Raw genomic sequence first — 230,686 nt, 5'->3', positions numbered from 1 at the left:
GGTTCTCGGCGGTCGCGATGACCGTCATCAGGTAGCGGTCCTCCGCCGGCGACACCTTGCGGTCGGTCTTCTGCCACGGCTGTCCGGTCGGTACGAACACCACCTCGTCGAGGTGGAACTGCGCGGCGACCTCGCTGGCCGCCACGAGGTGTCCGTGGTGGATCGGATCGAATGTGCCGCCCATGACGCCGAGGCGGCGCTTGCCCGGGTTCGACGGACCGTTGCCCGGCACACGCCGGAGTTCCGGACGGTTCTCCGCGTCGTGCGCCGGACGGTCGCCGGCGTTGTTCGCCGGACCGGTAGGCATGTCCTGCTCTCCCATGCGGCAGACCCTACCGGCCCGACCTGAGGGCACCGGTCACAGCCTCCGGCTCCTCTTGGACCGGATTCAGCGGTCGCGGTTGAAGCGGGTGGTGATCCACAGCAGGAGCAGCAGGATGAAGAAGGCGCCGCCACCTGTGAGGTAGGGGCTGAGGCTCTCGTGGTTGCCGCCGTGCTCCTCGCCCTCGGCCGCGAGGGTGATCAACTGGGCTGCGGTGCTGGGGAAGCTCATCTTCGGCAGGACCTATCCGGTGAGGGCGGGATAAAGACGTCGGCCCATCGTAAGCGTGCCCGCCGACGGGGATCACGCCGACTCCGCCGACAGGTCCGGGCAGAGCGCCGGGAGAGGCCGGCGAGGGAACTTCCGGCCCGTCTCAGTCGTCCTTCTGCCTGTACCCCCGCAGCAGGAACCACGCGGTCAGGATGCAGCCGAAGAACATCACGATCAGCACGACCCGGAGCAGATCGCCGGATCCCTGCTTCTCGGCGGCGCTCGCGGCCTCGTTGATCCAGTTGGTTACGGGGGTGTGGTCCATCGGATCGCTCCTTACGGTGTGCTGCCCCGCCACGGTATCTCCGCCTAGGCTGGGCCCCGCTTCGGGGGGCACACAGGGCAATCAGACGCGTGGGGGAACACATGTCCGACGACAGCCGTGAGAGCAACGGGCAGGGGCCCGAGGGCCACGAGAACGTGCCCAGCAGACAGCGCACCCGCTTCCCGGGGATCTCCTCGCGGGCGTACGAGCACCCGGCCGACCGCTCCGCCCTGGTGGCCCTGCGCAGGCTCAGCGGGTTCGACACCGTCTTCAAGGCGCTCAGCGGACTGCTTCCCGAGCGCAGTCTGCGGCTGCTGTTCCTGTCCGACTCCGTGCGGGTCTCGGACCAGCAGTTCGCCCACCTCAACGACATGCTGCGCGACGCCTGCCACATCCTGGACCTGGAGAAGGTCCCGCCGATGTACGTCAACCAGGACCCGCAGCCCAACGCGATGTGCATCGGCCTGGACGAGCCGATCATCGTCGTCACCACCGGCCTGGTCGAGCTGCTCGACGAGGAGGAGATGCGGGCCGTCGTCGGGCACGAGGTCGGACACGCCCTCTCGGGCCACTCCGTCTACCGGACGATCCTGCTCTTCCTGACCGGCCTGGCCCTCCGCGTCGCCTGGATCCCGCTGGGCAACCTCGCGATCATGGCGATCGTCACCGCCCTGCGCGAGTGGTTCCGCAAGTCCGAGCTGTCCGCCGACCGCGCGGGACTGCTCGTCGGCCAGGACCTCAAGGCCTCGATGCGCGGCCTGATGAAGATCGCCGGCGGCAACCACCTGCACGAGATGAACGTGGACGCGTTCCTCGCCCAGGCCGAGGAGTACGAGGCGGGCGGCGACCTGCGCGACTCCGTGCTGAAGATCCTCAACGTCCTGCCGCGCACCCACCCCTTCACCACCGTGCGCGCCGCCGAGCTGAAGAAGTGGGCCGAGTCCCGGGACTTCCAGCGGATCATGGACGGCCACTATCCGCGCCGCTCCGAGGACAAGGACACCTCGGTCTCGGGCTCCTTCCGCGAGTCCGCGGCGAGCTACGCGAGCAACGTGAAGAGCTCCAAGGACCCGCTGATGAAGCTGGTCTCCGACATAGCGGGCGGGGCGGGCGACCTCGGCGGCCGGGTCCGGCGCGGATTCGGCGGCTCGGGCGGATCCGCGCCCGGCGGCTCCACCCCGCCCAAGGACCAGCCGGACCGCGGCGAGGACTGACGGTCACCTCGCCGGGCGGGGGCTACACCTTCGGCTGTGCTCCCGCCGCCAGCGAGCCGCAGAGCGCCGTCGCGCCGCCCGTCGCGTAGGGGTCCGTACCGGCGGGTCCGCCCTCCTTGGCGGTCTGACCGGCCAGCAGCGGGCGGAAGTGGTTGGAGGAGTCCTCCGCGCAGGACAGCGGTCCGGCCTGGACATAGGAGACGACCAGGCGGGCCTGGTGCATCCGCAGGTCGTCGCGGTCGAAGCTGAAGTGCAGCTCGCGCCGGACGGTGAACAGGGACGCCTTCGCCCGCTCGCCGGCGCCGGTCGGCCGCAGCGCGTAGACGAAGGTGTGGTCGGCGACGACCTCCAGGGTCGCCGAGTCGGTCTCGGTGGCCCGCAGCGTGCCCCGTACGCGAATCCTGTCGTCGGCCAGCTGGACGCGGGCCGGGTCGAAGCGCACCAGCCATCCGGTGGGCGCGTGCCTGCCGTCGGCGGCCGGGCGGTCGAAGCTGGCGTCGAACTGGTCGAGCTGGTCCGGATCGAGCATCACCCGCACGGCCCGGACCTCGCTGCCGGTGAGCACCTCCGGGTAGAGCGAGGACTCGACTATGTAGTCCTTGGCGGCGGACAGGGCGCTGACGACCTGGCTGTCCGAGAAGTGCGCGGTGCGCCGCGTGGCGGGCAGCGCGATGCCCTCGGCGCCCACGGAGAACTGGGCCGCCGGACTGTGCGCGAACAGTTGTTCGGGGTCGATCGCGCCGGGTACGGCGGTCTGCGGCGCGAGCGGGATCACGGTCATCCGCAGCGGCTCGGGGGTCAGCTCCGCGACCGGGCTCTCGTAGGGGTTCCGCACGCCCATGTAGATCACCGTGCCGAAGGCGAGAGCGATCAGCAGGACGAGGATCAGCGCCTGCCGGGACAGCCCCCGTTGCAGGGGCCGGCGACGGCGTACGGCGGGCGCGTGGTCGTCCAGGCGCTCCTGGGCGGAGAACTCCTGGAGCCGGGCAGCGCGGACGAACGACTCGTCGAAGACGACGGATCGGTACTCGTCCTCGCCGCCACCAGGGGCAGCCTCGGGTGTCCCCTCAGGTGGGTCTCCTGGTCCGCCCATACATTCAGAGTAGGTCTCCGGAAGGCTCGGTAAACGCCCCGCTGCACCACAAGTTCTGACAGGTTCTCACCAGGAAGGAACAGGGCACGGACAGGTTCGGGTCAGGGAGTCCGCGGGATCGCCGAGACGGCCGGCTGGGAGTAGTCGGCCGAGGCCGAAGGGCTCGCTCCGCCGCCCTGTCCGCTGCCCCGCTCAAGACCGGTCGAGGCGGGCGGCGGCACCTGTTCCTGACGGCTGGAGGACGCCCCCCGGTAGACCGCCGTGAAAGCCAGCGCGACCATGCCGATCCCCATCACGAGGGCGAGCATCCAGGCGACCGGGCGGTGCCAGCGGGAGACCTGCTTGCCGTGCGTGCCGGGAGCGCCGTAGCGGCTCTCCAGGAACTTGGCGTCGTCCAGGTCGTCGAGATCCGGATCGTGGCCGAAATAGGCGGGGTCGTCGGGCCCGAAGCCGTCCTCGTAGCGGTCGTCGTCCCCTCTGAGGCCTCTGGTGCGCGCCCGGCGCGCCTCGGCCTCGGAGGCCTCCGCTCTCGCCTGCGCGGCGGCCAGGAGGCGTTCGACGGCGGTCGGCTCGTGCACCACGGCCGCCCGGACGAAGGCCTCGTCGAAGACCACGGAGGCGAACTCTTCGTCCGACACCCCGCGGTCGTGGTCGTCGTCGGGCTCCCAGCCGTCAGGGAAGAACGGCGTGCCCCCCACGTCCTCCGGCACACGTCCAGAGTAGACCGGGGGTGTCAATTTGGGCAGACGGTAGGGAAATTCAGCTGCCGGATGAGATGCGTTTCATTCGCCGCCGGCCGCCGTCGCGCGCCCCGGCGGCCGGACCGGTGATCATTCCGGTCAGCGGCGAATGTGCCCGTCACCGGTGACGATGTACTTCGTGCTGGTCAGTTCCGGCAGCCCCATCGGCCCGCGCGCGTGCAGCTTCTGCGTCGAGATGCCGATCTCGGCGCCGAAACCGAACTGACCGCCGTCGGTGAATCGCGTCGAGGCGTTGACGGCGACCGTCGTCGAGTCGACGAGCTGGGTGAAGCGGCGGGCGGCCTGCTGCGAGGTCGTCACGATCGCCTCCGTGTGCCCGGAGGTCCACAGCCGGATGTGCTCGACGGCCTTGTCGAGGGAGTCGACCACGGCGGCGGCGATGTCGTAGGACAGGTACTCGGTGTCCCAGTCCTCCAGCGTGGCCTCGACGACGGTCGCCTTGGAGTCCTTCGCATACGCCAGCACCCGCGGGTCGGCGTGCACGGTCACCCCGGCCTCGGCGAGGGCGTCCAGGGCGCGCGGCAGGAACTCGGGGGCGATGTCCTGGTGGACCAGGAGCGTCTCGGCGGAGTTGCAGACACTGGGGCGCTGGGCCTTGGAGTTGATCAGGATGTCGACGGCCATGTCGAGGTCGGCCTGGGCGTCGACGTAGACGTGGCAGTTGCCGACGCCGGTCTCGATCACGGGGACCGTGGACTCGGTGACGACGGTCTGGATGAGGGAGGCGCCGCCGCGCGGGATCAGTACGTCGACCAGGCCGCGGGCGCGCATCAGTTCCCGTACGGAGTCGCGGCCCTCGCCGGGTACGAGCTGGATGGCGTCGGCGGGCAGTCCGGCCCCGCCGACGGCGTCGCGCAGCACCCGTACCAGGGCGGTGTTCGACTCGAACGCGGAGGACGAGCCGCGCAGCAGCACCGCGTTGCCGGACTTCAGGCAGAGGGCGGCGGCGTCGACCGTCACGTTCGGGCGGGCCTCGTAGATGATGCCGACGACACCCAGCGGGACGCGGACCTGGCGCAGGTCGATGCCGTTGGGGAGGGTGGAGCCGCGGACGACCTCGCCGACCGGGTCGGGCAGCGCCACCACGTCCCGGACGTCGGAGGCGATCGCGCGCACCCGCTCCGGGGTGAGCGTCAGCCGGTCGATGACCGTCTCGCTGGTGCCGGCCTCCCGCGCGCGGGCGATGTCCTTGGCGTTGGCCTCGACGATTTCGCTCGTACGGACCTCCAGCGCGTCCGCGACGGCGAGCAGCGCGTCGTCCTTCTCGGCCCGCGGAAGGGGGGCGAGGTCGGCGGCGGCGGCCTTGGCGCGGTAGGCGGCCTGTGTGACCGGGGACATCGAGTCGTACGGCGAAAGCGTGGTCATGAGGGAAGCGTAGTGCGCCGGACGGAACCGTCCACCGGCTATCCCAAACCCCGAGACAAGCCCCCGAGAGCCCGCAAATCCGCCGGACAGGCCCTAGAACGGGTGGACGCCCACCGGGGTCGCCGGCTGCGGGCCGAAGCCCTCGGCGATGCGGTAGTGGTAGGTCTCACGGTCGATGACCTCCAGGCCGACGATCTCCCAGGGGGGCAGCTTCGCGGTCTGGCGGTGCTCGCCCCACAGGCGCAGGGCGACGGCCGCGGCGTCGTGCAGATCGCGGGCCTCCTCCCAGTAGCGGATCTCCGCGTGGTCGTTGGCGTATCGGCTGGTCAGCAGAAAGGGGTGGTCGTGTGCGAGCTGTTCCAGACCGCGCCGGACCTCCTTCAGCGGGGCCTCGGCGCCGGAGACGCTGAGCGTGACGTGCCACAGCCGTGGCACGTCCTTCGGCTCCTCGTACGTCTCCTCGAAGCGGGCGCCGGCCGCGACGCTCGTCAGGGCACGCTCCTCGCCCACCTTGCGGGAGGCGGTTCCACCGCGGGACGCCGCCGCCCCAGGGCGCACTCGTCTCACGGCGGCCTCCTTCACCCGATGGTCGTGCGGAATCTCCCTGAAACAGAGAGAAGCAGGTACGCACGCTTCATGGGGCACTTTTGCGGAACGTCCACCTCAAGGCGAGCGGATTTGCGGGGCGTTCCCCCTGTTTTCGGCCTTTGCGGGACTGAAGTCGAAGGGCGGGGTCACAGGGACGAGCCGCAGGTCCTAGGGGTTCAGGACGACGAGGTCGTCCCGGTGCACGACTTCGCGCTCGTACGCGGGGCCCAGTTCGCGGGCCAGTTCGCGCGTCGAGCGGCCGATCAGCTGGGGGATCTCCTTGGCGTCGAAGTTGACGAGCCCGCGGGCGACGGCGTGGCCCGCGCCGTCGCGCAGCTCGACCGGGTCGCCCGCGACGAACTCGCCCTCGACCGCGGCGATCCCGGCCGGCAGCAGCGACTTGCGGCCCTGGACGACCGCGCGCACGGCGCCGTCGTCGAGGGTGAGCGAGCCCTGTGGGGTGGAGGCGTGCTGGAGCCAGAGGAGGCGGTCGGCGGAGCGCCTGCCGGTGGCGTGGAAGTAGGTGCCCGTGTCCCGGCCCGTGAGGGCGTCACCGGCGTGGATCGCGCTGGTCAGGACCACCGGGATACCGGCGGCGGCGGCGATCCGGGCGGCCTCGACCTTGGTGACCATGCCGCCGGTGCCGACACCGGCCTTGCCCGCGCTGCCGATGTCGACATGGGCGAGGTCCGCCGGACCGTGCACCTCGGCGATCCGTGCCGTACCCGGCTTGCTGGGGTCGCCGTCGTACACGCCGTCGATGTCGGACAGCAGGACGAGGAGGTCGGCGCGCACGAGGTGGGCGACGAGGGCGGCGAGGCGGTCGTTGTCGCCGAAGCGGATCTCGTCCGTGGCGACGGTGTCGTTCTCGTTGACGACCGGGAGGGCGCCCATCGCGAGGAGCTTGTCGAGCGTGCGCGAGGCGTTGCGGTGATGGGCACGGCGGCTGGTGTCGTCGGAGGTCAGGAGCACCTGGCCGACGCGGATGCCGTGGCGGGCGCAGGAGGCGGTGTAACGGGCGACGAGGAGGCCCTGCCCGACGCTGGCGGCGGCCTGCTGACGGGCCAGGTCCTTGGGGCGCCGGCGCAGACCGAGGGGGGCGAGGCCTGCGGCGATGGCACCGGAGGAGACGAGGACGATCTCCTTCTCACCCCCGCTGCGGCTCTTGGCGAGGACGTCGACGAGGGCGTCGACCCGGTCGGCGTCGAGGCCGCCGGCCGCCGTGGTCAGCGACGAGGAACCCACTTTGACGACAATCCTGTGGGCCTCTGCGACGGCCTGCCTTGCCCCTGCCACCTGCGTTCCGTCCCCTCGGGTCGTCCGGATCGTCCCGCTCGGACCGTCCGGCTGCGCTGCCGGGCAATTTACGCGAACGGGGGCGGGGGGTGTGCGTCAGTCCAGTGGGCGGACCGACGCACACCCCCGATCACCCTCAGGTCCGCGCTGCCGCCGCCTGCCGCTTCTGACCCGCGTTGCGTGCCTCGGCCTTCACCGCGAGGTCCGCCGTCGCGGTGTTGAACTGCTCGATGGACGGCGGCTCGTCGGGCCCGAGCAGATACCGCTTGAGCTCCGCGCGCTCCGCGGCCAGCGGATCGGCCGCCGGGTCGCGGACCGCGTCCAGCAACTGCCCCAGTTCCCCTGCGCTGTTGGTGAGGATCACGGCGGCCCGTACGGCGGTGTTCTGCCGCTTGAACTCCTCCGCGCCCAGCGCCGCCGAGTCCGTCACGGCGTACGGCTTGCCGCTCGCGATGAAGTCGGAGACCACGCTGGAGATGTCGGAGACCATCGCGTCGGACACGTTGAAACAGTCGTACAGCCGTGGTTCGGCGCCCGTGACGACGCGGTGCTCCCCGGCGCCGAACGAACGCCAGTACGCGTCGTTCCACTCGGCGCGCAGTTTCTCGGTCTCCTCGTGCCGCTCCACGTCGACGACGCCGTCCCGGGTCGCCTCCGCCTCGTCGCCCTTCTCACCAGTGGGCCCGGCCAGTTCGGCGAGCCGCGCCTCGATACGCGCGAGGTCGGCCTTGGCCCGCGCCTGCTCTTCGAGGTCGCCCAGGAAACGCGGGTCGGCGGCCCGCTCGACCGCGGCCTTCTCGACCAGCGCGGTGATCCGCTCGTGCGCGGCCCCGGCCTCGTCGCTGCGGGTGCCGGTGAAGGGGTGCGGCTTGTACAGCACCCGGACGGGCGGGTCGGCCGACACCAGCTCGCGCACGATGTTCTCACCGGCGAGGAGGATGGAGGTGTTGCCGGGATCGTCGTCCCAGCCCTCCCAGGTGGGCGCGTACAGAACGGTCGGGATACGGGTGTCCGGCGTCCCCTGCGACCCGCGGATGGGCGCCAGCTGGGGCCGGCCGACCTCGACGATGTCCTCGTCGCGGACGCCCACGTCGGCGATCGCGTACCGGTCGCGCCCGGCCCGCCCGGCGACCCACACCTCGTCGTAGGCCTTGCTGAACGGGTTCACGCTGGCGATCTTGTCGCTGTCGCCGTGTCCGATGAAGACGTGCTTCATGGTCGGTACGCGCAGCAGGTGGATGTTCTTGCCGACGTTCGCCGCGTAGAGCGCGACCCGGACCGTGCGGAGGTCCAGGTTCATCAGGTGGATGCCGCCGGGCACGCAGATGACGGGCACGGTCGTGGGCGCGAGGTTCTGCAGGATGACGCGTTCCCGAAGGACGATCAGCGGCCGGGTGTCCAGCTGCTCCATCGTCTCCAGCCACATGTTGACCTGGTACGCCGAGTCCTTGGAGCCGGAGAAGTACAGCACCGTCTGCGGCCGGTACTCGCGCAGCCACGCGTCCGTCGCCGCCAGCACCGTCTCCGCGTCCGGCGGGATGCGGCGCCCCCTGACATAGGGCGCGAGGGCGACCACGTACAGGAACGCCAGTCCGAGGGTGACGCCGACGCCGGCCATGCCGTACACCGTCGAGCCGGTCTCGGTGGTGATGAGGATGCCGGTCAGCGCGGCCAGGTCGAGGTGGAGCATCTTCTCGGTGGAGCGTTCCAGCAGGAAGCGCGGCGGAGCGTCGGGGATGGGGATGCGCGAGGCCAGGTCGACGTTACGGGTGGCGACCGGCATCCGGCGGCGGTTGCGGATCAGCGTGATCAGGGCGCCGTGCGGGGCCTGGAAGCCGTAGAAGGCGATGAAGCAGGCGATGGCCGCGTAGAAGATCACGCTCCGGGAGAGGTCCGCGCGTGCCAGGAGCAGCAGCACCAGCAGTTCCCGGACCAGGAACCGGATGGAGACGCCCGCCCGCACCTTGCTGAGGCGGTTGACCAGATAGCTGCCCCGGCGGTGCAGATAGTGGTCCGCCAGGTAGGTCACTGCGGCGGCGGCGGCGAAGGCGGGCACGCTCGGGAGGAGCGCGGCCAGCATGAGACAGGGGAAGCCCAGCATCATGAGGACCGCCGCGGCCAGCTCGGCCGGGCTGCCCACCCGGGCGACGCGAATAGCAGTGGAAATCAAGGAGAACCTGTATCTGGGAAAGGGCCCGGTGACGAGCCGGGAATTACCCGGGAATTGTCTTGGTTTCGGTCCGGTAGGTTTTTGTGGATTCGGTGCGGGCTTTTACGCCAGGTCGTCGTTCTGTCGGTCCAGGACACTGGCGAGCGCCTGTTCGAAGCCGGAGGCCCGGCCGGCCACGGCCGTCGGGTCCTGCTGACGGACGTCGATGACATGCCCGGTCAGCTCGGACAGCAGCACGTCCAGCGAGGTACGGGCCACCGCCTCGGACGACAGCAGCGAACCCGCGGGTTCCTGGCCGAACGCCTTCGTACGCATCGGTGTCGCCGTGCGCTCCGGGTTGACGCAGTTGACGCGGACGCCGTCGCCCGCCCATTCGTCCGACAGGGCCTGGGTGAGGTTCACCATCGCGGCCTTGGTGGAGGAGTAGAGGCTGTACTCGGCCCGGCCGCGCGTGTAGCTGCTGGAGGTGTAGAGCAGCAGCTGGCCCTTGGTCTCGGCGAGGTACTTGTAGGCAGACCTGGCGATCTGCACGGGGGCCAGGTAGTTGACCTTCAGCGCTTCCTCGATGGTCGCGTTGTCGGTCTCGGCGAGTTTGCCGATGCGCAGGACGCCGGCCGTGTTGATGACGTAGTCGATGCGCCCGGTCTCGGAGTACGCCTTCGACAGCGCGTCGTCGACCTCCTCAGGGTTCTCGACGTGCGTACCGGTGGTCGAGCGCCCGAGGGCGTACACCTTGGCGCCGTACCCCTCGGCCAGCGTGGCGATGTCCTTGCCGATGCCGTAGGACCCGCCGAAGACGACGAGCGTCCGGCCGGTGAGCAACTCGCGGTAGGCCTCCTCGCTCATCTGTTCCGGCGTGGCGGCGGAGGCGAGCTGGAAGAGCTTGTCGGCGATGAAGACGTCGACGGGCTGGGTGACCTTCATGTTGTACTCGTCGCCCGCGACGACGTGGATCGGCACGTCCGGCAGGTACCGGAGTACGACCGTACAGTCGTCCGTGGCCTGGAAGTTGGGGTCGCCGGCCGCGACCTCGTAGGCCCGCCGGATGGTCGACAGCTTGAACGCCTGGGGCGTCTGACCGCGCCGCAGCCTGGAACGGTCGGGGATCTCGGTGATGAACTCACCGTCCTCGCCGTGCGTGCGCGTCACGATGATCGTGTCGGCGGAGGGAATGGCCACGTCGACGGCCTGGTACCGCTCAAGGGCGATCACGCAGTCGTCGATGACCCGCTGGGACAGCAGCGGCCGTACGGCGTCGTGGAACAGGACGTTGCGGTCCTCGCCCTCGGCCAGGCCCTCCCCCAGGGCCGCGATGGCCCGCTCGGTGGTGTCGTTGCGCGTGGCACCGCCCTCGATGACGCGGACGACCTTCTTGAAGCCGGCCTTGGCGACGATCTTCTCGACGTCGGCCACATAGCCGGGCGCCATCAGCACGATGACGTCGTCGATCGAATCCGCGTGTTCGAAAGTGCTGAGGGTGTGCTCGATGACCGCCTTGCCCGCGATCTTCAGCAACTGCTTCGGAATCGACAGACCCACCCGCTGACCGGTGCCGCCCGCGAGGACGACGGCGGTGGTGCGGGGCTTGTCTTTGCGCTGGGACACGGGTGACCTACCTCGGGGCAACGGAGAACCCTGAAATCGTCCCACCTGCCGTTACCGCAGTGCAAGGTGAGCGCCCTCCGTCGCATATGCGCGCGCAACCTGTCATTCACCTGGCATCCGAGGTTGAAGAAGGGGCGCCCCGAAGACACCGGAAGAGGACCGGAGCCGTCCGCCGAAATTTCTGTGAGTAAAGGCACAGAAGTCGCGGGGAAGTTCCGGCACGGAATTTCGGGGATTCTCCGGGCGGTGTGAGAAACCGCCGCCCTCAGACCTGCCGCACTCCCGGTCTCCCGGACTCGACGTGGAGCCTGGCGAGGGTCCGGGAGGCGGAGGTGGGCTTGGTCACGGTGTCGACGACCCGGACCTGGGCGTCGATTCCGGCGCGCCGGATGTCGAAGAGGTGGTAGCCGCGGTGGTTGTCGATGACCTTCCAGTGCGGGTTGTCGGCCTTGAGCGGGTCCCACTGCTTGTGGAAGGCGACGGGGTCCTGGTCTCCGGCGCTGGATATGGACGTACCGACGAACTCGGAACCGACGACCGCCGAACCCGGGTCGGCGAAGTCCCGCTTGAGGTCGCTGATCATGGTGAGGTGCCGGTCGCCGGAGAGGACGACGGGGTTGCGCACGTTCGCGAACTCGCCGAGCAGGGCGTTGCGTTCGACCTGGTAGCCGTCCCAGGCGTCGTAGTACCAGAGCTTGCCGTCGCCGATCTTGAGGTCGGTCTCGGCCATCATGATCTGCGAGGCGATGAGGTTCCACCGGGCCTGCGACCCGTGCAGGCTGTTCAGCAGCCACTGCTTCTGCGCGGCGCCGAGCATGGTCATCGCCGGGTCCTGGGCACCGGCCTGGCTGGTCGCCTGGTCGCTGCGGAACTGCCGGGTGTCGAGCACGTTCAGCCGCACCAGCCGCCCGAAGTCGAGCCGCCGGTGCATCCGTATGTGGGGGCCGTTGGGCACGGCCGTGGCACGTACGGGCATGTGCTCGTAGTAGGCCTGGTAGGCGGCGGTGAGCCGCGCGGCGAACGCCTCGGGGGACTGCTTGTCGGGGTCCTGCGGCACGTCACCGGCGAAGTCGTTGTCCACCTCGTGGTCGTCGAAGGTGACGACGAAGGGCGCGGCTGCGTGCATCGCCTTGAGGTGCGGGTCGCTGTGGTACTGGGCGTACCGGTTGCGGTACTGGACGAGGCTGAACGGCTCACCGGTGCCCTCGTGCTTGCGTACACCGGTGATCGCGGACGTGGACTCGTAGATGTAGTCACCGACGAAGACGACGACGTCCGGGTCCTGGGCGAGCATGTCGGCGTAGGGGGTGAAGTAGCCGTGCTGCCAGTTCTGGCAGGAGGCGAGCGCGAGCCGCAGACGGCTGCCGGAGACGAGCGGCCGGGGAGCGGTGCGGGTACGCCCCACCGGCGAGAGCTGCCCACTGGTCCGGAACCGGTACCAGTAGTGCCGGTCGGGGAGCAGCCCCCGTACGTCTGCGTGCACGCTGTGCCCGAGTTCGGGCCGGGCCCAGGCGTATCCGCGCCGCAGCTTCCGCCGGAACCGGGAGTCCTCGGATATCTGCCACTCCACGACCACGGGCCGGTCGGGCATCCCGCCGCCGTGGAGCGGATCGGGCGCGAGCCGGGTCCACAGCACGACACCGTCGGACAGGGGGTCCCCGGAGGCGACCCCGAGGCTGAACACCCCGCTGGGCAACGGGGTCTGCGCGGCCCGGGCGGTCCCCGCCAGCAGAAGCTGCCCGGACGCGGCGGCGCCGACGGTGGCGGCACCCCCGGCCAGAAACCGGCGTCTACCGGGCGAAACAACTCCACTCACCGTCGAACTCCGTTGCCTGGGAGGCCTCTTGGACCTACGGAAGCTCCACGACACGACGAAGAGGAGACCCCCTGAGGAATGAACCAGAGGGAGATCATAGGAAACGTCACGCACGGCATCACCGGCGGGGTCGTTACAACCGGGCCGGCACCTTCTCAGCGCCGGCCCGCACCATCCAGCCCGTCCGGCGCTTGAGGACGAGCGCGTTCAGCGCGAAGGGGGGTCTGGGGGCGCAGCCCCCAGGAACAGGATGGGACGGGTAGGGGCGGCGGGGGCGAAACACACCCCGGCACCCCCACCGCACCCCCGGCGAACCCCCTAGAACGGCTCGAAGTCGTCGAACTCCTGCTGCGCCTCGTCCCGCTCCGCCTGCTGATCACGCCGCCGCTGCGCAGCGGGCCGCGGCACATCGAGCCGGTGGTCCTCCCCACGCCGCCCCAGCATCTCCGCACCCGCCATCACCGTGGGCTCCCAGTCGAACACCACGGCGTTGTCCTCGGGGCCGATGGCGACGCCGTCACCCGACCGGGCCCCGGCCTTCATCAACTTGTCCTCGACACCAAGGCGGTTGAGCCGGTCGGCGAGGTAGCCGACGGCCTCGTCGTTGTTGAAGTCGGTCTGGCGGACCCAGCGTTCGGGCTTCTCGCCCCGCACACGGAACAGCCCGTCCTCCTCCTGGACGACGGTGAAGCCCGCGTCGTCGACGGCCTTCGGACGGATGACGATCCGGGTCGCCTCGTCCTTGGGCTTGGCGGCCCGCGCCTTGCCGACGACCTCGGCGAGCGCGAACGACAGCTCCTTCAGCCCGATATGGGCGACGGCGGACACCTCGTACACCTGGTATCCGCGAGCCTCCAGCTCGGGACGCACCATCTCGGCGAGGTCCAGACCGTCCGGCACGTCGACCTTGTTGAGGACGACGATCCGCGGCCGGTTCCCCAGCCCCCCGTACTCCTTCAGCTCCTCCTCGATCATGTCGAGGTCGGAGACGGGATCACGCTCGGACTCCAGCGTCGCCGTGTCGAGCACATGCACGAGCACACTGCACCGCTCCACGTGCCGCAGGAACTCCAGCCCGAGCCCCTTGCCCTGGCTGGCACCGGGAATGAGCCCGGGCACATCGGCGATGGTGTAGACGGTCGAACCGGCGGTCACCACACCCAGGTTGGGCACGAGCGTCGTGAACGGGTAGTCGGCGATCTTCGGCTTGGCCGCGCTGAGCACCGAGATCAGCGACGACTTACCGGCGCTCGGGTACCCGACCAGCGCCACGTCGGCGACCGTCTTCAGCTCCAGGACGATGTCCTGCAGCCCCCCGGGCACCCCGAGGAGCGCGAACCCGGGCGCCTTGCGCCGGGCCGAGGACAGCGCGGCGTTGCCGAGCCCGCCCCGCCCGCCCTCCGCGGCGACGTACGAGGTCCCGTGCCCGACCAGGTCGGCGAGCACGTTGCCGTCCTTGTCGAGGACGACGGTCCCGTCCGGCACCGGCAGAACCAGGTCCTGCCCGTCCTTGCCGGACCGGTTGCCGCCCTCGCCGGGCTTGCCGCTGGTGGCCTTGCGGTGCGGGGAGTGGTGGTAGTCGAGCAGCGTGGTGACGGACTGGTCGACGATGAGGATCACGTCACCGCCGCGTCCGCCGTTGCCGCCGTCGGGCCCGCCCAGCGGCTTGAACTTCTCACGGTGGACGGAGGCACAGCCGTGACCTCCGCTACCCGCGGCGACATGCAGCTCGACGCGGTCCACGAAGGTGGTCATGGGATGTGCCTCCAGTTACGTACGAAAGTCTGCGGGCGGAGAACCACGAGTTCTCCGCACAGGTGAAACACGCGAAAGGCGGACCCGCTTCCCGTGAGGGAAGTGAGGTCCGCCTCGCGAAAGAACCGATCAGGCGACCGGAACGATGTTCACGACCTTGCGGCCACGGTGGGTACCGAACTCCACCGCACCGGCGGCCAGCGCGAACAGCGTGTCGTCCTTGCCACGGCCGACGCTCGCGCCGGGGTGGAAGTGGGTGCCACGCTGGCGGACCAGGATCTCACCGGCGTTGACGACCTGACCGCCGAAGCGCTTCACGCCGAGCCGCTGAGCATTTGAGTCGCGACCGTTCCGGGTGGACGATGCGCCCTTCTTGTGTGCCATCTCTCCTCAGTCCCTTACTTCGCAGCCGCGGGGATCTCAGTGACCTTGATCGCCGTGTACTGCTGGCGGTGGCCCTGACGACGGCGGTAGCCGGTCTTGTTCTTGTAGCGAAGGATGTCGATCTTGACGCCCTTGTGGTGATCCACGATCTCGGCCTGGACCTTGATGCCGGCCAGGACCCACGGGTCGCTGGTCACGGCGTCGCCGTCGACAACGAGCAGGGTCGAGAGCTCGACCGTGTCGCCAACCTTGGCAGTGGAAATCTTGTCAACCTCAACGATGTCGCCGACAGCAACCTTGTGCTGGCGACCACCGCTGCGCACGATGGCGTACACGCAGATCTCACTCTCTCGCTCGGGAACGACACCCCCGCAGTCCAGCCGCCCGGCAAAAAAGCGAGTGGCCTCTCCCGCCGCACCGAAAGCCCGGTGCTCAGGAGGATGAGGTTTACGGGGATGTGGCATGTCGCGGAAAAAAACTGTGGACATGCCGACGCTCAAGATTACGGGCCCGACCTGAACGGGTCAAACCGAGCCCCTCTCCCCCACCGACGAGGCCCACAAACCCGCCACTTGACCCGACGGTCCACCACGGCCCACGACGACGGCGGCCCGCCCGGAGTAACCGGACGGACCGCCGCACCGCCGTACCACCGGCCCGGAAGGCCGGGGAGGGGATCAGCCCTCCGTGCCCGCCGAGACCGACGTCTGCGCCGACTGCTCGGCCGCGGCTGCCGTCTTCTTCGAGGCCGCCGACGAGGTCTTCTTCACCGTGGCCTTCTTGGCGGCCGTCGTCGTCTTCTTGGCAGCCGTCTTCTTCACCGCCGCGGTCTTCTTCGCGACGGTCTTCTTGGCCGTGGTCGCCTTCTTGGCGGCGGTCTTGCGCGCCGTCTTCCTGGCGGGAACCGCGTCCTCGTCCTCGGCGGCATCGACAGGCGCCGAAACAGCCTCGGTGGCCATCGGGACGACCACGACAGCCGCCTCCGCGGACGAGGCGGGCGCGGTGGCCTTGCGCACGGCACGTCGCCGCGGCCGGGCCGGAGCCGCACTGTCGGCCGGCGCGGCCACCGCGGTGTCCACGGGGACCTCGGCCGGGGCCGCCACGGGCTCCACGACCGTCTCGGCGACGACCGTCACCACGGTCTCGGCCACGGCCTCGTCGGACGCCTTCGGCGAACCGGCCGGAGCCGTCACCTTGCGGGTGGCCCGGCGACGCGTACGCCCCTTGGGAGCCGCGTCGTCCTGCACCGCGACCGGCGCCTCGACGACCGGCGCCTCGGCAACCGGCGTCTCGGCAACCGGCGTCTCGACGACCGGATCCTCGACAGCCACGGGCTCGGCGTGCGCCACGACCTCCGGAACCACACCCGGAGCCGTGTCCGCGACCACCGGGGCCTCGGCGACGACGGACTCGGCAGTACGGGCGTCGGAGCCACGTCCGTGGGATCCACGGGACTCGCCCCTGGGCGCACCGGCCGGAGCCGAGGCCCGCCTGCTCGCGCGCCGCCTCGAACGGCCACCGCGGCCGGCCGCGGCCTCCGCCTCGGCAGCGCTGTTGTACAGCTCGTCGTCGGGCTCGAAGAAGGGCTCCGGGGCCGCGACCTCGGCCGCCGTCTCCTCCACGTCCACGTCCTCGTCCGCGTCCGTGTCCGCGATCACGTCGTGCTCGTGGGTGTGATCGAGTCCCTGCTCGTGCTCGGCGCCGCCACGGCCGCGCTTCTTGCGCTTGCCGCCGCCTCCGCTGGAGGTCGGCTGTTCCATGTGCACGATGACACCGCGGCCGTTGCAGTGGACGCAGGTCTCGGAGAAGGACTCCAGGAGGCCCTGTCCGACGCGCTTCCGGGTCATCTGGACCAGGCCCAGCGAGGTGACCTCCGCCACCTGGTGCTTCGTACGGTCGCGGCCCAGGCACTCCAGCAGGCGGCGCAGCACGAGATCCCGGTTCGACTCCAGGACCATGTCGATGAAGTCGATGACGACGATGCCGCCCAGGTCGCGCAGCCGCAGCTGGCGCACGATCTCCTCGGCCGCCTCCAGGTTGTTCCTGGTGACCGTCTCCTCCAGGTTGCCGCCCTGGCCGGTGAACTTGCCGGTGTTGACGTCGACGACGATCATCGCCTCGGTCTTGTCGATCACCAGCGAACCGCCGCTGGGCAGCCACACCTTGCGGTCGAGCGCCTTGGCGAGCTGCTCGTCGATGCGGTACGTCGCGAAGACGTCGACCTCGGAGGTCCACTTCGACAGGCGGTCGACCAGGTCCGGGGCCACGTGGGACACGTACCCCTGGATGGTCTGCCAGGCCTCGTCACCGCTGACGATGACCTTGGTGAAGTCCTCGTTGAAGATGTCGCGCACGACGCGGACGGTCATGTCCGGCTCGCCGTACAGCAGGGTCGGCGCGTTGCCGCTCTTCGACTTCTTCTGGATGTCCTCCCACTGCGCCTGGAGCCGTTCGACGTCGCGGCGCAGCTCGTCCTCGCTCGCGCCCTCGGCGGCGGTGCGCACGATGACGCCCGCGTCCTCGGGGACGATCTTCTTGAGGATGGTCTTCAGACGCGCGCGCTCGGTGTCGGGCAGCTTGCGGCTGATGCCGGTCATCGACCCCTCGGGGACGTAGACCAGGTAGCGGCCGGGAAGCGAGACCTGGCTGGTCAGACGGGCGCCCTTGTGGCCGATCGGGTCCTTCGTGACCTGCACGAGCACCGGCTGGCCGGACTTCAGGGCGCTCTCGATGCGCCGCGGCCCGTGGGCCATCCCCAGCGCCTCGAAGTTGACCTCACCGGCGTACAGGACGGCGTTGCGCCCCTTGCCGATGTCGATGAACGCGGCCTCCATGGAGGGCAGCACGTTCTGGACCTTGCCCAGGTAGACGTTGCCGACGTACGAGGTCGACTGCTCCTTGTTGACGTAGTGCTCGACGAGCACGTTGTCCTCAAGGACACCGATCTGGGTGCGGTCGCCGTACTGGCGTACGACCATCACGCGTTCGACAGCCTCGCGGCGGGCCAGGAACTCGGCCTCGGTGATGATCGGAACGCGTCGGCGCCCCTGCTCACGGCCTTCCCGGCGGCGCTGCTTCTTGGCTTCGAGGCGCGTCGAGCCCTTGATGGACTGCACCTCGTCGCTCGGGTGCTCGTCCCGCTTGGCGCGCGGCTCACGGACCTTGACGACCGTGCGCTCGGGGTCGCTGTCGGCGATCACGGGCTCGCTCTCGCCCGACGAGTCACCGGCGCGACGCCGACGACGGCGCCGACGACGGCTGCTGGCGGAACCTGAACCGCCCGGCTCGTCGCGCTCGTCCTCCTCGGCGTCCTCGTCCACCTGGTCGGCGGTGTCCGGGGCGTCCTCGTCGGCACGCGCGGCCTGCTCGCCCGCGTAGTCGTCGTCCCCGGAGTCGCTGTCGGAGTCGGCGGACTCGCCCCGGCGCCTGCGACGGCCGCCGCGGCGGCGGCGCCGGCGCGAACCGGGGCCCTCCTCCTCGCCGTCGTCGTCGCTGTCGGCGTTGTCCTCGGCGGACTCGTAGGCGTCGTCGACGCCGTCCGTCTCCTCCGGCTCCTCGGCCACGACGGGCGCGGCGGCCACGGGCTCCTCGTCGCCACCCCGGCGACGGCGCCGGCGGCGGGGCGCCTGCTCCTCGACGACGGTCTCGGCGACCGGAGCGGCCTCGACGGCCTCTTCCGGAGCTTCGAGCTCCTCGACGTCCTCGGCCGCCTCGGCGGCAGCCGCCGCGGCGGCCCGCTCGGCCGTCTGGAACATCGGCTCGGTGAAGACGGGCGCCTGGAACACGGCGACCGCGGGACGCGCGGGACGCCGCCCGCCCTCGCTCTCACCGTTCCTGACGGCGGGCGCGGGCGCGGAGAACCCGACGGCGGCCTTACGGGCGACCCGGCGACGCCCGCGACGCGGCGCGGCGTCCTCGGCGTCGGCGGTCTCGGGCTCGGCTTCCGCCTCGGCCTTCTCGGTCTTGGCGGCCTCGGCGACAGGCGCGGGTGCCGCGGGTGCCTCTTCCACGGGGGCGGGAGCCTCCGGGGCGGCTGCCTCGGTCTCGACCTCGGCGACGGGCGCGGAGACCCGGCGGGTGGCCCGACGACGGGCACGCGGAGCAGGCGCGGCGGCCTCCTCCACGACGGCGGGGGCCTCGGCGGCCACGCTCTCCTCGTCGTTCTTCTCGCCCTGCTCGCCGCTCTCCTCGGCAGTCGGGGCGGATACGGCGGTCGCGGCAGGCGCACCGGCGGGCGCGGACGCGCGCCGGGTGGCCCGACGACGCGTACGAGGAGCGGGCGCGGCCTCTTCCTCGGTGTTCCCGGCGGGCTGATCGGTCTCTGCGGCCTGGTCGGCCTCAGCAGGCCTGTCGGCCTCTGCGGCCGGTATGGCCGGCGCTGTGGTCTCGGCCACAGCGGCGGCCTCGGTCCCGGCGACGGGCGGTCCCGCGGGGCGGGACGCCGCACGGCGCCGTCGGCGCGGCGGCAGGGTGTCGCTGGGGGTGTCGTGTGCGGAACCCTCAGTGGGCTCCGAAGCGGTTTCGGTCGGCTCAAGCATGCGGGCGGTTCTCCCGTCAGGCTCCCGGGCGCCGCGCACCTGGTCCGGCTTGGGGCCGGTGACGTCCGCGGCTCGCGCAGTGCGCGGTGCCGCCGTCCGGGGCGCGGGCGCCGCACGGGAGCTCTCTGTGTCCTGTCTCGCCGGTTCCGCACGCCATGTTGCGTACGGCCTGGCGAAAGTCTTGTGGTCGGTGCGCTGCCCGACCCAGGTGGCTCCCGAGTCCGAGGGCGGCGCTACGACGTGCGTCCCTTCGCGGGACCTTCCTTACGCCGGCGCCTGCGACGCGGCGGCAGTCGAAGTGGCCATGGAGAGGGCCACCGCTGCCTCGCGGTCGGGCGCGAGCGGGTCGGTCACCGTGCCGGTCTCTTCATCGAACAGCCCCTGCGCCAGCCTGGTCACCCCTACGGGGACCGGCGGCGCCAGGTCGGCCACGGCGCGAAGACCGGACAGAACGTCGTCGGGTCGAACAGCAGGCGTCACGTGCCGAACAACCAGCCGCAGTATCGCACAAGGCTGGTCGGTCGGCCTATCAGGCTGGGGACTGTACGTCTCACCATTTGTCCCGACGCCTGCTTCAACACCTGCTTCGAATGCCTCAAGGCCCTCGACCGGACCTCGGGCATCGAAGGTTCTCATGCCGTTCTTGGCGAGGCGCTGGACCTCGACGGTCTCGGCGGCGTTGAAGATGTCGACGGCGCGGCGCGCGTCCTCGGGCGCCACACCCTCCAGCCGCAGCTCCCACACGGAAGCCGTGAGCCGGTCGGCGAGCCCGGAGGTCCGGGCCTCGACCGCGTCGACGATGTCGAGCCCGGTGGGCAGCGACTCGTCGAGCAGCTCGCGCAGCTTGTCGGGATCGCGCGCTTCGGTGAGCGCGATCTCCAGGTACTCGGCCTCACTGCCCGTGCCGGTGGCTGCGGCATTGGCGTACGACACCTTCGGATGCGGCGTGAACCCCGCCGAGTAGGCCATCGGCACCTCGGCGCGGCGCAGCGCACGCTCGAAAGCGCGCTGGAAATCACGGTGGCTGGTGAACCGGAGGCGGCCACGCTTGGTGTAGCGCAGTCGGATGCGCTGCACCGCGGGTGCGGGCGGCGGGCCTTCGGGCTGTCGCTTGCCCAGTGTCGCTCAGTCCTTCGTGAGTGCGGTCGTACTGCTACCAAGAGTACGTCCGTCGGCGCTTCCTGGTTCCCGCCGGGGCACCGGGACCGCCTTCGGCTGCTCCGCGCGGGTCTCCCCGAAGAGCATCCGGCGGAAGTCGGCCCGTGCCTGTCGTGCCGAGTCGCGCGCCGCGGCCAGCGTCTGCCGGGTGACCCGTCCCACACTGCGCGCGGCCTCGGCGGCGGGCCGCAGTACGGCGTCCCGGACGAAGTGTCCGACGGGCGTCAGCACGGTCCGGTACGCCCAGCGCACGGGCTCCACGAAGACCCACCGGAAGAGGGTCCCCAGGAATCGTCCGACGGTGAGGGAGATGTGCCCGGCGATGCGCCAGGCGTGCCCGAGTGCGGTGGCGACCTCGCGCCCGATCACGGCGAGGACGCGTCCCACGGGCACCAGGACCCAGCGCCACAGCGCGAGCGCGGGCAGCACGAGGAGCAGGCGCAGCACCCAGTGGAGGACGAACCCGATCCCGGTGACCCCCATGGCCACGAGCCACGCGAGCCCCTGGACACACCAGGCGATCGCCTTCCCGACCGGCGTGAGGACCCACTCGTACAGCCACCGCGCGGGTACCACGACCAGGTACCGCACGAGCCACACGGTGACGCCGTACACGCCGGTCCCGACGGCGGCGATCGCCGCCCCGAGCCCCCTGAGTGCCCACAGCGCCCCGTGTCCGGCAGGCGTGAGCACGCGCGCGTAGAGCCACCCCAGCCCGGCGCCGATCCCCCGGAACACCCAGAGGATCCCCTGGCCGAGAGGCGTCAGCACATGCCGGAAGAGCCACACCAGCGGTACGACGACGAGCACGTTCCCGAGCCATCCGAGCGCCTTGCCCAGGGGCACGACGACATACCGCCACAGCCCGACGAACGGCCAGACGAGGACGGCGCGCGCGACCCAGGCCAGCGCCCGCCCGAGGGGCCGCAGCACCGCGTCCGTCAGGAGGCGCCAGCCGGCGACGAGCCCGTCCCACACCATGCGCACCGGCACGACCAGCACAAGCACGACGATTCGCACAGGAAGGCGAATCGCAACGACGAGGCACCCTTCGGGCTGCCGCTCGGGCTGCCGTGCCTCGGCGGCCGGTTTCTCCAGATCCATACCGACATAGACGCGCGAGCCCCCCGTCCGGATGCGGTGTACCCGAAAAGTGATCAGGACGAGGGACACCGGCCGTAAACCTCCGACCTGAGTCCTGCCAGAATCCATGGATGCCGCATGCACCGAACGGGCTCAACGGGCTGGCCGAGTACTGCGCTTCGGCCCTCACCGAGCACGACTGCCCGTCCGTCTCGGTGGCCGTCGTCGATCACGGCGAAGTGGTCCTGGCCGAGGCGTACGGCCTCGTGGACGTCGCCTCCGCCCGGCCCGCCACCCCTGAGACGGCCTACGCCCTGGCCTCGATCACCAAACCCATGACGGCGACGGCGATCTGCGTCGCGGCCGACGCGGGGCTGCTCGACCTGGACGCCCCCGCACCTGTACCCGCACCCGCACCCGTGCCGGACGACCATGGATGGCCGGCCCCGACCGTCCGTCAACTTCTCCAGCACCGGGGCGGCTTCGGCGCCCACTACGACTTCCACTACGCCGACTCCGAGGACGGCGAACAGGGCGAGCGGGGCGAACGGATCGACGCGACCCCGTACGCGGTACTGCGCCGCCCGCCGGGCACCGCCTTCGAGTACGCCAACCTCGGCTACCGGGCCCTGGGCCACCTGCTGGAAGCGGCGACGGGCCGGGGGCTCGCGGACTTCGTACGCGAGCACGTGTTCGATCCCCTGGGTCTCACCGCCCTCCACCTGGGCCCCTCCCACCCCGGCCCGGCTCCCCGGGCGACGCGCTACACGGCCGACGGCCGCGCCTACCCGCCGTACTGCGACACCAGTCACCCCGGCGCGACCCTGGGCTGGGCCACCGCCGCCCAACTGGCGCTCTTCGCCCAGTCGTACGACCGTCTGCTGAAACCGGAGACCGCGGCGGCCGTCCGCGAGGCGATCCCGGTCGGCCCAGGCCTCGGATACGGGCTCGGCTGGTGCCTGTCGCGCGGTGCCGGTCCCCTGGTGCAGAGCCACGGGGGCGGCATGGGCGGAGCGGCGGCGATCGTCGTGACCGTCCCCGAGCAGCACCTGTCGGTGTCGGTCCTGACCAACAGCACCGACAAGGCGGCCCGCGACACGATCACCCGTCGCGTCCTCGAAACGCTCGTCCCCGGCTTCACCTCCGAGTCGATCAACCCTTTCGCCGCCGACCCCGTACGCCCGCTCCGCCTCCCGACGCCCCACTGGCGGGGCTCGATCAGCACCCCGGAGGGAGACATCCCGATGTCCCTGACCGTCTCCCCGGAGGACGGCCGGGCGCGCCTGCACCTGAACGGCGAGAGCGCGGAAGCCCACGCGAGCGCGTCGCGGGCCTGGCACCTCCAGGCGACCTTCCCCCTGCAACTCCCCACCGCCGACGCCCGGATCAACAGCCCGGCCCTGTCCCTCCACCTCCGGCACGACAGGGACAACGGCGGCCTCGGCGGCCTGGCGCGGGCCTACAAGTCCGGTGACACGGAAGGCCTGTTGGGCAACCTCCTCACGCACACCTGCCGACTGCGGCCCAGCTGAACCCACCTGGCACCGGGCACCCGGCTGCTTGACTGACGCCCATGTCGAAGACTCTCGGTGCACCCAGGCCCGACCAGGCGTCCTACATGCTGCGCGCCGCGTCCAAGGACGCAGGTCGGGCGTACAAGCAACAGCTGCTCGACCTGCTGGACCTCCGCCCCGGCCACACGGTCCTCGACGTGGGCTGCGGCCCGGGCACCGACCTGCCGGCCCTCGCGGAACGGGTCGGCGCGGGCGGCCGGGTGATCGGCGTGGACCAGGACCCGGCGATGCTGGCGACCGCCCGCGAACGCACCGCCGCCCTGGGCACGGTGGAGATCCGGGAGGCGGACGCGCACGCGCTGCCCGTCGGCCCCGGGACGGCGGACCGCGCCAAGATCGACCGGGTTCTGATGCATGTGCGGTCCCCCGAGGAGGTGCTGTCCCAGCTCCACGCCGCCACCCGTCCCGGTGCCCTCGTCGCGCTGGCGGAGCCCGACTGGGACACGCTGGCGGTGGACGCGGAGGACCTGAAGACGAGCCGCGCGTTCACCCGCTACACCAGCGAGAAAGTGGTCCGCCACGCCACCGTCGGCCGCCGCCTCGCCCGTCTGGCGGTCCGGGCGGGCTTCCGCGTGGGGACGACGGTCGCCAACACCCCGGTCTTCACCGACTTCGCGGACGGCGACCACACCCTGGGGCTGGGCCGGAACATGCAGCAGGCCATCGCGGAGGGCCACATCGACCGGGCTCGGGGCGAGGCCTGGTTCACCGACCTCGCCCACGGGCCCTTCTACGCCTCGTTCACCCTCGTCACGGTGGTCTGCTCCCGCCCATGACGGCCACCGGACGGCCCGGGCACCGCGGCGGGGACGGTCTGCCCGACCGCGAACCCCCGGTTGAGCACGGTCTGGCGGCGGATCGGCTCGGGCAGGTCCGGCCTGGCCAGCAGCTTGTCGCACGCCTCGATCGAAGCGTCGTAGTCGCCCACCCAGTAGGCGGTGATGGAGTACTCGAAGAGCAGACCCCACTCGTACACCCAGGACTTGGTGAACAGCAGGTCGTCCGGTTCCGGAGCGCCGACGACGCCGCCGAGGAGGGCGTGCGCGGTGCGGTAGCGGCCCTTCACGCGCAGGCGTGAGGCAAGCTCGTAACACGCTTCGAGGCGCCCCGGCCGGGCGTCCCAGGCGCGGGAGAACGCGTCCATCGCGCCCGGCCAGTCGTCGGTCCGCTCCGCCCTGAGGAGACCGGCCTCCAGCAGCGAGCAGTAGACCTCCTCGGGCCAGCCGCCCATCGCCGCCCGCCGCTCGTACAGGGCGATCGCCTCCTCGGCGTGCCCCAGGTCGCGTTCGGTGTTGGCGAGGTAGAAGACGGTGCGGGTGTTGGCGGGGTCGCGTTCGAGTTCGCCGCGCAGCAGGCGCGCGTCGCGTTCGAACTTGTCGCTCCGGCAGCCGCCGTCGGCGTGGTCCTCGATGACGAGCGCGTCCAGGTTCTCCTGGACGTCGGGCCCGTCCGACTCGTCCGTGCACGGGTACTCGTGGGTGACCCCTTCGTAGCGCCACACGCGGTCGCCCCGCATGAGGTGCTTGAAACGGTGCTGGGTGCCGGGGGTGTCGTAGCGCAGCATGTACGACGTCGCCGTCAGACGGGGCAGCGGAGCGTCCTGGCGCATGACGTGGTCGGCGTCGAGGGTGAGGAGGTAGTCGGCCTTGCCGCGGGCGCGCTGGATGTTGCCGGTCCGGTTGTGCCCGAAGTCGACCCAGGGTTCCTCGTGGAGTTCGCCCGGGATGCCGTCGAGCGTTCTGCGGATCAGGTCCTGCGTGCCGTCCGTGGAACCGGTGTCGCAGATGACCCAGTGGTCGATGAGGTGCCGTACGGAGCCCAGGCAGCGTTCGATCACCCGCGCTTCGTTCTTGACGATCATGCAGAGGCAGAGGGTCTGCTTTTTCACGGCGTCAATGTGGCATGCGCCGCATACGTCCATATTCGTACACGCGCAAGGCGTCGCACGCGGGTAACCCATCCGAACCCACCAATTAGTCCTATACGTTGATAAACGCACGACTTTCCGCCCGTATTGCGGCTCCACGCATCGCACTCAGGTAAAGCTCCCCCTCGTGTTCGGGACCTCCCGAACCGGTCGAGGCAAGTCAAGGCACATCGACACAAGGAGCACACCGATGAGTCCCGAATACAGGACGCGTTCGCTTCTCGGGCCGCTGGCACGGGACAGGTTCAGGAAGGCCGGAATGGTGGCCTCACTCGCACTGGTCCTGGCCGCGAGCGTGGCCGGCCCGGCGACGGCCGCGGCGCGCAGCGTGGGCGACCACACGGCCGGAGCGAGCCACTACTACAGCGGCGGCGGCGACAAGGACAAGTGCAAGAAGCAGCCGCCCAAGCACCGCACCGCCTCGACCGCCCAGGGCGGCAACGACAAGTGCCAGGGCCCGACGGGTCCGACCGGAGCGACGGGCGCCACCGGAGCGACAGGCGCCACGGGCGCGACCGGACCAACGGGCCCCGCCAACGGCGTCACGGGTGCCACCGGCGCCACCGGCGCGACGGGTGGCACCGGCCCGACGGGACCCACCGGAGCAACGGGCGCCACAGGCACCAACGGCAACACCGGCGCGACAGGGGCGACAGGCGCACCGGGCCCCTGCTCCGAGGTCGACACCTACCACCCCCAGGGCAACGTCGAGTACCAGGCCGCACTGTCGTCCGACGGGCGCTTCTACGCCGGCATCCGTGACCTGACGGGCAGCACCGCCAACCCCATGCTGTGGACCGACCTCAGCACCCACGACGGCTACCCCGCGGGCGGCGCGGCGGGCGTGCCCTGCGGCGCCTCGGTGGGCGAGCACCAGGCGTCAGGGGGGATCCAGTTCGGCCTCATCACCACCACGGGCCGGATCTACGAGCTCACCTGCCAGTTCGACGCCAACGGCTCCGCCCCGGGGATCCTGCAGTGCGGCACAAACGCCGGCAACCCCTGGGTCGAGATGAACAGGCGCCCGGCCCCCAACGCCGTCAACGGCGGAACCGTAGTCCCGTAACGACCCCACGCAAAGGGGTGTCCGAAGGGTCGTCGACCCACCGGACACCCCTTGCGGCATCTCAGGCCACTACTTCACCGTCAGCGGCAACAGCTTCACACCCGTGGGTCCGATTTGAATGGAAGTGTCCATCTGTGGGCACACCCCGCAGTCGAAGCACGGCGTCCACCGGCAGTCCTCGACCTCTGTCTCGTCGAGGGAGTCCTGCCAGTCCTCCCACAGCCAGTCCTTGTCGAGGCCCGAGTCGAGGTGGTCCCAGGGCAGGACCTCCTCGTAGGTGCGTTCACGCGTCGTGTACCAGTCGACGTCGACCCCGAAGTCGGGCAGCGTCTTCTCCGCGCAGGCCATCCAGCGGTCGTACGAGAAGTACTCGCGCCAGCCGTCGAACCGGCCGCCGTCCTCGTACACCGCGCGGATCACCGCGCCGATCCGCCGGTCGCCGCGCGACAGCAGGCCCTCGACGATGCCGGGCTTGCCGTCGTGGTAGCGGAAGCCGATCGAGCGGCCGTACTTCTTGTCGCCGCGGATCTTGTCCCGGAGCTTCGTCAGGCGGGCGTCCGTCTCCTCGGCGGAGAGCTGCGGGGCCCACTGGAACGGGGTGTGCGGCTTGGGCACGAAGCCGCCGATCGAGACCGTGCAGCGGATGTCGTTCTGGCCGGAGACCTTGCGGCCCTCGGCGATCACGTTCATCGCCATGTCGGCGATCTGGAGGACGTCCTCGTCGGTCTCCGTCGGCAGGCCGCACATGAAGTACAGCTTCACCTGGCGCCAGCCGTTGCCGTACGCCGTGGAGACGGTCCGGATGAGGTCCTCCTCGGACACCATCTTGTTGATGACCTTGCGCATGCGCTCGCTGCCGCCCTCGGGCGCGAACGTCAGACCCGACCTGCGGCCGTTCCGGGTCAGCTCGTTGGCGAGGTCCACGTTGAAGGCGTCCACGCGGGTGGAGGGGAGCGACAGGCCGATCTTGTCCTCCGTGTAGCGGTCCGCCAGGCCCTTCGCGATGTCGCCGATCTCCGAGTGGTCCGCCGAGGAGAGGGAGAGGAGGCCGACCTCCTCGAAGCCCGTCGCCTTCAGGCCGCGGTCGACCATCTCGCCGATGCCCGTGATCGACCGCTCCCGCACCGGGCGCGTGATCATGCCGGCCTGGCAGAAGCGGCAGCCGCGCGTGCAGCCGCGGAAGATCTCGACCGACATGCGCTCGTGGACCGTCTCCGCGAGCGGGACCAGCGGCTGCTTGGGGTAGGGCCACTCGTCGAGGTCCATGACCGTGTGCTTGGACACCCGCCACGGGACACCGGACCTGTTGGGTACGACGCGGGCGATCCGGCCGTCCGCCAGGTACTCCACGTCGTAGAACCCCGGGACGTAGACGCTGCCCGTCTTCGCGAGGCGGAGCAGGACCTCCTCGCGCCCGCCCGGGCGGCCCTCCGCCTTCCAGGCGCGGATGATCTCCGTCATGTCGAGGACGGCCTGCTCGCCGTCGCCGATGATCGCCGCGTCGATGAAGTCCGCGATCGGCTCGGGGTTGAAGGCCGCGTGGCCGCCGGCCAGCACGATCGGGTCGTCCAGGCCGCGGTCCTTGGACTCCAGCGGGATGCCCGCCAGGTCAAGCGCCGTCAGCATGTTCGTGTAGCCGAGCTCGGTGGAGAAGGACAGCCCGAACACGTCGAAGCCCTTCACGGGCCGGTGACCGTCGACCGTGAACTGCGGGACGCCGTGCTCCCGCATCAGCGCCTCAAGGTCGGGCCAGACGCTGTACGTGCGCTCGGCGAGGACGCCCTCGCGCTCGTTCAGTACCTCGTAGAGGATCATGACGCCCTGGTTGGGCAGCCCGACCTCGTACGCGTCCGGGTACATGAGGGCCCAGCGGACGTCGCAGGAGTCCCAGGGCTTGACCGTGGAGTTCAGCTCACCGCCGACGTACTGGATCGGCTTCTGCACATGCGGGAGCAGAGCTTCGAGCTGCGGGAAAACCGACTCGACAGGCATCGCGGCGTTACCTTCGTGAGCTGAGCTGACGGGGGATGACCACCAAGCGTAACCCGCCTGGCGGACTCCCCCCGCCCGCCGGAAAACCGGCGCCGCACCGGCGCCGAACCGCTAGACCTCCGTCGAGCCCTTGATCGTCTTCCACTCCTCCGGCAGCGTCTCCTCCACCCTCTCGGCCCGGCGCTCCTCGCGCCCGTACAGCAGCCCGTACGTGAAGGTGTCCTCCCCCGCCGCGTGCGCCACGGCGGACAGCTCGCCCAGGGTGGCGCGGACCATGACGCTGTCCTGGTGGTCGCCGAGCAGTCCCTGAAGGGACTTCATCGACCGGGTGAGGGTCCTGGCCGGGACGCCGAGGGCGGGGGCCGCCGTCTCGGCCGCGTAGCGGGTGCGCTTGGCCTTCTTGCGGGTCTCGTGCAGCCCGAGGTCGCGGTCGGCGCCGGACGGCTGCTCCATGGCCTCCTCGACCAGCGCGGACACCTTCGCGAAGTCCTTCCGTACGGCCTCGGCGAGCACCTTTTCCGGTTTCTTCGCCGCCGCCTTGAGCACCGGCGGCTCGGCGACCACGGCGTCCAGGGTGTCGAGGAGCGTCAGATAGCGCTCGGAGTCCAGCACACCGAGCAGTCGGCGGCGCGATCCTCCGTGCCCGGCCTCGGACCAGGTACCCAGCCGCTCACGGACGGGACCGTGGACGAGGGCGGGGGGCAGTTCGCCGAGGGCCTCGCCCAGTTGTTCGGCCAGTACCTCGTGGTCGCGGCCCACGCCCAGCTCGCCGGCGAGCCACTTCAGCTCGTCGCCGACCGGGTCGGTGACCTTGCGGTCGAGGACCGTGCGGAACGTCTTGAAGGTGCTGCGCAGACGGCGCGTGGCGACCCTCATGTCGTGCACGGACTCCTCGGCGTCCTGGCGCACGGCCGGGTCGAGGTCGAGGATGGCGTCCCGCTGGGCGCGGACGTAGGCCAGGACGTGGTCGCCCGCGGTGACGGGCTCGGCGGGTTCGTCCTTCGGGCGCGGCTGTCCGCCCTTGGTCTCCGCCAGCGCCCGGGCCAGCTTCGAGGTGGACTTCGACGGCCGTACGCCCGCCTTGCGCAGGCGCTTCTCCACCTTGTCCAGGATGGCGGGGTTTCCGCCGTCGGCGAGCTCGACCTCGATCTCGGTCCACTGGGCGGTGCCCCGACCGCCGAACAGACGGTCCGCCCGTACGCTGTCCACGCTGACCTCGGCGAGCTGCCGGCCGTCGGAGTCGACGAGGTCGCGCAGGTCACGTGTGGAGCGCAGCCGCACCACGGGCACGAGGCGGCCCTCGCGGATCCGGGCGCGGACCAGGCCGGTCAGTTCGTCGGGGACGGTGTCGGAGAGCGGTACCTGGATCTCGTCCCGGATCCCCGGGGAGACCGGGAGTTTCAGGTGCCAGCCGGCGTCGGAGCCGCCGGTGCGGCGGCGCAGGGTGATCGAGGCCGAGGCCAGCCGAAGGTCCGAGGTGTCGTAGTAGGTCGCGTCCAGTTCGGCGGTGCCCTTGTCGATGACGTCCGCGACGACGGCGACGCCCGTCAGGTCGGGCAGCCCGCTGTCGTCGGATTCGTACTTTCGCTCGATTTCCCGCTTTGTGTCCGCCATGGATCGAATCTAGTCACGATTCGGCGGCGAGGGCAGCCCCAGGACCGCGCTACAGCCCCGAAAGGGGCGTGGGGAACCGCGCGACCAGCCACGACGGCGCCGCGGCGGACCCACGACACCGCGCCGCCCCTCCACCGGAGCGCCTACGCCGACATCGGGCGCTGCACCCTGATCGACTGCAACAGCCCCACTGCCACCCACACGGCGAACATCGACGATCCTCCGTAGGAGACGAAGGGCAGTGGCAGCCCGGCGACCGGCATGATCCCCAGGGTCATCCCGATGTTCTCGAACGCCTGGAAGGCGAACCACGCGATGATCCCGGCGGCGACGATCGTGCCGTACAGCTCGGTCGTCTCGCGGGCGATGCGGCAGGCGCGCCACAGGACCACGCCCAGGAGCACGATGATCAGGCCGGCGCCGACGAAGCCCAGCTCCTCCCCCGCGACCGTGAACACGAAGTCGGTCTGCTGCTCCGGGACGAACTGGCCCGTGGTCTGGGAGCCGTGGAAGAGGCCGGTGCCCGTGAGGCCGCCGGAACCGATCGCGATCCGCGCCTGGTTGGTGTTGTAGCCGACGCCGGACGGGTCGAGCTCGGGGTTGGCGAAGGCGGCGAAGCGGTTGATCTGGTACTCGTCCAGGACGCCCAGCTGCCAGATGAGGACCGCGCCGAGGGCGCCCGTGCCGAGCAGGCCGAAGACCCAGCGGTTGGAGGCGCCGGAGGCGAGCAGCACGCCGAGCACGATGATGACCATGACCATGACCGACCCGAGGTCGGGCATCAGCATGACGATCATCATCGGCACGGTGGCCAGGCCCAGTGCCTGGAGGACCGTGCGGTGGTCGGGGTAGAGCTTGTCGCCCGCGTCGACCCGGGCGGCCAGCAGCATCGCCATGCCCAGGATGATCGTGATCTTCACGAACTCCGAGGGCTGGAGCGAGAAGCCGCCGCCGAGCACGATCCACGCGTGGGCGCCGTTGACGGTCGCGCCGAGCGGGGTCAGCACCATGAGGATCAGGAAGACCGAGAGGCCGTACAGGATCGGCACGGCGTTGCGCAGGTTGCGGTGGCCGAGCCAGACCGTGCCGATCATCAGGCAGAACCCGATGCCGGTGTTCATGAGGTGCCGGATCAGGAAGTAGTACTGGTCGCCCTGGTTGATCTCGGTGCGGTTGCGGGTCGCCGAGTAGACCAGGATCGCGCCCATGAAGGACAGCGCGAGCGCGGACAGCAGTATCGGCCAGTCCAGCCTGCGGGCCAGCGAGTCGCGGGCCAGCAGCCGGGACATGGACGAGCGTTCGGGTCCGTAGCCGGAGACGGAGAAGGTGTTCGCGCCGGTCATGAGATCGTCCTCCGCGTACTCCGCGCAGAGCGCGCACTCCGCCCGCGCCTGCGACGGGCCCGGTTGGTGCCCGTCCGTTCGGAGGCGACCGTGGCCGGCGGGAGCTGTCCGCCCGCGAGGGCGAGCGCCTCCTCGGTGGCCTCCGCCTCCGGGACGTACGGCTTGATCTTCGGGGCGTCGATCGAGCCGTCCGGCTCGACCTTCGGCAGGCTCTTCTGCGGGGTGGGGAGCAGCGCCTTCCGGTTGTCGATCTTGCCGTCCTTGGAGACGCCGTACAGAGCCTCGTATATCTTGCGGACGGCCGGTCCGGAGGCTCCGGAGCCCGTACCACCCTGGGAGATCGTCATGACGATCGTGTAGTCCTTGGTGTACGTCGCGAACCACGAGGTGGTCTGCTTGCCGTAGACCTCGGCCGTGCCCGTCTTGGCGTGCATCGGGATCTTGTCCTGCGGCCAGCCGCCGAACCGCCAGGCCGCCGAACCGCGGGTGACGACTCCCTCAAGGGCACCGTCTATGTCCTTCAGGGTCGCCTTGGTGATCGGCAGCTTGCCGTGCGACTTGGGCGCGATGGCCTGCACGGACTTGCCGTCGGCGCTGACGATCGCCTTGCCGACCGTCGGGTCGTAGAGGGTGCCGCCGTTGGAGATCGCCGAGTAGATCGTCGCCATCTGTATCGGCGTGACGAGGATGTCGCCCTGGCCGATCGAGTAGTTGACGGAGTCACCGGCGCGCATCAGGTTGCCTTCGAGGCAGTTCTCGTACGCGATCTGCTGGGCGTACGTGCCGCCCTTCTTGCCGTACTTGCACCAGGAGGCCTTGTTGGCCTTCCAGTAGTCCTGCTTCCACTTGCGGTCGGGGACGCGGCCGGCGACCTCGTTGGGGAGGTCGATGCCGGTCACGGCGCCGAGGCCGAACTGGTGGGCGGTCTTGTAGAACCAGTTGCCGGCGTTCTTCTTCGGCTTCAGGCCGCCGTCCTTGACCCACTCGTCGTGGGCGATGCGGTAGAAGACGGTGTCGCAGGAGACCTCGATGGCGCGGCCGAGGCTGATCGGGCCGTACCCCTTGGACTCGTAGTTCTTGAAGACCTGGCCGCCGATCGAGTACGAGCTGGAGCAGTCGTAGTTCCCGTCGAAGGGGTAGCCCGCGTCGACGGCGGCCGAGGTGGAGATCACCTTGAAGATCGAGCCGGGGGCCGCCTGGCCCTGGATCGCCCGGTTGAGCAGCGGGTAGTTGGAGTTCTTGCCGGTCAGCTTGGCGTAGTCCTTGGCGGAGATGCCGCCGACCCAGGCGTTCGGGTCGTAGGTCGGGTTGGACGCCATGGCGACGACCCGGCCGGTCTTGGCCTCCATGACGACGACCGCGCCCGCGTCGGCCTTGTAGTTCTCGCTGGTGTTGTCGTCGTACTCCTTGCGGGCTTCCTTCATCGCGTTGTTCAGCTCGTACTCGGCGACCCGCTGGACCCGGGCGTCGATGCTGGTGACGAGGTTGGAGCCGGACTGGGCGGGGTCCGCCTCGGCGGTGCCGATGACGCGGCCGAGGTTGTCGACCTCGTAGCGGGTGACGCCGGCCTTGCCGCGCAGTTCCTTGTCGTACTCCCGCTCAAGACCGGACCGGCCGACCTGGTCGGAGCGCAGGTACGGCGAGTCGGTGTCCTGCGCCTTGGTGATCTCCTCGTCGGTGACCGGGGAGAGGTAGCCGAGGACCTGGGCGGTGTTGGACCCGCCGGGGCTCGCGTAGCGGCGTACGGCCTCGGGCTCGGCGGTGATGCCGGGGAAGTCCTCGGAGCGCTCGCGGATCTGGAGGGCCTGGCGGGCGGTGGCCTCGTCGGTGATGGGGATGGGCTGGTACGGCGAGCCGTTCCAGCAGGGCTGCGGCGTCTTGGCGTCGCACAGCCGGACCTTGTCCTTGACGTCCTTGGCCTTCATGCCCAGGACCCCGGCGAGCTTGGTGAGGACGGCGTCACCGTCGTCCCTCATCTTCAGCAGCTCGGTGCGGGAGGCGGAGACGACGAGGCGCGTCTCGTTGTCCGCGATCGGCACCCCGCGCGCGTCGAGGATCGACCCGCGTACGGCGGGCTGCACGACCTGCTGCACATGGTTGCCGGACGCCTCCTTGGCGTACGCGTCCCCCTCGCGGATCTGGAGGTACCACAGGCGACCCCCGAGGGTGCCGAGGAGGGAGAGGACGAGGATCTGGATGACGACGAGACGGATCTGGACGCGTGGCGTCCGGCCGGTCTCGGGAATGTTGGTCACTGGTGCTGCCTCCGCCTCTCAGTACGCGTGCGGGACACGGACGTATGAGGCATACGAGTACACGGTCGAGCTGTGAGCGTCGCTTTCGGGGGTCCTCTGCTGATGCGCGGTCACAGGCGCTTGACCCCCTTGATGCGGCCGGCGCGGGCGGCCTTCGAGCGGACCGCCCTCATCTTCAGGCCGCCGCGCTGGCTGCCGATGCGCAGGCCGGTGCCGGAGGCGAGCCAGCCCGAGGAGATGTCGGCCTTCTTGGATGAGGAGTTGGCCTCGGCGAGCGGGTCGTTCTCCGCTCTGCGGGCCAGGAACATGATGCCGGGGACCACGAAGGGCGCGAGCAGCAGGTCGTACAGCGCGGCCGTGAACAACAGGCTGCTGAGGCCGACATGGCGGGCGGCGGTGTCGCCGACGAGGGCTCCGACACCGGCGTACAGCAGGGTCGTGCCGACGGCGGCGGCGACCACGACGACCATCGGGCCGGTGGCCGACTTGAGTCTGCCGTTCTCGGGCTTGACCAGGCCGGCCAGATAGCCGACGACGCACAGCACGAGGGCGTAGCGGCCGGCCGCGTGGTCGGCGGGCGGGGCGAGGTCGGCGAGGAGTCCGGCGCCGAAACCGACGAGGGCGCCGCCGACATGGCCGTACACCAGGGCGAGGCCGAGGACGGTCAGCAGCAGCAGGTCGGGGACGGCGCCCGGGAGGTGGAGGCGGGCGAGGACGCTCACCTGGATCACCATGGCGACGATCACCAGGGTGGTGGAGAGGAGCATCCGGTTGAAACGCATGGGGGAGTTCAGCTCCTACTGCTCTTGCTGGAACTGGCCGTCGGCCGCGGACGCGGACGGTGTCACCGTCACGGTGACCGTCGGCGTGGGGGTCGGCCTCGGCCTGGCCGGGAGGACGGTGTCGCGCGGGTCGGTGCGCGGGGCCTCGACGACGACACCGACGATGTCGAGCTTGGTGAAGCCGACGAACGGCGTGACGTAGATCGTGCGGGTCAGGTCGCCGCCCGAGGGGTCGACCCGGGACACGAAACCGACGGGTACGCCGGGCACGAACGGCTTGTCGGCCTGCGAGCCGAAGGTGACGAGCCGGTCGCCCTTGCTCACCTTGGCCTTGCCGTTGAGGAGCTGGACGCGCAGCGGCCGGTCGCCCTGCCCGGAGGCGAAGCCCAGTTCGTCGCTGCCCTCCATCCGCGTGCCGACGGTGAAGTCGGGGTCGTTGGCGAGCAGCACGGTCGAGGTGCCGGGGCCGACGGTGGTGACGCGGCCGACGAGTCCGTCGCCGTTCAGGACGGTCATGTCGCGCTTGACGCCGTCGTTGGCGCCGATGTCGATGGTGACCGTCCAGGAGAAGCCCTGGGCCGCTCCTATGGCGATGACCTCGGCGCCCTTGATGCCGTACTGCCCGGCACCGGCCGACTTCAGCATCTTGTCGAGCTGGCTGAGCCGGCTGCGGTTGCGGTCGTCGCTGCCGAGACGGGCCTTGAGCGCCGCGTTCTCCTTCTCCAGCGTGGCGAGCCGGTCGTGCCGGTCACCGGAGTCGCGTACGGCGGAGACCGCGTCGCCGACCGGGTCGACCACGGTGGCCACCCCGTCCTCGACCGGGCCGAAGACGGTTGCCGCGGCCTGCCGGGCACCGTCGACCGGTGAGTCCTCCCCGCCACGGATGTCCACCGTGATCAGCGCGAACGCGATGGCGATCAGCAGCACCAGGAGCAGCCGGCTCTCTCGTGTGTCCCTCACGTGCGGCGGCGTGCCTTCCTCAATAGAGTTTTTTCGGGGCGGAAGAGTTGGGGCAGATGCGTTGTTCTCGGGAGCTTATGCCTCTATACCAACGATCCGCCGCACGAGAGGAGATCGTCTCGTACGGCGGAATCGAAGAGTTACGTCATCTGCGCGGCTGCGCGTCCAGCACCTGCTGGAGCGCCTCGAACTCCTCCACACACTTGCCGGAGCCGAGCACCACACTGTCCAGCGGGTCCTCGGCGATGTGGATGGGCATGCCGGTCTCACGGCGCAGCCGTTCGTCGAGCCCGCGGAGCAGGGCCCCACCGCCGGTCAGAACGATTCCGCGGTCCATGATGTCGCCGGACAGCTCGGGCGGGCACTTGTCGAGGGTGGTCTTCACGGCGTCGACGATCGCGTTCACCGGCTCTTCGATCGCCTTGCGCACTTCGGCCGCGGAGATCACGACGGTCTTGGGCAGCCCGGAGACAAGGTCCCGGCCGCGGATTTCGGTGTGTTCGTCGTTGTCGAGGTCGTACGCCGAACCGATCGTGATCTTGATCTGTTCGGCAGTCCGCTCGCCCAGCAGAAGGGAGTACTCCTTCTTGATGTGCTGGATGATCGAACTGTCCAGCTCGTCACCCGCGACGCGGATGGACTGGGCGGTGACGATGCCGCCGAGGGAGATGACCGCGACCTCCGTGGTGCCGCCGCCGATGTCCACCACCATGTTGCCCGTGGCCTCGTGGACCGGCAGGCCGGAACCGATGGCCGCGGCCATGGGCTCCTCGATGATGTGCACCTGGCGCGCGCCGGCCTGGGACGAGGCCTCGATGACGGCGCGGCGCTCGACGCCCGTGATGCCCGAGGGCACACAGACGACGACACGGGGACGGGCGAGATACCGCCGCTTGTGAATCTTCAGAATGAAGTAGCGGAGCATCCGCTCGGTGATCTCGAAGTCGGCGATGACGCCGTCCCTGAGCGGACGCACGGCAACGATGTTGCCGGGCGTCCTACCGATCATCTTCTTCGCTTCCGATCCGACCGCGAGAATGCCACCGGTGTTGGTGTTGATCGCGACGACGGACGGCTCGTTGAGTACGATCCCGCGACCCCTGACGTACACCAGCGTGTTGGCGGTCCCGAGGTCGACAGCCATGTCACGGCCGATGAACGACATTGAGTTCCCCATCAGGATTCGTCTGGCCTTCCCAAGTGAAGCGTGTGATGGCTCTGCTTTGGGGCGGCGAAGTTGGTGCGGTGACGTGAAGGCTTGTCAGGCTTACATCGTAGTCGCGCCTGCACGAACACCACGCGAGGGTCTTCGCCATTGTCAGCATGCGATGTGCCGTCTCGCTTCTGGAGACGGGCGTTCGGGGGTAGGCGTTCCCCCGATCGGCACGCATATGCCGGAGGACGGCCGGTTTTCGACGGCCGTCCCAGGTCAGGCATCCGGGTGAGGTGACGGTTCCTCAGCAGGGGCGCGAACAGAAACTGCGCAAGAATTTCACCGACTGTACGCCGGTGTCCGGGACGGATCAGCCGCGGCCGGGGAAGAAGATCTTCAGCTCGCGCTCCGCGGACTCCTCGGAGTCGGAGGCGTGGATGAGGTTCTCGCGCACGATCACGCCGAAGTCGCCGCGGATGGAACCGGGGGCGGCGGCGATGGGGTCGGTGGGTCCGGCGAGCGCCCGCACACCCTCGATGACCCGGTCGCCCTCGACGACGAGCGCGACGACGGGGCCGGAGGCCATGAACTCGACGAGGGGCTCGTAGAAGGGCTTGCCCTTGTGCTCGCCGTAGTGCTGCTCCAGCGTGTCCTGGTCCAGCGTGCGCAGCTCCAGCGCGGTGATCCGCCAGCCGGCCTTGCGCTCGATCCGGCCGATGATCTCGCCGGTCAGGCCGCGACGGACGGCGTCGGGCTTGAGGAGGACGAGGGTGCGCTGAGTCACGAGGGTGGCTCCATTCGGGTCACGTGTGTGCGGTTGTCAGAGGCTACAGGGCCGGTCCGAGCGGGTGTCACGCAGCGTCAGGACTGGTACCGGTCGTCGACCGGGTCTGCGCGGCGAAACGGGCCTTCGCCTCGTCGATCTTCCGCCCGTAGTGCACGGACGCCCACCACAGGGCGGCGAACATCGCGCCCATGAAGAACATGGTCGGCACGATGAAGCCGGACGCGATGAGCACGATCTGCAGGGCCCAGCCGAGCTGCACCCCGCCGGGCCGGGTGATCACACCGCAGAGCAGCACGCACAGCAGCATGGCGACGCCGCTGACCGTCCACACGGTCGACATGGCCAGGTCGGGGTCTTTCATGGCGACGAGACCGGCGAAGCCGATCAGGAAGACCTCGCCGATCAGGGTCGAAGCACAGAGGGTACGCACGGCAGGTCAGCCCCTCCCCAGGAGCAGTCGGGCCTCGCCGACGGTGATGACGGAGCCGGTGACGAGCACCCCGCCGCCGGAGAACTCCCCGTCCTCCTCGGCGAGGGTGATGGCGGCCTCCAGGGCGTCGTCGAGGCGCGGCTCGACCTGGACCCGGTCGTCGCCGAAGACCTCGACGGCGATGGCGGCCAGTTCGTCGGCGTCCATCGCGCGATGGCTGGAGTTCTGCGTGATCACGACCTCGGCGAAGACCGGCTCGAAGGCCTCCAGCACCCCGCGTACGTTCTTGTCAGCGCTCGCCCCGACCAGGCCGATGAGCCGGCTGAAGTCGAAGGCCTCGCCCACGGCCTCGGCGGTGGCCCGTGCGCCCGCCGGATTGTGCGCGGCGTCGAGTACGACGGTGGGAGAGCGGCGTACGACCTCCAGCCGCCCCGGGGACGTCACCGCGGCGAACGCCTTGCGCACGGTGTCGATGTCGAGGGGTTCGGGCCGCTGGGTGCCGATGCCGAAGAACGCCTCGACAGCGGCGAGGGCGACGGCCGCGTTGTGGGCCTGGTAGCCGCCGTGCAGCGGCAGGAAGATCTCCTCGTACTCCCCGCCGAGCCCGCGCAGCGTCACCATCTGGCCGCCCACGGCGACCTGCCTGCTCACGACCCCGAACTCCAGGCCCTCCCTGGCCACCGTGGCGTCCACCTCGACGGCCTTCTTCAGCAGCACCTGGGCCGCGTCGACCGGCTGCTGGGCGAGGATGACGGTCGCGTCCTGCTTGATGATGCCGCCCTTCTCGACGGCGATCTCACCGGTCGTGCCGCCGAGCCGGTCGGTGTGGTCGAGATCGATGGGCGTCACGACGGCCACATCGGCGTCGATCACGTTGGTGGCGTCCCAGCTGCCCCCCATCCCGACCTCGACGACGGCCACGTCGACCGGGGCGTCGGCGAAGGCGGCGTACGCCATACCGGTCAGGACCTCGAAGAAGGAGAGCCGGAACTCCTGCTGGGCGTCGACCATCTCGACGTACGCCTTGATGTCGTCGTACGTCTCCACGAAGCGCTCGGCGGAGATCGGCGCCCCGTCGAGAGTGATCCGCTCGGTGATCGACTGGACGTGCGGTGAGGTGTACCGCCCGGTGCGCAGGTCGAAGGCACCGAGGAGGGTCTCGATCATGCGGGCGGTGGACGTCTTGCCGTTGGTGCCGGTGATGTGGATCGACGGGTACGCGCGCTGCGGTTCCCCCAGCACGTCCATCAGCGCGGCGATACGGCTGACGGACGGCTCCAGCTTGGTCTCGCCCCAGCGCGTGGCGAGATCCGCCTCCACCGCGCGCAGCGCCCTGTCGACCTCGGGGTCCTGGGGTCGGGTCGGCACCTCGGCGGATGCGGGTGCGGCTCCGCCCGCGGTACGGAGGGTGCGGCTGCCGGCCTCGATGACCGCGAGGTCGGGGTCGCGGTCGGTCTCGGCGTCGATGATGTCGTCGAAGGGGTCGGTGTCGCTCACGGGGTCAGTCTACGGACGGGGGCTGACAGGGTGCCTACGGAGTGGGGTGGTGGGGCTTGTTCGGCGAGTGCGGATTCGTTGTGGCTTGTCGCGCAGTTCCCCGCGCCCCTTTCGGGCGCGAACAGGCCCCCGGGGATCAAAGTTCCCGGGGGCCTGCGCACCCTACGGACTCCCTACACCTGCGGCAGGCCGTCCAGCTGGGCCTGGATGCGGGCGATGTCCTCGTCCGCCTTGGTGAGGCGGCCCCGGATCTTGTCGACCACGTTGTCCGGGGCCTTCGCCAGGAACGCCTCGTTGCCGAGCTTGGCCTCGGCCTGCTGCCGTTCCTTCTGCGCCGCCGCCAGGTCCTTCGCGAGGCGCTTGCGCTCCGCCTCGACGTCGATCGTGCCGGAGAGGTCGAGGGCGACCGTGGCGCCGGCGACCGGGAGGGTCGCGGTGGCGTGGAAGCCGTCCTCCTCCGGCTGGAGGCGCAGCAGCTGGCGGATGGCCGCCTCGTGCGCGGCCAGCGCGGTGCCGTCGAGGGTGAGTCGGGCGGGGACCTTCTGGCCGTCCTGGAGGCCCTGCTCCTTGCGGAAGCGGCGGACCTCGGTGACGACAGCCTGGACCGTGCCGATCTCGGTCTCGGCCGCCTCGTCGCGGAAGCCGCTGTCCCTCGGCCACTCGGCGATGACGAGGGACTCACGGCCGGTCAGCGTCGTCCACAGCGTCTCGGTGACGAAGGGGATGACCGGGTGGAGCAGCCGCAGCATGACGTCGATGACCTCGCCGAGGACCCGGCCGGAGACCCTGGCCTGCTCGCCGCCCGCGAAGAAGGTCGTCTTCGACAGCTCCACGTACCAGTCGAAGACCTCGTCCCACGCGAAGTGGTAGAGCGTGTCGCTGAGCTTCGCGAACTGGAAGTCGTCGTAGTACGCGTCGACCTGCGCGACCGTCTTGTTCAGTCGGGAGAGGATCCAGCGGTCGGTCGCCGTCAGTCGCTCGGCGGCCGGGAGCTCACCCTCGATGGTGGCGCCGTTCATCAGCGCGAAGCGGGTGGCGTTCCAGATCTTGTTGGCGAACTTGCTGGACGCCTGGACCCAGTCCTCGCCGATCGGGACGTCGGTGCCGGGGTTGGCGCCCTTGGCCAGGGTGAAGCGGACGGCGTCGGAGCCGTACTTGTCCATCCAGTCCAGCGGGTCGACGACGTTGCCGAAGGACTTCGACATCTTCTTGCCGCGCTCGTCGCGGACCAGGCCGGTCAGCGCGATGGTCTTGAACGGGGCCTCGCCGTCCATGGCGTACAGGCCGAACATCATCATCCGGGCGACCCAGAAGAAGATGATGTCGTGGCCGGTGAGCAGGACGTCGGTCGAGTAGAACTTCTCCAGGTCCGGGGTCTGTTCGGGCCAGCCGAGGGTGGAGAACGGCCACAGGCCGGAGGAGAACCAGGTGTCGAGGACGTCGGTGTCCTGCTTCCAGCCCTCGGCCTCGGTGCCCGGAGGCTCCTCGTCGGGTCCGACGCAGACGACCTCGCCGTCCGGGCCGTACCAGACCGGGATGCGGTGGCCCCACCACAACTGGCGTGAGATGCACCAGTCGTTGAGGTTGTCGACCCAGTCGAAGTAGCGCTTGGCCATCTCCTCGGGGTGGATCGAGACCCGGCCGTCGCGGACCGCGTCACCGGCGGCCTTGGCCAGCGTCTCGACCTTGACCCACCACTGGAGGGACAGGCGCGGCTCGACGGTGGTGGAGCAGCGCGAGCAGTGCCCGACGGAGTGCGTGTACGGGCGCTTCTCGGCGACGATCCTGCCCTGTCCGCGCAGCGCGCCGACGACGGCGGAGCGGGCCTCGAAGCGGTCCAGGCCGAGGAACGGGCCGTGGACGGTGATCACACCGTGCTCGTCCATGATCGTCATGTTGGGCAGGTTGTGGCGCTGCCCGATGGCGAAGTCGTTCGGGTCGTGGGCCGGGGTCACCTTGACGGCACCCGTGCCGAACTCCGGGTCGACATGCGTGTCGGCGACGACCGGGATGGAACGGTCCGTCAGCGGCAGCTTGATCTGCTTGCCGACGAGGTGCTTGTAGCGCTCGTCGTCGGGGTGGACGGCGACGGCGGTGTCACCGAGCATCGTCTCGGCGCGGGTGGTGGCGACGACCAGGCTGTCCTCGCCCTCGCCGTACCTGATCGAGACGAGCTCGCCCGCGTCCTCCTGGTACTCCACCTCGATGTCGGAGATCGCCGTCAGACAGCGCGGACACCAGTTGATGATGCGCTCGGCACGGTAGATGAGGCCGTCGTCGTAGAGCTTCTTGAAGATCGTCTGGACCGCCTTGGACAGTCCCTCGTCCATGGTGAACCGCTCGCGCGACCAGTCGACGCCATCTCCCAGGCGCCGCATCTGCCCAAGGATCTTGCCGCCGTACTCCTCCTTCCACTGCCAGACCCGCTCGACGAACTCCTCGCGCCCCAGGTCGTGCCGCGACTTGCCCTCCTCGGCAAGCTGCTGCTCGACCTTGTTCTGGGTGGCGATGCCGGCGTGGTCCATGCCGGGGAGCCACAGCGACTCGAAGCCCTGCATGCGCTTGCGGCGGGTGAGGGCGTCCATGAGCGTGTGCTGGAAGGCGTGGCCCAGGTGGAGGGAGCCCGTGACGTTCGGCGGCGGGATGACGATGGTGTAGGCGGGCTTGTCGCTCTTCGCGTCGGCGGCGAAGTAACCCCGGTCCACCCAGCGCTCGTACAGCTTCCCCTCTACCTCGGCCGGCGCGTACTGGGTCGGCAGTTCGGTGATGGGCGCTGTTGGCTGCTGCTGAGCGTTCTCGGTCACCCGGTCAGTTTAGAGGCGTCACGACCCTGTCCCGAAACACGTTTCTTTCGTAACGGTGGGACACCGGGGGCAACTCGGACTCCTGGCCTGCGCGAGGATGTCAGGAACACATAAGCATCTGGAGGGGAACCCAGAGATGAGCCACAACCAGCCGGGCCCGTACGGCGGACCGCCCCAGCAGCCCGGACCGTACGGGCAGCCGGCCCAGCCGGGTCCCTACGGCCAGCCGCCCCAGGTACCCCAGGCCCCTCCGACGGCTCCCCAGCCGGGTTACGGCTACCCCCAGCAGGCGCCTCCGCAGCCGGGCTACGGCTATCCGCAGCAGGCTCCCCCGCAGCCCGGTTACGGCTATCCGCAGCAGGCCCCACAGGGTGCCCCCAACCCGTACGGCCAGCAGCCGCCGTACGGCCAGGCCCCTTACGGGGTTCCGCAGCCGCCGGCGCCGAGCGGGGGCAGGAAGAAGACGGGGATCATCCTCGGGGCGGTGGCCGCCGTGGCCGCCATCGCCGTGGGGGCGTACTTCGTGCTGGGCGGCGGTTCGGGCAGCGGCTCCGACATCGCCGACGACGGCGCGCACAAGCTGACGACGCCGGCGACCGTGGTCGACGACACGTACAAGAAGTCGGACGGCGCCGATGCCTCGGACGGGATGACCTCCGAGGACAAGGCGGACTTCGAGAAGTGGGGCGTGCAGAACCCGAAGGACGTCAGCGCGGGCTATGAGCAGGGATCGGGCCTGACCGTGAAGAACCTGTCCTTCAGCGGTGCTTACGGCACCATCGACGACCCGGAGGCCGTCGTCGACGCCATGTTCGCCAAGCTGAAGACCGAGTCCGAGAAGAACCAGAGCGGCGACGACACGACCGGGAAGATGATCGGCAGCCCGGAACAGGTGACGCCGACCGGTTTCTCCAACGGCATCATGAAGTGCCAGGTGGCCGAGATCACGAACAACGACACGTCGGCCACGGACACCGCGAAGACCCTCAAGATGCCGATGTGCATCTGGGGCGACCACAGCACCGTCGCCGTGGTCACGGCCTTCAGCTACGCCGAACTCATCAGCGGCGGCGGGTCGATCGACGACACCGCCTCCCTGGCGGCCAAGATCCGCAACGACGTCCGCGTCAAGGCGTAGCCACCACCGTCACAGCGGTAACCCGTCGGGTTCCAGACATCAGACGTCGGGCGTCAGGCCCAGGAACAGGCCGTGTTCGCCCTGCTGCTCGTGATTCCCAGCTGGACGAGCATGGTCACGCAGGTCGGATTCGGAAAATCCGATCCCAGTGGGTTGGGCAGCGGCTTGTACGTACAAGCGGTTGTCACCTTCGGGCCGACGACGTATCCGTAACCGTGGACCACGCCGACGCACTGGACGACCGTGGCCGAGGCCGGTGAAGCCGTGGTGAGCGGCACGATCCCCGCCGCCACGACAACACCCATCGTCGCCAGGACGCGCTTCGTCTTCATTACTGGAGCCCCGTTCCACTGGCACCAGCCCCTCGGAGAGGCGGCCGATGCTGTTGGTCCACAACATCACGGACCGACCGGCCCCGGCCTCAGGACACGAAGGAAACAAGGAAACAAGGAAACAAGCACACAGGGGGCGCCCGGCGATATCGCCGGGCGCCCCCTGTGTGAGGTACCAGAACCGTCTATGCCGTCTTCTGCTCCCCCGGGCCGCGCCCGCGCGCGTCCCTCGGGATCAGGGTCGGGTTCACGTTCGACAGGACGACGTCCGCCGTGATGACGACCCGGGCCACGTCCTTGCGGGACGGGACCTCGTACATCACCGCCTGGAGGACCTCCTCCATGATGGCGCGCAGGCCACGGGCGCCGGTCTGGCGCAGGATCGCCTGGTCGGCGATGGCCTCCAGGGCCTCGCGCTCGAAGTCCAGCTCCACACCGTCGAGTTCGAAGAGGCGCTGGTACTGCTTGACGAGGGCGTTGCGCGGCTCCACCAGGATCTGCAGGAGCGCCTTGCGGTCCAGGTTGTGGACCGAGGTGATCACGGGGAGGCGGCCGATGAACTCCGGGATCATCCCGAACTTCACCAGGTCCTCGGGCATGACCGCCTCGAACTGGTCCTTGTTCTCCATCTCGCGCTTGGAGCGGATCGTCGCGCCGAAGCCGATGCCCTTGGCGCCCGCCCTCGACTCGATGAGCTTCTCCAGGCCGGCGAAGGCACCACCCACGATGAACAGGACGTTCGTCGTGTCGATCTGGATGAACTCCTGGTGCGGGTGCTTGCGTCCGCCCTGCGGCGGGACCGAGGCCGTCGTGCCTTCGAGGATCTTCAGCAGAGCCTGCTGGACGCCCTCGCCGGACACGTCACGCGTGATCGACGGGTTTTCACTCTTCCGCGCGACCTTGTCGATCTCGTCGATGTAGATGATTCCGGTTTCGGCCTTCTTGACGTCGTAGTCCGCCGCCTGGATCAGCTTCAACAGGATGTTCTCGACGTCCTCGCCGACATACCCCGCCTCCGTCAGCGCCGTCGCGTCGGCGATGGCGAACGGGACGTTCAGCATGCGCGCCAGTGTCTGCGCGAGGAGGGTCTTGCCCGAGCCCGTGGGGCCCAGCAGGAGGATGTTCGACTTCGCCAACTCGATGGCGTCCTCACGGCTTTGACCGCCGCTGTTCTCACCGGCCTGGACCCGCTTGTAGTGGTTGTACACCGCGACGGACAGGGCCTTCTTGGCCGACTCCTGACCGACTACGTACCCCTCGAGGAACTCGTAGATCTCGCGAGGCTTGGGGAGTTCCTCCCACCTGACCTCACTCGTCTCCGCGAGTTCTTCCTCGATGATCTCGTTGCAGAGATCGATGCACTCGTCGCAGATGTACACACCGGGGCCTGCGATGAGCTTTTTGACCTGCTTCTGGCTCTTGCCACAGAACGAGCACTTGAGCAGATCGCCGCCGTCACCGATGCGTGCCACGGTGTGCTTCCCCTTCGCCTGGGAGACGCCTAGGTCCAGCGACTCCTGGTGCTGCCTTATGTCCGACGGTACCTTGCCGGGCCCCTCGTTCGGGCCCCCCTTGGCGCGGTTCACTTTGTCGTGCTCCGAGTCAAACCGTGCCAAGGGGCGGCAGACGCCACAGCTTCTGCGTCCACCAGTACGTCAGCGGACGCTGGCGTTGTTCATTTTCCGAGTGGAAATGATCTGGTCGATCAGGCCGTAGGCCAGCGCGTCCTCGGCCGTGAGGATCTTGTCGCGCTCGATGTCCTCGCGGATCTTCTCGATCGGCGTGGTGGAGTGCCTGGCCAGCATGTCCTCCAGCTGGGCACGCATCCGGAGGATCTCGTTGGCCGCGATCTCCAGGTCGGAGACCTGCCCGCGGCCGGTCTCGCTGTACGGCTGGTGGATCAGCACGCGCGCGTTGGGCAGCGCCATGCGCTTGCCCGGCGTACCGGCCGCGAGGAGGATCGCGGCGGCGGAGGCCGCCTGGCCCATGCAGACCGTCTGGACGTCCGGCTTCACGAACTGCATCGTGTCGTAAATGGCCGTGAGGGCCGTGAACGAGCCACCGGGGCTGTTGATGTAGACCGAGATGTCCCGGTCGGGGTCCATCGACTCCAGGCACAGCAGCTGCGCCATGACGTCGTTGGCGGAGGCGTCGTCGATCTGCACGCCGAGGAAGATCACGCGCTCCTCGAAGAGCTTCGCGTACGGGTCGTACTCGCGCACGCCCTGCGAGGTGCGCTCGACGAAGCGCGGGATGACGTAGCGGGATTCGGCGGCGGGGCCGGTGTACTCCGCCTGGGCGGCCTGGGCGGCCCTTGTACGGTCGTAGAGGCCGCTGCCGGGGAAGTCGTTCACGGTGTCTCCTGAAAGGGGCTTAGGCGGGGGCTGGAGGGCGTTGGGGGCCTTACACCCCTGTGCCGCCGCCGCCCGGGATGCCTGCGGCCGTGGCGATGACGTCGTCGATGAGGCCGTACGCCTTGGCCTCCTCGGGGTCGAACCAGCGGTCGCGGTCCGAGTCCCGGGTGACCTGCTCGACGGTCTGGCCCGTGTGCTGCGAGGTGAGCTCGGCCATGCGCTTCTTGGTGTGCAGCAGCCGCTCGGCGTGGATCTTGATGTCCGAGGCCGAACCCGCGAGGCCCGCGGAGGGCTGGTGGATCAGGATCTCGGCGTTCGGCAGGGCGAAGCGCTTGCCGGGCGTACCGGCGCTGAGCAGGAACTGGCCCATGGACGCCGCGAGACCCATGGCGATGGTCATCACGTCGTTCTTGATGAACTGCATGGTGTCGTAGATCGCCATGCCGGCCGTGATCGAACCGCCCGGGCTGTTGATGTAGAGGTTGATGTCCTTGTCCGGGTCAGCGGCGGCGAGGAGCAGCAGCTGCGCGGTGATCTTGTTCGCGATGTCGTCGTCGACCGGCTGGCCGAGGAAGATGATCCGCTCGTTGAGCAGCCGGTTGTAGACCTGGTCGCCGAGGCCACCGCCGATGGAAGGCTCGCCGGCGGCGGAAGGCATCAGATTCGTCACGTCGTATCCACCTGCTCGTATTACGACGGCGCCGGGCCGTCTCACGTGTTCTGCCGGGGCGTGGGGCTGTCCGGCCGTTTTCGGGGACTCCCCTGCCCTCGTATTCATGGACCCTAACGCGCGGGTCCCTCCGGGGAATCCCGGGAAAGGAACTGTTCGCTGTGAGCGCATGCGCTCCGCTGGGTTGAGCAGGGTTTCCAGCGGGGGTCGACTGCGTCGGGGCCGGGGTTGTGGTGAGCGTCGCGGGGCTGCGCCCCGGGCCCCCTGCCGCCTCTCGCCGTGGCTCCGCCGGGAGTGGTCGGGTGCTGGTCCGTCGTGGCTTGTCGCGCAGTTCCCCGCGCCCCTATGGGGCGCGTCCCCGTGGGCGCGGACGGCAACGGGCCCCCGGGGACCGAAGTCCCGGGGGCCCGCCTTATGGGTGTTTCAGAGGTGCCGGGGTTTTCAGGCCTCGGGCTTCTCCTCCGGGGCTTCGGCGGCCTCGGCCTCGGCGGCCGGGGTCTCCTCGGTGGCGGCCTCGGCCGTCTCCGTGGTCTCGTCCTCTTCCTCGTCGTCGAGGTCGATGATCTCGCCGTTGGTGTCCTTGACCGTGGCGGCCTCCACGACGACCGCGAGGGCCTTGCCGCGGGCGACCTCGCCGACCAGCATCGGGACCTGGCCGCCCTCGACGACCGCCTGGGCGAACTGGTCGGGGGACATGCCGGAGGAGGCCGCGCGCCGCATGAGGTGCTCGGTGAGCTCCTCCTGGTTGACGTTCAGCTTCTCCTTGTTGACCAGCTCGTCGAGGACGAACTGGGTCTTGATGCCCTTGACCGCGGCTTCCTTGGTCTCGGTGTCGAACTCCTCGGCCGTCTTGCCCTGGATCTCGAGGTACTTCTCGAGGTCGAGGCCCATCTGACCGAGCTGGTGGTGCTCCAGGTTGTGCTTACGGGTGTTGATCTCGTCCTCGAGAAGCTTCTCGGGGACGGGCACCTCGACGAGCTCCAGCAGCTTCTCCAGGACGCGCTCCTGGGCCTGCGTGGCCTGGTCGTACTGCTTCATGTTCTCGAGGCGCTTGCGGCTGTCCGCGCGCAGCTCCTCCAGGGTGTCGAACTCGGAGGCGAGCTGGGCGAACTCGTCGTCCAGGGCCGGGAGTTCGCGGGCGGCGACCTGGGTGACCTTGACGGTGACCTCGGCCTCCTTGCCGGCCGCCGAGCCGCCCTTGAGCTCGGAGGTGAAGGTGGCCTCGCCACCGGCCTCCAGGCCCGTGACGGCGGCGTCGACGCCTTCGAGCAGCTCGCCGGAGCCGATGGTGTAGGAGACGCCGCTCGCGACGCCGTCCTCCAGCACCTCGCCGTCGACCTTGGCCTCCAGGTCCAGCGTCACGACGTCGCCGTCCTCGGCGGCACGCTCGACCGGGGAGGTGGCGGCGAAGCGCTCACGGAGCTGCTCGACCGACTTGTCGATGTCCTCCTCGGTGACCTCGATCGCGTCGACCTCGACCTCGATGCCGGAGTAGTCCGGGATCTCGATGGTCGGGCGGACGTCGACCTCGGCGGTGAAGTTCAGCGTCTCGCCGTCCTTCAACTCCGTGATGTCGACCTCGGGCTGGCCCAGGACGTTGAGCTCGGCCTCGTTGACCGCGTCGGTGTAGAACTTCGGGAGCGCGTCGTTGACCGCCTCCTCCAGAACCGCACCGCGGCCGAACCGCTGGTCGATGATGCGGGCCGGGATCTTGCCCTTCCGGAAGCCCTTCACCGTGACCTGCTGGTTGATCTTCTTGTACGCCGCGTCGAGGCTGTCCTTGAGCTCCTCGAAGGGCACCTCGATGCTGAGCCGAACCCGGGTCGGGTTCAGGGTCTCCACGGCGCTCTTCACGGTTCGGTCTCCTTGGGGGCTGACTTCTTGGGGTTCTACCGAAGGTTCTGCTGATTGTCCTGTGCCGGCGACTGTCCAGTGCCGGACGCGGCAGAGCCTCAGCGGATTCGCGGCCCTTGAGGGACGTTAACAACGCAGACACACGGGCGCGCAGTTTGCATACTAGCCGCAGGCGGTACACGCCCCAAAAGGTGATCTTGAAGATGATCCTGCCGGTGGTCCGGCACGATGGTCGGGGTGGCGGGATTTGAACCCACGGCCTTCCGCTCCCAAAGCGGACGCGCTACCAAGCTGCGCCACACCCCGTCTGGTGCGACACGTAGGGTACATGCCCACAGGCGACGGCGTTGCCGCATTTCAGTAGCGGAAACCGGGTGTGCGTCGAGGGGTCCCGAACCGCTACGATGGTTTCTGTGCCGCGGTCATGTTGACCTGCGGCGCACGCGTGCGGGCGTAGCTCAATGGTAGAGCCCTAGTCTTCCAAACTAGCTACGCGGGTTCGATTCCCGTCGCCCGCTCTCTCCAGCCGTCGGCCCGGTTCCTCGGAACCGGGCCGGTCGCGTTTTCCCACGGCGGCCGGACCGCGCGGTCTGCCACCGGGGTCAGAACTGGATCTCGTTGATCGTGTCGGCTATCGAGTTCAGGAAGCGTTGGATGTCGTCCGCCATGCCGGTCGAGGCGAGGAAGAAGCCGAAGAGGATGGCGACGACCGCAGGGCCCGCCTTGATCGTGCCTCCGCGAATCAGCACCACCAGGATGATTCCCAACATCAGCACCACTGACAACGAAATGGCCACACTGATCACACCCTATGGTCGGTCCGCTCTACCGGCCCAGGGATGCGTTCCCTCGCACCCCCGCCAGATCCATCGTGCCACCAACGGGGCCACCGTATGCGGCCGGTGACGCATCATCGGCCCCACGGGACCGATTTGTCCGCACAGACAAACCAAGGGCACGGAAATATGTTCTTTGTGTGCAATTAGTGCGACATTTACGACTCTAAAGGCCCAACAGTGCGCGCATTCTGGCGTACTTCGCGATCAGGCGGGTGCGGGTCGGGGTGTCCAGTGCCGCCAGGCGGGCCGGGTCCGCGTTGTGCGCCAGGTCCGCCTCCTTGACCAGGAGCGCGCCGGGGGTTCCGAGGATGCGCCGGGCGTACGCCTCGGGGGCCTCGCCCGCGCGCTTGGTGACGGCCAGCACGATGTCCTTCGTACGGCGGGACAACGCGGCTTCCTCCAGCCAGGGTTCGGGCAGCGCGTCGTCCTCCACGGCGTCGTGCAGCCAGGCCGCGGCGATCTGCTCGTCGTCGCCCCCACGCGCGCGTACGCCCTCTGCGACGGCCTGGAGGTGCTCCGCGTAGGGGCGGCCCGCCTTGTCCGTCTGCGTGGCGTGTGCGGCCCGGGCCGCGGCCTCTACTTCCGCCAGGGTGAGGGGTGTTGGGAGCGCTTGGGGGTCCTGTGGGTTCTGTGCGCTCGATGCGTTCTGTGGGTTCTGCGGGTTCTGTGGGTTTGGGGTCATTCGGTCAGTGTGGGGGGCAACGGGGCTCGTCCGCGAGGGACATGGGCGGGGCGCGGTGCGGGTCAGATCGTCGCCTGGGCCGTGGGGCCCTCTCGGCAGACCAGGAGGAGGGCTCTGTCGTCGTTGACGTCCTTGGCGACCGCCTCGATGAGGTGCCAGGCAGCGCCGTGGAAGCCGCCGGCGACGTAGCGGTCGGCCTCGCCCGTCAGGCGGTCGATGCCCTCGACGATGTCCCGCTCGGACGTCTCGACCAGGCCGTCCGTGAACAGCATCAGGACGTCCCCCGGACGCAGCGATCCCTTCACGGGGTCGAACTGGGCACCGTCGTACACGCCCAACAGCGGTCCCTCCGCGGCCTTTTCCTCCCAGCGGCCGGTGCCCGCGCTGAGTTGCAGGCCCGGTGGGTGGCCGGCCGAGAAGAGTTCGTAGTCGCCGGAGTCGAGGTCCAGGACGAGGTGGATCGAGGTCGCGAAGCCCTCGTCCCAGTCCTGGCGGAGGAGATAGCCGTTCGCCGCCGGGAGGAAGGCGTGCGGCGGCAGGGAGCCGAGGAGGCCTCCGAAGGCACCCGAGAGGAGCAGGGCGCGGGAGCCCGCGTCCATGCCCTTGCCCGAGACGTCCGTCAGGACGACCTCCATCGTGCGGCCCCCGTTCGTGCGGGCCGCCACCACGAAGTCGCCCGAGAACGACTGGCCGCCCGCCGGGCGCAGCGCCATCTCCCGGTGCCAGCCCTGGGGCAGCTGCGGCAGCTTGCTCTGGACCCGGATGCGTTCACGCAGGTCGAACAGCATCGTGCCGCCGCGTCGCCAGGGGACGCCTACGCGGCTGCGGAACTGCGCGATGAGGAGGCCGAAGAATCCGCAGGCCGCCACGACGAGGACCACACCGGGGGTGACCCGGGAGGGGCCCTCCGTGTACGGGCCCAGCTTCACGGACTCCACGATCAGTGCCGTCGCCGCCGCCGCGTACAGGCCCAGCAGGCTGGCCGGGCGCAGCAGGAGGCCGCCGGCGACGATCGGAAGGACCAGCAGGGCGGGCGAACACCACACCGAGTTGGCGAGGGTCATGGCCGCGATGACCGGGATGGTGATGAACAGACCCGCGAGCGCGATCCAGTCCGAACCGTCGCCCCGGAAGTAGTCCACGGCGGATCTGCGCAGGCCGGTGCGGACCCGGTGAGCCTGCTTCTTCAACCGGGCCGTGAACGTCTCGGCCTCCGCGCGCCGCTCTCGTCCTGCTGCCATTAGTTCGGGACCCTATCCATCGGACCAGCTGCTTGGCACGGGAGGTCCCACTTGTCCCCCGTCCGAGCTTCAACTTCACAGTGAAACCCACCGAGGGCCGGTCCGAGGCCCCGAGGGAGAAATTCCCTCGCTCGTCCCGCATTGCCCTGGTAGTCATGGTCTATGACGACCTCCAGGACCTCCGCCGCGACCGACGTGCGGGCACTTCGGCCCGACGACTGGGATCAGTGGTACGACAACCTGCTCCGCGCCTTCGGCGGAATGCCGGAGTCCGCCGAGGAGCGGGAGTTGTGGAAATCACTCACCGAGTACGACCGTTTCGTGGGCGCCTGGGACGGTGACGCGTGTGTGGGCAGTGCGGGTGCCTTCACCTTCCGGGTAACGGTACCGGGTGGCGCCTCCGTACAGGCGGCGGGCGTCACGATGGTCGGCGTCGCGGGCACCCACCGCAGGCGCGGGGTGCTCACGTCGATGATGCGCCGGCAGCTGGACGACGTACGGAGCTGGGGCGAGCCGCTGGCCGTGCTCACGGCGTCCGAGCCCGCCATCTACGGACGGTTCGGGTACGGGCTCGCCACCCACTCCCTGGCCTTCGAGATCGACACGACGCGGGTACGGCTGGAGCTGCCGGCCGGCGCCGATGACGTACGGCTGCGGTACGCCGTACCGGCCGAAGCTCTCGACGTCTGCGAGGCGGTGTACGCGCGGCGGGTGCCCGAGCGGCCCGGGATGCTGGCGCGGATGCCCGGCTGGGCGCCGGTCATGGTGCTCGATCCCGAGGGCGAGCGGGGCGGGGCGTCGCCGTTGCAGTGCGTTGTCGCCGAGCGGGACGGGGATGTCGTGGGGTTCGCCCGGTTCCGGGTCAAGCCCGACTGGGACGTCACCGGGGCCAACAGCTCGGTTGTCGTCGAGGACGTGGAGGCGCTCGATCCCGATTCGCAGGGCGCGTTGTGGCGGTTCCTGTTCGACATCGACCTGACGTCGAAGATCGTCGGTCGCGGGCGGCCCGTCGAGGAGCCGTGGCATCACATGGTGTCGGACATCCGCCGGTGCGGGCTGCGCAGGCGTGACGCGCTGTACGTACGCCTGGTGGACGTGGGGGCCGCGCTGGAGGCGCGGACGTATCAGGCGCCGGTGGACGTCGTGTTCGACGTCGAGGACGCGTTCTGTCCGTGGAACTCCGGGCGGTGGCGGCTGACGGGCGACACCAAGGGGGCCGTGTGCCGGCGCACGGAGGATGCGGCCGATCTCGCTTTGTCCGTACGGGAGTTGGGGGCCTCCTATCTGGGCGGTGTGCCGTTGGCCGGGCTGGCTGCCGCCGGGCGGGTGCGGGAGGTCAGACAGGGGGCGCTGGCCGAGGCCTCGGTGGCGTTCGGGTCGGTCGTGGAGCCCTGGCTGCCCCACGGGTTCTGAGCCCCGGGCCCCGGTGCCGGGGCCCGGTCCTTCACCCGTGTTGGCAGGTGGGGCACCAGAAGAGGTTGCGGGCGGCGAGGTCGGCGGTGCGGATCTCGCCGCCACAGAGGTGGCAGGGCAGGTCAGCCCTGCGGTAGACGTAGACCTCGCCGCCGTGGTCGTCGACGCGCGGCGGGCGGCCCATCGCCTCCGGGGTGTGTTCCGGGCGGACGGTGTCGATGCGGTTGTTGCGCACACCCTCACGCATGAGGGCGACCAGGTCGCTCCAGAGCGCGTCCCACTCGGCGGGTGTGATGTCCCTGCCGGGGCGGTACGGGTCGATGCCGTGCCGGAAGAGGACCTCGGCGCGGTAGACGTTGCCCACGCCCGCGATGACCTTCTGGTCCATGAGGAGGGCGGCGACGGTCGTACGACTGCGGCTGATGCGGGCGTAGGCGGCCCGGTGGTCGGCGTCCGGGCGGAGGGGGTCGGGGCCCAGGCGGTCGTGTATCGCCTGCTTCTCGGTGTCCGTGATGAGGGCGCAGGTGGTGGGGCCCCGGAGATCCACGTACGAGGTGCTGTTGGCGAGTCGGAGGCGGACCGTGTCCGTGGGGGGCGGGGCGGGGGCGTCGCCGAAGTTGACCTTGCCGAAGAGGCCGAGGTGGATGTGGACCCAGTCGGCTTCACGGAAGCGGAGGAAGAGGTGCTTGCCGTGGGCGTCGGCGGCGTTGAGGGGCGCGCGGTCGATCAGGGCGGCCGAGTCGCTGAACTTGCCCTGGGGGCTGGTCACATGAGCGGGTTCGCCGACGAAGCGGGCGGCGTAGTCCTGGGCGAGACGATGGATCGTGTGCCCTTCCGGCACGGTGCGGCGTCCTTTCGTGTTTCTGCCCACCCGCCGCCCACCCGCCTGCCCGTCCGGGTCGGTCGAGAGGCGGGCCTCGCCCTCAAACGCCGGACGGGCCGGGAAGCGGGCCGGCGGTGATGGAGATTCCGGCCGGGACGGGCGTCCCGGCCTCGCAGCCTCGGATCATCCGGCCATCCGACACACCCGCCGCCGTTACCCCTGCGGGTGGTGCGCCGGGATCTCCGGAAGGTCGCCCGTCGTCTCGTACGCCGTCAGCATGTCGATGCGGCGGATGTGGCGGGGGTCCTCCGAGAACGGGGTCGCCAGGAAGGTCTCCACGAACTTCGTCGCCTCGTCCTGCGTGTGCATGCGGGCGCCCACCGCCACCACGTTGGCGTTGTTGTGCTGGCGGCCCAGCGACGCGGTCTCCTCGCTCCAGGCCAGCGCCGCGCGCACACCCTTCACCTTGTTCGCCGCGATCTGCTCGCCGTTGCCGGAGCCGCCGATGACGATGCCGAGGGCGTCCGGGTCGGCCGCCGTGCGCTCCGCGGCGCGGAGGCAGAAGGGCGGGTAGTCGTCGAGGGCGTCGTAGATGTGGGGGCCGCAGTCCACGGGGTCGTGGCCGGCCTCCCTGAGCCACTCGACGAGGTGGTTCTTGAGTTCGAAGCCCGCATGGTCGGAGCCGAGATACACGCGCATGGGATGAGTGTGACACGGCTGTTTCAGGGAAGCAGAGTCGGGGGCTGATCGCGAAAAGCAGTGGCAACACCGCGAAACCTCAAGAAAACCTCAAGTAACAATCTGGATTCAAAGGTTCAAGAATCCCTTTGCCTCCGATTCACTGGACCGACTGTTTACGCCGTCCCCACCGGCGCGCACACCCGTTCACCCGGCGCAAAGGAATTCCCCCATGGCCTCGCAGCCGAGCTCCTCCCCGCCCGCTCCCCCGCACTCCGGTCTCCAGGCCGGGCTCAAGAACCGGCATCTCTCGATGATCGCCATCGGCGGTGTCATCGGGGCCGGACTCTTCGTCGGGTCCAGCTCCGGGATCCAGACCGCCGGGCCGGGCATCCTTCTCTCGTACGCGCTCGTCGGCACGCTCGTCGTGCTGGTGATGCGGATGCTCGGCGAGATGTCCGCCGCCAACCCGACCTCCGGCTCGTTCTCCGCGCACGCCGACCGGGCGCTCGGGCGCTGGGCCGGGTTCTCCATCGGCTGGCTGTACTGGTTCTTCTGGGTCGTGGTGCTCGCCGTGGAGGCGACCGCCGGCGCCACCATTCTCGAAGGGTGGGTCCCCGCCGTACCGCAGTGGGCCTGGGCGCTCATCGTGATGGTCGTGCTGACCGCCACCAACCTCGTCTCCGTCGGCTCCTACGGCGAGTTCGAGTTCTGGTTCGCCGGTATCAAGGTCGTCGCCATCAGCGCCTTCGTCATCATTGGTGGGCTTGCCGTGTTCGGCGTGCTTCCCGGCGTCGACAGTGACAAGGCCGGGCTCTCCAACCTCACCGACTCCGGCGGGTTCCTGCCCAACGGGCCCGGCGCCATCCTCACCGGTGTACTGCTCGTCGTCTTCTCCTTCATGGGCAGCGAGATCGCCACGCTGGCCGCCGGTGAGTCCGAGGACCCGCAGCGGGCCGTCACCAAGTCCACCAACAGCATCATCTGGCGTGTCGCCGTCTTCTATCTCGGGTCGATCTTCGTCGTCGTCACGCTGCTGCCGTGGAACGACCCCTCGATCAAGGAGAAGGGCTCGTACGTCGCCGCCCTCGACTCCCTGGGTATCGCGCACGCCGGTCAGATCATGAACTTCATCGTGCTGACCTCGGTGCTGTCCTGCCTCAACTCCGGGCTCTACACGGCCTCCCGCATGGCCTTCTCGCTCGGGCAGCGCGGTGACGCGCCCAGGGCCTTCGCGCGGACCACGTCCCGTGGCGTACCGCTCGCGGCGATCGTCGCCTCGGTCGTCTTCGGCTTCGTCGCCGTCTTCTTCAACTACAAGTTCCCCGACTCGGTCTTCCTCTTCCTCGTCAACTCCTCCGGCGCCGTCGCCCTGTTCGTCTGGCTGGTCATCTGCTTCTCGCAGCTGCGCATGCGGAAGATCATCGAGCGCGAGTCCCCGGAGAAGCTCGTCGTGAAGATGTGGCTGTACCCGTACCTGACCTGGGCGACCGCCGCTCTCATCGTCTTCGTCCTCGGCTACATGCTCACCGACACCGAGCACGACGGACGCGAGACCGTGCTGCTTTCGCTGCTGGTGGCGGCCGTTGTGCTCGCCATCGCCGTCGTCCGGCAGAGGACCGGGCGCGGGACCGTCGTCGTCGCTTCCGGCGATCCGGCCTCGGACGTCGCCGATGACGGCGACGTCGTCAAGGTCGGTTAGCAACCCAAGTGGTCCCCGTGGTCAGGGAGTCGTTCACAGCACCGTGAACGACTCCCTGACCCGTTCGTAGGTCCGCACCGCCTGCTCCTCGATCTCCTGGTGGTACCAGGTGCTGATCTGGTACGACTTCCCCTCCACGTCGAAGCCGAGCAGTCTGGCGTGCCAGTGGGTGCCGTCCAGGGTGAAGGTGTACTCCCAGACGACCGCCGGGTGATCCTGGAACGTCGTCTCCGCAAGGCTGATCTTCGTGTAGTCCTGGCCCTGCCGGGCGTTGCGCTCCGACTCCTCCCAGGTCCCCAGCAACTCGCCGCGTGCGAGGGAGGACTTGGCGAGGATCTCCTGCCTGCCGTCGGGGGACGTGTAGTGCACCTCGGCACCCGTCTTCACGTCCCGGCGCCAGCCCTTGGGTGTCGCCCACGCGTATCCGCCCGCCTCCTCGTGCGCGCCCGGCGGCAGACTGCGCGGGCGGGAGGTGCCCTCGACCGTGGGCTGGGGGGAGTCGGGGGTGGGCGTGCCGGACTGCGGGGCCGGGGTCGCCGATGAGGACGATGCCGAGGCCGGGCGCGATGATCCGGGCGTCGCCGTGTTCTTGTCGTCCGGGGATCCTGCCGTCGCCGCCAGGATCATCCCGATCAGTGCCCCCGCGGTGACCACACCCGCGGCCACCATGACCGTACGGCGGCGACCCCGGCTCCGGTCACGGCCTCGCTCGGGGCCGGACGGGACTCCGGGGCCCGGCAGTTCACCGGGCGGCGTTCCCGTTGGTACCGCTGTCCTCGTGGCCGTCGGGAGAGCGGCCGCGTGCCGTGGACCCGGTCGCCTCTCCGTCACCGCCTGGGCGTGCGCCTGCGCCTGCGCGTTGACCTGGGCCCGGACCAGTGAGACCCCGGCCCTGCGTGTTCCGGCGGGGCCCGCCGAACCGACCTCGGACCGTATCTCGGAGGGCACTTCCGTGGAGGCGTTGGAGGCCTCGGGGGACTGGGTTCCCAGGACCGGGGTGGCTGTCGTACGTGCGGCGGGCACCGCGTCCGTCGGAGTCGAAGTCGGCGTCGGCGTCGGCGTCTGGGACTCGGGGTCCTGCCCCTCCCGCTCCGGTTCCGAGGGGGCTGCCAGTTCCTCCGGTGGCCGCTCGGGGGGCCGTCGCGCGGCTCGTACGAGGGACGCGTCCAGGTACGCGGGCGTCGGTGCGTCCTCGTACGGCTGTACGGGAATCGGGGGAGCCGTCTCCGGCTCCGGCTCCAGCTTCCCATCCCCATCCCCCTCCCCTTCCGCCTCCTCCTGTTCCTGTTCCAGTTCGGGGGCCGGCGTCGGGAACGCCACCGGCCGCAGTGCCTGTTCCACGTCCTCCAGTGCGGGCCTGGCCGACGGTTCCTTCTCCAGGAGGGCGGCCAGGACGTCGTGCAACGGGCCTGCCGAGGGAGGGAGTTCGGGGTCCTCGTACAGGACCGCGTGCAGGGTCGCCAGGGTCGCTTCGCGGGAGAACGGGGAGCGGCCTCCCAGCGCCGCGCAGAGTGTCGCGCCGAGGGACCACACGTCGGACGGCGGTCCCTGCTGCCGGCCCGACACGCGCTCCGGTGCCATGTAGTCGGGGGAGCCGACGAGCATCCCGACCATCGTGAGGGCCTTCGCGTCCTGGATGGCGGCGATTCCGAAGTCGGTGAGGACGACCCGTCCGTCGCGTCGTTCCACGAGGACGTTGCCCGGTTTGATGTCGCGGTGCAGTACGCCCCCCGCGTGCACCTGGCGCAGCGCGGAGACCAGCCCGAGGCCGAGGCGGGCCGTGTCACCCGGGCCCAACGGGCCGTCCTCGACGAGGAGTTGTTCGAGGGAGCGGCCGACGACCAGTTCCATGACGATCCACAGCCGCTCGCCCTCGTCCACGACGTCGTACACGCGCACGACGTTCGGGTGGTCGATCCGGGCCGTCGCCTTGGCCTCGCGGAGGGTGCGTTCGCGCCGGGTGCGGGTGTCCTCCGCGTCGAGTCCGTCGATCCGCATTTCCTTGATGGCCACCGGCCGGTCGAGCATTTCGTCGGTGGCCCGCCACACCCGCCCCATTCCCCCCTGTCCGATGCTTTCGACCAGCCGATATCGGCCCGCCACCAGCAGACCTGGAGCACCGCCGCCCATATTCCCCCGCAATCCCCTGCACCCCCTCAACGCACGCCCCACCAGAACCACAATGGTCACACTTCGTGCAGTACCAGCATAGTGGCGGGAAATCTTGTGGTACCTCTTCATGGACTGCGAATTCAGGCGCAGTCCAGGGGGATCCAAGGGGGACGAACATGAGTTCTGGTCGCACGACGGTCATCGCGGGATCGCTGCTCACGGCATCTTTCTCTGCCGTGATGATCCTTTCCTTCACCGCCAGCGCGGATGACCAGGGGCCCGGAAGCAGCAAGGGAGGAAAGGCCGTCGACGCGGCGCCGACGGGCGTCAAGTTGACCACGCAGTTGCCCGAGAGCATCTCGGTCGACAACAGTTCGAAAGAAACGGCGCTTACCGCCACGGTAAAGAACGAGGGGAGCAAGGACAGCGGCGACATCAGGCTTTTGGTCGTCGGATTCGACGGTATGACGGTCAAGAACGTTCAGGGCTGTTCGGAGATTGCCGAAGGGGATCTTCCGGAAGGTTCGAACAGCGGTTTCAACTGCGCCGTCGGCAATCTCGCCGCCGGTAAGTCGAAGTCGTACGACGTCGACGCGACGTTCGATCTGGGCAAGACCGGCAAGATCTGTCTGCCCGTCCAGACGGCCGACGGCTCGAAGACGTTCTGGCAGCAGGGCCCGGTCCCGTTCGGTACGAACAACCCGTCACCGAACGCCCCGGCCACCCCGCTGCTGCTCGGCACCGACAACAAGCCGGTGGCACCCGGCGGCGGGGAACTGCCGAGGACCGGCCCCGCGCGCGATCTGCTCCCCCTCGGCGCCGTCGGCGCGGCGCTGCTGTCCGCCGGGGCGGCGGGCATGTGGTGGACGCAGCGGCGGCCCGGGCAGCCGCAGGGCTGATCTCCGAGCGCCCATCGGTGAATGGCGAAGGGGAGGGAGAGGCGGAATCCGCCTCTCCCTCCCCTTCGCCGCGAAGCCGTTCGTCAACGACGGCCCCCGGATCAGTCCTTGTCGACGAGCTTCCAGGCCGTCGGCAGTACGCCCATCGCCAGGGCCGCCTTCAGGGCGTCGCCGATCAGGAACGGCGTGAGGCCGGCGGCGATCGCCGCGCTCGCGCTCATACCGGCCGCCAGAGCGAGGTACGGGACGCCGATCGCGTAGATGATCGCCTCGCCGAGGAGCATCGTGCCCGCCGTCCGCAGCATGGAGCGGTCGGCGCCGCGGCGGGCCAGCGCGCCCACGGCGGCGGACGCGAGCAGCATGCCGAGGATGTAGCCGAAGGACACCGACGTGCCCGAGCCGCCCTCCGCGAACCACGGCACGCCCGCGAGCCCGGCCAGGGCGTACACGACGAGGGCGGCGAGGCCGCGGCCCGCGCCGAGTGCGGTGCCGACGAGGAGCGCGGCGAAGGTCTGCCCGGTCACCGGTACCGGCGAGCCGGGCACGGGGACGGCGATCTGGGCGGCGATCCCGACGAGTCCGGCACCGCCGAGCACGAGCGCGGCGTCCCGGACGCGGGAGGCCGGGAGCAGGTCGGCGAGGACCTTGCCGGGGCGGGAGGGGGCGACGGCGGTTGCCATGGGGACTCCGCTGGGACGGTGGGCGGCAGGGGACCTTGTGACGCTATCCCGGCACCCTCGGACCGATCACCGTAGGCGCTCGACAAAGGGGACGGCGACGGCTTGGTGGGCTCCGGACAAAAGGTGGGGGTTACACCCGGTACGGCGTGACGCCGGTCACTGAGGTGGGGTGGTGTGGGCTACGGAGGCGCGGCGGGCGCGTTCTGTAGGGTTCCGCCAATGCCGCGCGTAGGCCTGCGCGCCCCCCGGCCCCGTTCCGGAGGGGGCCCCGCTCCGGCTCGGCCCCGGCCCGACGTCGGCGCGGACGCGTGCCGTCTCGCCCGTCGGTCGCCGTCTGTGCAGGGTCGGCCCGTTTTGCTAGCTTCGAGCGCATGGTCGCCCAGTCCCGGTACTTCTCGTCGCGTCGCTATGTCGACCTGCGACGCGTGGGCACGGCCACCTGTCGCCGCCCCGGGTGAGGCGGCTCCGGCGCGCCTCGCTCCACAGGACTCCCCGAGCCTCCACCGGCCCCCGAGTCCTCATGAGACGGCGCAGTGTCGGACCAGTTCCCCGAGGATGATCGCCATGCCCCGTGCCGCGGCACCCACCCTTGCCTCCCCCTTCTCCCGTACCTCCCCTTCTCGCCCCGCCGCGTCCCGCGTGCCCCGTGCCGCCGATTCCGACCGGCGCAGGACGAGCGCGAGTGTCGTCCTGCGGTCCGTGCTGGAGCACGGGCCCGTGGCGCGCAGCACCATCGCCCGGCTGACCGGGCTGTCACCGGCGTCGGTGACGGACTACTGCGCCCGGTTCGCCGAACTCGGCCTGATCCGCGAGGAGTCCGCGCCCCGGCGGTCGAACGGCGTGGGACGTCCGCATGTGCCCGTCGACCTGGACTCCTCGCGGTTCGTGGTCGCCGGCGTGCATGTGGCCGTGTCGTTCACGACGGTCGCGCTGCTGGATCTGCGCGGCCGGGTGGTGTCCCGGCGTGAGCTGGCGCACGAGCACACCGACCCGGGGTGGGTGCTGGCGCGGGCCGCCGAAGGGCTGGGGGCGCTGCTGGAGGGATCCCCCGGCCGCCGGGCGCTCGGTGTCGGCGTGGCCGTCGGCGGCTGGGTGGACCGGGAGTCCGGGACCGTCGTCGAGCACCCGATGCTGGGCTGGCGGGACGTGCCGGTGCGGGACGTGCTCCGCGCCCGTACCGGGCTGCCGGTCCATGTGGACGGCCACGCACGGGCGTTGGTCAACGCGGAGCGGCTGTTCGGGCCCGCGCGGGGCAGCGGGAGTGTGCTGCATCTGTTCGTCGGCAACGTCGTCGACGCGGCGTTCGCGACCAACGACGAGGTGCACCACGGGCCGCGCTCCCAGGCCGGCGCCATCGCCCATCTGCCGGTGCCGGGCGGCACGGAGGCCTGCGACTGCGGGCGTACGGGCTGCCTTCAGGCCGAGTTGAGCGAACGGACGCTGTGCAGGAGGGCGCGGGAAGCGGGCGTCGTCGAGACCACGGATTCCCTCCGGGTGGTCGCGGCGGCGGCCGGGGGCGACCAGGCTGCCGTGGGGCTGCTGGTGCGGCGGGCGAGTGCCGTGGGGCGGGCCACGCGCCTGCTGCTCGACGTGCTGAATCCGGAGACGGTGGTCGTGACCGAGGTCGGCGTCATCCACCGGGAGGACTGCCTCGCGGCGCTGCGCGAAGGGGTCGGCGCCGAACGTGCGGCCTCTGTCGTGCCGACGAGTTTCCCGGATTCGGTTCTCGCGGTGGCGGGCGGTTCGGTGGCGCTCGATGTGCTGTACCGGGATCCGCTGGCCGCCTCACCTCAGGCTATTTAATTCAGAAACTCCGAATATTGACAGGGACCAGGCATGGCCGGGAACATCCTGCTCATGAGCCCTTTCGTGAGCTGTCGCACCCTCTGTTGCTGACACGTCGCCACTGTTGCTGACACGTTGCCACGTGTGAAGCGCTCATTTCTCTCCGCGCATTCCGCACTCTCTGTGCTTTCCGCGCCCACTGCTCCCCCCTGCGTGAATCCCGGTTTCCGGGCCTCCTCGTGCCTCGAATTCCGCATGCGGTCCTGCCTTCCCAACTCACGGAGTCCTCCCATGCCTTCATCTCCCCTGCCGGGTGTCGACCGACGGCTCTTCCTCACCTCCCTGCTAGGCGCCGCGGCCGGTGTCGCCGGGTTGAGCGGCTGCGCGAACAGCAGTGCCGCCGCTGAATCGAAGGGCGCCTCGACCGCCCCGCTCGCCGACAGGGTCCCGGCCGGTACGAGCCTGAAGATCTCCTCCTATTCGGGCACCCAGCAACTCCAGTTCAAATTCGCAAAGTTGGGCGAGCTGCCCTTCAAGGTGTCGAGCTGGGAGAACATATCCGCCGGCCCCGATGTCATCAACGCCTTCCGCTCGGGCTCCCTCGACCTGGCCAACAATGCGGGAATTCCGCCGATCCAGGCGCATTTCCAGGGCTTCGACGCGAAGATCGTCGCGATCAACGTCACCCGCAGGCCGAACTATCTCTTCGCCACCAAGCCCGGCAGCGACATCCGGTCGGTCGCGGACTTCAAGGGCAGGAAACTCGCCTTCTCACAGGGGCAGGCCCAGGGCGTCGTACTCCTGCGGGCGCTCCAGAAGGCCGGGCTCGCGTACGACGAGGTCGAGCTCGTCCCGCTGACCAGCAACCAGTTCTTCACCGCCCTTCAGTCGGGCCAGGTGGACGTCGCGCCGCTCGCCATCAGTCAGGCGCCCGCGTATCTCCAGCAGTACGCCGCCAAGGGTGCCCGCAGCATCGACACGGACGTGGTCGACCTGCTCAACCTGCTGTGGGCGCCGGTCTCCGTGCTGAACGACTCCGCGAAGGCAGCCGCGATCGCCGCGTACATCCCGTACTGGGCCAAGGGTCTGGTGTGGACGTACGAGAACCCCGACACCTGGAACGAGGAGTTCTACGTCAAGACGCAGAACCTGACTCTCCCCCAGGCGCAGGCGATCACCAGGCTCGCCAACAAGCCGCTGTTCCAGCCGAGTTGGGCCGAGGCGATCAGGTGGGAGCAGGAGACCGCCGATCTGCTCGCGGAGGGCGGCTTCGTGAAGAAGTTCGACGTGAGCTCGCTCTTCGACCACCGCTTCGAGGGCATCGCGGCGAAGTCCGTGGCTGCGGAGTACCGGCGGTGACCGCGGTGACCGCGAACGCCGCCACCGCCGCGGACGCCGGTGCCGGTGCCGTCCCCGAGACCACCGCGTCCGTCGAATCCGTCGCGGCCACCGAGGAGACCGGCTCCCAGGTCCGCAGGCGGCGCCGGCTCTCCCCCGGCAGGCGGCTGCCCGCCGCTCCGCTCGTCGGCCCGGCCCTCGTCCTCGCCCTGTGGGCCGCCGCCTCCGCCGCCGGACAACTCGACCCGGCCGCGATCCCGGCGCCCTGGACCGTGCTCAGGACGGGCGCCCATCTGTGGACCGACGGGACCCTGCCGAACGACATCCTGACCTCGCTGCGGCGGGCCGCATCCGGCTTCGCGATCGGGCTGGTCGGCGGTGTCCTCCTCGCCCTGGCCGCCGGGCTCAGCAGGGTCGGCGAGGCACTGATCGACGGGACGGTCCAGCTCAACCGGGCGATCCCGGCCCTGGGGCTGATCCCGCTGTTCATCCTCTGGCTGGGCATCGGCGAGACGTTCAAGGTCGCGATCATCGCCATCGTCGTCTACATCCCGATCTACCTCAACACGCATGCCGCGCTGTCCGGCATCGACAGCCGCTTCGTCGAACTCGCCGAGGTGCAGGGGCTGTCGAGGTTCCAGTTCGTCCGGCAGATCGTCGTGCCCGGCGCGCTGCCCGGATTCTTCGTGGGACTCCGGCTCGGCGTGACCGGCTCCTGGCTGGGGCTGGTCGTCCTGGAACAGATCAACGCCACCAGCGGACTCGGCTACATGATGTTCCAGGCCCAGAACTACGGCCAGAGCGACGTCATCCTCGTCGGCCTGGTCGTCTACGGAATCTTCGGCCTGGCGTCCGACAGCGCGGTCCGTCTCATCGAACGGAGGGTGCTGTCATGGCGACGCACACTGAGCAACTGACCCGGTCCGCCGTCCGGCTCCGGGGCCTGACACGGTCGTTCGGCGGGCGCAAGGTCCTCGACGGCATCGACCTCGACATCCCGGCCGGGCAGTTCACGGCCCTGCTCGGACACAGCGGCTCCGGCAAGAGCACCTTGCTGCGGGCGGTCGCGGGCCTCGATCACGAGGTCGAGGGAAGTGGCCGACTCACCGCGCCCGAGCGGGTGTCGGTGGTCTTCCAGGACTCGCGGCTGCTGCCGTGGCGGCGGGTGCTGGACAACGTACTGCTGGGGACGGACGGCAAGGAGGCTGCCGCCAAGGGCCGGGAGGCTCTCGCGGAGGTGGGCCTGAAGGGGCGGGAACGTGCCTGGCCCAGCGAGCTGTCCGGCGGGGAGGCACAACGGGCGGCGCTGGCGCGGTCGTTGGTGCGTGAGCCCGAACTGCTGCTGGCCGACGAGCCGTTCGGGGCGCTGGACGCGCTGACGCGCATCAAGATGCACGCGCTGCTTCGGGAGTTGTGGCGGAGGCATCAGCCGTCGGTGCTGCTGGTCACGCATGACGTGGATGAGGCGATCGTGCTGGCGGATCGGGTGCTGGTGCTGGAAGAGGGGCGGATCCGGGTCGACCTGGTCGTCGATCACGAACGGCCGCGGGAAGAGTACCGAGAGGTGTTGCTGGGTGCCCTGGGGGTGACGTCGGACGTCCGGTGAGCGTCCTTGTCCCGCCCCGCCGCCCCTACCCCGTCCCGTCCTTGGGGGCTGCGCCCCCAGACCCCCGCTGTCGGCCTGAACGGCCTCGTCCTCAAACGCCGGACGGGCTGGGGGTGCCCGAGCCAGCGCCTGTCCAGAGCAAAGGAACACGACACCCATGACCCGCCAGCTCCACCTCAACGCCTTCCTCATGACCACCGGACACCACGAGGCATCGTGGCGGCTCCCGGAGAGTGACCCGTACGCCCATGTCGAGCTGGACCACTATGTGCGGCTGGCCCGGATCGCGGAGCGAGGCACCTTCGACTCGCTGTTCCTGGCCGACAGCCCTCAGTTGTGGGGCAGTGTCGCGCAGCGTCCCGCGGGTGCCCTGGAGCCGCTCACCCTGCTGACGGCCCTCGCTACGGCGACCACGCACATCGGTCTGATCGCCACCGCGTCCACCTCCTACAACTCCCCCTACAACCTGGCCCGCAGGTTCGCCTCGCTCGACATCATCAGCGGGGGCCGGGCGGGCTGGAACATCGTCACCACGGCCGGTGCCGAGGCCGCCCGCAACTTCGGTCTCGACGCGGAGCCCGCCCACGCCCAGCGGTACGCCCGGGCCGGCGAGTTCCTCGACGTGGCACTCAAGCTCTGGGACAGCTGGGAGGACGACGCGATCGTCGCCGACAAGGCGGCCGGCGTCTGGGGCGACGACGCGAAGGTCCATCCGCCCCGGCACCAGGGGACGTACTTCAGCGTCGAGGGCGCCCTCAACGTGCCGCGTTCGCCCCAGGGTTACCCGGTACTGGTGCAGGCGGGGTCGAGCGAGGACGGCAAGGCGTTCGCGGCCCGGTACGCGGAAGCCGTGTTCACCGCCCAGCAGACCATCGAGGACGCGCAGGCCTTCTACGCCGACCTCAAGTCCCGTACGGCGGCGGGCGGTCGCGACCCCGACCACATCAAGGTGCTGCCCGGCATCGTCCCGGTGCTCGGCTCCACGGAGGCCGAGGCGCTGGCGAACGAGCAGGTCCTGGAGGACCACATCGTGTACGCGCACGGCGTGGGCAACCTGGAGAACCTGCTGAAACTCCCCGCCGGGACACTGGAGCTGGACGCCCGGCTGCCGACCGATCTGCCGCCCGAGAGCGCGATCGAGGGCGCCAAGAGCCGCTACACGCTCGTCGTCGAGCTGGCCCGGCGCGAGCGTCTGACCGTCCGGCAGCTCATCGGGCGGCTCGGCGGCGGGCGCGGGCACCTCACCTTCGCCGGCACGCCCGAGCAGGTCGCCGACGAGATCGGGACCTGGTTCACCCGGGGTGCCGCCGACGGCTTCAACATCATGCCCGCGGTCCTGCCGTCCGGTCTCGAAGCCTTCGTCGACCACGTCGTCCCGATCCTCCGCGCCCGCGGTCTGCTCCGCGAGGAGTACGGGCCGCGCCAGACCCTGCGCGAGAGATACGGCCTCCCGCGCCCCGCGAACCAGTACGTCAGCAGCACACCGACCCCCGCCCTCGTCTGACGAACCCTGAGAGGAACCCGCACATGTCCGGCATCGAAATCCAGAAGGTCACCGCGAACATCGGCGCCCGCGTATCCGGCGTGGACATCTCCAAGCCCCTCGACGAGGAGCAGGTCGCCGCCCTCCGCGAAGCCCTCAACGTCCACAAGGCCCTGGTCTTCGACGACGTGAACCTCGACGACGAGGGCCAGCAGGCCTTCGTCCGCCACTTCGGCGAACTGACCACCGCCCACCCGACCGTGCCGTCCGTCGACGGCGCCGCGAACGTCCTGCCCGTCGACAGCGAGCGGGGCCGCGCCGCCAACCACTGGCACACGGACGTCACCTTCGTCCTCAACCCGCCGCAGGCCAGCACCCTGCGCAGCATCACGGTCCCGCCCTACGGCGGCGAGACGCTGATCGCCAGCTCGGCCGCCGCCTACCGTGATCTGCCGGAGCCCCTGCGGCAGTTGGCCGACAACCTGTGGGCCGAGCACACCAACGACTACGACTACGCGGTGCCGGACGAGGCACTGAACGAGGAACAGGCCGCCCAGCGCGCCCAGTTCACGTCCATCACGTTCCGCACGGCCCACCCGGTCGTCCGTGTCCACCCGCTGACCGGCGAACGCGGGCTGTTCATCGGCGGGTTCGCGCAGCGGATCGTCGGCCTGTCCGTCACCGAGTCCCGCAAGATCCTGGACCTGCTCCAGGCGTACGTCACCCGCCCGGAGAACATCCTGCGCCACCGCTGGTCACCGAACCAGCTCGTCCTCTTCGACAACCGCATCACCCAGCACTACGCCGTGGACAACTACCACGGCCTGCCGCGCCGCCTGCACCGGGTGACCGTCGCCGGTGACATCCCGGTCGGCATCGAGGGCAAGGAGAGCTACTCGATCGCCGGGGACGCCTCGCACTACACGTCCGTCGCCGAGTAGACCGCACCCTCTCCCCCGTCCCCCTCCCCCCTCTCCCCCGGTCGGAAAAGGCCCTCGTGTGACGCACACGAGGGTCTTTTTGTTGCTACCGTGCAGTTGCAAGAAATGTGCAATAAGAGGTCGAGGGGACCCCGCATGCCCGTCTACACGCTCCCTGAGCTGCCGTACGACTACTCCGCGCTCGCGCCCGTGATCAGCCCCGAGATCATCGAGCTGCACCACGACAAGCACCACGCGGCGTACGTGAAGGGCGCCAACGACACGCTGGAGCAGCTCGCGGAGGCGCGCGACAAGGAGTCGTGGGGGTCGGTCAACGGCCTGGAGAAGAGCCTCGCCTTTCATCTCTCCGGCCACATCCTGCACAGCATCTACTGGCACAACATGACGGGCGAGGGCGGCGGTGAGCCGCTGGCCGCCGACGGCGTCGGTGAGCTGGCGGACGCGATCGCCGAGTCCTTCGGTTCGTTCGCGGGCTTCAAGGCGCAGCTGACCAAGGCGGCGGCCACGACCCAGGGTTCGGGCTGGGGCGTCCTCGCGTACGAGCCGCTCAGCGGACGGCTGATCGTCGAGCAGGTCTACGACCACCAGGGCAACGCCGGCCAGGGCTCCACCCCGATCCTGGTCTTCGACGCCTGGGAGCACGCCTTCTATCTCCAGTACCGGAACCAGAAGGTCGACTTCATCGACGCGATGTGGGCCGTCGTCAACTGGCAGGACGTGGCGAAGCGCTACGAGGCCGCCAAGTCCCGTACGGATGTACTGCTGTTGGCGCCCTGAGTGCCCTGAGTGCCCTGAGTGCCCTGGGCAGTCTTCGCCGACCGTGCCGGCTGCCGTGAAGCGTCCTGCCTCGTGATCGTCTTCTCACCGATGCGACGGCAGGCGGAGTGACGGGCGGCCCCCGCGAGGACATGACTCGCGGGGGCCGCCCCACGTCATGCCACGTGGTCCACGACGGTGAGGTGGTACGTCGTGTCGACCCAGAATCCGTTGTGCGCGCTGCCCTTGATCTCCAGCGCGTACTGGCCGGGGACCAGCGGGGCGATGCCGCCCCAGATGCCCCAGGCGAGGTGCCGCAGCAGCCCGACCCGGAACACGGGGGAAACGAACTCCCGCAGGGGCAGCGGACCGCCGTTGAGGAAGGCGGAGGCCTCCTTGACCGGCAGGGTGAGCGGTTCCTTCGAGTACATGAGGCTGTGGTGGATGTTGATCACCGGGAAGAACAGGGGTTGTCCGGCCGGCACCTCGCAGCGCCGGGTGACGCGACCGCCGTAGGTTCCGGCAAGGAACCAGAGGTCGGCGGGCTGCTTCCAGCCGGCGTGCTCACCTGTGGTGTCCTTCACCGGACTGCGGGCGTCGGGAGCCGAGAGCGCCCACTTCCACCAGCGTGCCGCCAGCTGCCCGCCCTCCGTCTCGCCGATCTGCCAGGAACCGTCGCCCACCGCGCCGCCACTCATCCCGCCCCGCCCCTCCCCCACATGCCCTGACCAGGGCACTCGGCAATGAGCGGACTTTACCGACCGGAGACTCACGCTTTACCCGCGGGGCCGGACAGCACGCAGGCCCCCGCGAACGAGGAACTCGCGGAGGCCTGTGTGCTGATGGTCGGGGCGGAGCCGGGGGAAGGAGGCTCAGAGGTTGCTGAAGTCCGGGCCGGCCGTCCGGGAGCGCTTGATCTCGTAGAAGCCGGGGACCGAGGCGACCAGAAGGGTGCCGTCCCACAGCTTGGCGGCCTCCTCGCCCTTCGGGGCCGGGGTGACGACCGGGCCGAAGAAGGCGATCTGCTCGCCGTCGGCGCCGGGGACCGCGATCACGGGGGTGCCGACGTCCTGGCCGACCTTGGTGATGCCCTCCTTGTGGGAGGCGCGCAGCTCGGCGTCGAACTCGAAGTCCTTCTGCTCGGCGTAGTCGATCAGGTCGGCGGGCAGGCCGACGTCGGCCAGGGCGCCGGCGATCGCGTCGAGGGTCGGGCCCTCGCCGTTGTTGTGGATGCGCGTGCCCAGGGCCGTGTAGAAGGGGCCGAGGACGTCGGCGCCGTGCTTCTGCCAGACCGCCGTCACGACCTTCACCGGCTGCCAGGCTTTCACCGCGAGCATCTCGCGGTACTCCTCGGGCAGCTCGTCCAGTTTGTCCTCGTTGAGCACCGCCAGGCTCATGATGTGCCAGCGGACCTCTATGTCACGGACCTTCTCGACCTCCAGGACCCACCGGGAAGTCATCCAGGCCCAGGGACAGAGCGGGTCGAACCAGAAGTCGACGGGGGTCTTGGTCGAGCTCGTCTCGGACATGGGTCTCCTAGAGAAAGATGTGCTTTCAACAGGGAACGTATCCCCGCCGCCGTTGCATTCCCGGGTGCCCGGGGTCGGTCGTGCGTGGCAGGATCGGTGCTGGTCGGCCGTACTGATGCCAGCTGATGACAATCGAGGGAGTGTTCCGTGCCCGGTGAGAATCTGTCCCGCGACGAGGCCCGGGAGCGGGCGGCCCTGCTGTCCGTCGACGGGTACGAGGTGTTCCTCGACGTGCGGTCCGCCCTGGGAGACCCGGTCGGCGGGAGCGATGCGGGCGGGGCTCGGACCTTCCGGTCCGTGACCACTGTCCGGTTCCGGTGTGCCGAGCCCGGTGCCGCCAGTTTCGCGGATCTGATCGCGCCGAGTGTGACCGCCGTCTCCCTCAACGGCCGGGATCTCGATCCGGGGGCCGTCTTCGACGGCACGCGCATCCTGCTGGAGGATCTCGCCGCGGACAACGAGCTGGTCGTCGACGCCCAGTGCGCCTACTCCCGGACCGGCGAGGGCCTGCACCGCTTCGTCGACCCCGAGGACGGCGAGGTGTACCTGTACACGCAGTACGAGCCCGCCGACTCCCGCCGCGTCTTCGCCAACTTCGAGCAGCCCGACCTGAAGGCTCCCTTCCGGTTCGAGGTGCGGGCGCCGGAGGAGTGGGTCGCGTGGAGCAACGGGGCCGGGGAACTCGTCGACGGTGTGTGGCGGTTCGCCGAGACCAAGCCGATCTCCACCTACATCACGACCATCCTCGCGGGGCCGTACCACTACGTCACCGACTCGTACTCCCGGACGTTCGCCGACGGCACGACCCTCGACATCCCGCTCGGCGCCATGTGCCGCAAGGGTCTCGCCCCCTACTTCGACTCCGACGACGTCTTCCTCGTCACCAAGCAGGGGCTGGACTTCTTCCACGACCACTTCGACTACCCGTACCCCTTCGGGAAGTACGACCAGGCCTTCGTGCCCGAGTACAACCTCGGCGCGATGGAGAACCCGGGGCTCGTCACCTTCCGCGAGGAGTTCATCTTCCGGGGCAAGGTGACGCAGGCCGCGTACGAGCGGCGGGCGAACGTCGTCCTGCACGAGATGGCCCACATGTGGTTCGGCGACCTCGTCACCATGGAGTGGTGGGACGACCTGTGGCTCAAGGAGTCCTTCGCCGACTTCATGGGCTCCTTCTCGCTCGTCGAGGCGACCCGCTTCACCAGCGGCTGGGTCACCTTCGCCAACAACCGCAAGGCCTGGGCCTACCGCGCCGACCAGCTTCCCTCCACGCACCCCGTCACGGCCGACATCCGCGACCTGGAGGACGCCAAGCTCAACTTCGACGGCATCACCTACGCCAAGGGCGCCTCCGTACTCAAGCAGCTCGTCGCCTACGTGGGGCCGGACGCGTTCCTCGAAGGCGCGCGGCGGTACTTCAAGCGGCACGCGTACGGCAACACGCGCCTCGGCGATCTGCTGTCCGTGCTGGAGGAGACCAGCGGGCGGGACATGGCCTCCTGGTCGCGGGCCTGGCTGCAGACCGCCGGGGTCAACTCCCTCACCCCCGCGGTGCTGTTGAGCGCGGACGGACTGATCACCGAGCTGGCCGTGATCCAGGAGGCCGCCGAGTCGCACCCCGAGCTGCGGCCCCACCGGGTGGCCGTCGGCCTCTACCGGCGTTCGGTGGACGGGGCGTTGGAGCGGTACGCGCGTGCCGAGGTCGACGTCGACGGGCCGCGCACCGTGGTCGGCGAGCTGGTCGGAAGCGAGGCCCCCGACCTCGTTCTCGTCAACGACGACGACCTGACGTACTGCAAGATCCGGTTCGACGAAGGCTCGTTGGCGACGCTGCGGGCGCACCTCGGTGACATCACCGACCCGCTCGCCCGCGCCCTGTGCTGGTCCGCGCTGTGGAACCTGACGCGGGACGCGCTGATGCCGGCCCGGGACTTCGTCGACCTGGTACTGCGGTTCGCGGGGCGCGAGTCGGACATCGGTGTGCTCCAGATGCTGCACGCCTGGGCCAACTCGGCGCTCACCCACTACACGGCCCCCGACTGGCGGGCGACCGGCGAACGCCTCCTCGCCGAGGGCGCGTTGACGGAACTGCGGCTCGCCGAACCCGGCAGCCAGCACCAGCTGACGTGGGCCCGCTTCCTCGCGGCCGTGGCGTCGAGCGAGGCCGATCTCCAGCTGCTCCAGGGGCTGTTGGAGGGCACGGCGAAGATCGACGGCCTCGACGTCGACCAGGAGCTGCGGTGGGCGTTCCTGGAACCGCTCACCTCGCACGGTGTCGCCGACGAGAAGACGCTCGCCGCCGAACTCGCCCGCGACGACACTGCGTCCGGCAAGCGCCACCAGGTCCGCTGCCTCGCCGCCCGCCCCTCGGCCGCCGTCAAGGCGCAGGCGTGGGCCCAGGTCGTCGAGTCGGACGCGCTGTCCAACGCCCTTGTCGAGGCCACCATCTCGGGCTTCGTACAGGGCTCGCAGCGGGACCTTCTCGCGCCGTACGCGGAGAAGTACTTCGCGGTGATCGAGCGGACGTGGGCCGACCGCTCGATCCAGATCGGGATGGACGTCGTATCCGGCCTGTTCCCGTCCCTCCAGGACTCACCGGAGACCCTGGCTGCGACGGACGTCTGGCTGGCCGGCCACGCGGACGCGGCGCCGGCCCTGCGACGCCTGGTCCTGGAGGCCCGGGACGACCTGGCCCGGGCCCTGCGGGCACAGACGTGCGACGGGGCGGCGGCGCGGTAGGGGTGCGTTGTCGGGTGCGGGTCCGGTGGGGGCTTCTCGCGCAGTTCCCCGCGCCCCAAAGACAAAGACCCGGCTCTGCGCCCCTGAAAAGCATGGGACGCAGCCCCTGCTTTTCAGGGGCGCGGGGAACTGCGCGACCAGCCCCCACCGGACCCGCACCCACTGCCCCATCACCCCCGCCGACCCACCGTTACCGAACCCGGTCACTCACCCCCGTAACCCCCGGAGGGACCAGCGCCCTTCGGCACTCGAACGCTTGCACTTTAGGGCGAGCTTGTCCTGAATTGTCGACGGGCGTGTAACAGCGGTTAGGGGACGGATCAGACACGGGAAAGCCGGAGTCATGACCCACAACACCCCGCTCTCCCCGAGCACCCGCCCCCTCCGCCACCTGTCGCACGTACAGCGCCGGGTACTGACCGCCGCGCAGTTGCGGGCGAACGGTGTCACGCCCGCCGAGGCGAACGAGCAGTGCCGGCCCGGTGGACCCTGGCAGCAGATCCTGCCGGGTGTGTTCCTGCTGCACCCGGGCCCGCCCACCAGCGAGGAGCGGCTGCACGCGGTACTTCAGTACGCGGCGAAGGAGCGGACGGCGACGGGGATTCCGGCCCAGCCCGACTCCGAGGAGCCGTACCGGGAGCGCGGCCGTCCGGTCTACGCCGAGGCGATGATCACCGGCCTCGCCGCGCTCGCCCTGCACGGTTTCTCGTCCGCGCCGCCGCTGCTGTCCCTCGACACCTTCGATGTCCTGGTCCCCCGGCTGCGCCGGCTGCGCTCCACGGGCTGCGTCCGCATCGTGCGCTCCTCGTCGCTGCCCACGCCCGAGCTGATCGACGGACTGCCGGTCGCGCCGGTCGCGCGTGCCCTCGCCGACGCGGTGGCCGCGCTCACGGACGCGGGCGCCGTACGTCGGCTGCTGACCGACGCGGTGCGCGGCGGTCACTGTGAACCGGCCTCGGTGGTAAGGGAGTTGAACCAGGGCAGGCTGCTGAGCCGCCCGCATGTCGTGGACGCCGTCGACTCCCTGCTCGCCGAGGGACGGGCCATCGCCGAGGACCGGCTGTACCGGATGGTGCGCGAGTACGGTCTCCCGGACCCGGTCTGGAACGTCGATCTGCGTCTGCCCGGCGGCCCGCACCTCGGCGGCCTCGACGCCTACTGGCCCGACCAGGCGGTGGCGGTGGAGCTGGACACGCGCACCCCGCTCCCGGGTCACCGGCAGGAGGACGACGCGCTCTGGTCGGAGTACGCCCGCAAGCGCGAGCATCTTGAGCGGCTGGGCATCACGGTCGTCCACATCACGCCGCGCAAGCTGCGCGAGGCGATCGAGCAGCAGGCAACTGTCGTACGCACGGCTCTGATGGCGTCGGGGGACCGCGAGCCGGCGGCGTATGTCGTGGTTCTGCCCAGGTAGTGACGGACCGGGCGGTACCAGGAGGGGAGAGGAGGGGCCCCCGGGAAACCGGGGGCCCCTCCTCATGTCCTGTGTCGTCTTCCTTGCGCGTCCCTACTTGGTCCCGCAGTACTCCGCCTCGACGACCCTCACCGGGTCGCCGCTCCAGTCGCCGTTGAAGTTGAAGGCGAGGGAGTGCCGGCCGTCGGCCGTGGTGACCGCCACCGAGCTGGAACCGTGGATGCCACCGCTGTGGCCCCAGACGGTGACCCCGCAGCTCAGCTTGTTCTCGATCAGCCCGAGCCCGTAGCGCCCGTCCACCGCCTCGGCGGCGACGGTCGTCCTCATCTCGGCGAGCTGCTCGGCGGGCAGGACCCTGCCGCGCAGCAGTGCCGAGTAGAAGCGGTTCAGGTCACCGGCGTTGGAGACGATCTCGCCTGCGGAGTTCGCCACCGAGGGGTTCAGCTCGGTGACGTCGTAGATCCTGCCGGTGGTGTTCTCGGCGAGCTGCGAGTAGGCGCGGCTGCTGGGCCGGGGAACGGTGGGGTCCGTGCCGGGCATGTACGTCCCGTGCAGCCCGAGCGGCTCGATGACGCGCCGCCGGACCTCGTCGCCGTACGAGTCGCCGGTCACCTTCTCGATGACCATGCCGGCGAGCGTGTAGTTGGTGTTGGAGTATCCCCAGGCGGTGCCCGGCGCGAACTCGGGCCGGTGGCCCATGGCGATCCCGACGATCTCGTCCGGCGTCCAGGTGCGGTACCGGTTCTTGAAGAAGCCCTCCGGGAGGAAGACCTCGCTCTGGAGGCGCTCGTCGTCGGTGTAGCTGAAGATGCCGCTGGTGTGGTTGAGGAGCTGGCGGAGGGTGATGCTCCGTCCGTCGTGGCCGTTGCCGCGGACGACTCCGGGCAGCCACTTGTCGACGGTGTCGTCGAGCGACACCCGCCCCTCGGCCTCCAGTTGGAGCAGGACGGTAGCGATGAAGGTCTTCGTGATGCTGCCGGCCCGGAAGTTGTCGTCGGCGCTGCGCGGCTGCTTGGTCTTGCGGTTGCCGACTCCTGCGGTCGCCTTCCAGACGCCGTGCCGGTCCTTGGCCTGAAGGGCCACGCCGGGTACGCCGTCCCTGACGGCGGCGTTCATGGCGTCGCGGGTGGCCGCGTGACCGCCACCCCGTTCGGCCGGTGCCGCCACGGCGGGCGCCGCGAACGCGCCCGCCGCTACGGCGATCGCCGCGGCCGTCCCCAGCAGCCTCCTGCCGACCGGCCCTGTGTTGACTGACATGCCGTTCCCCCTTGTTCCGGTCCTGAACCGGTTGTACATGACCGTCGGCGCGTCCTCGCCGAACGGCGGTCGGGAGAAGTGACACGTCGCGTGGGCCGGAGGTTGACAGGGGCGGGATGGTTGGGCGTTTCTCAGCCTTCCCCCGCCAGGGACCGGACGGCACTGTCGATCTCCAGCTCGATCAACCGCTGTGTCTCCTGGGAATGACTGTCGAACATGCCGGTGAGTTCGAGGCTCACGATCCCGTGGACCCGCGACCAGATCAGCAGGGCGGCGCGGGCGACGCCGGGTGTGATGTCCGGCCGCCCCTGCGAGCGGGCCCACTGCCGCAGTTGCCCGTCCAGGGTCCGGTCGCCGGAACCACCTGCCCACCGGCAGGCACGCGAGCTTCTACGACGTCCGGGCGGGTGCCGGAAAGCCCGGCTCGGCCAGGCGTGAGGCGTTCCGGACCCGGATGCGCACTGACCTCACCCACGTCTTCCGCCTGCCGCGCGACGGCGTCCTCACCGCGAGGATCGCCGCCCGCTTCCCGCTGAGCGAGGCCGCCGCGGCCATGGAACCGGCGGAGTCCTCCGGCCGCACCAGCCTGGGCAAGATCATCCTCATCCCCTGAACCCGCACTCCGAACTCTGAACCCGCACCCCGAACCCGGAACCGACCTCGGCGGATGCCTTCAGCGCGTGCCGTCAGCCCTTCTTCAGCACCAGCTCCACGTTCCGGTCCCCCGCGTCCCCCGACAGATCCATCCGCGCTCCCGGCGCGTTGAACGACAACTCCCGGTACAGCGCCGCCAGGCCCGTCTGCGACAGGTCCGCGTAGTCCGTCCGGTGGGGCGCCGCCGACTCCACCATCGTCGTGAACAGCGAGACCGTGCCGTCCTTGTTGTCCACCAGCTCGATGACACGGGCCAGTTGGGGGAAGTCGATGTGCGACGCCGTGGAGATCTCCCAGAACGAGCGGTCGTCCGGGGCCGCGTGCGCCTTGATGACGTTGCGGTGGATGTGGCCGTTCACCCAGGCCAGGACGTTGCGGTGGCTGGCGAGAAGGGCCACGACGTCCGCGCCGCCGTAGCGCTGCTCGTCCGGGCGGGCCGGGTCGCGGTGGGCGTTGGTCATCGACTCGCTGGTGTGGTGACTGAAGACGACGGCGTACGAGCCCGCCTTCGCGTGCTCCTCCAACGTCCGGTGCAGCCAGCGCAGTTGGGCCGCGCCGATCGAACCCTGGTAGTGGCCGCCCGGGTCGGTGGTGTCGATGCTGATGCCGACGACGTCGTCCGAGATGCGGAAGGTGTAGTACTGGGTCCCCGCGTCCAGGTTCGCCGACGAGTAGCCGTGGCCCACCGGACCCACTCCCGCGTACGCCGGGTCCAGGTGCGCCTTCAGATAGTCGGCCCGGGTGAACGGGGCCCGGCTCTCGTCCGGGGTCACCGAGCGCAGGTCGCGCGCGTGGGCCTGGATCAGCTCGCGGAACCGGATGCCCTTCGGGTCGTCGGAGCTTCTGATCTGGTCCTGGAGCGCCTTGCTGCGCGCCGTCGGCAGATCCATCAGCTTCTTGCCGCCGACCGCGAAGTCGGTGAGGAAGGGGTCGCTGTGGGAGGCGTAGCAGCCGAGCGGGAGGGAGTCGTGGTTGCCGACCGTCGAGTACCAGGGCAGGTTGAGGCCGGGGCTGCGCACCTCCCGGATCGCCGCCGCGAGGAAGCCCTCGATGTGCGGGAAGCCGTGCTGCTTGTCGGCGTCGCGGGTGGCGGAGTCCGGCTGCCAGTAGAGCGGGAGGCCGCTGTTCTGGACGCCCTCGTAGTGGCGCGGGTCCCCGGTGTTCGGCGTCACGCGTCCGCCGCTCATCACCTTCATGAACCACTCCAGCTCGGAGTGCGCGTTGTTGTCCGTGTTGTCGCCGGTGGTCATCACGAAGTGCAGCGGGGAGCCGGTGACGGGTGCTCCGCGCAGGGCGTTGATCCGCTCGACCAGCGAGGTCGCGCCCTGCACCGACAGCGCCTCGTGCGGGCGCCAGGCGTGCCGGTCGGCGGAGCGCATGTACTCCAGGCGCAGCGGGTGCTGTACGTCGGTCAGGTGCAGGTCCGTGAACTGGACGAAGGCCGCCATGGTGGTCCGGCGGGCGGCACGGCCGGAGCGGGGTTCGGCGAGTTCGCTCCGTACGACCCGCTGCCAGGCCGGGCCGTCGCCGAGGCGCCGGTAGCCGCCCGCGCCGAGGGGTGCGGAGACGGTGTCGAGCGTGGTGCCCCGGACGGACGGGGCGAGCGCGGCCGGCCCCGCCTGCCGGGACACGGCCACCGGGCCCCCGGCTGCTGCGGCTTCGGCCACTGTGGCGGCCTGGCTGTCACTGGGCCGCAGCGCGTAGCCGAGGCCCGCCGAGACGGACACCGCCCCGGCCGCGGCGAGTACCGTACGTCGATTGACCGCCGGGGTGGGGCCGGCGGCGACAGAGCGTGTGCGCGACATGGCGCGGTCTCCCCGAGTGCGAACGCGTCGGAAGTGGTCACGGGCGGTCGCAGTCGCGAACGTCCCGCTCACTCTGGATGCTTGGCACCGGGGATGACCTGTGCGTGAACGAGGCAGCAACGCGCGACGCCGATCTCCGTACGTGGATCTTGGGCCACCTCGCCCGTTCACGACCGCACGGCGAACGGCCCGGAGTCGGTCACTCCGCGTTCATCTTCCGGGGTACGAAGGCTGTTCACCGGGGGGTCGGTGAGCTCGACGGCCGTCCTGTCGCCGACGCCGTCTCGGCCGGCACGATCGCGATGAAGCTCGCCCTCACGGCCATGTACGTCCGCAGCGCCCGCTTCTCCACGGCGGACTGGTACCAGGTGGAGATCTGGTACGACTTCCCGCCGGCGTTGAAACCGAGGAGCAGGGCGTGCCATGGCTCACCTCCGAGCGTGAAGGTGTACTCCCAGACGATCGACGGATACCCCCGGAACATCGCCTCCTCCAGAAGGATCCGCTTGTAGTGCTCGCCCTGCCGGGCGTTGGCCTCCGACTCTTTCCATGTCTCCATCAGGTCGCCACGGGCCGGGGCCGATTTGGCCATCACCTCCTGTTTGCCGTCCGGGGAGGTGTAGTGCACTTCGGTGCCCGTCTTCACATCCCGCCGCCAGCCCTTGGGCGGGACCCACGCGTACTCTCCGTCCTCCACGACCGCGTCTCTGTTCACCGTGGGCGACGGCGACGCCTCGATGACGATCGGAGTGTTCTCGGTCCTGTGCCCCGCCAGCACGACCGAGACGCCGAAGCCCGTACCGAGGACGACTGCGGCGGCAAGGCCCATCCGTACCATCGGCCGCCGACTGAACACGCTTGGCGGTTCGGCGCCCGCGACGTCGACCGTCCGGTCGAGCGTGTAGTACACCGTTGGCCCCGGTGTGTACCGGTCCGCGGCGCCCGCTCGCTCCTGGCCCGCCCCGGTCCGTGCCGGCGCCTCTTCCGGTTCCGTCAGTTCGAAGTCGAGCAAGGAGGCGAGGTACCTGCGCCACAGCGCCACGTCCTTGCGCCGGCCCCTGTCGGTGAGGGGCGCCGGCTCTCCGGTGCCCGCGTCCGTCAGCGACGCCCAGTAGCGCTGGGCGAGCCTGCTCACGACTCGATCACCTCCGCCCCGCCGGACACCCCGTCCGGTACGGCGGCCGGATCCCCGCCGCCGGGACCGGACGGCCCGGGGCCGCCGCCACCGATCACCGCCTGGAGGCTCCGCCCACTGCCAAGCTGCCGCAGCAGTGCCGGGGCCGACGCCCCCACGGCGACCGCCGCCAGTCCTCCCGTCAGCTGCGGGGCGAAGATCCAGCCGGCGCCCGCGCCGAGCGACAGCCGGGTCAGGGCGGCCAAGGCGTCGGAGGGAACGTCGACATACTTGTCGAGCCCGGGGAGTTCGCCCCTGGCCTTGTTCCTCGACAGGGCGCGGTGCCGCGCCGCCTGCCACGTCGCGATCCGTCCGTAGAGGACAACGACCTCGACGACGAGGCCACCCAGCGCGCCGTACGTGATGGATGTCGTCCAGTCCATGGCCGTCCCCCTCGGCGATGGCAGTGCTCGCAGTTGACTTCGCTCTGCACTTCAGCATCCCAGAAGGGGACGTGATCCGGCAGACGGACGACGCGGGGACGACAGACCCCGGCACCGGACCTCAGTACGGTCAGCGCCCGGCGCTCACCGCCTACCCCTCACCGGCGGCCTTCGCCGCCCGCCCCGTGGCCGGACGTTCCAGCCACAGTTCAAGGCCGACGTCCACCATCCGCACCTTCCGCAGCCCGGAGACCGCGCCCAGGTCGTGCCAGGCGGCCAGGTCCGTGGAGCCGTTCGTCTCCGGGCGCAGTTCGCCGCCGGTGACCAGGCCCTCGTAGACCAGCCGCAGTCCCTGGTGGTCCACCGGGCGCCGCCGTCGGCGGTTCGGGAAGGTGTGGCGGACGGAGTCGATGCCCAGGAGGCCCGTCACGTCGATGCGGTAGCCGGTCTCCTCCATGAGCTCGCGGCGGACCGTGTCGTACGGGTCCTCGCCGTGCTCCATGCCGCCACCCGGCAGCACCCATTCGTGGCCGCCCCCGTCGGCGGGGCTGCGGGCGAGCAGGATCTGTCCGTCACGGACGACGACGGCGTACGCGGCGACCCGCAGCGTCTTGCGCATACGGGGACGTTAGCGCGCGGGGCGGGAATGTTCAGGTGGATTGTCCGCGGACGACGCCTGGTGCGATGCGGGACGCCGAGTATGAAACACCGTGATTCGGACTTCATCCAGCCAAAGCGCATCGCGGGTTTTCCCCACTCGTTTATATACTTTCGGTCAACCATCCCCAAACATCCGCCCTTTAGGTAAAGCTATGTGATCGTCCGGCGGTCGTATTCCGGACGCTATTGGCCAAGGTCGATCAACTCGGCCGCTCAAAGCACGCTCCTTTACCTACAAGGGATGCCGATGACCCTCACCCCTCAGCGCGAACCGATCTCGGGCGCGAGACGTGTGGCGCGCATAGCCGTCGCCGCCGGACTGGTGGCCGCGCTCTCCGCGGCAGGGCCCATACCCATGGCCTTCTCCGCGGACTCGGCGACGGACGCGGCCCCGGCCGACGGCGCCGTCAAGTCGGCACACGACAAGCTCGGTTCCGACGACGCCGAACTTCTCTCCGAGGCCAAGGCCGACGGCGACAAGACCGTCACGATGATGATCGCCACCGCGCCGGGCCAGACCGAGCAGGTCGCCTCGCAGCTGGACGCGGTCCAGGGCGGCATCGTCGGCCGGACCTTCGACAAGGTCGGCTACGTCCGCGCCAGCGTCCCGACCGCGAAGGCCGACGCGGCCATCGCCGCCGCCGCCAAGCTCTCCTCCGTGCACGGGATCGACCTGCGACAGGACATCCCGCTGGACGACCCGACGCCGAGTGCCGACACCGCCTCCGCCCCCCAGGCGAGTGCCGCCAAGACCAAGACCTACGCGGCGCCCGACAAGAACACGCCCGCCGAGAACCCGTACAACCCGTCCTTCGAGACGGGCGCCGTCGACTTCGTGAAGAAGAACCCGAAGGCGGACGGCCGCGGCATCACCATCGGCATCCTCGACTCCGGTATCGACCTGGCGCACCCCGCGCTGCAGAAGACCACCACCGGCGAGCGCAAGATCGTCGACTGGGTGACGGCCACCGACCCGGTCTCCGACGGCGACGGCAGCTGGCTGCGGCAGACGAGGGCGGTCGCCGGTCCGGCCTTCGCCATCACCACAACCAGCCAGGGCACCGAGAACTTCACGGCGCCGGTCGGCGACTACAAGTTCAGCTACTTCTCCGAGGCCGTCACCGCCGGTGGCGACGAGGCCGGTGACGTCAACCGCGACGGCGACAAGACCGACGTCTGGGGCGTGCTGTACAACGCCGCCGCCGGCACGGTCACCGTCGACGTGAACGACAACCACGACTTCACCGACGACACGCCGATGAAGGCCTACAAGGACGGCTACCAGGTCGGCTACTTCGGCACGGACAACCCGGCGACCGAGGTCGCCGAGCGCATCCCGTTCGTCGTCGAGGTCCGCAAGGACGTCGTCTACAACGCGGCCGGCGCGAAGGCCGACTACGCGAACATCGGCATCATCTCGTCCGAGCACGGCACCCACGTCGCCGGTATCACCGCGGCGAACAGCCTGTTCGGCGGCAAGATGAACGGTGCCGCGCCCGGCGCGAAGCTCGTGTCGTCCCGCGCCTGCCTCTTCGCCGCGGGCTGCACCAACGTCGCGCTGACCGAGGGCATGATCGACCTCGTCGTCAACCGTGGCGTCGACATCGTCAACATGTCGATCGGCGGCCTCCCGGCCCTGAACGACGGCAACAACGCGCGCGCCGAGCTGTACACGCGTCTGATCGACACGTACGGCGTCCAGCTCGTGATCTCGGCCGGCAACTCCGGCCCCGGTGCCAACACGATCGGTGACCCCGGTCTGGCCGACAAGGTCATCTCGGTCGGCGCGTCCATCTCCAAGGAGACCTGGGCGTCCAACTACGGCTCGATCGTGTCGAAGAAGTACGCGATGATGCCGTTCTCCTCGCGCGGCCCGCGTGAGGACGGCGGCTTCACGCCGACGATCACCGCGCCCGGCGCCGCGATCAACACCACGCAGACCTGGCTGCCCGGCTCCCCGGTCGCCCAGGCGGGCTACACCCTCCCGGCCGGCTACTCGATGCTCCAGGGCACCTCGATGGCGTCCCCGCAGGCCGCCGGCGCCTCGGCGCTGCTGCTGTCGGCCGCCAAGGAGAAGGGCATCGCCCTCACCCCGGCCGACCTCCGCACGGCCCTGGTCTCGAACGCCGACCACATCAAGGACACCCAGGCGTACGAAGAGGGCGCGGGCCTCATCAACATCGTGGACGCGTGGAAGGCCATCAAGGCCGGCGCCACCGCCCACGACTACACGGTCAAGGCCCCGGTCGACACCGCGATCGACTTCGCGCTGAAGACCCCGGGCTTCGGCACCGGCCTGTACGACCGCGAGGGCGGCCTCAAGGCCGGCGTCAAGAAGTCGTACGAGATCACCGTGACGCGTACGTCCGGGCCCGCCAAGCCGGTCCGGCACGAGCTGCACTTCGAGAACAACGCCGGTGACACCTTCAAGATCGTCGGCTCCGACGAGGTCAAGCTGGAGCTGAACAAGCCGGTCACCGTCAAGGTCGCCGCGAAGTCGGCCACGGCCGGTATCAAGAGCGCGATCCTCGAGGTGGACGACCCGAAGACCGAGGGCATCGACAAGCAGATCCTCACCACGGTCGTGGTGTCGACGCCGGTCAAGTACACGTTCTCCGCGTCGAACTCGGTGCAGCGCAACAGCACCCAGTCCTACTTCCTGACCGTGCCCGAGGGCGCCAAGACCCTTGAGGTCGCGATCAGCGGACTGGCCGCCACCAGCCAGACCCGGTTCATCTCGATCCACCCGTACGGTGTCGCCGTCGAGGACACGGGCACTCCGTACTGCTACAGCAACTACCCGAACACCAACGGCTGCGCGCCCGACGTGCGTTCGTACCCGAACCCGCAGCCGGGTGTCTGGGAGGTCGAGGTCGAGTCGCGCCGTACGTCGCCGCTGCTCGACAACCCGTACAAGCTGGACGCCACCGTCCTGGGCGCGACCTTCGACCCGGACGTCGTGACCGTTCCCGAGGCCAAGGTCGGCACGCCGATCGCCGCCTCCTGGAAGGTGACGAACAACCTCGCCGCGGTCGACGGCAAGCTGGCCGGCGGTCCGCTCGGCTCCGCGCTGAACGCCCGTCCGACCATCGCCGAGGGCGAGACCCAGACGACCACGGTCGAGGTGCCCGCGGGCGCCGCGTCCCTGGACGTCGCCATCGGCAACGTCTCCGACACGGCCGCCGACCTCGACCTGGTCGTGTACAACGCGGCCGGCACCGCGGTCGGCACCTCCGCCGACGGAGACTCGGAGGAGGCGGTCTCCATCGCCTCGCCCGCCGCCGGCACGTACACCGTCGAGGTCATCGGCTACGCGGTCCCGGCCGGCTCGACGGCCTACGACTACCAGGACGTCTTCTACTCGTCCGCCCTGGGCTCCATCCAGGTCTCCGACGCCCCGGTGAAGCTCGGCACGGGCGCCTCGGCGACCGTCTCCGGCAACATCGTCGCCTCGGCGGTCGCGCCGGCGGGCCGTGAGTTCTTCGGCCAGGTGTCCCTGGTGAACGCGCACGGCACGGTCGCCGGTATCGGCAACGTGAAGATCGAGAAGGTCACGCCGTAGCGGTAGGCACGACCACAGGGCGGGCGTCCGGTACCTGGTACCGGACGCCCGCCCCTTTGCCGTTCACCCGTTGTCCGACTCGCGGTTCACTCGCACGGCCGGGTGCGTGATTCGGGGAGCGCGTCCGTGATCCCGGCCCGTTCCGCGGCGATCTCCTTCGCGTCGACGGTCCAGGTGTCGGGGGAGGCGGCACCCGTCGGGATGGCGATCAGGGCGTGGTCGCCCACGGTCGGCCGGGGGTCCGCCTCCTGGTCCATCACGAACGTCACCTCGGCCGGGCCCTTGTCCGGCTTGTAGTACCGGGTCACGCGCAAGGTGACCCGGTCCTGATCGGCACCGGGTCCGGGGTCGACGGCGGTGACCGTGCCCTCGACGACCAGGCGGGCACAGGCGAGGTGTCCCGGGCTGGTCAGGGCGCCCGAGCCGGACACGTCCTTTCCGCCCTCGCCGCCGTCACTCTTCGAGTCGGCCGCCGAGGAAGTCGCCGAGTCGACCCCCTTCCCGGCCTGCGAGACGAGCCACACCGCCCCCGTGAACGCGGTCCCCACGACGGTCACGGCGGCTACACCGAGGGCGAGAGCGCGCAGCGGACGCCAGTACGGCCGTTCCCGCAGCGGGACGCGGACCGGCTTCCGCGTCGACTCGCGCACAGGCTTTCGCACCGCCTCCGATTCCGCCGACGTGCGTTCCTGCGCCGCCAGGGCGCCCCCGATGAGCCCCAACTGCTCGCGCAGCAGCGCCACATCGGCCGCAGCCGACCAGTGCTCGGCCATGAAGTCGGCGTCCGTGAGGGCCTCTTCGGGCAGCGGATCGTCCGTCAGCGCGGCCATCAACGCGTCCACGCCGTCGTGTTCGGCGGCCATGTCACACCACCTCGTCCTCGTGCAGGCGGGCGCGCAGTGCCCGTACCGCCGTGTGCAGCCTGCTCTTGACCGTGCCTTCCGGGATGCCCAGCTCCTCGGCGATCCCGCGTACCGGCAGGTCGGCGTAGAAACGCAGGACCACCACCTGGCGCTGGGGGTCGGGCAGGTCGTCGAGTCCCCGGGCGACGGCCAGGGAGAGCAGGCTCGTCTCCTCGCCGGAAGGGTGGGCCACCGGCTGGCGCAGGGAGGCGAGCCGCTCCCCCAGCCGTTCCTGGCGGCGCTTGGCCCGGTGCCAGTCCATGGCGAGGTTGGAGGCGACGACCGCCGCCCACGCCGACACGTCACGCGGCGCCTCGTGTCCGTTCGCGGTGCGTTCCAGCAGCCGCAGGCGGACCTGCTGTACCCCGTCCAGCAGGTCCGCCTGCGGCACACCGCCGAGCGCGAGCACCGCCCGGACCCTGCGCTCCTGCGCCGTGTCCAGCGGGTCGCCGTGGTCGTCCTCCTGGACGCGCCGGGCCTTTCTGCGCAGCACAGCACCCTCCCCCTCGCCGCGTTTTCCCTACGACGCCGAGGGCGCCCGAAACGTTCGGCCGCAGCAGAGACGTACGTCACACCGTTACCGAAGCGAGACCCGGGCCCCGCCCGTCCCCGGTCGGCCCGGGTCCGTACAGCTTGCGCCCGAGGCTCCCCGGCGGGCGGGTTTCTCCAGCTCGGGATGGGTGCGGCCGGACGATCGCAACCGGGCGCGGCCCGTGTCCCGTCCCATTCCTCGGGCATGCCGGGCAAAGGATTGGACAGGTTGCCCCGGGTGGGACGCATGATGGAAATGCGCCGGTCACGCAACCGGTCGCGTGATACAGCGCCATACAGAAGGAGTCGCCGTGAGGGTCGGAATCGTCGGAGCCACCGGTCAGGTCGGCACGGTCATGCGCAGGATCCTCGTCGAGCGGGAGTTCCCGGTCACCGAGCTGCGCCTGTTCGCCTCTGCCCGCTCGGCGGGGTCGGCCCTCGACGGTGTGACGGTGGAGGACGCGGCGACGGCCGACTACACCGGCCTCGACATCGTGCTGTTCTCGGCGGGCGGCGCGACCTCGAAGGCGCTGGCGGAGAAGGTGGCCGCGCAGGGTGCCGTCGTGATCGACAACTCGTCGGCGTGGCGCCGGGACCCGGACGTACCCCTGGTCGTCTCCGAGGTGAACCCGCACGCGATCGTCGACCGCCCCAAGGGCATCATCGCCAACCCGAACTGCACGACGATGGCCGCGATGCCGGTCCTCAAGCCGCTGCACGCCGAGGCGGGCCTCGACGCGCTGGTCGTCGCGACCTACCAGGCGGTGTCCGGTTCGGGTGTGGCGGGTGTGGCGGAACTGCACGGGCAGGCGCAGAAGGTGGTCGCCGACGCGGACAAGCTGACGCACGACGGTTCGGCGGTCGACTTCCCCGAGCCGCAGGTCTACCAGCGGCCGATCGCGTTCAACGTGGTGCCGCTGGCGGGCAATCTGGTGGACGACGGTTCGTTCGAGACGGACGAGGAGCAGAAGCTCCGCAACGAGTCCCGCAAGATCCTGGAGATCCCGGAGCTGAAGGTGTCCGGTACGTGTGTCCGCGTGCCGGTGTTCTCGGGGCACTCGCTCCAGGTGAACGCGCGGTTCGCGCGCCCGCTGTCGGTGGAGCGGGCGACGGAGCTGCTGGCGGGGGCGCCCGGTGTGATCCTGTCGGACATCCCGACCCCCCTCCAGGCGGCCGGCCAGGACGCGTCGTTCGTGGGCCGTGTCCGTGCCGACGAGACGTCGGAGAACGGGCTCGCCTTCTTCGTCTCCAACGACAACCTGCGCAAGGGCGCGGCGCTGAACGCGGTGCAGATCGCGGAGCTGGTGGCGGTGGAGCTGAGCGCCCGGTAGGCGTTTTTCGCCCACCCGCCGCCCCTGCCCGTCCCCTCCCGTCCCCTCCCGTTCCCGGGGGCTGCGCCCCCAGACGCCCGCTGTCGGCCTGAACGGCCTCGTCCTCGACGGCCGGACGGCGCCTGGACGGTGCCGGCCGGCACCGAGGCGAAGCCCCGGGGAGCGGAACCATCCGGCCCGCCGAAACGTCAGCAGAAGGCACCCTCTCAGGGATCAGCGGACCGCCGGTCCACCCGCGCTCACCGGCGGGTTACGGACATCGCGTCGGCCGCGGATCCCATGGAAGGATGGCGCAACCCACACATACGAGGAGATGACCGCGTGCCTGGCACAAACCTGACCCGCGAAGAGGCGCAAGCGCGGGCGAAGCTGCTCACTGTTGACTCGTACGAGATCGAGCTCGACCTCTCCGGCGCACAGGAGGGCGGCACCTACAGGTCCGTGACCACAGTGCGCTTCGACTCCGCCGAGACCGGCGCGGAGTCCTTCATCGACCTGGTGGCCCCGACCGTACGCGAGGTCACCCTCAACGGGGACGCGCTCGACCCCGACGAGGTCTTCAAGGACTCCCGGATCGCGCTGCCGGGACTGCTGGCGGGCCGCAACGTGCTGCGCGTCGTCGCCGACTGCGCCTACACCAACACCGGTGAGGGTCTGCACCGCTTCGTCGACCCGGTCGACCAGCAGGCATACCTCTACACCCAGTTCGAGGTGCCGGACGCCCGGCGCGTGTTCGCCTCGTTCGAGCAGCCGGACCTCAAGGCGACCTTCCAGTTCACGGTGACCGCGCCGTCCGGCTGGACCGTCATCTCCAACTCGCCGACGCCCGAGCCGAAGGACGACGTCTGGCGCTTCGAGCCGACGCCGCGCATCTCCACGTACATCACCGCGCTCATCGTCGGGCCGTACCACTCGGTCCACAGTGTGTACGAGGCGGACGGGCAGACCGTTCCGCTCGGCATCTACTGCCGGCCCTCGCTCGCCGAGTTCCTCGACTCCGACGCCATCTTCGCGGTGACCCGGCAGGGCTTCGAGTGGTTCCAGGAGAAGTTCGACTACGCGTACCCCTTCAAGAAGTACGACCAGTTGTTCGTTCCCGAGTTCAACGCCGGTGCCATGGAGAACGCGGGCGCGGTCACCATCCGCGACCAGTACGTGTTCCGCTCCAAGGTCACCGACGCCGCGTACGAGACGCGCGCCGAGACGATCCTGCACGAGCTGGCGCACATGTGGTTCGGCGACCTCGTCACCATGGAGTGGTGGAACGACCTGTGGCTGAACGAGTCGTTCGCCACCTACACCTCCATCGCCTGCCAGGCGTACGCCCCCGGCTCGCGCTGGCCGCACTCCTGGACCACCTTCGCCAACTCCATGAAGACGTGGGCGTACCGCCAGGACCAGCTGCCGTCCACCCACCCGATCATGGCGGAGATCCGCGACCTCGACGACGTCCTCGTCAACTTCGACGGCATCACGTACGCCAAGGGCGCCTCCGTACTGAAGCAGCTCGTCGCGTACGTCGGCATGGACGCGTTCTTCGCGGGCGTGCAGGCCTACTTCAAGCAGCACGCGTACGGCAACACGCGGCTCAGCGACCTGCTGGGCGCCCTGGAGGAGACCTCCGGGCGTGATCTGAAGGCGTGGTCGAAGTCGTGGCTGGAGACGGCCGGTATCAACATCCTGCGTCCGGAGATCGAGACGGACGCCGACGGGGTCATCACCTCCTTCGCCATCCGCCAGGAGGCCCCCGCCCTGCCCGCCGGTGCCAAGGGTGAGCCCACGCTCCGGCCGCACCGTATCGCCGTCGGTCTGTACGACCTCGACGACGAGAGCGGCAAGCTGCTGCGTGACGACGAGACCGGGCGCATCGAGCTGGACGTCGACGGCGAGCTGACGGCCGTACCGCAGCTGGTCGGCAGGCGCCGTCCGGCCGTGATCCTGCTCAACGACGACGACCTGTCGTACTCCAAGGTCCGCCTCGACGACGACTCCCTCGCGTTCGTCACCGAGCACCTGGGCGACTTCGAGGCCTCCCTCCCGCGCGCGCTGTGCTGGGCCTCCGCCTGGGACATGACCCGCGACGCCGAACTGGCCACCCGCGACTACCTCTCCCTCGTCCTGTCGGGCATCGGCAAGGAGTCGGACATCGGCGTCGTGCAGTCGCTCCAGCGGCAGGTGAAGCTGGCGATCGAGCTGTACGCCGACCCGGCCGCCCGCGAGACCCTGCTGACCCGCTGGACGGACGCCACGCTGGCCCACCTCCGGACGTCCGAGGCGGGCTCCGACCACCAGCTGGCCTGGGCCCGCGCCTTCGCGGCCACGGCCCGTACGCCGGAGCAGCTGGACCTGCTGGACGCCCTGCTGGAGGGCACGCAGACCATCGAGGGGCTGGCCGTCGACACCGAGCTGCGCTGGTCGTTCGTCCAGCGGCTGGCGGCCGTCGGGCGCTTCGACGAGGACCAGATCGCGGGCGAGTACGAGCGGGACAAGACGGCCGCCGGTGAGCGGCACGCCGCCACCGCCCGGGCCGCCCGGCCGACCCCGGAGGCCAAGGCGGAGGCCTGGGCGTCGGTCATCGAGTCCGACAAGCTGCCGAACGCCGTCCAGGAGGCCGTCATCGGCGGCTTCGTCCAGACCGACCAGCGCGAGCTGCTGGAGCCGTACACCGACAAGTACTTCGCGGTGGTCAAGGAAGCCTGGGACTCGCGCTCGCACGAGATCGCCCAGCAGATCGCCGTCGGCCTCTACCCGGCCGTCCAGGTGTCGCAGGAGACCCTGGCGAAGACGGACGCCTGGCTGACCGCCGCCGAGCCGAACGCGGCCCTGCGGCGGCTCGTCTCGGAGTCCCGTTCCGGCGTCGAGCGCGCGCTCAGGGCACAGGCGGCGGACGCGGCGGCCTCGTAACCGGCAGATCGTCGCCCCACGCCGAACGGCGCGCCCCGGTCCACCGGGACGCGCCGTTCGGCGTTTCCCCGGCTGCCGGGCGACGGGAGTCGTCCCCGGATGACGAAGCGTCCACGTGTCCACCGGGGTGCGTGCAGAGCCGCCCGGGCGCCCTCGCCCGCGAACACGCCCAGGAACGTGAGGTCGGACCCGCGCCCCACGCCGGGCGTTCCCCGCGGCTGGTCGGCGTCGTACGTCATCCACGTCTCCACGTCATCCACGTCGTCCGGCGCCACCGCCTGTGCCGCGGGCCAGTCGCAGCCGCATGGCGCGCCAGAGTTCGGCCGCGCCGCGGCTGGTGTCCGGCTGGGTGCGGTGGAGGGTCGGACAGCAGGCGTCGTGGACGATCCTGGCGGTGCCGTAGTCCCGGTGGTGAGGGCCCGGCCAGGCGATGCCGCCGGCCAGATGGTAGACCTCGTCGTCGGTGAAGAGCCTGGCCGGATAGTCCCCGGGGATCAGGGCGATCCAGGCCGCTTCCGGCTCCGGCTCCCCGCCGACGACGAGCCGGGCGGGGTCGGGACCGGCGTGCGGCCGGTAGCCGTTCACCCCGTCGGGGCGAAGAGTGCGGTGCCGATGCGTGGCGATGCCGCACGCCAGGCACGGCACGGTCAGCTTCCGTCCCCACGCCGGAACCCGGGAGTCACTCACTTCCGATCGGCCTCCGGGTGGACAACCATGCGCCAACACCCGGGTAACGGCGGAGACCCGCGCGACGACACGCGCTCAGGAGCGGCGTGACGCCAGAACAGGAACCCGCCCCTTCCCCGCCGCGGGGCCGGACTCCGTCCTCGTCCCCGAACCCGGCTCCAGCGTCGGCCCCGAACCCGAACCCGAACCTGTCGCCGTCGCCGGAGCGGACCGGCGCACCCCCGTCTGCCCCACCACCGTCGCCCCGAACGCCAGCCCCATGCCCGCCAGTTGGACCGGTGTCAGAGCCTGGCCGAGGGCTGCCCAGCCGACGATCGCGGCGGTCAGCGGGGACAGCGGGCCGAGGAAGGTGACCTGGGTCGCGGTGAGCCGGCCGATGCCGCGGAACCAGAGCCAGTACGCGACCGCGGTGTTCGCCAGCGCGAGGTAGAGGTACCCGGCGGCGGCCCGGCCGTCCAGCGCGGGCGGAGCACCCTCGACGAGCACGGCGACGGGCGCGACGAGCAGGCCGCCGGCGGTGAGCTGCCAGCCGGTGAGGGCGAGCGGGCCCACGCCGTCCGGACGGCCCCAGCGTTTCGTCAGTACGGTGCCCGTCGACATCGACGCGGTGGAGGCGAGGGCGGCCAGCACGCCCACGGCATCCAGCGCCCCGGCCGCCTTCAGGACCACCAGGCTGACACCGAGCGCCGCCGCGACTCCGGTGAGCAGGGTGCGTACGGTCGGACGCTCGCCCAGGAGCGCCGTCGCGAGCCCGGCGACGAACAGCGGGCCGACCGACCCGACGACCGCCGCCATGCCGCCCGGCAGCCGGTACGCGGAGAGGAACAGCAGCGGGAAGAAGGCGCCGATGTTCAGCGCGCCGAGGACCGTCGCCCTCCACCACCAGGCGCCGCGCGGCAGCACCCGGGTCAGCGCGAGCAGGACGAGCCCCGCGGGCAGGGCACGCAGGAGGGCGGTGAAGAGCGGCCGGTCGGGCGGGAGGAACTCCGTGGTGACCGCGTAGGTGGTGCCCCAGGAGATGGGGGCCAGGGCGGTGAGGGCGATGACGGGGACGAGGGTGGAACGGTTCGCGGCCATGGCTGCGCCCTTCGAGGTAGGTCGGCAGTAAGTAGCTTAGCGCTAAGCGACTTACCGTCAAGCTACTTTCTCGTAAGTGACCCTTCGGCCCGGTATTCGGCGATACTCGGCGCATGAGTGCACAGCCGCCGCAGCACAGGGACCCCGTCGACGCGATCATCGACCAGTGGGCGGTGGTACGGCCCGACCTCGACACCACGGCCATGGAGATCTTCGGCCGTGTCTACCGGCTCTCGCGCGCGATGGGCGACCGGCTGGAGGAGGCGTACGCGCGCTTCGGGATCGCGCGCGGCGAGTTCGACGTACTCGCGACCCTGCGCCGGGCCGGCGAGCCGTACACGCTCTCGCCGCGTCAGCTGTCGTCGACGCTGATGCTGACCACCGGCGGGATGACCGGCCGCCTCGACAAGCTGGAGCGGGCCGGGCTGCTGCGGCGCTCCCCCGACCCGCACGACCGGCGGGGCCTCCAGGTCACTCTCACCGAGGAGGGACTGAGCCGTATCGACGCAGCCGTCGGCGTCGGCGTCGCCGCCCAGACGGAGGCCCTGGCCGCCCTCGACGCCGGGAAGGCCGGCCAACTGGCCGACCTGCTGCGGGAGCTGCTGGCGGCGACGGAGGGCTGAGAACACGCCGAGGGCGCCGTTCCCGGCCCCATGACTGGCGGGACGGGAACGGCGCCCTCGGAACGAGAGGTCGGGTCAGGCGGTGGCCCGGTAGGTCAGGCCTTCGCCTTGGCGGGCTTGGCGGCCTTCGGGGCGCGGTCGGAGGACTTGTCCAGGACCATCACCAGGCCCGCGATGACCGCGAACAGGCCGATGGGAGCAACGACATAGAGACCCAGCGTCTCGATGACGCTCAGGCCATGGCCGGGGTCGTCACCGTCGTCGCGGGTGAGCGCGAGCGCGGGAGACGTCATGAGCAGCATCATCAGCGTCGTACCGGCGACCAGGGCACCGGCGCGCAGGGCGTTCGTCTTGTCCACGGTGCAAAAGTAGCGAACGCCCGGCGGGGCCGCGCGCCCGGGGTGCCGTATGAGGGGTGCGGGCGCCCCGCGAAGGGCCCGGCGCACCCGCCGGCGCCGGGGGAACGCTCAGGGTGTCCCCTCCCGCAGCACCTCCATCAGCGCCCGCAGCCGCGCCGATCCCGCCAGTTCCTCCAGCGTCATCGGCCTGCCCGCCGCGTCGGCGATGGGCAGCCGCCAGTTCGGGTACTGGTTCCACGTACCCGGCAGGTTCTGCGGGCGGCGGTCGCCGACGCCGTCCGGCAGCCAGACGCCGATCATGCGGGCCGGGGTGCGCAGGAGATAGCGGTGGACGGCCTGGATCTCGGCCTCCTCCTCCACCTCCGAGAGACCGCCGCCACCTCCCCTCAGGAGGCCGAGGCGGGCGAGCAGGGTCAGCCACTCGTTCGTGTCGGCGGCGGCCTCGGCCCGCTCCTGCGCCAACGGGTTGGTCAACAGGCCCAGCCGGTCGCGGAGTTCGACGTGGTCGCCGGTGAGGCGGGCGGCCGTCGGCGGCAGGTCGTGGGTGGTGACGGTGGCGAGGCAGTCGGCGCGCCAGTGGTCGGGGGGCAGGGGGCGTCCGTCGCCGTTCCAGTCCCGTTCGAACCACAGCACGGACGTGCCGAGCACTCCGCGTTCGTGCAGCGTCTCCCGCACGCCCGGCTCCACGGTCCCCAGGTCCTCGCCGATCACGACCGCCCCGGCCCGCGAGGCCTCCAGCGCGAGGACGGCGAGCATGGCCTCGGCGTCGTACCGGACGTACGCCCCCTCCGTCGGCGCGAGCCCCTGGGGCACCCACCAGAGCCGGAAGAGGCCCATGACATGGTCGATGCGCAGGGCGCCCGCGTAACCGAAGAGGGATCTCAGGAGCTGGCGGTACGGGGCGTAGCCGGACTCGGCCAGGCGGTCCGGTCTCCAGGGCGGCAGGCCCCAGTCCTGGCCGCGCGCGTTGAACGCGTCCGGGGGCGCGCCGACCGACATGCCGGCCGCGAAGTACTCCTGCTGCACCCAGGCGTCGGCGCCCCCCGGGTGCACTCCGACGGCGAGGTCGTGCACGATCCCGACCGGCATGCCCGCGTCGCGTGCCGTCCGCTGCGCGTCGGCGAGCTGGGTGTCGGTGAGCCAGGCGAGACGGCAGTGGAAGTCGACGCGGTCCATCAACTCGCCCCGGGCGCGGGCGGTTTCGGCCGACCGGGGATCCTGGAGTCCGGCCGGCCAGCGCGACCACTCCGAGCCGTGCACCTCGGCAAGCGCACACCAGGTGGCGTGGTCCTCCAGCGCCTCACCGGCCCGCGCGAGGAAGTCGGAGTAGGCGGCCTGCCGCCCGGGGCCGAGCGGTACGGCACACACCAGCTCCAGGGCCTCGCGCTTGAGTTCCCACACGGCGTCCCGGTCGATCAGCTCGTCCTTGTCCAGCACGGCCTCCCGCAGCCGCCCGGCCCGCTCCAGCAGCCCGCGCACCCGCTCACGGCCCCCGGCCTCCCCGATGTACGCGAACTCGGGGATGTCCTCGATCCGCAGATGCACGGGGTCGGGGAAGCGACGGGAGGACGGCCGGTACGGCGACGGGTCGGTCGGCGCCCCGGGAACGGCCGCGTGCAACGGGTTGACCTGCACGAATCCGGCTCCGAGCGTCCGCCCGGCCCAGGCGCTCAGCTCACCGAGGTCACCGAGGTCGCCCATGCCCCAGGAGCGCCGGGAGAGGAGGGAGTAGAGCTGGACGAGGAGGCCGTACGAGCGTCCGGCGGGCGTGGGCAGCCGGGCCGGGGCGACGACGAGGTGGGCGCGGGCGGTCCGGCCGTCGGGCGCGACGGCCTCCAGCTCGTGCACCCCGGCCGGGAGCCGGTCGACGGAGTCGCAGGTCTCGCCCTGTTCGGTGCTGATGTGCAGACGCGTGCCCTCGGGCAGTGCGGCGAGCGCGTTCGCCGTACCGTCGGCGCCGCACACCACCGTGGGCGGCAGGAGCCGAGCCGCCAGTTCCCGTTCCCGGGCGGCGAGGGCGCCCCGGACGGCCTCGGGGGTCGTGGCGTCGACGCCGAGCGCGGCCAGTACGGCGACGAGCGCGGAGTCGGAGGCGGCGACCGTCCGGTCCGGGGAGGGGCTGAAGGAGGGGGCGACGCCGTGCAGCTCGGCGAGCCGGGCGAGCGCGAGCCGTTCCCCGGCCCGGCTCTCCCCGCTCTCGTGACCGCCGGCGGGTTCGGCCGGCCCGTGTACGGACATCTACAGCCCCGCGAGGTCCGACAGCGCCGGGACCGGACCCTCGTACAGCCCTGTGGGGTCCGCCTCGGCGTCGGCGTGCTCGCTCGTCATGGCCTCGGTGTCGGCGAGCGGCGGCTCGCTGGTGAGGGGCTCGGCGGCGGGCAGCGGCGGCTCGCTGGTGAGCGGCGCCTCGGCGGCGGCGCTCTCGGCGCTGAAGATGTGGGCCGGTACGGCCACGGAGGCCTCCTTGTCGCGCACGACGGCAGACGGCGGTTGGCGGGTTTCTTTCGCAGGCCTACCCATTGGGCGCGACCGCAGACGTAGGTGAACGGACGAACCACGGTACCGCCGCTCCCATCCCGCGTTTCTTCCACCGCCCACCGGCCGAGGTCCACCACATTCCCGCCATCCACCGCTCCCCGCCCGGGCACTGCCCGTTCGTGGGCCTCCTCGCGCAGGGCACGTTCGGCGGGTACGGGACCGCCCCGGTCCTCGGTCGGGCGCTGCTTCTGGAGACGGCTCTGCCGCTGGCGCCGGCGGTGCTGCTGGCGGGTGGCGGGGGACTGCTGATCGGCGGCTGGTTCGCGGGAATCGCCCACGACGGCAGCCGCTCCGTGCCGTACACGGCGCTGCTGGTGCCGCCGGCGGTGTACACGTGCTGTCTGCTGGCCGCGGCCACGTCACTGCCGCTGCTGCGCCGTTCGGTGCGTCCGGCGGAGCTGCGGTACGTGTGAGGGGCCGGGCATGAGTGATCCGGCCCCGGGGAACGGGGGTCCCCGGGGCCGGATCGCATCCGTGCCGTACAGAAAATCCGTACAGGTGTTCGCGTGCTCCGTATTCAGGCCGTATTCAGGTCGTATTCAGGTATACGAAAGCCCGGATGTCAGGCTGAGATGCCGTCGATCCGGGCCATCGCGTCGTCGGCACCGTACGGCTGCAGGTACGGCAGCCAGCGCGGGTCCCGGTGTCCGGTGCCGATGATGCGCCAGGCGAGACCAGTGGGCGGGGCGGGTTTGTGGCGCAGCCGCCAGCCGATCTCGAAGAGATGGCGATCGGCCTTGGTGTGGTTGCAGCGACGGCACGACGCCACCACGTTGTCCCAGCGGTGCTGACCGCCGCGGGAGCGCGGGATGACGTGATCGACGCTGGTTGCGGCGGCGCCGCAGTACATGCACCGGCCGCCGTCGCGGGCGAACAGTGCCCTACGGGTCAGTGGAACGGGCCCCCGGTAAGGGACCCGTACGAACCTCTTCAGCCGGACCACGCTGGGTGCGGGGACAGTAACGGTCGCGCTGTGCATGAAGGCGCCCGACTCCTCCAGGGAGACAGCCTTGTTCTCCAGGACGAGGACGAGCGCGCGGCGGAGCGGTACGACGCCGAGTGGCTCGTACGACGCGTTGAGTACCAGGACATGCGGCACGGATGCCTCCTTGGGCGTCGGCGGCACGTGGCTCGCGCCGGGACGATCTGCAGCCAGTCTCCCCTCTCGCCCGGCGGCAGCGCCACCACGTCCCGGTAACGGGCTGGGAGTGTTTTCGACCACACCTTGCGTTCATGACCCGGGACCACACCCTCTTCATCCCCAGGTGAGCACGGTCTCTCCCTCGAACATGGCGCCGATCCGCTCACGTTGCCCCGTTAGTGTGGTGGATCTGCCCTTCCGGTGACCTTTCCGTGACCTGAATGACGAGCTCACCGTCGAGCCGACCGCCGTAACCATCCGTACCGGGGGCAGGCCGCTCTGGAGGTACCCCACCGTGTCCTTGCCCGCCGTCCTACTGGCCGCCGGTTCGTCACCGTCGCCGTCGCCGACTCCCTCGGAGTCACCGACCGCACTGGTCCCGTCGCTCCAGGACGCCCAGGAGAGCGCGACGAACGCCGCCAGCTGGGTCGAGCAGAACTGGTCCACCTGGCTGGCGATCGGCCTCAAGGTCCTGCTGATCCTGGTGATCGCGGTGGCGCTGAGAGTGGCGGTCCGGCGGGCGATCACCAAGCTGATAGACCGCATGAACCGCACGGTCCAGGCGGCCGACGGCCCGGCCGGCGGCACGGCGCTGGGCAGCCTGCTGGTCAACGTCGAGCGGCGCCGCCAGCGCTCCCAGGCGATCGGCTCCGTGCTGCGCTCGGTGGCGAGCTTCATCATCCTGGGCACCGCGGCCCTGATGGTCCTCTCCGCGTTCCAGATCAATCTCGCGCCGCTGCTGGCCTCCGCCGGTGTCGCGGGCGTGGCGATCGGTTTCGGCGCCCGCAACCTGGTGACGGACTTCCTCTCCGGCGTGTTCATGATCCTGGAGGACCAGTACGGCGTCGGCGACACGATCGACGCGGGGGTGGCCTCGGGCGAGGTGATCGAGGTGGGCCTGCGCGTGACGAAGCTGCGCGGCGACCAGGGTGAGATCTGGTACGTCCGCAACGGCGAGGTCAAGCGCATCGGCAACCTCTCCCAGGGCTGGGCGACGGCCGGCGTCGACGTGACCGTCCGCGCGGACGTGGACCTGGACCAGCTGAAGGCGACGCTCGCCGAGGTCAGCGAGAACATGAGCCGGGAAGAGCCCTGGAACGAGCTGCTGTGGGGCCCGATCGAGAGCCTGGGCCTGGACAGCGTCCTCCTGGACTCGATGGTGATCCGCCTCACGGCGAAGACGATGCCGGGCAAGTCCCTGACGGTGGAGCGCGAGCTGCGCTGGCGGGTCAAGCGGGCCCTGGACGCGGTGGGCATCCGCATCGTCGGCGGCACCACGGTCATCCCGGAGGAGGAGACCCCGGACCCGACGGCAGCGGTCGCGCCCCCCTCGGTGTACTCCAACTCCGCCTCCCCCCAGGCGGAGGCGGCCTCCCCGATCGCACCGGCGCGGCCTGTCCGGTAGGTCCTGTCCGGCCCTGTCCTGCCGGTCACGAGTCACGAAACAGGCTTACGACAGAGGCGGCGTCCCCGATTCGGGGGCGCCGCCTCTCTCATTGCCCCTTGACGTCCCCCTTGGTCCGGTTCTATCTTCTCGCCATCCGATAGGAAACCTTCCTAACAGTCATCACGGTTGTGAAAAGCTGGACCCGGAAAGGCAGGTGCAGTCACCCATGGCAGGAACCGCAGGCACGCCCGGCACCCCTCGCGTCCTGCGCGCCATGAACGACCGGGCCGCCCTGGACCTCCTCCTGGAGCACGGGCCCCTGTCCCGCACCCGGATCGGCAAACTCACCGGTCTCTCCAAGCCGACCGCCTCACAGCTCCTCGCCCGCCTGGAAGCGGCGGGACTGGTCCTGGCGACCGGCACCACCGAGGGCCGACCCGGCCCCAACGCCCAGCTGTACGAGGTCAACGCGACCGCCGCGTACGCCGCCGGGCTCGACGTCACCCCCGAACGCGTCCTCGCCGCGGTCGCCGACATCACCGGCCGGACCGTGGGCGAATACGCGCTGCCCACCCCCGGCAAACGCCCCGCCAGGCCCGTCGTCCAACAGGTCACCGACGCCCTGGACGGCGCCGTCAAGGCGGCCGGACTGGCCCGGGCCGACCTCAGGCGGCTGGTCATCGGAACGCCGGGCGCCTTCGACCCGGGCACCGGCCGGCTGCGCTACGCCTCCCACCTCCCGGGCTGGCACTCCCCCGCCCTCCTCGACGAACTCGCCGCCGCGCTGCCGATGCCGGTGGAGTACGAGAACGACGTGAACCTCGTCGCCATCGCCGAACAACGGCTCGGCGCGGCCAGAGGGCACGACGACTTCGTACTGCTCTGGAACGAGGGCGGACTCGGTGCCGCGCTCGTCCTCGGCGGCCGGCTGCACCGCGGCTGGACCGGCGGCGCCGGCGAGGTCGGCTTCCTGCCCGTGCCGGGCACACCCCTCGTCCGGCAGGTCAGCAGGGCGGGCAGCGGCGGCTACCAGGAGCTGGCCGGTTCGCAGGTCATCCCCCGGCTCGCCCGCGAGCTGGGCATCAGCCCGGTCCCGAACGGCCCGTACGCCGAGGTCGCCGCAGCCCTCGTCGGTCAGGCCGCCGACATCAACGCGGGGCCCCACCGGCGGCTCCTCGAAACGTACGCGACAGGCCTGGCCACCGGCCTGGCCTCGCTCGTCTCCGTCCTCGACCCCGAACTCGTCGTCCTCAGCGGCGCCTCCCTCACCGCGGGCGGCGAACCCCTGCGCGGTCTGGTCCAGGCCGAGCTGGAGGAACTGGCCGCGGCCCGGCCCCGGCTGGTCGTGGGCGACGTACGCGAACACCCCGTGCTGCGGGGCGCGCTGGAAAGCGCCCTCGTGACCACCCGCGACGAGGTCTTCGACACCTCCCGCTGAACCACCCCCACTTCCTGATTCACCCCTCACCAGTCCCGTGCCCTGCTTCGCCCTTCCCTGGGAGACCTCGCCATGCCCGGAATATCAAGAAAAGTCGCCGCCGCACTCGCCGTGTCCGCCTCGACGGCGCTCCTCGCCACGGCCTGTACGGGCCAGTCGTCGTCGGGCGCCACCGACGACGCCTCCAAGGACACGACCATCACCTTCTGGCACGCCTGGAGCGCGCCGAACGAGGTGGCGGGCGTGAAGGCGCTGATCGTCGGCTTCGAGAAGGCCCACCCCAACATCCACGTGAACATCGTCGGCAACATGACCGACGACAAGATCAACCAGGCGCTGCGCGCGGGCGGCAGCAAGGCACCCGACGTGATCTCGTCGTTCACCACCAACGGCGTCGGCAAGTTCTGCTCGTCGGGCGCGCTCGTCGACCTCAACCCGCTCTTCGAGAAGTCGGGCATCGACCCGGCGACGACCTTCCCCAAGGCGATGAGCGAGTACACCCAGTACGACGGCAACCGCTGCGCCGTCCCGCTGCTCGGCGACGCCTACGGCCTCTACTACAACAAGACCGCCTTCAAGGCGGCCGGGATCACCAGCCCGCCCAAGACCTGGTCCGAGTTCGAGACCGACGCCAAGAAGCTGACCATCGCCAAGGGCGACACCTACTCCCAGCTCGGCTTCATGCCGAACTACCACGGCTGGGAGACGACCACCGAGCACTACATGGGCCAGTTCGGGCCGACGTACTTCGACAAGGCAGGCAAGTCGACGATCGCCACCGACCCGGCCGTCGCCGACGCGTTCGCCGTGCAGAAGAAGCTCGTCGACGACCTCGGCGGCTTCAAGAAGCTGGAGAAGTACCGCTCAGGACTCGGTGACGAGTGGGGCCCCAAGCACCCCTTCCAGACCGGCCAGGTGGCCATGCAGCTGGACGGCGAGTGGCGCCTGGGCATGGCGCTCGACGCGAAGCCCGACTTCGAGATCGGCGTCGCCCCGCTGCCCGTGCCCGACGACCAGGCCGACCAGTACGGCAAGGGCTACATCACCGGCACCATCGCGGGTATCGCCGCCACCAGCAAGAAGCAGAACGCGGCCTGGGAACTGGTCAAGTACATCACCACCGACACGGACGCGGTGGTCGGCTTCTCCAACGCGATCCACAACGTGCCCTCCACGCTCGCCGCGCTGAAGTCCCCGAAGCTGAAGTACGACCCGCGCTTCAAGACCTTCCTCGACATCGCCGCGAACCCCGACTCGTCCACCTCGCCCGCCTCGGTCAACGGCGGCGTCTACCTCACCACCATCCAGCAGCTCGGCTACGACTACGAGAGCGGCAAGGTCACCGACCTGAAGGCGGGCCTGAAGAAGGCGGCGGCGCAGATCGACACGGACATCGCGCAGGCGAAGTAACCATGGCCGCCACCTACACCCTGAAGGCGAAACACCGCCGTTCGCGGCTGCGCACCCTCGCCTTCCTCTCGCCCTGGCTGATCGGTTTCACGGTCTTCTTCGCGTACCCGATGATCTCGACGGTCTACTTCTCGTTCATGCACTACGACGGCTTCAGGCCGCCGACCTGGAGCGGGACGAAGAACTGGAAGTACGTCTTCGAGTCCTACCCCTTCTTCTGGCCCGCCCTGCGCAACACCCTGTGGCTGGTCGTGATCATGGTGACCCTCCGTGTCCTGTTCGGACTCGGGATCGGCATGCTCATCACGAAGATCAAGACGGGTACGGGTGTCTTCCGCACCCTCTTCTACCTGCCCTACCTCGCCCCGCCGGTCGCCGCGACCATGGCGTTCGCGTTCCTCCTCAACCCCGGTACGGGACCGGTCAACTCCATGCTGGAGAGCATCGGCATCCCGGCCCCGGGCTGGTTCAACGACCCGAACTGGTCCAAGCCGGCGCTCACCATGCTGGCCCTGTGGGGCGTCGGCGACCTGATGGTGATCTTCATGGCGGCGCTGCTCGACGTACCGAGGGAGCAGTACGAGGCGGCCGAGCTGGACGGCGCGACGCCCTGGCAGCGGTTCCGGTACGTCACGCTGCCGAACATCTCGCCGATCATCATGTTCGCCGTCGTCACCGGCGTCATCGGGGCGATGCAGTACTACACACAGCCACTGGTCGCCGGAAAGGTCGCCTCGGGCGTGATCCAGGGCGCGGGCACCAGTTTCCAACCCGGCTACCCCGAGTACTCCACCCTCACCCTCCCCCAACTCGTCTACAACCTCGGCTTCCAGCGCTTCGACTACGGCTCCGCCTGTGTCGTCGCCCTGGTGCTGTTCGCCCTGTCGATGGCGTTCACCGCGCTGTTGATGCGGCGCCGGGGCGGTCTCATCCAGGCAGGTGACTGACATGGCCCAGGACATGGCCCAAGTACTGGAACGCCCCGCGGAGTCGAAGACCCCGGCCGCACCCTCGCCCGCCGAGCGCACGGCCCGCCGCAGGGCGCTGCTGGAATGGATCGCGGTCCACTCCCTCGGCGTCGCGGCGGCCCTCTTCTTCACCCTGCCCTTCGTGTTCGTGTTGCTGACCTCGCTGATGAGCGACTCGCAGGCACTCAGCCGGGACCTGATCCCGCACACCTGGGAATGGTCCAACTACCGCAAGGTCTTCGACACCCCCGGCTTCCTCACCTGGTGGAAGAACACCCTGATCTACGCCGGACTGGGGACCGTCCTGACCGTCCTGTCGTCCGTGCCCGTGGCGTACGCGCTGGCCAAGTTCCGCTTCCGGGGCCGGAACCTGACGCTCATGCTGGTGATCTCGATGATGATGCTGCCTCCGCAGGTGGTCGTCATCCCGATGTACCTGTTCTGGGCGAAGCAGCTGGACCTGTCCGGCACGCTGTGGCCGATGATCATCCCGATGGCGTTCGGCGACGCGTTCTCGATCTTCCTGCTGCGCCAGTTCCTGATGACCATCCCCAACGAGTACGTGGACGCGGCCAAGGTGGACGGCTGCGGCGATCTGCGCACCCTGCTGAAGGTCATCCTGCCGATGGCGAAACCCGGCATCGCCGCCATCGCCCTCTTCCAGTTCTTCAACGCCTGGAACGACTATTTCGGCCCCCAGATCTACGCCTCCGAGAACCCGGGCGCGTGGACCCTGTCCTACGGCCTGGAGTCCTTCAAGGGCGCCCACCACACCGACTGGAACCTCACCATGGCCGCGACCGTGCTGGTCCTGGCCCCCGTGATCCTCGTGTTCTTCTTCGCGCAGAAGGCGTTCGTCGAGGGCGTCACTCTCACCGGCGTAAAGGGTTGATCCTTCCATGCGGCATCTCCCCGGGGGCGCTGTTCCCCATTGCCGCTGCGCGGCGGGCCGGACCCCCGGCCAAATGATCACTGTCCCCGGCGTCCAGAAGCGAGGTATCTCCCAGTGAAGCTCACCGTGGTCGGCGGCGGATCGACCTACACCCCCGAACTCATCGACGGTTTCGCGCGGTTGCGGGACACCCTGCCCATAGAGGAGCTGGTGCTCGTCGACCCGGCCGCCGAGCGGCTGGAGCTGGTCGGCGGGCTCGCCCGGCGGATCTTCGCCAAGCAGGGGCACCCCGGGCGGATCGTCACGACCGACGACCTGGACAAGGGCGTCGAGGGCGCCGACGCCGTCCTGCTCCAGCTGCGCGTCGGCGGCCAGGCGGCACGGCAGCAGGACGAGACCTGGCCGCTGGAGTGCGGCTGCGTCGGCCAGGAGACGACCGGCGCGGGCGGCCTCGCCAAGGCGCTGCGCACGGTGCCGGTCGTCCTGGACATCGCCGAGCGCGTCCGCCGCACCAACCCGGACGCCTGGATCATCGACTTCACCAACCCGGTGGGCATCGTCACCCGCGCCCTGCTGGAGGCCGGCCACAGGACGGTGGGCCTGTGCAACGTGGCGATCGGCTTCCAGCGGAAGTTCGCCGCCCTGCTGGGGGTGAGCCCGGCCGACATCCACCTGGAGCACGTGGGCCTCAACCACCTCACCTGGGAGACGGGCGTCCGCCTGGGCGGCCCCGAGGGCGAGGACGTCCTCCCCCGGCTGCTCACCGAACACGGCGACCGGATCGCCGACGACCTCCGTCTTCCGCGCTCCGTCCTCGACCGCCTGGAGACGGTCCCCTCCTACTACCTGCGCTACTACTACGACCACGACGACGTCGTACGGGAACTGCGCACCAAGCCCTCCCGGGCGGCCGAGGTCGCCGCGATGGAGGAGGAGCTGCTGCGGATGTACGGCGACCCGGCCCTGGACGAGAAACCGGAGCTGCTGGCGAAGCGCGGGGGCGCCTTCTACTCGGAGGCGGCGGTGGATCTGGCCGCGTCGCTGCTGGGCGGGGGCGGCAGTCCCTACCAGGTGGTGAACACGTACAACAGGGGAACGCTGCCGTTCCTCCCGGACGACGCGGTCATCGAGACGCAGGCCGCGGTGGGCAGGCAGGGGGCGACCCCGCTGGCCGTCCCGGCCGTCGACCCGCTGTACGCGGGGCTGATCGCCAACGTCACCGCCTACGAGGAACTGGCCCTGGAGGCCGCTCTGCACGGCGGACGCAACCGGGTCTTCCGGGCGCTGCTCGCGCATCCGCTCGTCGGCCAGTACGACTACGCCGACACCCTCACCGACACCCTGATCGCGCACAACCGGGAGCATCTCGCGTGGGCATGACCGCACACGTCCTCGCCATCGACGCGGGCAACAGCAAGACCGACGTGGCGGTGGTCGCGGCCGACGGGGAGGTGCTGGCCACCGCGCGGGGCGGGGGGTTCCGGCCGCCGGCCGACGGTCTTGACACGGCGGTCTCCGGGCTGGCCGTCGCCGTCGCCGAGGCGTTCGGCGCCGCCGGGGTCTCGTCCGTCGACCGGGTCTCGGCGTGTCTGGCGAACGCCGACTTCCCCGTGGAGGAACGGCAGTTCGCCGCCGCGCTGCACGCACGCGCGTGGGGCGCGAGTGTCGACGTACGCAACGACACCTTCGCGATCCTGCGGGCCGGGATCACCGAGCCGCGCGGGGTCGCCGTCGTCTGCGGCGCCGGCATCAACTGCGTGGGGATGACCCCGGACGGCCGCACGGCCCGGTTCCCCGCGCTGGGGCGGGTCTCCGGCGACTGGGGCGGTGGCTGGGGCCTGGCGGAGGAGGCCATGTGGCACGCGGCGCGGGCGGAGGACGGGCGGGGCGGCCCCACTGCCCTGATGTCCGCCCTGCCCGCCCACTTCGGGCTCACCTCCATGTACGCGCTGATCGAGGCCCTGCACCTGGGGAGCGTCGACAACGCCCGGCGCCACGAGCTGACACCGGTGCTGTTCGCCACGGCGGCGGACGGTGATCCGGTGGCGTGCGCGCTGGTGGACCGGCTGGCCGACGAGGTGGTGGCCATGGCCGCGGTCGCGCTGGGCCGCCTCGGTCTCCTCGAAGAGGAGACCCCCGTTCTGCTGGGCGGAGGTGTCCTCGCGGCCCAGCACCCCCGGCTGACGGACCGCATCACCGAGCTGCTGGCCGCACGGGCGCCCAAGGCCTTCGCCCGGGTGGTGACGGCACGGCCCGTGCTGGGGGCGGCGCTGCTCGGTCTGGATCACACGAACGCCCCGGCGGAGGTGCACGCGCGCGTACGGCACTTCTACGAGGTCTGACCTGCTTCGTACGGGAACCGAACAGATTCCTCCGGCGTATTCATGGGCAGAGGGGTGGTGCGGGGAGCGCGCATGTGTCCGAATGCATGGCAGCGCGCCCCGGCACGACACCACCCCCCGCGACACGACGCGGCCGTACTGCGATCCGATCAAGATCCAGTCAAGGCCGGTGCGGATTGTCGGCGCCGGGGGCGATACTGGCGCTGACGGATGACCATGGGGGAGGTCACAGTGACATCTACGAGCAGTGCGGCACCACCGGCGCCCAACTCGCCGGACCCGCCCGGCGTGGCGGGCCTGCCCGCCATCCCCTCGCAGCCGGACAGGGGTCCTGCTCCCGGTGTCCCCCAGCCTCCGCGCCGCACCGCCTTCGCCGAGGGCGTCGACCAGCTGCGGGCCGCCGCGACCACCGAGCCCGGGCGGTTGCGGATCATCGGCGCCCTGCTCGCCGCGCTCGTCGTCGCGTTCGGTGCCGTCACCGCGTGGCAGATGACCGACCGTTCGTCCGCCGCGGACGACGTGCTGCACAACAGCCAGCCCCTCAGTTCGGCCGCCGCCGACATCTACAGCTCCCTCGCGGACGCCAACACCGCCGCCTCCAGCGGCTTCCTGGCCGGCGGTGACGAGACGGCGACCTCCCGCGCGCGCTACCAGGAGGACATCCGCAACGCCGCCGCGAAACTCTCCGCCGCCGCGACCAACTCCGAGCCGGACTCCGAGTCCGCGACGACCATCGCCGATCTCAACAAGCTGCTGTCGGAGTACACGGGCTACATCGAGCGGGCCCGCGCCAACAACCGGCTCGGCTTCCCCGTCGGCGGCTCGTACCTGCGGCTGGCGAACGAGACGATGCAGGACAAGATGCTCCCGCAGGCGGAGAAGCTCTACGCCAAGGAGAACCAGCGGCTGCGCTCCGACTACGCGGACGCGACCTCGTACCCGTGGGCGGCGATCGGTCTCGGCGTCACGGTGCTCGGCGCCCTCGTCTGGGCCCAGCGGCGCAACTACCGGCGTACGAACCGGGTGCTGAACCACGGTCTGGTGGCGGCGACGGCCACCGCGACGATCGTCCTGCTGTGGCTGGTCGCCGGGCAGAGTTTCGCCCGCTCGGGGCTCAACGACTCCTACGACCACGGCATCCGTTCGCTGAACGTGCTGCACGACGCCCGCATCGCCTCCCTCAAGGCGCGCGGCAACGAGAACCTGACGCTGGTGGCGCGCGGCGCGGAGACGGTCGAACTGGCCGACGGCAAGGTCGTCGACGCGTACGACAACGACTTCGAGGGCGACATGAGCACGCTCGGCAAGGGGCTGACCGAGGCCGAGCGGCTCGCCGACGACCAGGCGGGCAGGCAGCCGGTCGCGTCGGCCGTCGGCGGCATGGAGGAGTGGAAGTCGCGCCACGAGGAGGCGCAGGCGGCGTACGAGTCGGGTGACTTCCAGCAGGCCCTCGCCCGCGTCATAGGGGACAAGAGCGACAAGCCGACCGGCGAGTGCTTCGACAACGTCGACAAGGCGCTGAAGACGGCGATCGGACATGAGCAGACGGAGTTCCAGCAGTCGGCCACGGACGGCCGGGACGCGATGACCGGCCTCCCGCTGGGGGCCGCGGCCCTCGCCGTGCTGGGCGCGGCGGGCGCGGTGCTCGGCATCGGGCGCAGGCTGTCGGAGTACCGCTGATGCGGTCCGAAGCGGTAAGAACAGTACGGACGCGGTTCGAAGCAGCACAAGGGAGTGCGGCGGCAAGGGAGTTCGGGCGATGAGAGGGGGCGGGACGATGAACGCACAGCGGCTTCCGCGGAGTCCGCGCACCGGTCTCCAGGTCCTGCGGGCCGGTCTCCGGGCTCTACGGGCCGGCCTGCGGGGCTGGGGCGGTGTGGGGGCGATGGCGGCCGTCTGCGCCCTCGCGGTGGCCTTCGCGCTGCTGCTCCCGCTGACCCAGTCGCACGGCGGCGGCTCTCCGGAGACGGGCGGCCAGGGGGTCGCCGAGGGCATCCAGGCGAACGCCGCGGCGGAGTGCCGGAACCCGCAGGACCAGAGCCCGCAACCGTCCCCGCTGGACGGGAAGACGATCGCGGCGATCAAGGCCCGCAAGGACCCGCGGCTCGTCGTCGGTGTCGACCAGAACAGCTACCGCTGGGGCTACCGCGATCCGAACGGCGGCAAGTCGGCGGAGCTGGAGGGCTTCGACATCGACCTGGTCCACCGGATCGCGAAGGACATCCTCGGCGACGAGGACGCGGTCAAGTTCAAGGCCATCCCCACCAACCAGCGCATCCCGGCGATCAAGGACGGCCGCGTCGACATGATCGTCCGCACGATGACGATCACTTGTACCCGCCTGGACGACGTGGCGTTCTCCGCCCCGTACTTCCTCACCGGCCAGCAGGTCCTCGCGCCCAAGAAGTCCTCGATCACGGGGTACGACAAGTCGCTCGCCGGCAAGCGGATCTGCTCGGCGGACGGCTCCACTGCGCTCGAACAGCTGAAGAAGGACCGGGCCGCGAAGAAGGCCGGGGTCGCCACCGCCGACATCGGCACGGTCGTCCCCAGCCAGCTCGACTGCCTCGTCCGGCTCCAGCTCGGCCAGGTGGACGCCGTGGTGACCGACGGCGCGCTCGCCGCGAGCCAGGCGGCACAGGACCCGACGGTGGAACTGAAGGGCGACACGTTCACCACCGACTACTACGGCGTGGCGGTGAAGAAGGGTGCGAACGACCTGGCGGCACGGGTCAATCGCATACTGGAGCAGTACATCGACGACGGCGGCTGGCAGGCGTCGTACGACAAGTGGCTGTCGCCGACCCTGGGCGGCGACTCGGAGTCGGCGAAGCCGCCGGTGCCCCGCTACAAGTGACGTTCACCGACCGACAAGCCGACCGAACGAGCCAACCACACGAGTAGTCGAGGTGATCGATGGGCGTCACGGGAGCCACCGGGCCGGTGATGGACCGGGACGAGGTGGACCGTGCGCTGGCGCGGCTCGGCGCGGAGCACGAGGCCATCGAGACCTCGCTCCTCGCCCTCCAGGACCACGCGGGCCGCAGACTCCTCGAAGGCGCCGAGCTCACCGGCACGACCAAGGAACGCTGGACGTCCACCGACGCGTCGATCACGCTGCTGTGGGCGTACTTCGACGCGTACTCGGACACCTACCGCTCCGCCCGTGACATCCGTTCGCGCCGCCGCTGGTCCAGCCGCGAGGACCTGGTGGAGCTGACGGAGCTGCTGCGCGGCGAGTGCGTCACGGTCGCGGGCAGCGCGACGGCGACCGCCAACGCGGCCACCCTGCACGGCACCGGGAAGCTCAGCCACCAGTACTCGCTGGCCGCCCTGGTGGAGCGGATGAACGAGCTGTACGCGACCTCGCTGGACATGGTCGTCACCGCCGACGCGGTCTGGTCGGCCCTGCCCGCGCGGATAGATTTACTGGCCGCGGAGCTGCAACGCACCCGCCAGCTGGCGCACTCCGTGGGCGTACGCCCCGGCGAGCACCCGGCCGGCGACGACCTGGAGCGCATCACCCGCACCCTGACGGCCCTGCGCGAGCGGGTGATCTCCGACCCGCTGGCGTTCTGGCTGCCCGCGCAGGGCAGTTCGGCGCCCGGCGGCGGCCGTCCGGACACCACGGTGTACGACCGTGAGGCGCGCGCCCTGGAGGACGTACGCCGGGAGATCGACGCCGTGCTGACGGTCCGCCAGGACGCCGAGGCGAGGCTCGTGAAGCTGCGCGACCTGCTGTCCCGCGCGGACCGCACCCTCGCCGAGGCGCGCAGCGCGCGCGGTGAGGTGCTGGCGAAGATCGCCGCGTCGGAGGTGCCCGCCGTCAGCGGCCCGCCCACGGCCTTGCAGGAGCAGTTGGCGACGGCCGCCGACTACCGCAGACACGCCCAGTGGCATCGTCTCTCGCCGCTCCTGGAGTCGCTGGAGGCGAAGGCGGAGGACGAACTGATGCGCGCCCGCGAGTCGTTGACGGCCGTCACGCAGCCGCTGGCGGTCCGCGCGGAGCTGCGCGGCCGGCTCGACGCGTACCGGGCGAAGGTCGCCCGGCACGGTCTGGCGGAGGACCCGCTGCTGATCGAGCGGTACGACGCGGCGCGCCGCATGCTGTGGAGCGCGCCCTGCGACCTGCGGGTCGCGGAGCAGGCCGTGCTGCGCTACCAGCAGGCCGCCGCCGAGTACTTCGGCGGCCCGCGGGTGCCCGGCCAGGCCGGACCCAGTGACCGGAGGGGGGACTACTGATGACCGGAACCGAACAGCAGAAGTGCCAGCGGCCCGACTGCGAGGGCTCCTACGAGGACATGGGCGGCGGTGAGCTGTACTGCGACACGTGCGGACTCGCGCCGGTCGTGTCGGCCGGCGGCCTGGCCGGCGCGTCCTCGTCGAGTTCCCGCGCGTCCGCCCTTTCCGCCCGCACCTCCCGCACGTCCCGGTCCTCGCAGTCCCGCCGCTCGGTCTCCGGCCGGCTGTCGCGGTCCATGTCGGGGAAGTCGACGGGCCGTTCGGTGTCGGTGCGCAGCTCGGGCTCGACCGCCGGGTCCACCGGGCGCGGCCGGCTCGGTGCGGGCCTGGTCGAGGTGCCGGGTGTGCCGCGGCCCGACCCGCGCGCGATGGTGCTGGAGAACCCGGAGGTGCCCGAGCGCAAGCGGTTCTGCTCGCGCTCCGACTGCGGGGCGCCGGTGGGGCGGGCGCGCGGCGAGGGCAGGCCGGGGCGCACGGAGGGGTTCTGCACGAAGTGCGGGCACCCGTACTCGTTCGTGCCGAAGCTGCAGACCGGTGACATCGTGCACGGCCAGTACGAGGTGGTGGGCTGTCTGGCGCACGGCGGCCTCGGCTGGGTCTACCTCGCCGTGGACCGGGCCGTGTCCGACCGGTGGGTGGTCCTCAAGGGCCTGCTGGACACCGGGGACCAGGACGCGATGGCCGCCGCGATCTCGGAGCGGCGCTTCCTCGCGGAGATCGAGCACGCCAACATCGTGCGGATCTACAACTTCGTGGAGCACCTCGACCAGCGCACGGGCTCCCTCGACGGCTACATCGTCATGGAGTACGTCGGCGGCAAGTCGCTGAAGGAGATCGCCAACGACCGCCGCACCGCGGCCGGGAAGCGGGACCCGCTGCCGGTGGAGCAGGCGTGCGCGTACGGCATCGAGGCGCTCGAAGCCCTCGGCCATCTGCACAGCCGCAACCTGCTGTACTGCGACTTCAAGGTCGACAACGCGATCCAGACCGAGGACCAGCTGAAGCTGATCGACATGGGCGCGGTCCGCAGAATGGACGACGACGAGTCGGCCATCTACGGCACGGTCGGCTACCAGGCTCCGGAGGTCGCGGAGGTCGGCCCGTCGGTCGCGTCCGACCTGTACACGGTCGCGCGCACGCTCGCCGTCATGACGTTCGACTTCCAGGGCTACACGAACGTGTTCGTGGACTCCCTGCCCGACCCCGACCACATCGAGGTCTTCCGCCAGTACGAGTCGTTCTACCGGCTCCTGGTCCGCGCCACCGACCCCGACCCGGCCCGCCGGTTCGCGTCCGCGCAGGAGATGTCCGAGCAGCTGACGGGCGTACTGCGCGAGGTCGTGTCGCTCCAGACGGGGCAGGCCCGGCCCGCGCTGTCGACGTTGTTCGGGCCCGAGGTGAAGGTCACGGACTCGGAGCTGTTCGACGTGCTGGACGGGGAGGTGTCGCGGCTGGGGGCGCGGGTGACGGCGCCGCGGAAGAAGTCCGCGTCCCCGGCCGCTCCCGCCATCGGTGGCAGCACCAGGCTCCTCACCGGTGCCCCGCGTCTCGTCAAGGCCGTCGACGCCGGTGCCGCCGCGCTCGCGCTGCCCGTGCCCCGCGTCGACCCGACCGACCCCAACGCGGGCTTCCTGGCGGGCCTGCTGGCGTCGGCGGCCGTGGAGCTGATCGCCGCCCTCGCGGTGGTGCCGGCCCAGTCGACCGAGACACGGCTGCGGGAGGTACGGGCCCGGCTGGAGAACGGGGACGCCGCTACCGCCCTGGAGTCGCTGGTCAGACTGGAGGAGGACCGGCCCGACGACTGGCGGGTGGTCTGGTACCGGGGCGTGGCGGCGCTGGTGACGGGCGATCACGAGGGCGCCGCGCTGTCGTTCGACGCGATCTACGACGCCTTCCCGGGCGAGAGTCCGCCCAAGCTGGCCCTCGGGCTGTGCGCGGAGGTGCTCGGGCAGCTCGACAACGCCGCCGAGTACTACCGGCTGGTGTGGACGACCGACCCGAGCTATGTGAGCGCCGCTTTCGGGCTGGCCCGCGTCCAGTTGGCGGCGGGCGACCGGCGCAGCGCCGTGGCGACGCTGGAGTCCGTTCCGGAGGCCTCGATCCACTACACGGCGGCCCGCGTGGCCGCCGTACGGGCGCGGCTGCGGCAGCGGACAGCCGTCGTCGGCGACGCGCCGTTCCTGGACGATCTGATCGCGTCCGCCGGGCAGGTGGAGGCCCTGGGCGGATACGGTCTGGACGCGGTCCGGCGCGAGCAGCTGTCGGCGGAAGTCCTCGGCTGCGCGCTGGACTGGATACTCTCCCATGGCCAGAGTTCCGCCCCTCCTGCCGTCGGGGGGCGGGTGCTGCTCGGCAGTGACGTGGACGAGCGTGGTCTGCGCTTCGGGCTGGAACGCTCGTACCGGACGCTGGCCCGGCTCGCGCAGGGCGGCGAGGAGAGGATCGACCTGGTGGAACGCGCCAACCGTTACCGCCCCCGGACGTGGGTGTAGTTGATGTCCCAGATGCCACAGCCACCTCAGCCACCCCAGCCGACGGCACTGTCCCGGTGCCCGAACTGCGAGGAGCCGCTCGAATCGGGCGACCGGTTCTGCGGCGCGTGCGGGTACGACCTGTCGGCCGTCCCCCCGCGTCCCGGTGACTCCCCGACGCTCACCCTGAGCGGCGCCCTCGCGTCCGCGCCGCACCCGCCTCCGGAGGCCGCTTCCGTGGACTGGCCCCACGCACCCGAGACCAGCAGTTCCGGCATCCCGGCGCCGATGCACCTGGCCACCGACCTCCCGGGCACCGACTCGGGCGGTACCGCGCTCCCGCCGGTGCCCGGCCGGCCGCCGATGCCCGGTCCGCCGCCCACGGGATCGCCGGTCTCCCCGGCCACCGGCGTACGGTTCGACCGGCCCGCCGGCGGCGAGATCGACGAGTACCCGCTCCAGGCGCCCGCCCCGCGTCCCGCCGCGGCGGCGACGCCCCCGGCCGGCACCAAGGTGTGCGTGGCCTGCCGGGCGGGCCGGGTCGACACCGACGGCTACTGCGAGAACTGCGGGCACGCCCAGCCGCGCGAACGCGACCACATGGAGGACGAGGTCGGCCCGCTCGCCGCGGTCACCGACCGGGGCCTGCGCCACCACCGCAACGAGGACGCGTACGCGATCTCCCACACCACGTTGCCCGACCGCGCGCCCGCGCTGGTCGCGATCGTCTGCGACGGCGTCTCCTCGGCGACCCGCCCCGACGAGGCCTCGCTCGCCGCGTCCCGGGCGGCCGGCGACTCCCTGATGGCGGCCCTGCCCCTGGGCACCCACCCGCAGCAGGCGATGCACGACGCGATCATCGCCGCCTCGCACGCCGTGAACGCGCTGGCGGACGAGCCCGGCGGGGCCCGTGAGCACGCCCCGCACCAGAACTCCCCGGCCTGCACCCTGGTGGGCTCCGTGGTCACCCCGACGCTCCTGGTCGTGGGCTGGGTCGGCGACAGCCGCGCCTACTGGGTCCCGCTGGACCGCTCCACCGCCCCCGCCCGGCTCACCGAGGACGACTCGTGGGCCGCGCAGATGGTCGCCGCGGGCCTGATGAACGAGGCGGAGGCGTACGCCGACGAGCGCGCCCACGCCATCACGGGCTGGCTCGGCGCGGACGCGTACGAGCTGGAGCCGCACACCGCTTCCTTCAAGCCGGACCGGCCGGGTGTGGTGGTGGTGTGCACGGACGGGCTGTGGAACTACGCGGAGGCCGCGGACGAGCTGGCGGAGGTTCTCCCGCCGGACGCCGCCGCACGCCCGCTGCACGCCGCCCGGGTCCTGGTCGGCCACGCTCTCGACGGCGGGGGCCACGACAACGTAACAGTGGCCGTCGTGCCGTTCCCCGCCCCGTCGCAGGGGGCAGGATCGGCCTGAGGGCACTGACACGGGGGTGTCCGCAGCAGGACCGGAGGGGACTGGTCCGCATACAGTCACTGCTCCACGGATGTGGGGTTTTCGAGGGGGAGCGAAGCACGCATGGCCAATTTCTCGAAGTCGAACGTGCCGCAGTTCTCGGTCGACGTCTACCAGAACGAGTATCTGCCCGACGGCGGCCGTGAGGTCAGCGCGATCGTGACGGTCACCGCGACCGGTGGCGGCACGGTCGGCACCGGCGTCCCGGCACCCCACCTCTACTCACCGGGCCGGGGTCCGGACGCGGCCGTGGCGATCATGGTCGACTGCTCCGGCTCGATGGACTACCCGCCGACCAAGATGCGGGGCGCCAGGGAGGCGACGGCCGCCGCGATCGACGCCGTGCGCGACGGTGTCCACTTCACGGTGATCGGCGGCACACACGTCGCCAAGGAGGTCTATCCGGGCGGCGGGCGGCTCGCGGTCGCCGACGCCGCCAGCCGCGAGCAGGCCAAGCAGGCGCTGCGCCGGCTGAGCGCGGGCGGCGGCACGGCCATCGGCACCTGGCTGCGCCTCGCCGACCGGCTGCTGTCCTCGTCCGAGGTCGCCATCCGGCACGGCATCCTGCTCACCGACGGCCGCAACGAGCACGAGTCGCCGGAGGACCTGAAGGCCGCCCTGGACTCCTGCGCCGGCCGCTTCACCTGCGACGCGCGGGGCGTGGGCACCGACTGGGAGGTCAAGGAGGTCACCGCCATCGCCTCCGCGCTGCTGGGCACCGCCGACATCGTCGCCGACCCGGCCGGCCTCTCCGCCGACTTCACGCAGATGATGGAGACGGCCATGGGCAAGGAGGTCGCGGACGTCGCGCTGCGGCTGTGGACCCCGGTCGGCACGGAGATCAAGTTCGTCAAGCAGGTGGCACCCACCGTCGCGGAGCTGACCGACCGCCGCACGGAGGCCGGGCCGCGCGCCGGTGACTACCCCACCGGCTCCTGGGGGGACGAGTCCCGCGACTACCACGTGTGCGTCGAGGTGCCCTCCGCCGGCCTGGGCCAGGAGATGCTGGCCGCCCGTGTCTCCCTGGTGATCCCGCAGCCCGACGGCAGCGCCCAGAACCTCGGCGCGCAGGGCCTCGTACGGGCCGTGTGGACCGACGACATGGCGGCCTCGACGTCGATCAACCCGCAGGTCGCGCACTACACGGGTCAGGCCGAACTGGCACAGGTCATCCAGCAGGGACTCGATGCCCGCAAAGCGGGCGATGTCGACGGCGCAACCGCCAAGCTGGGAAGGGCCGTTCAGCTCGCCAGTGCCTCCGGAAACGCGGATACTGCGAAACTGCTTGCGAAGGTGGTGGACGTGGTCGACGCCGCGGCAGGTACTGTGCGACTGAAGGCGAAGGTCGAAGAGGCCGACGAGATGACGCTCGAGACACGGTCCACAAAGACTGTTCGTGTAAAGAAGTAACCGAACAAAACGTTGCGAAGAGGAGAGGGGGAAGCGCCGACATGCCGACCTGCCCGAACGGACACCAGTCGGGTTCCGACGACTGGTGCGAGGTCTGCGGTCACCGCATGGCCGGTGCCGTGCCCCCGCCCCCGCCGCCACCCCCGGCGCCCGGCTACGGCTATCCGCCGCCGGGTTCCGCCACCGGCGCGCCCGGCAGCCGCTCGCACCTGTCCGCCGTACCGGACGCCGAGCAGGAGCTGTGCCCACAGTGCCGCACCCCGCGTGAGGGAGGCGCTCCGTTCTGCGAGGAGTGCCGGTGGAACTTCCTGACGAACACGGCGACCTCGTACACCCCGGCCGCCCCGCGCCCTCCCGCGCCCGGACCGGGCCAGGGACAGGGACAGGGGTACGGCGCTGGTCCCGGCGGGCCCGGCCCCGGCCAGCGGTTCCCGTCCCCGCCGCCCGGCCCGTCCTACGGCAGCGGTGACGGGTTCGACTACCAGAGCTCGCGCCCGTCGCAGATCAACCGCCCCGCCGAACCGATCCCGCCCTTCGGCAGCGAGCCGTCCCGCCCGGTCCCCCCGCCGCCGGGTCCCACCCCCGGCGCGCCCGGTGGCCCCGGTGGTCCCGGTGGTACGTCCGCCGGTGGGCCGCAGGGCTACCAGCCCGGCGGTCCCGGCGGATCGCAGGGATACCAGCAGTCCGGTCCTCCTCCCACCTCCGGCGGGCCCCAGGGCTACCAGCAGTCCGGCGGCCCGCAGGGGCCCGGTGGCGCTCCGCAGGCGTTCCAGCCGTCCGGTCCGCCCTTCCCGCCCGCGTTCCCGCAGGAGACAGGCCGGCCCGGTGGTCCGCAGACCGGTCCCGGCGGCGGCTACGGCGGCGGTGACGACGACTGGGTCATCTCCCCGCCCTCCGGTGGTCCCGGCGGACCGGCCGGGCCTCCCCCGCCCTCCGGCGGCGGCTACGGCTATCCGCAGCCCGGCTCGACCCAGGCCCCGCCCGCCCACGGCGGCGGTTACGGCCGGCAGCAGCCGCTGACCTGGTCCGCCACGATCGGCCCGGACCGCGAGTACTTCATGGCGATGATGCAGCGCTCCGGCCCCGAGGCCGCGGGCCTGAACCTGCCCGCGTACTCGCCGGAGCAGCGGCGCCCGCTCACCGGCAACCAGATCACGATCGGCCGTCGCCGTCACTCCACGGGCGAGTCCCCGGACATCGACCTGGCGGTACCGCCGGAGGACCCGGGCGTCTCGCACCAGCACGCGGTGCTGGTCCAGCAGCCCGACGGCAGCTGGGCGGTCGTCGACCAGAACTCGACGAACGGCACGACGGTCAACAACTCCGAGGAGCCCATCCAGCCCTTCGTCCCCGTACCGCTGCAGGACGGCGACCGGGTGCACGTGGGCGCGTGGACGACGATCACGATCCGCCGGGGATAGGTCCGCCGGGGACGGGGCCGAGACGGGCCGGGAACAGGGCTGTCAGACGGGCAGGGGCCAGGCGTACGGACCGGTGGGTTCGTCCAGCCAGGCCCACTCCTGGTCGCCGCTGACGGTGATCCCGTACCGCTCCCGCACCGGCCGGTCCTCGTGCTCCCACAGCGCGTACGCCTCCTGCGGGTCGAGGGTGCCCCGGGTGAGCGCCATCAGGAACCGGAGGAGTTCGTGCTCGCGTGCCCGGGCCGGGAGCGCGCCCAGGTACGGGGCCGCGGGCCCCGGCCGACTGCCCCCGCGCAACGGCACGAAATAGGCGGACGTGTGCAGGAAGCGGCCCTCCGCGTGCTCGGCATCGACGACGGTGAGGGCGGCCAGGCCGGTGGCGAACGGTGTCAGGACGCGGGCGCCGGGGCGGCACTGGGCGAGCCACGCGCGCGGGACCGAGCTGAGCGTGCAGGTCGCGATGATCCGGTCGAAGGGGCCGCGCTCGGGCACTCCCCGGGCGCCGTCGCCGGTGACGACCACCGGGCGGTGTCCGGCGGCGGCCAGATGCCGACGGGCCGACTCGGTGATCTCCGGGTCGAGATCGACCGTCGTGACGAGCGCGTCGCCGAGGCGGTGGGCGAGCAGCGCCGCGTTGTATCCCGTACCGGTACCGATCTCCAGCACGTTGTGCCCGTCCTCGACCTCCAGTTCGGCAAGCATCAGGGCCATGAGCGAGGGCTGGCTGCTGGAGGAGACCAGCTCGCCGTCGCGCACCCGGGTCGCGAGCGGCGCGTCCGTGTAGGCGCCGCGCATCCAGCGCTCACGCGTGCGCGGGTCGGGACTGCCGCCCCACAGCCGCTGACGGCCGGACACGGCACCGGCGTAGTAGTACGGCACGAACAGATGCCGCGGCACCGCCTCGAACGCCTCCCGCCAGACGGGGTCGCCGTCCCAGGCCCCGCTCGCCCCGATCACCCGCACGAGCTCCGCCCGCGCCGAGGCGGCGAGGTCGTCGAGGTCGTCGTCCCTGCCCTCGTGGACAGCGTGCGTGCTCATACGTCCACTGTCCTGCGCCCCGGGCCGGGACGCGAGCGCCGATACCGGCCGGAACGGAACCGGCCGCTCGGCGCGACCCGGAGGGGGCGGTCCTAGGCCTTGAGTCCTCGGTCCCCTTGTCTGAGACCATGGTGGGGTGCTGCATCTTCCGGGGGACAACCCCCGGACCCCCGGCAGAAAGAGCCTGGGGCCGACCAGAGCGACATTTGTGAGGCCAAACCGACGTGAACGAGATTCCGCGCGGCACGCTTCAGGAGCAGACCTTCTACGAGCAGGTCGGTGGCGAGGAGACCTTCCGGCGCCTCGTGCACCGGTTCTACGAGGGTGTCGCCGAGGACCCGCTGCTGCGGCCCATGTACCCGGAGGAGGACCTGGGCCCGGCCGAGGAGCGGTTCACGCTGTTCCTGATCCAGTACTGGGGCGGCCCCACGACGTACAGCGAGAACCGCGGTCATCCCCGGCTGCGGATGCGCCACGCCCCCTTCGCCGTCGACCGGGCCGCGCACGACGCGTGGCTGAAGCACATGCGCGTCGCCGTCGAGGAGCTCGGCCTGTCCGAGGAACACGAGCGGACGCTGTGGAACTACCTGACGTACGCGGCGGCCTCGATGGTCAACACCGAGAGCTGAGCGGCTCTCAGCGGACGCTGACGTCCAGCGCCCCTAGTCCCGCCCTGCGTACGACGATCGAGCCGTACGGCGTGCGCAGCCGCAGCCAGGGCCCCGACGAGACCAGCGCGAGCGGCGCCGCGCCGGACGCCCGGGCACCCTGGGCCGGCCGCAGGAAGCCCAGGGACTGCGCCGCGTGCACGGCCCGTACGGGCAGGTGGGTGTCCCCCACCGTCCGGGACCAGATCTCCCGTCCGATCCGGTCGAGTTCGGCACGGGTACGCAGCTCGGGCGTCAACTCCTGCGTACGGGCCCGGAATTCGGCGACCGCCGCGGCGACCATGGCGCGCAGCGCGTCCGGTCCGGGCAGGCCGGCCTCCGGTCGCCAGCCGCCGCGCGGAGGCAGCACCCCGGCCCAGGGCGGCCCGGTGACGGCCCCGGGGACGGTGAGGGTGGCGGCCGGCTCGTCGACCGTCTCCAGGAGCTCACCGGCCGACACGGTGACGTCGAGGGCGACGGCCAGGCCGTTCTCGTACGGCTTGGCGAGCCTGGCCGCGCGGATCGCGAGAACCTCGAAGGACGGGGGCCGCCCGAACACGGCGAGCGCGGTACCGGCCGCCTGGAGGCGGACCGCTGCCCCGCGGTCGTAGTGGAGCAGCCGGGCGAGGAAGGCGGCGAGATCGGCCGCCTCCCCCTCGTCGGCGAGATGCAGAACCGTCATGCGGCGACGGCCCCGCCCTCGGCGTCGTCCGCGTCCATGTACTCCGCCAGGAACTCCCGTTCCTCGGAGGTGATGCGGCGCGGGCGCTGCGTCGCGAAGTCGAAGGGCACGACGACCGTCGAGGCCTGGACGTAGACCTGGTCCGGGTCCTTGACCTCGTAGGTGAGCGTGAAGGACGCCGCTCTTATCTCCGTGACCCACAACTCGATGTCCACGGGCGTGTGCCGGTGGACCAACTGCCGTTTGTAGTCGATCTCATGGCGTGCCACCACGGACCCCTGCTGGAAATCCTTGTCCGGGCGGAACAGGAAGTCGATACGGGCTTCCTCCAGATAGCGGAGGAAGACCACGTTGTTGACGTGGCCGTACGCGTCCATGTCCGCCCAGCGCAGCGGGCAGTGGTAGGTATGCCGCAAGATCGATCAGCCCCGGGTCAGCTTCTTGTAGGTGGCGCGGTGCGGACGAGTGGCATCCGCCCCCAGCCGCTCGATCTTGTTCTTCTCGTACGACTCGAAGTTGCCCTCGAACCAGTACCACTTCGACTCGCCCTCGTACGCGAGGATGTGCGTCGCGACCCGGTCCAGGAACCAGCGGTCGTGGGAGATGACCACGGCCGCACCGGGGAACTCGAGCAGCGCGTTCTCGAGCGAGGACAGAGTCTCCACGTCGAGGTCGTTGGTGGGCTCGTCGAGGAGGAGCAGGTTGCCGCCCTCCTTGAGGGTCAGCGCCAGGTTCAGGCGGTTGCGCTCACCACCGGAAAGGACGCCTGCCGGCTTCTGCTGGTCCGGCCCCTTGAAGCCGAAGGCGGACACATAGGCACGCGACGGCATCTCGACCTGACCGACGTTGATGTAGTCGAGCTCGTCGGAGACGACGGCCCACAGCGTCTTCTTGGGGTCGATGTTGGCGCGGCTTTGGTCGACGTAGCTGATCTTGACGGTGTCGCCGACCCTGATCGCACCGGAGTCGGGGGTCTCAAGGCCCTGGATCATCTTGAACAGCGTGGTCTTGCCCGCGCCGTTCGGACCGATGACGCCCACGATGCCGTTGCGCGGCAGGGTGAAGGACAGGTCGTCGATGAGGACCTTGTCACCGAAGGCCTTGGAGAGGTTGTTGACCTCGACGACGATGGAGCCCAGACGCGGGCCCGGCGGGATCTGGATCTCCTCGAAGTCCAACTTCCGCATCTTGTCGGCCTCGGCTGCCATCTCCTCGTAACGGGCGAGGCGCGCCTTGGACTTGGTCTGCCGGCCCTTGGCGTTGGACCGGACCCACTCCAGCTCTTCCTTGAGGCGCTTCTGCCTCTTCTCGTCCTTGCGGCCCTCGACCTTGAGGCGGGTGGACTTCTTCTCGAGGTACGTGGAGTAGTTGCCCTCGTAGGGAATCGCTCGGCCGCGGTCCAGTTCGAGGATCCACTCGGCGACGTTGTTCAGGAAGTACCTGTCGTGAGTGACGGCGACGACGGCGCCCGCGTACTTCGAGAGGTGCTGCTCCAGCCAGTTCACCGACTCGGCGTCGAGGTGGTTGGTGGGCTCGTCGAGGAGGAGCAGGTCCGGAGCCTCGATCAGCAGCTTGCAGAGTGCGACGCGGCGCTTCTCACCACCGGAGAGGTTGACGACCGGCCAGTCGCCGGGCGGGCAGCCCAGCGCGTCCATGGCCTGCTCCAGCTGCGCGTCGAGATCCCAGGCGTTGGCGTGGTCCAGGTCTTCCTGGAGCTTGCCCATCTCGTCGAGGAGCGCGTCGGAGTAGTCGGTCGCCATCAGCTCGGCGACCTCGTTGAAGCGGTTGAGCTTGCCCATGATCTCGGCTGCGCCGTCCTGGACGTTCTCCAGGACCGTCTTGGACTCGTCGAGCTTCGGCTCCTGCATGAGGATGCCGACGCTGAAGCCGGGAGACAGGAACGCGTCGCCGTTGGACGGCTGCTCAAGGCCCGCCATGATCTTGAGAACGGTGGACTTACCGGCACCGTTCGGGCCGACCACACCGATCTTCGCGCCGGGCAGGAAGCTCAGCGTCACGTCGTCAAGGATGACCTTGTCGCCGTGCGCCTTGCGCGTCTTGCGCATGGTGTAAATGTACTCAGCCAAGAGAAACCGTCCGGCAACTTGAAATCTGGCAGTGGTGGGATACAGCCCATCTTGCCGTACCGCCACCCTTGCGGGGAAACGAGTACGTCAGCGGCCCCGGGCGCCTGGAGGACGGGCCGGGGCCGCATGGTTCAGCGGGTCACCGTGCGGTCACACACTGTCGAGTTGTCAAGGTGCGGTGTCTCTCGCGTTCACGCCCGGGGGCCCGCCCCGTGCTGCTCCTTCTTGCCGACGAGGAGCACCACGCCGCCGCCGATCACCAGCAGGACGATCGCTATGCCCGCGATCATCGGTGTCGCACTGGAACTGCCGGTCTCGGCAAGATTGACGCCGGTGGCGGGGGTGCCGCCGGCCAGGGCCGGGCTGGGCTCGCTGAGGGTCTGGACGGCGTCGCCGCCCGCGCTGCCCTGGGTCTCGCAGTCGAGGACACCCGCGAACCGCTGGTCGAAGCCGTTCGGCCCCAGGATCGTGAAGTCGTACGGCTGGTCCTCCTGCAAGGGGATCGTCACCGTCCGCGACTCCCCGGCCGCGATGATGTGCTCGAAGCCCATCAGCTGGAAGGTGAACGCCTCGTCGCCCTTGTTGGTGGCCGTGATGTCCACGCCGTCCTTGGCGCAGTTCTTCCGCGCCGACAGTGCGGGGACGGGACCGGTGGCCGCCCAGTTCGCGGACGCCGTCGCGGAGACCGTGGACTCGCTGGAGCCGGCGAGGATCTGGGTCTGGCTCCGGCTGTCAGAGGTGAAGGCGCGGCCGACCGGCACGCTGGTCGAGGCCTGGACGCTCAGCGCGGCCGAGCCGTCCAGCGCGTCCTCGGGCACCTCGAAGAACACCTGGCCGCCGTCGACCGCGGACGTGACGGCCTCGCCGTCCTGGTCGACGACCCGCACCCCGCTCGTCGCGGCGTCGGCGGGCGGTATCACCGTGACGCTGTCCGCGTCGGTGTGCACCGTGACCGGTCCGAGCAGCTCACCGGGGTGGCCGGAGACCGCGGGCGGGTCGAGGGTCAGCGAGGCGTCGGGCTCCGCGACGTTCTGCGCGCTCTTCTCCAGGTAGTCGGCGAGCTTCTCGGCCTCCGGGTCCAGGGCGTCCACGTCCGCGCCGTCCGAGTAGCGCCAGATGGCCACCTGGGTGCCCGCCGCCGCGTCCTGCTCGGTGAGACCGGCCGCGCCCGCCCGGGCGGCCAGCGCCGCGAGGTCGTTCACCTGCGGATAGGAGTTCTGCAGGATCCAGCGGATCCGGCCCGCGTCCTTGTTGCCGCCCAGCGAGGTGCCACTCCAGGAGGTCTCCTGGTACTTGGCGTCCTTCTGTGTCGGGTTGTGCAGGTCGACGCAGTACGTCTGGAGCATGCCGCCGTTGTCGACGGACATCTCGAACAGGCCCGCGGACACCTGCTCGTCCCCGTCGTCACCGTGGACGACGGCCGCGCCGTACGTCTTCAGCTCGCCTATGGTGGCGGTCGCCCCGCCCTGCTGCTGCGGGGTCGCGTCCGCGACCGCCGTACCGGCGATGACGAGCGTGCCGGTGACGGCAAGACCGGACACCATCGTCGCGGCGGCGAGCCGGGCCGCCGCCGCTCGCCCGCGCCTGGACAGCGCGGAGAACGAAGAAAACACAGAATTCCCCTTCGAGCAGGACTCGTTGACGTGGGGGGTGCGGTCCCACCAGCAGCATCAGAAGCCCCGTGAGCTATGCCCGGCATCCTAGGGATGTGGCGAACCGCGCTTCCCAGTCCTGTCATCGGATAACCGATCCGACTCGGAATTGTTATCGCCAAGATCATCCATATGTCGGTCAGTCCACCGATAAGCCTCAGTCCGGCCGACGCCGACCGCAGACCGATGTCACGTCACCGGCCCGGTGTCACGTCACCGGCCCCACCTCACGTCACCACCGCGGGCTCCCGGCGTTCTTGCGCCCCGGCGCCGTCCTCGTCGGCCACCGGTGTCTCCCAACTGGGTTCGGGACGGGGCGGTGCCGCGGCCTCGCCCTTGGGCGGACCGGCGGAGCGCCGGAAGGCCGACGTTCCCCGCGCGAGATCGTGGCCGATCGCCACCGCTTCGATGTCCGCCGACGTCCGGCTCTGCCCGTCGCGCATCTCCGTGCGCACCTTCAACCGGCCCTGCACGATGACCGGTTCGCCCAACGACAGCGACGCCCCGACGTTCGTCGCGAGCGCTCGATTCGCCCACACCGTGAAGAAGTTGGTGTGCCCGTCCGTCCACGTGCTCTTCTCGCGGTCCCAGTAGCGCGAGGTCACCGCGAGCCGGAACCTCGCCGACGCCCCCGACGCAAGATCGCGGTACACCGGCTGCGTCGCCACATTGCCCACCACGCACACCATCGTCTCGTTCACGCGAACCACCCCTCCCGGTCCCGGCGCACTCGCGCCGGGCGGATACCCGTACGGGCCCGTCCCGTACGGCTGCCTCCGACACGGCGACCGCGAGGACCTCTCCGACCACGAGAGCCTCTCCGGTCACCGCCGCGCGCCGATCGCGTCCGTCGTGATCGCCGCGAAGCCAGAATGCATCCGTCGGTCCGAGCCCGCTGAGCCCTGTGGACCACCGGCCGATTGTGGAAAACTCCGTCACCCGTCCGGGGGACCCGCGTCTTCCTCTCCCGTCACCCTCCTGTCACTCCTCCGGGTTTCGCCCCCTGTGACCTGCCGGTTCCCTCGCTCACCCCACCACCGCACGAGCCCCGGTGACCCGCACGTACTGCTCCCGCACCTCGCGATAGCGCAGCAGTTCCGCCGCCACCGGATCCAGTACCCGGGCCCGGCCGCAGCCGGCCGCCGCTTCCCGCAGCCGCCGTTCCGCCTCCAGTCCGTACCGGCGGGCCGGGCCGCGGGCCGCCAGTCTGCAGCTCCACTCCACGCCCGGACCGCCGACGATGCCCACCGACATCAGCAGCACCGGAACGCCCAGGTTCGGCGCCATGACGCCGACGATCTGGGCCACCAGCCACAGCCCGCCGACGATCTGAAGGATCGTCATGGACGCCTGCGCCAGCACGGCGACCGGCCACCAGCCCGGCCGGGGCGGTCTCCCCGAGGGCGTTCCGGCCCGTGTCGCCAGCTCGTCCAGTGCTTCGGGCAGGCCCTGGGCTCCCCGTACGGCCGCCTCGCGCACCGCCAGAGCCCATGGCGCGGGCAGTCCGATCGACGCCCGCTCCGCGACCGTACGCACCGCCTGCTCGACACGCTGACGGGCCGTGGCCTCCTCGTCCGGCTGCTCACGTACGGCGAAGCGGCCGGTGGAGGATTCGCGCCGGTCCTGGCACCACCGCCACAGCCGCAGCCACGGGGTGCCGCAGGCGCGGTTGGCGTTGCGCAGCCAGACGCGTTCGGCGGCCTGGCCGGCGGCGGTGGCGCCCACCGCGTCGGCGAGCCGGTCGGAGAACTCGTCCCGGGCCCGCTCGCTCAGTCCGGCGCGCCGTCCGGTGGCGTAGACGGGCCTCAGTTGCCACGCGGCGGCGTCGAGGTCGGCCGAGATCCGGCGGGCCGCGGCCCCGCGTTCGCCCACGAACTGTCCGAGCGCCTCGCGCAGTTCGCCGACGCCGTCCCCGGTGAGCGCGGACAGCGCCAGGACGGTGGCGCCCGGTTCGCCGTACTCCCCCAGGGCGATGCCGTCCTCGTCGAGCAGTCGCCGCAGGTCGTCGAGGACCTGATCGGCGGCCTCCCCGGGGAGACGGTCAACCTGGTTGAGGACGACGAACATGACCTCCGCGTGTCCGGCCATGGGCCGCAGATAGCGCTCGTGGAGGACGGCGTCCGCGTACTTCTCCGGGTCGACGACCCAGATGACCGCGTCGACCAGCGCCAGTACGCGGTCCACCTGTTCGCGGTGCTGGACGGCCGCCGAGTCGTGGTCGGGCAGGTCGACCAGGACCAGTCCGCGCAGTTGCGCCTCTGCCTCGGCGCTCTGCAAGGGGCGCCGACGCAGCCGTCCCGGGATGCCGAGCCGGTCGATGAGGGTCGCCGCGCCGTCGCTCCAACTGCACGCGATGGGCATGGCGGTGGTCGGCCGGCGTACCCCGGTCTCCGAAATGGCCACCCCTGCGAGGGCGTTGAACAGCTGGGACTTGCCGCTGCCGGTGGCGCCCGCGATGGCGACGACGGTGTGCTGCCCGGAGAGCCTGCGCCGGGCCGCCGCCTCGTCGAGGACCCGGCCGGCCTCGGCTAGCGTTTTACTGTCCAGCCGGGTGCGTGACAGCCCCACGAGCTCGCGGAGCGCGTCGAGCCGCGAGCGCAGCGGCCCGTCGTAGGCGAGCGGCATCACCGGCTGGGTGACGCTGCTGGAGACCCGGGTCTCGACGACCGGCTCGCGCACGGGAGGGTCCGCCGTCTCGGACACGCGCCGGGCGATCAGACCGTCGTCCCAGGCGCCGGAGGACTCCGACTCCGGTCGAACGTCCACACGCCCGGACGGCACGCGCGCGTGGGGGGCTCCGCCTGCTCCGTCGACGTCGACGTCTCCGCCTCCGCCTCCGTTTGCGTTTCCGTCTCCCTCGCCAGCGGCAGCGGCGGAAGCGGTCTTCCCGGGGGCGTCGTTTCCGGGGGCCTCGCCCTCGCTGCCCGGCCCCCCGCCGTTCTCCGGGCCCTTCTCCGGGCCCTTCTGCGATCCTTCGTTCCGCTCCGCCTTCCCCGTCTCCTCCGCCTTCTCTACCTTGTCCACCTTGTCCACCTCCTCTTGCTTCTCCTGCTCCCCTTGCATCTCTCGCTTCTCGTCGGCTTTGCCGCCGTCGGAAAGGCCCTCCTGTGGAGGCACGTTTTCGGCCGAGGCGTCGTGGTGGTCGTGGTCAGTGACGGCGGTCACCGCGGTCACCTCTCCTTCTGCAGTACGGACAGCGCGGCGATGAGTTCGGCCTGGGGCTCCGGATGGACGTCGAGGGCATCGAGCGGGGCGAGGCGGCGTTCGCGTTCGGCGTGCATGACCCGGTCCAGATGGTCGGTGAGGAGCCGTCCGCCGCGGTCACGCAGCCGCAGGGCTCCGTGGGCGCCGATGCGCTCGGCGAGCCCTTCGCCCGCGGACCGGGCCCGCCGGCCGCCCAGCAGCGCGGTGGCGACGAGAGCGGCGACCGCCTCTACGTCCGTGGCGGCGCTCCTGTCGAGCTCGCGCAGCTCCTCCTCGGCGTACTCCTCCAGCTCGCGCCGCCAGCGCCGTACGGCCATCCCGATACGGTGTTCGACGCTCTCCTGGGACGGGTCGCGGCCCGTCAGTTCCGGGGCGTCGGCGGCGGGTTCGCGGCGCCAGGCGTCGTCGACGCGTTCGTCGGCGGCGGTGACGGAGCAGAGCAGGAGGGCACAGAGGCTCTCCACCAGGGCGTCGAGGAGTTCGCCCGCGGAGCAGTCGAGCGGGAAGGCCCGCCACCGCTTCAGCGCGTCCCCGGCGAGGACGGCACCGGCCTGCAGCCGCCCCCGTACGCGCGCGTGCTCGCTGTCGTAGGCCCCGTCGACAGCCGCGGTGAGCCGTAGGGCGGCCGAGTACTGCGCGGCGGCGGCGCCGGCCAGCTCGGGCATCCGGGACTTGAGGGAGTCCAGGACGCCGTACGCCGTACGGGCCATGGCCTGCTGGCGGCTGGCCGGGTCCTGTACCTGCTGGGTGAGCCAGGCACGCAGGGGCGCCACCGCGGTGGCTGGAAGAAGCCCACCGCCCCAGGCGGACTCGGGCAGTTCGGGCACCGTGAAGCGCGGTACGTCGCCGAGGCCGGCCTTGGTGAGGAGGGCGCCGTACTGCCGGGACACCTCGGACACCACCTGGTGGGGCACCCTGTCGAGAACGGTGACGAGGGACGCCTGGTAGTCCTTGGCGGTGCGCAGGAGATGCCAGGGGACGGCGTCAGCGTACCGGGCGGCCGTGGTGACCATGATCCAGATGTCGGCGGCGCAGATGAGTTCGGCGGCGAGGACGCGGTTGTCGGCGATGAGGGAGTCGACGTCGGGGGCGTCGAGGAGGGCGAGGCCACGCGGCAGGCTCTCGGCGGTCTCGACCCGCAGGATCCGCGCCCCGTCCTCGCCGGGGAGCAGCAGATCGTCGACCGGGTCCTGTCCCGGCTCCTGTGGGGGCACCCACACGCGCGTGAGGTCGGGCAGTACGCGCATCCCGCTGAACCAGTGATGGTCCTCGGGATGGCAGACCAGCACCGGAGTCCGGGTCGTGGGCCGCAGTACGCCGGCCTCGCTGACCCGGCGCCCCACAAGGGAGTTGACGAGGGTCGACTTGCCGGCCCCGGTGGACCCGCCCACAACGGCGAGCAAGGGCGCTTCAGGTTCCCTCAGGCGGGGCACCAAGTAGTCGTCGAGTTGCGCGAGCAGTTCGTCGCGGTTGGCACGCGCGCGTGGAGCCCCGGGCAGGGGCAGCGGGAAGCGTGCGGCGGCGACACGGTCGCGCAGGGCGGAAAGTGCGTCGAGCAGCTGAGGCCGTACGTCCAAGGTCACCACATGTGAAGAATGCCCAATTTTAGGGGAATTCTGAAGCATATGAGCATGCCTGCGCGCCGACGGAACACAAGGGACGGAAGGGATGACTGGGACGTAGGCATAGTCCAGGCATAACGAGTGCACAACACCCGATGCGCGAGACGGCAAAAGCGGTGCACGATTCGTACCTGCCTGCGATTATCAGGACCGCTTCACTGAACCTCCACATTGAGCCACGGAGGTGAAGCAACCAGGACAAGGACCCGGGAGCCCTATCCTTGTCCCCGGCAACGTCAGGGACCAGCCCACACCCGGGCCGACCACGACCGAGGCCACCACACCCGGCCCCCGTAGCTCAGTGGATAGAGCAGGCGCCTTCTAAGCGCTTGGCCGCAGGTTCGAGTCCTGCCGGGGGCGCTTTTTCTCCGCTCTCCTTCCAGGAGGGCGTTTTTGCTGGTCAGGCATGGTTTACCGGGCCCCGTGGAGTGGTTGCTCGGGTGCGGCCGGTACCCTTGTCGTAGCCGTCGCCAGTCCGGCTGGAGATGGCTTTATCCGGTCCTCGGCGGGTGTTCTTCCCGAAGTTTCCGTGCGGTCTCTCTGCGGTCGTGACGAGACGACCGCCCCGTCACGACCTTCCAGAGGAGGGCAAATCGGCATTCAGGTTGAAGGAGGCTCTCATGTCGGATCATCCTTGGCGCCATGAGTCTCGCCTCCTCCTTCTTAGAAGTCATCTCATTTGGCTGGGTAAGCTGCCAGTCGTGGTGAGGATCGTTGAGCGGCTGGTGCCGGATGAGTTGTGGGAGTTGTTCCAGCGGGTGGTTCCGGAGGCGCCGTCACGGCCCCAGGGTGGGGGCCGACGTCGGCATGGCGACCGCGAAGTGCTGGCCGCGATCGTCTTCGTGGCGACCTCGGGCTGCACGTGGCAGCAGTTGCCGACCGCGTCGTTCGGGCCGTCCGGCGCGACGGCTCACCGACGCTTCACCGAGTGGACGAAGGCCAGGGTGTGAGCCAAGCTCCACCGCCTGGTGCTCGACGAGCTCGGGTCCCGCGGCGAGCTGGACTGGTCGCGGTGCGCGATCGACTCGGTGAACATGAGGGCGATGAAAAGGGGGATCTGACAGGTCCGAATCCTGTGGATCGCGGCAGGTACGGGTCGAAGATCCACTTGATCACCGAGCGCACCGGTCTGCCACTGTCAGTCGGTATCTCGGGCGCGAACATGCACGACAGCCAGGGCCTGGAGCCGCTCGTGCGGGGTATCCCGCCGATCCGCTCGCGACGCGGGCCGCGCCGCCGTAAGCCCGGCAAGCTGCACGGCGACAAGGGATACGACTACCGCCACCTGCGGCAATGGCTCCGCGAACGGGGCATCACGCACCGTCTGGCCCGACGCGGCGTTGAGTCCTCCACCCGCCTGGGACGTCACCGCTGGGTCGTAGAACGGTCAGTGGCCTGGCTCGTCGGCTGCCGCAGACTCCACCGCCGCTACGAACGCAAAGCTGAGCACTTCCTCGCCTTCACGAGTATCGCTTGCACCCTCATCTGCTACCGGCGGCTCGCCGGTTGATGTGGGCCCGCAGCAGATTCACCGCCAGCTCGTGTCCGTTCTGGGCGGCCATGTCCAGCGGTGTACAACCGTCTGGATCCGCGAGCTCCGGGTCAGCGCCGAAGGCCAGCAGTACAGCAGTGATGTGAACCGTCAGCGGCTCACCACTCTGCAGGGAGCTGTCGCCCTCGGCATCGATGGCGTGCGTCAGCAGCGTCATGTTGCCGAAGACCTCGTCGGGATCAGCGCCGTCGGCCAGTAACCGGGCCAGAGCCTCCGCATTGTCGTGCTCGACCGCATCATGGGCAGGCGCCCAGTAGTCACTCACCAAGGCATTCAACCGTCACCGCACACCATCTGCCAGCGACTATCTCCACTGTCAATCACCAATTGAGATGACGTCTAAGAAGAGAGATGCCTCGGCGAACCAGGAACACGTTGGGCACGGGTCAGCCCGACCAGTGTGCCCCAGCCGCCGATGACCAGGGTGAACGGGCGCCCTGACACGCGAGTCGCGCACACGGACGGCGACGATCAACAGCCCCGTGCTGAGAGCCACCGCGGTGGTGTGACCGTTCTTCACGCCACAGGCCAGGGTCGTAGAGAGGGTCACCAGGGCGTCCAGCCGCAGGATCCGGGCGGCGATCCGGCCGAGCACGAAGGACGGCAGACACACCAGGGCGGCCACGGCGAGGGCGGCGGCGAACAGCAGTGGCCGTAGTAGGGCGAGGAAGGCGTCGCGCGCACCTGGCGTCCCTGGGGCCACGGTCAGCCGAAACCACTGCGCGCTGGCCCGACGTACAGCCACATCGGCAGGGCCAGGTTGGTGCATTGCGCAGGCCGGATTCGTACCGGAGCATTCAGCTCATGATCAGGGTGCTCGTTGTGGAAGACATGCAAGTGGTCCGGGAGGGGCTGGTCGCTCTCCTTGACGGTGAGTTCGGCATCGAGGTTGTGGGTAGTGCGGCCGACGCACACGAGGCACTGGAGATGGCGGGAGGCGCCTCACCCGACGTGGCCCTCCTTGACATTGATTTGCCCGGTATGGATGGGTTGGCTTTGGTGCGGGAGCTGCCGAGGCGGGTGCCGGGCTGCCGGATGATGATGCTGACTGCCATGGACAGGGCCGGTTACGTCCGGCGCGCCCTCGATGCCGGAGCGTCGGGGTATTTACTGAAGTCCGTCTCTGTACAGGAACTCGCACAGGCTGTGCGTACGGTCAGCGTCGGCGGCCGGGTGATTGAGCCTCCGGAGCTGGCGGAGGAGGCAGCGGCGGCCACTCCGCTGACGATGCGTGAGGCGGAGGTGCTCCGCTTGGCCGCGAGCGGAGCCGACCCGCGATCGATAGCCGCGGATCTCTTTCTAAGTGTCGGTACGGTGCGCAACCGTCTGTCCGCCGCGGTGGGGAAATTACACGCGCGTACCCTCATCGACGCAATTCGCATCGCCGAAAGCCACGGATGGATTTAGCGGCAGCTCAATGGTGATGACGAAGTGTCCGGCGTAAGGGCGTGCGTCGAACGTGCCGCCCTGCGCCAGCACCCGGTACCGCAAATTCGCCAGTCCACTGCCCGATCCAGGGTCTCCCACCCGGGGCGGTGCGCCGTCGTTGTCGATAGTCAAGCACAGGCGGGAGGCGTGCGCTGTCATCTCGATCTCGCAGCTCGATGCCTGGCTGTGCTGGAGCACGTTTCCGATGCCTTCACGTAGAACGGCACTGAGGCAGTGAGCTATGGGCCCCGCGAGATTCATTCGGGGTGGCAAGACGGTACATGTGGCGATCCCTGCCTGGGACAACAGGCTTTGAGCGTAAGCAAGTTCGGTGTGAAAATGGGCGGCGACCCGCTGACTGGTGACGCCCCGCATATCCTGATGGGTGCGTCGCGCCAGGACCGCGATCTCTCTCAGGGCACGGTGTCCCGGTGTGCTGCTCTCGGTGCGAGCAAGCGCTCTTTCGCTCTGCACGGCGATGGAGACAAGAGACGAACCCACTAGGTCGTGCAAGTCCTGGGCCATGCGGGCCCGCTCACGGTGCTCCGCAAGCCGCGCCGCCTGACTGTGCGATGTCTGAAGACGCGCTGCGAGCAGGGCGAGGTGGACCACTGCATACACGCTGCTGGCGGTGATGACCGTGGACACCAGCACACTCAGGCCACTGCCTTGTGCGGTCACCAAACTGCTGTTCACGAGCAGGGGGCCGCTGGCTGCCACGGCGACCGCGATGACGATCGAAGCGGGACGCGGCACTGTCAGCAGTACCGCGCCCGCGAGAAAGCCCAGGAGGCTGAGCCATGAGTACTCGAAAATGAGGACCGGAAAGTAGGTGAGCAACGCTTGCAAGGCGAGCAGTCCCCACCGCCACCGGTAGGGGAGACGGTAGGGAGGCGGCGCATATTGGCCGAGCAGCACGGCGGGGAGCAGGATCATCAGGATGAAACCGGTGACCAGTGTTCCCTTGCTCACGGGCTGCGCCAGCACCTCTGCGCCAAGCAATGCGAGCGAGCCCGTGACCAGGACCGTCAAGGACACGGATGCGATCCCGGTCGCCTGAGTCACCCGCATACGAAGCCTCACACAGTCTCCCCACCTTCGTGACCTTGGACCTCGGTTGACCTTGATGGAGGGCATACCCCTGCGCCGGGTTTTTGACCGCTCAGACCGGACAAGGGTTGTACGCAGAATTGGTGAAGATCTCACCTCTTTTGTGGTGGCAGAAGTGGTCGGATCGGGTGCCCGCATGTCCTGATCTGTAAGGGATGTCATTCGATGAGACGTGCCGCACCTCGAATTCGGGGTTCCGTGCTGGCCTTCCACCGCCGCAGACGTGCCTTGCCCCGTATTGCGGCAGTTGCCGCGATGCTACTCGCCGCCGAGTCGGTCCTCGTGGTCGCCAATACAGGCGACGTCGTCGCCCTCAGCCTTCCTGGCCAGCGCCCTGAGGTGAAGGCCGCCAAACCGAAGAAGCCCATCGTCAAGCAGGCCGACGACATACCCTCGGCCCGCATTGCCGCCCGGCTCTCCGGGCACCGTGTGGAGGCGCTGAGCGAGCGCACCGAGACGTCGACGACCTGGGCCAACAAGGACGGCAGTCTGACCACAGAGCTGGCGGCAGGGCCGATCCGGTTCCAGCGGGACGGCCAATGGACCGACGTCGATGTCGAGTTGCAGGAGGTCGCCGGCGGCGTAGAGCCGAAAGCACACCCGGACGGGCTGCGCCTGGCCGGCAAGACCGGAACCCCCGCCACGTCCCTGAAAGCCGCACGCGAGGCCAAGGCGACCGACCTGGTGACGCTCGGCGAAGGGGAACAGCAGATCACCCTCCAGTGGAAGGGTGGCCTGCCGAAGCCCTCACTCGACGGGACGCGTGCTGAGTACGCCAACGCCGTTCCGGGCGCGGACGTGGTCGTCGAAGCAACGCGCACTGGCTTCGAGCAGTTCGTGGAGATCAAACAGCGGCCCACCGCAGGTGGTTACACGTATACGTTGCCGCTGAAGGCCAAGGGCTTGAAAGTAAAGCAACTCGCCGACGGCAGTGTGCAGTTCACCGACAAGAAGAACAAGAAGCGGGCCGTTATGCCCGCGCCGGTGATGTGGGACTCCACCGTCGACGAGCGGTCAGGCGAGCACACCCACAAGGCGAAGGTCGGCCTGAAGGTTGTGAAGCAGGGCTCGTCGGTCGACCTGGTGGTCACCCCGGACGCCGGCTTCCTCGCCGATCCGGTGACCAGGTACCCGGTCACCGTCGACCCGTCCACGTCCTCGCTGTCGAACGTTTTCGACACTTACGTCCAGCAGGGCGAGACCGTCGACTGGTCCGCCGACACCGAGTTGGACCTCGGCAACCCGGGCACCACCAACGCCGATGGCACGCCGCGCACGGCGCAGTCCTTTGTCTCCTGGAACACCTCGCCCATCCAGGACGCGCTGGTCCTGGATGCGAAGCTGTCCCTGTGGAACTTCCACTCGGGCAACACCGACTGCAAGCTCTACCCGTGGGAGGTCTGGTCGTCCCCGGCGGCGTCCACCTCAAGCCGGTGGACCAACCGTCCGACGATGACGGCGAAGAAGGCCACCTCCACCGAGACCCGCGGCAACGCCGACTGCACTGCGCAGCCCGACGGGTGGATCAACGCCGATGTGACAGCCTTGGTCCAGGAGTGGGCCTCGGCCAAGGCCACCCGTGGCCATATGGGCATCCGGGCCACCAGCGAGTCGGTCGTCGCGCAGTGGAAGCGGGTCAACTCCGCCAACGCGGCCTCCAACCCGCCGAAGCTCGTGGTGAACTACAACTATCGACCGCGCACGGGCACAAAGCAGGAGGCGGGACCGCCGTACTTCTCCTACGGCGGCACTTACGTCGTCGACACCACGACCCCCACACTGCGTGACACCTTCGTGGACGCCAACGGCGACAAGGTCAACGGCACGTTCGAGGTGCGCGACGCGGCGACCGACACCAAGGTCGGCGAGTACCTCGTCTCCCCGTGGGTGCCCTCCGGCCAGGTTGCCGAGGTCACGGTCGCGTCCGGCGTGCTGAGTGACGGCAAGACGTACAAGTTCCGTACGTCGCCGTACGACGGGACGCACTTCAATGTCGGCTGGTCGGCATGGAAGACGTTCACCGTCGACACCAAGGCTCCCTCCGCCCCCACGAACATCACCTCGACCGACTACCCGTCGAGCCAGTGGGTCAAGGGCACAGGACAGGCCGGCACCTTCACCGTCACGCCTCCCGCAGCCGACCACAACTGGTTGGAGTGGTCGCTGGACGGGGTGACCTGGACCAAAGTTGCCACCGGCGGGTCCACCGCGAACAAGTCACTTTCCATCACTCCGCCCAAGGACGGCACCCAGACCCTGCAGGTACGGTCCGTCGACAAGGCGGACAACAAGTCCGAACCCACCGAGTACATCTTCCACGCAGGCCCCGGGGGCTTCATCCAGCCGTCCGACGGTGAGCGCACGGCGCGCCGACTTCCGCTGGTCGCCGAGGCAGAGACGGGCAAGTACGACGCCGTGTCCTTCTCCTGGCGCCGGTCCGAGGCCGACGACTGGGTGAAGATCCCCGTCGGTAACGTCACCTCCGGCGGGACGGCGCTCACGGCTTGGCCGGTGCCTCTGGCGGGCGGCAAGAACGCAGCGCTCGTGTGGAACACCACAGACACCGTCGACCCGGACGGATCGATCCAGATCAAGGCCGACTTCACCGGCCCCAACGGGGCCCTCGGCGCGACGCAGCCGCTGTCCGTCGTAGTGGACCGAAATGCCGACGGTTCCGCCGCCAGTGAGGTCGGGCCCGGCTCGCTGAACCTCCTCACCGGCGACTACACCCTGTCCGGCACCGATGTCTCCGTGCTCGACATGACAGTGACCCGCAGCGCGTCCTCCCGCATCCCACAGGCCGGGGCGGCACAGGACGGGCAGGCGGCCATTTTCGGCAAGGAGTGGGTGGCCGGCACTACGGCGCAGGCCGTGAAGTCCGACTATTCCGAGCTACGGAAGACCTCGGCGACTTCGCTCGACATCGTTACGGCCGGCGGAGAGACGTTCGCTTTCTCCGCCAACTCGGCCAAAACCGGCTGGATCCCCGAGCCGGGCTCTGAAGACCTCACCCTGAAAGGCACCTTCACCAGCGGCGACTTCACGCTTTCGGACACCGAGGGTAACGTCACCACCTTCAGCCGGGTCACCTCCTCCGCCGTCGCCTGGACAGTCTCCCGGTCCCTGGTGGACGGCCAGGCCCACTCGACGACCGAGGTGATCCCCGAGGCAGTCACCGTCGACGGAAAGGTCCTCGCCCGTCCCAAGCGCGTGATCGCCGCCACCAGCGCGGTGACTCTCGGAACCTGCGAGGCCGATCCGGCCACCAGAGGATGCCGCGTCCTGGAGTTCGTCTACGCCTCGTCGACCACCGCCACCGCCACAACCTTCGGGAACGTCAAGGACCAGGTGTCCGAGATCCGGGTGTGGGCAACCACCCCCGGCACTACCGCCTCCACCGCGACGAGCGTGGCGAAGTACACCTACGACGACGCCGGCCGCCTGCGTGAGACCTGGGACCCCAGGGTCACCCCGGCGCTGAAGACGACGTATGTATACGACTCCGCCGGCCGCGTCATCCAGTTCACGCCGCCGGGCCAGCTGGCCTGGACGTTCGGTTACGGCAAGGTCGGCACCGATCCCGTGTCCGGCGACGGCATGCTGCTCAAGGCATCCCGCCCGACATTGAAAGCCGGCTCCGCCGATGAACTGGACGGCGGCACGGCTCAAACGTCCGTCGTGTACGGCGTACCGCTCACCGGCACCAAGGCCCCCCAAGCCATGGGCACCGGCGACGTGGCGCCCTGGGGACAGCTCGACGCGCCCACGGACGCCACCGCGGTGTTCCCCACGGGCTCGGTCCCTGCCTCACACAGCGGCGCCTCCCTTGCTGCGAGCGACTACGGGCGGGCGTTGGTGCACTACCTCAACGCCTCCGGCCGTGAAGCCAACACCCTGGATGCCGCCAAGAACATCACCACCACGGAGTACGACCAGTTCGGCAACGCGGTCCGCGAGCTGTCCGCAGCCAACCGCAATTTGGCGATGGGCACCACGGACGCCGACAAGGCCCAGCTGGCCGACCTCGGGATTGTCGGCCTGCCGACAGCGGAGCGTGCCGAACTGCTGTCCAACCGGGGCATCTACAACGCTGACGGCTCCCGCGAGGTGGAAACGCTCGGTCCGTTGCACCGGGTTGTTCTGGACGCCGAGTTGAAGGACGGCACCACCACGGTGCTGGCCGCAGGTGACCAGGCGATCGTGCGCCACCGTACCGTGAGCGAGTACGACGACGGCCGACCCACCGACGGCACGGCCACCATCTCGGACAAGGTCACCAAGCGCACCGAAGGTGGCCAGCCGCGCAACTGGCCGACGCTCACGGCCGATGCCCGCATAACCCAGACCGTCTACGACTGGGTGGTAGGTGAGCCCACCAGCACCATCCAGGACCCGGGCGGCCTGGCCATCACCGAGAAGGCCACCTACGACACCGCAGGGAGACAGATCACCCGCAGCATGCCCGTCTCCACCGGATCCGACGCCGGCACGCTGATCACGGACTACTACACCGGCGACGGCACCGGTGTCTGCGGTGGTCGGGCCGAATGGGCCGACGAGGTATGCCGCACCCGGCCCGCCGCGGCGATCACCGGCGGGGGTTCCAACCCGACCCAACTGGTGACCACGACCGCCGAGTACGACCGGTGGGGCGAAACCTCCAAGCTGTCGGAGAGCGCCAACAGCACCACGCGGGTCAAGACCACCGAATACGACGACGCAGGCCGCGCGAAGACCGTGGCCATCACCGGGGGCACCGGAACCGCCGTCCCAGCAGTCACCACAACGTACGACGCGGTCAGCGGCAAGGTGGCCGAGATCACCTCCACCGGCGGCGGAACCGTCAAAAAGGGGTACGACAAGCTCGGCCGCCTCATTTCCTACACCGATGCGGACGGAGGGGTGACCACCAGCCAGTACGACGCCGAGGGTCACGCCGTCCTCGTCAGCGACAACGTGCCCTCCAGTACGAGCTACGCGTACGACACGAGCGTTGACCCTCGCGGCCTGCCCACGACGATCACGGACTCCGTGGCCGGCGCGTTCAGCGTCCGCTACGACGCCGACGGACAGGTGCGCTCCCAGAAGCTGCCGGGCGGCTACACCATGAGCCAGAGCACCAACCCGGCTGGCATGGCGATGCAGCGGACGTACACCCGCGACAGCGACGGCGAGGTGCTCTTCTCCGAAACCCTTATCCCCACCGTCCACGGCCAGCGCTCCTCCTACACCGGCTCGCTGGGCCAAACCTCCAGCCAGACCTACCGGTACGACAAGGCCGGCCGGCTCGTCCGGGCGGAGGACGACACCGTCGACGGTGTCTGCATCACCCGCAGCTACACCCTCGACAAGAACGCCAACCGCAAGACCCTGGCCACGGCGGCAGCCGAGCCTGGCCTGGCCTGTACCACCACCGGCGCCGCGATCACCACTCACACCTACGACAGCGCCGACCGCCTGGTCGACTCCGGATACACCTACGACGCCTTCGGCCGCACCACAGCAGCCCCCGGCACCACGCTGGCCTACTACACCAACGACCTGGTGCGCCAGCAGACCGCAGGCAACCAGCGGCAGACCTGGACCCTCGACTCCCAGCTGCGCTTCCGCGGCTGGACCGTGGAATCCAATGCCTCCGGCACCTGGACACAGACCCAGTCCAAGGTCAATCACTACAGCTCCGACGCGGACACCCCGCGCTGGACCGTGGAGGACGCCGCCGGCGCGGTCACCCGCAATGTCAACGGATTCGACGGGCAACTGGTGGCCACCACCGCCAAGACCGGCTCGCCCGTGCTGCAACTGGTCAACCTGCACGGCGACGTGGTGATGCAATTGCCCACCATCGCTGGCCAGGCACCCACCGTGCTCACCACCGACGAGTACGGCAACCGCACCAACACCTCCAGCACGATCCGCTACGGGTGGCACGGCGGCATGCACCGGTCCACGGAAACCCTCACGGGCCTTACTCTGATGGGTGTCCGCCTGTACAACCCGTCGACCGGCCGTTTCCTGTCGGCCGACCCGGTACCGGGTGGTAGCTGCAACGCCTACGACTACGCGTGCGCCGACCCTGTCAACAACGAGGACGTCACCGGCTGCGCGACCTGCCGCGTGCCCAAGCACGCCTGGACCGGACGCAGCTTCACAACAGTTCTGCGTACCACCCGGTGGAGCTACAGCGGTTGGCAGAACGTCAACTGGCACTGGTACATGGACATTCTGAGCGGTGACTACGGGCCGATTCCCATCAGCGCGTGGAAGCGGCAGTACCGCTACCGCAAGCAGTACATCTTCAAATGCAAGGTCGCGGCCTGGTACGGCTGGGGCAGGCAGAAGATCCTTGCGACCTTCGAAACGCACTACCAGTACTCCTACCGCGACCGCACGACCTACCGCATCAAGTGGACCGGGATCAAGTGGACTCGGACCGGAGGCTGGAGCTGGACAAGAACATCCATGCGATATGTGTCCAGCTACCGCATCGTCTATACCAAGGGCTGAACCTGCCCTGACTGATAGCCCTTGGGGCGGGCGCTCCGCGGCGATTGTCGCGGAGCGCCCGCCCTGTCCCAACCGCAAAGCCGCAGGCTGCGTCGTCCACCGCGTTTGCCTCGGATTCCCTCGTGGAGATGCCCCGCATGGTTCCCGCCGTCGCTGCTTTCGGGATCGCCTTCTTCTGCCTCGCCCTGTGGTGCTCTGTCACGGTCGCCCGGACACGGGACCTTCCGACATGGCGCAGGTTCTTGCCGCTCGCACTCTTTTTGATCGCTGCTGGAGCAAGCGCGCTGCGCGCCTTCGACATCCCGCAAGTGGCCAACGCCGTCGCCTTCCCCTTGAACCTCGCGGTCGTTGTTCTGTCTCTCAGGGAAATCCGCAAACGCCGCCAGTACAGGCATGAGGCAGATCGCCATGCCTCATCGGGAACAATGGTTTGAGCGTGTGAGTTGCCATCGACGCATACGGACCCGCTCCCTGAAGTCTTGACACAGAGCGGCCCAAGGAAGGTCGTCGACCTTCCCGGAAACCGACAGTGCGGACCCCAGCCTCAATGGAGAACCGCAGGAATGATGGCGCCGGAAGCTCAAGGGCGGCGTGGGCTACCGGGACTCAGCCGGCGTGGCGGCGCGCATTCCACCGCCGTCGCACCCAGTCGCCCGTTTCCCCGATCGCCACCAGCAACCCCGCGGACGCAGCGCAGGGGAAGATCCCTGCAGGCTGTCCGAGAGCCATGCCCAACAGCCACAGAACGAGCGTGACACACACCCACCATGCGAGAACCGATCGTGTCGTGGGCCACCAGCGCGCCACCCTCTGCTTCATCGTCCCGTTCCTCCCGTGCGGCACGCCGCAGCGGATGCCGACGCGCATCGTGTTGTTCCCACGCCAGCGGGGGCTTCGGTCCCCGCCACGAGCACTCAGTGGCGCATCTGTATCGGCAAGCGCCGGTCACGCCGGCGGGTGTAGAGCCCAACCCGGCCATGGTTCCCCCGCCGGACAGTAGGGTAGAGGACAAGATCGCCAGGGCGATACAGCGCCAGCTCATCGTAGGCTGGCCGAACTTGGCCGCGCGAGTGGTGGCCGTCACCGGGGCACAGTTGGCTGTTCTTCGCCTCCTCCAACAACCTCGTCGGCCAGTTCGACTACGCGGGAGCCCCCGACAATGTGGTCGTCGACCTGACCGCCGCTCGCATCTGGGACGCCTCCTCCGTCGCCGCCCTCGACGCCATCGAGACCAAGTACTCCCAGCGCGGCAAGACCGTCGAGATCATCGGCCTGCACGAACCCAGCGCCCGCATCCCCAAGACCCTCAGCGGCGAACTCACCGGGGCCGGCCACTGACCGCAGTACGCACAACAGGTGGTGGCGCAGCACCTCGCCTTCGGATGAGACAGCCCCATCCGTTTCTGCGTGTACGCCCGAGACGCAGGTCAGAAGTGGCGCGGCCGGTCGCCCGGCTCTGTCGCCACGACTCCCTCGGCGATACGGCGGTAGGCGGCGCGGGCATGGAGCAGGCGGGCCAGCGCCGTGCCCACGAGAGTTGCGGCGAGCAGGCAGGCGAGCCAGAACGTGTCGCGGTGTCCGGCCCAGGTGAGGGTGCCCGCGGGCGGGATGCCGAAGCCGTTGAGGAAAAACCAGCACAGCACGGCCGTACCGGGGGCCGCGGTGAAGCGGGCGCACAGACCCAGCAGGGCTGCCAGCAGGGACAGCGCCAGCAGGGCGAGTTCAGGCTGGTCAGTGCCTATGAGGGTGTTGAGTAGCGCCCCGAGCGCCAGGGCACCGCCGAAGGCCGCAGCCCACACCAGCGGCGTGGCGACCGGCCGGGGAACGGGCCGTGCCCCGGTACTGAGAGACACCCACTCGATCATGCTGACGTCTCCTTCCAGACCTTCCGGGTGCCGGCGGAGAGAGAGGCATCGGCCGCCCCCGGCGACCGTTACCCTCGGCCCCCTGGACGCGGATTCTCCCACTTGGCCCTCGGCCGCACTTCCGTGGCCGAATGCAGACGCTCGCTAGGGTGGCACCAACAGCTGTCCGAGGTAACACCCAAACCAGACAGGGGGCAGTCGTAGGTGCTCCACGCCTGAGCAGTACGCCGTTGCCGGGGATCGGCGTGCGCCATGACCCGACGACACGGGAACAGCGCCGTCTGTCGGTCGTCGCCCACCACGACGGCTCACGGACCCTGAGCGCGCACTGTGCCTAAAGCTCCGGCGCTCGCCAGGGCTCCGTGTGGGCGCACTGACGATCCCGACGCCTGCGATCTGTCGGTGCGGCTGGCCTCCGGAGAGACGGCGACCCTGATAGACCAGGTTCGAAAGGTGTCCCGCAGGCCATCCAGACACCCGTCAGCAGCCGCGGCCTGCGGAGCCTTCCCGAAAATGCCGGAAGGTTCACTGACGGCCCATAAGGGCGCTACGTAAGGGCAGGTCAAAGCCACAGCAGCCATGTCCTCGCCAAGCGCCTTCTAAGCGCTTGGCCGCAGGTTCGAGTCCTGCCGGGGGCGCTCTGCACGCACGTCGCTTGCATCCTCCCTCCGGGGAACGTTTTTGCTGGTCAGGGCTATGCCCGTAGGCACGATAGCGCGGCGGCGCGAGGCCGGACCGACTTCCTGGTGGAGAGCGCGGCAGTCCGGTTGAGAGCGGTTCTGCACGGCTTTTGGCGGGTGCGCGTTCTGCGGCTACGGCGGCACAGGATCGGCACGGTTCCGGTTGGGTCCTCCGAAGCGGCACCCATACGTTGGGGGGCCTTCGGAGGACCCGACGACATCGACAACGGGCTGTGCCTCTGCTCGCTGCACCACAGACTCTTCGACGACGGCCACCGCATCCTCGTCTCCCGGCACTTCGTCGGGCACAGCCTCCCCGCCCGCGAGCATGTCGTCGCCCTCGCGGGGCGTCGGCTCATAGGCCCGTAGCCAAGCGTTCCCCTGCCCCGGCCGACCACCGCGTCTGGCACACCAGCCAGGTCTTCCACGGCACTCCACTCCCCGTCCACGCCTTGGCACCCGTTGGAGCCTCGCCTCGCCCTGTGGCGGTTTCGGCAGGGCGTCAGCGGCGTACCGTCGTCGGGTCCTCCACCACCGGAGCCGTCACGCTGCCGAGAAGCCGCAGCGCCGCCTCCGACGGTGAGCCGGGCTCGGCCGTGTAAGCGATGAGTCGCTGGCCAGAAGCGCCGGGGATGACGAGGTTCTCGAAGCTGAGGTCCATCGCGCCGACCATCGGATGGCGCAGGTGCTTCACCACGGACGTACAGGTTCGTACCGGGTGCCGGGCCCAGCGGGATGCGAACTCGTCGCAGTTCATGGTGAGTTGGCCGATGAGTTCCGCGAGGGCACGGTTGTGGGGATGCTGGCCCGCGACCAGGCGCAGGGAGGCCACGCCGAGTTGAGCCTCCTCGTTCCAGTTCGTGAACAACTCCTGGTACTGCTCGTCCAGAAAGAGCATCCGGGTCAGGTTGGGGCGGGTCGCCGGGGTGTCCGGGCTCTCGGGCGCCAGGTGTCCGGCGAGCAGGGCGTGCCCCATCCGGTTCCAGGCGAGGACGTCGTTGTGCCGGTCCAGGACGAGGGCCGGTATGTCGGTCATGGCCGCCAGCAGTTGCCGGACCGAGGCGTCGGCGTGTGCCACCCGGGGCGGAGCCGGCCTGGACGACGCGACGGCGGGGCGGGCGAGGTTCTTCAGATGGGCCGTCTCGTCGTCGGACAGGCGCAGGATGCGCGCGATCGACTCCAGCACGCCGTCGGAGGCACTGAGGGCACGCCCCTGTTCGAGCCGGGTGTAGTGGGTGATGCTGACACCGGCGAGCATCGACAGCTCCTCGCGGCGCAGGCCGGTGACCCGGCGGCGGTTCGGGTACGGAGTGATGCCGACGTCCTCGGGACGCAGCGCGGCACGGCGGGACTTGAGGAAGTCTCCCAGCTCGGAAGGGGCGTCCATCCATGCCTCCAGGTGGGCGGAGTGCGGCAGGCCGTGGCCACTGACTTCCCATCATGCCCACCTGTGCCGCGGGACGGGGGCCGTGAGGGTGGTCCTGCGATGACTACCCTCCCGCCGGCTGCGCGAGACAGGGTTCTGGCTGGCGGTCCCGGCATCGACGAGCCTCCTCTCCGTAACCGCGCGTGATGCGACCCAGTGCGCGCGGGTGTCAGGAACCATCAGGAACCTTGAGGAAAAGGACCCGACGTCATGTCTGTCACTGATTCGGAGGCTGCCGGTACCGCGTCCGGCACCGCCGCCGACACCGCGCCAACCGTGCTCACACCCGGACTCCGGCTGGTGCTGGTGCTGCTGCTCGCCTCCCAGTTCATGCTGGCCGTGGACTTCTCCATCCTGAACGTGGCACTGCCTGTGATCGGTGAGGGCCTGGGCTTCTCGCTCGGGCACCTGCAGTGGATCGCCACCTCGTTCGCTCTGTGCGCTGCCGGCTTCACGCTGCTCTTCGGCCGGGTCGCGGACCTGTTCGGCCGTCGCCGGCTGTTTCTCGGCGGCCTCGTCCTCCTTGGCGCGGCCTCGCTTGCGGGCGGCCTGGCGCAGAGCCCGGAGGTACTGATCGCGGCCCGCGTCTGCCAGGGTCTGGCCACCGCCGCCGTCACCCCGGCCGGGCTGTCGCTCCTGACGACCTCGTTTCCGGAGGGTCCGCTGCGCGAGAAGGCGCTCGGGCTCAACGGGGCGTTGATGTCCGCCGGGTTCACCACCGGAGCCGTCCTCGGCGGCCTGCTGACCGACCTGCTGTCGTGGCGCTGGGCGTTCTTCATCAACGTGCCCGTCGCCCTCGCCGTGCTGGTCATCGCCCCGACGGTCATCAAGGAATCCCGTCCCGACAAGCGTCCGGAGCTGGACCTGCCCGGCGCCATCAGCGTCACGCTCGGCCTGCTGGCCATCGTCCTCGGCCTCACCCAGGCCGGCGAGAAGGGCTGGGGCTCGGCCGACGCGCTGCTGCCGCTGGCGGCGGGCGTGGCACTGCTGCTCGTGTTCTACGCCGTCGAGCGCAAGGTGTCCGCGCCACTGGTCCCGCTCGGCGTGCTCGGCAAACGCTCCGTGGCCTGGGGCAACGTCGCCGGTCTGATCGCGTTCCTCACCGAGACCTCGCTGGTCTTCCTGCTGACCCTCTACCTCCAGGAGGTGCTCGGCTTCTCCCCGCTCGCCGCCGGCCTGTCCTTCGGCGTCCTGGGCATCGGAACGATCGTGGGCGGTTCCATGGCCCCGCGGGTCATCGGGAAGACCGGCACCAGGCGGACGCTGATCGTGGGCGGCATCCTGCAGACCGTGTTCACCGTCGCCCTGCTCGGTCTCGGTGACGACCGCTCGTGGATGTGGCTGCTGCTGGTCGCCACCTTCGCCGGTGGCATCGGCAACATGCTCGTCATCGTGGGCTTCATGGTCACCGCCACGTCGGGGCTCGCGGATCACGAACAGGGCCTGGCAACCGGCCTCGCCACCATGACCCAGCAGGTCGGCATCACCATGGGTACGCCCATCATGAGCGCCATCACCAGCGCTGCCATGACAGGCAGCGGGGCCGCGGCCATCCTCGGCGGTCTGAAGGTCGCGATCGCTGTGAACGCCGCCATCGTGCTCCTCGGCACCCTCACCAGCGCCCTGTTCCTGCGCGGCGCCCGGTCGAGTGCGCACTGACGACGGGCGGTACGAGCCGCCGGACGCCTGCCCACGGCCCTCCACCTCCGGACGCCTCGACGACCCTCGGCGCGAGGCAGCCGAGTGGGATGACCGGTCGGCAATGGCCCGGCACTTCGCCGACCTGCATGACGGCAGCCACGGCAAGGGCGGCGACACAGTGTCCCGCCCCGGTAAGGAACGGCACTTCCGGCGGCCCGTCGAACTGCTCCCCCTACGCCGTGCAGGTCTTGGACACGAGCTCGACGTCGCTCTGTTCCTCGTCGCTCTGTTCTCCGGCGAGGGCGAGGCCGGTGCGACCGGGGTCCGGCGCATCCGGGACGGCGGCCTCGGAGCGTCCTGGACGTTGTCGTGGCCGGAGCAGCGCGAGACCGAGATCGCTACGGTCACGTCGCCGACGTACTACGGGGGCGGGTTTCACCACCCTGTCTGCGGGGCGCGACCGCCCACGACTGGCCCTTGAACGGGTTCACGCCCGAGCAGGCGGAGGCAGAGTTACCCGCGCGAGGTACCCGCGCTGCGGGCCATCGCCGCCGGCGGCCTGCACAACCTGGTCTCCAGCGTGACTACCGGATCGTGCCCGCCATCGCCCGGGCGGGGAAATGAGAGGGGTTCCCCATGGCGCCGTCCACGGCGCTGCGTCTGTCGGTGCTGGACCAGGCGCCCATCGGCGGGGGCTTCTCGTCCGCGGACGCCCTGCACGCGTCTGTCGAACCGGCCCAGGCCGCCGAAGAGTCGGGATACGTCCGCAGTGGGATACGTCCGCTGCTGGACGGCGGGGCGGAGCCGCTGATCCCACCCGCGCGGCATGGCTTCGCAAGCGGAGAGTGCGCGTCCGACAGCGTCAAACCGCCAGCCCGGCGAACTCAGCAGGTCGGCCGCACGCAGGACAGCGCCTTCAGGCCCCCTGCTCGACGGAAAGCTTCACTGCACTGCCGCTTCGGGTTCGGGTTCGTCCGACGCGGACGGATGGACGCAACTGCCCTCGTCGAACGGGGTGAACCACGAATCGAGTGCCATCGGCGCGACTCCGAACGCGGCGCTCCCGGAGGCTTCGCCGATCCCGTCCATCGAGGCGTCGTAGAGCCACTCGTGGTCCATGTCTTCGTAGACATTGCCGGCGAGCGCGTCGAGGGCGGAGGACACGTCGTCGTCGAGCAGCTCGTACAGCTCCAGGGTCATGGTCGCCTGGCTCAGGAGGAATCTCAGGGCGAGTTCCTCGGCGACGCAGCTGAGTCGTTCGAAGCTCCCATCGGTGAAGCGGGTGGTCATGGCGATCACCGTCACCAGGAAGCGACGGGCGAAGCGGGCGTCGTACTGGAGGGCGTACCGGTCCGGAAGGCGCTCCAGGTGCCACAGGGGACCCTCGCATTCCGCGACGCTTGCCTCCTCCTGTGTCAGGATCTGCACGTCCTCGAACAGCTCGTCCACCAGGATGTCGGTCGCGTAGACCAAGGCACCGGCGGCAAGTCTGGCGCTTTCCGGCGGGACAGCGAACCTGTCATTGCTGTTTTCCCTCTCGTCGTTCTCGTCGTTCTCGCCGTCCTCGTCGTCCTCGTCGTCCTCGTTGTCGATCACGCCGAACATGACCGGAGGGAAGGAGCGCAGTTCGTCCGCCAGCCCCAGCATCCGGCTTCGCACCGCCGCGGCTTTCGCCTCGGCGTCGTAGCCCCCTTCGGTGCCTTCGGCTGCTGGGCCGTCGGTGTGCCGGGCCTTCCGGGCAGCGGGATCATCGGGCGGGACATCCGGACCCTCGGCTGCCTCAAGGCTCTCCCTGGCCAGATCCTGGTGCAGTTCGACCTCGCAGCGCTCGATCGTCCAGTCGGCCAACAGCTCCGAGCGCTCCAGCAGTTCGTCCACGAGTGCCTGCACCGATTCCTCGGCGGCCTCCAGTGCGGGAGCGTCCACGACGACCTTCAGAAGGGCACCACCGGGATGGACGGCCACCATGGTGTCCAGAAGATCGACTTTCACACCGTCGGGCCCTTCGACGGCCCGGACAGAGCCGAATCCGTCCTCGATGAGCGCCACGGCACCGGCGCGCTGAAGCGGGTCCATCTCCCGAGTTCCCTCCGGGATGCAGGTGTCCACAGTCACTACGTACGTCACGTGTCCGAGCCTGCCAGCAAGGAACCGTCCGCGCGAGGGAATGGGGCCGTCTGCAAAAAGGATTTGGCCCGTGCGACCTGCGCTGTCGGCGGCATGGGGCTGCGGTCGGCGTGGGACGACCACGTCGTCACGACTGTCCCGGTGAGGGCAGGTGAGGGCAGGTGAGGGCAGACGAGGGCAGACGAGGATCTTCTTCGGCGTCGTAGGCGACAGGCCGCTGGACGCTTCAGGGTCGCGCCAAACTGTTGTCGGGGGTCAGGCCGCTGAGCTTTTCGGGGTTGACCTGGAAGCGCAGGTTCTGGATGCGGCCGTCGGCGAGGTCGAACGAGAGGGCGCCGACCGTGTGTCCGGCGAGGGTGGCCAGGACGCCGAGTTCGCCGTTGATGACAGCCGGCTCCATGGTGAGGGCGGCCAGTTCGGGCTTGGCCAGGAACCCCACGATCCAGCGCGCGACGCGGTCGGTGCCGTGGAGGGGGCGGCGGGCGGCGGTCACCTTGCCGCCGCCGTCGGACCAGGCGGTGACCTCGGGGGCGAGCAGTTCCATGACGGCGTTCAGGTCGCCGCCCGCGCAGGCCTCCATGAACCGGGTGGTGACCTGTCGGCGCCGGGCCTGGTCGGCGTCGAAGCGGGGGCGGCGGGCCTGGACGTGCGCGCGTGCGCGGTGGGCGATCTGGCGGACCGTCGGCTCGGGACGTTCGAGGGTCTCGGCGATCTCGGCGTGCGAGTAGCCGAAGACCTCGCGGAGCAGGAAGACGGCGCGTTCGACGGGGCTGAGGGTTTCCAGGACGACGAGCATCGCGGTGGAGACGCTGTCGGCCAGTTCGGTCTCCGCGGCGATGTCGGGTGAGGTCAGCAGGGGCTCGGGGAGCCACGGTCCGACGTAGGTCTCGCGGGTCGCCCGTGCGGAGGTGAGGCGGTTCAGCGAGAGGTTGGTGACCGTGCGCACCAGGTAGGCCTTGGGGTGGCGGACCGTGTCGCGGTCCGCGGTGCGCCAGCTCAGCCAGGTGTCCTGGAGGACGTCCTCGGCGTCGGTGACGCTGCCCAGCATGCGGTAGGCGGTGGCGAACAGCAGCCTGCGGTGTTCGAGGTACGGGTCCTGCTCGTCCTTGGCGTCGGCCATCGGCTCATGCTGCCAGCACCGAAACCAGGGCGGCAAGGTCCGGGATCATGGCGCCGACTGCCGACGCGCCCGTCATGCCGCGGGCTTGCGGGTGGCCCGGCCGCCCTTGGAGACGATGGTGGTGACGTTCATGCGCTTGCTGAACCGGTAGGTCGTGAGCGGGCTGCCGCTGACCATCTCCTTGTACGCGGCGGCGCTCCGGCCGGTGAGGTGCGTGCGGCGGGGGGTTTCGTCGGCCTTGGTGAACTGGATGACGGCGTCACGGCGGCCGAGGCTGACCGGCTGGTGGAAGTAGCCGAAGCGGAACGGCTTGACGGCCTTGCCGCGTACGAGCCGCGCGATGGTGTCGGCGGTGTACTGGGCGGTGGGCAGGCCGCTCTGGCAGGTGCCGTGGATCTGTCCCCAGGCCAGCCGGACGGCGGCGGCGTCGCCGATGGCGTGGATCTCCGGGTGGGAAACCGAACGCAGGGTGGCGTCGACCAGGATGAGGCCACGGTCGTCGGTGGCGATCCCGGCGTCGGCGGCGAGCGGCGACACCTTGACGCCGGTGGTCCACAGGCACGCGTCGGAGCGGACGAGCCTGCCGTCGGCCAGTTCGACGGCGTCGGGCAGCACCTTGGTGACACGGGCGCCGGTCTCAAGGGTGACGCCGAGGCGGTCCAGCGCGCCGTGGAGATAGGCGCGGGCCTTGGCGCCCATCATGCCGCCGGGCTCGTCCAGGCTGATCAGCGTGACGCCCAGCCCGGGGTGGCTCTCGGCGATCTCGGTGGCCGCCTCGATGCCGGTCAGGCCACCGCCGCAGACGGTGACCGTGCCGCCGGACGCGGCGACCTCGGTGAGTCGCGTGGCCAACCGACCGGCGGTCTCCGGGTTGTTGAGGGTGAACGCCTGGGTGTCGGCGCCGGGGACCCTACCGGTGTCGGTCGAGCTGCCCAGTGCGTAGACGAGCGTGTCGTAGCCGAGGGTCTCGGCGCCGTCGACGGTGATCTGCCGGGCCTCGGGGTCGATGGCGGTGGCGGCGCCCTGGACGAACGTGACGCCGGTCCCGGCGAGCAGGTCGGGGATCCGGTGGTCGGCCAGTTCCTGCCCCGCGGCGATCTGATGCATCCGCAGTCGCTCGACGAACCTGTCCGAGGGGTTGACCAGGGTGATCATCACGCCGGTCCGGCGGGTGCGGTGGGCCAGCCGGATGGCACTGAACAGGCCCGTGTAGCCGGCGCCGAGAACGACGATGCGGTGGCCTTTGTTCATCGGGTCTCCCAAGGTCGGGCACCGGCTTCGGTACCGGTGACGCCCATGGGACAAGCAACCCGCACCGCACGTGACAGGTCACCGATGTGAAGCAGGTCACACCCCGCTCCGATGACCACGCGCCTCCGGAGGCCGTCGCCGACTCAGCGCGTCCAGTACGTGATGTTGCGGAAGCGGGCCTCGGCCCGTCCGGTGCCGTGGTGGTAGACGCCGTTCTTGAAGTGGCGGGTGGCGGGGCCGCGGTCCTCTGTCACGAGGACCGACTCGTCGTCGAAATAGACCTCTACGCCGCCCGCCGAGGCGTTGTGCGCGAGTTTGACGTTGAACCACTGGTCGTACGCGTTGGTCTTGAGGACCGTGCGGTCGTACGCCCGCACCGTGCCGCCGTTCGCGCTGTAGGCGTTGAGCATGAAGTCGGTGGCCGGGGTGCCCTCGGGGTGGATCACGCGGAGGATCTGAACGAAGGTCGCGCCGTTCGTGCCGGCGGGGAGGTACACGTCGGCGTCCCACATGTGGCGGCCGGACGTGTACTGCCGCTGCCAGCGCATCTCGGTGCGCGGGTCCGTGGAACTGCCCTGCGACATGGGCTCGTCGGTGTCGTACACCCACATGCGGTGGACGCCGCCGCTGTTGCCGTACCGGTCACCCAGGGCCAGGTTCCACGGCTTCTGCATGGCGTACGTGAACGTGGTCCTCGTCCAGCCGTCCGTGGGGGACGCCGCCGCGGTGGCGGACGGTGAAGCCGCGGAGGCCGTCGACCGGGTCGTCGACCAGGCGGCGCCGCCGGCGAGTAAGCCTCCGGCGGTCAGAACCGTACGCCTCGATGGAGTCATGGGCATGTCAAATCAGCCTTCCGGGAGGGGTACGAGAGACTTGGGAGAGGTGGCGAGCCATCGGATCTATCTTTCGAAGGAGCGTAGAACTGGCATTGACGTGCGTCAACGCTCAGGTCCAGTCCAAGAGAGATCCGATGTACGCCACCTTCCTCGCTACGGCTGCTTCTCCCGGAGGCCGGAGTTGAACACCGGGTGGTAGCTCTCCGGCGGGGCCAGATAACTGACCGGCAGTCCGCCCGTGTCGATGACGATCTGGTCCACGGCGATCGCCGCGTCGACCATGAAGAGCCGCAGTTCGTGCTCGCCGGGTTCGGTGACGCTCACCGTGGCCGTCAGTCTCTCGACGCCGTCCTCCACGTTGCGGGCCCAGGCGTCGCCCCGGTTGCCGGTGGCGACGGACTGCCCCGACAGCACCGTCACCGGCTGGTCGTCGAGGCAGAGCGCCACCCGCCGATGGCCCCGCTCGTCGAGCGACGGCAACCGGAGGACGGTGACCGGGAAGGTGCCGGTACTGGCGAAGTGCACCCGGTATCTCAACTCCGGTGCGCGCACGGCGAAGTCGGCCGTGATGGGCGCCGCCGTCGACGGCACCGCCTCCACCGCGCCGCTACGACGGCCCAGCCCGCGTACGGTCCGCCAGCGGGCCCCGCCGCGCGTCACCCGGCGGTCGGTGTGCGCGGCGTCGATCGAGACGTATCCGTGCGCCTCGACGAACCCGCTTCTCCAACGCCGGACCCCTGCGGCGTCGTTGCGCACGCTCAGCGGTACGTCGACACGTCGGCCGGCGTCGGCCCCGCTCACGGTGACCGTCGCCTCGTACGTCCCTTCGGGCACCCGGTCCCAGTCGATCTCCACCCACACCCTGGTCTGGTCGGTCAGGGAGCCGCCCGACTCGCTCAGCCGGACCCAGGGGTGACTCGCCTCGGCGGTCCAGCTCAGGGGCAGAAAGCCGGTGTTGAAGACGTCCACGAAGCGTCGGTCCCGGGTGCCGGAGAAGAAGGACAGCTGGCGGGCCGTTCCCGTCTCGTTGCCCTCCGACGCCACTCCCAGGCCCGAGGTCTCCTGGCGGGCGACCCTGCTGACGGCCGGGCGACCCGGCGCCTTCGGGATCTGCGAGGGGTACGGGTTGACGATCCCGTCCCATTTCCCGCCCGCCACCTCGGTGTTGTACCGCTTGGTGAGCGCGGCCTCCGTGGTGTGGGCCGCCTCGGCCAGGTCGGCGAAGCGGTTCGTCCCGGCGCCGCGTCCCTGGCGCAGGGCGAGCGCGTTGCGGTCCGCCCAGTAGTACTTCAGGTTCATCAAGTAGGCCCCGTGGACGGGGTATTCGACCAGTTCGAAGTAGGCGTCCCGGTAGGCCTCGGGCAGCTTGGACCCCAAGGTCCTTGCCCGCTCCAGCAGTTGCTCGTACGCCGCCGTCCGGCGGCCCGCCTCGTCGCCGTGGTGGACCACGGAGAGCAGGCCCTTGGCGATGAACTCCGGGCGCAGTTCCGCCGCGAGGCGGTAGTACTCGGTGCGGATCGCGGCTATCTCGCGGCCGTGGCGCTGCCCGAACTGGCGGCCCGCCCACTCGACCAGGAAGCCCTCGACGCCCTCGACGCCCTGGACGCCCTCGGCACGCTCTCCGTCGTCCGCGTCCGAGCAGTCCGCGCTCCACCGGTGCACGTCCCAGGCGACGTCCATCGCGAAGGACAGCCCGTTCTCGATCGACTTGACGTCCCCCACGTTGAAGATCCACATACGGTCGGCGCCGTGCTCGTACACCCGGCGCAACTCCTGCCAGACCTTGGCCGGTTGGGTGGTGTCCAGCCACAGGTAGCTCTTCGGGCGGCCCCAGTAGGAGAGGTGGTAGTAGATGCCGTTGCCGCCCGGGCGCCGCCGCTCCGTGTCGTCCGGCAGTTGGCGCATGTTGCCGTGGTTGTCGTCCGGCCAGATGAGCGTGACGTCGTCGGGTACCTGGACGCCCGCGTTGTACAGGTCCAGGACCTCCTTGTACGGGATGAAGATCTGCGGCTCGGCCGCCTGGCCGACCTCCTCGGCCAGGATGCGGCGCTGGTCGGCGATGATGTCGTTCATCACCACGACCTTCTCGGGGATCGTCGTGGCGTACTTCGTCTCCAGCGCGGTGTCGTGCAGGCCGCGCATGCCGAGCGTCCAACTGCTCTCGTAGGCGGCGTTCTGGCGGGCCCGGGCTCTCCAGTAGTCCGAGATGACACCGGGGTTCACCGTGTAGTCGTACACCGGCAGGCTGCCGTCGGCGTTCCGGTGCTCGGCCGCCCACGGGTCCCACTCGTGGACGCCGTTCCGGAGCAGGGCCTCCGGGTGGCTGGAGCCGACGACTATGCCGTAGCGCTCGGCCAGTTCGGGGTTCTCGCGGTGCTTGTTGAAGAAGTCGGAGTACGGATGCATGGCCGGCCAGAGGTAGTTGGCCTTGAGGCGGAGGAGCAGTTCGAAGACGTGCTTGTACGTCTCGGGGCCGATGTTCTTGTCCGGCTCCTGGGTGCGGTGGGACCAAGTGGTCAGGTTCTGCTCGTCGTTGACGAAGATGCCCCGGTACCGGACGGACGGCTCGTGGCGGGTGAAGGGGCCCGCCGGCACGGTCACTTCGTCACGGTGCTCGACCGGCACGTCGGCCCACCAGTACCAGGGCGAGACCCCGATGCGTTCCGAGGTGTCGTAGATCCCGTAGATCGTGCCGCGCCGGTCGCTGCCCGCGATCACCAGCGCGCGGTCCACCCCGGGCAGCGGACGGTCGACCACCTGGGTGATCGAGGCCTCCCAACGCCCCTTCACCCGGGAGACGTTCAGGCGGCCCTTGGCGATGAGCCCGTCGATGAGCGGGCTCGCGCCGATCGTGCCGATCACGACCAGCCCCGCGGTCTGCCCGGGGACGGTGTGCAGCAGTCGCGGCCGTACGCCGCCGACCCGTTCGATGTCCGCCTGGAGGTCCCCGGCCGCGCGGAGCACGGCGGGGTCGTCGGCCGCGTCCACGTACACGTCGGTGGCGAATCCGCCGCGCGCCAGCGGGAATTCGGGTCTGCCGGGCCGGAGTGCGGGTGCGGCGTGGGCTGTTCCGGCGAGCAGCCCGGGGAGCAGTGGGGTCACTCCGGCGGCGGCCATTCCGCGCAGGAACGACTTGCGGGTCCATGGGCGTGACCGGTCAGGGGGAGACTGGGGTTGCGGTGACCGGTCCTGGGGGTCGTGGTGCGGCACGAGACGCTCCCGTTCTGCCCAGAGCCCCCCATCGGCTCTTCGCGCAGCCGGTCAGGGAGCTGAGCGATGAGTTGCGTTGGCATGGGCGGACTGGAAAGCACGGCTGGACAACACAGCAAGAAAGCGCTTGCTGCGTGCATCACGCACCCTAGGACAGGCCCGGCCCGCCCGTCCAGACGATCGACGTCGGCGGGCCCGTCCCAGCGGGCCGTGCACCGGCCGCCCGCCGACCCCGCACCGACCGCACACCCACCGCTCATCCCCGCACGCCGACCGCACACCCACCGCGCATCCACCGCACGCCGACCGTGCGCCCACCGCGCACCGCGCACCGCGCACCGACCGCGCAGCGACTACTCCGGCGCCATGTACTCCGTGGCCGCGTCCAGCAGCCAGTCCGTCAGATAGCCGGCGAAGGAGGCGCGGACCAGTACCCAGAAGCCGGCCCTGGGCTCGTCACGCGCGACCAGCACCACCTGGGTGCGGCCCAGGGTCGTCTGGGCGCAGCGGCCGGGGCCGAAGGCACGCGGGTGGAGGTCCAGGGCGCAGCCGTGGGCCAGCAGGTCGCGCGCGCGGGGGCCCGTCACGAGGAGCGTGGTGCGCTGGGCGGAGACGTCGGTGACGGACACCGGTTCGTCTCCGGCCGCCGCCCTGATCCGGCTCTCCAGGTCCCGTTCGCTGCCGGGCGGCCCCACCAGCAGCCACTCGTCCGGGCCCAGCCACAGGCCGACCAGCTCCCCCGCGCGGACGACGGTGTTGGGGGCCACCGGCAGCGGGAGGTCCAGCGCGAGCCCGACCGCGTCCGCCGCCGCTCCCTTGGAGTCGAGGCGCACGTCGAGCTGGGTCAGGAAGGGGAGTTCGGCCAGCCGGACCGCGCCCCCGGAGGCGCGGGTGGCGGCGGCCAGGCGACCGGCCTCGTGCGCCAGCGGGGACACCGGCGACAGGGCGGAGACGGGGGAAGGGGAGGAAAAGGAGGACGGGGCGCCGTGCGGCGGGGCGGCGCTCAGGGTGGTGGTGTCAGCCATCTCGGCGGGCTCCCTCGGGGTCGTAGAGGACGGGGCTCGCGACGGTCACCGGGACCAGCCGGTCACCCACGGGGGCGTACAGGCGCTCGCCCATCCGTTCCCGGCCGCCCTTGATCAGGGCGAGGGCGAAGGTCCGGCCCAGGGCGGCGCTGCGGTAGCTGGAGGTGACATGGCCGAGCATCGGGACGGGCGGTGCGGGCAGCACGCTGTCGGCGACCAGTTGGGTGCCCTCGGGGAGGAAGGTGCCGGGGTCGTCCGGGAGCAGCCCGACCAGGTGCTTGCGGTCGGGGCGGACCGCGTCGGCACGGGCGTACGACCGCTTGCCGATGAAGTCGGGCTTCTTCTTCGACACCACCCAGCTCATGCCGAGGTCCTGCGGGGTGACGGTGCCGTCGGTGTCCTGGCCGATGATCGGGTAGCCCTTCTCGGCACGCAGGACGTGCATGGTCTCCGTGCCGTAGGGCGTGATGCCGTACGGGGCGCCGGCCTCGTACAGCGCGTCCCACAGGGCGCGGGCCTCCCACGGCGACACGTTGATCTCATAGGCCAGTTCGCCGGAGAAGCTGATCCGGCACACGCGTGCGTCGATGCCCGCGACGGATGTCTCGCGCCAGGCCATGAAGGGGAAGTCGGCGTTGTCCACAGCCAGTTGGGGCGCGAGGGAGCCGAGGACGTCCCGGGAGCGCGGGCCGACGAGGGCCACCGTGGCCCATTGTTCGGTGACGGACGTGCAGTGGACGCGCAGGTCCGGCCACTCGGTCTGGGACCACTCCTCCATCCAGTCCAGTACGGCGGCGGCGTTGCCCGTCGTCGTGGTGACCAGGAAGCGGTCCTGGGCGAGGCGGATGACGGTTCCGTCGTCGAAGACCATGCCGTCGGGGCGGCACATCACGCCGTAGCGGATCATGCCGACCTTCAGGGTGCTCATCATGTTGGTGTAGAGCAGGTCGAGGAAGACACCCGCGTCCGGGCCCTGTACGTCGATCTTGCCGAGGGTGGAGGCGTCCATGAAGGCCACGCCGTCCCGGGCGGCGGCGCACTCGCGCAGGACGGCCGTCTCCATGTCCTCGCCGGCCCGCGGGTAGTACCAGGGGCGCTTCCACTGGCCGACGTTCTCGAACAGCGCGCCCTGTTCGACGTGCCAGGCGTGCAGGGCGGTCGTCCGGATCGGGTCGTGCAGCGCGCCCCGGTCGCGGCCCGCGAGGGTGGCGAAGGCGACGGGCGTGTACGGCGGCCGGAACGTGGTCGTGCCGAGCGCCGAGATGTCGACGCCGAGCAGTGCGGCGACGATCCCGCCGGCCAGGAGGCCGGACGTCTTGCCCTGGTCGTTGGCGGTGCCCGCCGTCGTGTAGCGCTTGGTGTGCTCCACCGAGCGCATGCCGGCGCCGGTGGCGCGGGCCAGGTCGTCCACGCTGACGTCACGCTGGAGGTCGACGAAGGAGCGGGTGTCGGAGGCGTCGGGGATGGCGTACACGTGCATGGGCGGGGTGTGCGGTTGCGCGGCCGGGTCGGGGACGGGGAGGCGGGGCGCCTCGGGTGCGTAGCCCTCCGCCGCGAGTGCGCGGGAGGCCGCGCCCACGCCCTGGGCGAGGACCGTCGGCAGGTCCGGGGCGCCGGTCGCGCTGCCCGCGACCTCGACCGCCTGACGGCAGCTGTCGGGGACGAAGGTGCCGAGCGCGTCGTCGTAGCGGAGTCTGCCGCCTGCCTGGCTGAACAGGTGGGCCACCGGGTTCCAGCCGCCGGAGACCAGGAGCAGGTCAGCGGCGAACTCCCGCTGGTCCGTGGCCGCTCCGGCCCCGGCGAGCTCGCCGGTGTACGGGGCGACTGTCACGGCGGTCAGACGCGCGTCGGCTTCCGTACCGACTTCTGCGCCGCCTTCCGTGCCGACGACGGCGTGTCCGGCCAGTACCTCGATCCCGGCCGCCCTCGCGCGCTCGGCCCACTCCCCCGGGTAGGGGCGGGTGTCGACGATCGCCCTCACCTCCGCACCCGCCGCGGTGAGGTCCAGTGCAGCCGCGTACGCGCTGTCGTTCGTGGTGAACACGACCGCCCTGCGGCCGGGCAGGACGCCGTGGCGGTTGACGTACGTACGGGCCGAGGCGGCCAGCATCACTCCGGGGCGGTCGTTGTCCGCGAAGGCCAGGGAGCGCTCGTGGGCGCCGGTGGCGAGGACGACGCGGCGGGCGCGGATGCGCCAGACGCGTTCGCGGGAGACGTTCCCGGGGGCGGCGGCGCCGAGGTGGTTGGTGCGGCGCTCCACGGCGAGGAGGTGGTTGTCGTCGTAGTAGCCGAAGACCGTGGTGCGGGGCAGGACCCGCACGTCGGGGGCGGCTTCCAGGAGGCTCGCGGTCGCCGCCACCCAGTCGAGGTGTTCGGCCGTGCCCAGGAGGCTGCCGCCCGGTTCCGGGCGGTCGTCGGCGAGGATGACCCGGGCGCCGGTACGGGCCGCCGCGGCGGCGGCTGCGAGGCCTGCGGGGCCCGCGCCGACGATCAGCAGGTCGCAGTGGGCGTGTACGGCGTCGTAGCGGGCGGGGTCGGGGGTGGTGGCGAGGCGGCCCTGGCCGGGGAGGCTGGTGGCCGCGAGGCCGTCGTACAGCTCGACCGTGGTGGCGGGGAGCATCGGTTCGGGGAACGGGGCCTCGATCTGGATGACGGCGTTCGGTTCCTCGACGCCTGCCGAGAAGATGCCTCGGGGGCGGCCGAGTTTGATGCTGGTGCCTGTGTGGATGACGCCGTTGGCGAGGAGGGCGGAGGCGAGGGTGTCGCCCTCGTAGCCCTGGTATTCGGTGCCGTCGAAGGTGAAGGTGAGGGGGGTGTTCCGGTTGAGTCGCCCTCGGGTGGGGAGTCTGAACGGCTGGGAGCCTTCCCCCACCCCGCCCCTTCCCGAAAGTTCTGGGGGCTCTGCCCCCAGGCCCCCGGTCGGCCCTGAAAGGGCCTCGTCCTCGATCGCCGGACGGGCTGAAAATGCGGGCCGGGGCTGACTGGTGACCCCAGGAGAAGCAGCAGCCGAAGTGGTCGGGCGCTCCTCGCCCGCCCGGTACACCGCCAGGATCTCGTTCGTCCCTGTGTCACGTACCGCGTTGAACCAGCGGCGGCAGCCCGCGCCGTGGTTCCAGCGTTCGGCGAAGGGGCCCTTCGGGTTGTCGCGGAAGAACAGGTACCGGGCCCACTCCTCGTCGGTCAGGGCCGACGGGTTCTCCGGGTAGGCCACATGTGCCTGGCCGCCGTAGTGGAACTCGGCCTCGTCGCGGGGCCCGCACCACGGGCAGGGGATGAGCAGCATGTCGTTCGGCTCCCTTGAGGGTCCCTAGTGGGCCACGGCGGCGGCGCCGTGCTCGTCGACGAGCGCGCCGGTGGTGAAACGGTCGAGCGAGAAGGGGGCGTTGAGGGCGTGGGGGGTGTCGTGGGCGATCGTGTGGGCGTAGACCCAGCCGACGCCCGGGGTGGCCTTGAAGCCCCCGGTTCCCCACCCGCAGTTGAGGTACAGGTTGTCGACCGGGGTCAGGCCGACGATCGGTGAGGCGTCGGGGCTCACGTCGACGATGCCTCCCCAGGTGCGCAGCACATGGGCCCGCGCGAAGACCGGGAAGAGTTCCAGGGCCGCCGACATCTGTTCCTCGATGATGTGGAACGCGCCGCGCTGCGTGTACGAGTTGTACGAGTCGATGCCCGCACCCATCACCAACTCGCCCTTGTGGGCCTGGCTGACGTACACGTGGACCGCGTTGGACATCACCACGGTCGGGTGGACGGGTTCGAGGAGTTCGGAGACGAGGGCCTGCAACGGGTGGCTCTGGAGCGGGAGTTCGATGCCCGCCATCGCCGCCAGGACCGAGGTGTGGCCCGCCGAGCACAGCGCCACCTTGCCCGCCGCGATCGGGCCCAGGGTCGTCTGCACTCCGACCACCCTGCCGGCGACCACGTCCAGGCCGGTCACTTCACAGTTCTGGATGATGTCGATGCCGGCCGCGTCCGCCGAGCGGGCCAGGCCCCATGCCACGTGGTCGTGCTTGGCGATGCCGGCGCGCGGCTGGTAGGTGCCGCCCAGCACCGGATAGCGCACGTCCGGCGAGATGTTGACGATCGGGCAGACCTCTTTGACCTGGTCCGCGTCGAGCCACTCCGCGTCCACGCCGTTCAGGCGGTTGGCCTCGACCCGGCGCACGCTGTCACGGACGTCCTGGAGGCTGTGGGCCAGGTTCAGCACGCCGCGCTGGGAGAAGAGGATGGGGTAGTCCAGCTCCTCCTCCAGGCCCTCCCACAGCTTCAGGGCGTGCTCGTAGATGCCCGCGCTCTCGTCCCACAGGTAGTTGGAGCGGATGATCGTGGTGTTGCGGGCCATGTTGCCGCCCGCCAGCCACCCCTTCTCCAGCACGGCGACGTTGGTGATGCCGTGGTTCTTCGCCAGGTAGTGGGCGGTGGCGAGGCCGTGCCCGCCGCCACCCACGACGATCACGTCGTACGAGCGCTTCGGCTCGGGCGTGCGCCACAGCCAGTCGGGGTGCTCCGGCAGCTCGGCGCCGGGGGTACGGGGGCTCATCGCGCTTCTCCGTCTTCTGCGGTGAGTGGGCCGGGGGCCCTGAGCGGGACCGGCGAAGCCGGGTGCGGCTGGGCAGCGCCCTGTAGGGGCGCGGGGAACTGCGCGACCAGCCACGACGGCGCCGCAGCGGACCGACAACCCCCCGCCGCCCCTCCAGCGGAGCGCCTACCCACGGAGGCGGGACATCGTCGGGTCGAACAAGGGCTCCTCGGCGACCACTGCCTCCACGCGCCGGTCGAAGTAGCCGATGTGCAACGTGGTTCCAGGGGTGGCCAGTTCGGCCGGCAGCCAGGCGTACGCGATGCCCTTGCCGATCGTGTAGCCGTAGGCGGCGCTCGTCACATAGCCCACCGCCCGGTCGCCCTCGTACACCGGCTCCTTGCCCATGACCACCGACCGCGGGTCCTCGATCGTCAGGCAGGTGAGCTTCCGGCGTACGTCCGTCCTACGGCGTTCCAGTGCCTCCCTGCCGACGAAGTCGCCCTTGTCGGGCTTCACGGCGAAGCCGACGCCGGCCTCGTACGGGTCGTGCTCGTACGTCATGTCGGTGCCGAAGGAGCGGTAACCCTTCTCCAGGCGGAGGCTGTTGAAGGCGCCGCGGCCGGCCGCGATGCCGCCCAGGGGCTGGGCCGCCTGCCAGAGGGTGTCCCAGAGTTTCTGGCCCTGGTCGGCGGTGGTGTACAGCTCCCAGCCGAGTTCGCCGACGTACGACAGGCGCATCGCCGTCACGGGGACGCTGCCGATGTAGGCGCGCTTGGCGCGGAAGTACTTGAGGCCGTCGTTGGAGAAGTCCTCGTCCGTCAGGGGCTGGAGGACCTTGCGGGCCAGCGGGCCCCACAGGCCGATGCAGCACGTGCCGGGCGTGATGTCGCGGACCTGGACCGTGCCGTCGGCCGGGAGGTGGCGGGTGAACCAGTCGAGGTCGAGGTTGCCGTTGGCGCCGACCTGGAAGAGGTCGCGGCCGAGGCGGGCGACGGTGACGTCACTGCGGATGCCGCCGTCGTGGTCCAGGAGCAGGGTGTACGTCACCGAGCCGACCGACTTGGCGACCTTGCTGGTCGTCAGGCCCTCCAGGAAGGCGCCGGCACCGGGGCCGGTCACCTCCAGGCGCTTCAGGGCCGTCATGTCGTACATCGCGACCGTCTCGCGGGTCGCCTGGGCCTCGGCGCCGACGATCGGCGACCAGTACCGCGCCGCCCAGTCGCCCGGGGTGGGGACGGAACGGCCTTCCACCAGGGGCGCGTTGGCCTCGTACCACTGCGGGCGTTCCCAGCCGTTGGCCTCCAGGAAGAAGGCGCCCAGTTCCCGCTGGCGGGTGTGGAAGGGGCTGGTGCGGATCGGGCGGGGGTGCCCGGACGGCTGGAGGGGGTGGAGGATGTCGTACACCTCGACGAAGTTCTGGCAGTCGCGGGCCAGGACGTACTCGGGGGACAGCTGGTGCGGCTCGAAGCGGTTGAGGTCGCACTCGTGCAGGTCGAAGGAGGAGCAGTAGCCGTCGACCAGCAGCTCGGCCATCGCCCGGCCCACGCCCGCCGAGTGGGTCACCCACACGGCCTCCGCCACCCAGAAGCCCTTGACGTCCGGGGACTCGCCCAGCAGCGGGAAGTTGTCGGTGGTGAAGGAGAACAGGCCGTTGATGCCCTCCTCGACCTTCGCGTCCTTCGTGGCGGGGAGGAGCGACTGGGTCTCCGTCCAGGCGGGCTCGAAGTCGTCCTCGGTGAACTTCAGCACCGAGGGCATTCCGCCGGCCGTGTCCGCCTCGTCGAAGGAGAGGATGTCGTCGGCCGGGACCGGCATCGGGCGGTGGCCGTAGTAGCCGATGCCGATGGCGTCGAAGCGGTCGCGGTAGTAGAGGTCGGCGTCCTGGTGGCGCAGGATCGGGCGTACCGCCTCCTCGGTCTGACCCGCGAGGGCGGGGACCGGGCCGGTCCAGGCCAGCTGGTGGGCCAGGGGCGTGAGGGGGAGGTTCAGGCCGGCCATGCGGGCGATCTTCGGGCCCCAGATGCCGGCGCAGCACACGACGATGTCGGCCGGGATCTCGCCCTCGGAGGTGAGGACGCCCGTGACCCGGCCGTCGGTCTGCTGGACGTCCAGTACCTCGTGGCGGGGCAGGAAGGTCACGCCCCGCTCGGTGGCCCGGCGGATCTGGGCCTCCACGGCGAGGACCGCCTTCGCGAGGCCGTCCGTGGGGACCAGGAGGCCGCCCAGGACCCGGTCGCGGTTCAGCAGGGGGTGCTGCTCCGCGCACTCGTCGGGGGTCAGGAGGCGGGACTCGATGCCCCAGGCGGTGATCCAGCCGTGGCGGCGGTGCAGTTCGGTGAGGCGCTCGGGGGTGGTGGCCACTTCGAGGCCGCCGACCTGGAGGAAGCAGGGCTTGCCGTCGACGTCCAGGGAGCAGAACTTCTCGACGGTGTAGCGGGCCAGCTCGGTCATCGTCTTGGACGAGTTCGTCTGGAAGACCAGGCCCGGGGCGTGCGACGACGAGCCCCCGGTGGCGGGCAGCGGGCCCTGGTCGACCACGGTCACTTCGGTCCAGCCTCGCGCGGAGATCTCGTCCGCGAGTGCCGCGCCAACGACGCCCGCTCCGATGATGACCACTCGGGGTCCCGCCATCGCCGCACCTCCGGTTGAAACCAGTCCAGGCCCTCAGTGTCAGTTGCTAGCTACGCAACATGACTCAGGTTGCGCAACTCAATGTGCCTGCCGTGCAGGTGGGTGTCAAGGGTCACCGGCCGTTCTCGCCCCCGCCGCCCTCACCCGTTCCCATCCCCGGGGGCTGCGCCCCGGGACCCCCGCCACGGCGCTGAACGGGCCTCGTCCTCAAACGCCGGACGGGCTGGAGGGTGCCTGCCGGGGTTCGTCCTTCCAGGCACACCAAAGCCCGGCAGTCGGCGCACGCGTACGCGCACCGCCCACCGGGCGGTCATGCTCAACACACCTCAGGCGTCACTTGATCCAGGCGTCGACCTTCGCCTTGTTGGCGTCGACCCACTTCTTCGCCGCCGCCTCGGGGGTCATCTTGTCCTCGGCTATGTACTTGGCCACGGTGTTCTGGTCGTCGTTCGTCCAGGTGAAGTTCTTGACCAGGTCGTAGGCGGGGCTGCCCGACTTGGCGAACTTGGCGCTGACGATCTTGTCGAGCTTGTACACCGGGTAGTCGCACGCGACCTTCTCCAGGTCGGCGTCGCAGCCCGTCTTGTACTCGGGCAGCTTGACCTTCACCAGGGGCACCTCGGCCATGAACCACTGGGGCTCGTAGAAGTAGCCGATCACCCATTCCTTGTTCTTCTCCGCCTTGCGGAAGGCCTGGATGAGCGCGGTCTCGCTGCCCGCGTACACCACCTTGAAGTCCAGCTTCAAGTTCTTGACCAGCGCCTCGTCGTTGGTGACGAACGACGGGTCGCCGTCGAGGAGCTGGCCCTTGCCGCCCGACTCGGAGGTCTTGAACTCCGACGCGTACTTGTCGAGGTTGTTCCAGTCGGTGATGTCCGGGTGGGCCTTGGCGAGCCACGGCGGCACGTACCAGCCGATCAGGCCTTCGTTGCCGGTCGGGCCGACCTCGACCGCCGTCTTCTGGTCGGTGATGTACTTCTTCTTCAGGTCGTCGTGGCCCCAGTTCTCGATGACGGCGTCGACCTCGCCCGTCCCGAAGCCCTGCCAGGCGATCTCCTCCTTCAGGTCCTTCTTGGTGACCTTGCACCCGAGGTCGTTCTCCGCGACGTACGCGACGACCGCCGCGTTCGCCTCGTAGCCCACCCAGGGGTTGACCGCGAGGTTGAAGGTGCCGCACTTCGCGGAGGAACTGGAAGAGGTGTCGGAGCCCGAGGAGTCGTCGCCGACCTTCGCGCCGCCGCAGGCGGTGAGGGTGAGAGCGAGGACGGCCATGCCGGCCGCGCCGACTCTCCACTGTGTTGCTTGCCTTGCCATGGTGGTAGCTCCTTACGCGCTGGTACGCCGCGCCGCTGCCTGAGTGATCCGGTCGAACATGACACCGAGAAGGACGATGGCCAGCCCCGCCGCCAGCCCCTTCCCGTACAGCTGGCCCTGCGAGAAGCCGGCCACGACGTCGTAGCCGAGGGCACCCGCGCCTACCAGGCCGCCCACAACAACCATCGACAGCACGTAGATCAGACCCTGGTTGGTGGCCAGGGTCAGGGCTCCGCGCGCCATCGGCAGCTGGACCTTGGTGATGATCTGCCAGGTGTTGCACCCGGCGGAGGTGGCCGCCTCCACGGTGGTCGCGGGCACGGTCCGTATCCCGTCCGCGATGATCTTCATGGCGACGGGCGCCGCGTAGACGATGGCGGCGACGATCGCCGTGAAGCGGGTCGCGCCGAACAGCGCCAGGAACGGTACGAGGTAGACGAACGGCGGCATGACCTGTGCCGCGTCCAGGGTGGGCCGGATGAGGCGGTCGGCGAGCGGGCTGCGTCCCATCCACACGCCGACGACGACGGCCAGCAGCATCGTCATGACCGTGGCGACGAGCGTGGACGCCAGGGTCGTCATGCTGTCCGACCAGACACCGGTGGCGACCAGCAGGCCGACGCACACGGCCGTGGTGACCCCGGACCGCCAGCCGCCGAGCACCGCGCCGACACCGACCAGGACCGCGCCGACGAGCCACCACGGCGAGTCGGTGAGCAGGGTCTGGAACGGGTTGAGCAGGCCGTTGGTGAGGGCGTCCCGGAAGGCGTTGGTGAGGCCCGACAGGTTGTCCTGCACCCAGGTGCTCGCGCTGTCGGCGCCGCTCGCGACGGAACTGCCGACATCGCCCTCGCCGGGGAACTCCGCGGCCCACACGTAGGTGTGCGAGAGATAGACCAGGACCGCGGTGACGGCGGCTCCCGCCACCACCAGCTGCCGCCGCCTGGCGAGGAGCCGGCCGCCCGATCGCCGGGCCTCCTCCTCGCGGACGCTCGCCGCGGTCGTGACCCGGTCGAGGACGATGGCCATCACGACGATGGCGAGACCGGCGTTGAAGGCCGTACCCACGTCGAGCGACTGGAGGGCCTGGATGACCGTCTTGCCGAGGCCGGGGGCGTCGATCAGGGCGGCGATGGTCACCATGGCGAGGGCGGCCATGATCGTCTGGTTGACGCCCATGACCACGGTCCGCTTCGACATCGGCAGCAGGACCTTCAGCAGCGACTGCCGGCGGGTCGCGCCCAGCGAGTCGGCCGCCTCGACCGTCGTCTCCGGCACGGACCGGATGGCGTGCGCGGTGATGCGGATCGCCGGCGGGGCCGCGTAGATGACGGTGGCGATGGTGGCGGAGGCGCCGCCGATGAGGAAGAACAGGGTCAGCGGGGCGAGGTAGACGAAGGTGGGCATCGTCTGCATGAAGTCGAGGAACGGCGTCATGATCCGGTTGACCCGGTCGGACAGCCCCGCCCACACGCCCAGCGGGATCGCGAACAGCAGCGCCACGAACACCGCGGAGAGCGTCAGGGCGAGCGTGTCCATGCTCTCCTGCCACAGGCCCTGGAGCCCGAAGAAGGTGAACCCGGCGACGGTCAGCAGCGCCACCCGCCAGTTGCCCACGGCCCAGGACACGAACCCGGCGATGCCGACGACCCCGAGCCACCCGATCTGCGGCAGGGGCCGGGTGTCGGACGGCTGGGAGATCAGGTGCTGGACGAGGGTCACCAGGTTGTCGATGACCAGGCGGATCTCGTTGAAGAAGTAGAGGAAGAGCGGGTTGGAGTTGCGGTTGGCACCGATCGAGTCGTTGACGTCGTTCAGCCACCGGTGCAGCCAGGTGAGGTCCGCCGCCGCGAGCGTCAGGGTGTTCGTGCCGCGCAGTACGGCGAACAGCACCAGCCAGACGACCAGGATCGCCCCGACCACCATGCGCCTGCTGACCCGGCGTACGGGGGCGACGGACGCGGCGGCCTCGGGCACCGCGTCCTGGGGCTGCGGCGGCTCGGGGGTCGGGGGTTTCTCCGTGGCGACGGTCATCGCACGTCGCCGCCTTCCGGTTCCTGTCCGGCGACGACCGCGAGGATCTCCTCGTCGCCGACGATGCCGAGCAGCTTGCCGTTCTCGACGACCTTGACCGGCTTCTCGGCGGCGAGGACGGCCCGGGTGGCTTCCCGTACGACGACGTCCGGACCCAGCTCGGGACCGTCGAGGGCGTCGCCGTCGACCGCCGGGCGCATGATCCAGCGCAGGGTGAGGACGTCGGCGCGCGGCACGTCCTTCACGAACTCGCGTACGTAGTCGTCGGCCGGGGCGCCCACCAGCTCGTCGCCCGTCCCGCACTGGACCATCTTGCCGTCGCGCATGATGAGGATGCGGTCGCCCAGCTTGAGCGCCTCGGACAGGTCGTGGGTGATGAAGACCATGGTCTTGCCGACCTCGTGGTGCAGCCGGATGACCTCGTTCTGCATGTCCCGGCGGATCAGCGGGTCGAGCGCGGAGAACGGCTCGTCGAAGAAGAGGACGTCGGGGTCGCCCGCCAACGCCCGTGCCAGACCGACTCGTTGCTGCATGCCGCCCGAGAGCTGGTCGGGGTAGGAGTTCTCGTACCCGGAGAGGCCGACGAGCTCGACGACCTCCAGGGCCCGCTTCATCCGCTCGGCCCGGCCCATCCCGCGTATCTCCAGGCCGAAGCTCACGTTGTCGACGACCCGCCGGTGCGGCAGCAGCCCGAAGTGCTGGAAGACCATGGAGAACTTCTGGCGGCGCAGCTCGCGCAGCCGCTTGTCGTCGGCGTCGCGGATGTTCTCGCCCTCGAAGACGATCTCACCGGCGGTGGGTTCGATCAGCCGGGTGAGACATCGCACCAGGGTCGACTTGCCGGAACCCGACAGACCCATGACCACGAACACCTCACCGGGCGCCACGTCGAAGTCGATGTCGCGTACGGCGGCGGTGCATCCCGTACGGTCCATCAGCTCGCGCCGGGTGAGCCCGCACAGCTCCTCCGACTCCGGCACCCGCTCGGCCTTCGGCCCGAACACCTTCCACAGGCCGCGCACGGAGATGACCGGCGTGCCGTCCGAGTCCTGGGGCGTGCCGCGCCGCTGCGGCACCTCGGTCTGTACTGGGGTCACGATCGACCTCTTTTCGGCGTTCAGCCGCGGAACCAGTGCTGCGGCCGGGGTTGGATGTTCTGCCAGATGTGCTTGGGCTCTCGGTACTCGTCCAGGCCGCTCGGTCCCAGCTCCCGGCCCACACCCGAGTGCCCGAAACCACCCCATTCCGCCTGCGGCACATAGGGGTGGTAGTCGTTGATCCACACGGTGCCGTGGCGCAGCCGCCGGGCGACCCGCTGGGCCTTCCCCGCGTCCTGCGTCCACACGGCCCCGGCGAGGCCGTACTCGGTGTCGTTGGCGATGCGCACGGCGTCGTCCTCGTCCCCGTCCCTGAAGCGCTCCACGGTGAGCACGGGCCCGAAGGACTCCTCGTGCACCACCCGCATGTCCTGCGTGCACTCGTCGAGCACGGTGGGCGGGTAGTAGTGGCCGTCGGCGAGCGCGGGGTCGTCAGGCCGCTCACCGCCGCAGCGCAGCACGGCACCCTCGGCGAGGCCGTCGGCGACGTACGCCTCGACCTTCGCCAGGTGCTGGGCGGAGATCAGCGCGCCGGTCTCGGCCTCGGCGTCGAAGGGCCCGCCGAGCCGGATCTGCCGGGCCCGACGGACGACCTCGTCCACGAACCGGTCGTGGAGGGAGTCCTCGACGATGAGCCGCGCACCGGCGGAGCAGACCTGCCCGGAGTGCAGGAAGACGGCGGTGAGGGCGAAGTCGACGGCCGTCTCGAAGTCGGCGTCGGCGAAGACGACGTTGGGGTTCTTGCCGCCGAGTTCCAGGGCCACCTTCTTCACGCCCGCGGCGGCGGTGGCCATGACGCGCTTGCCGGTCTCCAGGCCTCCGGTGAAGGAGACCATGTCGACGGCGGGGTCCTCGGAGAGCGGCGCCCCGACCTCGGGCCCGGCCCCCAGCACGAGGTTGGCGACGCCGGCGGGCAGCCCGGCCTCGGCGAGCGCCCGCATCAGCAGGATCGAGGTGGAGGGAGTGAGTTCGCTCGGCTTGAGAACGATCGTGTTGCCGGCGAGAAGGGCCGGGGCGACCTTCCAACTGGCTTGCAGGAGGGGGTAGTTCCAGGGGGTGATGAGCCCGCACACACCGACGGGCTCGTAGACCACCCGGCTGACGGCGTCGTCGCGGCCGGTGTCGATGACCCGGCCGGCGTCCGTGCCCCCGATCCCGCCGTAGTGGCGGAAGCAGGAGACGACGTCGGCGATGTCGTACTCGCTCTCCACGAGCCGCTTGCCGGTGTCCAGCGACTCGGCGCGGGCGAACTCCTTGGCGTCGCGCTCGACGATGTCCGCGGTGCGCAGCAGCAGCCGGCCGCGCTCCCGCTCGGGGGTACGCGGCCAGGGTCCTGTGTCGAAGGCACGGCGGGCGGCGGCTATCGCGGCCTCGGCGTCGGGACGGGTCCCCTCCGAGACGGTCGCGGCGAGCCTGCCGTCGGCGGGACATCGTATTTCGCGGCGACCACCGGCCACCGGCTCCCGCCATTCACCGTCCACATACAGGTCTGCCACGCGCCAAGCCTTTCAACAGAAATTCGTTGCGCATCGTGCACCCAATTGCTTGTGGTGGAACACCCTGGCGAATGTGCAGACATACGTCAAGTAGTTGGCGGATGACGATTTCGACAGGAGCCCACCAGGTGTCCATCAGGCACTCCGCCCTTGACCGGAGCGGTCACCGAGCCGACCATGTTGCGTATCGCTCACCATGTTGTGCAATACGCACCAACGGAGGCCGACGTGTCCCCTAAGTTTCCTCGCCCGGTACCTGGCAGTGAGTACGTCCTCACCCTCTCGTGTCCCGACAGTTCGGGGCTGGTCCACGCCGTGAGCGGCTTTCTCGTCCGGAACTCGGGAAACATCCTGGAGAGCCAGCAGTTCGACGACCGGCTCCAGGGCCGTTTCTTCATGAGGGTTCACTTCGATGTTTCCGATCCGAACGCGGACCTGGAAATCCTGCGTTACCGATTCGGCCCCGTCGCCGAGGCCTACGGCATCTCCTGGACCCTGCGGGACGCGTCGACACCGACCCGCACCCTGATCATGGTGTCCCGGTTCGGCCACTGCCTGAACGACCTCCTCTTCCGCCGCCGCACGGGTGGCCTCAACATCGAGATCCCGGCGATCGTCTCCAACCACCGCGACTTCGAGGGACTGGCGGAGAGCTACGGCATCCCCTTCCACCACATCCCGGTGACGCGGGACACCAAGCCGGAGGCGGAGGCCCGACTGCTGGAGCTGGTAAGGGAGTTGGACATCGACCTGGTGGTGCTGGCCCGCTACATGCAGGTCCTCTCCGACGACCTGTGCAAGGAGCTGGAGGGGCGCGCGATCAACATCCACCACTCCTTCCTGCCCAGCTTCAAGGGCGCGCGCCCCTACGAGCAGGCCTACGACCGCGGGGTGAAGCTCGTCGGCGCGACGGCGCACTACGTGACGTCCGACCTGGACGAGGGCCAGATCATCGAGCAGGACGTGGTGCGGGTGGACCACTCCCTCGACCCCGGCGAGCTGGTGACGGTGGGACGGGACGTGGAGGCACAGGTGCTGGCACACGCGGTGAAGTGGCACAGCGAGAGCCGGGTGATGGTCGAGGGGAGCCGGACGGTGGTGTTCCGGTGAGGGGCACGTCAGCGTGTGAGGCGCGCGCCGCCGCGTGAGGGGTGCGCCGCGGCATGAGGGGTGCGGCACCGCGTGAGACGCGCGCGTCCGTATACAGCGCCGGACGCCTCACACCCGGTCCGTCCACCCCGTCCTCGAGATACGCCGTTCCGGAGTGAGGCGTCCGCAGGAGGTCGCCGGCGGCGGGCCGACGACCCCTCACTCCCTGCGACGTACGTCTACTTGCTCGCGGCGAAGCGCATCAGGGCGAGTTCGTCGCCCTGCTTGATCTTCCCCGTCACGTTGATCACCTCAAGCTTCCAGCCGGAGCCGGACCGCACGGCCTTGGCGACGGCGCAGCCGTTGTCCGTGGTGAGCATGCTGGGCCAGATGTCGGCGACCTGCTGGGTACTGCCGCCACTCGCGTCGTACACCTTGAAACTGATGTTGCGCGCCTTCTGGAAGGAACTGCCCTTCTTGTAGGCGGCGGCGATGAACACGATCGAGGTGATGTGGGGCGGGATCTTGGCGAACTCGACCGTGACGGTCTCGTCGTCGCCGTCCCCGTGCCCCGTCTGGTTGTCCCCGCTGTGGAGCAGGGAGCCGTTGCCGATGGGGTCGAGCGAGTCGAGACCGGCCAGGCGCACCGGGTCGCCGTCGTGCAGGGCGATGGCGATCAGGTCGAGGTCGGTGCCGGTCTTGCGGCGGAGTTTGCCCATCACTCCGCCGCTCGCGCCGGAGGTGGGGTCCCATGAGGCCCCGATGGACAGATGGGTCACCCCGTCCAGGTCCGCCGGGCCGTCTTCCTTCGTGAGCGTAATCATGGACCCATACTGCCTGGGCTCCCGCCGAGGTCCCAGAACGGCCCCCATGACGGCCGGAGACTCGTCGGCACGGTTCCCGACAGACGTTCGCCGGGGGCTTGCCGGTGGTGCGGTGGCGTGAGGCCATGGCCCGGACCGCGCGGAGGAGCCGGCACCCCCGAAGCGGTCCTCAGCCGTCCAGCCGGTCCAGCAGGGCCCGCCGCCAGCGTTCCGTCTCCGCGACCTGGTTGAAGGTGAACAGGTGCAGCCCCGCCACCCCCGCCCCGGGCTCCGTGAGCGCGTCCTGCGCCCGGGAGAGCAGCCTCTCGGGCGAGTACCCCCCGGGCGCCGCGAACCGCAGGAACCACGACGCGTGCTTCGTCAGGAAGCGCGTCGACTCCCCCACCCCGATCTTCGTCGCCATCGACAGCAGCTTCGCCCGCTGTACGGGCCCCGCGACCCCCACGTGCACGGGCAGGGCGACCTCCCGGCGCCGCACCCGGCCGACCCACTCCCCCAGCACGCGCGCGTCGAAGCACAGGTTGCTGACGATGTACGTCGCGTGCTCGCGCTTGTCCCACATGGCCTGGATGGTGACGTCGTCGTGGATGAGCGGATGGCTCTCGGGGTAGCCGGTGACGCCGACCCGCGCGAACGGGCCGCCCAGCTCACCGAGCCTGCGCAGCACCGGCAGGGCACCCTCGTAGGCCCCGGCCGGGGGATCCGCGTCGCCGGCCGGCACGAAGACGTCGTCCACTCCCGTCCCGCGCAGCCGGTCGACGACGTCCTTCAGGTGCGCGTCGTCCCGCAGCAGCCGGGCGGGCACATGCGGAACCACCCGATACCCCTGCGCCGCCAGCCGCCCGACAAGGTCGAGGGTCGGTTCCAGCCCCTTGACCGGCGACGCCGTCACGGTGACGACGACGTCGCGCGGAACGTGGGCCAGGACCTTCTCCTCCGTCGCCTTCGCGGGCAGCACCTCGTAACGGACGTGCTCCAGCAGCGTCCTCAGCCCTGACGCACCCAACGCCTGCCCCTACCCCGCCTGCTGGGAGCCGGCGTCACGGTGGCGGTAGTACGCGGCCTTGGAGGCGGGCAGCGGCTCCTTGCCGAGGATCAGGTCGGCGGCCTTCTCGGCGATCATCATCACCGGCGCGTAGATGTTGCCGTTGGTGACGTAGGGCATGACGGAGGCGTCCACGACGCGCAGCCCCTCCACACCGTGCACCCGCAGACTCTCCGGGTCGACCACCGCCATCTCGTCCGCCGCGGGCCCCATCTTGCAGGTGCAGGACGGGTGCAGGGCCGTCTCGCCCTCCTTGGCGACCCATTCGAGGATCTCCTCGTCCGTCGACACCTCCGCCCCGGGCGAGACCTCGCCGTCGTTGTAGGGGGCGAGGGCGGGCTGGCTGAGGAGCTTGCGCGCCACGCGGATCGCCTCGACCCACTCCCGCCGGTCCTGCTCGGTGGAGAGGTAGTTGAAGCGCAGCGCCGGATGCTCGCGCGGGTCCCTGCTCTTGATCTTCACCGAGCCGATGGCGTCCGAGTACATGGGGCCCACGTGCACCTGGTAGCCGTGGCCGCCGGCCGGCGAGGAGCCGTCGTAGCGGACGGCGATGGGCAGGAAGTGGAACATCAGGTTGGGGTAGTCGACGTCCTCGTTGCTGCGGGCGAAGCCGCCGGCCTCGAAGTGGTTGGTGGCGGCGGGACCCTTGCGGAACAGCCACTGCAGGCCGATGAAGGGGGCGCGCCACTTCGCCATGTACGGCTGCATGGACACCGGTTGCTTGCAGGCGTACTGGACGTACACCTCCAGGTGGTCCTGCATGTTCTCGCCGACGCCCGGGAGGTCGTGGACGACGTCGACACCGAGGGCGCTCAGCTCCTCGGCGTTGCCGACGCCCGAGAGCTGGAGCAGCTGGGGGGAGTTGATCGCGCCGCCGCAGAGGATGACCTCCTTGGCGCGGACCTGCTGGAGCGCGCCCTTGCCGCGCTGGTACTCGACGCCGACGGCCTTCTTGCCCTCGAAGAGGACGCGGGTGACGAGGGCGCGCGTCCTGACGGTGAGGTTGGGCCGCTTCCGGACGGGCTTGAGGTACGCCTTGGAGGCCGAGAGCCGGCGTCCCCGGTGGACGTTCCGGTCGAACTTGGCGAAGCCCTCCTGCCGGTACCCGTTGACGTCGTCGGTGGGCGCGTACCCCGCTTCCTCGGTGGCCTTGAGGAAGGCGCCGAAGAGGGGGTTGGTGGCCGGGCCGCGTTCGAGGACGAGGGGGCCGTCGTGGCCGCGGAACTCGTCGTCGGGGTCGGCGGCGAGACAGTTCTCCATGCGCCGGAAGTACGGCAGACAGTGGGCGTAGTCCCACTTCTCCATGCCGGGGTCGGCCGCCCAGCGCTCGTAGTCCATGGGGTTTCCGCGCTGGAAGATCATGCCGTTGATGCTGCTGGAGCCGCCGAGCACTTTGCCGCGCGCGTGGTAGACGCGTCGGCCGCCCATGTGCGGTTCGGGCTCGGACTCGTACTTCCAGTCGTAGAAGCGGCTGCCGATGGGATAGGTCAGCGCCGCGGGCATGTGGATGAACACGTCCCACGGGTAGTCGGGACGCCCGGCTTCCAGGACCAGAACCCGGTTCGCCGGGTCCGCCGAGAGCCTGTTCGCAAGTGCGCTGCCGGCCGATCCGCCGCCGACGATGACGAAGTCGTATTGCAGGGGAGCCATGATGTCTCGTCTCGCTCGCGCCGTAGATACGCGAGGCATGCTAATCCAGTAGCGCGATACGCACCAGGTTGCGGGACACGCAACATGCAAGGTCTTGGTTTCGGGGTTGTTACTTGCAATGGTGTTGTTTACTGCGCGTATAGTTTCGCTGTGAGCAACCACAGCACAGACACCGAAACGTCCAATTCACAGGCCGGCGGAGTGCAGTCGGTCGACCGCGCGATCAGCGTTCTGGAGATTCTCGCCCAGCGCGGCGAGGCAGGCGTCAGTGAAGTCGCTGCCGAGATCGATGTTCACAAATCCACCGCTTTCCGGCTGCTCGGTGCCCTGGAGGCGCGCGGTCTGGTGGAACAGGCGGGCGAGCGCGGCAAGTACCGGCTCGGCTTCGGCATCGTGCGGCTGGCCGGCGCGGTCACGGGCAGTATCGACATCACCCAGCAGGGCCGCCCGGTCTGCGAGCAGCTCGCCGAGGAGATCGGCGAGACCGTCAACATCGCCGTGATGCAGGAGCACTACGCCGTCAACCTGTTCGAGGCACGCGGCCCCGGAGCCGTCAGCGCGTACAACTGGGTCGGCCAGCTGACCCCGCTGCACGCCACCTCCAGCGGCAAGATCCTGCTGGCCCACCTGCCCGCGAAGGAGCGCACCGCGCTGCTGAACGGGGCCGGCCTGAAGAAGGTCACCCCGCACACCATCACCGCGAAGACGAAGCTGGAGAAGGACCTCGCGGAGGCGAAGGAGCGCGGGTACGCCTGGACGCAGGAGGAGCTGGAGATCGGGCTGCACGCGATGGCGGCGCCGATCCGTGACCGCACCGGGACGGTCGTCGCGGCGGTGAGCGCGTCCGGGCCCTCCTACCGGTTCACCACGGAACGGCTGCACGAGCTGTCGCCGCTGCTGATCAAGGGCGCGGCGGAGATCAGTCACCGGATGGGGTATCTGGGCTGAGTTCGTTGTGCGCGGGCCCGGTGGGGGCTGGTCGCTCCCCCGCTCTCGGCTTCGCTCGACCGAGGGGACCCCCGTCGCGGCGGAGCCGCAGATCAGATACAGCCCCGCGCCCCTCGAAGGAGGGCTGCGCCCCCTTTACGGGCGCGCGCCCAGGCGCTCGGTCACCCAGTCGTGGAAGGCGCCTATGTGGTGCTCGCTCGGCACCAGGACGCCGCCCTTCGCGTAGAGCCGGGAGTGCATTCCGGGCTGTGTGCGCTCGCAGGCCTCGAAGTCCTGGCGATTGACCCGGTCGAAGAGTTCCACGGACCGGCTGACGTCCTTGCCGCTCTCGACGACGTGCGGGAGATACAGCCAGTCGCACTCGACGATCGTGCGGTCGGCGGCCACCGGGTACATGCGGTGGAAGATCACGTGGTCGGGTACGAGGTTGATGAACACCTGCGGTTTGACGGTGATCGCGTAGTAGCGGCGGTCCTGCTCCTCGGCGACGCCCGGGATGCGGTCCAGGCCCTCGGAGCCGTCGATGGTGAACCCCTGGACCTCGCCGCCGAACTCGGCGCCGTGGCCGACGTAGTACTGGGCCGCGTAGCCGTCGGCGAACTCCGGGAGCACCTCGGTCAGTTCGGGGTGGATCGTGGCGCAGTGGTAGCACTCCATGAAGTTCTCGATGATGAGTTTCCAGTTGGCCTTCACGTCGTAGACGATCCGCTTGCCCACCGAGAGGTTGTCGATGTCGTAGTGCTCGATCGACTCGACGTCACCGAGCCGCCCGATGACCTCGCCGATCACGTCCTCCTCGAAGGAGGGCGGGTTCTCCGCGAGGCAGACCCAGACATAGCCGAGCCATTCCCGCACGGCCACACCGACCAGGCCGTACTCGGTACGCCCCACGTCCGGCATCTTGGTGAGGTTGGGCGCGGCCACGAGCTTGCCGTCCAGACCGTACGTCCAGGCGTGGTACGGGCACTGGAAGGCCCGCTTGACCTCGCCGGACTCCTCCGTGCAGAGCTTGGCGCCACGGTGCCGGCAGACGTTGAAGTAGGCGCGGATCGAGTTGTCCCGCGCCCGCGTCACGAGGATGCTCTCGCGGCCCACGTCGACGGTCCGGAAGGCGCCGGGCTTCGCCAGTTCGGAGGCGCGCGCGACACAGAACCACATGGTCTCGAATATGCGCTCCTGCTCCTGCGCGAAGATCCCCGCGTCCGTGTAGGAGGAGCCGGGCAGGGTGGCGATCAGACTGTCGGGCAGGCTGGTCGAGGTCACGGTGCACTCCTCGGAGAAACGTCGTGGTCGTATGGATCGGTCAACTGGATGTCGCGTAGCGCCCCGCAGGAACGCATGCGACAGGGGCGCGGGGAACTGCGCGCCCAGCCCCCACGGGCCCGCAGCCGAATCACCGCACAGCCGGCGCAGCCAACTGCTTGCGCCACCGCACGAACAGCCGAGGCTGATTCATCCCCAGCACACCCACCGGCTCCCCGGCCCGCCGGTAGACAGCCAGGACATTGCGATCACCGACCGCGCCTTCCTCGACCGTCACACTGTCGGCGCCCCCCGCGTGACCGGCGAACTGGATCTTCACCCCGTACTGGTCGGACCAGAAATACGGCGGCCGGGGCACCCCCGGCTCCACCGCACCCCCCGCGAGCAGCGTGGCCACGGCGGCAGCGGGACGCTCCAGCGCGCCCGTCCAGTGCTCGACCCGGCGATGGGTGCCCACGCGGGGGTCGTACCAGTTGGCGCAGTCGCCGACCGCGACCACACCGGCGAGGCTGGTGCGGCCGTCGGCGCCGCACTTGACGCCGTTCTCCAGATCGACGCCGGACCCGGCCAGCCAGTCGACGCAGGGCCGTGCGCCCACCCCGACGACGACGATGTCGGCGGGGACACTGCGTCCGTCCGCCAGCAGAACGGCCTCGACGCGGCGCTCTCCGCCCAGCCCCTTGACCCCGACGCCGCACAACAGCCGTACGCCGTGATCGGCGTGGAGTCCTGAGACGACGGCGCCCATGGTCTCGCCCAGCGGTCCGGCGAGCGGTGTCGGGGCGGCCTCGACCACTGTCACGTCGAGGCCGAGGGCGTACGCGGTGGAGGCGACCTCGGCGCCGATGAAGCCGCCGCCGATCACCACCAGCCGTCCGCCGCGGGCCAGTTCGTCGCGCAGGGCGCGGGCGTCGTCGAGGGTGCGCAGGGTGTGCACGCCGGTCAGGCCCTCGGCGCCCGGCAGGGTGCGGGCGGCGGCGCCGGTCGCGATGACGATGCCGTCGGCGCGGACGTTCCGGCCGTCGGCGAGGCGGACGGACCGGTCGGTGCGGTCGAGGCCGGTCGCGCGGGTGCCCAGCAGCCACTCCGCGCGCAGGTCCTCGCCGTCCGTCTCCAGTCCGAGATCCGCCTCGCCGAGGGTTCCGGCCAGGAACTCCTTGGACAGGGGTGGTCTGTCGTACGGGCGGTGGGCCTCGTCACCGATGAGGACCAGCCGCCCGTCGTACCCCTGTTTGCGCAGCGAGCGCGCCGCCGACAGTCCGGCCAGCGAGGCGCCCACCACGGCCACCGTCCTCACGCGGGTCCCCCGGCGAGCCGGGACGCGACGCAGGGCGGCAGGTTGGGGGCGTCGGTGGACACCCGTACGTAGATCATGTCGTCCTCGACGACGACCTCGTGCGTCCGCACCGGCAGCTTGGCCGGCGGGGAGTCGACGGCGCCGGTGCGCAGGTCGAACTTCGAGGCGTGCAAGGGGCATTCCACCTCGCAGCCCTCCAGCCAGCCGTCGGCGAGCGAGGCATCCTGGTGGGTGCAGGTGTCGTCGATGGCGAAGACCTCGCCGTCGTCGGTGTGGAACACCGAGACGGGCGGGTCGATGTCGAGCCGGAAGGCCTCACCTCGCGGGAGATCCGCGAGACGGCACGCGGGAATCATCATGACACCTCGGTGCGTATAGCGAAACGGATTGCGGTAAGCGCAACGTCAGTTTGAGGGCGCCCAGAACCCTTGTCAAGAAGTCCAGAAGCCGGGATGAGCCATCACGAGGGTTGCGCCCTGAACAACACGATGCACATTGCACAACCGTGAACCGAGCGAGCCCGACGCCCGTCCGGTGTCCGTCCGAGCACGTCGGTGCAGCTCGGGCAGGCATCGGGTGGGCATCGGGCAGGCGTCGGACAGGAAAGTCCCGCACTCGGGGACGTACGGGCCGCGGATCGGCCCGTACGGTCAGAAGCCGCGGTCGATCCACTCCTGGAGGTGCGGGGCCTCGGCGGCGACGGTGGTCGTGTCCCCGTGCCCTGTGTATACGACGGTGTCGCCGGGCAGGGTCAGCAGCCGGTCCCGGATCGAGTCGACGATGGTCGGGAAGTGGGAGTAGGAGCGGCCGGTGGCCCCGGGGCCGCCCGCGAAGAGGGTGTCGCCGCCGAAGAGGGCGCTCAGGGCCGGTGCGTGGAGGGAGACCGCGCCCGGGGCATGGCCGGGGGTGTGCAGCACGGTCAGCCCGACCCCGGCGACGGTCAGCACCTGGCCGTCGACCAGTTCACCGTCGGGGGCCCGCTCCGGGTGGGTCTGCTTCCACAGGGGCAGGTCGTCGCCGTGGAGCAGGATCGGGGCGCCGGTGCGGGCGGCGAGGGCGGGGGCGGCGTCGATGTGGTCGTTGTGGGCGTGCGTGCAGACGATGGCGGTCAGGCGCCGGTCGCCGACGGCCTCCGCGATGGCGTCGGCGTCATGGGCGGCGTCGATGACGACCGCCTCGCTGTCGTCGCCGATGATCCACACGTTGTTGTCGACGTCCCAGGTGCCGCCGTCGAGCGAGAACGTGCCCGAGGTGACCAGACGTTCTATACGGGCGCCGGCCATCACAGCACCACCACCGAGCGCAGTACGTCGCCGCCGTGCATCCGCTCGAACGCCTTCTCGACCTCGTCGAGCGCGATGGTCTCGGTCACGAAGGCGTCCAGGGGGAGGCGACCCTGGAGGTAGAGGTCGATGAGCATGGGGAAGTCGCGGGAGGGCAGGCAGTCGCCGTACCAGGACGACTTCAGCGAGCCACCGCGTCCGAAGACGTCGATCAGCGGCAGCTCCAGCTTCATCTCCGGCGTCGGCACACCGACGAGAACGACCGTCCCGGCGAGGTCACGGGCGTAGAACGCCTGCTTGTACGTCTCCGGGCGGCCCACCGCCTCGATGACGACGTCCGCGCCGAAGCCGCCGGTCAGCTCACGGATCGCCTCGACCGGGTCGGTCTCCTTGGAGTTGACCGTGTGGGTCGCGCCCATCGTGCGGGCGGTGGCCAGTTTCCGGTCGTCGATGTCGACGGCGATGATCTTCGCGGCGCCGGCCAGGTTCGACCCGACGACCGCCGCGTCCCCGACCCCACCGCAGCCGATGACCGCGACCGTGTCGCCGCGTCCGACGTTCCCGGTGTTGATGGCGGCACCGATACCGGCCATCACGCCACAGCCCAGCAGCCCCGCGACAGCGGCCGAGGCCGCCGGGTCGACCTTGGTGCACTGCCCGGCCGCGACGAGGGTCTTCTCGGCGAAGGCGCCGATACCCAGCGCGGGCGACAGCTCGGTGCCGTCGAGCAGGGTCATCTTCTGCTTGGCGTTGTGCGTGTTGAAGCAGTACCAGGGCCGCCCGCGCAGACACGCCCGGCAGTTCCCGCACACCGCACGCCAGTTGAGGATCACGAAGTCACCGGGAGCCACGTCCGTGACCCCCTCCCCCACCGACTCCACGACCCCGGCAGCCTCGTGCCCGAGCAGGAAGGGGAAGTCGTCGTTGATCCCGCCCTCGCGGTAGTGCAGGTCGGTGTGACAGACCCCGCAGGCCTGGATCTTCACCAGCGCCTCGCCCGGCCCGGGGTCCGGCACGAGGATCGTCTCCAGGCTGACGGGGGCACCCTTGCCCCGCGCGACGACAGCACGGACCTGGTGAGTCATGGCCACTCCTCGACTGCTGGATGTTGCTCATTACGGCACGCATCTCACGTGTCGCAACAAAGCATCATGGAGGGCGGAGCGGCGGTCAAGGATTCAGACGTTCCTCCGGTACTGGCCCCCGATCTCGAAGAACGCCTCGGTGACCTGGCGCAGGGTGCACACCCTGGCCGCCGCCATCAGCGCCTCGAAGGCGTTGTCACCGCCCACGGCGGCCTCCTTCAGCCGGGCGAGCGCCTGCGTGGCCTCCGCTCCGTGCGTGTCCCGGAAGTCGCGTACGCGCGCGAGCTGGGACTCCTTCTCCGTCTCCGTGGCACGGGCGAGCTCGACCTCGTGGGGCGCTCCCTCACCGCCGGGCCGGCGGAAGGTGTTGACGCCGATGATGGGCAGCGAGCCGTCGTGCTTGCGCTGCTCGTACAGCATCGACTCGTCCTGGATGCGCCCGCGCTGGTAGCCGGTCTCCATCGCGCCGAGCACGCCACCGCGCTCGTTGATCCGGTCGAACTCGGCGAGCACGGCCTCCTCGACCAGGTCGGTGAGCTGGTCGATGATGAACGACCCCTGGAGCGGGTTCTCGTTCATGGCGAGGCCCCACTCGCGGTTGATGATGAGCTGGATCGCCAGCGCCCGCCGCACCGACTCCTCGGACGGGGTCGTGACTGCCTCGTCGTAGGCGTTGGTGTGCAGGGAGTTGGCGTTGTCGTAGATGGCGATCAGGCCCTGAAGGGTGGTGCGGATGTCGTTGAAGTCCATCTCCTGGGCGTGCAGGGACCGCCCGGAGGTCTGCACGTGGTACTTCAGCTTCTGACTGCGCTCCCCCGCCCCGTACCGCTCCTTCATCGCGACGGCCCAGATGCGGCGGGCGACCCGGCCCAGCACGGAGTACTCCGGGTCCATGCCGTTGGAGAAGAAGAACGACAGGTTGGGCGCGAAGTCGTCGATGCGCATACCGCGCGCCAAGTAGGCCTCGACATAGGTGAATCCGTTGGCCAGGGTGAAGGCGAGCTGGCTGATCGGGTTCGCCCCGGCCTCGGCGATGTGGTAGCCGGAGATGGACACCGAGTAGAAGTTGCGGACCTTCTGCTGGATGAACCACTCCTGGATGTCGGCCATCATCCGCAGGCTGAACTCGGTGGAGAACAGGCAGGTGTTCTGCCCCTGGTCCTCCTTCAGGATGTCGGCCTGCACGGTGCCGCGCACGTTCGCGAGCGCGTGCGCCCGCAGTTCGGCGGCCTCCTCGGGCGAGGGGTCGCGCCCCTCCGCCGCCCGGAACTTCTCCACCTGCTGGTCGATGACGGTGTTGAGGAAGAACGCCAACACGGTCGGCGCCGGGCCGTTGATGGTCATCGACACCGAGGTCGTCGGCGCGACGAGGTCGAACCCGTCGTAGAGCGCCTTCATGTCGTCGAGGGTGGCCACCGAGACGCCGGACGTGCCGACCTTGCCGTAGATGTCGGGGCGTTCGTCGGGGTCACGGCCGTAGAGGGTGACGGAGTCGAAGGCGGTGGACAGGCGGGTGGCCAGCTGGCCCTCGGAGAGCAGCTTGAAGCGCCGGTTCGTACGGAACGGGTCGCCCTCCCCGGCGAACATCCGCGCCGGGTCCTCGCCGTCGCGCTTGAAGGGGAACACCCCGGCGGTGAACGGGAAGAGGCCGGGCAGGTTCTCCCGGCGCCAGAACCGCACCAGCTCGCCGTGGTCGGTGAAGGCGGGCAGCGCGACCCGGGGGATCCGATTGCCCGACAGGGACTCACGGTTCAGCTTCGTACGGATCTCCCGGTCCCGTACCTTCACCACCTGCTCGTCACCGGAGTACGACGCCACGACCGCGGGCCAGTTCCGGATCTGGTCGCCGATGTCGTGCGGGAGGTCGCGGTGGGCGGCGGCGAGCAGCGACTCCACACCCGCCGGGTCGGAACCGGCCTCGACCAGCTCGCCCTTGACCGCGTCCAGGCGCTGCACCCGGCGGGCCGCTTCGGCCAGCGCCTCGGTCCGGTCGTGGTAGGCGCGGACCGCCTCCGTGATCTCGGCGAGGTAGCGCACCCGTTCGGCGGGCACCACGCGCCGGATGCCGGAGGAGTGCCGTACGGCGACCGGCGCCAGGGTGCCCTCGGACAGCGGCAGCCCCCGCTCGGCCAGACCGGCCCGCAGGTGCTGGTAGAGCGCGGTGACACCGTCGTCGTTGAACGTGGCCGCCGAGGTGCCGTACACCGGCATGTCCTCCGGCTTCCTGCCGAACGCCTCGTGGTTGCGCACCAGTTGGCGGCCCACGTCACGCATGGCGTCCTTGGCGCCGCGCCGCTCGAACTTGTTGATCGCCACGACGTCGGCGAAGTCGAGCATGTCGATCTTCTCCAGCTGCGAGGCGGCACCGAACTCCGGCGTCATCACGTACAGCGAGGTGTCGACGTACGGCACGATCGCCGCGTCGCCCTGCCCGATGCCCGGTGTCTCCACGATCACCAGGTCGAACCCGGCGGCCTTGATCACGTCGATCACGTCGGCCAGGTGCTCGGGCAGCTCACGGCTGCCGCGGGTGGCCAGGCTCCGGAAGAAGATCCGGCCGCCGTCCAGGGAGTTCATCCGGATGCGGTCGCCGAGCAGCGCACCGCCGCCCCGACGCCGGGTGGGGTCGACGGCGATCACCGCGATCCGCAGCTTGTCCTGCTGGTCGACACGGAACCGGCGCACCAGCTCGTCCGTGAGGGACGACTTCCCGGAGCCGCCGGTACCGGTGATCCCGAGAACGGGCGTGACCCGTGCCGCGGCGGCGGCGCGCACCTGCTCCAGCAACTCCGGCGGCAGCTTGCCGAGTTCCGCACCGGTGATCGCGCGGGCGATGGCGAAGCGGTCACCGGTCAGGACGGCGGCGGCGTCGACGGGCTTGCTGTCCCAGAGGTCGAAGTCGCAGTCCTTCACCACCGAGTTGACCATCCCGGCGAGGCCCATCCGCTGCCCGTCCTCGGGCGAGAAGATGGTCACGCCGCTGCGGCGCAGCCGGGTGATCTCCTCGGGCACGATGACGCCGCCACCGCCCCCGACCACCTGGATGTGCTCGGCCCCCTGCCCGCGCAGCGACTCGACGAGATACTCGAAGTACTCCACGTGCCCGCCCTGGTACGACGAGACGGCCACCCCGTGCGCGTCCTCCTCCAGCGCCGCGTCCACGACCTCCCGCACCGACCGGTTGTGCCCCAGGTGGATCACCTCGGCACCCTGGGACTGGAAGATCCGCCGCATGATGTTGATCGAGGCGTCGTGCCCGTCGAACAGCGCCGAGGCGGTGACCAGGCGGACGGGGTGCACGGGACGATGGAGATCGTTCACGGTCATGGGGGCCTTCCCGAAACGCGCCCGGGAGCGCGACAAGGATTTAGTTGGACGTCCTAGTAAATAGGATACTAGGACGTCCAACTAAATAACGGGAGTGGCGCGGCCCCGAACCCAGCGATGTGCCGCACGCCATTATGCAACTAGTTGCACAACCCCTCCCTCGTCCTCTAGAAAGGCAGGACCGACCCAGCCCCGCTCCACCCCGCCCCGCTCCCGGAGGCCCCCATGAGCCGTTACCCCCACCTGCTGACCCCTCTCGACCTCGGCTTCACCACCCTCCCCAACCGCGTCCTCATGGGCTCCATGCACGTAGGCCTGGAAGAAGCCGAACACGGATTCGAGCGCATGGCGGAGTTCTACGCCGCCCGCGCCCGCGGCGGCGTCGGCCTCATCGTCACCGGCGGCATCGCCCCCAACGACGCCGGCCGACCGGGCGTGGGCGGCGCCAGACTCACCACCGACGCGGAGGCCGACCAGCACCGGACGATCACCGACGCCGTGCACCGCGAGGGCGGCAGGATCGCGATGCAGATCCTGCACTTCGGCCGGTACGCCTACCACGAGGACCTGGTCGCACCGAGCCCTCTCCAGGCTCCCATCAGCCTCTTCACCCCGCACGAGCTCACCGACGCCGAGGTCGAGCAGACCATCGACGACTACGCCCGCGCGGCCCTCCTCGCCCGCCGGGCCGGCTACGACGGCGTGGAGATCATGGGCTCCGAGGGCTATCTGATCAACGAGTTCATCGCCGCGCGGACCAACCACCGCACCGACCGCTGGGGCGGCTCCTACGAGAACCGCACACGCTTCCCCGTCGAGATCGTGCGGCGGGTGCGCGAGGCGGTCGGCCCGGACTTCATCCTCATCTACCGCCTGTCCATGCTGGACCTGGTCCCGGGCGGCTCCACCCTCGACGAGGTGATCACCCTCGCCCGCGCGGTCGAGGCGGCCGGCGCGACCATCATCAACACCGGCATCGGCTGGCACGAGGCCCGTATCCCCACCATCGCCACCTCGGTGCCGCGCGGCGCGTACACCTGGGTGACGAAGAGGCTCATGGGCGAGGTCGGCATCCCCCTGGTGACCACCAACCGCATCAACACCCCGGAAGTCGCCGAGGAGTTGCTCGCCGACGGGTGCGCGGACATGGTGTCGATGGCCCGCCCGATGCTCGCCGACCCGGACTTCGTCAACAAGGCGCGCGACGGGCGTCCCGAGGCCATCAACACCTGCATCGGCTGCAACCAGGCCTGCCTGGACCACACCTTCAGCGGGAAGATCACCTCCTGCCTGGTCAACCCGCGCGCCTGCCACGAGACGGAACTCGTCCTCTCACCGACCAAGCTGCGCAAGCGGGTCGCCGTCGTCGGCGCCGGACCCGCCGGACTCGCCTGTGCCGTCTCCGCCGCCGAACGCGGCCACCACGTCACCCTCTTCGACGCCGCCCCCGAGATCGGCGGCCAGCTGAACGTGGCCCGCAAGGTCCCCGGCAAGCAGGAGTTCGACGAGACCCTGCGCTACTTCCGCCACCAGCTCACCGCCCACGGCGTGGACGTACGCCTCAACACCCCGGTGTCCGCGGGTGACTTCGCGGACCACGCCGGTCACCCGGACTACGACGAGATCGTCGTCGCCACCGGCGTCACCCCCCGCGTCCCGGACCTCCCCGGCGTCGACCACCCGAGCGTCGTCGGCTACCTCGACGTGCTGCGCGGCGACGCGCCCGTCGGCGACCGCGTCGCGATCCTCGGCGCGGGCGGCATCGGCTTCGACGTCGCCGAGTACCTCACCGACGGCGGTGACAAGACGAGCGAGGACCCGGCGGCGTACTTCCGCGCCTGGGGCGTCGACATGGAATACCGCACCCCCGGCGGCCTGGCCGCGCCCGAGCGCCCCGCCCCTCCCCGCAGCGTCCACCTCCTCCAGCGCAAGGCGTCCAAGGTCGGCGCCGGACTCGGAAAGACCACCGGCTGGATCCACCGCACCGAGCTCAAGCACCGGGGCGTCACCATGGTTCCGGGCGTCCGGTACGACCGGATCGACGACGCCGGTCTGCACGTCACCGTCGACGGCACCTCCACCGTCCTGCCGGTCGACACCGTCGTCCTGTGCACCGGCCAGGAGCCGCGCCGCGACCTCTACGACGAGCTGCTCGCCGCCGGCCGCAGCGTGCACCTGATCGGCGGCGCCGACGTTGCCGCCGAGCTGGACGCCAAACGCGCCATCAAGCAGGGCACCGAACTGGCGGCGGCGCTCTGACGTCCCCACCGGCGCACCAGCGCCGCAGCACTCAGGTCGGCCGCCGCCTCCGGTCCCTAGGATTGAGCCATGTCCCTCCCGCACGCGATCCTCACCGCCCTGCTCGAAAAGCCGTCCTCAGGGCTGGAGTTGACCCGCCGGTTCGACAGGTCGATCGGCTACTTCTGGTCGGCCACGCATCAGCAGATCTATCGCGAGCTGGGAAAACTGGAGACCGAGGGGCACATCCGCGCCCTGCCCGCCGAGCAGCCGACCCGCGGGCAGAAGAAGAGCTACGAGGTCCTGCCCGCGGGCCGCGCCGAACTGGCCCGCTGGACGGCCGCGTCCCAGGACCCCAAGCCCTACCGCGACACGATGCTGCTGCGGCTGCGCGCCTCGGCGGTCGTCGGCACCGAGGGCATCGAGGCCGACCTGCGCCGCCATCTCGCCCTGCACCGAAGCCAGTTGGCCGAGTACGAGGAGATCGAGAAGCGCGATTTCCAGCCCGGCCGCGACGCCCCCCAGGACCGGCTCCGGCATCTGGTCCTGCGTGCGGGCATCGACCTGGAGACCTTCTGGACCCAGTGGCTCACGCACGCCCTGGCGGAGTTCGCGGAGCTGCCCGGCGAAAACCGGTGAGCGCCCCGTCCCCGAGGCGGAACCTCGGACACGGGGCGCTCACGGCAACCGACCCGATCGGCCTGATCGAACCGATCGAACCGGTGAACTCAATCGGCGTAAGTGGGCGGGCAGTTGCCTGTCAGAGCCGGAAGACATCGAGGAAGGAGCTCCAGAATCCCTTCTTGCGCTGTTCCTGACGGGCCGCCGGGGCCTGCTGCGGCACCGGGCGGGGTACCGGTTCGGCCGTCTGGGCAGGCGCCAGGTTGCGCAGGGCCGCCGCCATCCGGGTGGCCGGTGTCGGGCTGAACCGGGCCGGCAGCGCGGCCAGCGCACGGTGGAAGGGGCCAGGGCGCCACAGCAGACTGTCCTGCGGGACCGCGAGGGTCAGGTCGGGCAGCGCGTTGAGGATCCGCTCGATCGCCGTGAGCGCGATGACCTGGGCCGGGTCCTTGGCGGGGCAGGCGTGCGGACCCGCGCCGAAGGCGAGGTGCGCGCCCTTGCTGGCCAGCTGCCGGGCCTCGGTGAGGGCCGGGTCGCTGTTGGCGGCGGCGAAGCTGACGACGACCGGGCTGTTCGCCTCCACCGGGACGCCACCGAGGTCGACGTCCTGCAACGCGTAGTGCGTCGCGTAGTTGGCGATGGGCGGGTTGTTCCACAGCACGTGCTCGATGGCCTCCTCGACCAGCATGCCGCTGCCGCGCTCGGAGGGGCCGTCGGACAGCAGCAGGAGCAGGGCGCTGGCTATCAGGTTGCGCTGGGGTTCCAGACCCGCGCCCATCAGCACGATCAGCTGGTCCCGCAGTTCCTCGTCGTTGAGGCCCGCGGAGTGCTGGATGAGCCAGGAGGTCACGTCCTCGCCGGGCTCGCGGCGCTTGAGCGTGATCAGCTCCTGGAGGCAGGTGGCGACCTGCTCCAGGCCCTTGAGGGCGTCGTCCTGGCCGTCGAACATGGCGGACATGCCGGAGGTGAGGCGGTCGCCGATGTCGGCCGGGCAGCCGAACATCTTGTTGAACAGCAGAAGCGGGATCAGCTTGGCGTAGTCGTTGAGGAGGTCGGCCCGGCCCCGCTCGCTGAACTGGTCGATCAGGTAGTCGGCGATGGGCTCGACGTCCCGCCGGATGCGGCTGATGCTCAGCTTGGCGAGGCTCTCCGTGACGGCCTTGCGCAGCCGCAGGTGCACCGCGCCGTCCGTGAACAGGACGTTGGGCCGGTACATCATCATCGGCAGGACCGGGCTGTCGAGGGATATGCGGCCCTCGTTGAGCGCGGCCCAGCGGCGCGAGTCACGGGAGAACAGGGTGGTGTTCTGGAGCACCCTGAGGGCCATCTCGTGCTGGACGACGAGCGTGGCGTCCACCCCGGGGGCGAGCTCGACGGGTGCCGCCGGGCCGTGGGTGCGCATCTGGTCGTAGAGGCGGTGCGGGTCGGCGGCGAAGTCGGCGCCGTGCATGGGGCATCTGGCGGGAGCGCTCGGCGTGGCACCCGCGTGCTGTGTGTCCATGAAGGTTCCTTAGGGTTCCCCGCGCGTCGGGGCGGGGGACGGGGGTGAGGAAAAACCTTGTGCGCGGCTGTTTCCCGGCCGGCCTCGACGGTCCGGACGGGCCGGACCCCCTGACCGGGCCTCCTGTCCGGACCCCCTGTGCGGGGAGGGGCCCGAAAGGGAGGGGCCGGGGCTCAGGCCGCGCGGGTGAGCAGGTGCTGGACGAGGGCGATCAGGGCCCTCGCCGAGGACGTCTGGTCCCGGGCGTCGCAGTAGACGACCGGGGTGTCGGGCAGCAGGTCGAGGGCCTCACGGATCTCGTCCTCGTCGAACTCGGCCTTCGCGTCGAAGGTGTTGACGGCGATGGCGTACTCCAGGCCGTACTTCTCGACCAGGTCGATCACCGGAAACGTTTCAGCCAGCCGGGACGGGTCGACCAGGAGCAGTGCTCCGAGCGCGCCGCGGGCCATGTCCTCCCACAGCTGCATGAAGCGCTGCTGTCCGGGCGTGCCGAACAGGTACAGCACCAGTTCCTCGCTCAGCGTGAGCCGGCCGAAGTCCAGCGCGACCGTGGTCGTCACCTTGTCCGGCGCGCCCTTCAGGTCGTCCACGTGCGCGGACGCCTGGGTCATCTTCTCCTCGGTGCGCAGCGGGGCGATCTCCGACAGCGAACCGATGTACGTGGTCTTGCCCACGGCGAAGTGCCCTACGACAAGGATCTTCGCGGTGGTGGTGACCGCGTCTGAGACGTAGATCGTCTCAGCCGTAGAGGGATTCGAGTCCATGCAGCACCTTTTCGATGATTCCTCTGTCGACGGACTGGGCGCGTGGGGGCGCGGCACGGCGCAGGAGATGACCCTGTTCGAATAAATCGGTCAGCAGGAGTCGGGCCACGCCAACCGGCAGCGACAGGTGCGCGGCGACCTCCGCGACGGAGAGGTACCCGCCGCCGCACAGGTCCCAGATGGCCCGGACCTCGGGACTGGCGCCGAGCGGCAGTTCACGGTCCGGAGCCAGGGTGACCAGGGTGTGCAGGGACAGGTCGTCGGCGGTCGGCAGCCGCCGCCCGCCCGTGATGACGTACGAGCGGACGAAGTCGCTGGTGACCGTGACCGGAGCTTCCTCGCCGTGGGCGTTCATGCTTCCGCACCGGCGTTCTGACGCGGCGGGGTGGTCATCGCCTTGCCGAGCGCCCCCACCTGCTGCTGCATCCGGAACGACATGGCCTCCATGTCGACGTCCAGCGCGGCCGACACGGCGAGGTAGGCGCCGCTGCCCGCGGCGATGAGGAAGATCCAGCCGCCGTCGTACTCGATCAGCGTCTGCTTCCACAGACCGAGTCCGAAGCCCACGAAGGGGGCGACGGCCCGGCTGAGGGACTGCATCGAGCTCATCGCGGCGGCGTTGGTCTCGGCCGCGTCGCGGTCGATGTCACTGGACCGTTCCAGCAGCAGGCCGTCGGCCGAGACGAGGATCGCGTGACGGGCGCCGCGCACCTGCAGCACGTCGTTCAGCACCCACGACAGATCGGGATTCACTGGTCCTGTGGTCCTTCCATGGTCGTCGTGTCCCGCCCGAGCAGCGTTCCGCGCTGGAACGCACCGATACGTGAGGCCGTCACCTCGTTGTTGTGCTCCGCCGGCTCCGGCGGCGGTGGCACCACCGCGACCGGGCTGCCGCGCCGTCGCCGCTTGGGCAGGCCGCCGGCCGTCGTCCCGATCGGACGGGGCGGTCCGCCGGGGGTGGACACCGGGGTCAGCCGCTGCGGGGCGGCCGGTACCTCGGCCCGGGGTTCGGCCTTGGCGGCCCCGCCCTCGGGCTCGGGAACGTCCGTCGTCAACAGGTTCTCTGGCAAGAGAATCACCGCCCGTACGCCGCCGTAGGGGGACACCGAATCGACCGAGACCTTGAAGCCGTACCGGGTGGCGAGCATCCCGGACACGGCGAAGCCGAACTTCGGCGGGTCGCCGAGGCTCGTGATGTCGACCGGTGCCTGCGGGGAGAGCAGGACGGAGGCCCGCGCCTTCTCCTCCGTGTTCATACCGAGGCCGGCGTCGTCGACGATCAGGCAGACACCGGTGGGTACGGCCTGGATGTTGATGTCGACGCGGGTGCCGGGCGCGCTGTAGTTGGTGGCGTTGGCCAGCAGTTCGGCGAGGACCACCGCGATGGGCTCGACGGCCCGGCTGGCCACCGTGACGTTCACCTGGGTGTTGATGGTGACGCGGTCGAAGTGCTTGATGCGGCCCTGGGCGCTGCGGGCGACGTCGTACACGGAGGCGGTGGACTCGCGCCGGCCGAGCCAGCCGCCGCAGAGCACCGCGATGCCCTGTGCGCGCCGGCCGAACTGGCTGTTGGTGTGGTCGATCATCATCAGGTCGCCGAGGACCTGTTCGTCGTCGCCGTAGCGGCGCTGCGACTTCTCGATGATGAGCTGCTGTTCGTCGGCGAGCACCTGAAGCGTCCGCATGGCCGACTTCAGGACGGCCTTGGTGTCCTCCTCCGCGTCCTTTCGCACCGCCGCCAGATCGCCCGCGTGCTGTGCGTTCAGTTGGGTGTATTCCGCATAGAGGCGGTCGCGTTCACTCTGTACGGCTTCACGGGTGCTCTGCAGGTCACTGTTCTTCCTGCGGAGCGCCATGTTGGTTCTCCGGGCCCGCATCACTGCGACGACCGCAGCGACCAGGACCACGAGCAAGATCCACAGCAGTGGATCCTGGATCAATGACGTCATGAGACTCTCTTCAAGTCGCCTTGCGACAGGAGCAGTTGCAGTCCGATGGGCCCTGGCCTGGAACTCGGGCCTCGCCCGGTGGCGTACCTTACCGGCGGACCAACTCAGCCACTCCTTCGCGATGGGGCTCTTAGAGACTGCCCCCGTGCGCGTGGCGCGCCTCAGCCTACTGAAAGTGGGATGATCTTAGCAGTCAAGAGAGCGTCAAAATGGTTCCGCTTAAGCCGAGTTGGAGACCTTCACACAGGATTCGCGAACGGGCCCACCGCGGTTGAGGCCCCGACACCCCCCGGACACGCGAAGGCCCGCTCCCCTGCGTCCGGGGAACGGGCCTTCGCGTACGTGTGCCTCAGGCGGCCTGGGCGCCGGAATCGGCCTCTGCGGGCCGCCAGTAGACGCCTCCACCGCGCCGCAGGTGGTTCAGGTCCACCAGATACCGGCGCAGCGTCACATGGTCGATACGGCTCGCGCCCTCGCACCACACCCGCAGCCGCTCGTCGACGAGCCGCTCCGCGTACTCGACGCCGGGCTCGAAGGTCTCGTCGGCGATGTGCCGGAGCACGATCAGCCTCCGGCTCCAGCGGGCGGGCAGCCGCACGAGCCGACCGTCCTCCCGTACGAAGGTCCGCAACACGTTCTCGATCTGCTGCCGCTCGTTCTGCTCGGCTCGGTCGGATGCCATGACCGCGAGGCTAACCCGTGCGCGGGCGGTGTCCCACCACTTTTCCCGTCACCTTTTCCCGACCGCGCCCCCGAACGTTGCCCTGACGGCTCTTCGAAAAGGGTGACGCCCGGCCGAACGCCGTTACCAGGCGTGAGCGGGCGCGTTGTAGGGGAAGTGCGGGCGCGAGTCGAGTGCCCGTACTCATCGAACCAAAGGAGAACGTGATGTCTCGCATCGCGAAGGCAGCCGTCGCCGCGCTCGGCACCGGTGCCGTGGTGCTCGGCGGTGCCGGTATGGCAACGGCCGACGCGGGCGCCATGGGCGAGGCCGTCGGCTCGCCCGGCGTCCTGTCCGGCAACGTCCTGCAGGTCCCGGTCCACGTGCCCGTCAACGTGTGCGGGAACTCGGTCAGCGTGATCGGTCTGCTGAACCCGGCCTTCGGCAACACCTGCGCCAACGTCAGCGACAGCGACCACGGCAACCCCGGCCCCGGCGGCTACGGCAGCTGATCCGTCGCACGCAAGCACCGGAAGAGCCCCGACGGTTCCACCGTCGGGGCTCTTCCATGTCCCTGCCCGCGCTCCCTGCCCTCGGCCGTGCCCGTACGCCGTTACGCGTAGCGGTAGATGCCGCTGTGGTCCTCCAGCTGGTCCGGCGTCAGGTCCCACGGCGGCAGCGTCTCGTGCCGGGCGACGACCCGGCCGCGCTGCGCGTCGCCGAACCGCGGCGGCCGGTCGGGCAGATAGCGGGCCCCGGCGCCGTGCCGCTGCTGCCAGCGCGACCAGCACAGGTCGACGAAGGCGTGGTGCAGCCAGAAGACGGGGTCGTTGACGGAGGCACCGCCGACCATGTGCCCGCCGACCCAGCGGTGGACGCGGTTGTGGTTGCGCCACGAGGCCGGACCCCGCCCGCTCCCCCACCCTTCGAGCCTGTTGCGGAACCCCCTCGCGGACGTCGAGTTCCACGGCGACACGTCGTAGACGGGGTCGTCGAGGGCCGAGTCCAGGTCCTGCCGGGTCGGCAGTGTGAGCGGCTCACGGGAGCGGCCGAGGTCCCGGGTGAGGAAGTCGCCGTCGGTGACGCTCTCCCTGATGGTCCAGTCACCGTGGTCGTAGGCGAAGGGCCCGGTCATGACCCGCTGGTCGAAGGGGCGCCCGGTGCCACCGAGCAGATCCTCGCTCCAGGGCGCACCGGCCGTCGTACGGTCCCGGGTCCAGTCCCAGTACGGCAGCGTCACCGACGGGTCCACGCGCTGCAACGCCTGCTCCAGGTCCAGCAGGAACTGCCGGTGCCAGGGCAGGAAGGACGGCGCCATGTGGGCCGTACGCAGCCCCTTCTCGCCGTCGGAGACGTAGTACTCGATGTGCGTGCGCACGAACTCGTCGTACTCGCCCCGCCGTTTGACCTCCATCAGCGCGCCGACGAACCGCCGCCGCTCGGAACGCGTCAGCGTGCTGACGTCCTTACGCGTGTACGCCACGACCGCCCTCTCCCCCGCCGCCGACCGTCAGCCGCCGCCCGGGCCCCAGCTCGTCGACGGCCGCGCGGGCCGCCTCCAGGGCCGTGGGGTACGAGCGGTAGTGGTCGACCATGCTCAGATACGTCCCGTCCGCGCGCCGCATGAGATGCAGGGGCCGCCCGTCCACGGTGACGTGCCACCGCACGTCACCGGGTGCCCGCATCGCCTGCGCCATGTGGTCGAGGTGATCCGCGTGCCCGGCGTCGGCCTTCATGCCGCGCAGCCGGCGGCCCCGGTACGTCTCGTCGAACGACGTCGCCTCGTCGCCGTCCCGATCCCGCCGGGGCCACGCGGCGGCGACGACCGGGACCACTGCCAGGGCGAGGGCCGACACGCACAGGGCGCGCAGCGCGTCCCGCCGCGTACCGGAGCAGGGACGGGGACCACGGGGACGGGGACGGGGGCCTTCCGGCCCCCGCGGCACTTTCCTGACGAACAACACTCTCTCCCCATCTCCTGGTTCGGCTCGTGCGGTGACGGCGACAGCCCGGTGACCGGGCGGTGACCGGGCCCGGGTGTCACCCCAGGCCCCAGAGGGTCCGGTTCGTCAGGTCCCGTGACTGCCCGGACTACAGCGAGCCGAGTCCCAGGACGCCCGTGGGGGCCGTCTGCAGCAACGGGGTGAGCACGGCGGCCTGCGGCTCCTTGAGCGTCGGCAGGCCGAACACGTCGGGGTTCGACGTGGTCATCGGGGTGTCCACGGACAGACCGGGGGTCAGGGTCCGCAGGTCGGCCGCGGGGACACTGACGGCGGCCTCGTCGAAGCCCTTCCCGAGCAGCTGCGGCAGCGGCGTCTCGGCCGACAGACCGGGCAGCGCGGCGCCCATCGGCACCTGCGGCAGCGCGCTGTCCGGGATCATCCGCCCCTCGACGTACCGCGGCCCCTCCGGCACGCCCGGCGTCAGCAGGGGCAGCTCGCCGCCGACCTTGGGCAGGCTCAGGTTGAGGGACTTCTCGACGCCGTCCAGCGGTACGGGGACGGGGACCGTGTCGGCCGCGACGGCGGGGGCCGCGGAGCCCACCGCCGCCGCCACGCCGGTGAGGACAGCGGCGGCAAGGATTCGAGTGGTCGACTTCATGACAGATACGGTCCTTTTCAGGAATCGGGGGGTGTTCGTCCGTATCGCGTAACGATCCTGAGAACCGCATCAGCTCAAGATTCCCCCGTGTGGGGCATTAGTCGTCCGATCAGCCCGGACGGGCGGACCGGCCCGGACGGCCGACCCGCCCGTCCGTCCGGGCACCGGACTTCACCGCCCGCCCTTCGGCCGCCGGCTCGGCGGTCAGCGCAGGCTGCGGGCCGGGAGGATCACGTGGGCCGCCGCGGTCAGGGTCTCCTCGGCGCCCGCGAAGGCGGCCAGCGCCTCCGGCTCGATGGGCTTGCCGGGCTGGGCCTCGGGCCAGGCGCGGGTGGTGAACACCAGGTAGGCGAAGCCCCGTTCGGCGACCGCGGTGAGCCACTCCGGGGGCGGGGTGCACTGGGCGTTGAGCTGCGGCATGTTGACGACGGCCGAGCCGGCCTCGACGAGCAGGCTGACCGGCAGGCTCGGGCGGGTGGAGCCGTCGATGATGTCGCCGCCGACCGGCAGACCGGTGTTGGCGAGAAGCAGCTCGACGGCGACGGCCGAGGCCTCCGGGCCGCCCTCGCCGTCCCCGAGGGAGTAGGCGAGAAGGTAGGGCATGTCGCCGTCGGGGGCCTCACCGCTCCAGGCCATCACGACGAGCGTGCCCAGGTCGGCGATGCGGAAAGGGCGCGTTTCGCTTGAGGTTGAGGTCACCGCGAAACCTTATCGACGGGATTTTGGGCGTCCGGCCGCATTCTCACTCGACCGGGGGATTTCCCGCCGGTATACACACGAAAGAGGGACGGTACTCGAACAGCACGAAGGACCGATTCCGCGCGGCGGAATCGGTCCTTTCGACACCCGTGTCAGCCCTGGAGGGGGAGGCCGCCGAGCAGCCCACCGTTCGAGTTGAGGGCGGTCGTCGCACCCTTCACCGTGTTGAGCACCGAATCCTTGTTCTCGGTGTCGAGCGCGTTCGACTGGTGCTGGAGCGGCTGCAGTTGCTCCACGTCGAGGGGGCCCTTGGCGAGGGTGTCGACAGCGCCGTTGAGGCTGGTGGGCGTGAGGTCGGCGGAGTCGTAGGCGAACGCGGGCGCGGCGGCTCCGGCGATGACCAGGGACCCGGCAACAACAGCGGCAGCCTTCAGGGACTTCATCGTGTTCCTTTCTTCGGCAACTCATGTCACCAGAGGGAATTCTGTCGCCGTGCCTAACGAGCCCCCGTCTCGGCGGAAACCACGTACGCAGAAATTTCTGCGGCCCAGGTGCATCCGGAACACGGAATGCGTTTCAAAGGATTGACGCACTAAAGAAATGGACGCACAAACAAAGGAACGGCCGTCGTACCGACCGGGAGGGGTCGGCACGACGACCGGGAGGGCTTCCCTAGCGGGCCGGCAACGGCAGGGGCGGAACCGGGACCGGCAGCGGTGGCACCTCCGCCGGGAGCTTCGGCAGCGGCGGCAGGCCCGCCAGGTCAGGCGCCGGCAGCCCGCCGCCGAGCAGGGTGGCGGCGACGAAACCGACGAGGCTCGTCAGCACGCCGGTGACGGCCGGGACGACGTTCGCGGCATCGCCCGACGTGACCGCCGTGAGCAGCGTGTCCACCGACTTCTGCAGCGCGGCGAGCGCGTCCCCCTTGATGTCGAGCGGACCCTTGCCCGCCTTGCCGTCCTTGAGGCTCAACGGGAGAGCGGGCGCGGGCGGCAGCGCGGGCGCCGTCGGGAGAGCCGGGGTCGTGGGCAGTGCCGGCGTCGTCGGCAGTGCCGGAGTGGTCGGCAGTGCCGGCGTCGTCGGCAGTGCCGGAGTGGTCGGCAGTGCCGGAGCAGCCGGGACCTCCGGGGTCACCGGCAGTGCCACCGGCGGAGTGGCGGGTGCGGGTGCCGCTGCCGTGGCCGCGGCGATGGCCGACTTCACGGCGTCGACCAGCTTCGTCGCCTCGTCCAGCGGCAGCTGGCCGTTGTCCGCCTTGAGTACGGCGGTCAGCAGATCGGTGACGGGTTTCAGTACGCCGCCCAGGTCGCCCAGCGACTTCACCTGCGCGAGGAGCGCGTCGGCGTTGGGGACGGGCGCCTGTGAAGCCGCGTGGCCGCGCTCGCGGACCGCGTCGCCGTCCGCCGCCAGGGCGGCCGGTGCGCCTATTCCGAGCAGGAGGGTGGCGCAGAGTGCGGTGGACGCGAGACGCCGTGCGGGCAGAGCACGCATGGAGGTTCCTTCCGGTGGTGCGGTGGTGTGTCGGACGTTTGTCCGCTGTCGGATCCACCGTCAGATCCACCGTTGCCCCCCGCAACCGGTCACGCGCGCGAAGTGACGGCCCGTCGGCCGCGTCCCGCACGTCATCACTGGTGAGGGCATGTATCGAGGCCCGCCCGGCGAGTTGGCCGCCCGGCCCGCCATTCGGGGCAAACGCAGGAAACGCGAACCGGCCGCCCTCCCTGGAAAGGAGAGCGGCCGGCGGAAGGGTCGGCGTCGACCGATGTCAGTCGTTGACGCAGGTGTTGCCGAACGCGGGGTTCAGCAGACCGATGACGTTGACGGTGTTGCCGCAGACGTTGACCGGAACGTGGACCGGGACCTGCAGGACGTTGCCCGACAGGACGCCCGGGGAGTGGGCAGCGGCGCCGTGCGCGTCGCTGTCGGCGGCGGCGACACCGGCGGTACCCGCCACGGCGGCGACGGCAACGGTGGAAAGGGCGAGGCCCTTCGCGATACGCGACATGGAGAAGTGCTCCTTGGGAGTTGTCACAAACAGCCGGGCGGGGATGCCCGGCGCTGTGTCAACGCGTGGCACGCGCCCGGGTTGTGCCGCCAATGGGGTGATCTCTCGAATCGCTCGGCTGCACGATTACGACACAGTCGCCATGAATCACCAATAAATACGCATAGCGGCTAGAGTGACTCACCTTCTGCCAGCCGCCCCGGAGCCGCCCAAAAGGTCGACCGCCACCCCGAATCCGTCGCGCGAAACAGGCCGGGGCGTCCGCGGCACAGAAGAGGTCTCCAGATTTTCCGTCCATCGGTCCACGACCCCTTTCTCAACCTGCTCCCGACTTTTCCCCGACCTTTCCCCGAAAGGGCAACGCCGGTCATGTCTGTTTCCCCGGGTCTTCCGCTGCGCCGTGCGATGGTGGGCGTCTTTGCCCTCGCCGCGATCTGGACTCCGGGAGGTACGGCGGCGACCGCCGCGCCGCCCGTCGGCCGGGAACCCGGCAAGGAGTCGGAGCGCCTCGCGTTCACCCAGCGGTACCGCGCCCTCCAGCACGGCGGGATCGTCCGCGCGGCCAACGCGTCCATCAGCTGCCGCGCCACCCTCGGGACCTGCGCGGGCATCCGCAGGGGCGAGCGCCTGGTGCCGGCAACGGGCGGCGCCAGGGCGGCGGTCAACGGCGACCTGGACATGTTCTACGTCGACGTCGACAGCGACCCGAACACGTACAACTCCAGTCGCGCGGAGGTCCGGGTGCCGCAGGGCGGCAAGGTCTCGTACGCGCGGCTGTACTGGGGCGGAAACCTCAAGGTCGGGGAGCAGAAGCCGCCGAAGGACAACGGGCGGGTGCTGATCGCCGAGCCCGGCGGCCAGTACAAGGAGCTGCTCGCGGACTCGGTCGTCGGGCACCGGGTGGCGCACGGCGCCGACGCGTTCCAGGCCTCCGCCGATGTCACCGAGCTCGTCCGGGACAGCGGTTCGGGGCTGTACACGGTCGCGCAGGTCAATGTGGCCATGGGGAGGTCGGCAGCCGGGGCGTGGGGCGGCTGGACGCTGGTCGTGGCGTACGAGAACGCGGCGGAGCCGCTGCGGCACCTCGTCCTGTGGGACGGATTCGACGCGCTGGGGGACCGAAAGGGTGATGGCACGTTGGTCCGATCGGCCGAACTGAAGTTCCCGGCGGGCGCGAACGGGCGCGCGGGCCTGGTCGCCTACAACGGGGACCGCGGCAGCGCCGGAGACTCCCTGACGGTGTCCGCCGCAGGGCGCACGACCGCGCTGGGAGACGCGGCCAACCCCCTCGGCGACGTGCTGAATTCCACGATCGGCGGAGCCGTCTCGGAGCGTGTTCCGGCCTACGCGAACACCCTCGGCTACGACTCCGACGTGTTCGAACTGGGTACGGCGCTGCGGCGCGGTGGTGACCAGCTGGCCTTCCGGCTCGTTTGCCAGCGGGACGCGGCGTGGGCCGGCGCACTTTTCGTGGCCGTCGACGCCCGGCAGTAGCCGAGGTGCGTCCGGCACCGCCACCCGTGAGCGAGGAAACCGCGCATGCAACTGATCGCACCGGACCCAGGGCCACGGGTCCTGCACGTCACCCAGCCGGTGGACGGCGGGGCGCCCCGGGTCGTGACGGACCTGGCGCGGGCCCAGCTCGCCGCCGGTCTGCACGTCACGGTCGCCTGCCCGGACGGCGGTGACCTCGCCGCGCGGCTGCGTGCGCTCGGCGCCGACGTGCACCCCTGGCAGGCGACCCGCTCGCCGGGGCCCTCGCTCGTCGGGGAGGTGCGGCGGCTTCGGCGGGTGATCGGGGCGGTGCGGCCGGATGTCGTGCACGCGCACAGCGCGAAGGCCGGGCTCGCCGCCCGGCTGGCGGTACGCGGGCGGGTGGCTACGGTGTTCCAGCCGCACGCCTGGTCGTTCGAGGCGGTCGGCGGGCCCACCGCCGCGCTGGCGCTCAAGTGGGAGCGGTGGGGAGCGCGTTGGGCCTCCCGCGTGGTGTGTGTGAGCGACGCCGAACGGGCGACCGGGGTGCGTGCCGGGATCGCCGGGCAGTGGCGGGTGATCCCGAACGGGATCGACACGGAGCGCTTCCGCCCGGCTCCCGTGGACTCCGTACGGGCCGGGATTCCGCTGCTCGCGGAGGTCGATCCGGCCGCCCCGCTGGTCGTGTGTGTGGGGCGGCTGTGCCGGCAGAAGGGGCAGGACGTGCTGCTCCGGGCGTGGGACGAGGTCGCGCGGCGGGTGCCGGGGGCGCGGCTGGTGCTCGTCGGGGACGGTCCGGAAGCGCGGCGGCTGCGGGATCTCGCCCCCGACTCCGTGCTGTTCGCGGGGGCCGTCACCGATGCCGTCCCCTGGTACCGGGCCGCCGATCTGGTCGTCCTGCCCTCGCGGTGGGAGGGCATGGCGCTGGCGCCGCTGGAGGCGATGGGCTGCGGGCGGCCGGTGGTCGTCACCGACGTGGACGGCGGGCGGGAGAGTCTGCCCGCCGCTCTCGCCCCGCGCTGTCTGGTGCCGGCCGAGAACCCGGCCGCACTGGCCGGGACCGTCTCCGAACTGCTGCTCGACCCCCCGCTGCGTGAGTCGCTGGGGCAACTGGGACGCCGGCACGTCCTGTCCGCGCACGACGTACGGCACTGTGCCGAGGCCGTCGCGGGCGTGTACCGCGAGCTGATCACCGCGCACGCCGTGCGGCCCGTGCGCGCCGAGTACAGGGAGTCCATCCACTCGTGACTGCGGAAAGTACCGTCCCCTCCCCCGGCGGAGGGCCTCGGGAGCACGGATTCTCGTCAGTGTCGGCCGTCTCGGTCATCCCGCACCGCGGGTCGGCGGGCGGCTTCAGATTCCCGGCCGGGCGGCGCCCCGCGCCCCGGCCTGCCTCCCCGCTGCCGCTGCTCGCCGTCGACAGCGTCGCCGCCCTGCTCGGCGTCCTGGCACTGACCGAGCCCCAGCGGCACCCCGTCCTCGTCGGCGCGCTGCTGCTCGGTGTGGTCGTGCTGAACACGCGCGCCTCGCTCTACCGGCCCGATTCCGTGCCCGCGTTCCTCGACGAACTGCCCGCCGTCTGCGGCCGGATCGCGATGGGCTGGCTGACCCTGGCCGCCGTCATCGGGGCGTACGCGTCCGCCGACGCGCTGTCCGCGCGGACCATCGTCCTGGGCTGCGCGCTACAGGCGTCGGCCAGCGCGGCGGGCCGCGCGACCGTCCACTGGCGGCGGCGCCGGGCGCTGCTGCGCCGCCCGCACACGGCCCTCGTCATCGGCCCGGCCGGCACCGCGCGGCGCGTGGCCGCCGCGTTCCTGCGCCACCCGGCGTGCGGGGTACGGCCGGTGGGGCTCGTCACCGACCATCCGGACGGCGGGGCGGGCCTGCCCGTGCTGACCACCGGCGAGGAGGTCCAGCGGGCGCTGATCCAGAACGGCGTCCGGACCGTGCTCGCCGTCCATCCCTCCGTACGGGCCGAACAGGGGCCGCTGCTGCGGGCGTTGGCGGAGTCGGGCTGCACGGTGTGGGAGATCGACGCCGAGTCGCCCTCGTACGAGAGCGCCGAACGGCTCGCCGGGTTCTCCTGCCGGCGGCTCGCGATGGTGCCGGACCGGCCGGGCAGCCTCGGCAAGCGGCTGCTCGACGTCCTGGTCTCGGGCACCCTGCTCCTGCTGGTGTCGCCGCTGCTGCTGCTCTGCGCGGTGGTGCTGCGGCTGACCGGCGGACGGGGCGTGGTCTTCAGGCAGGAACGCATCGGCCTGGACGGGCGCCCCTTCACCCTCCTCAAGTTCCGCACCCACCGCCCGGTCGACGAGATGGAGTCGGCGACCCGCTGGAGCGTCGCCGACGAGCAGCGCATGAACTGGTTCTGCCGCCTCCTGCGCCGCACCTCGCTGGACGAGCTCCTCCAGCTGTGGAACGTCCTCTGGGGCGACATGAGCCTGGTCGGACCGAGGCCCGAACGCCCTTACTTCGTGGGCAAGTTCAGCCAGACCTACCCCGGCTACGCGGCCCGCCACCGGATGCAGACCGGGATCACCGGGCTCGCCCAGATCCACGGGCTGCGCGGCGACACCTCGATCGAGGACCGCTGCCGGTTCGACAACGCCTACATCGACAACTGGTCGCTGTGGCAGGACATCTGCATCCTGCTGCGCACCGCCGCCACGCTCGTCCGCCCGACAGGAAGCTGAGCGCAGTGAGCCACAGCCCCACGCTGACGTTGCCGCGCCGACAGCCCTTCCCGTACGTCGGACACGTCGCGTCCTTCGCTCCGCTCCTGCCCGTGATCCTGGTGATCGCCCTGCTCGCACTGCCGGCCGCGCAGGGCACCGACGGCGGCGCGACCCCGGCCGACGCCGTCTCCGGGCTGGTGGTCCTCCACTGCGCGATCCGGGTCGTACGGGAGCGGCGGCGCCCCCTGTCCCGGACGGCCGCCGTGGTGCTCGGGATGCCGGTGGTCGGGCTGGCCGTCGCGGCCGTCGGGGCGTCCTCGCCCGCGGCCGGGATCGGGGGCCTGGGGCGCTACCTCCAGATCTTCGTGCTGGTCCCGGCGTCCGTGCTGCTGCTGGTCCGGAACCGGCGCGACTTCCGGATGCTGGCCTGGGCGTTCGTCGGGTTCGCCCTGTTCCAGGGGGCGGTCGGGGTGCACCAGTTCGCGACCGGGACCGGTGCCTCCTACCAGGGCGAGGAGATCCGGGCGGTGGGCACCTTCGGGCCCGCCGACGTGATGGGCATGGCGACCGTGGTGGCCTTCGGGCTGATGTGCGCGCTGGGGCTGGCCCTCGGGGCGACCGCCGCCCGGCAGCGGGCCGTCGCCGCCGGGTGCACCCTGGTGCTCCTCGCCCCGCTCGCCGTCTCCTTCAGCCGGGGCGCCTGGATCGCCACGGCGGCGGCCTGCGCGCTGCAGCTGATGCTGGCCGGGATGCGGCGCGCGCTGAAGGTGGCCGCGGTGGTGACCGCCTCGGCGGTGATCCTGGTCGGCGGCCTCGGCCTCGGTTCGGCGATGCTCCAGGAGCGGATCAGCAGCATCGGCCAGGTCACCGACGCCCCGGACCAGTCGGTCACCGACCGGTACACGATGTGGGCGGCGGCGACCGACATGTGGCGCGAACACCCGCTCACCGGAGTCGGGTTGAAGGGTTTCCCCGAACACCGGGACGGACACGCCTCGTTGGCCCTGTCCTCCGGCAGCGACACGGAGGGAGCGGGCGCCGCCTTCCGCAAACAGCCGCTGCTTTCCCCGCACAACATGTACCTGCTGGTGCTGAGCGAGCAGGGCCTCGTCGGGCTGCTGGCCCTCGGCGGCAGCTGGCTGGCACTGCTGGCGTGCGGCCTGCGGGGGCTGGTGCGGGCCCGGCGGTCGGCGTCCGGCGGCCTGGACTGCGCTCTCGCCGCCTGCGGGCTGCTGATCTGGCAGCTGATCGACTTCCTGTACGCCGACATCGGCGGGCCCGCGACCGTACTGACCGCCGTCGCCTTCGGGCTCGTCGCCTGGTGGGCCCTCGTCGGCGGCGACGACATGCCCGAGGCCTCGGCGCGATGAACGCGACGCCTCCTCGGACAGAGGGAGAGACCAGGGTGACGCTGCCCGCGGCACGCGCCGCCGCACCGGTCGCGAAGGGACCGGGAAGCGGAGACGAGGGGGAACACGACGACGGCAACGCCGGCCATGCCGACAACGCCGGTGGCGATCCCGCCGAACTCGCCCCCGTATCCCGGAAGTTCCTCGCCAAGGCCACGCTCGTCACGGCCGTCCTCTCGGTCGCGGGCGCGCTGCTCGGGCTGGTCCGGGACCAGTCGCTGGCCCGGCTGTTCGGGGCCGGCAGTGACACGGACGCCTTCCTGGTCGCGTGGACCGTGCCGGAGTTCGCGGCGACGCTGCTCATCGAGGACGGGCTGGCCTTCGTCCTGATCCCGGCGTTCAGCATGGCGCTGGCCCGCCGCGCCCAGGGTGCCCCGGGCGATCCGGTGCGGGCGCTGGTCGCCACGACGCTGCCCCGGCTGGCGCTGGCGTTCACGGCGGTCGGCGCGCTGCTGATCGCCACCGCTCCCTACCTGGTCGAGGCACTCGCCCCCGGTCTGCCCGACCCGTCGCTCGCCATCGACTGCACCCGCCTCACCGCCACCTGCGTCCTCAGCTTCGGCCTCGCCGGGTACTGCAGCGCGGCCCTGCGCGCGCACCGGCGGTTCCTGGCCCCGGCGGCGATCTACGTGGCCTACAACACCGGCATCATCACGGCGATGTTCGTGCTGGGCGGGCGCTGGGGGGTGCGCTCGGCGGCGGCCGGGGTCGCGGTGGGCGGCGCCTTGATGGTCGTAACCCAACTCCCTTCTGTTCTGAGGCAGTTGCGGCGGCGCCGGTCGGCCGTGCCGGACGAGATCGTGGTGGAGGAGACGTCCGCCGCGCCGATGGCGTTCGCGCTCGTCGCGCCCGTGCTGCTGTTCGCGCTGACCCGGCAGTCGCAGGTGCTCATCGAGCGTTTCCTCGCCTCCACCCTCCCCGCCGGGGCCATCTCGCACCTGAACTACGCGCAGAAGGTGGCGCAGATCCCGATGACGCTGTCGCTGATGCTGTGCACGGTCACCTTCCCGGTGGTCGCGCAGGCCATCGCGGAGGGCGACACCGAGCGGGCCCGCAGCCGGGTGGAGCGGGACATCGCGCTGGCCGCGTGGGTGGTGCTGCTCGGCGCGGCCTCGGTGATCGCCTGTGCGCCGCAGGTCATCGAACTCCTCTTCCAGCGGGGCGCGTTCACCTCCCGGGACACCGAGGCGACGGCCACCGTGATGCGTGTGTACGCGGTCGGGCTGCTCGGGCACACGCTGGTCGGCGCGCTCGTCCGGTCGTACTTCTCCTCGAACCGGCCGACCTGGTATCCGCTGGCCGCGATGGCCGCGGGCATCGTCGCGACCTCGTGGATCGGCGCGTGGACGGTCGGCCCGTGGGGGGTGTGCGGGATCGCCGCCGCCAACGCCGCCGGGATCACCCTGTCGGCCGCCCTGCTGCTGTACGGCATGGGCCCGCGCAGTGTGCCCATCCGGACCCGTCAGGTGCTGGCCGAGCTGAGCAAGCCGGTGCGCGCCGCGGTGTGCGCGACGGCCGCGGGGGCGTTCGTGACCAGCCGGATCGACGGGCCCCTGACGGGACTCGCCGCCGGTACGGCGACCGTCACCGTCGTCTACTTCCTGCTCGGCCGGCTCATGCGGGCCCAGGCCGTGCAGAGCTTCGTCCTCGCACTCAGTTCCGTACGCTCCATGACCCGAAGGCTTCCGCATGCCCGCAAGCGCGCCCGCTCCCACGCCCGCCCCCGTCCCCGCCGCCGCGACCGGGTCCGCTGACCGTGGCCGAAGAGCCCCTCGCCCGGGTTCCGTGCCCTGGGTGGCGATGTACCACTCGGTGGGCGACTGCTCGGACGACCCGTACCGCGTCACGGTCACGCCGGAGCGCCTCGACGCCCAGTTGCGGTGGCTGCACCGGCGCGGGCTGCGCGGTGTGGGCGTGGCCGAGCTGCTCGCCGCCCGTTCCCGGGGCGCGGGGCGCGGGCTCGTCGGGCTCACCTTCGACGACGGGTACGCCGACTTCCTCACCAACGCCCTTCCGGTGCTGGAGCGTTGGCAGTGCGGCGCGACCCTGTTCGTGCTGCCGGGGCGGCTCGGCGGGGAGAACGCGTGGGATCCGCTGGGCCCGCGCAAGCCACTGCTGACGGCGGAGGGCATCCGTGCCGCCGCCGGGGCCGGGGTGGAGATCGGCTCGCACGGACTGACGCACGTCGATCTGACGAAGGCGGACGACGAGCTGCTGCACGCCGAGGTCGCCGAAAGCAGAGCGGTGCTCTCGGAGTTGAGCGGTGCTCCGGTCGAGGGGTTCTGCTATCCGTACGGGACCGTCGACCAGCGGGCGGCCGACGCCGTGAAGGCGGCCGGTTACGGATACGGCTGCGCGATCGACCCGGGCCCGCTCAACGGCGTCCATGTCCTCCCCCGCGTCCACATCGGCGAGAACGACACCCCCGTACGCCTGCAACTCAAGTACCGGCTGCACCGGCTGCGGCGCCGGCCGGTCGAGGGGGCGTGACGACGGTGAAGGCCCTGCACATCATCACCGGCCTCGGGGTCGGCGGCGCCGAGCAGCAACTCAGGCTGCTGCTGCGGCACCTGCCGGTCGACTGCGATGTCGTGACGCTCACCAACCCGGGCTCCGTCGCCGACGGTCTGGTCGCCGACGGCGTCCGGGTCGTCCACCTCGGCATGGCCGGCAACCGGGACCTCGCCGCCCTGCCCCGTCTGGTGAACGTCATCCGCTCGGGCGGCTACGACCTCGTGCACACGCACCTCTACCGGGCCTGCGTGTACGGCAGGATCGCCGCCCGGCTCGCGGGCGTACGGGCGATCGTCGCCACCGAACACTCCCTCGGCGACTCCCAGATGGAGGGGCGGCGGCTGACCGCCGGGGTCCGCGCGCTGTATCTCGCCGGCGAACGGCTCGGCCGCACCACCGTCGCCGTGTCCCCCACGGTCGCCGAGCGGCTGAGCCGCTGGGGGGTGCCGGCGCCCCGGATCGAGGTCGTCCCCAACGGCATCGACCTGACCCGCTTCCGCTTCGACCCGGTCGCCCGGCAGCGCACCCGCGAGCGCCTCGGGCTGCCCGAGGGGGCGTACGTCGTCGGCGGTGTCGGACGGCTCGCAGCGGGCAAGCGCTTCGCCGACCTCATCGAAGCCCTGGCCCAACTCCCCGACGACTACTGGCTGTTGCTCGTCGGCGGCGGCCCCGAGGAGCAGGTCCTGCGGCGCACCGCGAACGAGGCGGGCGTGGCCGACCGGGTGCTGTTCACCGGTGAGCGGCCCTGCGTACCGGACGGCACCCCCGGCCCCGACCTGCCCTCCCTCACCTCCGCGATGGACGTGCTCGCCTCCCCGTGCCCGGAGGAGGCCTTCGGTCTCGCGGTCGTGGAGGCACTGGCCGCCGGGCTGCCCGTCCGGTACGTCTCCTGCCCGGCGGTCGAGGACCTGCCCCCGGAGTCCGCCGCGAGCGCCCGGCGCGTTCCCGGGGGCGCGGACTCCTTCGCACGCGCCCTCGCCGAGGCCCGCGCGCTGGGACCACAGGACCGCACGCCCCCGGCCGCCGCCCACCACTACGACATCACCCGCAGCGCCGCCCAGCTCATGGACGTGTACGCGGCGATCACCCCCGCCATGAATCCGTCCCCGTCCCCGTCGACGCGCCCATCCCCATCCCCATCCCCATCCCCATCGCCATCGCCATCGCCATCGCCGTCCTCGTCCTCGTCCCCGTCCCCGTCACCTCAGGGAGCCCCATCCTCATGACCGAGAACGCCAGCAGAGTCCCCCGTCTCACTCCCTTCACCCGCACCCGCGTCCTGCCCGCGTGGTACCTGCTCGCGGCCAGCGCCGTGATCGGCGGCCTCGCCGGCGGCGCGTACGGCACCTTCAAGGCGCCCGCCTACACGGCCACCAGCTACGTCGTCGCCGTACCGACCGAGAAGTCCGACCCGGCGTCCGCGCTCGGTTTCGCGCAGGCGTACGGGCGGGTCGCCACGCAGGTCGCGGTGCTCGGGGACGCCCAGGTGTGGGCGGGCGTACCGATGTCGACGCTGCGCAAGAGCGTGCAGACGGCGACCTCGCCGGACGCGCCGATGGTCGCCGTCTCGGCCACCTCCGCGCGCCCCGACCTCGCCGCCGACATGGCGAACGCCGTGGCCCGTTCCCTCACCCGGCACGCGAACGACACCAAGGACTCCACCCACGTGGAGCTGCTCCAGTTCTCGCGCGCGGTCAAGCCGGCCGAGCCGTCCTCGGCCCCGGCCGCGGTGACCGGGCTGGTCGGCGCGAGCGCGGGCGGGCTGCTCGGCGGACTGGTACTGCTGGTGCGGCCCCGGCGGCGTACCGAGGAACCGGCGCTCGCGGCCTCCGTACCGGGCCCGGCCGTCGCCGCCGACGCACACGGCCAGCTGTGACGGTCACGATCCCGGGCGCCCTGCGCACCGAAGTCGTCAGCGACGAGACCGCCTTCGCCGAACTGGCCCCGGCCTGGGGCCGGTTGTACCGGCGGTGCGGCGCGGCGACCCCGTTCCAGAGCCATGCCTGGCTGCACTCGTGGTGGCTGTCGTACGGCGTCCCGGGGCGGCTGCGGATCGTCGTGGTCCGCGATCCGGAGGGTGAACTCCTCGCCGCCGCCCCGCTGATGCGCGTACACCGCCCGCTGCCCGCCCTCGTGCCGCTCGGCGGCGCGATCTCCGACTACGGTGATGTGCTCCTCGACGACGACACGGCCGACGAGGCCGCCGCCGCCCTCGCCGAGGCCCTCTCCGACGCCGCCCGCACCGCGCTGATCGACCTCCGCGAGGTCCGGCCGGGCGGCGCTGCGGAACGCGTGTACGAGCGCTGGCGTGGTCCGCGCCGCCAGGTCAGGGACTCCCTGTGCCTGGAACTGCCCGCCGTCTCGATGGACGGCCTGGTCTCCCGGCTCCCCGCCGCCAAGGCCCAGCGGGTGCGCGCCAAGCTGCGCAAGCTGACCTCGCTCGGCGTCGAGCGTCGCGTCGTCCGCCCCGACGAGGTCGACGCGGCGCTGGCCCGCCTCCTGGAACTGCACCAACTCCAATGGCAGGGAAGGAAGGTGACGTCGGAACACCTCCAGCCCCGGTTCCGCGAGCACCTCGCCCGGTCGGTCGGTCCGATGGTGCGCTCCGGGGACGCCGTGGTCACCGAGTTCCGCCTGGACGACAGCGTGGTCGCCGTCGATCTGACGCTGCTGTCGGGACGCCTCGCGGGCGGCTATCTGTACGGCGCCCATCCGGGCCTGCGGAAACGGAAGGCGGACGTCGCCGTGATGCTCCTCGACGCCTGCGCCCAGCACACCGGCGCGGGCGGGCACAGCACGCTGAGTCTGCTCCGCGGCGACGAGCCGTACAAGCACCACTGGCGCCCCGAACCCGTCGTCAACAAAAGGCTGTTGCTGGCCCGGCGGCTGACGGCACCGCTGATGTCGGCGGTCGTGTGCGACGTCGCCGCCCGCAGCCGGGGCAAGGAACTCCTGCGCCGACTGCGGGAACGCGACGGAACCGCAACCGGAAACGGAAGCGGCAACGGCGGCGGCAGCAGCGGCCCGGAAACCGGAAACGGTGGCGGCGGATCGTGAACGACCCGCCGCCACCGGGCGGTCACCGGTTGCGCGACCACCAGTCGAACTTCAGGCACAGCTTCCCGCCCATCCAGTACTCCACCCAGTCGCCCAGATCCAGCGGCGAGCAGTTGGGCGGCGGCAGCGGCACGGGCGGGGTGACCGGGTCCGTGGGCTTCGGCGGCTCCGGGGTGGGTACCGGCGTCGGGACCGGCGGCACCGGGGTCGGCACGGTCGGCTCGGTGTCCTTACGGCCCGTCAGGATCTGGCGGTACACCTCGGACGCCTTCGGGTTGCTGCCGCACTGCCACACGCCGTGCGGGCAGTAGTCGGTCAGCGTGTTGTACAGCGGCTTGTGCTCGTCCATCCACGCGAGCATGCGCCGCATGTACTCCGGATTGTCGCCGTTGCGGAACAGTCCCCATTCCGGATAGGAAATGGGCTTTCCGTGGGCCTTGGCGAAATCCACATGCGCCTGGAGTCCGTAGGGCTCGCTCACCTGCTCGTCGAATGACAGTCCCCGGGGCTGGTCATAGGCGTCCATGCCGATGATGTCGACCGTGTCGTCCCCCGGATAGCACTGCGGCCACGGAATGGCGTCCTTGCCCCGGGTCGGATTGAAATCGAACCGGAATTTCTGTCCCGGCACCGCCCGCATGGTGGTGACGATCCTGTTCCAGTACCTCTTCCAGGCCTCCGGGTCCGGCCCGCAGCGATGGGTGTACGTAATGCCGTTCATCTCCCACCCGAGCACGATGACCGTGTCCGGGATCTTCAGGTCGACCAGCCGCTCGGCCAGGGCGCGGAAGTGGTGATCGTAGAGACCGGCCGCACCGCGCCGCAGCTGCACCTGGACCTGACGGTCGGAGACACCCGCCTCGTTGCGCTCCAGCATGGGCACGTTGAGGACGAACAGCCGGTCCTCCTCGGCCCGCCGCCAGTCCGCCCACACGTCGAGGAAGCCGGGCAGGCCCTCGATGTTGCTCCACCGGTCGCCCGGCAGGTAGGTGTGCCCGACCTTGAGATCGGCACCACCCAGCCAGCGGCTGAGCTCGGCGATCCTGGCCGTGCCCCGGGTGCCGTCGTAGTCGACGTACGCGCCGAAGGCGGGGAGCTTGGGCGGCTCCGGCGGCTCGGGGGGTTCCGGCGGCTCGACCTTGGGCGGCTCGGGAGCCACCGGGGGTTCGGGGGTCACGGGCGCGACCGGTGCCACGATCCCGGTGGGCGGTGTCGGCTGCGTGACCGTGTCCGGTACGGGGACGGGAGGATCGGCCACCCCCGCGCCCACGGCGTGTCCCGGCCCCGTCGCCAGGACCGCCGACGCGGCGACCGCCGCCGCCAGGAACGCCAGCCGTCCGGTGCGGGCCCGTCGCTTTTGTGGGGCCATGCCTGCTCCTTCCTCCACGCGCGTACTCCCTGTTCTCACACTGCCTGTTTTCGCACTGCCAGTTCTCGTTCTGCCTTTTCACCTACTGACACTCAGTCATATGAGTATGAATTCCGCCACCGCGCTTGAGACTTTCGAGTGTTCCGCTCGCCCGCACGAGTGAACCGACCCGAAGGAAACCCGAAAACACATGTCCGTGTCGCTGCTCGACACCCGCGTCCCCGCCGTCCTCGTGCGGATCGACCGGAATCCCTTTCACCACGGAACACTGGGCGCCGTCCGCTCACTCGGCCGGGCGGGCGTCGACGTACACCTGATCGCCGACGTCGGCGGAAGTCCCGTACGCAGATCCCGATTCGTACGCCAACTGCATCCGCCACCGCTGCCCGGTGCCGCCCCCGCCGACATCGCCCGCGCCCTGCTGCGGGTCGCCTCCCAGATCGCGCGGCCCGCCGTGCTGATCCCGCTCGACGACGCGAGCGCCGTCGCGGTGGGCCGGGCCCGGGCCGAACTGGCGCCCGCCTTTCTGCTGCCGCAGCAGCCCGGCGCGCTGGCCGAACGGGTGGCCGACAAGGCCGAACTGGCCGCCGTGTGCGCGGCGGCGGGCGTACCGCACCCGCTGACGCTGATCCCGGACAGCGCGGCCGAGGCCGCCGCAGTGGCCTGGCGCCTCGGGCTGCCGGCCGTCGCGAAGTGGAGCCGGCCCTGGCTGCTGCCGGCGGACAGCGACCTGCGCAGCACGGTGGTCGTGCGCTCGGCACGGCAGGCGCGGGAGCTGTATCTGCGCACGGAGGAGGCGGGCAGCCGACTGCTCCTCCAGGCGTTCCTGCCGGCCGGACCGGACCTCGACTGGTTCTGCCACGGATACGCCGACCGCGCCGGGACCGTCCGCGGCGGCGGCTCCGGCCGCAAGCTGCACGCCTGGCCGCGCGGAGCCGGACTGACCGCGGTGGGTCACTGGACCGCCAACGCGCCGGTGCGGAACCTCTCCGAACGCGTCGTCGGCGAACTGGGCTACCGGGGCATCTTCGACCTCGACTTCCGCCGCTGCGCCACCACCGGCGACTACCACCTGCTCGACTTCAACCCGCGCCCCGGCGCCCAGTTCCGGCTCTTCACCGACACGGCCGGGCTGGACGTCGTACGCGCCCAGCACCTCGACCTGACCCACCGTCCGCTGCCCGAGGGGGCGCCCCGGCCCGGGCGGGCGTTCGTGGTCGAGAACTACGCGCCGCTCAGGGCGCTGCGCCCGGCGCCGGCCGGCCGTGAACTGGCCTGGCACGCCCCGGACGACCTCGCGCCCGGCTGGGCGATGTGGGCCCTGTGGGCCCGGCACGCCGTCCGCCGCCTGCCGACCAGGCTGCGCCGGCTGTGCGAACGGCCCGGACCGGACGACCCGCAGGCCCGCGTGGTCCGGCAGGCGGTGGCCGACGCGTCACAGCCACCGACCGACGGCTCCCTCACCGACAGTGCCCTTGCTGACGGCTCCCTCTCCGACGACGAGAAAGCGAACAGTTTCTGATGTACGACCTGCTGGTGGTGGGCGCCGGCCCCTACGGCCTGTCCATCGCCTCCCACGCCGCGGGCGCCGGGCTCCGGCTGCGCGTCCTCGGCCGGCCCATGGCCTCCTGGCGCGACCACATGCCCCGGGGCATGTTCCTCAAGTCGGAACCGTGGGCGTCGAACCTGTCCGACCCCGACGACCGCTGGCGCCTGGACACGTACTGCGCCGGTCAGGTCGTCGAGGCACGGCACGGGCAGCCGATCCCGCTGGAGATGTTCGCCGCGTACGGGCAGTGGTTCGCGCGCGGCGCCGTGCCCGAGGTCGACGAACGGACGGTGACCCGGGTGACGCCCGTACCCGGGGGCTTCGAGGCGGTGACGGAGGACGGCGAGACGGTACGCGCCCGGACCGTCGCCCTGGCCGTCGGCGTACTCCCCTTCGTCGAGATCCCCGCCGCGCTGCGCGGCCTCGGCCCCGACCTGGTCTCGCACAGCAGCCACCACGGCGACCTCGACCGCTTCCGCGGCCGGGACGTCACGGTGATCGGCGGCGGTCAGGCGGCCCTGGAGACGGCGGCACTGCTCGCCGAACAGGGCACCCGCGTACGGGTGTTGGCCCGTTCGGAGCAGCTGAACTGGAACGACGTGCCCCCGCCGTGGGAGCGCCCCTGGTGGCGCTCGGTCCGCGCCCCGCACAGCGGCCTGGGCTGCGGCTGGCGCAACTGGTTCTACGCGGAACGCCCCGGCCTCTTCCACCGCCTCCCGGAACCGACCCGCGCCCGGATCGCCGCCACCGCCCTGGGCCCGGCGGGCGCCTGGTGGGTACGCGACCGCGTCGAACCGGCGGTCGAGGTGCTCCTCGGCCAAGAGGTGTCACGGGCAAGGGAGTTGACGGGCACCGGCGGCGGCGTACGGCTGGACACGGTGACCCGGTCCGGCGAGCGGCACTCCCTGGAGACCGAACACGTCATCGCGGCAACGGGGTTCAGGGCGACGTGCGACCGACTGGGCCTGTTGGACCCCCAACTCGGCGCCGGTCTGGGCGCGTCGGCGGACGGTTCCCCTGCGGTCGGGCGGCACTTCGAGTCCTCGTACCCCGGCCTGTTCCTGGCGGGCCTGGTGACGGCGTCCGCCTTCGGCCCGGCGATGCGCTTCGTGCACGGCGCGACGTTCACCGCGGAGACGCTCGTACGAGGGGTACGGTGCCGGCTGCGGGCAGGGGCCCGGGCGGGCGGCGCGACGGTGCCGGGGCAGGGGCGGCACGAGGGGGTGCGGTCCGCGTCCGCGGGGTAGGCGGTCCGTTCGCTGCGGGTCGTTGGGAACTGGTCGCGCGGTTCCCCGCACCCCTTGATGAGCCCCGCGCCCAATACGGGGCGCGGGGCTCATCCGGTTGCCTGCGGCCTTACCCGTGTCTCACTCGTGGGCGCCGGGCTGGCCGCGCCTGCCCCGGCGGTACAGGACGATGCCACCGGCGATCATCGCGACACTGACGGCCGAGGCCGCGAGCAACTCCTCACGACTGCCGGTCGGCGGCAGGTGCGGCGGCTTCGTCGGCGGGACGGTCGGAGGCGTCGTCGTCGGAGGACCCGTGGGGGGCTTGGTGGGCGGCGTCGTCGGAGGCTTCGTCGGCGGCTTGGTGGGCGGCTTCGTCGGAGGCGTCGTGGGGGGCTTAGTAGGCGGCGTCGTCGGAGGCTTGGTGGGCGGCGTCGTCGGAGGCTTCGTCGGCGGCGTCGTCGGAGGCTTCGTGGGCGGCTTCGTCGGAGGCGTCGTGGGCGGCTTCGTCGGAGGCGTCGTCGGAGGCTTCGTCGGCGGGGTGGTCGGAGGCTTGGTGGGCGGCGTTGTCGGGGGCTTCGTGGGCGGGGTGGTGGGGGGCTTCGTCGGAGGCTTGGTGGGGGGCTTCGTCGGCGGGGTGGTGGGCGGCTTCGTCGGAGGCGTCGTGGGGGGCTTCGTCGGCGGCGTCGTGGGGGGCTTGGTGGGCGGCGTCGTCGGAGGCTTCGTCGGCGGCTTCGTCGGCGGCTTGGTGGGCGGCTTCGTCGGAGGCTTCGTCGGCGGCGTCGTGGGCGGGGTGTCGCCGTAGCCGCCGGGCGAGTCGCCGTTCCCGTGGCCGTGGCCGTTCCCGTGGCCGTTCCCGTGGCCGTGGCCGTTCCCGTGGCCGTTCCCGTAGCCACTGCCGTTGCCGTAGCCACTGCCGTTGCCGTAGCCCGGGTCGTCGTGTCGGGTGCCGGGGGCTCCGTGTGAAGCGGAGCCGTTGGCGGCTCTGCCCACGTCCGCGTCGGCGAGGGCGGAGATGCCGTACAGGGACAAGAGGCTCGTCGCGGCGGCCGCCACGACCATCCCCCTGCTCAGACTCTGTCGCATTCTGATTATCTTCCTGCTGGGAGAGGTGAGAAAAAGCCGGTCTTGGCACCGAAAGGCTCTCCAAGACCGGCCCAGACACCGCCGAACGGCTGGTGCTACGACGTCAGTCGTTGACGCAGGTGTTGCCGAACGCCGGGTTCAGCAGCGCGATGACGTTGATCGAGTTGCCGCACACGTTGACGGGAATGTGGACGGGCACCTGGATCACGTTGCCGGAGAGCACACCCGGGGAGTTGGCGGCGAAGCCCTCCGCCTCTGCGTCCGCGAAGGCCGGGGCGGCCATTCCGAGCGCCAGGATGGCGCCCGCGATGACAGCAACGCTCTTCTTCATGAGGTTTCCCTTCTCTGCGGTCATGCCCCTATGTCGGCCGAAGACCGAGCGAGCACACATGAACGGCTCGCACCATGACCGGCAGTTGTAAAACGAGGGATAGACAGCCGAAGAAACTACGGAACGTGGTCGCACGGTTAATTCACTCGAACGCCCCGAAGCAGCAGAAAACACAGTCCACACGAAAGGCTCAAGAAAATCGGGGAGATGACAAAACGCGGACAGCCCCCGCACCGTGTGCGGAGGCTGTCCGAGCTGCGTTTATGGGCGACCGGACGACTGTTGACGACCGGTCAGCAGACGGCGGCAGATCAGCTGTTGCCGACACCGTTCCCGGACAGGACCGGAATGTCGCTGAGAACGTGGGCCAGCGGCTCGTCGCCCTTGGCCTGCGTCGAGTTCTCGGCGCACTGCTGGTTCTGCGGGGCCGACAGGATCGGAATGTCCTGGACAGCGATCGGCACGACACCCACGATGGAGCCCACGTTGCCCTTGACGGGCAGACCGACACAGAGCTTGTTCAGGGTGCCCTGCGCCAGGCTCATCTGAGGGCTCATGTCGCCCTTGGTCACGGAGTTGCCGAACTTCGAGACAGCGCCGTTCCCGCTGACGGACGTCGTGCCCCCGTCGTCCGCTGTGGCAAGCGCCTGAGGGGCGGTCGCCGCCGAGACTCCGACGACAGATGCGGCTACCGCCGCCGCGGCCATTGCCTTCTTCAGCATTTCGCTTTCCTTTCCTGGCAGAGACACATGTTCCTGCTCTCGCCATCAACCGGATGCGCGGGGATTGGTTTCGCTTGTTCACCCGATTGGCCCGTCCCGGCCTGGAAATTCATGGCACCGCCCGGCTGACACACCCCCCGGGACCACCTCCCGTTTGTGGGCCATCGGAGTGAACCGGAGCAACTATGCGCGCCGAAGGCAGTTGATCAGAGCGCTCCGGTGGACGGGGTTTCTTCCGAAGGGACTAGCAAGTGATCAAGAAGGTTATGGCTGCCGCCGCAGTCGCCGCTTCCGTCATCGGTGCCTCCGCCGCGGTCGCGCCGCAGGCCATGGCGATCGCCAACGACGGTGGCACGACCTCCACCAGCGGCAACGGCGCCATCCAGAAGTACGGCAACTCGGCCACGTACGGCAACATGAGCCCCCAGATGGCGCTCATCCAGGGCTCGCTCAACAAGCCCTGCATCGGCCTGCCGGCCAAGGTCAACGCCGGTTCGATCGTCGGCCTCGTGCCGATCGCCGTCCAGGACATCCCGGTCCTGTCGGCCCCGCAGAACCAGCAGTGTGTCGAGAACTCGACGCAGGCCAAGGGTGACGAGCCGCTGTCGCACATCCTCAGCGACATCCCGGTCCTGTCCGGCAACGGCGTCGGCAACAACTGACCGTCATCACCAGCACCACCGGCGACAACTGAGCCGGGCGTACGTCCGGGCTCTCTTCGAGCCTTCACCAGCGGGCCGTCGAACTCTCGGCGGCCCGCTGGCCTACGTTGCGTCAGGTGACGACGAGACACCCTTTGTTCCGGTTTTCCCGTCCTTTCCGGCTGTCCCGGCTGTCCCGGCTGTGCGGGATCGCGCTGCTGTGCGCGGCGACCGCGATCGGCTGCGGCACGCCCCAGGCGCCGCCGCTGAAGCCCGTGGGCGGCGCCACCCCCGCCAAGGGCACGGACATCCTGCTGCTGGGCACGGACGGCCGCGGCACCATCACCGAGAAGGAGCGCCGCAAGTTCCACGCGGGCGGCTTCGCCTGCAACTGCGCGGACGTGATGATGCTCGTCCATGTGTCCGCGGGGCGCGACCGCGTCAGCGTGATCGGCCTGCCGCGCGACTCCTTCGCCACCATTCCGGCGTACAGACCCACACCGTCCGGGAAACAGCGCCCCGCGCATCCCGCGAAGCTCAACGGCGCGTACGCGGAGGGCGGTCCGGCTCTGGTCGAGCGGACGGTGGAGGCGGCGACCGGGGTGAGTGTCGAGCAGTACCTGCAGATCGACTTCCGGCGGTTCATCGACGCCGTCGACCAGGTCGGCGGGGTCGAGGTGTGCACGAAACGGCGCCTCAAGGACTCCAAGACCGCGCTGGACCTGGCGCCGGGAAGGCATCTGCTCAAGGGCGGCCAGTCCTTGCAGTACGTCCGCTCGCGGCACGTCGACCAGAGCGCCGACCTGGGGCGGATCCAGCGGCAGCAGCGGTTCCTGGTCGCGGCGCTGGAACAGCTGACCGCCCGCAAGGTGCTCACCGACCCGGCGGCCATGGGCCGGGTGGCCCGGACACTGCTCGGTCCGGCCAAGGTCCAGCAGGGCTTCGGGACGGACGGCGTGAAGGCGCTGGTCACGCTCGCCGGGGCGCTGAGCAGGGTGCCCGCGACCCGGACCGAGTTCGCCACGGTGCCGATCGCCGGGTTCAACCCGCCTATGAAGGACGTCGGCTCGACACTGCGCTGGGACGCCACGAAGGCCAAGGCGATGTTCACCAAGGTGCGCGAGGACCGGCCGCTGATCGCCGCGGGATCGGATCCCAAGCCCGGCGATCCGCCGGTGTTCGGGAAGGACGTGCCGGTGCGGGGCAGCCGGCTGGGGTGCCCCTGAACAGGGCGGTCGAGCGGACGCGCAGGCGGCCCCCTGTTCCCCCGAACGGCTGCCCCCACACCTCCCCCACTGGGCCAAACGGGGCAATCACCGCAACCCCGGCCGGGGTCGGACCGTTGATGATCACGCAGCTCCTCACCGGAGTCCGCTTTTCGAAGGGAATGAACATGAAGAAGCTGTGGGCTACCGCGGCCATCGCCGCCTCCGTCGCCGGTATCTCGGCGACGGCAGCACCCCAGGCCCTGGCGATCGCCGATGACGGTGGCACCACCTCCGTCAGCGGCAACGGCGCCGAGCAGGAGTTCGGCAACTCGGCCACGTTCGGTGACATGAGCCCGCAGCTCTCGCTGGTCCAGGGTTCGCTGAACAAGCCGTGTGTCGGCCTCCCGGCCAAGCTCAACGTCGGTTCTGTCGTCGGCCTCGTGCCGATCGCCGTCCAGGACATCCCGATCCTGTCGGCCCCGCAGAACCAGCAGTGTGTCGAGAACTCGACGCAGGCCAAGGGCGACGAGCCGCTGTCGCACATCCTCAGCGACATCCCCGTGCTGTCCGGCAACGGCGCCGGCAACAGCTGAGCCTCCCCGCTCGGTTGCGGCGGCGGGTCACCGGTTCTCCGGTGGCCCGCCGTTCGGCGTTCGTGGCAGCACCTCGGCTCACCCGCTGCCGGGTTCGCCTGCCGTCGGGCTCACTTGCTGTACAGCGCCTCGATCTCGGCCGCGTACGCCTCCCGTACGGCGTGGCGTTTGACCTTGAGGGACGGGGTGAGCTGGCCGTTGGCCTCGGTGAACTCGCCTTCGACCAGGGTGAAGGCACGGATCGACTCGGCCCGGGAGACCGCCGCGTTGGCGTGGTCCACGGCCCGCTGGACGTCGGCGCGCATCCGGGGGTCGGCGACGACCTCGGACATCGGGGTGTCGGCGGGCATCCCCCGGACGGTGAGCCAGTGGGCGACGGAGTCGGGGGCGAGGGTGATCAGGGCGGCGACGAAGGGGCGGTTGTCGCCGACGACCAGGCACTGGCCCACCGGCGCACGGCTGCGCAGCCGGTCCTCCAGGACGGCCGGGGCGACGTTCTTGCCTCCGGAGGTGACGATGATGTCCTTCTTGCGGCCGGTGATGGTGAGGTAACCGTCGTCGTCGAGGGCACCGAGATCGCCGGTGGCGAACCAGCCGTCGCTCAGTACGGCGTCCGTCGCCGCCCGGTTGTTCCAGTAGGCGCCGAAGACGACCGCGCCCTTGAGGAGGACCTCGCCGTCGTCGGCGATCCGGACGGCGGTGCCGGGGACGGGGAGGCCGACCGTGCCGGGGCGGGGGGCCAGTGGTGGGACCAGCGTGGCGGCGGAGGTCGTCTCGGTCAGGCCGTAGCCCTCGTAGACGATGATTCCGGCGGCGTAGAAGAAGAGGCTGAGGTCGCGGTCGAGCGGGGAGCCGCCGCTGATGGCGTAGTGCATACGCCCGCCCAGCTCGTTGCGGATACGGCGGTACACCAGCAGGTCGTACAGCGCCCAGGCGGCGTAGAGGGCGGGGCCGGGGCCCTTGCCCTTGCCGGTGTCGAGGAACTTTTCGAGGTACGCCTCCGCGAAGCGGACGCCGATGCGGTGGGCGCGGTCGAAGGAGGCGGCGCGGCCCGTCTTCTCGGCGGTCGCGCGGCCGGCGGCATGGATCCGCTCGAAGAGGTACGGGACACCCACCAGGAAGGTCGGCCTGAACTCCTTCAGCATCGGGCGGAGTTCGTCGGGCTTGATGCTCGGGAAGTGGCCGATCTCGATGCGGGCCATCAGACAGCCGATCTGAAGGGCCCGGCCCATGATGTGGGCGAGGGGCAGGAAGAGGAGGGTCGAGGCGGTCTGGCCGGTGACCTCCTTGAAGATCGGGTGGAGCAGTTCGACGACGTTGGCGGCCTCGGCGTGCAGGTTCGCGTGGGTGAGGACGCAGCCCTTCGGCCGGCCGGTGGTGCCGGAGGTGTAGCAGATCGTCGCGGTGGTGTCGGGGGCGAGGGCCGCGCGCCGCTTGGTCACCTCCTCGTCCGGCACCTCCCGGCCCAGGGTGGTGAGTTCGGCCATCGCGTCCTCGTCCAGGGTGAGGACGCGCGGGGGTTCGGGGTGGGCGGCCGTGCCGGTGAGGACGGTGGCCGTGTTGTCCGGCGTCTCCGTGACGACCAGGCGGGCCCCCGAGTCGCTTACGATCCAGTCCACTTGGGATGCGGAAGAGGTCGCGTAGACGGGGACGGTCTGGCCGCCGGCCGCCCAGATGGCGAAGTCCAGGACCGTCCACTCGTAGCGGGTACGGGACATCACCGCGACCCGGCCGCCCGGTTCGAGGCCTGCGGCTATCAACCCCTTGGCGGTGGCGGTGACTTCGGCCGCGAAGGCGGCGGCGGTGATCGGTCGCCAGGTGCCGTCGTCCGTGCGGCGGCGCAGGATCACCGCGTCGGGGGCCTCGGCCGCGTTGGTGTAGGGCAGGTCGGCGGTGCTGCCCGTGGTGGGGGTCGTCACGATGGGGACGGCGCGGGCCTCGCGGACGGTGCCGGTCTTCTCGTCGCGGATCAGCTCGACGCGATGGCGGGCCGCCAGGTCGGTGCGCCGCTTCGCCTGCTTCAGATCCTTGCGTACGCCCATGACGCCTGCTCCCGATGGCTGGTCCCGCTCCTGATCCAGGGTCAAATTACCGGTGCGTAGCAGAAGTTCAATGGGTCGCGCAGAAGCAGATCATTCCGGGCGGATATTTTGCTGCCCGGCGCGGGATTCAGGTCCGGCGCCGGCTCGACCTCCCCCCACCGAAAGGAAACCCCGTGCGGTCTGCTCTTCTCGCCGTGTGCGCGTCGGCCGTCCTGGCCGTCTCCGGCGCGGCGCCCGCTGTGGCTGACACCTCGACTCCGGTACGGGCAAGCGCCGTTGCTTCCTCCCCCACGTTCTCCCCCACGTCCTCCCCGATCTCGTTGACCTCGCTGACCTCGCTGACCTCGCTGACCGACCTGTTCGCCGAGCGGCTGCTGGTGGCCGACAAGGTGGCCGCCGCCAAGTACGGCACCGACAAGCCGATCGACGACCCGGTGCGTGAGCAGCAGATCCTGGCCGACGTCTCCGCGCGGGCCGTCGGACTCGGCCTCGACCCGGAGGCGGTGGCTGCCGTGTTCCGGGACCAGATCGAGGCGAACAAGGTGGTCCAGCGTGGGCTCTACGCCCGCTGGGACGCGCATCCCGAGCTGCGGCCCACCGAGCGGCCCGATCTGGTCAAGGAGGTCCGGCCGATCCTGGATCGGATCACCACCGAGTTGCTGGACGCGCTGAAGGAGACGCAGGGAGTTCGGGCGGGCGACTCGTGTGAGCTGCGGCTGGTGCTCGCCGCGGGGCGCTCCGCTTGGGAGTACCGCTTGGACGGGCTGCATTTGGAGGGGCTCGGGCGGGCTGTTCCGTCCGTGTGCTGAACGCTCCGCGGGTTGGGCGGTTCATTCGGCCGCGGGGCGGTGAGGGCTGCGCGCACGCGGCGGAGCCGCGGATCGGTACAGCCCCGCGGCCCTGCCGGGCCCGCTACTCGCGTCCGGCGTGCGCCGGCAGCGTTCAGTCCTCGTAGCGGTTCGCCTGGTCTATTGCCTCGGCCAGCTGGCGTACCGCCTTGTCCTCCGTCTTGTCCGCCAACCTGTCCGCCCTGTCTGCCAGTTCGCTGAGAGACGGGGCGCCCGGCAGGGTGGTCCAGTCGTCGGCGCCCTTGCGCAGGGCGTCGGCGAAGTAGGCGGCCACCGCGGTGACCTGGAGGCGGGACGGGGCGTTCCAGAGCGCCTCGTCCACCGCCCGTGACTCCAACTGGCCCGACTCCTCGTGGGGTTCGCGGGTCTCGGGGTCGAGCCAGCGGACCGTCGCCGTGGCCAGGTGGCCCGAGGCGGACTCTTTGGTGCGGACGGCGTAGAGGGCGGTGACCGTGTGGCCGGGGCCCACCTCGCCCCCGTCCACGCGGTCGTCGCGGAAGTCGTCGTCGGCGACCCGGCGGTTGTCGTAGCCGATCAGGCGGAACTCGGCGACCGCCTCCGGGTCGAAGGCGACCTGGGCCTTGGCGTCGCGGGCCGTGAGGTCGATGTTGCGCGGGAGTTGTTCGCAGAACACCTCGCGGGCGTCGGTCTCGTTCGAGACGTAGGTGGTGTTGCCGTCGCCCTTGTCGGCGAGTTGCTCCATCAGGGCGTCCCCGTAGTCGCTGCCCACGCCGACGCCGAAGAGGGTGATGCCGTGTTCGCGGCGGGCGTCGGAGATGCGGTCGAGGATCGAGTCGGCCTCAGTGTCACCGGTGTTGGCGAGTGCGTCCGAGATCAGCACGACCCGGTTGGTGGCCCTCTCGCGCAGGCCCTCGACGGCGGTGGCGTAGCCGGTGCGCACGCCCGCGCCGAGGTTGGTCGAGTCGGTCGGCTCCAGCTCGTCGATCGCGTCGTGGACGCGGTCGCGGTGGTCGTCGAGGCGGGTCATCGGCAGGACGGTCTCGGCCTCGTCGCTGAAGGTGACGATCGCTACCGAGTCGTCGTCGCGCAGCCGGTCCGTCATCACGCCGAGGGAGTCCTTGGCGAGGTCGAGACGGCCGGGCTCGGCCATGGAACCGGAGATGTCGATGACGAAGGTGAGTGCGGCCGGCGGGCGTTCGCCCTTCTGCTCGGCGGTGCGGGTGGCGAGGCCCACGCGGACCAGGGACCAGTCGTCGCGGTCGGTGCGGGCGCCGTCGACGGTGACCGAGAAGCCGTTGCCGTCGGGGCGTTCGTAGTCCTGTCGGAAGCTGTTGACGAACTCCTCGGGCCGGACCGTCGACGGGTCGGGGAGGTGGCCGTCGGCGAGAGTGCGGCGCGCGTAGCCGTACGAGGCGGTGTCGACGTCGAGGGCGAAGGTGGAGAGGTAGTCGGGGGACGGGGCGAAGTCGCCTTCCGTCTCGCCTTCCGTGTCGCCTTCGCCTGCGCTCCGGTCGCGGTCCTGCTGCTCGCCGGAGCCATCGGGCTGGGCGGGCGCGGGTGCGTAGCCCGAGCCTCCGCCGGAGTTCTGCCGGCTGTCCGCGCTGCTGCTCCGGCCGCTGTCACCGCTGTCGGCGCTGCATCCGGTGAGCAACAGGCCGCTCGCGGCCGTCACCGCGATCAGCGCACCCCGCAGGCGTCGTGTTCGGCGTGGTGTCCGGTTCCGCTCCATCTGCCCTGCCCCCTCCGTCCGTTGACGTCGGACGACGCCAACTTCTGTGACTGTGACGGTGGAGGGGGCCGGAATGTGCGGTACGGGGTGTTGCGGATGGATCTCGAAGTGGCCACGGGAGGCGGCCGTCGAGACCGGTAGGTGATCCTCCGGTGACCTAGGAGACGACATCCTTGCGGGCGAAACCCCGGAAGGCCAGGGCGAACAGGATGAGGGCGTACGTTACCGAGACGGCCGTCCCCTGGATCATGCCGCCCCACTCCGGGCGGGGCTGAATGGCGTCGGCCCAGGCGAACTGCCAGTGCGCGGGCAGGAAGTCGCGCCAGTCACCGAGGGCCGTCACGGCGTCCAGGACATTGCCGACGATGGTCAGGCCGACGGCGCCGCCGACCGCTCCGAGAGGGGCGTCCGTCTTCGTCGACAGCCAGAACGCCAGTCCCGCGGTGACCAGTTGGGACACGAAGAGGTATCCCACGACGACCACCAGACGCTGGGCCGCCGTGCCCGCGGCGAGGGAACCGCCGGTGGGGATCTCCAGTGGGCCCCAGCCGTAGGCCGCCGTGCCGACCGCGAGGGCCACGACCGGCAGCAGGACCATCGCGGCGAGGCTCATGCCGAGGGCCACGGCGAGCTTGGACCAGAGGAGGCGGGCGCGCGGCACGGGGGCCGCGAGCAGATAGCGCAGGGAGGACCAGCTGGCCTCCGAGGCGACCGTGTCCCCGCAGAACAGGGCGACGGGGATGACGAGCAGGAAGCCGGCGGAGACGAAGAGGTTGACGGCGACGAAGTTGGCGCCGGACGCGGTGGCCGTGTCCATCAGGGTCACCTGGCCGTTGCGCCCGCCGGGCTCGCCGCCGATCGCGAACGCGGCGACGAGGATGAACGGCAGCGCGGCGAGGATGCCGCCCATGACGAGCGTACGGCGGCGCTTGAGCTGGCGGACCAGCTCCACGCGCAGGGGCAGTGTCCGCCGGGCGCGGTACCCGTCGGCCGTCTCCGCCCGCTCCACGAGCGTGTTCGTCGCACCCGTCGCACGCATCTTGTTCGTGCTGTTCGTGCTGTTCGTGCTGCCCGTCGTGTTCGTCGTGTTCGTCGTGGTCATGCGGAGCCTCCGATCAGGGTGAGGAAGGCGTCTTCGAGGCGCCGGTGGGGGCCCACCGACTCCACGGGCACTTCGAGGCGGACGAGTTCGACGACGAGGCGCTGGGCGCTGCCGTCCTCGGGGGCGAGGCGGACCAGGAGGCCGTCGTCCGTACGGACGGCGGAGACGATGCCCGGCAGGGCGGCGACCTTCTCGACGACCGGTTCCTCCACGGGGGTGGTGGTGCCGACGAGCAGGGTGTCGCCGGAGCCGATGATCTCGCTGACCGGGCCCGCCTGGACCAGTTTGCCGCGGTCCATGACGACGAGGTGCGTGCAGGACTGCTCGACCTCTGCCAGCAGGTGGCTGGAGACGATCACCGTGCGGCCGGCCTCCGCGTACCGGATCATCACCTCGCGCATCTCGCGGATCTGGGGCGGGTCGAGGCCGTTGGTCGGTTCGTCGAGGATGAGGAGGTCGGGCATGCCGAGCATGGCCTGGGCGATGGCGAGTCGCTGGCGCATGCCCTGGGAGTAGGTGCGGACGGCGCGCGCGAGTGCGTCGCCGAGGCCCGCGATCTCCAGGGCCTCCTCCATGTGGGCGTCCTCGGCCGGGCGGCCCGTGGCCTGCCAGTACAGCTCCAGGTTCTCGCGGCCGGAGAGGTGCGGGAGGAAGCCGGCGCCCTCGACGAAGGCGCCGACACGGGAGAGGACGGGGGCGCCGGGGCGGATGGCGTGCCCGAAGACGCGGATCTCGCCGCCGTCGGGCTTGATGAGGCCCATGAGCATGCGCAGGGTGGTGGTCTTGCCGGCGCCGTTGGGGCCGAGGAGTCCGAGGACCTGGCCCTTCTCGACGCGGAACGACACGTCCCGTACGGCGTACCGGTCCGACGACTTGGCGTACCGCTTGCTCAAGTCGGTGATCTGGAGCGGGACTTCGGCCAGTTCGGGGTCCGGGGCGGAGGGTGCCGCCGTACGCCTGCGCCCCGACAGAAGCAGGGCCAGGGCGATCGCGGCGCCCGCGAGGGGCAGCCACCACACCCAGGAGGGCAGCCCGGCCGAGGCCGTGGTGACGCCGGGGGCGGTGGGGATCCGCAGGTCGCTCGTCACGGAGACGGTGTACGTGGCCGGGGCGACCGGTGACGCGTACCCGAGGTCCGTGGAGGCGAGGACCAGGCGCAGGCGGTGGCCCTGTTCGACCTCGTGATCGATGGCCGGGAGGGTGATCGTGACGTCCTTGCCCTCCTTGGCGCCCTCGACCCTGAGGGGGGTGACGAGCTGGCCGGGCAGCACCTGCTGCCCGCCGTTGGCCGAGACGTCGTACACCTTGGCGAAGAGGACGGCGTCGTCGCTGGTCGACTTGACGTGGACGGTGACCGTGGGGGAACCGGTGATCCGTACGTCGTCGGCGACCGGGGCCGATTCGAAGCGGGCGTTCTGCCCCGGGAAGTCGATCGAGACGCCGACCCCGAGCGAGGAGAGCTGGGACAGGCCGCTCGCCGCGCCGAGGCCGGGCAGTGCGGAGACGGCGGGCGGGTTGGCGCCCGCCGGGTTGTCGAACGACTGCTCCCTGCCGGTCAGGGCGACCTCGCGCTGACCGGCCTCCAGCCCCGGGTAGGTGTCCGAGGTGGCACCGCGCAGGGTCGCCGCCCCGTCGGTGGAGTCGATTCCGCCGGTGCGGGTGACGCGGAAGGCGGGGCCGGTGTCGGCGCCCTTGTCGTCCTTCAGGTACCGGTCGAACCACGAGTTGATCCGCGACTCGACACGGCTCGACTCCATGTCGCCGCCGTCATGGCCGCCCGCGATCCAGTCGACGTCCACCGGGGCGCCGTTGGCGCGGATCGCCTTCGCGGCGGCGTCGGCCTGGCCGAGCGGGAAGAGGGAGTCGGTCTGGCCCTGGATCAGCAGGGTGGGCACCTTGATGCGGTCGCCGACTGCGGACGGCGAGCGTTCGGTGAGGAGTTCGGTGGCTGCCGCGTCCGGCTTGCCGGCCTCGGCGACCCGGTCGTACATCCGGCAGAGCCCGGCCTCGAACCGGTCGCAGCCGCCGCCGGTGTTGATGAAGATGCCGGCCCACTGCTTCTTGAAGACGCCATTGGGGAACAGGGCGTCCGCGAGGTTCCAGTAGGTGATCGCGGGCGCGATGGCGTCGACCCGCTGGTCGTACCCGGCGGCGAGGAGGGAGATCGCGCCGCCGTAGGACCCGCCGGCCATGCCGACGCGCGGGTCGCCCTTCTTGTCGAGCTGGACCTCGGGCCGCGCGGCCAGCCAGTCGATGAGCTTCGAGACGTCGGCGACCTCGGCCTTCGGGTCGTTCAGCCCGATCTTCCCGGTCGATCTGCCGAAGCCGCGTGCCGACCAGGTCAGCACCGCGTACCCGTCGCGGGCGAGGTCCTGGGCCTGGGCCCGTACGTCGTCCTTGCTGCCGCCGAAGCCGTGTGCGAGGAGGACGGCGGGGCGGCGGCCGGAGCCGGACCCCGCGGTGAAGTACGAGGTGTCGACGCGCACCCCGCCGCCCATGTCCATGACCCGGTCGGCGCGGTGCACCGCGGGCGCGTCGTCCGAGGCGACGGCCGTCCACGTACCGGCGCCGGCGAGCAGCACGACAGCGGCGGCCACGACGGCGGCCAGCCGCCGTGGCCGCCGGGGCCGCACTCCCCGCAGTCCGGGCATTCGAAGATCCATGCGTCAACGGTACGGGCCGCCACCGACATCCGGGGCAACCACCGGTCGGAACCTTCCGCCATCCTGCGGGCGTACGCCACGGGTCCGGCGTACACCAGCCGTGGTACGAACGGGCCCTCGGAGATCCGGTCCATGGAGATCCGGTCGATGGAAGTCGGGGCTGTGGAGGTTCCGTCCGTGGAGAACCGGTCCGTGGAGATTCGCCGCGCCATGACGGGCGCCGAGGTGGCCGCCGCCGAGCACCTTTTCGACCACCCGGTCCACACGGAGTGGGCGGAACGTTTCCTGACGTCCGCCGGACATCACCTGTAGCTGGCCCACGAGCCCGCCGATGCGACAGCCCCCGTCGGCTTTGTGAGCGGCGTCGAGACGATCCACCCCGACAAGGGCACGGAGATGCTGCTGTACGAGCTGGAGGTGGCCGAGGCGTACCGGCGCCGGGGGATCGGGCGGGCGCTGGTGGGGCGGCTGGCGGAGCGTGCGCGGTGGTCAACCGGCAGTTCGGTCAAGTCGGTCAAGGATGCGAAAACTCTTCACAGTGATGTCCGTACTTCGCACTACAGTTCAGTAATTCCGTGTCCACAAGGGACACATGGTTATTGGGTGGGGAAATATGAAGCTGCGGTACACCGCTGCCTGGGTGGGGTTCACGGCGGTGGCGCTGGTCGCGGCATCCGGGTGCAGCGCGGGGACCGTCAAGCACGCCGCCGCCGCGGTGGACGACACCGGCACGATCATGGCGGCGCTCGCCCGGGCGACCGACCGGACCGAGCAGTTGGGGTCCGCCGAGGTCTCCATGACCACGGACCTGGGCATCGGCACGGGCCCGATTCCCATGGACGGCACGTACTCCTGGGGCGACGGCTTCGCGTACGACGTCGAGATGGACACCAAGGCCGCGCAGATGCAGCAGCTCCAGGACTCGCCGACCATCCACGTGCTGTTCGTGGACGGCGACTACTACTACAACGTCGACCCGCGGCCCTCCGGCCCCCTCAAGGGCAAGGAATGGATGAAGGTCGACGGCTCGACCGTGTTCGGCGAGAAGGGTGCCCAGGCGGTCAGCGGAAACACCGGGGGCGGCAGCCCGGCGGCAGCCATGCGCAGCCTCAAGTACGCGCAGGACGCGAAGAACCTCGGCGAACAGACCCTGAACGGGCAGCGCACGACCCACTACCGGGCCCTGATCGACACCACCCGGGTGGGCAAGCTGAAGGACGCCTACGGCGACAAGAGCGGCCTCATCAACACGATTACCGGCGGCGGTACGACCATCGCCATGGACCTCTGGGTCGGCGCCAAGGACCTGCCGGTCCGGATCAAGGAGGTGGTCGGGAAGATGACCGTCACCATGGACTTCCGGAAGTTCGGCGCCACGGCCAAGGTCACACCGCCACCGGCGGCGCAGGTCGCCGACGTCAGCGCACTGCTCAAGCGGAACGCCGGGCAACAGGGCTGAACAGGGCCGAACAGCGGCTCTCGGCATACGAGTAGGACGGTGGCCCCGCCTCCGGAAGGAAGCGGGGCACCGTCGTACAGCGGGGGCAGCCTCCGACTGCGCGTCGTCGGGAGCCGTTGGCGGATTCCGGCCTCGCCGGGGATCAGCTGAGATCAGATCAGGGCGTCGCCGGTCAGCGGCGGCAAGGCGTGTGGGCGTAGGACCATGAGTGAGTCCTCCGGGCTCGCTGTCATGGCGAAGGGGAAACGGTCGAGTTCAAGGCAGAGTGCCACGTCGTCGGGGTGGACTCCTTGGCGTACGCCCTCCGTCAGTTCGGTGGCGGCGCGGGACTCGGCGGCGCGGTGGAGGAACTCGGCGGGATCCGTCGCCGCCCCGGTGGCTCTCCGGGCGATGTACTGGGCGCACGCCAGGTCTTCGTCGGCCTGTCCGTCCTCGCCGGTGACCACGAACGTGACGCTGTCGCTCGCGCGGGCCCGCAGGAGCCGGGCCGTCGCCTCCGCCACCACGAAGCCGGCGCACAGCACCAGCGGCGCGTCCTTGACGGCGAGGGCGCCGACCGTCCCCGCCGTGGTCTTCTGTACGACGGTTCGTCCGCGAAGGTTGACGGACCGCAGCATGCCGGGTGAGTTGACCATGTCGAATCCGGGTGCGGGCGGACCGTCCTTGAGGGCCGTCCAGTCCGGGTGGGCGGCCCTGAGCGCCAGCGCGTCGTCCAGCGACTCGGCGAGAACGATCTTTTCCGCACCCTGGGCAAAGACCCAGGCGGCCACGGTGAAGGCTCGCATGACGTCGATCACGACCGCCACGGACGGGGTTTCGGCCAGCTCGGGGATACCGAGGAAGTGGGCGTCCATGCTTGTCATGATCGCGTACGCCCGGCCAGGAACATCAGGCCTTATTCGGATCCCGCGCGGAACCGCAATGCCCGCCGACCCGGAAGCAGCAGGTCGGCGGGCATACGCGGAGGTGCTCAGTGGTTGCGCGGGAAGCCCAGGTCGACGCCCGAGGGGCCGTCCGCCGGGTCGGGCCAGCGGGTCGTGACGACCTTGCCGCGGGTGTAGAAGTGGGTGCCGTCGTTGCCGTAGATGTGGTGGTCCCCGAAGAGGGAGTCCTTCCAGCCGCCGAAGGAGTGGTAGCCCACCGGGACGGGGATCGGGACGTTGACGCCGACCATGCCGGCCTCGATCTCCAGCTGGAAGCGGCGGGCGGCGCCGCCGTCCCGGGTGAAGATCGCGGTGCCGTTGCCGAAGGGGGAGCTGTTGATCAGCGCCACGCCCTCGTCGTACGTGTCCACGCGGAGCACGCACAGCACCGGGCCGAAGATCTCGTCCTGGTAGGCCTTCGCGGAGGTGGGCACCTTGTCGAGGAGCGAGATGCCGATCCAGTGGCCGTCCTCGAAGCCCTCGACCGTGTAGCCGCTGCCGTCGAGGACGACGTCGGCGCCCTCGGCCGCCGCGCCGGTGACGTACGAGGCCACCTTGTCGCGGTGGACGGCGGTGATCAGCGGGCCCATCTCGGAGGTGGGGTCGTTGCCGGGGCCGATCTTGATCTTCTCGGCGCGTTCGCGGATCTTCGCCACCAGCTCGTCGCCGATCGCGCCCACCGCGACCACTGCCGAGATCGCCATGCAGCGTTCGCCCGCCGAGCCGTAGGCGGCGGAGACGGCGGCGTCGGCCGCCGCGTCCAGGTCCGCGTCCGGGAGGACCAGCATGTGGTTCTTGGCGCCGCCCAGGGCCTGGACGCGCTTGCCGTTCGCCGAGGCCGTGGTGTGGATGTAGCGGGCGATCGGGGTCGAGCCCACGAAGGAGACCGCCTTGACGTCCGGGTGCTCCAGGAGGCGGTCCACCGCCACCTTGTCACCGTGGACCACGTTGAAGACGCCGTCCGGCAGGCCCGCCTCGGCCAGCAGCTCGGCGAGCTTCATCGCCGCCGACGGGTCCTTCTCCGACGGCTTCAGCACGAAGGTGTTGCCGCACGCGATGGCGATCGGGAACATCCACATCGGCACCATGGCCGGGAAGTTGAACGGCGTGATGCCCGCGACGACGCCGAGGGGCTGGCGGATCGACGAGACGTCGACACGGCTCGCCACCTCCGTCGACAGCTCGCCCTTCAGCTGCACGGTGATACCGCACGCCAGTTCTACGATCTCCAGGCCTCGGGCTACCTCGCCGAGCGCGTCGGAGTGCACCTTGCCGTGCTCCGCCGTGATCAGCTCGGCGATCGCGTCGCGGTTGGCGTCCAGCAGCGCGCGGAACTTGAAGAGGATGGTGCTCCTCTTCGCGAGGGACGACTTGCCCCAGGTCGCGTACGCGTCCTTGGCCGCGGCTACGGCCGCGTCGACCTCGTCGACGGTCGCGAAGGCGACGTTCGTGGTGACCGCGCCGGTCGCGGGGTCGGTGACCGGCCCGTACGTGCCCGACGCGCCCTCGACGGTCTTGCCGCCGATCCAGTGGTTGACGATCTTCGTCATGCCCAGGTTCTCCTTCACAGATGGCGGCGTCGGGTAGAGACGTGCCGTTCGTACAGCTCACGTGCCTTGACCGCTGACGGGCGGGTCGCGGTCTCGGCCACAGGAACATCCCACCAGGCCTGCGCCGGAGGCGCGCCCGACACTGTGTCTGCCGTTTCCGTCTCGACGTAGACACAAGTGGGAGTGTCGGCGGCACGGGCCTCGGCGAGCGCCGCCCGCAGCTCCCGTACCGTCTTCGCGCGCAGGACGCGCATGCCCAGGCTCGCCACGTTGGCGGCCAGGTCCACGGGCAGGGGGGCACCCGTGTACGTTCCGTCGTCCGCCTGATAGCGGTAGGCGGTGCCGAAGCGCTCGCCGCCCACCGACTCGGACAGGCCGCCGATGGACGCGTAGCCGTGGTTCTGGATGAGGAGAAGCTTGATGGCGATCCCCTCCTGTACGGCCGTCACGATCTCCGTCGGCATCATCAGGTATGTGCCGTCGCCCACCAGCGCCCATACGGGACGCTCGGGCGCCGCCAGTTTCACACCGATCGCGGCCGGGATCTCGTATCCCATGCAGGAGTAGCCGTATTCGAGGTGGTACTGGTCCTGCGACCGCGCACGCCAGAGTTTGTGCAGGTCACCGGGGAGGGAGCCGGCCGCGTTGATGATGATGTCCGACTCGTCGGCGAGGGCGTCCAGCGCGCCGAGCACCTGCGGCTGCGTCGGTCGTACGTCCGGCTCGTCGGCCTCGTAGGCGGCGTCGACGCGCTGTTCCCAGCGTTCCTTGTCCTCGGTGTACTCGCGGGCGTACTCGTCAGTGACCCGGTGCTCGTGGAGCGCCAGTGCCTCGGTCAGCTGTTCCAGGGCGCTGCGGGCGTCCGCGATCAGCGGGGTGGCGGACAGCTTGTGGCCGTCGTACGGAGCGATGTTGAGGTTCAGGAAGCGGACGTCCGGCGCGGCGAACAGGGTGTTGGAGGCCGTGGTGAAGTCCGTGTAGCGGGTGCCGACGCCTATCACCAGGTCTGCCAGGCGGGCGAGTTCGTCCGCTGTCGCTGTTCCCGTGTGACCGATGCCGCCAACGTCCTGGGGGTGGTCGTGTCGCAGGGAGCCCTTGCCGGCCTGGGTGGAGGCGACGGGGATGCGGGTCGCCGAGGCGAACTCCGCCAACACCGCCTCGGCGCGGCTGTGGTGGACTCCGCCGCCCGCGATGATCAGGGGCCGGCGCGCGGCACGGATCGCCCGTACCGCTTCCGCCAGCTCGTCGGGATCGGCGGCCGGGCGGCGTACGTGCCACACGCGGTCGGCGAAGAACTCGTCCGGCCAGTCGTACGCCTCGGCCTGAACGTCCTGCGGCAGAGCGAGAGTTACGGCACCCGTCTCGACGGGGTCGGCGAGGACCCGCATCGCCTGCAACGCCGCCGGGATCAGCGCCTCGGGGCGCGTGACGCGGTCGAAGTACCTCGACACCGGGCGCAGACAGTCGTTGACCGACACATCACCCGCGTACGGGACTTCGAGTTGCTGGAGGACCGGGTCCGCCGAACGGGTCGCGAAGGTGTCTCCGGGGAGGAGGAGCACCGGGAGGTGGTTGATCGTGGCGAGCGCGGCGCCGGTGACGAGGTTGGTCGCGCCGGGGCCGATGGACGTCGTCACGGCGTGCGCGGAGAGGCGGTTGGACTGCCGCGCGTAACCAACTGCCGCGTGAACCATGGACTGTTCGTTGCGGCCCTGGTGGAACGGCATGTCGTCCGCGTACTCGACGAGCGCCTGGCCGAGCCCGGCGACGTTCCCGTGGCCGAAGATGCCCCAGGTGGCCTCGATCAGGCGGCGTCGGACGCCGTCCCGCTCGGTGTACTGGGCCGCCAGGAAGCGTACGAGCGCCTGCGCGACCGTGAGCCTCGTCGTCGGGACGGAGACGGATACGGGCGGGGTCATCGGTGTCCCCCTGTGCTGTCCGTCGTGCTGTCCCCTGTGCTGTCCGCGTGTGCCAAGTGGACCTCCGGCGCGGGGCCGTAGCGAGCGGGGAGTCGTCGCCCACACTTCGCTCCTGCCAGGGCGAAGCGGCCTCCCGCGCCGGAGGCGATCAGTGCCCGGGCATTCCGGGATGCGTGTGCGCGGTCGGCGACCGACGCGAACAGCCTTTCCCCGCCCAGGAGTTGGAACTCGTCGTGCGAAGCCGTGCCGGACTCCGCCCGCACGGTACAGCCGCCGTAGAACTCGGTCATCGCGTCGGTCATCGCGCGCCTCACAACAGTCCGACGGCGGTGTCCACGGCGGCGGACACATCGCCGTCCGCCGGGTACAGCAGCGAGCGGCCCACCACGAGGCCCTGGACGGTGGGGAGTTGGAGCGCGCCACGCCACTTCTCGTACGCGCCCTCCTGGTCGTCCCCGACCTCGCCGCCGAGCAGCACGGCAGGCAGGGTGGAGGTCTGCATGACCTCGGCCATGTCGTCCGGGTTCTCGGTGACGGGGACCTTCAGCCAGGTGTACGCCGAACTGCCGCCCAGGCCAGAGGCGATGGCGATGGACTTGGTGACGGCCTCGGCGGAGAGGTCGTTGCGGAGCTTGCCGTCGGGGCCGCGCCTGCTGATGAACGGCTCGACGAAGAGCGGGAGTCGGCGCTCGGCCATCGCGTCGATGGCGTGGGCCGTGGACTCCAGGGTGGTGAGGGAACCCGGGTCGTCGTAGTCGATGCGCACGAGCAGCTTGCCGGCGTCGAAGCCGAGGCGCGCCATGTCCTCGGGGCGGTGGCCGGTGAAGCGGTCGTCGAGTTCGAAGCTGGCGCCGGAGAGGCCGCCGCGGTTCATCGACCCCATGACGACCTTGCCGTCGAGGGCGCCGAGGAGGAGCAGGTCGTCCAGGATGTCGGCGGTCGCGAGGACACCGTCGACCCCCGGGCGGGACAGCGCGAGGCACAGCCGTTCGAGCAGGTCGGCTCGGTTGGCCATGGCCAGCTTGCGGTTGCCGACGCCGAGGGCACCGCGGGCCGGGTGGTCCGCGGCGACGATCATCAGCCGGCCGGAGTCCCCGAGAAGCGGGCGGCGGGTCCGCCGGGCGGCGGCCTCCGCGATGGCCTCGGGGTGACGGGCTCGGGTGGCGGCGAGGGCGGAGACGTCCACGGGGCTCAGTGGGCTACTGGCCTGACCGGTCGGTGGCTCAGCCACTCGGCCGGTGACTGGCTGAGCCACCGAACCACTCACCGGCTCACCCACTCGACCAGCCACTGGCTCAGCCACCGAACCACTCCCGCTCCCGCTCCCGACCTGCGTACCGGCGCTCACAGAACCGCTCCCGCCGCGAGTGCCGCCTCGACCTCGGTCGGGGTGGGCATCGCCGACGAGCACTCCAGGCGGGAGGCGACGATCGCGCCGGCCGCGTTGGCGTACCGCATGATGCGTTCCAGGTCCCAGCCTTCGAGGAGGCCGTGGCAGAGGGAACCACCGAAGGCGTCACCGGCGCCGAGGCCGTTGAGGACGGTCACCGGGAGCGGGGGCACCTCGGCCGTCTCGCCCTTGCTGTTGACGGCGAGAACACCCTTCGGGCCCTGCTTGACGACCGCCAGTTCGACACCGGCGTCGAGGAGGGCGCGGGCTGCGGCGTGCGGCTCGCGTACGCCGGTCGCCACCTCCACCTCGTCGAGGTTGCCGACGGCGACGGTGGTGTGGCGCAGGGCCTCGGTGTAGAAGGGACGCGCCGACTCGGGGTCGCTCCAGAACATGGGGCGCCAGTCGAGGTCGAAGACCGTCGTACCGGACTTGGCGCGGTGGGCGAGAGCGGCCAGGGTCGCCGTGCGGCTGGGCTCCTCGCTCAGGCCGGTGCCCGTGACCCAGAAGATGCTCGCCTCGCCGACCGCGTCCAGGTCCAGCTCGTGGGCGTCGATCTCAAGATCCGGCGCCTTGGGCTGCCGGTAGAAGTACAGCGGGAAGTCGTCCGGCGGGAACACCTCGCAGAACGTGACCGGGGTGTTGAGGCCGGGGACCGACGTGACCCAGCGGTCGTCGACGCCGAAGTCGCGCAGGGCGTCGTGCAGATAGCGCCCGAAGGCGTCGTCGCCGGTGCGCGTGATCACCGCGGTGCCGTGTCCGAGGCGGGACGCGGCGACCGCGACGTTCGTCGCCGAGCCGCCGAGGAACTTCCCGAAGGACGTCACCTGGGCGAGCGGCACACCGGTCTGCAGTGGATACAGGTCCACTCCGATCCGCCCCATGGTGATCAGGTCGTACGCCATCGACTTCCCTTCGCATTTCTTCGGCTCAAGCGGCCCTCGCGGCTCGCACGGCTCACACATCGGTCGTCACAGCAGTCGTCGAAGCAGCCGGCACAGCACTCGGGCACAGCAGTGGGCACAGCGGTTCGCACTCAGGTCTAGCCCGCCTCACCGAGCCCTGTCAATACTTTGTCCGGACATTCGGACCAGACCTTGACACGCGTCCGGGCGTCGGCTGAAGCTGACGCCCATGACTACGTTGTCCCCTTCATCCGCCTCCTCCCAGTCAAGTCCCCCACTGTCACGCATCCGGGTCGGCTCGGCGCCAGACTCCTGGGGCGTGTGGTTCCCGGACGACCCCCAGCAGGTCCCCTGGCAGCGCTTCCTCGACGAGGTCTCGCAGTCCGGCTACGAGTGGATCGAGCTGGGCCCGTACGGGTACTTGCCGACCGACCCGGCCGTCCTCACCGAGGAGACGGCCAAGCGCGGGCTGAAGGTGTCCGCCGGCACGGTCTTCACCGGGCTGCACCACGGCGAGGCCGTCTGGGAGAAGACCTGGGCGCACGTCGCGGACAACGCGGTGCTCGCCCAGGCCATGGGCGCATCCCACCTGGTGGTCATCCCGTCCTTCTGGCGGGACGACAAGACCGGTGAGGTGCTGGAGCCGGACACGCTGACGCCCGAGCAGTGGCGCAACCTGACGACGCTGACCGAGCGGCTCGGACACGAGGTGCGGGAGCGGTACGGCCTCCAGATCGTCGTCCACCCGCACGCGGACACGCACATCGACAGCGAGGCGAACGTCACACGCTTCCTCGACGGCACCGACTCGTCGCTCGTCTCGCTGTGCCTGGACACCGGCCACTACGCCTACTGCGGCGGCGACAGCGTCAAGCTGATCGAGACCTACGGCGAGCGGATCGGCTACCTGCACCTCAAGCAGGTCGACCCCGAGATCCTCGCGGACGTACGGGCGAACGAGGTCCCGTTCGGCCCGGCGGTCGCCCGCGGCGTCATGTGCGAACCCCCGGCCGGCGTACCGGAGCTGGGGCCCGTCCTGGCCGCCGCCCAGAAGCTGGACGTGGACCTGTTCGCGATCGTCGAGCAGGACATGTACCCCTGCGAGCCGGACAAGCCGCTGCCGATCGCGCAGCGGACCCGCGCGTTCCTGAGGTCCTGCGGGGCCTGATCCGCCCCCCGTCCGTTATCGGCGTACGCCCCGCAGGTCAACGTGCCACTCCGACCCGCGGGCGTGCGCCTTCGCGTCACTCGTGTCACAAAAACCCCCTCGCTGTCACACATGTCGCGCGTACGCGGGTTCTACGTCACACCGTGTCGACAGGTACTGACCCAGGGTCACCAGAGGTCGTTCGACGGGCAATGGCTTTGTGATCGCCAGCGCAGCGTCCGGCTCCCCCGACGGCCGACCCTGGCCGACCCCGTGACGCACGCGCAGGGAGGTGCACCGATGACCGACCGACGGCTCTGGTCGTACAAAGAGATCGCCGCACACATCCGCGTCCAGCCGGACACCGTGCGCTCGTACCGCAAACACGGCCTGCTGCCCGCACCCGACCACATGGAGGGCGGCAAGCCCTACTGGTACGCCGACACCGTACGAGCGTGGGTCGCCGCCCGCCCGGGCAACCGCGGCCGAAGAGACGACTGAGCCGCCCCCCCTTTTTCCCTGTGCCCCACTCGCGAGTGGGGCACAGTTCATCCCATGAGCCGCATGAGCCACATGGGTCACAGCGACCACAGGGATCACAGGGATGACAGGGATGACAGGGATCGCATGAGTCGTACGAGCCCCGGGGACTTCTCCGTCAAACCCGTTCTCACCGGTGACAAGGCCGTGCTGCGGCCGTTCCGCGAGGCCGATGCCGAGGTGATGGCCGAGATCGTCGAGGACCCCGAGGTCATCCGCCTCACCTTCGAGCCGGACACCGCGATCACCATGGAGCGGCTGCGCGCCTGGTACGGCTCCCGGTCCGACCACACCGACCGCCTCGATCTGGGCGTGACCGACCGTGTCACCGGTGAACTCGTGGGCGAGGTCGTGCTGTACGAGTGGGATCCCGCCGCCCGCAGCTGCACCTTCCGCACGCTGCTGGGACCGAAGGGTCGTGGACGCGGACTCGGTACCGAGGCGACCCGGCTCATCCTTGCGTACGGCTTCGAGCAACTCGGTCTGCATCGCATCGAGTTGCAGGCCTGGGCCCACAACCACCGGGCCCTGCGCGTCTACGAGAAGGTCGGCTTCGTGGTGGAGGGAGTGCGCCGCGAGGTCCATCTGCGGGACGGCGAATGGGCAGACGAGGTGCTGATGGCGATCCTGGACCACGAGTGGGCGGCCGGGGCCGGCGTCAGCGCCACGGCTCGATGACCGTGACCCCCGCCCCCGGTGCCGTCCCCATCTTGGCCAGTGCGGCCGGGGATTCGGCCAGCGGGATGGTGGAGGTGACCAGCAGGTCCGGCCGCAGAACGCCCGCCCGCACCAGTTCAAGCATCGGCGGGTAGGTGTGGGCGGCCATGCCGTGGCTGCCCAGGAGTTGGAGTTCGAGGGCGACAACACGGGCCATCGGGACGGGCGTCGAGCCGGTGGGCGACGGGAGCAGGCCCACCTGGACGTGGCGGCCTCGGCGGCGCAGGCCGTTCACCGAGGCCGCGCAGGTGACCGGCGAGCCGAGCGCGTCCAGCGACAACTGGGTTCCTCCGCCGGTCAGTTCACGTACGGCCGCTGCCGTGTCGTCGGTGGTGGCCGCGTTCACGCACTCCGCCGCGCCGAACTTCCGCGCCAGTTCCAGTGCTCCGGGGGACACGTCGACCGCGACGACCCGGGCGCCGGAGGCCGCCGCGATCATCACGGCGGAGAGGCCCACACCGCCGCAGCCGTGCACGGCGACCCACTCCCCCGCCGCCACCCGGCCCTGCTGGACCACCGCCCGGTAGGCCGTCGCGAACCGGCAGCCCAGCGAGGCCGCCGTCCCGAAGGACATCTCGTCCGGCATGGCGACGAGGTTCACGTCGGCGTGGTCCAGCGCCACGAACTCCGCGAACGAGCCCCAGTGCGTGAACCCCGGCTGGGTCTGCCGCTCGCACACCTGCTGGTCACCGGCCGCGCAGGACGGGCAGCTCCCGCAGGCGCAGACGAAGGGCACGGTGACCCGGTCGCCGGCCCGCCGGCCGCGTACGTCGGCGCCGACCGCCTCGACGACACCGGCGAGTTCATGGCCGGGCACATGCGGCAGCGCGATGTCGGGGTCGTGGCCCATCCAGCCGTGCCAGTCGCTCCGGCACAGCCCGGTGGACTCGACGCGCACCACGACCCCGTGCGGCGCGGGCACCGGGTCGGGCACCTCCCGCACCTCGGCCGGTTCCCCGTACCGCTCGAACACCACCGCACGCATACGTCCTCGCCCTCACCGGAGATCCAGGGGTCGAGCATCGTGGATCTCCCGGCGAACACCAACTCCGCGGCGACGGCCCGGTCCGGATCAACGCGGCGAGCGCTGGAACGGCCCCTCGGCGGGCGGACCGGAGACGATCTGTCCGGCGAGGTCGCGGAGCCTCATCCGGTGGGCGCGCGCGTGGCGGCGCAGCAGTTCGAAGGCGTCACCCACGGTGCAGTCGAGGCGTTCGGCGAGCATTCCCTTGGCCTGCTCGACGAGGACCCGGCTGTCGAGCGCGGCCTGTAGCCGTCGTTCACGGACACGCGCCTCGTACAGCGCACGATGATGGGCCAGCCCGATGGCGGCTGCGGAGGCGAGCAGACGGCCCCTCTCCACCTGGTCCGGTGACAGG

The 230,686-nt window shown here is 70.4% G+C and carries 188 protein-coding genes, 3 tRNA genes and 6 pseudogenes (2 of these 197 only partly in view); 76 read left to right on the top strand and 121 right to left on the bottom strand.

What is annotated here, in order from left to right; translation table 11 throughout:
• The 3 genes from nadD to OG595_RS28655 all read right to left on the bottom strand — a co-directional run.
• Positions 1-322 carry the 5' portion of a nicotinate-nucleotide adenylyltransferase gene (gene nadD, locus OG595_RS28665; protein WP_329276922.1) on the bottom strand. It extends 383 nt beyond the left edge of the window, so only the first 322 of its 705 coding nucleotides appear in the window; the start codon lies at positions 320-322; the stop codon falls past the left edge of the window.
• Positions 323-388: 66 nt separating this feature from the next.
• The gene (locus tag OG595_RS28660; RefSeq protein WP_329276920.1) at positions 389-553 is read right to left on the bottom strand and encodes a hypothetical protein; all 165 of its coding nucleotides are present in this window, start codon (positions 551-553) and stop codon (positions 389-391) included.
• Positions 554-695: 142 nt separating this feature from the next.
• A complete protein-coding gene (locus OG595_RS28655; protein WP_329276918.1) occupies positions 696-857 on the bottom strand; it encodes a hypothetical protein in 162 nt (53 codons plus the stop codon).
• A gap of 101 nt (positions 858-958) precedes the next feature.
• On the opposite strand from OG595_RS28655, the gene OG595_RS28650 reads away from it, so the two are divergent.
• A complete protein-coding gene (locus OG595_RS28650) occupies positions 959-2,071 on the top strand; it encodes a M48 family metallopeptidase (RefSeq protein ID WP_329276916.1) in 1,113 nt (370 codons plus the stop codon).
• 22 nt (positions 2,072-2,093) lie between these two features.
• On the opposite strand, the gene OG595_RS28645 is transcribed toward OG595_RS28650, so the two are convergent.
• From OG595_RS28645 to OG595_RS28580, 14 genes are all read right to left on the bottom strand, one after another.
• Positions 2,094-3,164 (bottom strand): SCO2583 family membrane protein, encoded by a 1,071-nt coding sequence (locus tag OG595_RS28645; protein ID WP_329276915.1) that lies wholly within the window; start codon positions 3,162-3,164, stop codon positions 2,094-2,096.
• Between the two features lie 101 nt (positions 3,165-3,265).
• Entirely contained in the window at positions 3,266-3,874 is a 609-nt protein-coding gene (locus OG595_RS28640; RefSeq protein ID WP_443073163.1) for an SCO2584 family spore wall biosynthesis protein, read from the bottom strand.
• Between the two features lie 129 nt (positions 3,875-4,003).
• Positions 4,004-5,290: a glutamate-5-semialdehyde dehydrogenase gene (locus OG595_RS28635; RefSeq protein ID WP_329276912.1), complete on the bottom strand. Its 1,287-nt coding sequence runs from the start codon at positions 5,288-5,290 to the stop codon at positions 4,004-4,006.
• Between the two features lie 93 nt (positions 5,291-5,383).
• The gene (locus OG595_RS28630) at positions 5,384-5,848 is read right to left on the bottom strand and encodes a hypothetical protein (protein WP_329283277.1); all 465 of its coding nucleotides are present in this window, start codon (positions 5,846-5,848) and stop codon (positions 5,384-5,386) included.
• 198 nt (positions 5,849-6,046) lie between these two features.
• Complete coding sequence (gene proB / locus OG595_RS28625) at positions 6,047-7,174, bottom strand: glutamate 5-kinase (RefSeq protein WP_329276910.1); 1,128 nt, start codon at positions 7,172-7,174, stop codon at positions 6,047-6,049.
• A 136-nt stretch (positions 7,175-7,310) separates the two neighbouring features.
• Entirely contained in the window at positions 7,311-9,344 is a 2,034-nt protein-coding gene (locus OG595_RS28620; protein ID WP_329276908.1) for a hypothetical protein, read from the bottom strand.
• A gap of 102 nt (positions 9,345-9,446) precedes the next feature.
• On the bottom strand, positions 9,447-10,949 hold the full coding sequence (locus tag OG595_RS28615; RefSeq protein ID WP_329276906.1) for a bifunctional cytidylyltransferase/SDR family oxidoreductase: 1,503 nt from the start codon (positions 10,947-10,949) through the stop codon (positions 9,447-9,449).
• 265 nt (positions 10,950-11,214) lie between these two features.
• A complete protein-coding gene (locus tag OG595_RS28610) occupies positions 11,215-12,765 on the bottom strand; it encodes an alkaline phosphatase D family protein (RefSeq protein WP_329276904.1) in 1,551 nt (516 codons plus the stop codon).
• A 318-nt stretch (positions 12,766-13,083) separates the two neighbouring features.
• The gene (gene obgE, locus OG595_RS28605) at positions 13,084-14,520 is read right to left on the bottom strand and encodes a GTPase ObgE (protein WP_329276902.1); all 1,437 of its coding nucleotides are present in this window, start codon (positions 14,518-14,520) and stop codon (positions 13,084-13,086) included.
• A gap of 129 nt (positions 14,521-14,649) precedes the next feature.
• Complete coding sequence (rpmA, locus tag OG595_RS28600) at positions 14,650-14,904, bottom strand: 50S ribosomal protein L27 (protein WP_006374707.1); 255 nt, start codon at positions 14,902-14,904, stop codon at positions 14,650-14,652.
• Positions 14,905-14,918: 14 nt separating this feature from the next.
• Positions 14,919-15,239: a 50S ribosomal protein L21 gene (gene rplU, locus OG595_RS28595; protein ID WP_006374708.1), complete on the bottom strand. Its 321-nt coding sequence runs from the start codon at positions 15,237-15,239 to the stop codon at positions 14,919-14,921.
• A gap of 342 nt (positions 15,240-15,581) precedes the next feature.
• Entirely contained in the window at positions 15,582-19,442 is a 3,861-nt protein-coding gene (locus OG595_RS28590) for an Rne/Rng family ribonuclease (RefSeq protein WP_329276899.1), read from the bottom strand.
• A 264-nt stretch (positions 19,443-19,706) separates the two neighbouring features.
• Entirely contained in the window at positions 19,707-20,519 is an 813-nt protein-coding gene (locus OG595_RS28585; RefSeq protein WP_329276898.1) for a TIGR03936 family radical SAM-associated protein, read from the bottom strand.
• A 48-nt stretch (positions 20,520-20,567) separates the two neighbouring features.
• On the bottom strand, positions 20,568-21,704 hold the full coding sequence (locus OG595_RS28580) for a hypothetical protein (RefSeq protein ID WP_329276897.1): 1,137 nt from the start codon (positions 21,702-21,704) through the stop codon (positions 20,568-20,570).
• A 110-nt stretch (positions 21,705-21,814) separates the two neighbouring features.
• Here OG595_RS28580 and OG595_RS28575 point away from each other — a divergent pair, with 110 nt between their 5' ends.
• Both OG595_RS28575 and OG595_RS28570 read left to right on the top strand, forming a co-directional pair.
• Entirely contained in the window at positions 21,815-23,215 is a 1,401-nt protein-coding gene (locus OG595_RS28575; protein ID WP_329276896.1) for a serine hydrolase domain-containing protein, read from the top strand.
• 41 nt (positions 23,216-23,256) lie between these two features.
• Positions 23,257-24,033, top strand: a complete 777-nt coding sequence (locus OG595_RS28570) for a methyltransferase domain-containing protein (RefSeq protein WP_329276895.1) — start codon at positions 23,257-23,259, stop codon at positions 24,031-24,033.
• On the opposite strand, the gene OG595_RS28565 is transcribed toward OG595_RS28570, so the two are convergent.
• On the bottom strand, positions 23,988-25,145 hold the full coding sequence (locus OG595_RS28565) for a glycosyltransferase (protein ID WP_329276893.1): 1,158 nt from the start codon (positions 25,143-25,145) through the stop codon (positions 23,988-23,990). The genes OG595_RS28570 and OG595_RS28565 overlap by 46 nt on opposite strands.
• A gap of 229 nt (positions 25,146-25,374) precedes the next feature.
• Between OG595_RS28565 and OG595_RS28560 the strand changes: the two genes are divergently transcribed.
• On the top strand, positions 25,375-26,250 hold the full coding sequence (locus tag OG595_RS28560; RefSeq protein WP_329276892.1) for a hypothetical protein: 876 nt from the start codon (positions 25,375-25,377) through the stop codon (positions 26,248-26,250).
• A 69-nt stretch (positions 26,251-26,319) separates the two neighbouring features.
• Here OG595_RS28560 and OG595_RS28555 read toward each other — a convergent pair whose 3' ends face one another.
• The 11 genes from OG595_RS28555 to OG595_RS28505 all read right to left on the bottom strand — a co-directional run bounded on the left by OG595_RS28555 (position 26,320) and on the right by OG595_RS28505 (position 41,867).
• Positions 26,320-28,242: a TIGR03960 family B12-binding radical SAM protein gene (locus OG595_RS28555; RefSeq protein WP_329276890.1), complete on the bottom strand. Its 1,923-nt coding sequence runs from the start codon at positions 28,240-28,242 to the stop codon at positions 26,320-26,322.
• 111 nt (positions 28,243-28,353) lie between these two features.
• The gene (locus OG595_RS28550; RefSeq protein WP_329276888.1) at positions 28,354-29,856 is read right to left on the bottom strand and encodes a CYTH and CHAD domain-containing protein; all 1,503 of its coding nucleotides are present in this window, start codon (positions 29,854-29,856) and stop codon (positions 28,354-28,356) included.
• A 143-nt stretch (positions 29,857-29,999) separates the two neighbouring features.
• Positions 30,000-31,199: a rod shape-determining protein RodA gene (rodA, locus tag OG595_RS28545; RefSeq protein WP_329276885.1), complete on the bottom strand. Its 1,200-nt coding sequence runs from the start codon at positions 31,197-31,199 to the stop codon at positions 30,000-30,002.
• Positions 31,196-33,454 carry a penicillin-binding protein 2 gene (gene mrdA, locus OG595_RS28540; RefSeq protein WP_329276883.1) on the bottom strand — a complete coding sequence of 753 codons (2,259 nt, stop codon included), beginning with the start codon at positions 33,452-33,454 and terminating at the stop codon, positions 31,196-31,198. Before mrdA ends, rodA begins: the two co-directional genes overlap by 4 nt.
• A gap of 110 nt (positions 33,455-33,564) precedes the next feature.
• Positions 33,565-34,236, bottom strand: a complete 672-nt coding sequence (mreD, locus tag OG595_RS28535) for a rod shape-determining protein MreD (RefSeq protein WP_329276881.1) — start codon at positions 34,234-34,236, stop codon at positions 33,565-33,567.
• Between the two features lie 15 nt (positions 34,237-34,251).
• Positions 34,252-35,196 carry a rod shape-determining protein MreC gene (gene mreC, locus OG595_RS28530; protein WP_329276880.1) on the bottom strand — a complete coding sequence of 315 codons (945 nt, stop codon included), beginning with the start codon at positions 35,194-35,196 and terminating at the stop codon, positions 34,252-34,254.
• A gap of 145 nt (positions 35,197-35,341) precedes the next feature.
• Positions 35,342-36,361, bottom strand: a complete 1,020-nt coding sequence (locus OG595_RS28525; RefSeq protein WP_327694884.1) for a rod shape-determining protein — start codon at positions 36,359-36,361, stop codon at positions 35,342-35,344.
• Positions 36,362-36,719: 358 nt separating this feature from the next.
• Entirely contained in the window at positions 36,720-37,133 is a 414-nt protein-coding gene (gene ndk / locus OG595_RS28520; protein WP_329276878.1) for a nucleoside-diphosphate kinase, read from the bottom strand.
• Positions 37,134-37,200: 67 nt separating this feature from the next.
• A complete protein-coding gene (locus OG595_RS28515) occupies positions 37,201-37,566 on the bottom strand; it encodes a DUF4233 domain-containing protein (RefSeq protein WP_329276876.1) in 366 nt (121 codons plus the stop codon).
• A gap of 6 nt (positions 37,567-37,572) precedes the next feature.
• Positions 37,573-39,063 (bottom strand): bifunctional tetrahydrofolate synthase/dihydrofolate synthase, encoded by a 1,491-nt coding sequence (gene folC / locus OG595_RS28510; RefSeq protein WP_329276874.1) that lies wholly within the window; start codon positions 39,061-39,063, stop codon positions 37,573-37,575.
• Positions 39,064-39,236: 173 nt separating this feature from the next.
• On the bottom strand, positions 39,237-41,867 hold the full coding sequence (locus OG595_RS28505) for a valine--tRNA ligase (protein WP_329276872.1): 2,631 nt from the start codon (positions 41,865-41,867) through the stop codon (positions 39,237-39,239).
• Positions 41,868-42,003: 136 nt separating this feature from the next.
• Here OG595_RS28505 and OG595_RS28500 point away from each other — a divergent pair, with 136 nt between their 5' ends.
• Positions 42,004-43,005, top strand: a complete 1,002-nt coding sequence (locus OG595_RS28500) for a hypothetical protein (RefSeq protein ID WP_329276871.1) — start codon at positions 42,004-42,006, stop codon at positions 43,003-43,005.
• A gap of 53 nt (positions 43,006-43,058) precedes the next feature.
• Here OG595_RS28500 and OG595_RS28495 read toward each other — a convergent pair whose 3' ends face one another.
• From OG595_RS28495 to OG595_RS28470, 6 genes are all read right to left on the bottom strand, one after another.
• On the bottom strand, positions 43,059-43,337 hold the full coding sequence (locus OG595_RS28495) for a hypothetical protein (protein ID WP_329276870.1): 279 nt from the start codon (positions 43,335-43,337) through the stop codon (positions 43,059-43,061).
• Between the two features lie 185 nt (positions 43,338-43,522).
• Positions 43,523-44,809 carry an ATP-dependent Clp protease ATP-binding subunit ClpX gene (gene clpX / locus OG595_RS28490; protein WP_329283274.1) on the bottom strand — a complete coding sequence of 429 codons (1,287 nt, stop codon included), beginning with the start codon at positions 44,807-44,809 and terminating at the stop codon, positions 43,523-43,525.
• Positions 44,810-44,992: 183 nt separating this feature from the next.
• A complete protein-coding gene (locus OG595_RS28485; RefSeq protein WP_329276868.1) occupies positions 44,993-45,691 on the bottom strand; it encodes an ATP-dependent Clp protease proteolytic subunit in 699 nt (232 codons plus the stop codon).
• Between the two features lie 49 nt (positions 45,692-45,740).
• Positions 45,741-46,349 carry an ATP-dependent Clp protease proteolytic subunit gene (locus tag OG595_RS28480; protein ID WP_329283272.1) on the bottom strand — a complete coding sequence of 203 codons (609 nt, stop codon included), beginning with the start codon at positions 46,347-46,349 and terminating at the stop codon, positions 45,741-45,743.
• A 453-nt stretch (positions 46,350-46,802) separates the two neighbouring features.
• On the bottom strand, positions 46,803-48,215 hold the full coding sequence (gene tig, locus OG595_RS28475) for a trigger factor (RefSeq protein ID WP_329276866.1): 1,413 nt from the start codon (positions 48,213-48,215) through the stop codon (positions 46,803-46,805).
• Positions 48,216-48,444: 229 nt separating this feature from the next.
• Positions 48,445-48,521 (bottom strand) — tRNA-Pro (locus tag OG595_RS28470).
• 141 nt (positions 48,522-48,662) lie between these two features.
• On the opposite strand from OG595_RS28470, the gene OG595_RS28465 reads away from it, so the two are divergent.
• Positions 48,663-48,733 (top strand) — tRNA-Gly (locus tag OG595_RS28465).
• An 84-nt stretch (positions 48,734-48,817) separates the two neighbouring features.
• Here the strand turns inward: OG595_RS28465 and OG595_RS28460 are convergent.
• The 3 genes from OG595_RS28460 to OG595_RS28450 all read right to left on the bottom strand — a co-directional run bounded on the left by OG595_RS28460 (position 48,818) and on the right by OG595_RS28450 (position 50,977).
• Entirely contained in the window at positions 48,818-49,012 is a 195-nt protein-coding gene (locus tag OG595_RS28460) for a hypothetical protein (protein ID WP_006383514.1), read from the bottom strand.
• A gap of 205 nt (positions 49,013-49,217) precedes the next feature.
• Positions 49,218-49,736: an HD domain-containing protein gene (locus OG595_RS28455; RefSeq protein WP_329276864.1), complete on the bottom strand. Its 519-nt coding sequence runs from the start codon at positions 49,734-49,736 to the stop codon at positions 49,218-49,220.
• A 62-nt stretch (positions 49,737-49,798) separates the two neighbouring features.
• Positions 49,799-50,977 carry a PP2C family protein-serine/threonine phosphatase gene (locus tag OG595_RS28450; protein WP_329276862.1) on the bottom strand — a complete coding sequence of 393 codons (1,179 nt, stop codon included), beginning with the start codon at positions 50,975-50,977 and terminating at the stop codon, positions 49,799-49,801.
• A 162-nt stretch (positions 50,978-51,139) separates the two neighbouring features.
• Here OG595_RS28450 and OG595_RS28445 point away from each other — a divergent pair, with 162 nt between their 5' ends.
• Positions 51,140-52,390: a GNAT family N-acetyltransferase gene (locus OG595_RS28445; RefSeq protein WP_329276860.1), complete on the top strand. Its 1,251-nt coding sequence runs from the start codon at positions 51,140-51,142 to the stop codon at positions 52,388-52,390.
• Positions 52,391-52,421: 31 nt separating this feature from the next.
• Here OG595_RS28445 and OG595_RS28440 read toward each other — a convergent pair whose 3' ends face one another.
• Together OG595_RS28440 and OG595_RS28435 are read right to left on the bottom strand one after the other, a co-directional pair.
• Positions 52,422-53,231 carry an Fpg/Nei family DNA glycosylase gene (locus tag OG595_RS28440; protein ID WP_329276858.1) on the bottom strand — a complete coding sequence of 270 codons (810 nt, stop codon included), beginning with the start codon at positions 53,229-53,231 and terminating at the stop codon, positions 52,422-52,424.
• Between the two features lie 195 nt (positions 53,232-53,426).
• Entirely contained in the window at positions 53,427-53,912 is a 486-nt protein-coding gene (locus tag OG595_RS28435) for a ribose-5-phosphate isomerase (protein ID WP_329276856.1), read from the bottom strand.
• A 211-nt stretch (positions 53,913-54,123) separates the two neighbouring features.
• Here OG595_RS28435 and OG595_RS28430 point away from each other — a divergent pair, with 211 nt between their 5' ends.
• A complete protein-coding gene (locus OG595_RS28430) occupies positions 54,124-55,593 on the top strand; it encodes an amino acid permease (protein WP_329276854.1) in 1,470 nt (489 codons plus the stop codon).
• A gap of 33 nt (positions 55,594-55,626) precedes the next feature.
• On the opposite strand, the gene OG595_RS28425 is transcribed toward OG595_RS28430, so the two are convergent.
• Entirely contained in the window at positions 55,627-57,651 is a 2,025-nt protein-coding gene (locus tag OG595_RS28425) for a protein kinase domain-containing protein (protein WP_443073366.1), read from the bottom strand.
• Positions 57,652-57,881: 230 nt separating this feature from the next.
• On the opposite strand from OG595_RS28425, the gene OG595_RS28420 reads away from it, so the two are divergent.
• Positions 57,882-58,604: a hypothetical protein gene (locus OG595_RS28420; RefSeq protein WP_329283270.1), complete on the top strand. Its 723-nt coding sequence runs from the start codon at positions 57,882-57,884 to the stop codon at positions 58,602-58,604.
• 101 nt (positions 58,605-58,705) lie between these two features.
• Here OG595_RS28420 and OG595_RS28415 read toward each other — a convergent pair whose 3' ends face one another.
• On the bottom strand, positions 58,706-59,284 hold the full coding sequence (locus OG595_RS28415) for a biotin transporter BioY (protein ID WP_329276851.1): 579 nt from the start codon (positions 59,282-59,284) through the stop codon (positions 58,706-58,708).
• A 564-nt stretch (positions 59,285-59,848) separates the two neighbouring features.
• On the opposite strand from OG595_RS28415, the gene OG595_RS28410 reads away from it, so the two are divergent.
• The 7 genes from OG595_RS28410 to OG595_RS28380 all read left to right on the top strand — a co-directional run bounded on the left by OG595_RS28410 (position 59,849) and on the right by OG595_RS28380 (position 67,214).
• Entirely contained in the window at positions 59,849-61,087 is a 1,239-nt protein-coding gene (locus OG595_RS28410; RefSeq protein ID WP_329276849.1) for an ROK family transcriptional regulator, read from the top strand.
• A gap of 273 nt (positions 61,088-61,360) precedes the next feature.
• Positions 61,361-62,428 carry an ABC transporter substrate-binding protein gene (locus OG595_RS28405; protein WP_329276847.1) on the top strand — a complete coding sequence of 356 codons (1,068 nt, stop codon included), beginning with the start codon at positions 61,361-61,363 and terminating at the stop codon, positions 62,426-62,428.
• Positions 62,425-63,324 (top strand): ABC transporter permease, encoded by a 900-nt coding sequence (locus OG595_RS28400; protein ID WP_443073160.1) that lies wholly within the window; start codon positions 62,425-62,427, stop codon positions 63,322-63,324. The genes OG595_RS28405 and OG595_RS28400 overlap by 4 nt, the downstream gene beginning before the upstream one ends.
• Positions 63,300-64,013 carry an ABC transporter ATP-binding protein gene (locus tag OG595_RS28395; RefSeq protein WP_329276845.1) on the top strand — a complete coding sequence of 238 codons (714 nt, stop codon included), beginning with the start codon at positions 63,300-63,302 and terminating at the stop codon, positions 64,011-64,013. The genes OG595_RS28400 and OG595_RS28395 overlap by 25 nt, the downstream gene beginning before the upstream one ends.
• 157 nt (positions 64,014-64,170) lie before the next feature.
• Complete coding sequence (locus OG595_RS28390) at positions 64,171-65,517, top strand: LLM class flavin-dependent oxidoreductase (RefSeq protein ID WP_329276843.1); 1,347 nt, start codon at positions 64,171-64,173, stop codon at positions 65,515-65,517.
• A gap of 23 nt (positions 65,518-65,540) precedes the next feature.
• The gene (locus tag OG595_RS28385) at positions 65,541-66,437 is read left to right on the top strand and encodes a TauD/TfdA dioxygenase family protein (protein WP_329276841.1); all 897 of its coding nucleotides are present in this window, start codon (positions 65,541-65,543) and stop codon (positions 66,435-66,437) included.
• Between the two features lie 135 nt (positions 66,438-66,572).
• Positions 66,573-67,214: a superoxide dismutase gene (locus tag OG595_RS28380; RefSeq protein ID WP_329276839.1), complete on the top strand. Its 642-nt coding sequence runs from the start codon at positions 66,573-66,575 to the stop codon at positions 67,212-67,214.
• Positions 67,215-67,369: 155 nt separating this feature from the next.
• Here OG595_RS28380 and OG595_RS28375 read toward each other — a convergent pair whose 3' ends face one another.
• On the bottom strand, positions 67,370-67,891 hold the full coding sequence (locus tag OG595_RS28375; RefSeq protein WP_329276838.1) for a hypothetical protein: 522 nt from the start codon (positions 67,889-67,891) through the stop codon (positions 67,370-67,372).
• Positions 67,892-68,065: 174 nt separating this feature from the next.
• On the bottom strand, positions 68,066-68,722 hold the full coding sequence (locus tag OG595_RS28370) for a mycothiol-dependent nitroreductase Rv2466c family protein (protein WP_329276836.1): 657 nt from the start codon (positions 68,720-68,722) through the stop codon (positions 68,066-68,068).
• 147 nt (positions 68,723-68,869) lie between these two features.
• Between OG595_RS28370 and pepN (OG595_RS28365) the strand changes: the two genes are divergently transcribed.
• Both pepN (OG595_RS28365) and OG595_RS28360 read left to right on the top strand, forming a co-directional pair.
• A complete protein-coding gene (gene pepN / locus OG595_RS28365) occupies positions 68,870-71,461 on the top strand; it encodes an aminopeptidase N (protein ID WP_329276834.1) in 2,592 nt (863 codons plus the stop codon).
• A gap of 343 nt (positions 71,462-71,804) precedes the next feature.
• On the top strand, positions 71,805-72,875 hold the full coding sequence (locus OG595_RS28360) for a hypothetical protein (protein WP_329276832.1): 1,071 nt from the start codon (positions 71,805-71,807) through the stop codon (positions 72,873-72,875).
• Positions 72,876-72,968: 93 nt separating this feature from the next.
• On the opposite strand, the gene OG595_RS28355 is transcribed toward OG595_RS28360, so the two are convergent.
• Both OG595_RS28355 and OG595_RS28350 read right to left on the bottom strand, forming a co-directional pair.
• The gene (locus OG595_RS28355) at positions 72,969-74,132 is read right to left on the bottom strand and encodes a serine hydrolase domain-containing protein (protein ID WP_329276830.1); all 1,164 of its coding nucleotides are present in this window, start codon (positions 74,130-74,132) and stop codon (positions 72,969-72,971) included.
• A gap of 131 nt (positions 74,133-74,263) precedes the next feature.
• A complete protein-coding gene (locus OG595_RS28350) occupies positions 74,264-74,464 on the bottom strand; it encodes a TetR-like C-terminal domain-containing protein (protein WP_329283266.1) in 201 nt (66 codons plus the stop codon).
• 122 nt (positions 74,465-74,586) lie between these two features.
• Here OG595_RS28350 and OG595_RS45425 point away from each other — a divergent pair, with 122 nt between their 5' ends.
• A complete protein-coding gene (locus OG595_RS45425; protein WP_443073159.1) occupies positions 74,587-74,745 on the top strand; it encodes a hypothetical protein in 159 nt (52 codons plus the stop codon).
• 73 nt (positions 74,746-74,818) lie between these two features.
• Here OG595_RS45425 and OG595_RS28340 read toward each other — a convergent pair whose 3' ends face one another.
• From OG595_RS28340 to OG595_RS28325, 4 genes are all read right to left on the bottom strand, one after another.
• Positions 74,819-76,591, bottom strand: a complete 1,773-nt coding sequence (locus OG595_RS28340; RefSeq protein ID WP_329276828.1) for a TIGR03767 family metallophosphoesterase — start codon at positions 76,589-76,591, stop codon at positions 74,819-74,821.
• A 235-nt stretch (positions 76,592-76,826) separates the two neighbouring features.
• Positions 76,827-77,726 carry a hypothetical protein gene (locus OG595_RS28335; protein ID WP_329276826.1) on the bottom strand — a complete coding sequence of 300 codons (900 nt, stop codon included), beginning with the start codon at positions 77,724-77,726 and terminating at the stop codon, positions 76,827-76,829.
• A complete protein-coding gene (locus OG595_RS28330) occupies positions 77,723-78,148 on the bottom strand; it encodes a hypothetical protein (protein WP_329276824.1) in 426 nt (141 codons plus the stop codon). Before OG595_RS28330 ends, OG595_RS28335 begins: the two co-directional genes overlap by 4 nt.
• 151 nt (positions 78,149-78,299) lie before the next feature.
• Entirely contained in the window at positions 78,300-78,767 is a 468-nt protein-coding gene (locus tag OG595_RS28325) for an NUDIX hydrolase (protein ID WP_329276822.1), read from the bottom strand.
• Between the two features lie 288 nt (positions 78,768-79,055).
• On the opposite strand from OG595_RS28325, the gene OG595_RS28320 reads away from it, so the two are divergent.
• Positions 79,056-82,370, top strand: coding sequence for a S8 family serine peptidase (locus OG595_RS28320; RefSeq protein WP_329276820.1), 3,315 nt, complete (start codon positions 79,056-79,058; stop codon positions 82,368-82,370).
• 86 nt (positions 82,371-82,456) lie between these two features.
• On the opposite strand, the gene OG595_RS28315 is transcribed toward OG595_RS28320, so the two are convergent.
• A complete protein-coding gene (locus OG595_RS28315) occupies positions 82,457-83,233 on the bottom strand; it encodes a hypothetical protein (protein ID WP_329276818.1) in 777 nt (258 codons plus the stop codon).
• A gap of 1 nt (position 83,234) precedes the next feature.
• Positions 83,235-83,765: a sigma-70 family RNA polymerase sigma factor gene (locus OG595_RS28310; protein WP_329276816.1), complete on the bottom strand. Its 531-nt coding sequence runs from the start codon at positions 83,763-83,765 to the stop codon at positions 83,235-83,237.
• Between the two features lie 349 nt (positions 83,766-84,114).
• Between OG595_RS28310 and OG595_RS28305 the strand changes: the two genes are divergently transcribed.
• Both OG595_RS28305 and pepN (OG595_RS28300) read left to right on the top strand, forming a co-directional pair.
• Positions 84,115-85,134, top strand: coding sequence for an aspartate-semialdehyde dehydrogenase (locus tag OG595_RS28305; protein WP_329276814.1), 1,020 nt, complete (start codon positions 84,115-84,117; stop codon positions 85,132-85,134).
• Positions 85,135-85,455: 321 nt separating this feature from the next.
• Positions 85,456-88,038 (top strand): aminopeptidase N, encoded by a 2,583-nt coding sequence (gene pepN, locus OG595_RS28300; protein ID WP_329276811.1) that lies wholly within the window; start codon positions 85,456-85,458, stop codon positions 88,036-88,038.
• 252 nt (positions 88,039-88,290) lie between these two features.
• Here pepN (OG595_RS28300) and OG595_RS28295 read toward each other — a convergent pair whose 3' ends face one another.
• Together OG595_RS28295 and OG595_RS28290 are read right to left on the bottom strand one after the other, a co-directional pair.
• The gene (locus tag OG595_RS28295) at positions 88,291-88,725 is read right to left on the bottom strand and encodes a DUF6083 domain-containing protein (RefSeq protein WP_329276809.1); all 435 of its coding nucleotides are present in this window, start codon (positions 88,723-88,725) and stop codon (positions 88,291-88,293) included.
• Positions 88,726-88,800: 75 nt separating this feature from the next.
• The gene (locus tag OG595_RS28290; RefSeq protein ID WP_329276807.1) at positions 88,801-89,802 is read right to left on the bottom strand and encodes an EamA family transporter; all 1,002 of its coding nucleotides are present in this window, start codon (positions 89,800-89,802) and stop codon (positions 88,801-88,803) included.
• A gap of 113 nt (positions 89,803-89,915) precedes the next feature.
• Between OG595_RS28290 and OG595_RS28285 the strand changes: the two genes are divergently transcribed.
• Entirely contained in the window at positions 89,916-90,425 is a 510-nt protein-coding gene (locus OG595_RS28285) for a MarR family winged helix-turn-helix transcriptional regulator (protein ID WP_329276805.1), read from the top strand.
• Positions 90,426-90,520: 95 nt separating this feature from the next.
• Here OG595_RS28285 and OG595_RS28280 read toward each other — a convergent pair whose 3' ends face one another.
• The 3 genes from OG595_RS28280 to OG595_RS28270 form a co-directional block, all read right to left on the bottom strand.
• Positions 90,521-90,784, bottom strand: a complete 264-nt coding sequence (locus OG595_RS28280) for a hypothetical protein (protein ID WP_327694930.1) — start codon at positions 90,782-90,784, stop codon at positions 90,521-90,523.
• Positions 90,785-90,892: 108 nt separating this feature from the next.
• On the bottom strand, positions 90,893-93,022 hold the full coding sequence (gene malQ / locus OG595_RS28275) for a 4-alpha-glucanotransferase (RefSeq protein WP_329276803.1): 2,130 nt from the start codon (positions 93,020-93,022) through the stop codon (positions 90,893-90,895).
• A complete protein-coding gene (locus tag OG595_RS28270) occupies positions 93,023-93,238 on the bottom strand; it encodes a hypothetical protein (protein ID WP_443073158.1) in 216 nt (71 codons plus the stop codon). It lies immediately after the preceding gene.
• Positions 93,239-93,303: 65 nt separating this feature from the next.
• Between OG595_RS28270 and OG595_RS28265 the strand changes: the two genes are divergently transcribed.
• Positions 93,304-93,735 carry a hypothetical protein gene (locus tag OG595_RS28265; RefSeq protein ID WP_329276798.1) on the top strand — a complete coding sequence of 144 codons (432 nt, stop codon included), beginning with the start codon at positions 93,304-93,306 and terminating at the stop codon, positions 93,733-93,735.
• 149 nt (positions 93,736-93,884) lie between these two features.
• On the opposite strand, the gene OG595_RS28260 is transcribed toward OG595_RS28265, so the two are convergent.
• The gene (locus tag OG595_RS28260) at positions 93,885-94,421 is read right to left on the bottom strand and encodes an HNH endonuclease (RefSeq protein ID WP_189148973.1); all 537 of its coding nucleotides are present in this window, start codon (positions 94,419-94,421) and stop codon (positions 93,885-93,887) included.
• Positions 94,422-94,758: 337 nt separating this feature from the next.
• On the opposite strand from OG595_RS28260, the gene OG595_RS28255 reads away from it, so the two are divergent.
• The 14 genes from OG595_RS28255 (at position 94,759) to OG595_RS28190 (ending at position 113,905) form a co-directional block, all read left to right on the top strand.
• Positions 94,759-95,868: a mechanosensitive ion channel family protein gene (locus OG595_RS28255; protein WP_329276796.1), complete on the top strand. Its 1,110-nt coding sequence runs from the start codon at positions 94,759-94,761 to the stop codon at positions 95,866-95,868.
• Between the two features lie 208 nt (positions 95,869-96,076).
• Complete coding sequence (locus tag OG595_RS28250) at positions 96,077-97,288, top strand: ROK family transcriptional regulator (protein WP_329276795.1); 1,212 nt, start codon at positions 96,077-96,079, stop codon at positions 97,286-97,288.
• A gap of 72 nt (positions 97,289-97,360) precedes the next feature.
• Entirely contained in the window at positions 97,361-98,698 is a 1,338-nt protein-coding gene (locus OG595_RS28245; RefSeq protein WP_329276793.1) for an ABC transporter substrate-binding protein, read from the top strand.
• 2 nt (positions 98,699-98,700) lie between these two features.
• Complete coding sequence (locus tag OG595_RS28240) at positions 98,701-99,645, top strand: carbohydrate ABC transporter permease (protein WP_329276791.1); 945 nt, start codon at positions 98,701-98,703, stop codon at positions 99,643-99,645.
• A 13-nt stretch (positions 99,646-99,658) separates the two neighbouring features.
• Positions 99,659-100,558, top strand: a complete 900-nt coding sequence (locus OG595_RS28235; RefSeq protein ID WP_329283263.1) for a carbohydrate ABC transporter permease — start codon at positions 99,659-99,661, stop codon at positions 100,556-100,558.
• Between the two features lie 114 nt (positions 100,559-100,672).
• Positions 100,673-101,938 carry a 6-phospho-beta-glucosidase gene (locus OG595_RS28230; protein WP_329276789.1) on the top strand — a complete coding sequence of 422 codons (1,266 nt, stop codon included), beginning with the start codon at positions 100,673-100,675 and terminating at the stop codon, positions 101,936-101,938.
• Entirely contained in the window at positions 101,929-102,900 is a 972-nt protein-coding gene (locus tag OG595_RS28225) for an N-acetylglucosamine kinase (RefSeq protein ID WP_329276787.1), read from the top strand. The genes OG595_RS28230 and OG595_RS28225 overlap by 10 nt, the downstream gene beginning before the upstream one ends.
• Before the next feature lie 216 nt (positions 102,901-103,116).
• On the top strand, positions 103,117-104,580 hold the full coding sequence (locus OG595_RS28220; protein WP_329276785.1) for a hypothetical protein: 1,464 nt from the start codon (positions 103,117-103,119) through the stop codon (positions 104,578-104,580).
• A gap of 97 nt (positions 104,581-104,677) precedes the next feature.
• Positions 104,678-105,757 (top strand): glutamate ABC transporter substrate-binding protein, encoded by a 1,080-nt coding sequence (locus OG595_RS28215; RefSeq protein WP_329276784.1) that lies wholly within the window; start codon positions 104,678-104,680, stop codon positions 105,755-105,757.
• Between the two features lie 59 nt (positions 105,758-105,816).
• On the top strand, positions 105,817-107,142 hold the full coding sequence (locus OG595_RS28210) for a hypothetical protein (protein ID WP_329276782.1): 1,326 nt from the start codon (positions 105,817-105,819) through the stop codon (positions 107,140-107,142).
• A complete protein-coding gene (locus OG595_RS28205; RefSeq protein ID WP_329276780.1) occupies positions 107,142-109,634 on the top strand; it encodes a serine/threonine-protein kinase in 2,493 nt (830 codons plus the stop codon). The genes OG595_RS28210 and OG595_RS28205 overlap by 1 nt, the downstream gene beginning before the upstream one ends.
• Complete coding sequence (locus OG595_RS28200) at positions 109,635-111,035, top strand: PP2C family serine/threonine-protein phosphatase (protein WP_443073156.1); 1,401 nt, start codon at positions 109,635-109,637, stop codon at positions 111,033-111,035.
• Between the two features lie 102 nt (positions 111,036-111,137).
• A complete protein-coding gene (locus OG595_RS28195; protein WP_329276776.1) occupies positions 111,138-112,484 on the top strand; it encodes a vWA domain-containing protein in 1,347 nt (448 codons plus the stop codon).
• A 41-nt stretch (positions 112,485-112,525) separates the two neighbouring features.
• Positions 112,526-113,905, top strand: coding sequence for an FHA domain-containing protein (locus tag OG595_RS28190; protein ID WP_329276774.1), 1,380 nt, complete (start codon positions 112,526-112,528; stop codon positions 113,903-113,905).
• A 42-nt stretch (positions 113,906-113,947) separates the two neighbouring features.
• On the opposite strand, the gene OG595_RS28185 is transcribed toward OG595_RS28190, so the two are convergent.
• Positions 113,948-114,943 carry a methyltransferase domain-containing protein gene (locus OG595_RS28185; protein WP_329276772.1) on the bottom strand — a complete coding sequence of 332 codons (996 nt, stop codon included), beginning with the start codon at positions 114,941-114,943 and terminating at the stop codon, positions 113,948-113,950.
• A gap of 224 nt (positions 114,944-115,167) precedes the next feature.
• Here OG595_RS28185 and OG595_RS28180 point away from each other — a divergent pair, with 224 nt between their 5' ends.
• A complete protein-coding gene (locus OG595_RS28180; protein ID WP_189148988.1) occupies positions 115,168-115,572 on the top strand; it encodes a globin in 405 nt (134 codons plus the stop codon).
• A gap of 7 nt (positions 115,573-115,579) precedes the next feature.
• Here OG595_RS28180 and OG595_RS28175 read toward each other — a convergent pair whose 3' ends face one another.
• From OG595_RS28175 to OG595_RS28145, 7 genes are all read right to left on the bottom strand, one after another.
• Complete coding sequence (locus tag OG595_RS28175; RefSeq protein ID WP_329276768.1) at positions 115,580-116,272, bottom strand: hypothetical protein; 693 nt, start codon at positions 116,270-116,272, stop codon at positions 115,580-115,582.
• Positions 116,269-116,688, bottom strand: coding sequence for an acyl-CoA thioesterase (locus OG595_RS28170; protein WP_329276766.1), 420 nt, complete (start codon positions 116,686-116,688; stop codon positions 116,269-116,271). The genes OG595_RS28175 and OG595_RS28170 overlap by 4 nt, the downstream gene beginning before the upstream one ends.
• A 6-nt stretch (positions 116,689-116,694) precedes the next feature.
• On the bottom strand, positions 116,695-118,359 hold the full coding sequence (ettA, locus tag OG595_RS28165; RefSeq protein ID WP_329276764.1) for an energy-dependent translational throttle protein EttA: 1,665 nt from the start codon (positions 118,357-118,359) through the stop codon (positions 116,695-116,697).
• Between the two features lie 191 nt (positions 118,360-118,550).
• A complete protein-coding gene (locus OG595_RS28160) occupies positions 118,551-119,972 on the bottom strand; it encodes a Cys-Gln thioester bond-forming surface protein (RefSeq protein WP_329276762.1) in 1,422 nt (473 codons plus the stop codon).
• A 266-nt stretch (positions 119,973-120,238) separates the two neighbouring features.
• Positions 120,239-120,712, bottom strand: a complete 474-nt coding sequence (locus OG595_RS28155) for a single-stranded DNA-binding protein (RefSeq protein ID WP_329276761.1) — start codon at positions 120,710-120,712, stop codon at positions 120,239-120,241.
• Between the two features lie 325 nt (positions 120,713-121,037).
• Positions 121,038-123,176 carry a GTPase gene (locus OG595_RS28150; protein WP_443073155.1) on the bottom strand — a complete coding sequence of 713 codons (2,139 nt, stop codon included), beginning with the start codon at positions 123,174-123,176 and terminating at the stop codon, positions 121,038-121,040.
• 5 nt (positions 123,177-123,181) lie between these two features.
• Positions 123,182-124,801, bottom strand: a complete 1,620-nt coding sequence (locus tag OG595_RS28145) for a dynamin family protein (RefSeq protein WP_329276757.1) — start codon at positions 124,799-124,801, stop codon at positions 123,182-123,184.
• A gap of 323 nt (positions 124,802-125,124) precedes the next feature.
• Here OG595_RS28145 and OG595_RS28140 point away from each other — a divergent pair.
• Both OG595_RS28140 and OG595_RS28135 read left to right on the top strand, forming a co-directional pair.
• Positions 125,125-125,197, top strand: a tRNA-Arg gene (locus OG595_RS28140).
• 350 nt (positions 125,198-125,547) lie between these two features.
• Positions 125,548-126,347, top strand: a pseudogene (locus OG595_RS28135) (IS5 family transposase).
• Here OG595_RS28135 and OG595_RS28130 read toward each other — a convergent pair.
• Together OG595_RS28130 and OG595_RS28125 are read right to left on the bottom strand one after the other, a co-directional pair.
• Positions 126,319-126,654, bottom strand: a complete 336-nt coding sequence (locus OG595_RS28130) for an ankyrin repeat domain-containing protein (RefSeq protein WP_329276754.1) — start codon at positions 126,652-126,654, stop codon at positions 126,319-126,321. The pseudogene OG595_RS28135 and the gene OG595_RS28130 overlap by 29 nt on opposite strands.
• A 51-nt stretch (positions 126,655-126,705) precedes the next feature.
• On the bottom strand, positions 126,706-127,092 hold the full coding sequence (locus OG595_RS28125) for a hypothetical protein (RefSeq protein WP_329276752.1): 387 nt from the start codon (positions 127,090-127,092) through the stop codon (positions 126,706-126,708).
• 101 nt (positions 127,093-127,193) lie between these two features.
• Between OG595_RS28125 and OG595_RS28120 the strand changes: the two genes are divergently transcribed.
• Positions 127,194-127,796, top strand: a complete 603-nt coding sequence (locus OG595_RS28120) for a response regulator transcription factor (RefSeq protein WP_329276750.1) — start codon at positions 127,194-127,196, stop codon at positions 127,794-127,796.
• Here OG595_RS28120 and OG595_RS28115 read toward each other — a convergent pair.
• Positions 127,737-128,855 (bottom strand): sensor histidine kinase, encoded by a 1,119-nt coding sequence (locus tag OG595_RS28115; RefSeq protein ID WP_329276748.1) that lies wholly within the window; start codon positions 128,853-128,855, stop codon positions 127,737-127,739. The two genes, OG595_RS28120 and OG595_RS28115, sit on opposite strands and share 60 nt — an antisense overlap.
• Before the next feature lie 327 nt (positions 128,856-129,182).
• On the opposite strand from OG595_RS28115, the gene OG595_RS28110 reads away from it, so the two are divergent.
• The 3 genes and pseudogenes from OG595_RS28110 to OG595_RS28100 form a co-directional block, all read left to right on the top strand.
• Complete coding sequence (locus OG595_RS28110) at positions 129,183-135,434, top strand: DNRLRE domain-containing protein (RefSeq protein ID WP_329276746.1); 6,252 nt, start codon at positions 129,183-129,185, stop codon at positions 135,432-135,434.
• A 137-nt stretch (positions 135,435-135,571) separates the two neighbouring features.
• Positions 135,572-135,868, top strand: coding sequence for a hypothetical protein (locus tag OG595_RS28105; RefSeq protein ID WP_329276745.1), 297 nt, complete (start codon positions 135,572-135,574; stop codon positions 135,866-135,868).
• Between the two features lie 664 nt (positions 135,869-136,532).
• Positions 136,533-136,772 (top strand): annotated as a pseudogene (locus OG595_RS28100) (SulP family inorganic anion transporter); the annotation flags it as partial.
• A gap of 89 nt (positions 136,773-136,861) precedes the next feature.
• Here OG595_RS28100 and OG595_RS28095 read toward each other — a convergent pair.
• On the bottom strand, positions 136,862-137,299 hold the full coding sequence (locus tag OG595_RS28095) for a hypothetical protein (RefSeq protein ID WP_329276743.1): 438 nt from the start codon (positions 137,297-137,299) through the stop codon (positions 136,862-136,864).
• Between the two features lie 215 nt (positions 137,300-137,514).
• On the opposite strand from OG595_RS28095, the pseudogene OG595_RS28090 reads away from it, so the two are divergent.
• Positions 137,515-137,770 (top strand): annotated as a pseudogene (locus OG595_RS28090) (hypothetical protein); the annotation flags it as partial.
• 327 nt (positions 137,771-138,097) lie between these two features.
• Positions 138,098-138,431: pseudogene (locus OG595_RS28085) on the top strand (HNH endonuclease); the annotation flags it as partial.
• Positions 138,432-138,481: 50 nt separating this feature from the next.
• On the opposite strand, the gene OG595_RS28080 reads toward OG595_RS28085, so the two are convergent.
• Positions 138,482-139,366, bottom strand: coding sequence for a helix-turn-helix transcriptional regulator (locus tag OG595_RS28080; protein ID WP_329276741.1), 885 nt, complete (start codon positions 139,364-139,366; stop codon positions 138,482-138,484).
• A gap of 249 nt (positions 139,367-139,615) precedes the next feature.
• Between OG595_RS28080 and OG595_RS28075 the strand changes: the two genes are divergently transcribed.
• The gene (locus OG595_RS28075; protein ID WP_329276740.1) at positions 139,616-141,064 is read left to right on the top strand and encodes an MFS transporter; all 1,449 of its coding nucleotides are present in this window, start codon (positions 139,616-139,618) and stop codon (positions 141,062-141,064) included.
• Positions 141,054-141,527: a hypothetical protein gene (locus OG595_RS28070; protein WP_329276738.1), complete on the top strand. Its 474-nt coding sequence runs from the start codon at positions 141,054-141,056 to the stop codon at positions 141,525-141,527. The genes OG595_RS28075 and OG595_RS28070 overlap by 11 nt, the downstream gene beginning before the upstream one ends.
• Positions 141,528-141,988: 461 nt before the next feature.
• Here OG595_RS28070 and OG595_RS28065 read toward each other — a convergent pair whose 3' ends face one another.
• From OG595_RS28065 to OG595_RS28005, 13 genes are all read right to left on the bottom strand, one after another.
• Positions 141,989-143,122 carry a hypothetical protein gene (locus OG595_RS28065; RefSeq protein WP_329276737.1) on the bottom strand — a complete coding sequence of 378 codons (1,134 nt, stop codon included), beginning with the start codon at positions 143,120-143,122 and terminating at the stop codon, positions 141,989-141,991.
• A 277-nt stretch (positions 143,123-143,399) separates the two neighbouring features.
• Positions 143,400-144,293: an RNA polymerase sigma-70 factor gene (locus OG595_RS28060; protein WP_329276735.1), complete on the bottom strand. Its 894-nt coding sequence runs from the start codon at positions 144,291-144,293 to the stop codon at positions 143,400-143,402.
• Positions 144,294-144,365: 72 nt separating this feature from the next.
• Positions 144,366-145,544: an NAD(P)/FAD-dependent oxidoreductase gene (locus OG595_RS28055; protein ID WP_329276733.1), complete on the bottom strand. Its 1,179-nt coding sequence runs from the start codon at positions 145,542-145,544 to the stop codon at positions 144,366-144,368.
• 143 nt (positions 145,545-145,687) lie between these two features.
• Positions 145,688-146,383, bottom strand: a complete 696-nt coding sequence (locus OG595_RS28050) for a polysaccharide lyase family 7 protein (protein ID WP_329276731.1) — start codon at positions 146,381-146,383, stop codon at positions 145,688-145,690.
• Positions 146,384-146,533: 150 nt separating this feature from the next.
• The gene (locus OG595_RS28045; protein WP_329276729.1) at positions 146,534-149,497 is read right to left on the bottom strand and encodes a glycosyl hydrolase 115 family protein; all 2,964 of its coding nucleotides are present in this window, start codon (positions 149,495-149,497) and stop codon (positions 146,534-146,536) included.
• Between the two features lie 446 nt (positions 149,498-149,943).
• The gene (locus OG595_RS28040) at positions 149,944-150,615 is read right to left on the bottom strand and encodes a sarcosine oxidase subunit gamma (RefSeq protein WP_329276727.1); all 672 of its coding nucleotides are present in this window, start codon (positions 150,613-150,615) and stop codon (positions 149,944-149,946) included.
• The gene (locus OG595_RS28035; RefSeq protein WP_329276725.1) at positions 150,608-153,898 is read right to left on the bottom strand and encodes a sarcosine oxidase subunit delta family protein; all 3,291 of its coding nucleotides are present in this window, start codon (positions 153,896-153,898) and stop codon (positions 150,608-150,610) included. Before OG595_RS28035 ends, OG595_RS28040 begins: the two co-directional genes overlap by 8 nt.
• A 24-nt stretch (positions 153,899-153,922) precedes the next feature.
• Entirely contained in the window at positions 153,923-155,155 is a 1,233-nt protein-coding gene (locus OG595_RS28030; protein WP_329276723.1) for a sarcosine oxidase subunit beta family protein, read from the bottom strand.
• A gap of 165 nt (positions 155,156-155,320) precedes the next feature.
• Complete coding sequence (locus OG595_RS28025; protein ID WP_329276721.1) at positions 155,321-157,768, bottom strand: GcvT family protein; 2,448 nt, start codon at positions 157,766-157,768, stop codon at positions 155,321-155,323.
• 333 nt (positions 157,769-158,101) lie between these two features.
• Complete coding sequence (locus OG595_RS28020) at positions 158,102-159,082, bottom strand: ABC transporter substrate-binding protein (RefSeq protein WP_329276719.1); 981 nt, start codon at positions 159,080-159,082, stop codon at positions 158,102-158,104.
• Positions 159,083-159,094: 12 nt separating this feature from the next.
• Positions 159,095-161,116, bottom strand: coding sequence for an ABC transporter permease (locus OG595_RS28015; RefSeq protein ID WP_329276717.1), 2,022 nt, complete (start codon positions 161,114-161,116; stop codon positions 159,095-159,097).
• Positions 161,113-162,213 (bottom strand): quaternary amine ABC transporter ATP-binding protein, encoded by a 1,101-nt coding sequence (locus OG595_RS28010; protein ID WP_329276715.1) that lies wholly within the window; start codon positions 162,211-162,213, stop codon positions 161,113-161,115. The genes OG595_RS28015 and OG595_RS28010 overlap by 4 nt, the downstream gene beginning before the upstream one ends.
• A 20-nt stretch (positions 162,214-162,233) precedes the next feature.
• Entirely contained in the window at positions 162,234-163,709 is a 1,476-nt protein-coding gene (locus OG595_RS28005) for an aldehyde dehydrogenase family protein (protein ID WP_329276713.1), read from the bottom strand.
• A 228-nt stretch (positions 163,710-163,937) separates the two neighbouring features.
• Here OG595_RS28005 and purU point away from each other — a divergent pair, with 228 nt between their 5' ends.
• Complete coding sequence (gene purU / locus OG595_RS28000) at positions 163,938-164,819, top strand: formyltetrahydrofolate deformylase (protein ID WP_329276712.1); 882 nt, start codon at positions 163,938-163,940, stop codon at positions 164,817-164,819.
• 218 nt (positions 164,820-165,037) lie between these two features.
• On the opposite strand, the gene OG595_RS27995 is transcribed toward purU, so the two are convergent.
• From OG595_RS27995 to betA, 3 genes are all read right to left on the bottom strand, one after another.
• On the bottom strand, positions 165,038-165,622 hold the full coding sequence (locus OG595_RS27995) for a TerD family protein (protein ID WP_329276710.1): 585 nt from the start codon (positions 165,620-165,622) through the stop codon (positions 165,038-165,040).
• A gap of 169 nt (positions 165,623-165,791) precedes the next feature.
• Complete coding sequence (locus tag OG595_RS27990; protein ID WP_329276708.1) at positions 165,792-166,628, bottom strand: 5,10-methylenetetrahydrofolate reductase; 837 nt, start codon at positions 166,626-166,628, stop codon at positions 165,792-165,794.
• 9 nt (positions 166,629-166,637) lie between these two features.
• A complete protein-coding gene (betA, locus tag OG595_RS27985) occupies positions 166,638-168,317 on the bottom strand; it encodes a choline dehydrogenase (RefSeq protein ID WP_329276706.1) in 1,680 nt (559 codons plus the stop codon).
• Between the two features lie 201 nt (positions 168,318-168,518).
• Between betA and OG595_RS27980 the strand changes: the two genes are divergently transcribed.
• Positions 168,519-169,265 (top strand): IclR family transcriptional regulator, encoded by a 747-nt coding sequence (locus OG595_RS27980; protein WP_329283261.1) that lies wholly within the window; start codon positions 168,519-168,521, stop codon positions 169,263-169,265.
• A 135-nt stretch (positions 169,266-169,400) separates the two neighbouring features.
• Here OG595_RS27980 and OG595_RS27975 read toward each other — a convergent pair whose 3' ends face one another.
• From OG595_RS27975 to icmF, 6 genes are all read right to left on the bottom strand, one after another.
• A complete protein-coding gene (locus tag OG595_RS27975; RefSeq protein ID WP_329276704.1) occupies positions 169,401-170,528 on the bottom strand; it encodes an aromatic ring-hydroxylating oxygenase subunit alpha in 1,128 nt (375 codons plus the stop codon).
• 130 nt (positions 170,529-170,658) lie between these two features.
• Positions 170,659-171,825: an NAD(P)/FAD-dependent oxidoreductase gene (locus OG595_RS27970; RefSeq protein ID WP_329276702.1), complete on the bottom strand. Its 1,167-nt coding sequence runs from the start codon at positions 171,823-171,825 to the stop codon at positions 170,659-170,661.
• Positions 171,822-172,184, bottom strand: coding sequence for a bifunctional 3-phenylpropionate/cinnamic acid dioxygenase ferredoxin subunit (locus OG595_RS27965; protein WP_329276700.1), 363 nt, complete (start codon positions 172,182-172,184; stop codon positions 171,822-171,824). The genes OG595_RS27970 and OG595_RS27965 overlap by 4 nt, the downstream gene beginning before the upstream one ends.
• A gap of 291 nt (positions 172,185-172,475) precedes the next feature.
• The gene (locus OG595_RS27960; protein ID WP_329276699.1) at positions 172,476-173,108 is read right to left on the bottom strand and encodes an MBL fold metallo-hydrolase; all 633 of its coding nucleotides are present in this window, start codon (positions 173,106-173,108) and stop codon (positions 172,476-172,478) included.
• Positions 173,108-174,193 carry an S-(hydroxymethyl)mycothiol dehydrogenase gene (locus OG595_RS27955; RefSeq protein ID WP_329276697.1) on the bottom strand — a complete coding sequence of 362 codons (1,086 nt, stop codon included), beginning with the start codon at positions 174,191-174,193 and terminating at the stop codon, positions 173,108-173,110. The genes OG595_RS27960 and OG595_RS27955 overlap by 1 nt, the downstream gene beginning before the upstream one ends.
• A gap of 93 nt (positions 174,194-174,286) precedes the next feature.
• The gene (icmF, locus tag OG595_RS27950) at positions 174,287-177,514 is read right to left on the bottom strand and encodes a fused isobutyryl-CoA mutase/GTPase IcmF (protein ID WP_329283258.1); all 3,228 of its coding nucleotides are present in this window, start codon (positions 177,512-177,514) and stop codon (positions 174,287-174,289) included.
• A 231-nt stretch (positions 177,515-177,745) separates the two neighbouring features.
• Here icmF and OG595_RS27945 point away from each other — a divergent pair, with 231 nt between their 5' ends.
• A complete protein-coding gene (locus OG595_RS27945; protein WP_329276695.1) occupies positions 177,746-179,779 on the top strand; it encodes an NADPH-dependent 2,4-dienoyl-CoA reductase in 2,034 nt (677 codons plus the stop codon).
• A 69-nt stretch (positions 179,780-179,848) separates the two neighbouring features.
• Entirely contained in the window at positions 179,849-180,397 is a 549-nt protein-coding gene (locus OG595_RS27940; RefSeq protein WP_329276693.1) for a PadR family transcriptional regulator, read from the top strand.
• 121 nt (positions 180,398-180,518) lie between these two features.
• Here the strand turns inward: OG595_RS27940 and OG595_RS27935 are convergent, their stop codons facing one another.
• The 6 genes from OG595_RS27935 to OG595_RS27910 form a co-directional block, all read right to left on the bottom strand.
• Positions 180,519-181,829: a cytochrome P450 gene (locus OG595_RS27935; protein ID WP_329283256.1), complete on the bottom strand. Its 1,311-nt coding sequence runs from the start codon at positions 181,827-181,829 to the stop codon at positions 180,519-180,521.
• Between the two features lie 224 nt (positions 181,830-182,053).
• A complete protein-coding gene (locus tag OG595_RS27930; RefSeq protein ID WP_329276691.1) occupies positions 182,054-182,644 on the bottom strand; it encodes a GTP-binding protein in 591 nt (196 codons plus the stop codon).
• Positions 182,619-182,999 (bottom strand): DUF742 domain-containing protein, encoded by a 381-nt coding sequence (locus OG595_RS27925; RefSeq protein ID WP_105973206.1) that lies wholly within the window; start codon positions 182,997-182,999, stop codon positions 182,619-182,621. Before OG595_RS27925 ends, OG595_RS27930 begins: the two co-directional genes overlap by 26 nt.
• Entirely contained in the window at positions 182,996-183,397 is a 402-nt protein-coding gene (locus OG595_RS27920; protein ID WP_164313030.1) for a roadblock/LC7 domain-containing protein, read from the bottom strand. Before OG595_RS27920 ends, OG595_RS27925 begins: the two co-directional genes overlap by 4 nt.
• Positions 183,394-184,593 carry an ATP-binding protein gene (locus OG595_RS27915; protein ID WP_329276686.1) on the bottom strand — a complete coding sequence of 400 codons (1,200 nt, stop codon included), beginning with the start codon at positions 184,591-184,593 and terminating at the stop codon, positions 183,394-183,396. The genes OG595_RS27920 and OG595_RS27915 overlap by 4 nt, the downstream gene beginning before the upstream one ends.
• 349 nt (positions 184,594-184,942) lie before the next feature.
• Positions 184,943-185,275 carry a DUF2087 domain-containing protein gene (locus tag OG595_RS27910; RefSeq protein WP_443073154.1) on the bottom strand — a complete coding sequence of 111 codons (333 nt, stop codon included), beginning with the start codon at positions 185,273-185,275 and terminating at the stop codon, positions 184,943-184,945.
• A 206-nt stretch (positions 185,276-185,481) separates the two neighbouring features.
• Here OG595_RS27910 and OG595_RS27905 point away from each other — a divergent pair, with 206 nt between their 5' ends.
• Positions 185,482-185,766 carry a chaplin gene (locus OG595_RS27905; protein WP_443073153.1) on the top strand — a complete coding sequence of 95 codons (285 nt, stop codon included), beginning with the start codon at positions 185,482-185,484 and terminating at the stop codon, positions 185,764-185,766.
• A gap of 101 nt (positions 185,767-185,867) precedes the next feature.
• Here OG595_RS27905 and OG595_RS27900 read toward each other — a convergent pair whose 3' ends face one another.
• The 7 genes from OG595_RS27900 to OG595_RS27870 all read right to left on the bottom strand — a co-directional run bounded on the left by OG595_RS27900 (position 185,868) and on the right by OG595_RS27870 (position 190,559).
• Positions 185,868-186,737: a tyrosinase family protein gene (locus tag OG595_RS27900; protein WP_329276684.1), complete on the bottom strand. Its 870-nt coding sequence runs from the start codon at positions 186,735-186,737 to the stop codon at positions 185,868-185,870.
• A complete protein-coding gene (locus tag OG595_RS27895) occupies positions 186,721-187,200 on the bottom strand; it encodes a tyrosinase family oxidase copper chaperone (protein WP_329283252.1) in 480 nt (159 codons plus the stop codon). Before OG595_RS27895 ends, OG595_RS27900 begins: the two co-directional genes overlap by 17 nt.
• Positions 187,201-187,345: 145 nt before the next feature.
• The gene (locus tag OG595_RS27890) at positions 187,346-187,855 is read right to left on the bottom strand and encodes a hypothetical protein (RefSeq protein ID WP_329276682.1); all 510 of its coding nucleotides are present in this window, start codon (positions 187,853-187,855) and stop codon (positions 187,346-187,348) included.
• Between the two features lie 204 nt (positions 187,856-188,059).
• Positions 188,060-188,554, bottom strand: a complete 495-nt coding sequence (locus OG595_RS27885) for a DUF5949 family protein (protein WP_329276680.1) — start codon at positions 188,552-188,554, stop codon at positions 188,060-188,062.
• Between the two features lie 152 nt (positions 188,555-188,706).
• Complete coding sequence (locus OG595_RS27880; RefSeq protein WP_329276678.1) at positions 188,707-188,997, bottom strand: hypothetical protein; 291 nt, start codon at positions 188,995-188,997, stop codon at positions 188,707-188,709.
• A 229-nt stretch (positions 188,998-189,226) separates the two neighbouring features.
• Positions 189,227-190,045, bottom strand: a complete 819-nt coding sequence (locus tag OG595_RS27875; RefSeq protein ID WP_329276677.1) for a hypothetical protein — start codon at positions 190,043-190,045, stop codon at positions 189,227-189,229.
• Between the two features lie 274 nt (positions 190,046-190,319).
• The gene (locus OG595_RS27870) at positions 190,320-190,559 is read right to left on the bottom strand and encodes a chaplin (protein ID WP_006382607.1); all 240 of its coding nucleotides are present in this window, start codon (positions 190,557-190,559) and stop codon (positions 190,320-190,322) included.
• 369 nt (positions 190,560-190,928) lie between these two features.
• Here OG595_RS27870 and OG595_RS27865 point away from each other — a divergent pair, with 369 nt between their 5' ends.
• From OG595_RS27865 to OG595_RS27825, 9 genes are read left to right on the top strand one after another with little or no spacing between them, the layout of a single operon-like run.
• Positions 190,929-192,053 (top strand): DUF3344 domain-containing protein, encoded by a 1,125-nt coding sequence (locus OG595_RS27865; protein WP_329276674.1) that lies wholly within the window; start codon positions 190,929-190,931, stop codon positions 192,051-192,053.
• A gap of 45 nt (positions 192,054-192,098) precedes the next feature.
• Complete coding sequence (locus OG595_RS27860; protein WP_329276673.1) at positions 192,099-193,280, top strand: glycosyltransferase; 1,182 nt, start codon at positions 192,099-192,101, stop codon at positions 193,278-193,280.
• Positions 193,277-194,725 carry a sugar transferase gene (locus tag OG595_RS27855; RefSeq protein WP_329276671.1) on the top strand — a complete coding sequence of 483 codons (1,449 nt, stop codon included), beginning with the start codon at positions 193,277-193,279 and terminating at the stop codon, positions 194,723-194,725. Before OG595_RS27860 ends, OG595_RS27855 begins: the two co-directional genes overlap by 4 nt.
• Positions 194,726-194,748: 23 nt before the next feature.
• A complete protein-coding gene (locus tag OG595_RS27850; protein WP_443073365.1) occupies positions 194,749-196,077 on the top strand; it encodes an O-antigen ligase family protein in 1,329 nt (442 codons plus the stop codon).
• Positions 196,074-197,870, top strand: coding sequence for a murein biosynthesis integral membrane protein MurJ (gene murJ, locus OG595_RS27845; RefSeq protein ID WP_329276669.1), 1,797 nt, complete (start codon positions 196,074-196,076; stop codon positions 197,868-197,870). Before OG595_RS27850 ends, murJ begins: the two co-directional genes overlap by 4 nt.
• The gene (locus tag OG595_RS27840) at positions 197,806-198,606 is read left to right on the top strand and encodes a polysaccharide deacetylase family protein (RefSeq protein WP_443073152.1); all 801 of its coding nucleotides are present in this window, start codon (positions 197,806-197,808) and stop codon (positions 198,604-198,606) included. Before murJ ends, OG595_RS27840 begins: the two co-directional genes overlap by 65 nt.
• A gap of 5 nt (positions 198,607-198,611) precedes the next feature.
• Entirely contained in the window at positions 198,612-199,856 is a 1,245-nt protein-coding gene (locus OG595_RS27835; protein WP_329283245.1) for a glycosyltransferase, read from the top strand.
• Positions 199,853-200,506, top strand: coding sequence for a lipopolysaccharide biosynthesis protein (locus OG595_RS27830; protein WP_329276667.1), 654 nt, complete (start codon positions 199,853-199,855; stop codon positions 200,504-200,506). Before OG595_RS27835 ends, OG595_RS27830 begins: the two co-directional genes overlap by 4 nt.
• Positions 200,503-201,687, top strand: coding sequence for a GNAT family N-acetyltransferase (locus OG595_RS27825; protein WP_329276665.1), 1,185 nt, complete (start codon positions 200,503-200,505; stop codon positions 201,685-201,687). Before OG595_RS27830 ends, OG595_RS27825 begins: the two co-directional genes overlap by 4 nt.
• 22 nt (positions 201,688-201,709) lie before the next feature.
• Here OG595_RS27825 and OG595_RS27820 read toward each other — a convergent pair whose 3' ends face one another.
• Complete coding sequence (locus tag OG595_RS27820) at positions 201,710-203,056, bottom strand: glycoside hydrolase family 26 protein (RefSeq protein WP_329276663.1); 1,347 nt, start codon at positions 203,054-203,056, stop codon at positions 201,710-201,712.
• A 196-nt stretch (positions 203,057-203,252) separates the two neighbouring features.
• Between OG595_RS27820 and OG595_RS27815 the strand changes: the two genes are divergently transcribed.
• The 3 genes from OG595_RS27815 to OG595_RS27805 all read left to right on the top strand — a co-directional run bounded on the left by OG595_RS27815 (position 203,253) and on the right by OG595_RS27805 (position 206,636).
• Positions 203,253-204,578: a carboxylate--amine ligase gene (locus OG595_RS27815; RefSeq protein ID WP_443073364.1), complete on the top strand. Its 1,326-nt coding sequence runs from the start codon at positions 203,253-203,255 to the stop codon at positions 204,576-204,578.
• A complete protein-coding gene (locus tag OG595_RS27810) occupies positions 204,578-205,852 on the top strand; it encodes an NAD(P)-binding domain-containing protein (RefSeq protein WP_329276659.1) in 1,275 nt (424 codons plus the stop codon). Before OG595_RS27815 ends, OG595_RS27810 begins: the two co-directional genes overlap by 1 nt.
• Positions 205,853-206,021: 169 nt before the next feature.
• A complete protein-coding gene (locus OG595_RS27805) occupies positions 206,022-206,636 on the top strand; it encodes a hypothetical protein (protein WP_329276657.1) in 615 nt (204 codons plus the stop codon).
• A gap of 384 nt (positions 206,637-207,020) precedes the next feature.
• On the opposite strand, the gene OG595_RS27800 is transcribed toward OG595_RS27805, so the two are convergent.
• Complete coding sequence (locus OG595_RS27800) at positions 207,021-207,272, bottom strand: chaplin (protein ID WP_329276655.1); 252 nt, start codon at positions 207,270-207,272, stop codon at positions 207,021-207,023.
• Between the two features lie 287 nt (positions 207,273-207,559).
• Positions 207,560-207,967, bottom strand: coding sequence for a rodlin (locus OG595_RS27795; RefSeq protein ID WP_327700127.1), 408 nt, complete (start codon positions 207,965-207,967; stop codon positions 207,560-207,562).
• Positions 207,968-208,221: 254 nt separating this feature from the next.
• Here OG595_RS27795 and OG595_RS27790 point away from each other — a divergent pair, with 254 nt between their 5' ends.
• The 3 genes from OG595_RS27790 (at position 208,222) to OG595_RS27780 (ending at position 210,412) form a co-directional block, all read left to right on the top strand.
• Complete coding sequence (locus OG595_RS27790; RefSeq protein WP_329276653.1) at positions 208,222-208,632, top strand: rodlin; 411 nt, start codon at positions 208,222-208,224, stop codon at positions 208,630-208,632.
• A gap of 116 nt (positions 208,633-208,748) precedes the next feature.
• Positions 208,749-209,837, top strand: coding sequence for an LCP family protein (locus OG595_RS27785; protein ID WP_329276651.1), 1,089 nt, complete (start codon positions 208,749-208,751; stop codon positions 209,835-209,837).
• 167 nt (positions 209,838-210,004) lie between these two features.
• Entirely contained in the window at positions 210,005-210,412 is a 408-nt protein-coding gene (locus OG595_RS27780) for a rodlin (RefSeq protein WP_105975079.1), read from the top strand.
• A gap of 110 nt (positions 210,413-210,522) precedes the next feature.
• Here the strand turns inward: OG595_RS27780 and OG595_RS27775 are convergent, their stop codons facing one another.
• Positions 210,523-212,454, bottom strand: a complete 1,932-nt coding sequence (locus OG595_RS27775) for an AMP-dependent synthetase/ligase (RefSeq protein ID WP_329276647.1) — start codon at positions 212,452-212,454, stop codon at positions 210,523-210,525.
• A gap of 173 nt (positions 212,455-212,627) precedes the next feature.
• Here OG595_RS27775 and OG595_RS27770 point away from each other — a divergent pair, with 173 nt between their 5' ends.
• Positions 212,628-213,263: a chorismate mutase gene (locus OG595_RS27770; protein WP_329276644.1), complete on the top strand. Its 636-nt coding sequence runs from the start codon at positions 212,628-212,630 to the stop codon at positions 213,261-213,263.
• A 133-nt stretch (positions 213,264-213,396) separates the two neighbouring features.
• On the opposite strand, the gene OG595_RS27765 is transcribed toward OG595_RS27770, so the two are convergent.
• From OG595_RS27765 to OG595_RS27755, 3 genes are all read right to left on the bottom strand, one after another.
• Positions 213,397-214,992, bottom strand: a complete 1,596-nt coding sequence (locus tag OG595_RS27765) for a vWA domain-containing protein (protein ID WP_329276642.1) — start codon at positions 214,990-214,992, stop codon at positions 213,397-213,399.
• Between the two features lie 157 nt (positions 214,993-215,149).
• The gene (locus OG595_RS27760) at positions 215,150-216,031 is read right to left on the bottom strand and encodes an ABC transporter permease (RefSeq protein WP_329283240.1); all 882 of its coding nucleotides are present in this window, start codon (positions 216,029-216,031) and stop codon (positions 215,150-215,152) included.
• Between the two features lie 59 nt (positions 216,032-216,090).
• Positions 216,091-218,757: an alpha/beta fold hydrolase gene (locus OG595_RS27755; RefSeq protein ID WP_329276640.1), complete on the bottom strand. Its 2,667-nt coding sequence runs from the start codon at positions 218,755-218,757 to the stop codon at positions 216,091-216,093.
• Between the two features lie 147 nt (positions 218,758-218,904).
• Here OG595_RS27755 and OG595_RS45420 point away from each other — a divergent pair, with 147 nt between their 5' ends.
• The 3 genes and pseudogenes from OG595_RS45420 to OG595_RS27745 all read left to right on the top strand — a co-directional run bounded on the left by OG595_RS45420 (position 218,905) and on the right by OG595_RS27745 (position 220,216).
• On the top strand, positions 218,905-219,069 hold the full coding sequence (locus OG595_RS45420) for a hypothetical protein (RefSeq protein WP_443073150.1): 165 nt from the start codon (positions 218,905-218,907) through the stop codon (positions 219,067-219,069).
• A gap of 42 nt (positions 219,070-219,111) precedes the next feature.
• Positions 219,112-219,231: pseudogene (locus tag OG595_RS45415) on the top strand (GNAT family N-acetyltransferase); the annotation flags it as partial.
• 139 nt (positions 219,232-219,370) lie between these two features.
• Positions 219,371-220,216 (top strand): hypothetical protein, encoded by an 846-nt coding sequence (locus tag OG595_RS27745; RefSeq protein WP_329276638.1) that lies wholly within the window; start codon positions 219,371-219,373, stop codon positions 220,214-220,216.
• A 152-nt stretch (positions 220,217-220,368) separates the two neighbouring features.
• On the opposite strand, the gene OG595_RS27740 is transcribed toward OG595_RS27745, so the two are convergent.
• The 6 genes and pseudogenes from OG595_RS27740 to iolC all read right to left on the bottom strand — a co-directional run bounded on the left by OG595_RS27740 (position 220,369) and on the right by iolC (position 226,903).
• Positions 220,369-221,070 carry a 2-phosphosulfolactate phosphatase gene (locus OG595_RS27740; RefSeq protein ID WP_329276636.1) on the bottom strand — a complete coding sequence of 234 codons (702 nt, stop codon included), beginning with the start codon at positions 221,068-221,070 and terminating at the stop codon, positions 220,369-220,371.
• A 116-nt stretch (positions 221,071-221,186) separates the two neighbouring features.
• Positions 221,187-222,689, bottom strand: coding sequence for a CoA-acylating methylmalonate-semialdehyde dehydrogenase (gene mmsA, locus OG595_RS27735; protein ID WP_329276634.1), 1,503 nt, complete (start codon positions 222,687-222,689; stop codon positions 221,187-221,189).
• A 14-nt stretch (positions 222,690-222,703) separates the two neighbouring features.
• Entirely contained in the window at positions 222,704-224,608 is a 1,905-nt protein-coding gene (iolD, locus tag OG595_RS27730; RefSeq protein ID WP_329276632.1) for a 3D-(3,5/4)-trihydroxycyclohexane-1,2-dione acylhydrolase (decyclizing), read from the bottom strand.
• 59 nt (positions 224,609-224,667) lie between these two features.
• Positions 224,668-224,883 (bottom strand): annotated as a pseudogene (locus OG595_RS27725) (5-deoxy-glucuronate isomerase); the annotation flags it as partial.
• Between the two features lie 35 nt (positions 224,884-224,918).
• The gene (locus OG595_RS27720) at positions 224,919-225,794 is read right to left on the bottom strand and encodes a Cgl0159 family (beta/alpha)8-fold protein (RefSeq protein WP_329276630.1); all 876 of its coding nucleotides are present in this window, start codon (positions 225,792-225,794) and stop codon (positions 224,919-224,921) included.
• Positions 225,795-225,952: 158 nt separating this feature from the next.
• A complete protein-coding gene (gene iolC / locus OG595_RS27715) occupies positions 225,953-226,903 on the bottom strand; it encodes a 5-dehydro-2-deoxygluconokinase (RefSeq protein WP_329276628.1) in 951 nt (316 codons plus the stop codon).
• Positions 226,904-227,132: 229 nt separating this feature from the next.
• On the opposite strand from iolC, the gene OG595_RS27710 reads away from it, so the two are divergent.
• The 3 genes from OG595_RS27710 to OG595_RS27700 all read left to right on the top strand — a co-directional run bounded on the left by OG595_RS27710 (position 227,133) and on the right by OG595_RS27700 (position 229,268).
• Positions 227,133-228,071: a sugar phosphate isomerase/epimerase family protein gene (locus OG595_RS27710; RefSeq protein ID WP_329276626.1), complete on the top strand. Its 939-nt coding sequence runs from the start codon at positions 227,133-227,135 to the stop codon at positions 228,069-228,071.
• 279 nt (positions 228,072-228,350) lie between these two features.
• Positions 228,351-228,551, top strand: coding sequence for a helix-turn-helix transcriptional regulator (locus OG595_RS27705; RefSeq protein ID WP_329276624.1), 201 nt, complete (start codon positions 228,351-228,353; stop codon positions 228,549-228,551).
• 126 nt (positions 228,552-228,677) lie between these two features.
• On the top strand, positions 228,678-229,268 hold the full coding sequence (locus OG595_RS27700) for a GNAT family N-acetyltransferase (protein WP_329276622.1): 591 nt from the start codon (positions 228,678-228,680) through the stop codon (positions 229,266-229,268).
• On the opposite strand, the gene OG595_RS27695 is transcribed toward OG595_RS27700, so the two are convergent.
• Positions 229,249-230,292, bottom strand: coding sequence for a zinc-dependent alcohol dehydrogenase family protein (locus OG595_RS27695; RefSeq protein WP_329276620.1), 1,044 nt, complete (start codon positions 230,290-230,292; stop codon positions 229,249-229,251). The two genes, OG595_RS27700 and OG595_RS27695, sit on opposite strands and share 20 nt — an antisense overlap.
• A gap of 87 nt (positions 230,293-230,379) precedes the next feature.
• On the bottom strand, positions 230,380-230,686 hold the 3' end of the coding sequence (locus tag OG595_RS27690) for a GAF and ANTAR domain-containing protein (protein WP_329276618.1). 389 nt of this gene lie beyond the right edge of the window; only the last 307 of its 696 coding nucleotides appear in the window; its start codon lies beyond the right edge, outside the window — the gene reads right to left on this strand; it ends in the stop codon at positions 230,380-230,382.

Origin of the sequence: Streptomyces sp. NBC_01451, assembly GCF_036227485.1 — a bacterium.
GTDB lineage: Bacteria > Actinomycetota > Actinomycetes > Streptomycetales > Streptomycetaceae > Streptomyces.
This window is presented reverse-complemented; position numbering and strand designations above follow the sequence as displayed.

What these genes read in the sequence shown, in the direction of transcription:
- OG595_RS27940 (WP_329276693.1), top strand. Translation starts at nt 179,849, where the DNA reads ATGTCCCTCCCGCACGCGATCCTCACCGCCCTGCTCGAAAAGCCGTCC.
- OG595_RS28120 (WP_329276750.1), top strand. Translation starts at nt 127,194, where the DNA reads ATGATCAGGGTGCTCGTTGTGGAAGACATGCAAGTGGTCCGGGAGGGG.
- OG595_RS27905 (WP_443073153.1), top strand. Translation starts at nt 185,482, where the DNA reads ATGTCTCGCATCGCGAAGGCAGCCGTCGCCGCGCTCGGCACCGGTGCC.
- OG595_RS28235 (WP_329283263.1), top strand. Translation starts at nt 99,659, where the DNA reads ATGGCCCAAGTACTGGAACGCCCCGCGGAGTCGAAGACCCCGGCCGCA.
- OG595_RS28380 (WP_329276839.1), top strand. Translation starts at nt 66,573, where the DNA reads ATGCCCGTCTACACGCTCCCTGAGCTGCCGTACGACTACTCCGCGCTC.
- OG595_RS27870 (WP_006382607.1), bottom strand. Translation starts at nt 190,559, where the DNA reads ATGTCGCGTATCGCGAAGGGCCTCGCCCTTTCCACCGTTGCCGTCGCC.
- OG595_RS28340 (WP_329276828.1), bottom strand. Translation starts at nt 76,591, where the DNA reads ATGTCGCGCACACGCTCTGTCGCCGCCGGCCCCACCCCGGCGGTCAAT.
- betA (WP_329276706.1), bottom strand. Translation starts at nt 168,317, where the DNA reads ATGGCTCCCCTGCAATACGACTTCGTCATCGTCGGCGGCGGATCGGCC.
- OG595_RS27935 (WP_329283256.1), bottom strand. Translation starts at nt 181,829, where the DNA reads ATGCACGGCGCCGACTTCGCCGCCGACCCGCACCGCCTCTACGACCAG.
- murJ (WP_329276669.1), top strand. Translation starts at nt 196,074, where the DNA reads ATGAACGCGACGCCTCCTCGGACAGAGGGAGAGACCAGGGTGACGCTG.
- OG595_RS28455 (WP_329276864.1), bottom strand. Translation starts at nt 49,736, where the DNA reads ATGACCCCAAACCCACAGAACCCGCAGAACCCACAGAACGCATCGAGC.
- OG595_RS28395 (WP_329276845.1), top strand. Translation starts at nt 63,300, where the DNA reads ATGGCGACGCACACTGAGCAACTGACCCGGTCCGCCGTCCGGCTCCGG.
- OG595_RS27965 (WP_329276700.1), bottom strand. Translation starts at nt 172,184, where the DNA reads ATGATGATTCCCGCGTGCCGTCTCGCGGATCTCCCGCGAGGTGAGGCC.
- OG595_RS27840 (WP_443073152.1), top strand. Translation starts at nt 197,806, where the DNA reads ATGCCCGCAAGCGCGCCCGCTCCCACGCCCGCCCCCGTCCCCGCCGCC.
- malQ (WP_329276803.1), bottom strand. Translation starts at nt 93,022, where the DNA reads ATGTCCGTACACGGGCCGGCCGAACCCGCCGGCGGTCACGAGAGCGGG.
- OG595_RS28560 (WP_329276892.1), top strand. Translation starts at nt 25,375, where the DNA reads ATGAGTCCCGAATACAGGACGCGTTCGCTTCTCGGGCCGCTGGCACGG.
- OG595_RS28320 (WP_329276820.1), top strand. Translation starts at nt 79,056, where the DNA reads ATGACCCTCACCCCTCAGCGCGAACCGATCTCGGGCGCGAGACGTGTG.
- OG595_RS28285 (WP_329276805.1), top strand. Translation starts at nt 89,916, where the DNA reads ATGAGTGCACAGCCGCCGCAGCACAGGGACCCCGTCGACGCGATCATC.
- OG595_RS28195 (WP_329276776.1), top strand. Translation starts at nt 111,138, where the DNA reads ATGGCCAATTTCTCGAAGTCGAACGTGCCGCAGTTCTCGGTCGACGTC.
- OG595_RS27700 (WP_329276622.1), top strand. Translation starts at nt 228,678, where the DNA reads ATGAGTCGTACGAGCCCCGGGGACTTCTCCGTCAAACCCGTTCTCACC.
- mmsA (WP_329276634.1), bottom strand. Translation starts at nt 222,689, where the DNA reads ATGACGAAGATCGTCAACCACTGGATCGGCGGCAAGACCGTCGAGGGC.
- OG595_RS28215 (WP_329276784.1), top strand. Translation starts at nt 104,678, where the DNA reads ATGAACGCACAGCGGCTTCCGCGGAGTCCGCGCACCGGTCTCCAGGTC.
- OG595_RS27800 (WP_329276655.1), bottom strand. Translation starts at nt 207,272, where the DNA reads ATGACCGCAGAGAAGGGAAACCTCATGAAGAAGAGCGTTGCTGTCATC.
- OG595_RS28245 (WP_329276793.1), top strand. Translation starts at nt 97,361, where the DNA reads ATGCCCGGAATATCAAGAAAAGTCGCCGCCGCACTCGCCGTGTCCGCC.
- OG595_RS27910 (WP_443073154.1), bottom strand. Translation starts at nt 185,275, where the DNA reads ATGGCATCCGACCGAGCCGAGCAGAACGAGCGGCAGCAGATCGAGAAC.
- OG595_RS28645 (WP_329276915.1), bottom strand. Translation starts at nt 3,164, where the DNA reads ATGGGCGGACCAGGAGACCCACCTGAGGGGACACCCGAGGCTGCCCCT.
- OG595_RS27760 (WP_329283240.1), bottom strand. Translation starts at nt 216,031, where the DNA reads ATGCGTGCGACGGGTGCGACGAACACGCTCGTGGAGCGGGCGGAGACG.
- OG595_RS28075 (WP_329276740.1), top strand. Translation starts at nt 139,616, where the DNA reads ATGTCTGTCACTGATTCGGAGGCTGCCGGTACCGCGTCCGGCACCGCC.
- OG595_RS28555 (WP_329276890.1), bottom strand. Translation starts at nt 28,242, where the DNA reads ATGCCTGTCGAGTCGGTTTTCCCGCAGCTCGAAGCTCTGCTCCCGCAT.
- OG595_RS27860 (WP_329276673.1), top strand. Translation starts at nt 192,099, where the DNA reads ATGCAACTGATCGCACCGGACCCAGGGCCACGGGTCCTGCACGTCACC.
- OG595_RS28495 (WP_329276870.1), bottom strand. Translation starts at nt 43,337, where the DNA reads ATGAAGACGAAGCGCGTCCTGGCGACGATGGGTGTTGTCGTGGCGGCG.
- OG595_RS28410 (WP_329276849.1), top strand. Translation starts at nt 59,849, where the DNA reads ATGCCCCGTGCCGCGGCACCCACCCTTGCCTCCCCCTTCTCCCGTACC.
- OG595_RS27930 (WP_329276691.1), bottom strand. Translation starts at nt 182,644, where the DNA reads ATGGACTCGAATCCCTCTACGGCTGAGACGATCTACGTCTCAGACGCG.
- OG595_RS28290 (WP_329276807.1), bottom strand. Translation starts at nt 89,802, where the DNA reads ATGGCCGCGAACCGTTCCACCCTCGTCCCCGTCATCGCCCTCACCGCC.
- OG595_RS28360 (WP_329276832.1), top strand. Translation starts at nt 71,805, where the DNA reads ATGACCCACAACACCCCGCTCTCCCCGAGCACCCGCCCCCTCCGCCAC.
- OG595_RS27960 (WP_329276699.1), bottom strand. Translation starts at nt 173,108, where the DNA reads ATGGCCGGCGCCCGTATAGAACGTCTGGTCACCTCGGGCACGTTCTCG.
- OG595_RS28480 (WP_329283272.1), bottom strand. Translation starts at nt 46,349, where the DNA reads ATGCCTTCCGCCGCCGGCGAGCCTTCCATCGGCGGTGGCCTCGGCGAC.
- OG595_RS28550 (WP_329276888.1), bottom strand. Translation starts at nt 29,856, where the DNA reads ATGGCGGACACAAAGCGGGAAATCGAGCGAAAGTACGAATCCGACGAC.
- OG595_RS27775 (WP_329276647.1), bottom strand. Translation starts at nt 212,454, where the DNA reads ATGGGCGTACGCAAGGATCTGAAGCAGGCGAAGCGGCGCACCGACCTG.
- OG595_RS28635 (WP_329276912.1), bottom strand. Translation starts at nt 5,290, where the DNA reads ATGACCACGCTTTCGCCGTACGACTCGATGTCCCCGGTCACACAGGCC.
- OG595_RS28580 (WP_329276897.1), bottom strand. Translation starts at nt 21,704, where the DNA reads ATGGATCTGGAGAAACCGGCCGCCGAGGCACGGCAGCCCGAGCGGCAG.
- OG595_RS27880 (WP_329276678.1), bottom strand. Translation starts at nt 188,997, where the DNA reads ATGAAGTCCCTGAAGGCTGCCGCTGTTGTTGCCGGGTCCCTGGTCATC.
- OG595_RS27945 (WP_329276695.1), top strand. Translation starts at nt 177,746, where the DNA reads ATGAGCCGTTACCCCCACCTGCTGACCCCTCTCGACCTCGGCTTCACC.
- OG595_RS28110 (WP_329276746.1), top strand. Translation starts at nt 129,183, where the DNA reads ATGCTACTCGCCGCCGAGTCGGTCCTCGTGGTCGCCAATACAGGCGAC.
- OG595_RS28590 (WP_329276899.1), bottom strand. Translation starts at nt 19,442, where the DNA reads ATGCTTGAGCCGACCGAAACCGCTTCGGAGCCCACTGAGGGTTCCGCA.
- OG595_RS27890 (WP_329276682.1), bottom strand. Translation starts at nt 187,855, where the DNA reads ATGAAGTCGACCACTCGAATCCTTGCCGCCGCTGTCCTCACCGGCGTG.
- OG595_RS45420 (WP_443073150.1), top strand. Translation starts at nt 218,905, where the DNA reads ATGGAAGTCGGGGCTGTGGAGGTTCCGTCCGTGGAGAACCGGTCCGTG.
- OG595_RS27765 (WP_329276642.1), bottom strand. Translation starts at nt 214,992, where the DNA reads ATGGAGCGGAACCGGACACCACGCCGAACACGACGCCTGCGGGGTGCG.
- OG595_RS28055 (WP_329276733.1), bottom strand. Translation starts at nt 145,544, where the DNA reads ATGAACAAAGGCCACCGCATCGTCGTTCTCGGCGCCGGCTACACGGGC.
- OG595_RS28105 (WP_329276745.1), top strand. Translation starts at nt 135,572, where the DNA reads ATGGTTCCCGCCGTCGCTGCTTTCGGGATCGCCTTCTTCTGCCTCGCC.
- OG595_RS28210 (WP_329276782.1), top strand. Translation starts at nt 105,817, where the DNA reads ATGGGCGTCACGGGAGCCACCGGGCCGGTGATGGACCGGGACGAGGTG.
- OG595_RS27875 (WP_329276677.1), bottom strand. Translation starts at nt 190,045, where the DNA reads ATGCGTGCTCTGCCCGCACGGCGTCTCGCGTCCACCGCACTCTGCGCC.
- OG595_RS28650 (WP_329276916.1), top strand. Translation starts at nt 959, where the DNA reads ATGTCCGACGACAGCCGTGAGAGCAACGGGCAGGGGCCCGAGGGCCAC.
- OG595_RS28040 (WP_329276727.1), bottom strand. Translation starts at nt 150,615, where the DNA reads ATGGCTGACACCACCACCCTGAGCGCCGCCCCGCCGCACGGCGCCCCG.
- OG595_RS28575 (WP_329276896.1), top strand. Translation starts at nt 21,815, where the DNA reads ATGCCGCATGCACCGAACGGGCTCAACGGGCTGGCCGAGTACTGCGCT.
- OG595_RS28315 (WP_329276818.1), bottom strand. Translation starts at nt 83,233, where the DNA reads ATGGCCGCCGAACACGACGGCGTGGACGCGTTGATGGCCGCGCTGACG.
- OG595_RS28655 (WP_329276918.1), bottom strand. Translation starts at nt 857, where the DNA reads ATGGACCACACCCCCGTAACCAACTGGATCAACGAGGCCGCGAGCGCC.
- OG595_RS28390 (WP_329276843.1), top strand. Translation starts at nt 64,171, where the DNA reads ATGACCCGCCAGCTCCACCTCAACGCCTTCCTCATGACCACCGGACAC.
- rpmA (WP_006374707.1), bottom strand. Translation starts at nt 14,904, where the DNA reads ATGGCACACAAGAAGGGCGCATCGTCCACCCGGAACGGTCGCGACTCA.
- OG595_RS28450 (WP_329276862.1), bottom strand. Translation starts at nt 50,977, where the DNA reads ATGGCAGCAGGACGAGAGCGGCGCGCGGAGGCCGAGACGTTCACGGCC.
- OG595_RS28220 (WP_329276785.1), top strand. Translation starts at nt 103,117, where the DNA reads ATGGGGGAGGTCACAGTGACATCTACGAGCAGTGCGGCACCACCGGCG.
- OG595_RS28405 (WP_329276847.1), top strand. Translation starts at nt 61,361, where the DNA reads ATGCCTTCATCTCCCCTGCCGGGTGTCGACCGACGGCTCTTCCTCACC.
- OG595_RS27740 (WP_329276636.1), bottom strand. Translation starts at nt 221,070, where the DNA reads ATGGACGCCCACTTCCTCGGTATCCCCGAGCTGGCCGAAACCCCGTCC.
- OG595_RS28445 (WP_329276860.1), top strand. Translation starts at nt 51,140, where the DNA reads ATGACGACCTCCAGGACCTCCGCCGCGACCGACGTGCGGGCACTTCGG.
- OG595_RS28030 (WP_329276723.1), bottom strand. Translation starts at nt 155,155, where the DNA reads ATGAGCCCCCGTACCCCCGGCGCCGAGCTGCCGGAGCACCCCGACTGG.
- OG595_RS28175 (WP_329276768.1), bottom strand. Translation starts at nt 116,272, where the DNA reads ATGACGGTTCTGCATCTCGCCGACGAGGGGGAGGCGGCCGATCTCGCC.
- OG595_RS27755 (WP_329276640.1), bottom strand. Translation starts at nt 218,757, where the DNA reads ATGGATCTTCGAATGCCCGGACTGCGGGGAGTGCGGCCCCGGCGGCCA.
- OG595_RS28020 (WP_329276719.1), bottom strand. Translation starts at nt 159,082, where the DNA reads ATGGCAAGGCAAGCAACACAGTGGAGAGTCGGCGCGGCCGGCATGGCC.
- OG595_RS28045 (WP_329276729.1), bottom strand. Translation starts at nt 149,497, where the DNA reads ATGGCCGCCGCCGGAGTGACCCCACTGCTCCCCGGGCTGCTCGCCGGA.
- OG595_RS28420 (WP_329283270.1), top strand. Translation starts at nt 57,882, where the DNA reads ATGAGTTCTGGTCGCACGACGGTCATCGCGGGATCGCTGCTCACGGCA.
- OG595_RS27805 (WP_329276657.1), top strand. Translation starts at nt 206,022, where the DNA reads ATGCCACCGGCGATCATCGCGACACTGACGGCCGAGGCCGCGAGCAAC.
- OG595_RS27925 (WP_105973206.1), bottom strand. Translation starts at nt 182,999, where the DNA reads ATGAACGCCCACGGCGAGGAAGCTCCGGTCACGGTCACCAGCGACTTC.
- OG595_RS28205 (WP_329276780.1), top strand. Translation starts at nt 107,142, where the DNA reads ATGACCGGAACCGAACAGCAGAAGTGCCAGCGGCCCGACTGCGAGGGC.
- OG595_RS27955 (WP_329276697.1), bottom strand. Translation starts at nt 174,193, where the DNA reads ATGACTCACCAGGTCCGTGCTGTCGTCGCGCGGGGCAAGGGTGCCCCC.
- OG595_RS28385 (WP_329276841.1), top strand. Translation starts at nt 65,541, where the DNA reads ATGTCCGGCATCGAAATCCAGAAGGTCACCGCGAACATCGGCGCCCGC.
- mreD (WP_329276881.1), bottom strand. Translation starts at nt 34,236, where the DNA reads ATGCGTTTCAACCGGATGCTCCTCTCCACCACCCTGGTGATCGTCGCC.
- OG595_RS28060 (WP_329276735.1), bottom strand. Translation starts at nt 144,293, where the DNA reads ATGGCCGACGCCAAGGACGAGCAGGACCCGTACCTCGAACACCGCAGG.
- OG595_RS28240 (WP_329276791.1), top strand. Translation starts at nt 98,701, where the DNA reads ATGGCCGCCACCTACACCCTGAAGGCGAAACACCGCCGTTCGCGGCTG.
- OG595_RS28370 (WP_329276836.1), bottom strand. Translation starts at nt 68,722, where the DNA reads ATGTCCGAGACGAGCTCGACCAAGACCCCCGTCGACTTCTGGTTCGAC.
- OG595_RS28425 (WP_443073366.1), bottom strand. Translation starts at nt 57,651, where the DNA reads ATGGGGCGGGTGTGGCGGGCCACCGACGAAATGCTCGACCGGCCGGTG.
- OG595_RS28015 (WP_329276717.1), bottom strand. Translation starts at nt 161,116, where the DNA reads ATGACCGTCGCCACGGAGAAACCCCCGACCCCCGAGCCGCCGCAGCCC.
- OG595_RS28660 (WP_329276920.1), bottom strand. Translation starts at nt 553, where the DNA reads ATGAGCTTCCCCAGCACCGCAGCCCAGTTGATCACCCTCGCGGCCGAG.
- OG595_RS27830 (WP_329276667.1), top strand. Translation starts at nt 199,853, where the DNA reads ATGACCGAGAACGCCAGCAGAGTCCCCCGTCTCACTCCCTTCACCCGC.
- OG595_RS28355 (WP_329276830.1), bottom strand. Translation starts at nt 74,132, where the DNA reads ATGTCAGTCAACACAGGGCCGGTCGGCAGGAGGCTGCTGGGGACGGCC.
- OG595_RS27710 (WP_329276626.1), top strand. Translation starts at nt 227,133, where the DNA reads ATGACTACGTTGTCCCCTTCATCCGCCTCCTCCCAGTCAAGTCCCCCA.
- OG595_RS27705 (WP_329276624.1), top strand. Translation starts at nt 228,351, where the DNA reads ATGACCGACCGACGGCTCTGGTCGTACAAAGAGATCGCCGCACACATC.
- OG595_RS27865 (WP_329276674.1), top strand. Translation starts at nt 190,929, where the DNA reads ATGTCTGTTTCCCCGGGTCTTCCGCTGCGCCGTGCGATGGTGGGCGTC.
- rodA (WP_329276885.1), bottom strand. Translation starts at nt 31,199, where the DNA reads ATGACCGGCGCGAACACCTTCTCCGTCTCCGGCTACGGACCCGAACGC.
- OG595_RS28250 (WP_329276795.1), top strand. Translation starts at nt 96,077, where the DNA reads ATGGCAGGAACCGCAGGCACGCCCGGCACCCCTCGCGTCCTGCGCGCC.
- OG595_RS27780 (WP_105975079.1), top strand. Translation starts at nt 210,005, where the DNA reads ATGAAGAAGCTGTGGGCTACCGCGGCCATCGCCGCCTCCGTCGCCGGT.
- OG595_RS28435 (WP_329276856.1), bottom strand. Translation starts at nt 53,912, where the DNA reads ATGCGCGTGTATCTCGGCTCCGACCATGCGGGCTTCGAACTCAAGAAC.
- OG595_RS28325 (WP_329276822.1), bottom strand. Translation starts at nt 78,767, where the DNA reads ATGCGCAAGACGCTGCGGGTCGCCGCGTACGCCGTCGTCGTCCGTGAC.
- OG595_RS28065 (WP_329276737.1), bottom strand. Translation starts at nt 143,122, where the DNA reads ATGGACCCGCTTCAGCGCGCCGGTGCCGTGGCGCTCATCGAGGACGGA.
- OG595_RS27810 (WP_329276659.1), top strand. Translation starts at nt 204,578, where the DNA reads ATGTACGACCTGCTGGTGGTGGGCGCCGGCCCCTACGGCCTGTCCATC.
- OG595_RS28080 (WP_329276741.1), bottom strand. Translation starts at nt 139,366, where the DNA reads ATGGACGCCCCTTCCGAGCTGGGAGACTTCCTCAAGTCCCGCCGTGCC.
- OG595_RS28415 (WP_329276851.1), bottom strand. Translation starts at nt 59,284, where the DNA reads ATGGCAACCGCCGTCGCCCCCTCCCGCCCCGGCAAGGTCCTCGCCGAC.
- iolD (WP_329276632.1), bottom strand. Translation starts at nt 224,608, where the DNA reads ATGACCCCGCCCGTATCCGTCTCCGTCCCGACGACGAGGCTCACGGTC.
- OG595_RS28430 (WP_329276854.1), top strand. Translation starts at nt 54,124, where the DNA reads ATGGCCTCGCAGCCGAGCTCCTCCCCGCCCGCTCCCCCGCACTCCGGT.
- OG595_RS28375 (WP_329276838.1), bottom strand. Translation starts at nt 67,891, where the DNA reads ATGAGTGGCGGCGCGGTGGGCGACGGTTCCTGGCAGATCGGCGAGACG.
- OG595_RS27695 (WP_329276620.1), bottom strand. Translation starts at nt 230,292, where the DNA reads ATGCGTGCGGTGGTGTTCGAGCGGTACGGGGAACCGGCCGAGGTGCGG.
- OG595_RS28525 (WP_327694884.1), bottom strand. Translation starts at nt 36,361, where the DNA reads ATGTCGTTCATCGGCCGTGACATGGCTGTCGACCTCGGGACCGCCAAC.
- OG595_RS28025 (WP_329276721.1), bottom strand. Translation starts at nt 157,768, where the DNA reads ATGGCGGGACCCCGAGTGGTCATCATCGGAGCGGGCGTCGTTGGCGCG.
- OG595_RS27915 (WP_329276686.1), bottom strand. Translation starts at nt 184,593, where the DNA reads ATGACGTCATTGATCCAGGATCCACTGCTGTGGATCTTGCTCGTGGTC.
- OG595_RS28185 (WP_329276772.1), bottom strand. Translation starts at nt 114,943, where the DNA reads ATGAGCACGCACGCTGTCCACGAGGGCAGGGACGACGACCTCGACGAC.
- OG595_RS27745 (WP_329276638.1), top strand. Translation starts at nt 219,371, where the DNA reads ATGAAGCTGCGGTACACCGCTGCCTGGGTGGGGTTCACGGCGGTGGCG.
- OG595_RS27820 (WP_329276663.1), bottom strand. Translation starts at nt 203,056, where the DNA reads ATGGCCCCACAAAAGCGACGGGCCCGCACCGGACGGCTGGCGTTCCTG.
- OG595_RS28095 (WP_329276743.1), bottom strand. Translation starts at nt 137,299, where the DNA reads ATGATCGAGTGGGTGTCTCTCAGTACCGGGGCACGGCCCGTTCCCCGG.
- OG595_RS28050 (WP_329276731.1), bottom strand. Translation starts at nt 146,383, where the DNA reads ATGCCCATGACTCCATCGAGGCGTACGGTTCTGACCGCCGGAGGCTTA.
- OG595_RS28190 (WP_329276774.1), top strand. Translation starts at nt 112,526, where the DNA reads ATGCCGACCTGCCCGAACGGACACCAGTCGGGTTCCGACGACTGGTGC.
- OG595_RS28035 (WP_329276725.1), bottom strand. Translation starts at nt 153,898, where the DNA reads ATGCTGCTCATCCCCTGCCCGTGGTGCGGGCCCCGCGACGAGGCCGAG.
- obgE (WP_329276902.1), bottom strand. Translation starts at nt 14,520, where the DNA reads ATGACCACCTTCGTGGACCGCGTCGAGCTGCATGTCGCCGCGGGTAGC.
- OG595_RS28500 (WP_329276871.1), top strand. Translation starts at nt 42,004, where the DNA reads ATGAGCCACAACCAGCCGGGCCCGTACGGCGGACCGCCCCAGCAGCCC.
- OG595_RS28330 (WP_329276824.1), bottom strand. Translation starts at nt 78,148, where the DNA reads ATGGACTGGACGACATCCATCACGTACGGCGCGCTGGGTGGCCTCGTC.
- OG595_RS45425 (WP_443073159.1), top strand. Translation starts at nt 74,587, where the DNA reads ATGCGCACTGACCTCACCCACGTCTTCCGCCTGCCGCGCGACGGCGTC.
- OG595_RS27995 (WP_329276710.1), bottom strand. Translation starts at nt 165,622, where the DNA reads ATGATTACGCTCACGAAGGAAGACGGCCCGGCGGACCTGGACGGGGTG.
- OG595_RS28570 (WP_329276895.1), top strand. Translation starts at nt 23,257, where the DNA reads ATGTCGAAGACTCTCGGTGCACCCAGGCCCGACCAGGCGTCCTACATG.
- iolC (WP_329276628.1), bottom strand. Translation starts at nt 226,903, where the DNA reads ATGGCGTACGACCTGATCACCATGGGGCGGATCGGAGTGGACCTGTAT.